Source organism: Paraburkholderia sp. DHOC27, from assembly GCF_003429005.1.
In the GTDB taxonomy this organism is placed as follows: domain Bacteria; phylum Pseudomonadota; class Gammaproteobacteria; order Burkholderiales; family Burkholderiaceae; genus Paraburkholderia.
Genome location: NZ_QVQV01000001.1, coordinates 230,687 through 457,167, shown reverse-complemented (window position 1 = coordinate 457,167; position 226,481 = coordinate 230,687). Strand labels below are relative to the sequence as shown.

Here is a 226,481-nt window from a genome sequence, read left to right as displayed (position 1 = left end):
AGCTGGCCGGTGGTGGATTGGACGTCTTGAAGCGAAGGAAACAAGAGACCGTTATGATCGAAGAATGTGCCGCCGGCGGGTTCGGAGACGCTGGTGAATTCCTTGGGCTGGCTCTTGAGCGCGGCGGTGAGTGTGTCGGCAGCGGCATCGGCGAATTCGGGCGCGCGTGCTTCAACAACCACGAGCACTGTTGAGCCGCGTTGCGGGAAGGCAGCGTCGATGGCGTCGCCGAGCGAGGACCAGCGTTTGTCGTTTTCGACGAGACGGCTGATGTCCGTGTTGATCTTGAAGTGGTGGACGACGTAGAAGCCGCTCAGAACCGCGAGGATGAGCGAGAGAAGGATGACCCGCGCCGGACGGCTGATGGACCAGGCGACGAGGCGGACGATAGATGACTTCAGCATGTAGGCGGATATAGCCCTGTCACGAATGACGTTATTGACTTGAGGGCATAAGTATACCGACGTAGGACGGCTTGGCTCAGGTTATGGGGCGCGGACAGACGACCAAAATCGGTATACTGGGTTTTTGCGCGGCCCGCAGGGTCGTCCGGTGTCATATTTTTTGTCCTGATGAGCTTATGAAACGTTATCTGTCTGCTTTTCTGGCAACAGCAGTGGTTTCCACTGCGGCCTTCGCGCAAGCCACGCCGGATGCGGTGGTAAAGAGCGCTGTCGAGGGGACGGTCGCCGCGATGAAGGCTGACCCACAGGCGCGCAGCGGCGACATGAGCAAAATCACCCAGGTGGTGGTAACACATTTCGTGCCTGCGACGGATTTCCAGCGGACGACGCGTATTGCCGTGGGCAAGGCGTGGACCACGGCGACGCCGGAGCAGCAGAAGCAGTTGTACGAGCAGTTTCAGACTTTGTTAGTGCGGACGTATGCGGCGTCGCTGTCGCAGTTGCGTGATCAGGAAGTCACGTTCAAGTTCGCGCCGGCGAATGTGGTGGCGGGCGGCAAGGATGCGGTGGTGCAGTCGCACGTGTTGAGTAATGGCGGGGATGATTCCGTTGGATACCGGATGGAGAAGACGGATTCTGGATGGAAGGTGTATGACATCGATATGATGGGGGCCTGGTTAATACAGGTGTATCAAACGCAGTTTGCCGATCAGCTTTCTAAAGGCGGGGTTGATGGGTTGATCAAGTATTTGACCGAGCATAATGCTCGGAGTGCAGGTTGATTTTTTGTTTGTCTGTATTTTTTGGCCTTTCCTTGCTTTCTTAGTGGTTTATTTGCGTTGCCCCTGTGCGGGGCGGCACCTACTTTTCTTTGCCTGCCGCAAAGAAAAGTAGGCAAAAGAAAGCGGCTCACACCGCCAGCCCGTAGGTGTCTCCCTCGCCGCGCTCGCGGCATGGGTCCGAGACGAGAAGATCTATCGCACCGCTCCCGTTCGTGACCAGGCAGTCATCCGCTCCAGCGTCGCGCTGCGCGCCCCGCCGAACGGCATAACCTCCCTTCGCTCGTTTCCCACCTCGTTTTTTAGCCTCGTATTCGCTTGTTCTCGTTCGCTTCCCACTTCATGGGCGAACGCGCATAGCGTTCCGCTTGCGATCGAGACTGACGTGGGTTTCCCGTGCAAACCGAACCGCGACGCACGAAGTGTGGAGTGGGGTGGATGAGTGCTTTGTCCCGAAGGGGGGAAATGCGAGGGCGGGTCTTGTTTTCGGACCACTAAGTTTCGAATACAGAGGTGGCTATCTAAGGGCTAGCGGTGTGAGCCCGCTTTCTTTTGGTTACTTTTCTTTGCGGCCGGCAAAGAAAAGTGACTGCCGCCCCGCACAGGGGCAACGCAAATAGACCACTAAGAAAGCAAGGAAAGGCCAACGCCAAAAGGCGACCAAACAGCAGAAAAGGCAAAAGAAGAAAAAGCAAGAATGAAAAAGAAAAAGGCGCATCGATTAAAAAACCGACACGCCTTCCAGTACAAACTAAAGAAGCACAACCAGAAAAACAAAAAACCTAGTGCGCTGCAGCCGTCTGCACTTTCTTCCCCTTACCGGCACGGCCAATCTCTTCCAGCTTGATTTCGACGTGCCGCGAGAACACATATTCAGCCGGGCGCTGCTTATCCAGCGGGATATCTTCCACAAAATCACCAACCGTCTTCGGCCCGCGCAGCGAAACCTTCAACGCCTTCAACGGATGCGAAACCGTATCCATCACAGCCGTGGCCTCGAACCCGCAATGCACCATGCAGTCTGCGCACTTCTCGTAGTTGCCCGTACCGTACTTGTCCCAGTCCGTGGTCTCCATCAATTCCTTGAAGGTCTTCACGTAGCCTTCGCCGACCAGGTAGCACGGCTTCTGCCAACCAAACACCGTACGCGCCGGATTGCCCCACGGCGTGCATTGGTACGTCTGGTTGCCGGCCAGGAAGTCGAGGAACATCGCCGACTGGCTGAACGACCAGTTCTTGCCGTTGTTGCCGCGCTTGAAGATCTCGCGGAACAGATGCTTGGTCTTGTCGCGGTTCAGGAAGTGCTGCTGATCCGGCGCGCGTTCATACGCGTAACCCGGCGAAACGGTGATGCCGTCCACGCCCATTTCCTTGACCGTGTCGAAGAACTTGGCAACCCGCTCCGGCACGGCGTCGTTGAACAGCGTGCAATTGATATTGACGCGGAAACCACGGCGCTTCGCTTCCTTGATCGCGGCCACGGCCTTCACGTACACACCCTCTTGCGACACCGAGTGATCGTGCGCCTGCTGGTCGCCGTCCAGGTGAACCGACCAGACGAAGTACGGATTCGGCTGGTAGTCGTCCATCTTCTTTTCCATCAGCAACGCATTCGTGCACAAATACACGAATTTCTTGCGTGCGATGATGCCCTTCACGATCTGCGGCATTTCCTTGTGCAAGAGCGGCTCGCCGCCTGCAATCGAAACGACCGGTGCTCCGCATTCGTCGACGGCGCCAAGGCACTCCTCGAGCGACAAACGCTGGTTCAGGATGGGATCCGGATAGTCGATCTTGCCGCAGCCATTGCAGGCAAGATTGCAGCGAAATAGCGGCTCGAGCATGAGCGCGAGCGGGTAGCGCTTATTGCGCGCAAGGTGCTGACGCATGATGTATGCGCCAACCCGGACTTTCTGGAGCAACGGAATAGACAAGGTGTCCTCCTTAAACTTCGCGTGCCGCGAGTGGTTGCGTCAGTTTCGACGGCAACTTGAATTCGACTTTTTCTTCACGGCCCGCCATTGTCGTGACTTCGACGGGCCCCAATGCGCGTAGCGCATCGATGACGTTTTCTACCATTTCTTCCGGCGCCGAAGCGCCTGCCGTGATGCCGACGGTCTGCGCATTCGCAAACCACTCCGGCTTCACTTCCGAACCGTCGGCGACCAGATAGCTCGGTACGCCGGTTTCGCTGCCAATCTCACGCAGCCGGTTCGAGTTGGAACTGTTCGTTGCACCCACCACCAGCAAGACGTTCACCTGGGTGCTCAACTCCCGCACCGCCGCCTGACGGTTTTGCGTGGCGTAGCAGATGTCGCGCGTGTCCGGACCGACGATGTTGGTAAAGCGGCGCAGCAACGCGTCGATGATGCCGCGCGTGTCGTCCACCGACAGCGTGGTCTGCGTGACGTACGCGAGCGGTGCATCGGCCGGCAGGTCCAGATGCGCAACTTCCGCTTCGCTTTGCACCAGCAGGACCTTGCCGGGAATCTGGCCGATCGTCCCTTCCACTTCCGGATGGCCCGCGTGGCCGATCAGAATGAGTGTGCGGCCAGCGGCGACGTACTGGCGCCCCTGCACGTGCACCTTGGTGACGAGCGGGCAAGTCGCGTCGAGCACGTCGAGGCCGCGCTGCTCAGCGTCGCGTTCGACGGTCTGGGCGACACCGTGCGCGCTGAAAATCGCCACGGCACCTTCCGGCACCTCGTCGAGCTCTTCGACAAAACGCGCCCCCTTCTGACGCAGATTGTCGACCACGTGCCGATTGTGGACGATTTCGTGACGCACATACACTGGTGCGCCGTGTTGCTGCAACGCGCGATCGACGATTTCGATCGCCCGGACCACCCCCGCACAAAAACCACGGGGTTGAGCAAGGATGACTCGCATAGGCTGCCGAACTCCGACTGACGCTGGTTTCGAGGAAGTCGGTAAAAACGACTTTATCGCCGCGACCATGATATTAATTGATGTCTTTAATCCGACATAAAGCCGGTATACCAAAACCAAACGCGCATTCTAACGCTATCGGGCCCGCTTTGCTCTGGCGCAGCCGTCAGACGTGGACTAGCGGGCAATGCGGCAATATTTGCGCGCTGCAGTAGTACGACGGAACCCTTAAACTGTATGGCCTTGCGGTTTTTGCTTACATCCGTATTACTGAATGCATTCGAGGCTCGCAGCATGGAAGCGCATCATTATTACGAAGACTTGCCTATTGCCAGCGTGTTCTTGCCAAAAGCATTGCGTGCGCCGATTCGCGTGGTCTATCAGGTGTCGCGCACTGCCGCCGAGATCGCCGAGGACAGCGAGCGCAGCGCCGCTGAGCGGCATGCGCGGCTCGCGGACTTCCGCGCCGGACTCGACGCCGTGGCAAACGGACAACTGGCCCCGGTAGATCCCCTGCTGTTCGGCAAGCTCGCGGGCGTGGCTGCACAGTATAAACTGCCGCTCGCACCGTTCTACGATCTCGTCGCGGCGCTAGACCAGGACGTCGACACCACGCGCTACGCCGACCGCAGCGCCTTGCTCGATTATTGCCGCCGGGCCGCACATCCGGTCGGGCAGCTCCTGTTGCATCTGTTCAAGGCAGCGACGCCTGCGAATGTCGTCGATTCTGATGCAATCTGCACCGCCTTGCATCTCACCAATTTCTGGCAGGACATCGCGGCTGACTGGAAGCGCGGCCGTGTCTATCTGCCGTTGACGAGTCTCGCCCGTTTTCACGTGACGGAAGCGCAGATCGGCAACGGTACGGTGGACAACGCCTGGCGCGCCATGATGGCCGACGAAGTCGCCCGTTGCCGCGCGTTGCTGCTGAACGGCGCGCCGCTTGCGCTGCGGGTGCCCGGACGTGCGGGGATCGTGCTGTGCGGCATCGTCCACGGTGGACTGCGGGTGCTCGAGCGTATCGAGCACGCCGGTTATGACGTATTTCGCAGCCGTCCGACGCTCGATGCGATGGACTGGTGTGTCGTCGGCGCGCGTGCGCTCGCCATGTGGCTGTCCCGGCGCGTAGGGTTACGCGCCACTTCGATTGAGGGCAATGCGTGATGCAGGTGGTTCTATTCGTTCTGTCGTGTCTTTCCCTGTTGATCTGGGGTGTCTTGCTGCTGTTTCGCGGGGGTTTCTGGCGGTCGCGTCCCGCAGCGCCGCTGGTCGACGCGCCGCGTGAAAGCTGGCCCGCCGTCGCCGCGGTGGTGCCCGCCCGTAACGAAGCGGACGTGATTGCGCAGGCGGTCGGTACGCTGCTAAGCCAGGCCTACCCCGGCCCGTTTCACGTGATCGTGGTGGACGATCACAGCACCGACGGCACCGCCGACGCCGCCCGCGCGGCCGCGCTGGAACTGAAATGCCCGGAGCGTCTCACGGTATTGAGCGCGAAGCCGCTGCCGCCGGGCTGGTCGGGCAAGGTCTGGGCGCAGTCGCAAGGCATCGAGGCGGTGCGCACGCTCGGTCTGCCGGCCGACTTCCTGTTGCTGACAGACGCCGACATCGGCCATCCCGCTGACGCCGTCACGCAACTCGTCATGCGCGCGGACGCCGAGCAACGCGACCTGGTCTCGCTGATGGTGCGTCTGCGTTGCGACTCGTTCTGGGAAAAAGCGCTGATTCCGGCTTTCGTGTTTTTCTTCGCCAAGCTTTATCCGTTTGCATGGGTCAACAACCCGCGCAACAAGACGGCCGCCGCGGCTGGCGGCTGCATGCTGGTGCGCCGTACCGCGCTGGAGGAAGCCGGCGGCATCGAATCGATTCGCGCAGAACTGATCGACGATTGCAGCCTGGCCGCGCGCATCAAGCACCGCGGCACGGGCCGGCATCCGATCCGGCTCGACGTTGCGGCACGCAGCGTGTCGCTGCGTCCGTACGATAGCTGGCGCGACATCTGGAACATGATTGCGCGCACCGCCTTCACGCAGTTGCACTACTCGACGTGGATGCTGGCGGGCACGCTGGCGGGCATGACCATCATCTATCTGATTCCGCCCGTTGCCGCGCTGCTGTTGGGGCCGTTGTGCTGGCCGGCGTGGCTCGCGTGGGCGCTGATGTGCTGCGCCTATGCGCCCATGTTGCGCTACTACGGCCGCTCGCCGTTGTGGGCGCCGTTCCTGCCGTTGGTGGCGCTGTTCTATGTCGGCGCGACGTTTGCGTCAGCGGTGCGCTACTGGCGCGGCAAGGGTGGTCAGTGGAAGGCGCGGGTGCAGGCGCCGGTGCAGGAGCGGTGAGCTGTCGCTAAACGCGAGGGACGGTCTGCGAGGGCCGTTTGCATACAGCCTGCCGGCAGGGTCGAAATGAGCCCTAAGCGGGCCCAAAGCGGGCCCAAAAGCGGATCTAAAAGTGAGCCCGAAAACGCAAAAGCGGCGCATCGAGCGCCGCTTTTGTTTTGATCTCCCGCCTACGTCTTTCAATCAGCGCTGCGTCAGCATCGCATACATCTGAATCACGATATCCGGCGTGAACGTGAATGGCACCCAGCCGTGGCCGGTGTGGCGCAGGACCAGCGTGCGATCGCCATTGGACTGCTTCTGCACGGCCATCACAGGATTCTTGGTCGACACGAAACGCCAGCCACGCGGCACGCCCATCGGCGGTTCCGGTGCCATCGAGGCGCGCGCATTGGAGAGCTCCTCGATCAACTGACCGATCTGCTCGGGATGCAGCGACACCGTCTTGCCGGCGATCGTCATGGTGATTTCGTTCTGGCTCGGGCGGCCAATCGACAAGGTAGGCTTTTCTTCAGGCGTGACGGCCTGAGCTTGCACCGTGTCCGGCACTTGAGGCGCTTCGGACTGCGCCTTGTCGTGCGCAGCCGCGGTCTCGCCCGCCGTGTCTTGCGCGCGCGCAGGCGCGGCGTGATTCAGCGCCGACGCTTGCGAAGGTGCCGCTTGTGCGGATGTCTCGGGGATGTTGCTGGCCTGCGGGGCCACGACAGCCTGAATGAGCTGATCGACGCCCACTTCGAGCGCGCCGAGCTGTTCGTGAAGGTTCATGCGAGGATTCTCTGGTAAGACCTGAGATTTTACCTGCTACGGGCGTCGCGTGACCCTTCACTCGCGTACGACGTTGTAACAAAGTGCGCGATAACACATCAAATCCGGCCGTTCACATCTCCGGCTCATTCAGCCAGTTCAACCCTTCAGATACCCCGCTTGCCGGAACCATTCCAGCGCATCGGCCAAGCCTTCGCGGTAGGGCCGCGCCTGATAGCCCAGCTCGCGCTCGGCCTTGGCCGACGTGAAGTACATCTTGTTCTTCGACATCTTCAAGGCGTCGACCGTGAGGAAGGGTTCGCGCTTCGTGATCTTGGCAACCGCTTCCGCGCCCATCGCCAGCGGATAGAGCGGCAAACGCGGCAGGCTGATGGTCGGCGCCTTGCGTCCGGTGAGAGCGGCGATATCGGCGAGCATCGTCTGCAAGGGCAGGTTCTCGCCGCCAAGAATGTAGCGCTCGCCAATCTTGCCGCGTTCGAGCGCGAGAAAATGTCCCGCTGCGACGTCGTCCACGTGTACGAGATTCAGCCCCGTATCCACGAACGCCGGAATCTTGCCGAGCGCCGCTTCCACGATGATGCGGCCAGTTGGCGTGGGCTTGACGTCACGCGGGCCAATCGGCGTTGAAGGATTGACGATGACAGCGGGCAGACCGTTCTCGGCGATCATGCGTTCCACCGCGCGCTCGGCAAGCACCTTGCTGCGCTTGTAGACGCCGATGGCCTGCTCGGCCTTCAGCGGCGAGGTCTCATCTGCCGATTGCCCCGAACTCGTCACCTTCAAGGTCGCCACGCTGCTGGTGTACACCACGCGCTCGACGCCTTCCTTCAGCGCGGCCCTCATGGTGGCCTCGGTGCCTTCCAGATTCGAGCGTTCGATTTCGCTCGGGTCCGGCGCCCACAGCCGGTAGTCCGCGGCGACGTGCAGCAGATAGCGCACGCCGCGCAGCGCGGCGCGCATGGAGGCTTCGTCGCGCATGTCGCCCACGACGATTTCCGCGTTGAGCGCCTCGACGTTTCGGCGTGGACTGGTGGCGCGCACCAGCACGCGCACGTTGAAACCTTTCTCTTGCGCGATGCGCGCCACAGCCGAGCCGACAAAGCCGGAAGCTCCGGTGACGAGTACGAGATCGCGGTTTGGATCAATCATTCTTTCCAGTTCCCTGGGTGACGGTCGTCGGATTGTACGTGGCACGCGCAGGGTATGCGACGCCGTGAACGTTCGACATCATCCAGGCAGGCTGGCCGCGAGGCGACTAGAATGCCGGCTTGAAAGATTGTGAGGAGAGGACAGCATGACAGGCCCGGATCTGGATTCGCGGATCGAAACCTACTACGTACGGGTGCGCGGCGTAGTGCAAGGCGTGGGTTTCCGCCATGCCACCGTGCGGCAGGCGCACGCGCTCGGCATCAGAGGATGGGTGGCCAATCTGGACGATGGTTCAGTGGAGGCGATGCTGCAGGGTACGGCCAACCAGGTTGACCGGATGCTTTCGTGGCTGCGTCACGGGCCGCCAGCGGCGCGCGTGAGCGAGGTGACGGGAGAAGAGCGCCCGTCCGACAAACGGTACGAGCGCTTCGAGCAACACTGAGCCCGGTAGAGAGAGTCGAAGATCGATAAGGTCCAGCGGCGAGTCCGGCGCGTCGCGCCGGACCACGCGCATCACTTTGCAACCAGCAGACTCTCGGCGAATCCCCAGTCTTGCTCGATCCATTGATAGCTGCAGGTAAAGCCCGCGTCGTCGGCAATGGCGGGCACTTCTTCGGCGCGGTACTTGTGGCTGCTTTCGGTCCAGATGGTTTCGCCCTCTTCGAGCGTCACCGTCAATTGCGCGGCCCGTACATGTGCCGTGACAGGACGCCGTGCGCGCAGATGCATTTCGATGCTGCGTGCGTCGGGGTTGAAACGCGCTACGTGCTGAAACGCGTCAAGAGGGAAGTCGCCGCCCAGTTCGCGGTTGATGCGCGCGAGCAGATTCAGGTTGAAAGCCGCAGTCACACCAACCGGATCGTCGTACGCGGCAACCAGCACCGGGATCGGTTTTTCCAGGTCGGTGCCGAGCAGGAGCGCATCGCCAGGCGTGAGCATGCTACGGATCGAACGTAGAAAGCGCGTCGCTGCAAGCCGCCCGAAGTTGCCAATCGTACTGCCAAGGAACAGCACCAGCAGACGCTCGCCGTCCGCGCGTTTTTTGCTGACTTCCGCCAGCCCGGCCAGATAATCGCGCTCATAGCCGACAATCGAAATCCGCTCGATATCGCCGAGTTCGCGCCGACATAATTGCAAAGCGCTGCGCGAAATTTCAATCGGACAGTACGACGTAGGCCGCTTTTTACACAGCGCTTCAAGAATTCGTCGCGTCTTGCGGCCACTGCCGCTGCCCAGTTCCGCCACGGTCACGTCATGGGGCAGTTGCGCGACGATGTCCGCCGCGTGCTTCGTCAGCAGACGTTCTTCGGCACGCGTCACGCCATACTCAGGCAATACGGTGATCACTTCGAAGAGCGCCGAACCCACTTCGTCATACAAGTACTTCGACGGCAATTCCTTTTGCGGCGTATGGGTGAGGCCGGCGCGCACGTCGGCGGCAAAGTCCGGTGAGACATCCTGCGATAGGGCTGGCTGAGTCATGCTTGCTCCAGTTTTCACGTTCCGTGACGGTGGGTTGTCCGGTGTGGATCGTTGTGTGCGCAACGCTAAAACGCATCGCGTGCAGCGGGGAGGGCGCAGACCAGGCGTCCATAGGGATCGCACTGGCATCGAGGTAGCCGGGTTGAGCAAGCAAGAAGCGCGCTTGCAAGGGAAACAGCACGAATATCCGATGCACGCGCTCAGGATGTGGCGTGCATGAATGAAGTTATGTTCTAGTGCATAGCGCCGCGACCCGCACGGAATAATTGATTTTCCACGCGGCGTCCCGGCGCAACGCGTCTAGAATGCGGGCTTTGTATGACAGAACCGCTTCAGAGAGCAGCGAGACACGCGACTCACTGCACGCTTAAGAGACAAATCTTCCAATGAAAACGAAAGCCGCCGCGTCGCCAGGTGCCGCGCGGTACGCGCGGGCGTGTGAACCCGGGTTCGCGCATCACGACGCATACGGAACGGCGTCACGATGCCTTTGCATGAGACGGCCGCTGCGATGAGTCAGACGAGGCGGGCGAGCCAGACCAGCCACTACGAGCCAAGGCAGGGGATTGCGCTGTCCGTTGGCGCTTCGGCGTTATTTGCGCTGCTATCCGCCTACGTCAAACTGCTGGCACCGTTGAGCGGCCTCGATATTTTTGCGTGGCGCGTGCTGTGGACCGTGCCCGGTGCGCTACTGCTGATCGCGCTGCGCGGGCGCTGGCCGTTGCTACGCCAACTGGTTGCGCGTGCCGTTCGTCAGCCGCAGGTGGCCGTAGCGCTGATCGCGAGTGCGGTCATGCTCGGCCTGCAACTGTGGGTGTTCCTGTGGGCGCCGCTGCATGGACGCATGCTCGAAGTCTCACTCGGCTATTTTCTGCTGCCACTGACGATGGTGCTGGTCGGGCGCTTCTACTATCGCGAGCACATCGACGGCCTGCAATGGCTCGCGGTGGCGTGCGCCGCGCTCGGTGTGGCGCACGAGGTATGGATGACGGGCGCGTTCTCCTGGCCGACCCTGCTGGTTGCGCTGGGCTACCCGCCGTACTTCGTGCTGCGCCGCAAAATCCAGGCGGATTCGCTGACGGCGTTCGCCGTGGAGATGACCTTGCTGTTGCCGGTTGCAGTCGTCACGGTGGTGCTGGGTGATTCGCTGCCTCTGCTGACAGGACGCCCAGGCATGGCGTTTCTCCTGCTGCCGGGCCTGGGCGTACTCAGCACGGTAGCACTGGCGTCGTATCTCAAGGCCAGTCGGTTGTTGCCGATGGCCCTATTCGGCATTCTCGGCTATGTCGAACCCGTACTGCTGGTGGTGGTGTCCGTGACATTTCTCGGCGAGTCACTGACGGCCCAACAACTCGCCACCTATGTGCCGATCTGGCTGGCAGTCGCACTCACCGCATTGCATGGCGCGCGGCTGGTGCGATTGGCGCCGCGCTGATCAACAGGGGAAGGTCGCGCTGTGCGTGCCGCGCCGCGCTCGCCGATTCTGCGGCAGCGTCAACGACCGTGCTGCGCGCCGCTTTGAGCGGCGTTGATACGAGTCGGCCCGACCTGCGCTTCGATGGCCTCGCGCAGAGCCGGGCGCCAGCCGAAACCAAAGAGCGCTTCAGCAAGCACGAACAACGGTCCAATCAACAGGCCGGCCAGATCGTCGACGAAGGCGGGCTTGCGATGCTCATACGCGATGTGACCGATGAACTGCAGCACCCAGCCAATGACGAACATGCCGATGCCCGCGGTCAGCCACGTCAACGTGCTTTGCTTGGCGAGCCATGCTCCGCATGCGAGCAACAACGCGGAGACGAGCGCCATCATCAGGCCAAGCGGCAGATCGAGCACGAGGTAATAGAGTGTGGCGGCGCCGAACAACAGCCACGCGGGCGAAAGCGCAAACGGCAAGCCGCTGACGGGCCAGACGGGGCGGCTCATCAGCACGGCCACCGCCAGCACGATGAGCGGAATGCCGACGAAATGCGTGGCGATGTTGCGCCGGTCGCGATGGTAGTCCGCGTACTGCGTGAGTTGCTGCGTCAGCGTTCTCATGGGTGCCGCTCCGGGATCAAAGTAAGCATAATCGCGGGCAGCGGAATTTAAAACCATCGGGTAGCCGACAATTCAGCGCTTCAGCACGATGCCATCATCCACGAACCTGGCTGTATCCACGTCCCAAACCCTTGCGATGCTCGAGCGCAGCGCCTGGTTTCGCGCCGCGCCGGCCGCCTTGCGCACGCAACTCGTCGAACGTGGCCGCGTGCAGCATGTGCAGGCGGGCCAACGGCTCTTCATGCGCGGCGATCCCGACGATGGGCTCTACTGCGTCATGGAAGGCGTGATCCGTATTGGCGCGGCGAGCATGGCCGGCAAGGAAGCGTTGCTGGCGGTGATCGAACCGGTCAACTGGTTTGGTGAGATCGCGCTGTTCGACGGCCGCCCGCGAACCCATGATGCGTATGCCGAGCGCGATTCCGTGCTGTTTCATTTGCCGCGTACCGAGCTGGTCACGCTGCTCGAACGCGCGCCCGAGCACTGGCACGCGTTCGGTTTGTTGCTGACGCACAAGCTCCGGCTGGCATTCGAAGCGATCGAAGAGACCGCGCTGTTGCCTGCCGCGCAGCGCATTGCGCGCCGCTTGCTGTTGATGGCCAACGGTTACGGCGAGCCGGGCGCGTTACGACGCGTGCTCAAGGTGCCGCAGGAAGATCTGGCGATGATGCTGGCCTTGTCGCGGCAGACCATCAATCAGACGCTCAAGCAGTTCGAAGTGCAGGGCGCGTTGCAGTTGCGCTATGCGGAAATCGAAATCGTCGATGCAAAGAAGCTGGCTGCATTGGCCGGTATAGCGGCGCCACCCGATACCGCAAAATAAAGTCCGCAGCCGCCGAGTCGCCAACCAAAAGAACGAACAGAACAAACAGAACGAAAAAAAGGCGAGCCGGTAGACTCGCCTCCCCCAACGGCATATCCCACTTCGATTCTTAAAGCGACCACGCAGGATGATGCCGAGAACCGATCACCTTAGTTGGTCTGGGTGGTGTCCGCTTTAGCGCCTTCGGTTTTTGCCTGCGTCGTGTTGCTATCCTTCGCCGGCACTTTGCCCGCGTCGGCCTTGGTCGTGCTCTTGTCGGCGTTCGCCGCGACGGTATGCTTCGTTTTACTAACTTTGTGCGCCTGAGTCTTCACGGCGTGAGCCGGCGCGGCCTTTTTCGCGTGCAGCTTTGCTGTGGACTTGTCCGGCGTCGCGCTGACCATCTTGCTCGATGCATTCGCCGACGTGTTCGCCGAAGCTTCCGGCTTCGTCGTATCGGCTTGCGCCGCGGCGCCGGCTTTCAGATTCGCCTCGCCAGCCGCCTGAGTGTGCTGGTTGCCCGACATCGCCGGCGCCGGCGTCTGCGCAAAGGCCGTCGAAACGAGCAGGGTGGAAGCTACGGCAGCGAAAATCATCTTCATGGTGTGACTCCTGGTGTCGCGGCTGAAAAGGTTCAGCGCTGCCGGTTTAACGTTGGCCGGATGACGGGAGTTGACGTCGCGCTCGTGACAAAACGTAACCTGCGAAACAATGGATTCCAAACCAAAATCGCGAGGCCCGCTGCGGCGCGTCAGGCCAGAACGCGTGATTTAAGTCTGGTTTAAGAAACTTGGGATGCCTTAACGTCCCAATGTAAAAAGAGCCGCAAGGTGCGGCTCGATATCGGAGAGGGGGTGAAGCGGGTTGCCCAAAGCTAGTTGAACGGGTTATCCACCACACCGGGCTTTGCGTCCGGTTCATCCTTGATCTGTTCGGGCAGATCGGCCTGGGCCTGCAACGTGGCCACCACGCTATCCAGTGCCTGCTTCAGCGCGAGCGCCGCCTTCAGGCCGCGTTTGTCCCGCGTGATGTCGAGCGTGCCGCTGAGGGTGACGCGTGTCGTGCCATTGGCAATGGTCAGCGCGTCGCCCTGAATGGTGAGTTCATCGTCGTCGTTCGAGTAAGCCTTAAACACCTTTGAGTCCTCCCGGCCGCTGGTCCTTGAGATTCTCCGGAATGCCCGGAAAGCGGATGCCGCTCATCGCTTCGAGTTCGTGCACCGTCCTGATGTCGTAGCGATTCGTCGAGACATTATCCGCGACGACCGCAAACGCCAGTTGCCGCGAAGGGACGTAGACGATCTTGAACAACTGGGTGGGCACGAACACGCGGCTCGGTCCAATGGTCTGCAATTGCTGGCCGATGAACATCGGACCCGTCACGACGTAAGTGTCGTCGTAACGCAGCGCGAGCCGGCGCACCGAGGTTTCGATCCGCGCCCATAGCCGCCCGTTGTTCTGGTGGTCTTGCGGCACCACGTTGGCCAGCGAGAACGACTGCGCCATTGCCTGCTGATTCCAGCGGTTGCCTGCGGGACTCATGTGTCCACGGTCGTAGCCGCTGTGCCTGTAATCGGCGAGGGTGGCGCCTTCGCCATCGGGCAGCCGCGCATCTTCGAAGAACTTGTTGGTGCGCACCATGTCCTGCGCCGCTTCGATGTGATCGCGCGTCAGGTGTTCAGCGGACCAGAGTGGGCCGTGCGTAACACCAGAATGCAGGACCGCAAAATCGCTGTAGCACAGCAGACGCGTTCTTGGCGCCAGCTTCGGATTGGTCAGCACCGGCCACTGCGCGTCGGGCGTGAATTCGGTGCAGGAGGGGGCGGCGCTCGCGTGAGCGGCAACCGCAAATAGCAGACAGGCCAGCCACTTCTTCATGGATCGTTACGTCGCGCATCGGAGTCTTTGGGGCCAAAAGTATAGCCGCCACGCGCACGTGAAACGAGAAGAAAAGGACAAGGTTTGTCAGCGGGTTCAGCGCGGTTTTTCCGGGGGCGCGCAGCCTCACGCTAACTGTCGAACACGCGACGCTCGGCGCGCACCGGTTGTCTGTCCACCGCCTGCAAACGCCAGTATCCATGCATGGGTGTTCGCGCGGGCACGCACGACCAGGCGGCCGTGCCTTGTGCCGAACTGACACGCTGCTTCCGGTCCACATGGAGACCGCGCAGCGTGCAAAGCGGCGCATCTGTACTCGGCGCGCATAACGTGGTGACGCCATCGTCGTCGCGCAACTCTCCCCACGGGGGCAGATCGATACCCTGATGCGCTTCCCGCGACCACCGGTGTTCGTCGGTGTCGAGCCAAAGCACCGCGTAGTCGTGATTGACCGTGGGATCGGAACCGTTGATGAGGATAGTCAGGCGCATGGCACGTCCATACTCAGGGTGCGAAGTTCGCTCTTCTAGAGTCTAGACGTGAGTGCGTTTTATGCAAGGCAAACGACTATCGGGTAGATTGAAAAACACAATTGGGAAGACCTTGCCAAAGCTCTAGATTTATTGTGACAGTGCAGCCGCGCGTCTGCCCGTTGCCGCTTAACCACCTCACGTCCGCCAACGCGCGCCCCACAATACAGGCTTGCATGGAGGCTCAGATGTCGCAACTCAAAGGTTCAAAGACCGAAGAGAATTTGAAGGCAGCGTTCGCTGGTGAATCACAGGCGAACCGGCGTTATCTGTATTTCGCAGCAAAGGCCGATGTAGAGGGGCAAAACGATGTTGCCGCGCTATTCCGCTCCACGGCGGAAGGCGAAACCGGCCATGCGCATGGCCACCTCGAATATCTGGAAACCGTGGGGGATCCGGCTACGGGGTTGCCGTTTGGCTCGTCGCGGCAAAATCTGCAGGCAGCGATTGCCGGCGAAACGCACGAATACACGGATATGTATCCGGGCATGGCCAAAGCGGCGCGCGATGAAGGCTTCGACGAAATCGCCAACTGGTTTGAAACTCTGGCCAAGGCCGAGCGCAGTCACGCGAATCGCTATTCCAAGGCGCTTGAATCGCTAGTGGATTAAGCAGCGACGTTCAAACCGGTAAAGCCCCTGCGTGAGGGGCATCGACGCGAGTCGCACCTGTAAAGCGAAGGCGGGCATGCTGTGGCGTCAGGCTGCAAGATGTCCGCGCTTACCATGCGTTGCATGCTGCGGTGCATCGCGGGCGCGCGCCCGGACGCGAGGCGCGCAGTCGCAAGATCAAGGCGAAAGAAGTATAAAAGGAGCCTGATGTCATGCCACATAAGGAAGGCAGTCTCGAGGCGCCCACGCGGCATCCGCTGAATTGGCGCTCGGACGCATTCTACGATCAGCATGCGCTCGATGAGGAACTCACCCGCGTGTTCGATATCTGCGCAGGGTGCCGCCGCTGCGTCTCGCTGTGCGGCGCGTTTCCCACGCTATTCGATTTGCTGGATGAGACCGACAGCGGCGAAGTCCACGACCTCGACAAGAGCCAGTTCGGCAAGGTGGTCGATCAATGCTATCTGTGCGACCTGTGCTACATGACGAAGTGCCCCTATGTGCCGCCGCATCCGTGGAATGTGGATTTTCCTCACCTGATGCTGCGTGCCAAAGCGGTGGATTACAAACGGGGTGACGTCAAGCTGCGTGACAAGTTTCTCTCGAATACGGATGCGCTCGGCCGCCTGGCGGGCATCCCCGTCATCACGCAGACGGTGAACGCGGTGAATCACACGGCCGCTGCGCGCGGCATGATGGAGAATGCGTTGGGCGTCGATAGAAACGCGTGGCTCCCCGATTTCGCGCCGCGCAAATTCCGCAGTGCCGCGAAGAAATCGGCGGTGACGCAAAGCCAGGACGGCGAGCGCACGCCAGGCAAAGTCGCCATTTATGCGACCTGTTACGTGAATTTCAACGAACCCGGCATTGGCCACGATCTGCTCGCCGTGCTCACGCACAACGCGATTCCGTACGAGCTGGTGAAGAGCGAAGCGTGCTGCGGCATGCCGTTGCTGGAGCAGGGCAATCTGCAAGGCGTCGCGGACAAGAAGGAAAAGAACCTGCCGGTGCTGGCCCGCTATGCGCGCGAGGGCTACGCGATCATCGGCGCGATTCCCAGTTGCGTGCTGATGTACAAACACGAGTTGCCGCTCATGTTCCCCGACGACGCCGATGTGCGCGCCGTCGCCGAAGCCTTCTGGGATCCGTTCGAGTATTTCGTGGCGCGCCATCGTGACGGACTCCTTAAAACCGACTTCAAGTCGGGATTGGGGAAAGTGTCGTATCACGTGCCCTGTCACGCGCGGGTGCAGAACATTGGTCGCAAGACTTCGGAAACCTTGGCGCTCGTGCCGGACACGCAGGTCACGGTGGTGGAACGCTGCTCGGGGCACGCGGGCACGTTCGGCGTGAAGAAGGAGTTCCACCGCACGGCGATGCAGATCGGCACGCCGGTTTTCAAGGCGATGGCGCAACCGCAGCCCGACTACATTTCGTCGGACTGCCAGTTGGCTGGCCACCATATCGAACAGGGGATCGACGAGAACGGTTTGTCGAAGGGACAACTTGCGCATCCGCTCACGCTGCTGCGCAAAGCCTATGGTCTCTGAGTACCAGTTTATACAGCGAGGACATCCCGATGAGCATCGCCCGCAATTCGTTGTTGTCGCTTGAGAACTATTCGAAGGCCCGCATCACGATGCGTGCGCAGGTGATCGAGCACAAGAAAGAGCGCACCGTGCCGCTCGGTAATCACGTGACCTTCCTGTTCGAAGACGAAACGACGATCCGCTATCAGATCCAGGAAATGCTCCACATCGAGAAGATTTTCGACGAGGACGGCATTCAGGGCGAGCTGAACGCCTATCTGCCGCTCGTGCCGGATGGCAGCAACCTGAAGGCGACCATGCAGATCGAGTATGAAAACGAAATCGAGCGGCATGCGGCGCTGGCGCGTCTGATCGGCATCGAGGTCCGCGTGTTTGTTCAGGTGGCGGGCGAGGCGCCGGTGTATGCCATCGCGGATGAAGATCTCGAACGTGAGAACGAGCAAAAGACGTCAGCCGTGCACTTTGTGCGCTTCGAATTGACGCCTGAGATGAAGAAGCGTCTGCGCGAGGGTGCGGCCTTGCAGATTGGCTGTGACCATCCGAATTATCCGGTGCCAGTGCAGACCATCGAGCCGCGCATCCGGGCTGCGCTGTTGAAGGATCTGACGTAGCCGTCTGCGTTGTGCTGGCCGAGATGGCGCACATTGACCGCAGCGGGCGGCGCGGCACGCAACGTGAGCGCCTACTTACGCCACGAGACCCGCGCCGCCTGCCTCTCTGCATGACCGCACCGGCCTCACGCCAGCGCCAGCGTCCCTGTCAGATCGCCGAGCGGTGCCAGCCCGTTCTGTGCAAACGCGCGGTCCCGCGCCGCCACGCCGTCCAGCGGTGCAAGACCATGTACCCGGCTGATAAAACGCAGGATCGAGTTGGTGTCGTAGACGGTGTGGTCCACGTAACCCTTCTTCGCCAGCGGCGAAATGACCAGCGCGGGGATGCGTGAGCCCGGCCCCCAACGATCGCCCTGCGGCGGCGACACCGGATCCCACCAGCCGCCATTCTCGTCAACGGTGACGATCACCACCGTATTGGCCCATTGCGGACCGCGCTGCAGATGGTCGATCACCGTGGCGATATGCCGGTCGCCCGATTCGACGTCCGCATAGCCGGCGTGCATGTTCAGGTTGCCTTGCGGCTTGTAGAAGGTCACGGCCGGCAGACGCCCGGCGTCGATGTCCGCAATGAACCGGTTCGTAGAGGCGTCGTCCCCCACACCGCCGTCGCGCAGATGCTGGCGGCGCGCATCGGTGCCGGGCGCGAAGCTCACGAAGTAGTTGAACGGTTGATGGTGATACTGGAAGTCGGGCACGTCGCCGGTGTCGTGGTGGTCGAGCGCGTATTGCCACGCGCCCGAATACCACGCCCAATCCACGTTCTTCGCGGAGAGGCGATCGCCGATCGTGGCGTAAGTCTGCGGCGGCAGCACCTTCGGATTCGACACGTCCGCGTACGCCGGATTGCCGCCCAACGCGGGTGGCACGAAACTCGGCTGATACGGCGGCGCCATCGTGTTCACCGCGTAACCGTCCGGCGTGAACAGGCCGTCGTTGACGAACTTCGGCGGCCCGCCGAGCGCGGACGGCGGCGAGTGCGGCGCCACCTTCAGCCGCGTCCCCATTGGATCGTCGCCTTCGAGCACGGAGACAAATTGCTTCGCCGCGCTGGTGTGCACGTCCGGCACGAGCGGCGCCTGCGCGGAGATCAGGAAGATGTGGTTGAGCCATGAGCCGCCAAACGCGGCCATGAAGAAGTTGTCGCACAGCGTGTATTGCTGCGCGAGGTTCCACAGCCGCAGGCTCTCGGCGGAGTTAGGGTAATGGCCCATTACCAGACCGCCGGAATCCGCCCATGCCGCAAACTGGTTATTGCGCCCGGCGTTGATCTGCATCTGGTTCTGATAAAAGCGATGCCACAGATCCCGCGTGATGACACCAGTCGGCAGCGGCTCGCCTTGCTTGTCCGGAATGCGGAACGGCCGGTTGTGCAGATCGACGATATCGTTTTCGCCGATCATGTAGCGCTTGCCGTCCACCTGCTGGGCCTGCGGCACGAGTCCGCCCCAGATTTTCGGCAACTGCGGCAAGGGCGTTTTGCCGTCGCGGTCGAGTTGCACGTAGCGCTCGGCGGGCACGGCGTCGAGCGGATGCTGGACGCCGGGGAAATTGCCGTACAGGTTGGCGAAGCTGCGATTTTCCGCGTAGATCACGACGATCCGCCGCACCTGATCGTGCAGCGCTGCATCGAGCCGCAGGTCGGCCGCGCTGCGCGGCGTGGCCGCTGCTGCGGACTGCTCGCCGGTCTGGCATCCGGAGATGGCCAGTCCCAGGCCAACCGCCGCGATGCCGGTCAGGACACGGCGCCGCTCGGGGTTATCGGGCTCGTCTTCCGGGCGATCGAATTCCGGGTTGAGCGGGGGAACGGGCAAGTCGTCGTCCTGATTCATCACGGTTTCCTGTAACGTTTCGATCTGCGTTGCCGGCCCGGTTTTCTACTGACACGCATGGCGCCGGCGAGCGAAGCCAATCTTAGCGTATTCATGTGTCATGTCCGAACGTGCAGGCGCCCTGCATCCCAACGCGGACGGGACGCACGGGAAACGCGGCGCGCGGGAGCGCAGCGCATGGCACCTCCAGGCAAACTCCAGACAGCCGAGAGACAACCCCGCGCCTACAGCGTCTTGCGATACACCACGAACCCCGAGCGATCCGCCACCTTGTCGTAGAGCTGCATGGCGGTGTGATTGGTTTCGTGCGTTTGCCAGTACACCCGCGCCGAACCCGCGGCCTTCGCCGCTGCATAGACGGCTTCGATCAGCGCCCGGCCGACTCCTTTGCCGCGCTCGCTCTCGAGCGTGTACAGGTCTTGCAGATAACAGATGGGACCGGCCAGCGTCGTATGACGGTGGTAGAGAAAATGCACGAGCCCGAGCAACTGGCCGTCGCGCTCGGCGACCAGCGCGTGCATGGGTTCGTAGCCATCGAAGAAGCGCGACCACGTGAGCTGCGTGATCTCGCGTGGCAACGCGGTCTCGCCGGAGCGGCCGTAAAACGCGTTGTAGGCATCCCATAGCGGCAGCCACGTGGCGAAATCCGCGGCAACGACGGGGCGAATGTGAGGGACGTGCGGCACAGATTGCGTTGCGGGTCGCGTCACGAGCGGGGCTCCCTGTGAGGAAAAGGACGGCCCCGCCAGCTTAAGGAAAATCACGTGGCGTTGTTAGCGCCACGATCGCCGCAAAATCTGGAACCAGAGGGGCGCGCCGCCGCTTCGGTCGCCCGTTTTGGCGCCTAATGCCTGCGCTTTGAATGCCGCAATTTATCCCGTACGCGTTTGGCGGTGAGGAGCGGCAAATAGTCGAACACACGGGCGCCGCTGCTGAAGTCAGCCATCGTGTCGGCGTAGATCTTCAAGACCGTTTCGGTCGGCGTGTCGGTTTCCGTGGCAATGGCCTGCACGACTTCGTCAACATTAGGCTGAGGCTGATCCATAAGTCTCTCCGGGTGCGACAGGTGGGAAATGCAAACACAGGGAGTTCCATTACAGGACGCCGTAAGTCCCGATGCCAATTGAATCGGCCTATCACCTGCCCTGCGCGCGCTCCGTTTTGCTTGCAGGTGTGAAAGGGCAGCATCGTGATGCCGCACTTTGCCTAATTAGTGGGAATGCCGGTGATGAATATCCGGGTAATGCGCATGAGTATGGGTGATCGGCATATGGCGATGCGCATGAGTATGCGGCTCGGTGCCATCCCACGCGAAATCATGTTCGTGCTGGTGATGCGCGTCGTGACGGTGCGGGTGGTTGTGGTCCAGCGCCTCGTGCGTATGCGGATGCTCGTGGCGTTCACGGATATGCAGCCACACGCCGAGTGCCATTAGCGCTGCCGCGACCCAGAACAGCACGGGCGGCCATTCGGGCCACAGGATCAGCGCGAGGGTCACGCCCACTAACGGCGCCACCGAGAAATAGGCGCCCGTGCGCGCGGTGCCGAGATTGCGCAGGGCGAGCACGAACAGCACGAGGCTGACGCCGTACCCAGCGAAGCCGGTCAGCATGGCAGCCGCGAGCGTGAGTGGTGCGGGCACGCGCGCACCCAGCAGCAGCGCGATGCCGAAATTCACGCTGCCCGCCACCAGCCCTTTCAGACAGGCAATTACCATTGCGTCGTTGATGGACACTTTGCGGGTGAGATTGTTGTCGATCGCCCAGCAGGCGCAGGCACCCGCCACGAGCAATGCGCCGAGCGGCAGGCGCGTCGCGCCAGGATGCCACGACAGGGCCACGCCGCCTGCGACGATGGCGAGCATGCCAAGCAACACCTGACGATCGACATTCTCGCGAAACACAATCCACGCGATCAATGCGGTGAACACGCCTTCGAGGTTGAGCAGCAGCGAGCTGGTGGCGGCGGGCGTCACGTCGAGGCCGAGCATCAGCAGGGCGGGTCCGGCCACGCCGCCGGTGGCGATTGCGCCGATCAGCCACGGAAGTTCATGCAGTTGAAGCCGGCCCGCGTGCGCTCGCTCTTGCGTGCTCTGTTTTGCGTGGCGTAATGCGATGGTGATGGCGAGTCCCACGCCGCTGCCCAGGTAGAACAGACCGGCCACCATGAACGGCGAGAGCGTGCCGAGCAGCGCTTTGGCGAGCGGCGTGGTGGCGCCGAATAGCGCGGCGGCCAGCAGGGCGGTGAAAGGAGCGGTGAGCGCCGCGGTTACACGGGTTGGCAAACGGGCTGGCATGGGTGCGTTGAGGTGAAAGTGAAAGTCACGCGTCGCGCTCTTGAGTCAAGCTCGTTGCGCCTGCGTCGACCATGCGTGGCGCGACTCGTGGCGTCAATACGCATCCGTCGGGCCGGATAGAACGTAAACCCTCTATCGTCACGTCATTCGAGGTTACCATGCGCCGTTTTGCCTGTGCCGTCGTCGCGCTCGCGCTGCTGGTCCTGAGCGGCTGCTCCGGCGAACCGCCCAATCCCAACCCGCGCGCCAGCGTGCCGCTCACCACCGTGCCGGTGGATTTGCCACGCTACATGGGACGCTGGTACATCATCGCCAACATTCCCTACTTCGCCGAGCGCGACTTCGTGGGCAGCTACGCGCAATGGGTGCTGCGGCCCGACGGCAAGATCGACGATTCGTATTACGCCCACAAAGGTGCGTTCGACGCGCCCCTCAAACACTACCAGTTTCTCGATACGCCAGTACCGGGATCGAACGGCGGAGAGTGGAGCGTGCAGGTGTTCTGGCCAGTGCGTTTCAAGCAACTCACGCTATATGTGGATCCGGACTACCGCTACACCATCCTCGGCTATCCCGGCAAAAATCTCGGCTGGATCTTCTCGCGCGACCCTGTGATGAGCGATGACACCTATCGCGAGATGCTGGCGAAACTGGACGCGATGGGCTACGACACATCGCGCTTCAAGCGGGTGCCGCAAACGCCGGAGCAGATCGGCATGCCGGGATTTGCGTCGCCGGGTGACAAGCAGTAGCGAATCAAGGACGGCGCCGCTGGCGGCACGCGGCATGCTGCGCTCGAAGCAAACGGAGCGGACGCATTTGGACGCCTGCTGATTCTTTCCAGCAGACCGGCGCTGGGCCGTGCTGCTGGCCCGGGAGAGCCTGTGCGCATCCGTTGAAGCCGCTTTTGCGTATATCCCTGCATTGCCATTGGACGAGATTGCCATGTCGCCTGTCGTCGTTGCCGTGATCGCGCTGGTTGGGCTCGTGGTGGTGTTTTCCGCCGTGTGGGCTTGGCAACTGAAATCGGAGAACGCCGGCATGATAGACCCGGTATGGGCCTATTCGCTCGGCGCGGTCGCCGTACTGTATGCGGTGCTCGGCACCGGCAGCCCATTAAGCCGTGCGCTAACCGCGCTGGGCGGTCTCGTATGGGGCGTGCGGCTCGGCACGCATTTGTGGCGTCGCAATTTCGGGCAGCCTGAGGACGCGCGTTATCACCGTCTGCGTGAAGAATGGGGCGCCGCCGCGCCACTGCGCATGTTCGGCTTCTTCCAGGTGCAGGTGGTGATTTCGATGCTGCTTTCGCTGGCATTTCTGGTGCCGTCGTATCGCACCGCTGAGCCGGCGGCGGTATGGCTCATCGTGGCGGTGCTGGTATGGATTGCGGCAGTGGTGGGTGAAGCGCTGGCAGACCGTCAACTGCGCCACTTCAAGAACGATCCGGCGAACCACGGCAAGGTTTGCCGCGATGGCCTGTGGCGTTACTCGCGGCACCCGAACTACTTTTTCGAATGCGTGCATTGGGTCGCGTATATCGCGCTGTCGATCGGTTCGCCCTGGGTCTGGTTGACGCTTTTGCCACCCGTGCTGATGGCGTGGCTGCTACTGAAGCTGTCCGGCATTCCACTGCTCGAAGCGAGTCTTGCCAAAACGCGCGCGGGGTACGCCGAGTACATGCGGACCACCAATGCGCTGATTCCCTGGCCGCCGCGCCGCTCGTCGGGAGACTAGCCGAGCACAGTTAACCGTGTACGCAGAACGAAACGCTACGAACAACATGCCAGCCACACTGGCGGCGCGACCACAAAGGAGCCCATCACCATGACACTGACCACCCTTGACCGGCCGCTGCCGCCGTCGACACCTGCGAGCCCCGACGACGGCTGGCTGATCCGCTGCTGCGAGCGCGGCTGGTTGCCGGACGCGGTGATCCGCATGGGCATGCGTCAACTGATGCGTCAGCGTCTGAAGGACGAGGGCAACGACGACGGTGAATTGCGTGCGCGCCGGCTCGAACATCTGCTGGACGGCTTGCGTACCAGCCCAATTGCAGTCGAAACGCAGGCGGCCAATAGCCAGCACTACGAAGTACCGGCGGCGTTCTTTCATGCCCATCTGGGACCGTATCTGAAGTACTCGTGCTGTTGGTATCCACAGGGCAACGAGACGCTCGAACGGGCCGAAGCCGCGATGCTCGAAGTCTATGCCGCGCGCGCGGAACTGGTTGATGGTCAGCGTATTCTCGATCTTGGATGCGGCTGGGGTTCGCTGTCGTTGTGGCTCGCGGCACGTTATCCGCACTCGCAGATCGTGGCGCTCTCGAATTCGCATGGGCAGCGCGCGTTTATCGAAGCCTGCGCGGAACAGCGCGGTTTGAGCAATCTCACGGTGGTGACCGGCAATATCGTCGATTTCGAGTTTTCCGACGCGCAGCTTGCGGGTGGTTTCGACCGCGTGGTGTCGATCGAGATGTTCGAGCATATGAAAAACTATGGCTTGTTGCTGGCCAAAATTTCACGCTGGATGCGTGCGGACGCAAAGCTGTTCGTGCATATCTTCGTGCACCGTACCCTCGCGTATCACTTCCAGGTGCAGGACGGCAGCGACTGGATGTCGAAGTACTTCTTCACCGGCGGCACGATGCCATCGGAAAACCTGCTGCTGCACTTCCAGGACGATCTGCGCGTGGAGCGTCAATGGTGGGTGAGTGGCACGCATTACGAGCGCACGGCCAATCAATGGCTGGCTTCGCTCGATGCCGCGAAAGACCGCGTCATGCCGATGCTGGTGGACACCTACGGCGAGCGCGACGCCGCGATCTGGCTACAGCGCTGGCGCATGTTCTACATGGCCGTGGCGGAACTGTTCGGCTTTGCGAACGGCAACGAGTGGGGCGTGGGGCACTATCGCTTCGAAAAGCGTTGAGCGATAAGCGGCGGGGCGTCTCGACAGCAGATCCGCAGCGGCGGCATACTTCAGGGATTGCGCGCTGATTGCAGTTCATGCAGCGCGCGCCTTTGACGGAACCGCCCATGACCACACCCATTCCCTTCGTTCCCAATCGCTTCAAGGACAATGCGGCGCACTATCTCGGCGGCCGCGCCGCCTATTCGCCGCGTTTGATCCGGCGGGTGGCGGAGACATGCAAGCTGGATGGCACACAACGTTTGCTCGATCTGGGATGCGGGCCGGGGCAAATCTCGCTGGCGTTTTCCACATGGATCGACAAGGGCGTCGCTATCGACCCCGCGCCGGAAATGCTGACCATCGCATCGGAACTCGGGCTCGGCGTTGCGCCGAATATCGAGTACCGGTTGGGCAGTTCCTACGATCTGTCGGCGGAACTCGGCCGCTTTCAGATCGCGGTGATAGGCCGTGCGTTTCACTGGATGGACCGGCCCGATACGCTCGCGCGCCTCGACCAACTGATCGACCCTTCAGGCGCGGTGGTGCTGTTTTCGACCTCGCATCCCGACGATCCACCGAGGCCCTGGTTCACGCAATATCACGCGTTGGTCGAGAGCTACGCGCAAACCGATCCTGCTCGCGAGCAACGCAAGGACGACGCGTGGGAGAGCCACGAGAGCGTGCTGATGAACTCGCCGTTTGCGTCGCTCGAGCGTGTGTCGATTGTCGAGGTGCGGCGAGTCGCGGTGGAATCGTTGCTGGCACGCGTGCTGTCGATGTCGAGCTTGTCGCGCGAACGTCTTGGCTCGCGGCTCGATGAATTGCTGGAGCGCGCGCGTGCCCTGCTCGAAGCGCATGCGCAGGACGGCTGGCTCGAAGAGCGCGTCGATTCGGTGGCGCTGATTGCGCGCCGCTGATGCGGTGACGCGTTTCACTGCGATCGTGCGCGTGGCCAACGTTTTTGCAACCGCAAGCGCCAGTGCGAGCAGAACGCAGGAGCGGCCGTGATGTGCACGGCGCGCTCCGCTTCGATCTTATCCGCCCGTTGGCGCCGTATGACCCAGCACGGCGGCTGCGATCAGCACTGCGATCATCGCGATGGCTTCGACGCTCAATAGCCGGTCGAAGCGACGCTGCGCGTCACGATATGCGTCGCCGCCTTCAATGGCGGTGGCGTGCAGGCGCGGCAAATGGATCATCCGGTTATAACCGCCCAACAGCACCGCAAGCGCGACGAACACGAGTTTCACCGTCAACACGCGCCCGTACCACGCATCGAGCAATGGTCCACTCAGATGCGCGGTGTCCTGCGCGGCGTTGTAGATACCGCTTCCAATCACCACGACCAATGCAAGCGTCGCCAGATGCGACAGGCGCGTACAAAACGCCTCGCACTGCATGGGCGGCATCGCAGCCGCGCGACGCCAGCGCCACAACAATGGCGCGGCGACGATCACGCTGCCGGCCCACAAGGCCGTCGCTGTCAGATGCACGACATGGACCGCCTCGCGCACCGTGAAATCGCCGGTATCTGCAGCATGACTCGCAGCCGCCTTGCCCGCTGCGTAGACGAGCATGCCGAGCGCTGCGAGCCACCACGCGGCGCGGCTATCACGTGTGCCGCCAAGGCATCCCAGCACGGCACCGGCGCAACCCACGGACCACGCCGCGCCGAAATGCGATTGCGTCAGGACCACGCTGATAGCAGGAGCCGCCGCGCTGAATGTCGAGCCGCTCATCACCGCCGCCTGAAGCCATAGATACAGACAGCAGGCGAGCATGAGTCCGATCAGCGCAATCGCACGCACGCGACCTGGCGAACCAGCCGACGCGTGCGCCCGCTCCACAACCGCCGCGTGACTCGACGCGCCGCCGGACGGCTCACCTCGCGCGCACAGCGCGCTGCATGCCAGCGTGCCTGCTGCGCAGGCAAACAACAGATCCTGCGCAGCGGCAACGACGATTTGCCCGGCGACGAGCGGATCCACCGTTACTTCGCCGTGAAGTTGTAGTGGCCTTGCGTGCGATGTCCGTCCGCCGCGACCGCGACCCATGCCACCGTGTACACGCCCGGCGTCAGTGTGTTTAGTGCCACCGTCATGTGCTTCGGGTTGGAAGGATCGACCACCGACTTCTCGCTCGTGACCGGTTTGCCTTGCGCATCCGTGACGGTGATCGCGCTGAAGGCGGGTTCGAGGCCGTCGTCGAAATCGATCGCGACGTCTTTCTGCGCGGTGGAAACGGTCGCGCCTGCGGACGGCGCCTGGTGAGTCGGATACGCGTGAGCATGCGCAAGCTGGGCCACGCCGAGTGTCAGTGCGGCAACGAGGCCGCGCGCGCGAGAGGAGTTCATAAGAGCAGTTTTCATCATGGGATCAGTTGAAGAGCGGTTTGCCGAGAGAGTGCGGGAAGATGTCGTCGAAGTACAGATGCGCGTCGAACAGTACGCCCACGTGTGTGCCGCTCGCGCGGTTCACGGGAATCTGCGCTTCGATACCGAACTGGCCATAGCGGTTGAGCCACAGCACGCCCGGATTGATGAAGCCGGTCGTCTGGCCCGCGCAGCCGCCCGACGTACAGGTGCTCATGGGCGCTTCGATGACCGGGATCAGATTGCTGAACGGCTGCGGCAGTCCCAGGTCCTTCACCTGCGATTGCAGATACGGAATGCTGTATTGCAACGTGAAGCCCCAGCCGAACGAGTTCGGACCATTATCCGACGATGCGGTGGTCAGATTCGGGCCCAGTTCGCCGGTAATTGCGAAGGGGCGCAGATAGCTGAGCGAGGCGGGTAGATCGCCGAAGCCCTTGCCGAAGTAGAAGTCGGGCGTGAAGGTCGAGAACGAATCGCCGATGGCTTTCGCACCCGTCCCGCCAATCTCCGCTTCGAGTCCAATGGACGCCATGAACTCGTGCCGCGCGTTCGCGTACAGCAGGTATTTGGCGCCCACCGTGACGTTGTCCCAGCCTTTGGCCGAGCCGCCGTTCGGCGCGTTTTGCGTGACGTAGTCGCTGGATACACTGAACGCGAGATTGCGCGTAATCAGCTTGTCCCATTCATACGATACGGTGTTGACGTTCATCTGATCGCCATTGTCATCCGGCGTCTTGATGTGGCCGAACTGGGTGTCGAACTCGTCGCCCACGCCGGGATCGTCGACGGTCAGGGTGGCGGGAAAAACGCGGTCGCCGACGACGGCGTGGGCCGAAGCCAAAGGCGATCCGGCAAGGCAGGTTGCGCCCGCCGCCGCGACGAGCGCGGCACGTGCGGGCACGACGTGCCGCTTGAAAAGCGTACGCATGATTGAATCCTTCTCCAATTGTCTTGATGCGAAACCGCACAGGCATGCGGCCGCGCTCCGCTGCGACTCGCGTCGCATGGATGAACTGTTCAGAAACAGAAAGACTTAGGAGAGGACTGGCGGCGCCCGTGGCTGGGCGGCCGTATAAACGAGGGGGACGTGAGGATCATTGCGCTGGGCAACGATGGGTGCGCGTGCAACCGAAACTGCAGCGGCAAATACGGTAGCCGTGCCCGGCAATACGGGCACGTGAGCAAGCATGCCGCAATAGGCGCAAGCTTGCCAATGGAACGCGGGGGAATGCGATGACTTGTCGTTGTGCGCGACCGTGCTGTTGTCCGACTCTGCGGAGCAGTACGTGGCAAGCGCGACGCCCAGGCGATCGTGTGCTGCAAGCGCCTGCGAAACTGTCGGCGCAAGCGTGCTCATCAGGATTGCTAGCAATCCCAACCAACTGCCGATTTTCTGAAGGCGTAGACGAAGCATGCGGTGCGACGGGCGCGAAAACGAGGAACCAACGAATGGCGCAGATTATGCCACGCACACGCTTCTGTAAAGCATTGAAAGTCGCATGACGGGCATCGCGTATCTGCACATCACGAACATCATGTGCGCGAAGTTGGAACCGGCAGATCGATCTGCGTGCGGGCCGGAATAAAACCTCGCGCCTGGGCGTTAGATGGTTGGGAGGTGCGGCAGCGCGTGCACGCTTTTATGCGTATCGTTAACATGACGCTGTGAAGGGGCTGCACGTTTGAGCCTGATGCACCATTTATTTCAATCAGCTTTCGTACGCGCGTTTCGATGCGCGTCACTCAGGACGAACCACCCATGAGCACTCGGGCCAACTCCCCGCTTTCGAATACCGCCGGCGTGTCGGTAACGTCGCGATACACGCGCACCGCGATGGCGCTGCACTGGATCATCGCCATTCTGATCATCTGCAATGTCGTGCTGGGGCTGAGCGCCGACTCGTTGCCCGATGACTGGGTGCGTCCCGTGATCGACACGCACAAGTCCATCGGCATCACCGTGCTCGGTCTCGTGCTGCTGCGTATTTTGTGGCGCGTGTCGCATCGACCGCCTGAGTTGCCGGCGGAGTTTCCGTCGTGGGAGCGCAGCGCGGCCCACGTTGCACATTTCCTGCTGTACCTGTTGATGATCGGTCTGCCGCTGTCCGGCTGGCTGCACGATTCGGCATGGAAGGACGCGGCCACCCATCCGATGCGTCTGTTCAATCTCGTCACGTGGCCGCGCATTGGTTACGTGATGAATCTCGATCCGACGCTCAAGGAAACGCTGCATAACCGCTTCGGCACGCTACATACGTGGCTGGGTTATGCGCTGTACGCGCTGCTGGCCATGCATGTGGGCGGCGCGTTGAAACACGAGTGGATTGATCGCAAGTCGGTGCTCAAACGCATGATTCCCTGAACGCGCGTTCGCCCACCAGCGCCTCGCGCGCAGCAATCATCGCGCGCACGCCTCACCTTGATAACGTAGTCCCCACGGATCTAGCAGCCATTTTGAACAGAACTCTGGAACAGGCCCTCTCACTCGCCTCACCTCGCATCGTGCCGCGCCGCACGACGCTCTTGAGCACCTTGATTCATCTGAGCGTCGTCGCGCTCTGGCTGCTGCTGTTCGCGCGGGCCTTCTTTCTGCAAGGCGTGGTGGCGTGGTCGACCGGCATCGCGTATGTCGTCTACGACACCTTGCTGCTCGCCTTCGTCACGCTCAAGACGCTGCCGCTGATGCGCCCGCTGCCGCCGCTCGATCCTGACTCCGAGCGGCGCAATTTGCCGAGCATGGGCGTGATCGTGGCCTCGCACAATGAGGCGACAGTGTTGCCCGTGACGCTGGCGGCGTTATTGCGCCAGGTCCACGGGCCGGCGCAGATCGTGATTGCCGACGATGGCTCCACGGACGGCACCGCTGCTTTGCTTGCCGAGCGTTTCGGACTCACGCCCGCACCCGAAGGCCAGTTGAGCGCGCCGAGTGCGCTGCATCCGAATCTCTACTGGCTGCGTGTACCGCACGGCGGCAAGGCGCGGGCACTGAACGCCGCCATCACGGAGATGACCACCGACACCGTGATGACCGTCGACGCCGACACCCTGCTCGACGACGACGCCACCTACGCGATGCGCGTCGCCTTCATGGAAACGCCGAAGCTCGTGGCAGCGGCCGGCATCCTCGTGCCGGTGTGCGGCAAGAATGTTTCGGGCCGCGTTTTTCAGTGGTTTCAGACTTACGAGTACATGCGCAATTTCATCGCGCGCTTTGCGTGGATGCGGGCCGACAGTCTGCTGCTGATTTCGGGCGCCTTTGCTTCGTTCCGCCGCGATGCGCTGGTGGCGGTCGGCGGCTTCGATCCACAGTGTCTCGTGGAAGACTACGAGCTGATCCACCGGCTGCGCCGCTACTCGGTGGATCACGGTCTCGGCTGGGACGTGCGGGTGGTGGGCGACGCGCAGGGCCGCACCGACGCCCCCGGCACCCTGGGCAGCTTCCTGCGCCAGCGGCGCCGCTGGTTCGCGGGCTTTCTGCAAACGCAGTACTGGAACCGCGACATGACCGGCAATCCGCGCTACGGCACGCTCGGCATGGTGATGCTGCCGGTCAAGGCAATCGACACGATGCAGCCCATCTACGGCCTGACGGCCTTTGCGCTGCTGCTGATGTTCCTGTTCGGCGGCCACGGCGGGATCGTGCTGTCCATCTTCGGCGTGATCGGCCTGAAAACCGCCATCGACCTCGTCTACTACCTCTGGTGCATCCACCTCTACCGCCGCTGGACCGGCCAGATGGCCGGCTCGAGCCTGTGGATGGCAATGGCCGCCGCCATTGCCGAGCCTTTCACGTTCCAGCTGGTTCGTCATACGGGTGCGCTGATGGGCTGGCTGCACTTCCTGCGCGGCGGCCGCGCCTGGGGCGTACAGCGCCGCTCAGGGCTGGTGGCGCACGACGAAGGCTGAAGTCGCCGTCATTTGCTCCGTTTTAGGGCCGCTTTCCGGCTAATCGGTCCGCCTCGTCCGCGAGACGGGTTTTAAGTGCGTTCCGGCGAAAAACATCAATTGCTTCTGTTCTAGTAGACTGGCTTCCTTAGCTATATTCCCGCCCACGTTGCGGGCACAACCAGGATTTGAAGTGCTAGGAGGCGCCGCCCATGCATGTAGTCCCACCACTGGATCGCAGCACCGTCGATACAGAGACAGATAAAACTACAACTTCCGACGCGGCCGCAGAAGTGCCGGTGCGGGATTTACGCCGCGTCCCTGCTCATCCCGATCACTGGTATCCGCTCGCGTGGTCGCGCGAAGTCAAGCGTGGCAAGGCGCATGGGGTGCAGTTCGCGGGCGATCCGATCGTGCTGGTACGTACCGAGTCGGGTGCGGTGTTCGCGCTCGAAGACCGTTGCGCGCATCGTCAGGTGCCGCTGCACGGTGGCGTGGTGGAAGGCGAATCGATCCGTTGCTGTTATCACGGCTGGACTTACGACTGCACCGGCCGCTGCGTCGACATTCCGTACCTGGGCCGTGAACGCTTGCCGAACGGCGTGCGTTCGTACCCGTGCCGCGAAGTGGAAGGGCTGATTTTCGTGTTTCCGGGGAACCCCGCGCTGGCCGACGAGCGTCCCTTGCCGACCTTGAGCTCGGCCTCGGACAAGGCCTATAAGACCCGCCGCTTCGGTCGCGAAGTGAAGTGCCATTACTCCTTCATGCACGAAAACCTGATGGACATGAACCATCAGTTCCTGCACCGCAAGCAAATGGGGCAGATGCGTGCGCGTTCGGTGGGGCGGCGACGCGGCGAAGGCTGGGTCGAGGTGGACTACACGTTTGCGCGGATGTCCGGCGATCAGCCGATTGGCGAAGCGCTGGTGTTCGGTCAGAGCCGCAAAGGTACGCAAGGCGCGGATAAGGATGTGATGACGATCCGCACCGAGTACCCGTATCAGACGCTGCAGATTCGTACGACCGATGCGAAACTGGTCATGGACCTGTGGATTGTTTATGTGCCGCTAGATCGCGAACAGCGAACTAATCGCACCTTTGGCCTGCTTTCGATCCGCCGGCCTGGTATTCCGTTCGTGCTCGACGTTGCGTGGCCGCTGCTCGTGTGGTTCACCGAGCGCATCTTCAAGGAAGACCGCTGGATCGTCGAACGTGAACAGGAAGCGCACGATCGCCAGGGCGCGGACTGGAATCATGAAGTCTTTCCGGTGATCAACGAATTGCGTTCACTGTTGCGCGAGTGTGGCGCGCCACCCACAGCCGGAGAATTTAAAGGCGTTCGCATTGCGCCTGCCGAAGGCACGACATAGCGCGTGCTCGCCGCCACTGCGCGGCGCTTTCTCTACGGTGATGGGCAAGGCGGCGTGGGCAATCGACACGCCGTTTTCTTTTGTCCTTTTTTCTTCACACATCAGGTCGAAAATACCGAAATAAGGCATCGGTCAGCAGTCGTGCGACTTGACCGTGCCAAATTGACCTGTTACTTGTCCGTTTCCGATGAAAAAATCGGTCGAACCGATTCGCTTAGAACCGCGCGTAGCAAGCCGCACTTTTCAAGAGTTTTGCGCGCGTGTCGTTTCCGGGGTTTGTCGCCGCTTGAAAACCCAATCTTGCACTAATTAAACGCAGGAGTAACGGAAATGAAACGTCTCGCTTCGGTCCTCGTCGTACCTATGGCAGGAATGTTTTGCAGTACTACGCAAGCGCAGAACAACCTGACCATTAATGGCACGACGTACACGTATTGTGCGGCCGAGAATCAACAATGCTCCTTTTCGGGCACAGCGACCGTGGTGTTCGGCACCGCCAACCCGACGCTGATGTACGACGTCAACGGACCCTTCACCAACGGTGTGCAATGCACGAATGGTGTGGTCTCCGCGAGCGATCCCGCTTATGGCTATTCGAAAAGCTGCTGGTACAGCGGCTCAGGCAGTTCAGGCAGTGCAGCGGCGACGCCCACTCCGACTCCCACCGGTGCATGGGCGAAATGCGCCAGCGAGAATGGCACGTGTTCGTTCACCGGCACGAAGACCGTGCTCTATGGTGGCAGCACCACAGCGAACAACATCACGAAGACGTTCACCAATGGCGTAGCGTGTAACAACGGGTCGTTTGGGACGGACCCGGATTTCGGTGCAACGAAGTCGTGCTGGATTCCGGCGAGTGGGGCGTCGTTGACGCCGACGCCAACGCCAACACCGACGCCAACACCGACGCCAACGCCAACGCCAACGCCAACGCCAACGCCAACGCCAACGCCGACACCAACGCCGACACCAACGCCGACACCAACGCCGACACCTACAGGTTCGATCGCCTGTACGAAGACAAGCACGAGCGCAGGCGGCACGTCCACCGGACTTATCGCTGCCGACACGCCTTCTTCGGATGGCACCCGCCTGTTCGCCGAGAACAGCGCCTTCCAGGTATCGTTCATCACAGCGGCGCCGTCCGCGGACACGGTGGTGTGGTCGATGCAGGATCAGCTCGGCAACGTGAAGGGCAGCGGCTCGTTCACGGTCCCGGGCGGCACGCAGACAAGCGCGTTGTCGTGCAATGCAGCCGTCTCCGGTTACTTCGCCATCACGGCGACCTTGTCGAACGCTGGCGGTACGTTACCGCAAGCCGGCACGCGCCCGGCCGGAATCGCAACCTTCGGTGTCCTGCCTAATCTGTCCGCGTCGATCCCGGCGGTGACGTATGCGCATCAGGAGCAGCATCGCTTCGGCATGCAGGGCTTCAACGACAACGGTGCCATGCTGGCCGACCTCGGCGTCTCGCAGACCATCGATAACCGGCAGTTGTCGACCATGGAACCGAATGGACCGAACACCTGGACACCGTCGCTCTCGGACCTCGATCCGTTCTACACGAACGGCAAGGTCATGCGGTTGATCCGTCTGGATGGCATTCCCGGCTGGGCGAGTCCCACCGGCGGCTTCGAGGACGACACCAACGCGCCCACCAACGAGAGCTACTACCAGAGCTACATGGCGCGCGTCGGCACGGATTCGGCGGCGATTCGCCGTGCCTATTTCCCGAGTCAGCAGAACGATTACTACCAGGTCACGTGGGAACCGCAATGGGTGGATTCGCCGGCGAATTTCGTCGCCATGTATGCGGCCGTCTACAACGGTCTGCATTCCACCGATCCGAACGCCGTGGTGATGGGCACGACCAACGTGTTCCCGTCCAATTGCGTGACGGCCTGTACACAAGGCTATCTGCAAACGTATGTGCCGCTGGGTCTCGGCAACTATCTGGACGGGATCACCACGCACGGTTATTACAACGCCGGCACCTACGCGGCCCATCCGCCTGAGCAGTACGACACGGACCCGAATCCGGCCAACGTGGCCAACGCGCTCGACCAGCAGATGCGTGAATTGCGCGCGGAAATGCAGACCTTCAAGCCGAACATGCGGCTTTGGTCGACCGAACTGGGCATCAGCTACGACCCAGGCGCCGCGTATAGCGCCACCTACCCCGGTGCGAATCAGTTGTACGGGCAGGCGGCGGTCGCGGTGCGCGCGCATCTGATCATCCTCGGCGAAGGCGCACAGGTCACGTATTTCTTCTATGGTTCGGACTATCCGGGCGACGTCGGCGAAGGGACCTTCTTCGACATCGTCGATCCACAGGGGGCGTATGGTGCATCAGCGGTGAGTCCGAAGCCCGAGGCGATGGCGATGGCGGCGCTGACGCATGTGATCGACGGCACGCAGACCCTGGGGCACCTCAATGGCTTGCCTTCGATGGTGTATGGCTACGCCTTCCAGCAGTTGAACGGCGGCGCGGTGATTACCGCGCTGTGGACCCACAACAATGCGGACTGGCCGACCTCCGCAGGCGCGTATAGCGCCACCTACAGCACCGCCTATGCGTTGACCGTCGACTCGCCGGGAACGAGCGGCCACGTAACGGTGATCGACATGATGGGCAATCCGTCGTCAGTGGCGTATAGCAACGGCGTGGTGAATCTGACGCTGACGGAATCGCCGATCTACGTGGTGTCGTCGAACGCAGCGGTGATGCAGAGCAACGTGACCGCGCCGGTGGGTTATACGGGGCAGTAGGGTCGCTGGGTGGACATGGCGAGCGAAAGTAGCGGGTACTTTCGCTCGTCGCCATTTGGTCAACGCACGCACAACGTGTTCCGTAACCAGAACCAAAGCGGTTGACCAAAAAAAGCCCTCACGCTAGCATGGCCTCATGAACACTGACGCGCTGCTCCACACCGGTTTCTTTGACGCATGTTGTCATGGCATGCCAGGGGGAGTTTGCGTCTAGCGAGTTGCATCGTGCACGTTCGAATTCCCGATTGGCCACCCGTTGTAAAACCGGTGGCCTTTTTGTTTTTGTACGACGTTTTTGTACCACCCATCACGCGAAAATACTCATGGCTCTCGTTCTGTACGATACCTGGTCGCGCACCGTGCGTCCGTTCACGCCTTTGCAACCCGAGCACGTGGGCCTGTACGGCTGCGGGCCCACGGTGTACGACCACGCGCATATCGGCAATCTGCGCACGTACGTGTTCGAGGATGTGCTGCGGCGCGTGCTCGCGCTCAACGGCTATAACGTGCGGCACGTCGTGAATATCACGGACGTGGGTCATCTCGTTTCGGACGCGGACGACGGCGAAGACAAAATGGAAAAGGGCAGCCGGCGCGCCGGGGAATCCGCGTGGCTGATCGCGGAGCGCTACACGCAAGCCTTCATGGCCGACTGGCGCGCGTTGAATCTGCTGGAACCCACGGTGTGGTGCCGCGCCACGGACCACCTTGCCGAGCAGATCGCGTTCATCGTCGATCTCGAACACAAGGGCTACACCTATCCGACGAGCGACGGCATCTATTTCGACACCAGCAAGCAGGACGATTACGGCTATCTGGCCTGTCTGGATCGCGCCGGGCTGCAAGCCGGCAAGCGCATCGCGCTGGGCGAGAAGCGGCACATCACGGACTTCGCGCTATGGAAGTTCAGCCCAGCGGACGTCACGCGGCAGATGGAGTGGGACAGCCCCTGGGGACGTGGCTTTCCGGGTTGGCATATCGAATGCTCGGCGATGGCGGAGCGCTACCTCGGCGCGTGGTTCGACATTCACTGCGGTGGTGAGGACCACATTGCCGTGCATCACAACAACGAGATTGCCCAGACCCAGGCGCGCCACGGCACCCGGCTCGCCAACTTCTGGATGCATGGTCACTTCCTGACGCTCGACGCCGGCAAGATGTCCAAATCGAGCGGCGATTTTCTCAGGCTGCAAAGTCTGGTTGATCGCGGCGTCGATCCGCTGGCGTACCGTTATCTTTGCCTGAGCGCGCATTACCGTAGCGAATTGCGTTTCAACGACGAAGCGCTGGCGGCGGCCCAATCCGCTCTGGACAGATTGCGCAGAACGTACGTGAGCTGGCCGGCTGGCGGTGCAGCAGACGAGAGCTACCTGGCTCGCTTCGCGGCGGAGGTGAATCAGGATCTGAATCTGCCGCGTGCACTGGCGGTGATGTGGGAGATGGTGCGCAGCGATCTGCCCGACGCGGCGCGACGTGCCACGCTCGATCGTTTCGATGCGGTGCTCGGCCTGGGGCTGGCGGATTGGCAGCCGCAAGCTGTCGATGTTCCGCCGGAAATCGTCGCGCTGGCAGAACAGCGTCAGCAGGCACGCGCAGCAAAAGACTGGGCTCGTGCTGACGAACTACGCGACGCACTCAGGTCAGCGGGCTGGCAGATCGAAGACAGCGTCACCGGAGTCAGCATCAAACCGGTCGACAAGGCGCAATAGCAGGCGCACAGTCGCCGCTGCACGCACCGTTGCAGCCTCGAACCGCTACCTGTATCGTGCAAAGACGCGTTTGCACCCATTGCACGATCTGCATCTTTACCTGGAACGAATCCCACATGTACCCCGCAATCGAACCCTACAAGCACGGCTTCCTCGACACCGGCGATGGCCACCAGGTCTACTGGGAACTGTGCGGCAATCCGGATGGCAAGCCCGCAGTGTTTCTGCACGGCGGCCCGGGTGCCGGATGTAGCGCGGATCATCGGCGGCTGTTCGATCCGGCGCGCTACAACGTGCTGCTGTTCGATCAGCGTGGCTGCGGCCGTTCCAAACCGCACGCCAGTCTGGAGCACAACACCACCTGGGATCTGGTCGCGGACATCGAACGGCTGCGCGAGATGATCGGCGCCGAACAGTGGGTGGTGTTCGGCGGGTCATGGGGCAGCTCGCTCGGCCTCGCGTATGCGGAGACGCATCCGCAACGTGTCAGCGCGTTGATCGTGCGCGGCATCTTCACGATGCGCCGCGCCGAATTGCTGTGGTACTACCAGGAAGGCGCATCGTGGCTCTTCCCGGATCTGTGGGAAAGCTTCCTGGCGCCGATTCCCGTGGAAGAGCGCGGCGATCTGATGGGCGCCTACCGGCGCCGGCTCACGGGCGATGACGAGGCCGTCAAACAGGCCTGCGCACGCGCCTGGAGCCTGTGGGAAGGACGCACCATCACGCTGCTGCCCGACCCGGAACTCGAGGCGCATTTCGGCGGCGACGATTATTCGCTCGCCTTCGCGCGCATCGAAAATCACTACTTCGTGCACGAGGGCTTTGTCGAAGAGGGGCAGCTGCTGCGCGATGCCACGCGTCTCGCGGACATCCCCGGCGTCATCGTGCAGGGGCGCTACGACGTGGCGACGCCGGCGCGCACTGCATGGGATCTGTCGAAAGCGTGGCCCAAGGCAAAGCTGCAGATCATTCCCGATGCCGGTCACGCCTACAACGAAACGGGCATTCTGAAGGCGCTGCTCGCCGCCACGGATCACTTCGCGAACTAGACCGGTCCGACCTCCACACGACTCCCACACGGCCGGGCCCCTACGATCAGCGATACCCCTACTGCCGAAAAGACCATTTGCACCGCGTCGGCGAGAGAATTAATGCAGTGGTAAGGTGACGCTTCAGTCGCAATACGGCACGACACAGCACCGTAGACGTTAGTTCGTCCAGCGTCTTCTCAAGAACTCAATCACGCGGATGGTCCATGCGGACCACTCCGCGTACTTCATGCAAGTCCAGAAGGACACACACGATCATGTTGGTGGAAAACAATCTGCCGGCGGGCACGCCTGCGCCGGAAAATAGTGACTCGTCGTCGTTGCGGCAATGGCTCTCGGTGCTGGCCGTGACCATTGGCGCGTTCGCGTTCGTGACGACAGAATTTTTGCCGGTGGGTTTGCTGCCGCACGTCGCGCACGAACTCGACGTTTTGCCGGGCACGGCCGGCTTGATGGTGACCGTACCGGGCGTGATTGCCGCGCTGTCGGCGCCGGGGATGATGCTGGGCGCCGGACGAATGGACCGGCGGCACGTCTTTGTGCTGCTCACGGCTATCCTGCTCGCGTCGAATCTGCTCTCCGCGTTTGCGCCGAACTTTCCGGTCTTGCTGATTGGGCGCGCACTGCTGGGCGCCGGGCTCGGCGGTTTCTGGACGCTGGCAACGGCAGCCGCGGGGCGTCTCGTGCAGCCCAAAGACGCCGCGCGCGCCACCGCGACGATTCTCACCGGCGTGACGTGCGCAACGGTGATCGGCGTACCGCTCGGCACCTTCATCGCCGGTTTTTCATCGTGGCGTGTTTCGTTTCTGGCAACCGGCGTGCTGGTGGCGGTGGCGCTCGTCGCGCAACTGATGCTGGTGCCGTCGTTGCCTTCGCACAAGGCGCTGCGTTTCGCGGACCTGGTCTCGCTGATGCGGCGCTCCTATCCGCGTAGAAGCATGTTGATGGTGGCGCTCGTGTTCGGCGCGCACTTTTGCTCGTACACGTACATCACGCCGTTTCTGCTGCATAACGCTGATTTCGACATGACCACGATTACGTGGCTTTTGCTGGGATTCGGCGCGATCGGCTTCCTCTCGAACTTCGTGTTTTCCAGCACGGTCAACCGGAGCCTGAAGGGATCCGTTGCGACGATGATCTCCCTGCTGATGTTTGCCCTTCTGCTGATGCCGCTGCTGCGTCACTCGCAGTGGGCCGTCACGGCGGATGTGCTGGCCTGGGGCATTTCGTTTGGTGCCATGCCGTTGTGTTTCAGCGTGTGGATTCAACGCGCGACACCCGATCTTCCGGAAGCGGGCTCGGCGCTCTTCGTGATGATCATCCAGGTGGCGATTGCGGTGGGGTCGCTGGTGGGCGGCTCGATTGTCGACCGTGTCGGCATTCCGGCGGATTTTCTGCTGGGCGGCGCGCTCGCGCTGCTCGGGCTGGCGGCGCTCGTGAGCTTTGGCAGGAACGCGGCTCAGACGCACGCGGAGCGGCTCGCCTGTCAGGCCGCGCCCGACTGAAGACAGTAGTCTCACGCGTTAGCGTCGTTGTCTAACACACGCGAGTGGGGGGTGGATGCGGCGAGCGGGGCGCGTTCACTATAATGGGCGCAGTCAACGCGCCTGGGCGAATGGTCGCCCGGGTGCACACAACGCCGCACGAGTCGGTTCACGCGAGTCGTCAGTCTTTTGACGCTCCACGGCACGGTGCGCGGCGAGTCTGTCTGCCAGGCCCACACCATGACGACCCAGAAGACCGCTAGCCCGTTTCCTTCCGTCGACCGCGTAGCGCGTCTCCCACGCGTTCTCGATCTGTGCGAGGAGCATGGACGCACGGCGGTCATCGAGGCCATTCGCGCCGTGCTCGAAAGCTACCGCGCCCGCATGTCCGAGCCGGACTATCAAATCCCCGATGAAGACGAAATTGCCGGACAGGTCGCCGCGCGTTTGCAGCAGCGCGGCAGCTTCGCCTTGCGCCGTGTGTTCAATCTGACGGGTACGGTGCTGCATACCAACCTGGGCCGTGCGTTGCTCTCGGAGCGTGCCGTGCAACACGTGGGCATGGCCATGCGCGAAGCCTGCAACCTCGAATTCGACCTGGACAGCGGCGGCCGTGGCGAACGCGATAGCCTGATCGAAGAAGTGCTTACCGAACTGACGGGCGCCGAAGCCGCGACGGTGGTGAACAACAATGCCGCCGCTGTGCTGCTAGTGCTCGCCGCATTGGCCTACGAAAAAGACGTGGTGCTGTCACGCGGCGAACTGGTTGAAATTGGCGGCGCGTTTCGCATTCCGGATGTCATGCGCAGTGCAGGCGCGCGGCTGGTCGAGATTGGCACCACGAATCGCACGCATCCTGCGGACTATCAGCGTGCCATTGGTCCGAACACCGCGGCGCTGATGAAGGTCCACACCAGCAACTACAAGATCGAGGGATTCGTCACGCAGGTGAGCGAGCCCGAGGTGGCCGATATTGCGCATGCGCACGATTTGCCGTTTCTCATCGATCTCGGCGCGGGCAGTCTGATCGACCTCACGGCGTACGGGTTGCCGAAGGAGCCGATCGTGCGCGAGGTGATCGCAAGCGGTGCCGACATCGTGACCTTCAGCGGCGACAAGCTGCTCGGCGGCCCGCAGGCGGGCTTGATCGTGGGCAAGAAGGCGCTGATCGAGCGCATCAAGCGGCATCCCATGAAGCGCGCGTTGCGGGTGTCCAAGCTGACGCTCGCCGCGTTGGAAGCAACGTTGCTGTCGTATCGCAATCCTGAACATCTGCTGCGCGACATTCCCACGCTGCGTCTGTTGACGCGTCCGCTGGCGGAGATCGAAGCGTTGGCGGCGCGCTTGCAGCCAGTGGTTGCAGCGGCGCTCGGCGCTGCGTGGCGGGTGGAAGTGCTGCCCGCGCGCAGCCAGGTGGGCAGCGGCTCGCTGCCCGTGGATGTGATCCCCAGCGCGGCGCTCGCGATCAGCCATCACGAAGCGAGATCAGGCGCCGCGCTCAATACACTGGCCACGCGGCTTCGAGAACTGCCTGTCCCGGTGATTGGGCGGATTGCGGATAACCGCCTGCTGCTCGACTTGCGATGCCTGGAAGACGAGGCGGCGTTCGCGGGCCAGTTCAAGCAACTCCAGCAACTCCAGCCCGTCGGCAACGCCGCTGCATCCAGCGAATAAACTCAGCTTTCCTCGCTGCGCGGCGTTGCTTCGAGGTCCTTGAGGAAAGTCGACGACCACCAGTGCACGTCTTTGTCGCGGATGCGCTTCAACAAGGTTGCGTGCCGCTGGACGCGTTCTTCGAGCGGCATGGTGAGCGCCTTCTGGATGGCGTGCGCGGTGCCCTGCGTGTCGTACGGATTGACCAGCAGCGCTTCCTTCAACTGCTCGGCCACACCCGCAAAGCGCGACAGCACCAGCATGCCGGGATCGGCCGGGTCCTGCGCGGCGATGAATTCCTTGGCTACCAGGTTCATGCCGTCGCGTAACGGCGTGACCAGCGCAACGCGGCTGGCGCGATACAGGCCAGGCAGACGTTTGCGCGCCACGTTGCGGTGAATGTAGCGAACCGGCATCCAGTCCAGTTCGCCATAGTCGCCGTTGATCTCGCCGCACAGGCTATCCATCTGCCGACGCAACACCTCATACGCATCGACGTTTTCGCGGCTCGGCGAGGCAATCTGGATCAGCGTCGCGCTGTTGCGGTTCTCCGGATAGTTGGCGAGCAGTTCACGGAACGCATGGACGCGCTGCGGCAGGCCTTTCGAGTAGTCGAGCCGGTCCACACCCAGCAGCAGACGCCGTCGCGAATACTCTTCACGCATTCTGGCGAACATGTCGCGCCCTTCCTTGCCATTGGCGAGCGCTTCGAATTCATCCACGTCGATCCCAATGGGATACGCACCCACCCGCAAGGTCCGGTTGAAGGCCCGCAGTTCGTTCGTGCCGATGGGCTGGGCGTTCGCTTCGGCCTCGACGTAGTGCGTGAAGTGGGTGACGTCGGCTTCGGTTTGCAGACCCACGAGGTCGTACGCAAACAGCGAGCGCATCAGCCATTCATGTTCAGGCAGCGCCGCCATGATGAGCGGCGGCGGCACGGGAATATGCAGAAAGAAGCCAATGCGATTGCTGCAGCCCATTGCGCGCAATTCGGCGGCAAGCGGAATCAGGTGATAGTCGTGCACCCAGATCACATCGTCGGGCTTCAGCAGGGCTTTCAGCTTGCGCGCAAACATCTGGTTCACGCGGCGGTAACCCGCTGCGAAGCGCGTGTCGAAATTCGCCAGATCGAGCCGGTAGTGAAACACGGGCCATAAAACGCCGTTCGCATAACCCAGGTAGTACGAATCGTAGTCCTGCTGACTCAGATCCACCGTGGCGAGCGTGACGTTGTGCGCGGTTTGAATCTGAACATCGTTATGTTCAGGCGAGGAATCCGGGGTATCGCGGATCTTTCCGCTCCAGCCAAACCAGAGGCCACCGGTGCGTTGCAGGCTTTCCTTGACGGCCACGGCCAGTCCACCGGCTGCAGCCTTACGCGGGTCGGCAATACGATTTGAAACGACAACAAGACGGCTCACATGATCTCCATATCCAGCGCCTCGCGGAGATAACCCGCGTCGCTTTCCATGCGTTAGCAACGAATGCCGCTATCCGCTGTAAAGCGACGCAAAGCGCGAAGCGCACGCGCCTCGACGGGCTGCGCCCGGTCGATCATAGTATTTTCAGGACAATGTGAGAAGTTTCCATATTGCCGATCGGAACGTTCCGAATGCGCGTGATGCGGTGCAATTTACCGATCGCATCGAGTATCGTCGCGCCTGACACGCGCGTGTCGCGGCGCATTTGCATGATGGGCTGCCCTGAATTTTGTCGGACGACTAACGTCTGTGACATGATTTGCGCACGCAGACGGTCTACGCATCGCAGCTTGCATGACGTCGCGTGGTATCACCCCGCAGTATCGGCGGGCGCTTCGAAGCATGAGCAGCACTGGGCGCCTGACCGTTTTCCGTGCATTTTTTAAGGCTCAAACATGAAATCGAAAATCATCGCTCCGTTGTTGATCGCTTCGTTACTCGGCGCTTCGGGTGCCGCATTCGCGCAACCTCACGACGATAATCATGGTGGCGGTCAGCCTCATCATCAAGGCGGCAACCCAGGGCATGGCGGTCCGCACGGTGGCCCGCACGGCGGTGGACCGGTGCATGAAGCATCGCACGGCGGCCCGGGCGGCCCGGTTCCGCACAACGACTGGCACAAGGGCGAGCGCCTGCCCACCGAGTATCGCGATCGCAACTACGTGGTCGACGACTGGCACGAGCATGGCCTGCAAGCGCCGCCGCGTGGCTATCAATGGGTGGGTGTGAACGGCGATTACGTGCTCGCGGCCATCGCGACCGGTGTCATTGCCAACGTTTTGTTGTCCGGACATTGAGCGCGATGTTCCTGCTGACCGGCTCGCGCATCAGCAGAGCCGTTCCCGCAGATGTTCGCTCTGCGTGATTGATTCGACCCGGTTGCGGCCATGCGCTTTCGCACGATAAAGCGCCTGGTCGGCCGCTTCGACAATCTCGTCGGCGTCGGCGTGCGACGAAGTGAAAACCGCGACGCCGATGCTGACCGTCACGAACGTGCCCGTTTGCGTCTCATTGCGGATGTTGAGCGAGCGGATCGCGTCCTGCATGCGCGTCGCAACGACGCGCGCGCCGCCGTCGTCCGTGCCCGGCAGAATCACCGCGAACTCTTCGCCGCCGTAACGCGCGAGCAGATCCCCGCCGCGCGGCAAGGTGGATTGCAGGGCCGCGGCAATCGAAACCAGGCATTTGTCGCCGGCGGGATGACCGTACCGGTCGTTGAGCTGCTTGAAGTAATCAATATCGACCAGCAGTAGCGCGAGCGGATTCTGATTGCGCACGGCGCGGTTCCATTCGACCACCAGCGTCTGATCGAAACAGCGGCGGTTGGCCGTGTTGGTCAAGCCGTCCGTCAACGCAATGGCTTCGAGACGATCATGTGCCTCGTGCAATTGCTGCTGGACGCGCAGATGCCGCCCTTGCAGCGTCGACATGCGGACCGCGTACACCACGAGTGCGGTGAATACGCCAATCGTGCCCGCATAGAAATGCTGGCGCATGACGGACATGCTGAGCGCCAGCAACGCAACCGTATAAAAGATCGGGCTGACGTTTTCGATGATCACGGCCAGGCGGTTTTTCTGCGCGAACTGCGCCGTTTCAGTCTGCGGCGAGATAGGCGCGATGATGGCCACGCTCAGGAACAGGAACGGCACGTCGACCATCAGGTCGATCAGATTGTGACCGTCCGTGGTGACCGCGAGGTCGTTGTAGATCCATGCCATCACGCCGAACATCCACAGGTACGCGCAGAGAATCGCGTAGAACCGGCGTTCCGGTCCGCGTGGCTGCGCGAGCAGGCGCAAGGTGGACGCCACCGCGAGAATCACGTTTTCGACCTTGTAGGTCAGCAGCAGGGTCGTGATGGAAACCGGTGCGAGCGCTGCGCCGGAAAACGGCGTAACGGAAAAAATCGTGATGTAGGTCAGGTAGCCGGTGAGCAGCGCCTGAAGTCCGTCCATCCAGACAAAGAACGGAATGGTCTGCTCCGCTGACACCGATGAGATGGCCAGCAGAATGGGCACGTCGAAGAGAAAGAAGCACACGTCGGAAAACCACGCGACGCTGATCGGCATATGCACGAACAGATCTTCCCAGGCGCTCAGGATCATGCCGCATAGCCAGATGAACATGCCGAGGCTGAGCAGAATCCATGCTGAGCGGGACTTGCGTTCCACCTGCCGCGCGCGCCAGAAGCTGGCCGCGATCACGAGGCTCGGACAGAGCAGCAGAAACGGATAGGTCACGAGCGTGGCCTGGGCGCGAAACACGACGAGCACCATCGCATGCAGGCATACGAAAGTACACGCGATCAGCACGAAAATTCTCAGCGGCGGGCGGCGCACGGTTGGACCCCCAGAATAAGAAAGGCGGGCGAAAGTTTTTAGAAAGGCAGGCCCTCACGGCTTGTTGCCTGGCAACGATCGCTGAATTCCACCTCAACTCAGTTACGGCATGGATAGAGAAAACTTGAACGCAATTAATCAGTTCATCTACATGATCTGGTGCGCGCGAGAGGCGGAGGACGAGGAAAACGTTTGCGCCTCTTTTGAGCAACCCGCTTCGATGTGATCGAAACGCGTGCCGGGCTTCCACTCATCGTTGGATGTGGTCAGTGATGATGTATTGAGGTCAGTGCGCGCACGTTTTTACTGTACGTTTTACGCCTGAACGGTGCTCGCGATTCTATCTGGAGAATGGTCTGGACAATAATATTTGCTTCACAAATCGCGATGCGCACACCTGGCCAATCAAGCGGTGCTTTTTTCCGTTTCAGGCCGATTCCATCTGCGCCCACTCGTCGGCGAATACCGTTTGTCTCGGGCCGCGTGCCTTGGCGGAGTACATGGCGTAGTCCGCGAGGCGAAAGGCGCGCGTCACGTCCAGCTTCTGGGTGCGCGCAGCCTCCGCGCGCAGATAGACGCCGATGCTGGCCGATACGTTGACTGGATTGCCCGCGGCGAACCGGATGGACTCCGTCGCGACGTGGATGCGTTCGGCTATCGCGGTCGCACCGGTGTGGCCTGCCACCTGACGGGCAAACACCACGAACTCGTCGCCGCCCAGACGCGCTACGGCATCGCCACGCCGGCTGAGTGCGAGCAGTGCCTGGGCGAATTGCTGCAACAGGTCGTCGCCGGCTGAATGGCCGAACGAATCGTTGACCTTCTTGAAGCCGTCCAGATCAATCACGAAGAGGGCGTCGGTACTGTTTGCCGGTTTGGCGAGCGGCTGCGTCTGTCCGACGGTGCGCTCCAGGCTGGCGCGATTCAGGAGACCGGTAAGCGGATCCGTGGCCGCGCGACGCTCGAGCTTGTTGACGAACACGAACAGGTAGAGCGACGAGGCCACGACTGCCAGCAACAGTGCCGCGCCCGCCGGGTAATTGTGTTGCCACCACGGCTGCCAGATCATCAGACCGGTAAGGCCTGCTACGGAGATTGCGCATGAGAGAATCAACGGGCGTTTGCCATATCGGCACCCCGCGCCGACCAGAAACCAGAACACGATGAACAGCAGCGGCAGCGCGGCGCGGCCACCCAGCGCGAGGGCGGTAAAGACGAGGCACTGGTCGAGAATGGTGGTGAGCATCAGCCGCGGCAACGACGTGCGGGGATGCACACGCACCGTGAGCCATGTTAGCGCGCCGTAAGCCACGTAGACGGCCATCACCAGCATCGTGTTGATGCGAGCCGCATTTAGATGAGGCACCGCGACGATGGCATAGGCGAGCAGCGCCAGGCTGCCGAGGATGGTCCGAAAAACCGCCTGTTCCTTCTCAGGCTGCGTTTCGTAGATTCCGATGACGGTCGGCCCATGCCACACGTCCTTATCGAACCACCCCATGTCACCATCCCCTCGCTTGTTATTCCGCGACAGCGATTTTACGAGGCATTGACGTCATTCAGTGCGGAAGCCTCGAAAAACAAAAGTATTACTGCTTGACTTGCAACTTCATTTCACTACATTGTGGAATGCCAATCTGACAGTTTATGCATGGAGGCGAATCATGAATGAGCCTTATCAACGTCCTTCATTAGGCTCTGCGGTCTTTTACAAAGACCCTTTCGCTGCATTGGACTGGCTCGAGAAAGCATTCGGTTTTGAAAGGCAATTCGTTGTGACGGACAACGAAGGACGTCTTGGTCATTCGGAAATGCGTTTTGGCGATGGCTATGTGATGGTCTGTAGCGCATGGTCGGACGATCAGGCGAGCCCCAGCGATGTTGGCGGCAAGAACACGCAAGCGATCCACGTGCAGTTGCGCGAAGGTCTCGACGAGCATTGCGCCCGGGCGCGCGCAGCGGGTGCCGTGATCACGCGCGAACCCGCCGATCAGTTCTACGGCGACCGCGTCTACGCTGCGCGCGACCCCGAAGGTCATGTGTGGAGCTTCGGGCAAACCGTGCGCGCAGTGTCACGCGAAGAGGCGGAACAGAGCAGCGGTCTGAAAATCGACGGGTGGGTGTAATCGCATGGTGTCGATCCGGACCTTGTCCGCGAGCGGCGTACCCATTTACCCACTCACAGGAAACAATCCATCTCCGTGACGTCGCTAATGCGGCGCGGGCAGGCGGCGATAATACGGGTCCATTTACCATGCGACTCGCGATGAACGCCGGTCGTCCGAATACGGTTACTCATGTATAAAAAGGGCGTTGCCTTAGAAATCCAGTTTGCGCCACAACGCCTGAACGATGGAGCCGGCGATCCCTACTGGATCGACCTCACGCTGGCCGAAGCACAGACGCTGCTCGAGACCTTGCGGTCGCACCTGGCCAGCAACAGTGCGCGCACGGCCGCGCCGCTGGTCGTTAGTCTCGATCACGCCGATTCCCTGCGCACCGCTGATGCAGCAAGCGGCGCAACGCAAGCCAATGCAACCTCAGCCGATGACTTCAAGCAATGGGTCTGCGTGATCTGCGGCTGGATCTACGACGAGGCCGCTGGCCTGCCCGAAGAAGGGATTGCGCCCGGCACGCGTTGGGCCGATGTGCCCGCGGACTGGCGCTGCCCGCTGTGCGATGTGGGCAAGGAAGACTTCGCGCCGGTCGAGTTTTAACGCGCAGCGCCGCCATGCACACATGACGACGCGTGCCCGCTAAGCCTCAAGACGTGCCGTCGAGAATGCCGCGCAAATAATCGACGTATTGCTCGAACGCGCGCCGTCCGGCTGCGGTCAGCGCCACGCGCGTGCGCGGCTTCTTGCCGACGAAGTCCTTGTTGATCTCGATGTAGCCGCACTTCTCCAGCGTGGCGAGATGCGCGCCGAGATTGCCCTCTGTCGCATCCACGATGGCCCGCAGCCGGACAAATTCAATCGCCTCGCGATTCGGCAACGCTTTCAGCGCGGCCATGATCTTCAGGCGAACCGGCTGATGAATGGTTTCGTCCAGTTGGTCCATTCAGGCCGTCCGCAACCAGAGTCCCGCCAGAATCAGCGCGCCGCCGCCGACCACCGCCATCCAGAGCGCGAAATACGCCGGCAGCATGTAGTAGCCGAACACCGTCAGCACGGCGAGCGCTAGGCCGATGATGGCGAGCCGCACGCCGATCCACAGGCCAGCGAGCACGTAGAACATCGCGACGAGCAAGCCGATGAACGCCGCCACCTGAGCGCCGCTGGTGGGCTGCAGGATGGTGAGCGCCAGCACGTAAAACGCGCCGATGGCCGCGATGGTCCCGAGCCAGCGCCACGACTGGCTGGCGGAGGCGTCGGCGTGGCCGCGCCGGCCGAGATAGATGCAACCGAGCACGCCGGCGATGTCGAGCACAATCCAGAGCCAGCCGGCGCGTGCCGGCGCCAGTTGGGTTGCGCCAAAACCGACGATCCAGATTACGCCCCACAGGATCAGCATGGGCGCGGTGCGTTGATAACGATAGAGCTTGCCGCTGCGCTGACTGACTGCTTCGAGATCACGCAGGGCCTGCGACGCTTGCTCAGAAGTGAGTGCCATGATGGCTCCGGACAGGTTGTATGTAGAGTACTCTATGCCACAGAGTAGAAAAGCGCAAGTAGATCGGCGGAGGGCATCACCCTCCGCCGGCAGCATTTGTTAGCGTCTCGCTTTAACGCGCCTGACGTTTCCTAAGTCGCGCGTCTGATCACGTCACACTCAACTCAATTGCCCGGTGTCGCCGCGTCGAGCGTCGGATAGTCGATATAGCCCTTGGCGCCCGGCGAATAGAACGTATCGCGATCCGGCGTATTGAGCGGGGCGCCGCTCGAAAGCCGTTGCAACAGATCCGGATTGGCGAGATACAGGCTGCCGAACACCGCAGCCTCGGCGCGGCTTTCCGCGATCAACGACTCGGCGCTTTGCCGGTCCAGGCCGCCGCCATGCAGCAACGGGCCATCGAACAGCGGCCGCAGCAACGCCCGGTAGTCCACCGCGCTTTTGGTTCGGGCAAGGTGCAGATACGCCGGCTTCAGCGCGGAGAGCTGCTGCACGAGGTACTGATAGGTTTCGCGTGGTGTTGCATCGCTCACGCTGTTGAAGCCCATTTCCGGCGCGATCTTGATGCCCACGCGCTCATTGCCCGCCTCGTCGATCATGGCCGCCAGCACGTCCAGAATGAAGCGCGCGCGGTTCTCCAGCGAACCGCCGTAGCGATCCGTGCGCTGGTTGGTCCCGGAGGAAAGAAACTGCTCCGGCAGATAGCCCGAGGCTGCGTGCAGTTCGACGCCATCGAAACCGGCCTCGAGCGCGTGACGCGTCGCGAGCCGGAATTCTTCGATCACGCCGTCGATCTCCGCCGTCTCGAGGGCGCGCGGCACCACGAAATCCTGCGGTCCGGACGCGGTGAACACCTTGCCTTCGGCCGCGATCGCTGATGGCGCAACGGGCGTTGCCTGATCCGGCAGCAAGCTCGGATGCGAGATGCGGCCGGTGTGCATCAGTTGCAGAAAGATCAAGCCGCCCTTCGCATGCACGGCTTCGGTGATGCGCTGCCACGCCGCGATCTGTTCGTTCGAGTGGATGCCCGGCGTGCGCACATAGCCCTTGCCCATCGGTGCGGGAAAGGTGCCTTCGGTGATGATGAGACCCGCGTCGGCGCGTTGTGCGTAGTACTGAACGGCGAGCGCGGACGGCACGCCGGACGCTTCGTCGGCGCGCGAGCGCGTCATCGGCGACATGACGAGACGGTTGCGCAACGTATGGCGACCAATGCGGAGAGTCTGGTGAAGGGGATTCATGGCAATTCCTGAGTAAGAAGGGGTGACGACAGATTGAACTGATCCAATGGCGAGATAAAGACCTACAATCGAATACAGTGATCCAACCATGGAGCAATGGCCGTGGAAGTGCTGAACTACATGCGCCTGTTCGTCGAAGTGGCGCGCACGCGCAGTTTTCGCCGCGCGGCGGAGGCGCTGGATATGCCGAACTCCACGCTGTCGCGCCATATCGCCGAACTGGAAAAGACCATTGGTCTGCGGCTGCTGCATCGGTCGACGCGCAAGGTCGAGTTGACGGAGGCCGGCGAGATTTATTTCCGGCGCTGTCAGGGCATCGTGGAGGAAGCGCGCATTGCGCATGAGTCGCTGCTCGACATGGCCGAGCGTCCCAGCGGCACGTTGCGGGTCTCGCTGCCAGTCGATCTCGCCACCGGCTCGATGGCACCGGTGCTCGCCGCGTTCGCGCGAGCCTATCCGCTGATCGCGTTTGAATTCGACCTGTCGCCGCGGCGTATCGACTTGCAGTCGGAGCCGTTCGATCTCGCCATTCGCATCGGCCCACCTCCCACCGCGCCGTCCATGCTGGTGGCGCGGCAGATCGCGCTGCTGCCGCGCTTTCTGTACGCGTCGCCGGATTATCTGAAGACCGCGGGACCGCTCAGGCACCCCACGGACCTGAGCCAGCACGTGCTGTGCATCGGCCAGGGCGAGGCGCGCCAAGGCGAGACCACGCGCACTTTCTATCGCGGCGACGAGGCAGTCGACGTGTCGATCACGACCCGCTTCGCGATGAACAGCGTGGGCTTGAGCCGTTCGCTGGCTCGCCAGGGCATCGGCATCGCCGTGCTGGACAGCGAACTCGCCCGCGAAGACCTCGCCTCGGGGCAACTGCGCCGCGTGCTGCCGGAATGGAACCTGTCGCCCGTGCAGGTGCATGCCATCACCGAAACCCGTCTGCTGCCTGCCCGCACGCGCCTCTTTATCGACTTCGTCAAAACGAATTGGGGCGTGCGCAAGACCGGTCTCGCCTGAGCCTGGCGCCAGCAATCTTTCGGTGTGCTTTCGTTTCGACGTGCTGCGCGATTTATTCCATCCACGCAGTGAATTCATTATCAACAGGGCGGTGCTAATCGGCGTGCGTGGGTATGACACACTCCATGTCTTCCAGCCTGGGCGGGCGTCGAGGCCAATCGGCAGGAGTGGATTCCGCTTCGGATGAAAAGAGCGATTGACGACGCTGGCACAACAATCTGTTATTGATGGATGCGCTATTCACCGCGCGCCGAGGCTTCTAGAATCCATTGCCTCACAACCCGTTCTTTCCCGATGTGGAAGGACGGCCCGTAGACATCAGCGTAGACGACCATGACAACCGTTCCTTCGCAGAAGCCGCGCTACAGCGCGATGGCCATGAGCCTGCACTGGCTCATCGCCTTGTTGATCGTGGTCGGGTTTTATATCGGCTGGATCATGACCGATATCCCTGGCTTCACACCCACCAAGCTCAAGTACTTCTCGTGGCACAAGTGGATTGGCGTGACGGTGTTCGCGCTCGCGGTGATCCGACTCGTCTGGCGCCTCACGCATCGCGCGCCGCCGCTGCCGCTCGGCATGGCGCCGTTGCAGAAGCTCGCCGCTGAAGTCGTGCATGTGGTGCTGTACGTGTTGATGTTCGCGATTCCCATCTCGGGTTATCTGTACAGTTCGGCGGCCGGCATCCAGGTGGTGTATCTGGGCATCCTGCCGTTGCCCACCCTGATCGGCCCCGATCCCGCGCTCAAGGTCGTGCTGAAGACCATCCATATCTCGCTGGACTACACATTGGCCGTGCTGGTCATCGCGCATGTGCTGGCGGCGCTCAAGCATCAGTTTCTCGATCGTGACGGCCTGCTGGCCCGCATGATCCCCTTTCTCAAGTAACCCAGGACATGAGGCATATATGAACAGCTCTTTCCGCCGCTTGATGGTGACCGCCAGTGCGATTGCCTCGTTGTTTGCGGGTAGCGCGTACGCACAGGTCGACCTGTCGAAGAGTACGGTGAGCGCCACCTCGAAACAGATGAACGTGCCCACCGAAGGCACCTTCAAGAAGTTCACGGCGCAACTCGACTTCGATCCCGCCAGGCCGTCCGCAGGCAGCGCGAAGCTTTCCATTGATACCGCCAGCTACGATCTGGGCGACGAGAGCTACAACCAGCAGGTACGCGGCAAGGAGTGGTTCGACACGGCGCAGTTTCCCAATGCGACCTTCGTCTCGAGCGCAATTGCGCCGGCAGGCGGCAACCAGTTCAAGGTGAGCGGCACGCTGACCATCAAGGGCAAATCCACCAACGTGACGGTGCCGGTGACGGTCACGCAGCAAGGCGCGACGCAGACCTTCGACGGCACGTTGCCGATCAAGCGTAGCCAGTTCGATATCGGCACGGGGGAATGGAAGGACACGTCGGTGGTCGCCGATGAAGTCCTGATCAAGTTCCACCTCGTGGACATGCATAAATAAGACGTAGGTTATTTAGTAACGCAAACGAGTAACTCAAATAAGCAGTAACCCTGACTGGAGAAAGAAAGATGAAGAAGCAACTCTTGGCTGTGACAATCGCCGCGCTGGCGGCAGGTGCATCGTTTGGCGCAATGGCGGCGGAAACGACCTATATGCTCGATCCGATGCACACGGCGCCGAGCTTCGAAGCTGACCACTTTGGCGGCATCTCGATCTGGCGTGGCAAGTTCACGAAGAGCAGCGGCACGGTGACGATCGACCGCGCAGCGAAGACCGGTACGCTGGAAGCCACCATCGACCTGAGCTCGGTGGATATCGGCAACGACAAGCTGAACGAAGAACTGAAGAGCCCGCAATTCTTCAACATCGCGCAGTTCCCGACGGCGGTGTACAAGGGCACCTCGATGAAGTTCGAAGGCGACGTGCCGGTTGAAGTGGAAGGCGAGTTGACGCTGCACGGCGTGACCAAGCCGGTCAACCTGAAGATCGAATCGTTCAAGTGCTTCCAGAATCCGATGCTCAAGCGCGAAGTGTGCGGCACGGAATCGACCGCGACGTTCAATCGCGCGGACTTCGGCATCGACTACGGCAAGGCCTACGGCTTCAAGATGGAAACGGTGCTGCACATCCAGGCTGAAGGCGTGAAGCAATAAGCTTCGGCACTCACGCAGAAAAAAAGACCCGCCGTGTTACGGCGGGTCTTTTGCATTTTATGACGCAGGCATTGCCGCCTTAAAGCGGATCAGGCTCGCCGTTGTGCGGGCCCATCGGCCGCGTGGGCCAGTCGGTCCAGCGGTCGGGCCGGGTCGCTTCATGCGCCTCGTTCATCGGATAGCGAATCCGGTTCTCGGCCTTCGGCGTTTCGCCGATCACCATCATCCGCACCTCCTGATCCGTATTGTTGATGAAGGTATGGCAGATGCCCGTGCCAGCCGGAAACGCCACGGAGTCGCCCGGCGCCAACCGATGCAAGTGGCCGTCAATCCAGACATCCGGCGTGCCTTCAATCACGAACACGAATTCCTCTTCCGCGCTTTCGGCGTGCGGATACGATGTACGTCGTCCGGGCGGCAGACGCATATGATGAATGCCGATGCGCTGCAGCCCGAGCTTGCTGGCGAGCGGCGCACCAATGCCCATCAATTCGGTGCTGCCCGTGTAGTGCGAGTCGTCTGCGCCTTCCAGTTCGGTCCAGTGACGGATGAAGTCGGGTCGTTGCATTGCGTGTCTCCTTGATGCGGTCTCGGTTGCGTCTCGTTTGCGCTTGCGTCGCGCATGGATGATTGCAGCGCCTCCTACCGGCGCGCTCCCTTGGCGGATATCATAGTCGACACTGCCCGGCAGCCCGCCGGGCTCATCATCGGGGACGGCCTGCCGCGCCGTCCGCAGCGAAGTCCACTATGAACAGCACCCCCGACACTCCATCGCGCCCCGCCATGCGTGCGCTGACGCCCATCGAAGCGCGCGTGCTCAGCGTGCTGGTCGAAAAGCAGCATACTGTGCCGGACACCTATCCACTGTCGCTCAATTCGCTGAGCGCCGGTTGCAATCAAAAGACGGCGCGCTCGCCAGTCATGAACGTGTCCGATGCCGAGGTGCTCACCGCGATCGACGGTCTCAAGCAACTCAGCCTGGTGTTCGAAGGCAGCAGCAGCCGCGTGCCGCGCTTCGAGCACAATCTGAACCGTGTGCTCGGCGTACCGAGCCAGTCCGCTGCGCTGCTCACCGTGCTGATGCTGCGCGGCCCGCAGACGGCCGCGGAATTGCGTCTGAATGCATCGCGCCTGCATGACTTCGCCGACATTTCGTCGGTCGAGGTTTTTCTCGACGAACTCGCGGCGCATGAACCCGCGCGCGTCATCAAGTTGCCGCGCACGCCGGGCGAGCGCGAAAGCCGCTGGATGCATTTGCTGTGCGGCGAAGTGAGCGTGAATTTAAGCGCCGGTGCGGCATTGAGTGAGGACGCTGAACGAAGCGTGTCCAGCGAATCGGTTTCGGCGGCCGAGCTTGAAACGCTCAAGGCGGAGCAAAAGCGCATGGGCGAGGAACTGCTCCGGCTTCAGGCGTTGGTGCAGCACATGGCCACGGAACTGGGCATCAATCTGGATGGCGTTGCGCCGCCGTCGCAGTCGTGAGCGGCAAGCGCCACTGCCAGGTCCGGTGGGGCAAACTCATTCACCCGGAAAATCCCCAAACGGATTGCCCGTGTCCTTGGTTTCGGTGCTGAGGTTGTATTCGGCGCGGACAACCTTGAGCACACCTTCGATATCGCGCTCAAAGCCCGCGGCATTGCCGAAATGTTTCATCTCCCAGTTGCAGCCGGTCTTGTCGGGCTCCTGCAATTGGGGACGCGGCACGCGAATCTTCACGCCGTCTTCGACGACTTCTTGCAGGCGATGGATTCGCCGGTTCACTTCCTGCTGCAACTGCGATGCGTTGAGCGTCTTGCGTATCATCACACTCTCCTGACGGGCGCTACCGGAAGTCTAACGCAGCGGCAATCAAGACTCGCAATAGCCAGCACGCGCAAGGAAGCGATACGTCATGGCAAGCGCGGCACCAGTTCGAGCCGGTGCACTGCCGTACCCGGCAGAAACGGCGTGGCGTCACCTCGCACCCACGCTTCGTGACCTGCCAGAAAATACGGCGACAACGGATGACCCGACTGGCCGCCCGGCATTTCGAAGATGCCGTCCTGCTCACGCCCGGGCGACACTACCATGCGCTCCGAAGCGCCGAAAGAAGGCGCCTGCACGCGCGGCATATTGATGTCGCCAGGCAGCGGATCGTGCGGCGCGCCCAACGCATTACGCAACCACGGCAACCACGTCGGTACCACGCGGGCGAGCGGATGTTCGATGATCGCGCGGTTGCGCAGACCCCAGCTGGCATCCGCGAGCGGCACGTCATGGGGCACGGAGCGGATCGCGTGATCGATGCGGTCGAGCATGAAGGCGTGCCAGTCGAGACCGTCCGGCACCCACGCCTGATGCGCGGCGAGCGCTTCCATCACGACGTCATAGCGGGAGTTGGCGAGGCGATAGTCGAGCGCGGGCATGGGCGGATGCGCTGGCGATGGCGCCTGTGCGCTGGCAGCGGCGGGCGCCGCGAGTGCTTCGTCGAGCTTGCCGAACCACGCGTCGTAGAGCGAGAAGTAGAACGCGCGCACCAGTCGATAGCCGACCGCATCGGCATCCGCGCGGCCGTTCCACGAAAGCAGCAGCGCGCGGAACTGGGCCCGCTTTGGATGATCGCGCACGGCGTCCGCATCCAGCGCGGTGAGCGCGAGGTCGCGCCAACGCTCGATCCACAGCGCGCGGTCGTCGGTCTGCACGGCCAGCATGTCGCGCTCGGTTGCGTGCGGCAGCGCCAGCAGATCGTCGCGAATCTGCGATGCGCGGGCGCCGAGATCCGCGCCCGCGTCGCCGGTGAGGGCCGCTTCGGCATCCTGCAAGGTGCGGTTGTTGGCGGTCCACACGCGCCCAAGCGGCGGATCGATCCGCTGGGGATACGCATCCGGCGAAAGATAGCCTTGCCAGCCCTGATACGTGTCGGAGGTGAACGGCAGGTCGTCGGGAGCATCAACATCAGACGAAGCCGAAGCCGTGCGTCGTGGCAGCGGTCCCGCCAGCGTCCAGCCTATCTTGCCGTGCGCATCCGCGACCATGAAGTTTTGCGTCGGCAGGCCGCTGATCTGCGCGACGTGCAGCGCATGCTCCACCGTCGTGCTCTCTTCGAGTTGCTGGAGATTCAGGTTGACGGCTGCGGCATCATGCGCGATCCAGTGCACGGCATACGCGTGCGAGCCGACAACGATCTGCGGCCCCCATTGCGTATCCACGACGGGCAGATCGACCGGCGCGCCGTCTTTCACGTCGATGCGCTCGTGATGCACGGTGGCGGTTTGCCACCCGCCGCCCGCCACCGCGTATTGCAGCGGATTGGCGGGATTGCGCCGCAGTTCGATCAGGTCGATATAGCGTCCATAGCTATTGGTGAAGCCCCATGCAATCTGGCCGTTGCTACCCGCGGTGACGAGCGGCGTGCCCGGCAGGCTGACACCCGTGACGCGATGCGTCTGGCCGCCTGGATCGCGCCAGCTCAGCGAGATCCGATACCACGTGTTGGGCAGCATCAGACCAAGGTGCATGTCGCTCGCGAGCAGGGCGCCGCCGTGCGCGCTATGCGCGGCATCCACGGCCCAGCCATTGCTGCCGATCATCGAATTGCCCGGCAGGCTGAGCGCGTCGAGCGTGTTGCTCTGGGTGGCAGGCGTAAGGCTCGCAGACTTCGAGCCACCCAGCCAGTCGGGCCGCGTGGCGGGCGGGGTGGGCAAAGCGATATCCGGCGATTTCGCGAGATCCAGCGGGGCGTCCCAATGACTCGTGGCGGGCAGCAGGAAGCGGAACAGATCGTCGGGCACCCGCTCGCGCAGCGCGGCGCGCGAGAGAATCCGCTGGGTCTGGAACGATTGCAGATCGAAGTACATGGCGTACACCACGAGCAGGGTGTCCTCGGGACGCCACGCGACGGGACGCGTGCGCAACAGCCAGTATTCGAAGGGGCGCGACTTGAGGGAAGCGAGGCCGTCGTTCACGCCGGCCGCATAGCGCTCCAGCCGTTCACGTTGAGCGGCGGACATGGCCTCGATCAACTGATGCGCGCGCTCGCGAAACCGCTCGGGCCGGTTGCGCAGATCGAGTGGCAACGCACCAGGGCCGATCAACGCGGCCATCTCTCCCGCCGCGACACGCCGCAGCAAATCCATCTGGAAGAAGCGGTCCTGCGCATGCACGTAGCCGGTGGCGTAGGCCACGTCGAGGCGGTTGCCGCCGCTCACGGTAGGCACGCCGAGCGCATCGCGTTCTATCGTCACCGGCGCCGAGAGCAGCGGCGCGGCGCGGGTGCCGTCGAGCGGCGGCAGGCTCGCGCGCAATGTCAGCCATGCGGCCAGCACGAACAGCGCGAGCAGGATGAGCAGCACGACCCCGCCGCCCAGCACGCGCCGGCGTTTGACGGAACGCGGTCTTCCTGGGGAGAGGCTCGGGCGCATCATGGCTCGTCGTCCGTGGAAGTGATGCGGCCGGGTCGGCCGTCATGGCGTGCCTGGGCCGCTACAGGCGTATGAACATAGCACAAGGCGTCGGCGCCACGCCCTGCGCGGCCTAGCTGTTCAACATGATGAGCGGATAGCCGACCACCACTGCGTTGTAGACGGCGTGCGTCACCATCGAGGCGAGCAGCATCTTTCTGCGTTCATAGACCCATGCGGTTCCAAGGCCGAGCACGAAGACCGGCAGCATCGAAAACGGGGGATGCACGATGGCAAACAAAACGGCACTGCCGAGCGCGGCCAGCGAGAAGCCGAGCGACCGGCGCAGGCCGCCAAAGATGAGTCCGCGAAACACGAATTCCTCGAACAGCGGCGCGGCGCAGACCGAGAGTGCCACGATGGCGAGCCGCGCGGCTGGCGTCAAGATTCGCGCATGCGTGAGCTTCGGCTCGAACCCGTAGTGCCGCGCCAGCCACAGATACAGCAATCCCGCCGCTGCGCAGAACAGCCCCACGCCGGCCCCCAGCGCGACACCCACCGCGATGTTCGAGCCAAGCATTTTCGGCACCTCACGCGTCTTCAGAGTCCAGAACGCGGCGCTCATCAGCAGATAGGTGATGGCCCCCGCGCAGATGTAAGCCAGCACGATGCGGGCGGTGATATCACCCGGCACCACACCCTTCAGCACAGACATGGCCATGAACTGCAGGACGAAGAAGAGCGTCGTTGCGATCAGCCCGTCAGCCAGCGACACGCGCGCCGCCGGCGCGGCCGAGGCGTCGAGCAGATACGGCATGCGGTCACTGGCCTTTTGCCAAAGCGCGAAGGCAAGCGCGCCACATAGAAAGGGGATGGCCAGATGTGGCCACCACGCGTGCGTCAGCAACGCGTACGCATAAAAGCCCGCCAGCAGCATGAACAGATACACGTAGCGCACGCCGGGCTGACGCTGCTGTGAGCCTGACGGCATGCCAGGCGACAGGCCGGAGGACAAACCGGACAAGACGCCGAGCGCCGTGGCGATGATGGCGTAGATGGGCAGGCCGAGCAGCGCGAGCGCGAACTCGATCACCTGATGCCACGACGCGGCGGGAGAGACGGCCAACCAGTACGCCAGCATCAACAGCGGATACGGCAGGGCGATATAGGTATAGAAGGTGGCCTTTTCTCGCAGCACACTACCAATTGAACGCGGGAACGTGTAGAGCAGCCAGAGCTTGTCGCCTTCGGTGGCGAGCATGGAGAGTGTGGACAGCGTCAACGTGTACGCGCCAATGCCGAACGCCGCCGTCGCGACCACCGACGAATCGCGAATAAAGTGTGCGGCCACCTGCTCGTTGATGAGGAACTGCCCCATCACCATGATGAGTGGCAGGCCAAAGCATTGCACCAGATAGCGGCGGTCACGCAGCAGCAACGTCAATTCGCGCTGCTTGATGGGCGACAGCCAGCTTCTGCGTGATCCCTCCGCCTGGACTTTCGAAGCATGCCGCTGACGCAATCCCCGGCCGCTTTCACGCGCACCATGCACCACGAGCCCCTTGCGAAGCTGGAAGCGCAAAAAGGCGATGCAGGCCAGCGTCACCACCGCCGCTTCTGCCCATAGCAGACCGTACAGGCCGAGCGCGTTCAGGCTGAACGGCGCGCGCAATACCTGCATGGCGACGCCCGGCGGCGTCCAGATGGCCCACCCAGGCATGCCTTGGGCGAGTATCAGGGCATAGTGGCTGCCGCTCGGTGTGTCGAGCGAGATCATCAGGTAGATCACCGGCGCGAGCGCGAGCCCGAGTACTGCCTGGAAATTGCGCAGCGTGGCAGGGGCGAGCGCGGTATGGAGACCGAGGTCGAGAACGGTCCACGCCGCGGCGGCCAGCAGCGTCAACGGCGCCGCGATCAACAGCGCGCAGGGCAACGACAGCCAGCCGGCGTTCGCATACCACGCGACCATCGACCCCAGCACCGCAAACGCAAACCAGGGCGTGGGATTGACGATGGTGCGTTCGACGATCCGTGCGCATAGCTGCATGGTTCGCGTCATCGGCAATGTGGCGATCCATTCGAAATCCCAGTCAGGACCGGCGCGCACGGCGAGCGCGAACGGATACAGCACGCTGAACAGCCACAACAGGCTGATGAGCATGGCCATGCCGCGCATCATCAGATCGTTGAAGGCGGCGGCGTGCAGCATGCCGGCAAACTTGCCGGCCAGTGATGGCGGGATAGCCGCGCAGGTTGCGTCATCCTGGCAATGCAGCATCAACAGGAATGCGCGCACGCTCTTGCTGAAGGACAACGCCATCAAGCCTGTCACCGATAGCATGACAAGCCAGCCGACGCCCGCGCGTCTCGGCGCGGCGGTGCGCTTCGCGTTGTTCTTCGCGTTGGCCTTCTTGGTACCCATCGGGCTGGTCAAAGTCCCCGCGTTATCTGCGACGCCGTGGTCGACTTTGCGCTTGTCGCGTCCCCATAGCCGGGTGGCGTAGACGATATTCGTGAGCCTGCGCAGACGCAGGCCGGCCAGCACGAGCGTGCCGCGCAGTGCGTAGTTCAGTAGCATGGTCAGGAGGCGTTGGCGAGCGTGGAGTCAGTCGTATCAGCGGCCGAGGCGTCGTTCGTGAGGCTGAGAAACACGTCCTCCAGCGAGCCGTTGGTGGCGGTGCTGGCGCGGATTTCATCCGGCGTGCCGGTGGCCACCAGTTTGCCGTGATGGATGATGCCGACCCGGCTGCACAACCGCTCGGCCATATCCAGCAGGTGGGTGGACACGAACACCGTCACGCCCTGCGCGACGCATTGCAGCAAACGCTCGTTGACTTCGCGCGCCGCACGCGGATCGAGACCGTTGATGGGCTCGTCGAGGATCAGCACACGCGGTTGATGGATCAGCGCGCACGCCAACGCTAGCTTCTTTTTCATCCCCATCGAGTAGTTCACCGCGAACTCGTCGCCGGCTTCGTCGAGGCCGAATTCGGCGAGCAGGCGCTCGCTGCGTGTTCTGGCCTGAGAGCGCGAGAAGCCGTGCATCTGCGCGACGAACTGCAGGATTTCGTGGCCGCGCAGGTAGTCGTAGAAGATCGGATTGTCGGGCAGATAGCCGATGCGGCGCTTCACTTCTACCCCGTCTGCGTGGCAATCGTAACCGTCGATGCGGACCGAACCGTGGGTGGGCACGAGCAGCCCCATCATCATGCGGATCGTGGTGGTCTTGCCGGCGCCGTTAGGACCGAGAAAGCCGAATAGCTCGCCCGGCGCGACGCGCAGGTTCAGGCGGTCGACGGCATGGAAGCCGCCGTATTGTTTGGATAGTCCGTTGAAGTCGATCATCGTTGTCCCGAGGTGTTTTTATTATCGATGCCGAGTAGCGCTGGCAAGCTTAAAACAAAAGGATCGGATGGTGGCGGATTTTTCGCCTGGGGTGTCGAGAGATGCTTTTTGGATTGGTCGACGCTTGCCGTGAGACCAGGCCCCTGGCCATTCGGATGACTATCCTACGGAGTGCCGCGTCCGGTACACTTTGGCTTCGATTTGCGGCGTGGAATCTTTGCCTTAAAATAGTTCGGTTAACTAAGCGTTAGCGCGATTTTTAAGGCGAATCTTCACGTGGGAATGCAGCTTGATGAAAGTAAGAAAGTTTCAGTTCAAGGAAGGGAAAGTGAACAGTCACGAAAGTTTTCATGTGGTGTACGACGGCCCAGCTTTGATCGAACATCGTATGGACGTGCGCGACCTCGCGCCGGCACTGGTCGCTGTTGCCGATCTACTCAGGGCAGCCAACAAGGAGATCAATGGCGATGCGTCGGAGGTGCGGGTGCACGTCAACGGCACCTTCAAGGCCGGATCGTTCGGCATTGACTTAATTGCCAGCCAGCAGTTGCTTTCGCACATCAAGGATATTTTCTCGGGCAACACGGCGACGGCGATCTCCAACGCGTCGGCCATCATGGGCCTGGTGGGATTGACCGGCGGTGGGTTGATCGGCCTGTTGCGCAAACTGAAGGGACACCCTCCAGTGAGGATCGAGCAGAAGGCCGATAGCGAGACAGTGTGGGTCAACGAGGTGGAGAGTATCGAGGTCAGTCCGCACGTCGTGCGTCTGTACTGGAACAAGGTAGTCCGGACCAGCCTGGAAAAGTTGATGTCACCGCTGGAGCGTGACGGCATTTGCAACTTTGGCGTGGTGACGAACGACAAGGTCGTGCTCGATGTGCATGACGACGAGGTGGGATCGTTTAGCGCGGTGGGGCTGAATGCGGATGCCGAGATGGTCTCGGACATTCTTTCCTCCCGAAAGCTGCTGCTGATCGAATCGCTCGCGTTCAAGGACGGCAACAAGTGGCGTGTGCACGATGGCAACTACGCCTTTCACGTGTCGATCGAAGACGAGGAATTTCTGGGCAAGATTGATTCTGGCAAGCGGTTTGGCAAGGGTGACATGCTGATCGTCGATTTGCGCCAGGTGCAAACCGTACTTGGCGCCAAGCTGCTCAACGAGTCGATCATCGTCAAGGTGTGGGAACACCGCCGACCGCTGCAAGCGAGCCTGTTGTAGGTGTCCCACGACTTCAATACATCAAGCCATCAAGGTTTCAGGAAGTCGCCAATGATGCCGGCGATTTCCGCGGCATGGGTTTCCAGTGCGAAGTGGCCCGTGTCGAGGAAACGCACCACCGCATTGGGCATGTCGCGCTTGAACGCTTCAGCACCGGGCGGCAGGAAGAACGGATCGTTCTTTCCCCACACGGCCAAAAACGGCGGCTGATGCGTGCGGAAATATTCCTGGAACGCCGGATACAACGCCACGTTGCTTCGATAGTCGCCGAACAGGTCGAGCTGTACTTCGTGCGCACCCGGTCGGCTCATGTAGAAGTCATCGAGCGAGTAGCCGTCAGGCGACACCAGCGAGGTGTCCGGCACGCCGTGCGTGTATTGCCAAACCGTGGTCTCGTGTGTGAGCAGCGCGCGAAGCGCATCGCGATTCGCTGCTGACGGATCGTGCCAGTAGGCGCGAATCGGATTCCAGCCGTCGCTCAAGCCCTCTTCGTACGCGTTGCCGTTCTGCGAAATGATGGCCGTGATGCGCTCGGGATGGCGCACTGCGAGCCGAAACCCGGTGGGCGCGCCGTAATCGAAAACGTACACCGCAAAGCGGTCGAAACCAATCACCTCCGTGAAGCGTTCAATCACCTCGGCGATGTGATCGAAGGTGTAGGCAAAGCTGGCGCGATCCGGCATGTCCGTCTGGCCAAACCCTGGCAAGTCTGGCGCGACGATGTGAAAGCGGTCGGCGAGCTGCGGAATCAGGTCGCGAAACATGTGTCCCGAGCTGGGAAATCCATGCAGGAGCAGCAGCTTCGGCGCGCCGGAGCGACCGGCCTCGCGATAGAACACGTTGACGCCGTCGACGTCGGCACGACGATAAGACACGGAGGACATGGCGGTTCCTTTACTGAGTTGAGGGCGACTGGCAAAGCACGCAACCTGCGGCTCGGACTGTGTAACCTTGTTGATTGCTATATTCAGGTTACAAACCGCGTATGTAACTTGTCAAGATGATTTTTAGTGGTTACGATGTCACTAACGCTTCCCCATTCGTCACACAGATGGACTACCGTCAGACTCCCGCGATTTTCATTGCCGACACCGCCGGCCTCGACTTCCTGAATTCCGTGGCAACACCCGTGGACGAGCAAGTCGAATGGATCAGCAATGGCGAAGGTCTGCTGGCCTGGCTCGATCAGGCGGGGCTGGTGCCGCGCGCCGCGCTCGAGGCGATTCGCACGCGGTCCACGCCCGCCGAACTGGACGACGTGGCGGCGCGGGCGCGCGAACTGCGCGAATGGTTCAGGGGCTTTGTGCGCGCGAAGAAAGGGCGTGCCCTGGTCGCCGCCGATCTGCGCGAACTCGAGCCGCTGAATCAATTGCTGGAACGGGACGAGCAGCACGCGCAGATCGTCGCGGACGTCGCCAGCGGCGTGACGGCCTTCGAGTTACGTGCGCAGCGCCGCTGGCAGACGGCGGAATCCTTGCTGATGCCGCTCGTCGAAGTGCTGGCGCGGCTGGTCTGCGACGAGGACTTCACGCAGATCAAGGCGTGCGAAGGGGCGAAATGCACGCTGCTGTTTGCCGATCACACGCGAGGTCACGCGCGCCGCTGGTGCAGCATGGCCATGTGCGGCAATCGCGCCAAGGTCGCGGCGCACAGGAAACGCGCAAAAGAGCAGGCAAACGGCTAGCGGGAGAGGACGGGCGCCGTCGCACTGGATGCCATGCCGTCCTGGCAATTGGCCATCAGCGAATGACGATGCAACCGCGCGCGCCATGCTTTACGATTGTCACCGCGAACGACACGTAGCGCGCATCGACATGCATCTCTCAACGCATTCCACGAAGGCTCAACCATGACAAACCCAGTTGCGATCGGTATTGCGGGGGTCGGAAAGATCGCCCGGGACCAGCATCTGCCGGCACTCGCCGCGAATCACAGCTTCCACCTCATTGCCGGCGCGAGCCGCAACGCCACCGTCGACGGCATCAATAACTACCCGAACGTCGAGGCGATGCTCGCAGCCGAGCCGTCGCTGCAAGCCGTTTCGCTGTGCGCGCCGCCGCAGGTCCGCTTTGCGCAGGCCAGCGCCGCGCTGAGCGCCGGCAAGCACGTGATGCTGGAAAAGCCGCCCGGCGCGAGCGTTGCCGAAATCGGCGCGCTCGCCGAGCTTGCGCTGCAAAACCAGGTCACGCTGTTCGCCTCGTGGCACTCGCGCTATGCACCCGGCGTCGAAGCCGCGCGCGCCTGGCTTGCCTCACGGGAGGTCAAGTCAGTGCACGTGCAGTGGAAAGAAGACGTGCGCCGCTGGCACCCGAATCAGGAATGGATCTGGCAACCCGGCGGTCTCGGCGTGTTCGATCCGGGTATCAACGCGTTGTCCATCATCACGCGCATTCTGCCGCGCACGTTCTTCCTGAAGGCGGCCGAATTGCTCGTGCCGGCGAACCGGCACAATCCGATTGCCGCGAATCTCGACTTTACGGATGCCGCCGGCACGCCGATCCGCGCGGAATTCGACTGGCGTCATGGTCCTGAAGAGCTGTGGCAGATCGACGTGACCACGCAGGACGGCGGCGCGCTGCGTCTGTCGCAAGGCGGCAAGCATCTGGAGATTGACGGCAAGACCGTGGATATCGGCCCGGAACGCGAATACCCGAATCTGTATGAGCGCTTCGCCGACCTGATCGCCAACGGCACCAGCGACGTGGATGTGCGTCCGCTTCAGCACGTGGCCGACGCCATGCTGCTGGGCGAACACAAAACGGTCGAGGCGTTCGTCGAGTAAGCTCGATTCGCCGCCAGGACCTTCAGTACCGCGCATCCCGCGCAAACCACTCCGCCAGAAAATCGACGAACGCGCTGACCTTGGCCGACAAGGTCAGCCGTTCGCCATACACCGCGTAGACATCCGCGCTCGGCAGCGACCACTCGGGCAGCACCAGCTTCAATGCGCCCGATTGCAGATACGCATGCACGTCCCACTCCGAGCGCATCAGGATGCCGTGGCCGTCCAGCGCCCAGCTCAGCGCGGTCTCGCCGTCGTTGGTGCTGAGCGCGCCACGCACCTTGATGGTCTCCTGCTTGCGTCCGCGATTCAGATGCCACGTGCCGAATGCGGCGTCGCTCTCGCGCAGCACGATGCACTGATAGCGCTGCAAATCGCGCGGCGTCGCCGGCATGCCGACCCGCTCCAGATAGGCGGGCGCCGCGCACAGAAACCGCCGGTTCGGCGCAATCTTGCGCGCCACCAGCCGCGAATCGGGCGGCTCCCCGAACGCGATCCCCACGTCGTAGGCTTCGTCGGTCAGCTTCATGGCGCGGTCCGTCAACGTGAGCTGTACCTCAACCTCTGAAAACTCTCGCGCGAACGCCGAAATCACAGGCGCGATGTGACGCCGGCCAAAACCAAACGTCGCGTTCACCCGCAGCAAACCGCGCGGCACCGCGCGCCGGCTCGACACCGAGCGCTCCAGTTCTTCCAGTTCGGCCAGCAGTTGCGCGCCGCTCGCCAGATACATCTCGCCTTCCTGCGTCACGCTTAGCCGCCGCGTGGTGCGGTTCAGCAGACGTACGCCCAGCCGCTGCTCCATACGCGCGAGCCGCGTGGTGACGGCCGGGGGTGTGACGCCGAGATCTCTCGCGAGTGCCGAGAGGCTCCCGTGGCGTACCAGCTGGACGAAAAAGGCGAGATCGGAGACGGTATCCATTATTAAATCCAGTTTAATAATAGAGTAAAGGAGATTGAATTATACGTCTCCAGCTTCTGGATACACTGTGTTCTCAAGAATGCGCTTACGTATAAAGCACATCGAGCGCATCGCAAGAGACATCAAGAACCGGAGGAGCGCATGCCCCGCACGCTGTACCAGAAGCTCGTCGAGTCGCACACGGTAGCCCGACTCGACGCCGAGCACATCCTGCTCTATGCGGACCTGCACATCATGAATGAGTACACCAGTCCGCAAGCGTTCAGCGGGCTGGAAGAGCGCGGGCTGCCAGTGCGTCGCCCCAGCCATCAGATGAGCGTCGTCGATCACGTCATTCCTACGCGGCCCGTGCCGGTGAGCGAGCGGACCATCGTGATTCAGGCGGCCGCGAATCAGGCCAGCAACTTCACCAAAAACTGCCGCCGTCACGGCATCAAGCTGTATGACGTGAATGACCCCATGCAGGGCATCGAGCACGTCGTCGCGCCGGAGTCCGGGCTGATTCGCCCCGGCATGGTCGTGCTGTGCGGCGATAGCCACACCACCACGTATGGCGCGTTCGGTGCGCTGGGCTTCGGCATCGGCACATCGGAAATCGAACATGTGCTGGCCACGCAGACGCTTGCATATCGCGTCGCGCGCACGCTGCGCATCGACATCAGCGACACCTTGCCTGCCGGCACCACGTCGAAGGATCTGGTGCTGTATATCATCTCGAAGATCAGTGCGCAGGGCGCGCGCGGTTATGCGGTGGAGTACACCGGTGAGGCGATTCGCGCGCTGAGCGCCGAAGCGCGCATGACCTTGTGCAACATGACGGTGGAAGCCGGCGCACGCGCCGTGCTGATCGCGCCGGACGAAACGACCTTCGATTACATCCGCGCGCATCCCGGCAATCTCTCGCCCGAGGCGCTGGAAACCGCTCTGGTCCAGTGGCGCGAACTGCGCTCGGACGACGGCGCGCAATACGATCTGGAGATGGCGTTCTCGGCCGCCGACGTGGCGCCGTTCGTCACCTGGGGCACCAGCCCCGATCAGGCCATTGCAGTGGACGGCGTGATTCCGAGCGCGGCCGAGGGCAGCGATCACACAGTGAGCGCGGCGACCTCGCGCGCGCTCGACTACATTGGCCTCGCCGCGGGCGCGCCGATTGCCGGCACGCCGATCGACCGCGTGTTCATCGGTTCGTGCACGAACGGGCGCATCGAAGATCTGCGCGCCGCTGCGTCGATGGTGCGCGACGGCATGCGCGTGGCGTCGAATGTGCGCGCGATGGTCGTGCCGGGTTCCGGCGCGGTGCGCGACATGGCCGAGCGTGAAGGACTCTCGGATGTATTCATTCGCGCGGGCTTCGAGTGGCGCCAGCCGGGCTGTTCGATGTGTCTCGCGATGAACGACGACGTGCTGCGCGCCGGCGAACGCTGCGCTTCCACCACCAATCGCAATTTCGAGGGCCGCCAGGGGCGCGACAGCCGCACGCACCTGATGAGCCCCGCTATGGCCGCCGCGGCTGCGATCGCGGGCCACATCGTCGATATTCGTCACTGGGAGTCAAGCCGTGCCTGATTTTTCGCGCATCGAAGGCGTTGCCGCGCCTTTGCCGATCGCCAACCTCGACACCGACCAGATCATGCCGAAGCAATTCCTGCTTGGCATCGACAAGTCCGGTCTCGCGGACGGCCTGCTGTACGACCTGCGTTTTGCGCCCGATGGCACGCCGCGCCAGGATTTCGTGCTGAACACGCCGGCCTGGGCGCAGACGCGCATGCTGGTGGGCGGGCCGAACTTTGGCTGCGGATCGAGCCGCGAGCACGCTGTTTGGGGCCTGCAGCAGTTCGGCATTGCCGCCGTACTGGCGCCGAGCTACGGCGAAATCTTCTTCTACAACGCCATCAACAATCGCCTGCTGCCCATCGTTCTGACGCCCGAGCAGATCGCGGCACTCAGCACCGAAGTGGCCGTGCCCGCCACCAACCGGCTGATGATCGACGTGGTGGAACAGGTGGTACGCACGGCGTCGAATCAGACGTACGCGTTTGCCATCGAAGCGCGCCACAAGCAGATGTATCTGGACGGTCTCGATGTGCTCGGCGCGTCGTTGCGCCTCTCGCCCGAGATCGACGCTTTCGAACAGCGCCACTGGGCGTCGAATCCGTGGGTGCGTGTGCTGCCGGATGGCCAAGGCGCGCAGCCCGCGTGACGTACGTCGAACCCCAACGCGTGATACACACGTACAGATTGCAATAGAGGTCCCCGAGAAAATGGAGAGCAACACAATGAAACCCCTGATTGGACTCATGCTGGGCGATGTCACCGGTATCGGCCCCGAGCTGGTCGTGAAGCTGCTGTCGACACCGGAAGCGCGCGAGAAGGCAAACGTGGTGATCATCGGCGACGCTCGCGTGTTCGAACTCGGCATGAAAGACGCCGGCATCCGTATCGACTACCGCCTCGTGAACGACGTCAGCGAAGGGCTGGAGCAAACGGACGCGGTGCCGCTGCTGGATCTGAAGAACATCGATCCGGCGCTCTACGAACGCGGCAAGCTCGACGCGGAATCCGGCCGTCTGACGGGCGAAACGCTCAAGTACATGACGGATCTTGCTCTGGCCGGACGACTCGACGGCATCTGCTTCGCGCCGCTCAACAAGGCGGCCTTGCACAAGGGCGGCTGGAACTATCACGACGAGCACCAGATGTTCGCTGCGTGGACCGACCACAGCGGCTACTTCGGCGAAGTGAACATCATTCCGCAGTTCTCGACGTTCCGCGTGACCTCGCACGTCGCGCTGCGCCAGGCCATGGACATGGTGAAGCCGGATCGCATCGAAGGTGCGCTGACCCTCGCGCACGACACCATGCGCGCGTTCGGCAAGACCTCGCCGCGCATCGGCGTGGCGGCGCTCAATCCGCACGGCGGCGAGAACGGTCTGTTCGGCGACGAGGAAATCACGATCATTCGTCCCACGCTCGAAGCGCTGCGCGCCAAAGGTCTGTCGAGCGAAGGTCCGTTTCCATCGGACACGGTCTTTATCAAGGCACGCCGTGGCGATTTCGATGCGGTCGTGATCATGTATCACGACCAGGGGCAGATTGCGACGAAGCTGCTCGGCTTCTCGTCCGGCGTGACGATGACCGGCGGCCTGAAAACCGTCTATGCCACCCCCGCGCATGGTGTGGCCTACGACATCGTGGGACAGGGCACGGCGGATGTGGGCGCGATGGCCGCTGCGTTCCGCGTCGCCACCGACAACGCCGTGGCCCGCATGACGAAGCAACCCGTGCTGGCGCACTGAATCACAAAGCGCAACGAACCATAGTCAGTGAGAGAGACGAACATGCTTGAGAACTTCACCAAAACAGTCATCAAGACGAGCGGTGCTGAAATCGTCACCGTAACCGGGGGCAAGGGGCCGCCGCTGCTGCTGATGCACGGAAATCCGTTCAATCACCTGTCGTGGCACAAGATTGCGCCGCAACTCGCGGAAGATTTCACGGTGGTGCTGACCGATCTGCGCGGCTACGGCGACAGTTCGAAGCCGCCCGGCGGCGCCGATCATTCGGCTTACTCGTTCCGTGCGATGGCGCTCGATCAGGTGGAAGTGATGGAAGCGCTTGGCTTCGAGAAGTTCAACGCAGCGGGTCATGACCGCGGCGCGCGCGTGCTGCATCGCATGTGCCTGGATCATCCGGGGCGGGTGCTGAAAGCGGGCTTCATGGACATGCTGCCGCAACATCATCTGCTGAACAATGTCACGCGGCAGTGGGGCAAGTTTTCGTGGCACTGGTTCTTCATGACGCAGGACTTCCCCACGCCTGAACGCATGATGGGCGCGGACCCGGAGTTCTTTATCCGCCGCAAGCTGTCGAAGACCGATCAGGGCACGAGCTTCTTCGGACCGGAAGCGCTCGCCGACTACATTCGCTGCATCAAGAATCCGGACGTCATCCACGCCATGTGCGAAGACTACCGCGCGACCTTCGGCATCGATCTGGAGATGGACACGGCGGATTTCGAAGCGGGCCGCAAGGTGGAAACACCGGCGCTGATTCTGTGGGGCGAGAAGGGTGGTGTGGGCCGCAATCACAACGCGGCAGAAGTGTGGTCGCGCTACGCCAGCAATATCGTCAGGACTGCGACGGTTCCGTCCGGTCACTATCTGCAGGAAGAATGCCCCAAGCAGACCTACGACGTGCTGCACGGATTTTTCCGCTAGAGGGGCCACCCGTCACGCTGCCATGCAAACGGCTCAACGGCTGTTTGCCGTGACCGCGTGCCGGGCATACTGGAGGATGACATGGCAGTTGTACAGCCTGAGCCGCAGCCCGAACTGCCGGCCAACAAAAGAAAAACGCCACTGACGCTGATTCTCCTGTGCCTGATGGCGTTCATCATGTACGTCGACCGGACCAACATGTCCGTGGCGGCGCCCGTGATCAGCAAGGAACTGGGTTTCAGCAACACCCACATCGGACTGATTTTCTCGGCCTTTGCCGTGGCGTACAGCGTGTTCATGGTGCCGGGCGGCTGGCACAGCGACCGCATTGGTGCGCGCAAGGGCATGCTGGTGTATGGCGTGATCTGGTCGGTGGCGACCATCGTCACGGGTCTCGTGGGCAGCTTCGTTGCACTGGTGGCCGCGCGATTCGTGGTGGGCATCGGCGAAGCGCCGATCTATCCGACGGCGGCACGCATGATAGGCCGCGCAGTGCCAGAGGAAGCGCGCGGCACGGCGCTTGGCACCATGCACGCGGTGGGGCGCCTCGCCAACGCGCTGGCGCCGTTGATCGTGACCTCGCTCATCCTGGCGTTTTCGTGGCGGCTGACGTTCATCATTCTTGGCGGCGTCACGCTGGTCTACATGTTCGTGATGTACTTCACGCTCGGGGATTCGCATAAGCGCGCCGCTGCGGAAGAGGCGGCGCTGGCCGCTGCCGCCCATGCCTCGAATCCTTCTCAACCACGACCTGGTGCAACGCCGGTCGATTGGCCCGACATGATCCGCCGGGTCTGGCCCGCTGCCGCGACCTGTTTCTGTCACGGCTGGGTGCTGTGGTTTTTCCTCAATTGGATGCCGTCCTTTTTCGCGCAACGCTACGGCATGAAACTCGGGCACACGGCGATCTTCTCGACGCTCGTGCTGCTGGGCGGCATGGCGGGCACGGCCGTGGGCGGCATGCTGTGCGACTGGCACTACCGGCGCACAGGCGATCGCCTGCGCTCGCGCCGTGACGTGATCATCTTCGGGTTTCTGGCCTCCATGCTCGGACTGATTCCGTTGCTTCTGACGCATAACCTCGTGGTCTGCGCAGGCAGCCTCGGCTTTGCTTTCTTCTGCTCGGAGATTGCGGATTCTCCGTTGTGGGTGATCGGCACTGAAGTGTCGCGCGAACACTCTGCGACTTCCGCAGCATGCACGTTTACCGGCATGGCGCTGGCGGGCGCGGCGTCGCCGGTCGTGGTGGGGTTCGTGCTCGATCTTTCGCACGGCAACTGGCTGGTCGCATTTGGTGCGTCGATGCTCGTGCTGCTGCTCGGACCGCTGTTTGCGCTGCGTATCCGGCTGGAACCCGAGGCGCCGAAGAAAGAGGCGGAGCTGGCGCTGCCGGCGGCACGCGCGTCGTCGTCCTGAGCTTGAGAAGCTGCGTGCGTGGCGAGGAGGGCCACGCACCTGGATAGTTAAGAATACTAAATTTAGCGTCTGATTTTCGACCCGCTTTTCTATTCGCTGTTCGCTGGACTTCCCAAGGCTTTTGCCAAGGGAAGGAGAGGACGTTTGCGTCTTCGCAAAAGGCCTTGAGCCGATGCATCACCCAAATCATTACGAAAACAATCAGGAGATAGCCATGAAAAAATTGATCCTCACGGCGGGCGTTGGAGTGCTCGCCACGGCAGCGCATGCGCAAAGCAGCGTCACGCTTTACGGCTTGATGGACGCGGGTGTGAGCTACGTCAGCAATGCCGCGAACAACAAGGGCGGCTCGTCGCATCTTTTCAAGTTCGACGATGGCGTGACGCAGGGGAATCGGTGGGGATTGCGTGGCACGGAGGACCTGGGTGGTGGACTGCGCGCCATCTTCATTCTGGAAAATGGTTTCAGCGTGGGCACGGGGACGGCGTCGCAGGGTGGCGATCTGTTCGGCCGTCAGGCGTTCGTAGGCCTGTCGCGGGACGGCGTGGGCGCGCTCACCTTTGGTCGTCAATATTCGTTTTCGACCGACTACATTTCGCGCTACGCGGCAGGTGGTGTGACGGTGGGTAACTACGCGTTCCGAATGAACGACGTGGACCAGTTGACCTCGAGCCGTATCAACAACGTCGTCAAGTTTTCTAGCGCGGATTTCTCCGGGCTGACGTTTGGCGCGATGTACGGCTTCTCCAACGAGGCCGGTGATTTCGCCGGCGCACCGACGACCACGGCCGCAGGCGTCACCACGCCGGGCTCGTCACGCACTTATAGCTTCGGCGCGAACTATGCGCACGGTTCGTTTGCAATGGGCGCCGCGTACACGGATATCCGCTATCCGACCGCGACGTCTCCCGCGTTTCCGATCACCATTGCCAACGTGAACACGTTCGGCAACAAGGACCTGGCCACGCTCGGCGTGGGTGCGAAGTACGATTTCGGCAAGGTGCTGATTTTCGGCAACTGGACCGACACGATCTTCGAAGGCACGCAAGGGCAGATGTCGCACTTCAACAACTTCGAAATCGACGGCCGCTATATGTTCACGCCGGCTTTGTCCGCGGCGCTGGCATACACGTACTCGGATTTGACGGGCTCGTCGACCGGGCGCTGGAACCAGGTCAGCTCGATCCTCGATTACCAGTTGAGCAAGAGTACCGACGTGTACATCATTGGCGTTTATCAGAAGGCGTCGGGCAGTAACGGCAATACGCCGGTGCAGGCGGAAATTGGTTCGAGCTCCAGCTTCTTCGGCAATTCGGGCGTGGGATCGGATAAGCAGATTGCGGCGCGCATTGGGGTTCGGCATAGGTTCTGAGGATGGGGCGTTCGGCTACCGACGATCTGTAGCCAGAACGTTCGTCAGCACCCATCGTTACGACGAAGGCGCGAATACTCGCGCCTTTTTTCTTTTCCACTGCTGCACCTCGTCGCCAGCATCAGACTGACAGTGCGTGTGTTAGGCGTCAGACCTTGCCTGACGCCTCAGGTAATTTGCCTGTCAAACAAACAAGCCTCGTCTGCTACCCCCCTTTTTTCAAAGTGATTACGCTTTTGTCAAAAGCGCTGGCGCAGCGTGCGTGACCCGTGGCTTTGTCGGCCCGTGGAGCAGATCGGCATCCAGCTTGATGCTTTTACACGACTCGGAGCAACGACGAATGAGTGACTTTGGCAATAACAAATATGGCTTCGCGGATGGTGGGAACGAGGAATGGATCAAAGTACATTCAACGGCGGTTACCAACACGAATCCGGGATCGATGGTTCATGTAAGAATCAATACGGAAAAGATATGCGAGAACATGACGAACAAAGAATTCAGGGGGATCATCAACGATATTCTCCAGCGCGCCATCCCGTTAGTCGACGCACGTATCTGCGCTTTGAAGACATGGTCGTCCAGCGAGCGAGCGCGCGTACAACGATGGTTTGGTCGTAACGACGAATCTGCCCATGCAATTCTCATCGATGGATTACCGAAAATCTCGGCCATCCTGCGAAGCCTTAGCCCCGCCAATTTTGTTCGAACAGGCAGCGAAGCGGACAGGGTTACAGGTTGTATGCCGAACCCTGCCGGTGTCGGCCAGGAGGCAGCTCATGTCTGCGCACCCGATACGGCTACGCACACCATCAGTATCGGCCCGTTGTTTTGCACTATGCGTCAGTGGTCCGCAAACGCGGACTCACGCGTGTCAACCGTAATTCATGAGGTTTCGCATTTCATGGACACGATGGCGACCAAGGACAATAAATACACAATCGCTTACACGCTGAGAGATTGGGCTCAAGAGAACCCGGACCTGGCTCTCAACAACGCAGACAGCGTAGCTGGCTATGTCGTTGCGGGAGACTAAATTGAGGTGGATCGTTTTAACGGTTGTGGTAGCGCTCACCATTTCACGTGCTTTCGCCTGCTCGGGGCCGGAGAGTCAACGAGGCCAAACAAGGGACATCAACTTTGACTTCAACTCCAGTACGATCAGCAATACAGAAGTCCTTGCTCTTGCAAACTGGATCGTAGATTCACGTATCAATCTTTCCGCGCTAGAAGGTACTTCTATTGTTGGCCTGGCTGATATGCGCGAGCACGATCCGCAACGTATCGCACAGAGGAGAGCAGAAACGGTTAAACAAGCGCTGGATATGCTACAGGTCCGATCCGCCACGACGGAAGTTGTAGCTCACGTCTACCAACCCATGATGCCCGACAGTAAGTATGAACCGACGGGCACGAGAGTAGAGGTAACGTTGATTCCTGCATGCTCAGACAAATGATTCGCATGCAACGAAGAGAGCAACGGGATGAAAGTTGAAAACGATGTAATCGATGTGCCCCAACCGCAGAAAAAAGTCCGCGAAGGTTGGGCGGAGGCTTCCAGGGCTATAGCGGAGGCTGGCGATGATTCGCTTGTGATGGGCGAATTCGCCAACGAGGACGACAAGGACTTAACGTATTAGAGGCCGTGTGAAGCTGGGATTGCCGCACCCTCGTGCAATCCCAACCCCCTTACCTCTAGCATCAACCTCCCCGTACCCAGCACCCCCCGCCACCGTGCAAATTCACTAACCAACCGTGCGATCTCGACAGTATCGGCCCTGAAGCAACGGCACTATTCACGACGTGCACTTCATGGCCTGAGATACCTTCCGGGAGATCGACATGCTCAAGGGATACGTCGTACCGCGCACGCCGCTGGGTCAGGCGTCGCTCAATCCGCCGCCGCCGTGGCATTACTCCGGCGATGTAATCGGCGTCGAGTTCTGGGCGTCGCCTGAAGCGACTGCCGCCACGCTGCCCGAGGGTCTCACGCCCGATCCGCAGGCGAATGGTCACGCGGTGGCGCTTTTCATCGACTGGCAGTTCAACGGCGAACACGACGAATACCTCGATCCGGCGCGCTATCAGTACCGCGAGTTCCTGTTGCTGGTCGACGCAAGACATGGGGAAACGCCAGTCGCCTGGTGTCCCTACATCTTTGTCGACAACGACGCCGCCCTCGCACGCGGCTGGATTCAGGGCTTTCCCAAGCGGCTCGGCAGCGTGTATCAAACCCGTACCTACGTGGCTCCCAGCGCGGCGGCTGCGCCAGTGACAGCGGGCGGCCGGTTCGGCGCGAGCATGTCGTCGAACGGACAGCGGCTCGTGGATGCCCGCGTAACACTGCGTGAGCCCGTCAAAGATCCGGCGACGCTGGTGTCGCGTCCCACCGTGAATCTGCGCTATTTCCCGCGACTCTCTGTCGGCCAGCACGATCAGCCCGCCGTCAACGAACTGGTGCTGTCCGTCACCGACGATCTGAAGCTGGTCGACGCCTGGGTGGGCGAAGGCGCGCTCAGCTTCCCCGAAGCGGTGGGCGAAGAGTTGTCGGCATTGCAGCCGGTGCGTATGGGCGCGGGCTTTCGTCTCGGCATGTCCTATTCCGTCACCGACCTGAAACTGCTCGACGACCTCACGCACAAGGCATCCGCCTGAGCCGGGCAGAACCGCTCCTCCACAACATCACATAACGGCCCTCGAGGTACTTTCATGACTACCGCAGCGGACTATCTGGTCTCGACGCTGACGCACGCCGGCGTCAAGCGAATTTATGGCGTGGTCGGCGATTCGCTCAATGGCATCACGGACTCGTTGCGCCGCTCCGGCGAAATCGACTGGATTCACGTCCGGCACGAAGAAGGCGCGGCCTTCGCGGCCGGCGCCGAAGCGCATCTGACCGGCGAGCTGGCCGTGTGCGCGGGCAGTTGCGGTCCGGGCAACCTGCACCTCATCAACGGCCTGTTTGATTGCCAGCGCAGCGGCGTGCCGGTGCTGGCCATCGCGGCGCATATCCCCAGCACGGAGATTGGCATTGACTACTTTCAGGCCACGCATCCAGAGAGCCTGTTCAAGGAATGTAGTCACTATGTCGAGCTGGTGTCGAACGCCGCTCAACTGCCGCAGATTCTGACGCGTGCCATTCGCGTCGCGATTGCGCGCCGCGGCGTGGCAGTCGTCGTGATTCCCGGCGACGTGGCTCTCACGCCGCTGGTAAAGGAAGTGGCGCCGTGGCTGGTGCCGCAGCCGCCGGTACTGCGCCCGAGCGACGAGGAGATTTCGTGTCTGGCCGGCCTGCTGAACGAGGCGACCCGCGTGACGCTGATGTGCGGCGCGGGATGCGCCGGCGCGCACGACGAAGTGGTGGAACTCGCGAAGCGTCTCAAGGCGCCGATCGTCCACTCGCTACGCGGCAAGGAAATCATCGAGCACGACAATCCCTACGATGTGGGGATGACCGGCATGGTCGGCTTTGCCTCCGGCTACGCGGCCATGAAGGCGTGCGACATGCTGCTGCTGCTCGGCACCGATTTCCCGTATCGACAGTTCTATCCGGACAACGCGAAGATCGCGCAGATCGATGTGCGCCCGGAAGCGCTCGGCAATCGCTGCTCGCTCGATCTTGGCCTGCTCGGCGATGTCAAACACACCCTCGCTGCCTTGCTGCCGTCGCTCGACGAAAAGACCGATTCCAGCCACCTCGACAGCGCGCTCAAGCATTACGCCACCGCGCGTAAAGATCTGGATGCGCTGGCGGAAAGCAATCCTTCGAGTACGACGATTCACCCACAGTATGTGACGCGCCTCGTCAGTCAACTGGCTGCGGACGACGCCATCTTCACCTGCGACGTCGGCACGCCGATCGCATGGACGGCACGCTATCTCAAGCTGAACGGCAAGCGCCGGCTGGTCGGCTCGTTCAATCATGGCTCGATGGCCAACGCCATGCTGCATGCAATCGGCGCGCAAGCTGCATTTCCGCAGCGCCAGGTGATCTCCATGTCGGGCGACGGCGGCTTCGCCATGATGATGGGCGAGTTTCTCACGCTGGTGCAAGCGGGTCTGCCGGTGAAGGTGGTCGTGCTGAACAACGGCACGCTTGGGTTCGTCGAAATCGAAATGCGTGCCTCGGGTTTCGTCGATACGGGCTGCGATCTGGTCAATCCGAACTTCGCCAACATGGCAGAGGCCATCGGCGTGAAGGGGTTTCGCGTCGAGCGGCCGCAGGATCTCGAAGGCGCGCTCACCGCCGCGTTCGCGCACGATGGTCCGGCGCTGGTCGATGTCGTCAGCGCGCGCCAGGAACTCATCATGCCGCCCAAGACCACGGTCGAAGAGGCGTGGCATTTCGGGCTCTTCCTGATGCAGGCGGTCATGGACGGCCGGGGCCGCGAACTGATCGACCTCGCGAAAGTGAATCTGACGCGGTGATGAGTGGCGTTCGACGCATACGGACGGGCACGATGCTCGCCAGCCTGCTGCTATGCACGGTCCTGACGGGCTGCGCCGCTGCGCCATCGGTCGGCGTTCTGGGCGCGTACTTTCCCGACTGGCTGTTCTGCGCAGTCGGCGGCACCGTCCTGACCGCCATCGTGCACGTGCTCTGCTCGCGCGGCGGATATGGCGGCTGGCTGTCGCCGCCCGCCATCGTGTATCCGGCGCTGACCGTGCTGTTTGCCGTGGTGCTGTGGGCCGTCGTATTTAACCTGTGACTGACGGTGCAAACCGGGTTGTGAACATGAATGCTCCGAATAGCGCCGGCGCCGCGCGTCGTACGCCGCGCACCTGGCCTGCACTGCTGCTGATCGTGCTGACCGCTGTCGCGGTCGTCGCGGTGATCTGGCGCGTCGATACTTCGCCGCGCACCGACGATGCGTATGCCTACGCCGACACCATCGGCGTGTCGCCCGAGGTCAGCGGCAAGATCGTTACGCTGGCCGTGCGCGATAACCAGGCGGTCAAACAAGGCGATCTGCTGTTCGCCATTGATCCGCGGCCGTATCAGTACGCGCTGTTGCGAGCCCGTGCCTCGCTCGCGCAACTCGACGCGCAGATTCCGCTGACCCAGCGCAGCGTCAATGCGCAGAACTACAGCGCGGTCGCCGCAAAGGCAGCGGTCGCGCGTGCGCAGGCGGCGGCCAATCAGGCGAGCGATACGCTGGCGAGAATGGCGCCGCTGATCGCGAAAGGCTATGTTTCGGCGGACGATCTGGATCGCGCCCGTACCTCGCAGCGCTCGGCCCAGGCTGAGCTGGCTACGGCGCAGGCCCAGGCGCGCGAGGCACAGGCGGCTGTCAGCGGCGTCGATGCGTTGATCGCGCAACGCGCGGTGCTGGAGGCGGAGATCGCCTCGGCGCAACTCAATCTGGAGTACGCCACGGTGCGCGCGCCGTTCGATGGACGCATCGCCGAATTGCGCACCTCGGTGGGACAGTACGTGTCAGCGCAAAAGCCGGTCTTCACGCTGATCGACACACGCCATTGGTACGTCATAGCGAATTTCCGCGAGAACGAACTCGGCCGCATTCACCCCGGCACGCCCGCCACGGTCTATCTGATGAGCGACGCGGGTACCCGTTTTAGCGGCACGGTCGATTCGATCGGCTTCGGCGTCGATCCCCAGGACGGCGGCGCTTCGGCCAACGGCCTGCCGAACATCCAGCGCAGCATCAACTGGGTGCACGTCGCGCAGCGCTTTCCCGTGAAGATTCTCGTGGATCGACCCGACGCGCGACTGTTCCGCATCGGCACTTCGGCGGTTGCCGTGTTGCGGCCGGATGAGCGCGTCAGGTCGGACGCGGCCGGAGCGAAATCGTGAGCACGGTCCCACGTGAGGCGCGCTACCTTGCGTTGCCAGCGCCATTTGCGCGTCTCGTTCAATTCCTGCAACGCGAACTGAGTGCGTTTCCAGGGCGTGGCAATGTCGTGATGCGTTGCGTGCTGGGCAGCGCGATCGTCATCCTGCCGTCCATGACCCTGCATGTGCCGGAGCTGGCCGTGTCGCTGATCGCGGTGTTCTTCGTCACGCAGTCCAACGTGGTTTTAACGCGCGTGATCGCATTGCTGCTGGTGGTGGGATCGACCTGCGCAATCGCCGCTGCCATCGGCCTGTATGGTCTGACGTTCGATTACCCGCTGCTGCGCATCGCGGTGGCCAGCGCGCTGTTCTTTTGCAGCACGTATCTGATGCGGGCAATGACGAAGTTCGGGCTGGTGTTCTTTCTAATGGCCCTGATCGTCATTTACGCGCAGAGCTTCGTGGATTTGACCGACAACGCCGAGCAACTCGTGCGTGGTCTGCTGTGGGTGTGGTCCGCGGTCAATTACCCGGTGGTGGTCGCGCTCATCATCAATTCGCTGTTGTTGCCCGCGGAGCCCGAGCGGCAGTTACGCGCGGCGATGCATCGCCAGCTCGGCGCGGTCGAGGCGCGGCTGACTGAATTGATCGAAGAGCCGGCCGAAGGCCCGACCGTCACGATTGATGAAAACGCCTTGCAACAGGGCGCGTTGGCGCTGCAAAAGCTGCTGCGTTTTTCGAGTATGCGCGAGCATTACAGCGAGCCGGCCGCCGCTGCGATGCTGGCGTGCGTGACGACGGTATCGCGTTTGTACGAAGCCGCCGCCGCGCTGCCTGTTGCCGCACGTGTCTCCGACGCAACCGCTGTCGCAGCGATCCGCAGCGTTCGCAGCAGCGTGACGATGCTCGATCGCGCCATCACCGACGCCACCCCGTTGCCACGCATCCCCTCCCTGCGAGCCGGTGGTGAGGCCGCTCCGCTACCCGCTGTCGAAGCCATGCGCCAGGCGCTCGAAGCTTTGATGGATGCGTCATCCGCAGCGGCTACATCCGCTGCGAAAGCAGGCGGTGCTGCACAGGGGGCCGCCACCCTCGCCGCCGATGCCTTCTCCAACCCGCGTTACGCCCGCTTTGCGCTGCGCACGCTGCTGTCCGTGCTGATCTGCTACGTGTTCTACAACGCAGTGAACTGGCCGGGCATTCATACCATCATGCTGACCTGCCTGATCGTCGCGCTGCCGAGTCTCGGCGCATCGAGCCGGCACAGCCTGTTGCGTGTCTGCGGAGCGCTGGTAGGCAGCGGGCTCGCGCTCTTCATGGTCGCCTTCGTCATTCCACATCTGGAAAGCGTGACCGGTCTGCTGCTGATGAGCCTGCCGGTAATTGCGCTGGGCGCGTGGGTCTCGGCAGGGTCCGAGCAGATCAGTTATGCGGGCGTGCAACTCATGTTCACGTTTGCACTCGCGCTGCTGGAGCAGTTCGCGCCGCCATCCGACCTCACCGAGATTCGCGACCGCATGGTGGGCATTCTGCTGGGCGTTGGCGTCGCCATTTTCGTGCAGTTGTGCGTATGGCCGGAAGGCGAGGCCGATGATCTGCGCACCCAGTTGGCGAAGGTGCTGCGCGCGATTGCGGCGCTCTCGCGTAGTCACGCGCAGACTGTGGCTACACCGGTGAACGCGCCACCGCAGCCGCCGCAAACGTCATCCCAGACGTGGGCCATGCTGGGCGATTGCGAAGCGACGCTCGCCCGCGTCGCGCTTGAACCCGATTGGCGCGAAGGCGAGGCCGCGCGCGTGTCGCTGCTGACGCAAACGGTGCTCGCGCAAAGCCGGGTCGCGCTGTTGGCGGTAGAGGCGTTGCATGACGAGGTCGCGTTTGCCGTTGCGCGCTCGCCGGATGCCGTTGCGCAGTTGCTCGGCGCAACACGTGCGTTTCAGTCATCCACCGCGGATACGCTTGAACAGTACGCCGAACAGCTTGCGGGTCATCCGCCTGCCGCCGAGCGCCCGGCCGCGCTCGAAGCAACCGCACTGGTCACGGCCGTCCGTGGAGGCGAACCCGTGGACAACGCAGCGGCATTGCTCGCCTGGGCGTCCCGCGTCAATACCGCGCTAACGGGTCTGCCCGACTGGTCCTCGGATGCGTTGATGGCGTCCTCCACGCGCGAGCGGGAGGCCGCGTGATGCGCCGCAACCACTGGCACCGCCTCGCCCTGCTGCCGTTGTTTGCGTGCGTCGCATCCTGCGCGCTGATCCATCACGACACGCCACCTGCCCTTGCCATCGAACCTGAGCAGATCCGGCTCGCCGACGACATTCATCTGGCCTCCGAAGGCTGGCCGTCCGCGCGCTGGTGGGAGCAGTATCACGACCCGCAACTCAACGCGTTGATCGACCGCGCACTCGGTCATGCACCCACGCTGGCCATTGCCCGCGAGCATGTCTCGCAGGCGCACGCGCAGGTCGAACTGATTCGCGCCGGTTCGGACCTGCAAATTTCCACCCGCGCCGACGCCGACCGCGAACGCGTCTCCGGTCACGGCTTCCTGAGCGCGTACGCGTCGCACGATCCGGCGATTGGCGCGTATGGTCCGTGGTACTGGACTGGGCTCGTGGGCGTGGATGCGCACTACGACATCGACATCTGGGGCAAGCAACGCGATCTGATCCGCGCAGCGCTCGGCGAGCAGAATGCGCAGCGCGCCGAGGCGGCGCAGGCGGAGCTACAGGTCGCCTCGGGCGTCGCGCAGCTTTACTATCAGATCCAGATTAGCTACGCGAGCCTCGACCTCTTGCAGCAGTTGCGTGCTGTCGAGGCGGTTGTGCTCGACTCACGCACCGCATTGCACGACCGTGGCCTGCAGGCATTGACGCAATCCGCCGAGGCGCGTTCGCAAGTGCTCGCGGTCGATCAGCAGATCGCCGAGGCAAACTCGCAGATCGTGCAGACGCGCGAGGCCTTGCGCGCATTGATCGGCGCCGGTCCGGACGATCTGCCGGCCATCACGCCCGTGCCGTTGCCCACGCCGTCCGCCGGTCTGCCGGACACGCTCTCGTTCGAATTGCTTGCGCGCCGGCCCGACCTCCAGGCGTTGCGCTGGCTAGTGCAGGCATCGTTTAGCCGCATCGATGCTGCGAAGGCCGCGTTCTATCCGAGCTTCGATATCACCGCGTTCTTTGGCTTCAACGCGCTGCGCATGCAGGATCTGTTCACGCACACGGCGCAGCAGATCAATCTGATTCCCGGGCTCTATCTGCCGATTTTCGACGGCGGTCGCCTGAATGCTGGCTTGCATGGCGCACGCACGGCCAGCAACACGCTGATCGAACAGTACAATCAGGCGGTGCTCGACGCGGTGCGCGACGTGGCGCAAACCGGCAATGCGATCGACGATCTCGATCATCGCGTCCAGTTGCAGCGCGAACGTATCGACGCCATCACGTTCGCCAGCGACAGCGCCACCGCGCAGTATCAGCGTGGACTCGCCGACCGGGCCACCGCGGAGCAGGCGCAGGCGCCGGTCATCGAAGGACGCCTTGCACTGCTGCAACTGAGCGGCAGCGAACTCGAAGCCGAGATCACGCTGACCCGCGCACTGGGCGGCGGCTACCGCAGCGATGACGAAACCAGCGTGCAAGCCACGCACGTGGGGCATTGAAATGCTCGACGCCACGCTCGTTCCGCTGACGTTGCCGGTACTCGCGGTGTTGCTCAACCTGCTGACGTTGTTGTGGTGCGCGCGCATGGAAGACGGCCTGCCGCGCACGCTGCTGCGTTGCGTCGCCTTCGGCCTGCTGACGGCGGCGATGTTCCATGCCCACATGACGCCGACGCAAACGCCCGACCTGAGCGCGTCGGCCGAGTATCGCTTTACGCGCGGCGCGGTGCAGATCGTGTGGTGGCTGCTGGCTGCATCCACGGCAATGACGGTAGTGCGGCTCTATTTCACCATCGACGATCGCACCCGCAAGGAGCGCTTCACGCTGGATGTGCTCGAAACACTGCTGTATCTGACGGCCGCGGTCGCCATCATCACAGACGTGTTCGATATTCCGCTCAAAGGGGTGCTGGCGACTTCAGGCGCAGTGGCCATCGTGCTTGGCCTCGCGTTGCAAAGCACACTCGCCGACCTGTTCTCCGGTTTCGTCATCAACGCGACTACGCCGTACCGCGTGGGCGACCATATCGTGCTCGACGATGGCTCCGAAGGCGCTGTGCGCGAAGTCACCTGGCGCGCGACGCACGTGCTCAAGAGCAATCACGATCTGATCGTGGTGCCGAACTCGGTGATTGCCAAGTCGAAGGTCATCAATACCAGCGTGCCGGATGGCGCGCATGCCACTGTCGTCAAGTTTCAGGCGCCGCCTACCTGCCGGCCCTCGTCGGTGGTCACGGCATTGCGGCTCGCGGTGGTGTCGTGTGTCGGCATCGAGCCTGCGCCGCCTGCTAGCATCGTCACGAAAGAGGTTGGCTGGCAGGCCATCGACTACGAAGTGACCTTCTTCATCTCAGGTCAGCACAGCAGCGACGAGACGCTCAACACGTTTTTCGATGCCGCACATCGGCACCTGGAAGCGCTGGCGTTCCTGTCGTCGCCGAGTACCGCGGGCGACGGGCACGAAGGGTCCGTCTCGCGACGCCTGATCGACAGCATCGGCATTTTCGGTCTGCTGTCGAACGAGGAACGCGACCAGCTCGCGGCCGCCTTAGAGGTGCGCGAACTGGCACCGGGCGAAGTGTTGCTGCGCGCGGGCGAAGTCCCGGCTGCGATTTCAGTGGTGGGCTATGGCGTCATCAACGCGTCCACCCAGCGCGACGGCCAGACGGTCGACGTCATGCGCTTCTCGCCGTGCGACTATTTCGGCGAAAGCGGACCGGTGGCGGGTGTCGCGACGGCGGCCAATATATCCGCCAAAACGCAGGCGATCGTTTTCGAGCTGCCGAAAGCGGCCATCGCCGCATTGCTCAAGCGTCACCCTGGTCTGACCCAGGCGCTCGCCGCCAAGCTCGCCGAGCGCGAGCAGCGTGGTGAAGCGTTGATGCAACCCCGCCACGACATGCCGGCGACGCCTCATGGTCTCGCCGCGTGGGTGGCCCGCTGTGTGGAGGCGCTGCATGGACTGCATCTCTAACCGGCTGCGCGAAGCCGTCCCCGTCCGGGGGATTGCTTTGCCTGCCGCCGTCGCCCATAGATTGCGAGGTGCCCCGTGACCGAGCGCCATCACCTGATCGAGCTGACCGCCGAGATCGTTGCGAGTTTCGTCTCGTGCAATCCGCTGCCCGCCGCCGACCTGCCCGGCTTCATCTCCAGCACGCACGCCGCGCTCGCCGCCCTGGAGCATGCCGAGGAATCCGCGGTGATGGCGAGGGCGGTCGTGCCTATCGAAGACTCGGTGCATGACGACTACCTCGTATGCCTCGAAGACGGCCGCAGGCTCAAGTCGCTCAAGCGTCATCTGTTGCGCCGCTACGGCATGACGCCGGAGCAGTATCGAAGCAAGTGGGGCCTGCCTGCGGACTATCCGATGGTCGCGCCGGCCTACTCGGCCTTGCGTTCGAAGATTGCGAAGGCGCATCCCGCAGGCGCCGTGGTGCGGCGGCGTTCCGGCAAGGCTTGAAAGGCATGAGGGGCTGGCGGCAGGGCTGACGTCAGGCGAGAGGCTCGGCTCATTCACCCATTGGGGGGATATCGAAGCAGCAAGGCTTTCGCGCATGATGGCCATCTACACTCAGTGGATGGCGCCTTGAAACAGACTGACATCAGGTCCAGGGAATCGCAGTGCGCGGTGCTTGCCGGCCGCGCGGGCGAAACGCTGCTCGTGCCGGTCGAGGACCGTTGGCGCAGCCTGCCGCAAGCGGCGCATGGCGCTGCCGTGGCGGAGCGCATTCTCGCTGCGAGCTGGAGTCAGGATGCCGGCGAGTCGCGCGAAGCGTCGTGCTCGCGCATCGACGGCTATTACACCGTCGGCATTGCGCTGACGCCCGCGACGGTGATGTTTCAGCATGAGCGCGAGATCGTCTGTGACGGGCCGGTGCTGCAGGGGTCGATCCAGATCACCGCACCGGGCGCGAGCGTCAAGGCATGCCACGCGTCGCCGTGCCGCGTGATGCATCTGTTCATCGCGCCGCAACTGCTGGCGCGACGTTATGACGAAGCCGAGGGGCAGCTCGACCCACCGGAGCGCCTCGCGCAGAGCCCGGCCATTTTCCGCGATGTGGCCATCGAGCGGCTCGCGCTCGCACTGGAAGCGGCCAATCCGCTTGCCGATGCATTTGGGCGCGTGTTCGCGGACAGCGTCTGCGATGCGATTCTCGCCCGCCTGCTCTGCACCCGCACGGAGCGCGTGTCGGCGCGTGCGAGCCCACGACGCGCGCAGTTGCCCAAATGGCGCTTGCGCCGTGCCATCGACTTCATCGAAGCCAACCTCGCCAGCCCGATAGGACTGGCCGATGTTGCCGCGAGCGCCGGTCTGACGCGCATGCATTTCGCCGCGCAGTTCCGCTCGACCACCGGCTACTCGCCACACGCGTATCTGCTGCAGCGTCGTCTCGAACACGCGCAGACGCTGTTGCGCGATCACGATTGCAGCGTACTGGACGTCGCGCTCAGTTGCGGCTTCAGCTCGCACGCGCATTTCACCTCGGTATTCAAGCGCATGACCGGGGAACCGCCCAACGTGTGGCGCGCGAGAATCCGCAACGGCGCGTCGCAAGACGCTATCGCTTCAGCGGCAACGGCAACCGCAACCGCAACCGCAACCGCAACCGCAACCGCAACGGCGCTCGACCAGATCGCCTCGCTCCATGCGTCTCCATCAGACGATTCACGCTCCGGCCCAGCCCGCGCTATTCGTCGGCGTTGACGCGATGTAAGCCGGTTGAAGGCCGGTCATTGCTGAATCACAACCCGACCATTACCGAAACATAACCGAATCATCACGCTTTTTCGTGGCACCCGGTTTAGTCTGGGCGGCATCGCTTCGTTGAGCGGTTGTGACGATCAGATGTCCGAGGGAGCCCGGAATGAACGATGCCGTTGCTGACGAAAGCCTTCCAGAACAAGCCAGCGATCTGGCGATGGACGCCGCCGTCGCGCTGGAGCAAATGCACTTCGGCGCGGCGCGCCTGCTGGCACAAGCCGCGCTCGAAGTCGAACGCCGCCTTGCTGGCGCACCGATAGCCGTCGACCTGTTGCCCACCTGCATCATCGCCCAGGTGCTCTACGAAGAAGGGCGCCTCGATGACGCCGAGGCGCTGCTGGTCGCGCGGCTGCCCGAGATTCGCGCGGACGGCACGCTCGCAGGCGCGCTGCGCGCGTATGGTCTGCTGGCGCGTGTGGCCGCGTCGCGCCGCCAATACGGACGCGCCCTCGTGATTCTCCACGAAGCCGACGCGCTAGCCGGACAGCGCGACTGGTCGCAGTTGCGGGCGGCCAGCCTCGCGCAGCGGATCGAACTGTGCGTAGCCAGCGGGCGTGTGGACGAAGCCGAGCGTTGCCTGTCACGACTTGCCGCGCTCGCGGATCAGCAAGACGCGCAACACGGCGACGCAGCGTGCGAGATCGAGCGCTGTCATACGGTGGCGCAGGCGCGGCTCGCGTTGACCCGTGCGCCGCTCGCCGTGGATGTGGCGTCGCTGCGGCAACTGCACGACGAGACGCTACGACGGCGTGAGCGCTACACGTCGGTGTGGGTTGCGTTGCTGCTGGTCGAAGCGCTCCTCGTGTCGGGACAGCGCGATGAAGCAGTCGAACGGCTCAGCGAATTGCTGAGGCTCGCGCCGGCGGTCGGCATGCATCAAACACTGGTGGATTGCACGCCCTGCGTGGCCGCGTTGATGCGCGCCATCGTGCAGCGGCGGGTGGCCCCGGCCGGCGATATCAGCGAGTTGCTATCGTATGCGAATGTGCTGCTGTCACGCCGGCAGGACGGCACGGTGGACGCGGACGACGTCTGCGCCGCCCGTCGCGCGCCGGCCGCTGCAGGTTTGAGCGAGCGCGAGCGGTTGATCATCGGACTCATGGGGCAAGGCTTGTCCAACAAGCAGATCGCCATCCAGCTCAGCATTGCACCCGAAACCGTGAAGTCGCACGCGAAGCGCGTCTATAGCAAGCTATCGGTCAGAAACCGTACCGAGGCGGTGACGCTGGCGAGCCGTCTTGGACTCTTCCCCGTGCCGAGGAGCATGTACGCTTGAACGCCGACTTCTTTGCGCCGACGGCGATTCACTTCGCAGGCTTCCGGCTTGATTTGTCCAATCAATGTTTGTGGCGGCTCGACGCGTCGCAGGCGCCCACGCGCATCGACCTGCCGCCCAAGACCTTTGCGGTGCTGCGCCAGCTCGTCGAGCATCCGCAGCGGCTCATGTCGATCGAGGCTTTGCTCGACGCCGTCTGGCCGGACGTGCATGTGCTGCCGGAAGTGCTGAAGGGGCACATCGTGACGCTGCGGCGCGTGCTTGGCGATGACGTCAGGCAACCGCGTTTCATCGAAACCCATCGGGGTCGAGGCTACCGTTTCATCGCGGCGGTCGATACACCCACGGCGGCGATGGCATCGGGCCATGCCGCGCGGCGCAGCGAATATTTTGTCGAGCGCGTCGCAGAACGGCACGCGTTGCAGAGCGCATGGCAACGCGCGCAGACGGGCCGAAGCCAGTGGGTTTTCGTATCCGGTGAGGCGGGCATCGGCAAGACCGCGCTCGTCGATGAGTTCATCGGCGCGGCGCTCGATCCAGCATCTGATTTCATGCACGGCTCCGCAGGTCTGGAGGACGTGTGCATCCTCAGCGGCGAGTGCATCGAAGGCTACGGCGGCACCGAGCCGTTCTATCCCTTGCTGCAAGGACTGGCTCGCTTGTGCAGAAGTGCCGGCGGCAAGCAGATCGTCGCGGCGCTCATCGACCTGGCGCCGACGTGGGCCGTGTTGCTGCCCGCTCACGTGCCCGCCTCGGCGCGGGAATCGCTGTTTGCGCACACGGTGGGCGCCGGACGCGAACGCATGTTGCGGGAGATCTGCGATCTGCTGGAAGCACTCGCGAAGCAACGTCTGTTGCTGCTGGTGCTCGAAGATCTGCACTGGTCCGATGTCTCGACCATCGACATGCTGGCGGTCCTCGCGGGTCGCCTGAATACCGCGCGGATCATGCTGGTTGCCACGTTCCGGCGCGAAGACGCGGAGTCGACGCAACATCCCGTCATCAAGCTGAGCGATGCGTTGTTGCTGCGCGGCGCGTGCATGGTGCTCGAACTCGCGCCGCTCTCACGCGTGGGGATTGGGACGTGGTTGACGCAAGGCGCCGCGCCCAATCCACTCGACGAAGAACTCGCGCATTTCGTCGCCGAGCGTTGTGGCGGCAATCCGCTCTTCATGCAGGCGCTGCTCGATCATCTGCACGAATGCGGGTGGGTCCGCAAAACCCCCGACGGCTGGCTGCAAACCGCGCCCACCTCGCAACTGCGTGACGCGTTGCCGCGCACCATCGCCCAGGTGTTCGAAGCCCGCATTCAACTGCTCGCTCCCGACGTGCAACGCGCGCTGGAAGCGGCGAGCGTCGCCGGTATGCGCTTTTCGGCGCAGACGGTGGCCGAGGCCGCGGGCATGCCGGTGGCGAATTTCGAAGACCTCTGCGATGGGCTCGCGCGTCATGGTCAGTTCGTGCGTCGCGTGGGCACCGACGAATTGCCCGACGCCACAGTGCAGGTGTTCAGCTTCAGCCATACCTTGGTGCGCGACGTGTTCTATGAGCGCCAGGGTCTGACTCGACGTTCGACCTCGCACCGGCTGATCGGCGAGCGTCTCGAGTGTCTGTATCCAGCGGGCGAGCGGGATGGCATCGCCGCTGCGCTTTGCCTGCACTTCGCCGGCGCGCGGCAATGGGACAAGGCGCTCGACTACGTGCGACGCGCACTGCAAACCGCGAAGGTGCGGCACGCTTACCGCGAAACCGTGGCGCTGCTCGATCAGGCCGACGCTTTGCTGGCGCGGCTGCCCGCCGATGTGCGCGCGCTGCGCCGCCTCGAATTTCTCGAAACCCGCGCGGCGCTGTACGCGGCCGCACACGATCAGCAGGCCGTGGCCGCGTATGTCGAGCTGAACGAACAGGCGGCGCAGCTCGGCCGAACCGATGTGCAGTTGCGGGTGCTGCCGGGCCTCTCGTACGTGTTGAGCTGGAGCGATCAGGCGCGCTCGCTGGAGTGTCTCGACGAAGCGCTGCGCTTGAGCGTGGCGTTTCCCGATCCACGAGTGGGTGCATCGACGCGAATGATTTGCAGCATCCGGCGCGTCTGGACGCGCGGCTGGTCCGCAGACGACGCGCGTGAATGCGCGGTCGCGCTCGAGGTACTGCGCGACACCGGCGATGGCCTCGCCATTGCCAAAGCGCAACTCGACTACTGCATGATGCTGATGGTATCCACGCAGTATCGCAAGACGCTCAACAACGCGCGCACCAGCTATCAGGTGTTGTACGCGCACGCGGTGAAGCATCCCGGCTTCGACATCTCACGCGGAATGTGGATGGTATGTCTGGGCGTGGCGTGGGCGTATCTGTCACTTGGCGAGATGGGCCGTTCGCTCGAGGAATTCGACCGCGGCATCCGGCTCTTTCACGACAACGGCAATTACTTCGCAGCGCGTACGTTGCAGGTTTATCGTGGCTGGCTGCTGGTGCATACGATGGACTTCGAGACGGTCCTCGACCTCGACCGGCAGTTCCGCGCTGCAATGGATCGTCCCACCTCAGGCATGCAGGCACGCGAGCGCACGGCGATGCTGCCGCCGCAGCAACGCGTCTGGACGATCCTCGCGGGGCTCGCCCATGCGGGGCTGAACCAGCGTGAGCAGGCCGCCGCGTGTTTTGCCGAAGCCGAACGTCAGATGGAGCACGAGCCGATCATGTTCGACTGGTACTGGCGGCTCGCGATCGAATGGGGCAGCGTCGATCTCGCGTTGGCCAACGGCGAGCCTGTCACGGCACGGCATCGTGCGCGGCGCTTTCTGGACCAGGCGCTTGCCACTGAGGAGCGCACCTGGCAGACGCTCGCCTGGGACTCGATGGCGCGCGTGTCGCTGCACGACGGCGATCTGGAAAGTGCCGGCGTGCACATCGACGCGGCCTTTGCAGCGGGCGAAGGCTTCGAGACGCCGCTGGTGGCGTGGCGTTTGCAACGCACGGCGGCGCAGTTGTATCAGGCGAGGGGCGACGATGCACAGGCGCTGCTCGCGCGACAACGCTGCGTCGAGGCACGCGCACGCCTCACCGATTCGCTCGGTACGGATTCGAGCTTCGGGCGCCGTCTTTCGGACGATGTGACGACCGTGCTTACCTAGACGCCGGTTTCGAGCGACTCGCGCAGACGATGCCCTGCCGGCAGACTCGCCGTGAGCGCCGCTTTCTTGGCGCTGCTGAGCCCGACGTGCTGCGCCGCCGTCTTCGTTTCGCCGCGTCGGTCGTAGACACGCGCGGCCGTGCGATGGATGCGCCAGTCCGCGAGCGGGGTCTGGAAATGCCGCGTGGCGTCGAGCGCCTGTTCGATGCAGGTCACGGCCTCTTCAGTTGCGCCCTGCGCGAGCGCAACGCGCGCCTGTAGCTCCCACGCCAGACCCTGCCACGTACGTTCTTCCGTATTCTGGGCGAGTTGCACGAGGCTGGCCGCATGCGTTGCCGCTTCGCTCAACTCGCCTTCCATCAGCGCGACGTTCGCGAGTCCCCATTCGAGCGGCAGACGCCAGTACCAGTCGAAGATCACCGGTTGCGTGTCCATGCGCTCCATGACGTTCTTCAGATGCAGACGGGCCGCATGGGTATCGCCGCGACCGGCGCGGGCGAGACCGACCAGCAAAATGGCGAGCCGCTCTTCGGCGGGCAGGATCGACTTGCGGCCGGACAGTTGCGTGCGACGCTCGTCGAGCACCTGTGCGCACGACTCCAGCACCGCGTCGAAGTCGAGCGCATGAAATTGCAGCCAGCAGCGATACAGCGTGAGCGTATCGGCGCCGTACTGATTGCCGTTGTCCGCATAGGTTGCGATGGCGCGGTCGAACTCCTGCTGCGCGCGCCCGAGCTCGCCGAGATAAAGCTGCGTCCACGGCAAGCCGAGCTGCACCATCCAGGTGGCGCGCGCCATGTTGAACTCGGGACGGTTCTCGTCATGCTCGACGAGGAAGCGGTAGCTCGCAAGAATGGTGTCCTGTGCTTCCTGATAGCGCGATGTCACGAGGCACACCATGCTGTACTCGCACAGCGACCATGCTGTCGTGAAGGGATCGTCACCGGCGCGCAGTGCATCGAGCGCGGCGTCGCAGCGGCGCATGTCGTCCGCTGACCAGCCGTGCACCCACATCCGCCAGACGGAGCAGCTTATGCGCGTGCGTGCCTGCTGCTGCTGGTTGGTTTGCCGCTCGCTGAGTTCCAGCGCTTCGTCGATGATCTGACCGCACCGCAACTGGTCCCGCCAGCTATACGCGTAAGCGAGGCTCAACAAGGCGCGGCTCTGGATGTCGATCAGGCCGTGCTGCGCGGCACGCTGCACGAGTTGCTCGCAGGTTTCGCGCGCACGCGGGTCGTGCGCCGCCGCGAAGATCGACGCGCGGCCTTCGAGGAATTCGGTCTCGGCGGCTGCGCGTGCCTCGTTCGGCAGATTGGCCGCCAGCATCATCGCGCGGTCGAAGATGGCGAGCGCGTCGTTGTAGGCGAGCCGCTTCTTGGCGGTCTGGATGGCCATGCGCAGATACGTGAGCGCGTGGGTCCATTGCTTGGCCGCCGCATAGTGCTGCGCCAGTTCGGCAGCGAGACTGCCGCGTGCCTCGGGCGTATGACGTGCTTCGAGCGCCTGCGCGATACGCAGATGCGATTGCGCGGTGCGCAGCATGCCCTGGCGTTCGTAGAAGGTCTGCCGGTACATGGTGTGGCGAAAGCCGTAGGTGCGCGCGAGTGCATCGGGACCGAGCGCCGTGGGCGGCTCGCGGCGAATGAAGCTTTCCTGTCGGCAGAGCGCCTCGCAGATCTCCTCGAAATCTTCCTGGCTCAGCGCGGCAGCCGGCGCGACGCTGCTTGCGTCGAACGTGAGGCCGGCGACGCTGGCGGCTTCGAGCGCGCGTTGCTGATCGTGGGACAGACGCTGGATGCGATGCTCGATCACCTGGCTCAGCGTCAACGGCACTTCGAGTCTCACCTCGGTGGGCGAGAGATGCAGCTTCCAGCCTTCCGGCGTCGATTGGGCAATGCCTTGCTCGACCAGATGATCGAGCGTCGCGACCATGAAGAGCGGATTGCCGCCGGAGCGCTCGCGGATCAGATGGGCGAAACCGCGCGCATGCGCATGCAGCGCTTCGGCTTTCAGATATTCGGCAATCGCGTCTTCGCTCAGCGGTTCGAGCACGATGTCGTGACAGAGCTTCTGCAAACCGAGATCGCGATTGAGACGGCACAACGGGTGCTGCACGACCTCCGCATCCTCGGGGCGGTAGGTGGCGACGATCATCAGCCGCGCGTGGCTGCGATGGCGGGCGAGGGCGGAGAGCATGTCGACGGTCGAGTAATCGGACCAGTGCAGATCTTCGAAGACCAGCACGACCGGCCGCTGCAACGACAGCGCTTCGAGGAATTCGCAGATCTCGCGCAGCATCCGGCCCGCAGCCGCGCCGATCACCTGACGCTGCAGCGCCGCGCGATGACGCTGCGGCACGGAACCGGACAACTGCACGGCCCATGTTGGTGCAATGGCGATCAGGCTGCGCGTGATCGCGTCGCCCGCGTCGCCGCGGGCAAGCTGGGCAAGCGCTTCGAGCACGGGGTAGTAGGGTTCCGTGCCGCCGTAGCCTTCCACGCAGCGCCCGAGCGAAGTCAGCACATCGCCATGACCTTCGACGAATTCGAGGAACTGGTTGACGAGCGTCGTCTTGCCGATGCCTGGCTCGCCCGCCACGAACACGACACGCGGTTCACCCTCGCAGGCTTCGGCGAACAAGGTCTTGAGCCGCGCGAGTTGGGCGGCGCGACCGACGAATTTGCCATGCGTGAGTTTCGCGGCGTTGAGCGTTTCGCCAGCATTAGCCTGGTGCGAAGCCTGTGGTGCACTTTGCAGCGGTGCGATGAAGCGGTAGCCCCGACCGCGCAGCGTCTCGATGAAGCGCGGCTGGGCGGGATCGTCGCCGAGTGCCGCGCGGATCGACAGCATGTGCGCCTTCAGCACCTCCGGTTGCACATGCACGTCGGGCCAGAGCGCGTCGAGAAATTCATCGTGTGTGACGAGGCGTCCGGCGTTCTCGACGAGATACTGCAGCATGTCGTAGGCGCGCGGCGTGAGCGTGAGCCGGCGCTGCTCCCCGTCCGGCGCGAGGTGCCAGATGCACTGGTTGGCCCGGTCGAGCCGGAAAGGCGGGAAGTCGATCACAGTGGTCTCCGACCGGGCAGCTTCTCGTTGAGACAACCTGAATCGCCGTGCGCGTTGCTTGCGGTTAGTGGCTCAGCGGTAGCGGGCGGTCGAGCAGTCATTCGAATGGGCCTTATGACACTTTGGGCGGATTCTATACCCGCCAGATATCAGCGAATACCGTGAGTGGCCGCAAGGGGCGTGCCTTTTGCCGCGGCTTGTGCCGAGCCACCGGTGGTGGCTTGAACCGTCAGACGATTCGCCGCCGCCTCTCATCCACCTAAGCGACCCTCGTCCGCCTCTACCGGAAAATGTCCGCCAGCAGATTCGCCACCGTGCGGATGCGCTCGCTGTCGCGCAGCGCGGGGTGCAGCACCATCCAGACATCCTGATCGAGCGTCTTGATGTGCCGTTCGAGGCAGACCAGTTCGCTCGTCGTGTCGCCGGCGAGTTGCGCGAGCACGCCGAGGCCCGAGCCGCCCATCACGCCGTCGAACACGCCCGTACCATAACTGCTGCGCAGCGTGGGCACGGGCGCCCCCGGCAACGTCTTGAGCCACTGTGTGGCCGGATGATCGGCGCGCCGGTCGTCATACCCGACGAATGACAGCTTGTCCCATTCTTTGCGCGTGATCGCCGTCTTGTGACGCAGGTAGTAGTCGCGCGAGCTGAACAGGCCAAAGCGGATCTTGCCGATCCGCCGCACGTACAGATCGCCCTCATCCGGGCACTCGGACCACAGCGCGATGTCGGCTTCGCGTCGTGCGAGACTATACGGCCGCTGTGATGTCAGCACTTCGATGGCGAGACCCGGCAAGCGCTCCTGGAACGATCCGAGCAGTTTCAGCAGAATGTACGACGGCCATTCCGCCGCGTTGATCCGCACCGTGCCGTGCGGTCCACCGCCGCCGTTGACGTCCGCCGCGCGCTCGATCTGGTGCGCCAGTTCTTCCATCTGCTCGGCCCACGCCAGCACGCGTGCACCGAAGGCGGTCACCGTGCATCCAGAGGGCACGCGGTCAATCAGGGGTTCACCTAGCCGCTGCTCCAGTTCGCTCAAACGGCGCGATAGAGTGGGTGCACTAAGATCGCATGCGGCCGCGGCGGAGCGCATGGTGCCGCCTCGCGCAATGGCTACCAGAATCCGCAAATCGTCCCAGTCTATGTGTTCCATTTTTGAAACGCTCGGTTTTAAAATTTGGCATAGCATATCGTGGATTGCGCGGATAGCATTGAAACCGCTTAAACTGCTCCCAGCATCTGAAGAGAAACATGCAGAGAAACAGTCTGACTGTTTCTTCCAAGAGGATGCAGGCGTGGCTTCCCAATCCATCACACGACTCGGCGGCTACCCGTACATACGGTACGTAGACCGAACGAGCGATACGGAGACAACAATGAATCGCCCTTTCCACCCGGCACGGCGTCGCGTTATCGTAGCCAGCGCAGTCCTGGCTGCAGCGTCCATTCTTCCCATGTCCACGGCATTCGCCCAGGCCGCTCACAAGCCGAAAGTCGCGCTCGTGATGAAGTCGCTGGCAAATGAGTTTTTCCTGACCATGGAAAATGGCGCGAAGGACTACCAGAAGCAGAACCCCGCCAAGTTCGACCTGATCACCAACGGCATCAAGAACGAAACGGATACGGCAGCGCAGATCCAGATCGTCGAACAGATGATCGTTTCGAAGGTCGACGCGCTGGTCATTGCACCGGCTGACTCGAAGGCGCTGGTACCGGTGCTGAAGAAGGCAGTCGACGCGGGCATCATCGTGGTGAACATCGACAACAAGCTCGATCCGGACGTGCTCAAGTCGAAAGACCTGAACATCCCGTTCGTCGGTCCGGACAACGCGAAGGGCGCGCAGAAGGTGGGCGACTACCTGGCCAAGCACCTGAAGTCGGGTGACGACGTCGCGATCATCGAAGGCGTCTCGACCACCACCAACGCGCAGCAACGCACGGCCGGCTTCAAGCAGGCCATGGCGACGGGCGGCATGAAGGTGGTTTCGCTGCAATCGGGCGAATGGGAAATCGACAAGGGCAATGCAGTTGCCGGCCAGATCCTGAATGCGAATCCGGACGTCAAGGCGCTGCTGTGCGGCAATGACAACATGGCGATCGGCGCGGTCTCCGCGGTGCGCGCGGCGGGCAAAGCCGGTAAAGTCCAGGTGGTGGGCTACGACGACATCAGCGCGATCAAGCCGATGCTGGCTGACGGCCGCGTGCTCGCCACCGCCGACCAGTACGCTGCCAAGCAGGCCGTATTCGGTATCGACGTGGCGCTGAAGGCTCTGTCGGAACACAAGAAGCAGTCTGAACTCTCTGGCGTGGTCGAAACGCCTGTCGATCTGGTCACCAAATAAGATCGGCCTGGTGCGTGGCCCGCTGCTGAGCGGGCCACGCTTCCCGATCCTGGTTTCACACTGGTGATGCGATGTCTACCCCAAATCCTTCCTCTGCTGATGCCCCGGTACTGCGTATCGAGGGTATCGGCAAGACCTACGCCGAGCCGGTGCTCGCCGACATCTCGCTCGAGCTGTTCGCCGGAGAAGTGCTGGCGCTGACCGGCGAGAACGGCGCGGGCAAAAGCACCATGTCGAAGATCGTCGGCGGGCTCGTCACGCCGACCACCGGTTCGATGACCCTCGGCGGTGCCGCCTACGCACCCGCCAGCCGGAAAGAAGCCGAAGCACTCGGTGTGCGCATGGTCATGCAGGAACTGAACCTGCTGCCTACGCTTTCGGTGGCCGAAAACCTGTTTCTGAACCGCTTGCCCAAGCTGGGTCCGTTCGGCTGGATCGATCGCACCAAACTGCGCGAGGACGCGCGGCATGCGATGGCGCAGGTCGGCCTCGACGCCATCGACCCGGACACGCTGGTCGGCACGCTCGGCATCGGCCATCAGCAGATGGTCGAGATTGCGCGCAATCTGATCGGCGATTGCCGTGTGCTGATTCTCGACGAGCCCACGGCGATGCTCACCGCCCGCGAAGTGGACCTGCTGTTCGAGCAGGTCACGCGGTTAAAGGCGCGCGGCGTCGCGCTGGTCTACATCTCGCACCGGCTCGAAGAACTGGCGCGCATCTCCGAACGCGTGGCGGTGCTGCGCGACGGCCGGCTCGTGCATGTCGACCAGATGGCCAACGTCAACCCGGACCGGCTCGTCACGCTGATGGTGGGACGCGATATCGGCGAGCGCATCGACCTGGGCGAACGGCGTATCGGCGAAGTCGTCTTCAAGGTGAAGGGCATGGCGCGCAAGCCGGTGGTGCGCGACGTGTCGTTCGAGGTCAAGGCCGGCGAGATTTTCGGCATCAGCGGACTGATCGGCGCGGGCCGCACGGAGTTGATGCGGCTCATCTACGGCGCGGATCACGCGGACGCGGGCGAGGTCTCCATAGCGCATCACGGTGCGATGCAGGTGGTCAAGATCAACTCGCCTTCCGATGCGGTGGAGCAGGGCATCGCGCTCATCACCGAAGACCGTAAGGGCGAAGGCCTGCTATTGACGCAGCCCATCGCGGCCAATATTTCTCTCGGCCATCTGCGCGCGGTGTCGAACAAGGGCGTGGTGGATGCCGGCCGCGAGACGGCGCTCGCACGCAAGCAGATCGATGCCATGCGCATCCGTACCTCGGGCCCGGGGCAACCGGTGTCCGAACTCTCGGGCGGCAATCAGCAGAAGGTGGTGATTGGCCGCTGGCTGGCGCGCGATTGCACGGTGCTGCTGTTCGACGAACCCACGCGCGGCATCGACGTCGGCGCCAAGTTCGACATTTATGCGTTGATGGGCGCGCTCGCCAGAGAAGGGCGCGCGCTGGTAGTGGTATCGAGCGATCTGCGTGAATTGATGTCCATTTGCGATCGCATTGGCGTGATGTCGGCGGGTCAGTTGACGGGCGTATTCGAGCGTGGCGGGTGGACTCAGGATGCGCTGCTCGCTGCCGCATTCGCGGGCTACGCGAAGCGCGAGGAGATCCTGCAGGAACCGATCGAACCCGACGCGAAGGCGCCTGCCTGAACATTAGTGGAGTACTGAAGCATGACCACACCATCCAGTTTTCCTGGCGTGCAGAACGAGCCGCCAAAAAGCGCCAAGCCCATCGGCACGCGCCTCGGCTTCTCGAACTATCTCGGACTGGTCGGCGCGCTCGTCGGCATGATCATTCTGTTTTCGTTCCTGAGTTCGCACTTCCTCACTTACGACACCTTCAGCACCATCGCGAACCAGATTCCCGATCTGGTGGTGATGTCGATCGGCATGACCTTCGTGCTGATCATCGCGGGGATCGACCTCTCGGTGGGCTCGGTGCTGGCGCTGGGCGCGGCGCTCACCAGCGTGGCCGCCCTGCAATGGCATTGGCCGGCGCTGCCGTCCGCCTTGCTTGGCATGGCGGGCGCGACCTTGACGGGCTGCGTGACCGGCGCCGTGACGGTGGCCTGGCGCATTCCGTCGTTCATCGTCTCGCTTGGCGTGCTCGAAGCGGCGCGCGGCATTGCGTATCAACTGACCAACTCGCGCACGGCTTATATCGGCGATGCGTTCGACTTCCTGTCCAATCCGATTGCGTTCGGCATTTCGCCGGCCTTCCTGATTGCGATCGTCGTCATGGTCATTGCGCAGCTCGTATTGACGCGCACGGTGTTTGGCCGCTACCTGGTCGGCATTGGCACGAACGAGGAAGCGGTGCGGCTCGCGGGCGTGAATCCGAAGCCGTACAAGATCGCGGTGTTCGCGCTGATGGGCCTGCTCTCGGGACTCGCCGCGTTGTTCCAGATTTCGCGTCTCGAAGCGGCTGATCCGAATGCCGGTTCCGGCATCGAACTGCAGGTGATCGCCGCGGTCGTGATTGGCGGCACGAGCCTGATGGGCGGACGCGGTTCCGTCACCAGCACTTTCTTTGGCGTGCTGATCATCTCGGTGCTGGCGGCGGGTCTCGCGCAGATCGGCGCGACCGAGCCGACCAAGCGCATCATCACGGGCGCGGTGATTGTCGTGGCCGTGGTGCTGGATACCTATCGAAGCCGGCGTCGTCCCGCGTGATGCGGTGCGCAGGGGAATGAGCATGTCGAAAGAAATCAAGCAGGGCCGCGTCCTCGTGGTGGGCAGCATCAACACGGATCTGGTGGCGCGTTCACCGCATCTGCCGCGACCTGGTGAGACGATCAGCGGTCAGGCGTTCTCGCAGGTGGCCGGCGGCAAGGGCGGTAATCAGGCCGTCGCCGCGGCGCGCATTGGTGCGCGCGTGGCGATGGTGGGCTGCGTCGGCAAGGACGCCAACGGCGCGCAGCGGGTCAAGGATCTGGAGACGGAAGGCATCGACTGCGCGGGGATCGAGGTCGATCCGTCGCAACCCACCGGCGTTGCCATCGTCACGGTGTCGGACGACGGCGAGAACACCATCGTGGTGGTCGCGGGCAGCAACGGTCAGTTGACGCCTGAAGCCGTGGCGCGTCACGAAGCCGCGATCAAGGCGTGCGACATCGTGGTTTGCCAACTGGAAATTCCGTGGGAGTCCGTGCACGCGACGCTCGCGCTGGCGCGCCGGCTCGGCAAGATCACGGTGCTGAATCCGGCGCCCGCCACCGGCCCGCTACCGGCTGAATGGCTGCCGTTGATCGACTACCTCGTGCCCAACGAAGTCGAAGCCGCGATTCTGGCGGGCCTGCCGGTGGAATCGGAAAGCGGCGCGCGCCGCGCCGCCACCGAATTGCAGCGCGGCGGCACCCGTAACGTGATCGTGACGTTGGGCTCGCAAGGGGCGTATCTGTTGCTGGAAGGCGGTGAGGGGACGCATTTCCCCGCGCCGCAGGTGCAAGCCGTGGATACCACAGCGGCCGGCGATACCTTCATTGGCGTATTCGCCGCGCAACTGGCCGCGCGTCAACCGCTGGAAGGCGCGATCCAGCTGGCGCAGCGCGCCGCCGCGATTTCCGTGACGCGGGCAGGTGCGCAGCCGTCCATTCCGACGCGGGCTGAGGTGGATGGCGCGGTGGGTGTTTGAACGTTCTGGCGTCAGGTGAATGGGCTGTGGTTCCCGTTTGACGAGAGCCACAGCCGTCAAAAACGTACTTGTGCCGTGCAGCCGGCGTGCTAGTTCCCCGCCGCCGCTGCCTCGATCGCCGCAATGTCGATCTTGTGCATGGTCATCATCGCGTTCATGGCCCGTTTGCCCGCTTCGCGGTCGGTTGCGTTGACGAGTTCGAGTAGCCGCCGTGGCGTGATTTGCCACGAAAATCCCCACCGATCCTTGCACCAGCCACACGCGGATTCTTTCCCGCCGTTGCCGACAATGGCGTTCCAGTAGCGATCCGTTTCTTCCTGACTGTCCGTCAGCACCATGAAGCTGACCGCCTCGTTCGGCGTGAAATTCGGGCCGCCATTCAGACCCACGAAGGGTCGTCCGAGGACGGTGAATTCGACCGTCAACTCCGCGCCCTGACCGATGCCTTCGATAGGTGACACGTGGCGCGCATCGACCTGGCTATCGGGGAACGTCGCGGCGTAAAACTCCGCCGCCTCACGCGCTCTACCTTCGTCGAACCATACGCATGTGACGAGTTTCGTCATCGCAATCTCCTTTAAAGATCCTCTGCGCGGGCCTCATCGAGGGAGACGCCGTGCATGGCGCGCGAACAAGCTCACGCGATCTGCTGCACCCATTGACTGCGCCAGGCGGGCGCTTCAAATGGGTCCGAGAAATACTGCGTTTCGTGCACGACCTTGCCGTCGCGGAACTCCATCACGCTCACGGTGTAGGCCACACGGCCGTTATACGTGATGGTGTATTCGGTCACCCACAGGTTGCCTTCGCCCTGAATGCGCCGGACGTCGAAACCGGACGGCTTGCCGGGATGATGCCCGCGCAGCGCCTGCAAGTTGGCGCGCCCGAGAATGCGCTCACCGGATTGCGGGTAGTCGCAGATGGCGTCGTCTGCGTAGATGTCATGCTCGGCGTCGAGATCGCCACTCGCCGACGCCTGCCAATGTGCATTCAGCGCTTTACGTATGACATCAGGCCTCGGTTCTTGCTGCATGGCGTGCCTCCTGACTGCGTGCACCCGCTATGGCGTAGAGCGCGGAATGAACCGGGTGCTGGCCGCAGTCCGTCGCTCGGTTCAGTGTAGCAAATGCGTTTCAGCGCGACAGTGAATCGATCCGGGACGCGGCCCCGGCATCCTGTTAGTGCTCTTAATATGATGATGTCACTACTTCAATGGAACGCGGAATGGCCGGATAGTGACGAAGCCAAATACAGGAGGCTTCGAAATGCGTATTTTTCTGACCGGTGCGACAGGCTTTATCGGTGCGGCCCTCGTTCCCGAACTCATCAAGGCGGGTCATCACGTGATCGGGATGACGCGTTCGGACGCCGGCGCGCAGGCGTTGAGCAAGGCCGGTGCGGAGGTGCATCACGGCTCGCTGGAAGAGCCGGACACATTGCGCAGTGGCGCGGCCAAAGCAGATGGCGTGATTCATACCGCCTTCGATCACGATTTCTCGCGCTTCATGGAGAACTGCGAAAAGGACAAGCGCGCGATCGCGGCGCTCGGGGCTGCGCTAAAGGGCTCGGACCGTCCGCTGGTGATTACCTCCGGCACCGGCATGGGCAGCGGCTCGCACGGCGAACTGGCGAGCGAGGATGTGTTCAATGCCAGTCATCCGAATCCGCGCATCGCATCGGAACTGGCCGGGCATGAATTGCTGGAGCAAGGGGTCAACGTGTCCGTGGTGCGGCTGCCGCAGGTTCACGATCCGCTCAAGCAGGGGCTCATCACGCCGCTCGTCGCGGTGGCGCGTGAGAAGGGCGTCTCTGCCTACGTGGGCGACGGGCTGAATCGCTGGCCGGCAGGGCATGTGTCCGACGCGGCGCGGCTCTATCGGCTCGCACTGGAAAAGGCCGCGCCGGGTGCGCGCTATCACGCGGTGGGCGAGGAAGGCATCAGTAGCCGTGCAATCGCCGAATCGTTGGGGCGCGGCTTGAAGTTGCCCGTGGTGTCCATTTCAGCAGAGGAAGCGGCGGCGCATTTCGGCTGGCTGGGCATGTTCGTCGGGCTGGATATGCCGGCGTCCAGCGCGCTGACGCAGACACGCCTGAACTGGCATCCCACGGGGCCCACGCTGATTGCCGACCTCGATCAGGCGCGTTTCGTGTGATTTCATGCGTGGCGGACTGAGTGCATGCGTTGAAGCATCGGCGTTAAAGCGTTGGTGTTGAACCGCGAGTCTTATACGTGATGCTTCAGCGCAGATCGGCCCGCAGATCGCGCACGCCTCGCCCCAGCCGTTGACGCAGCAGCGTGCGCAAGGTCGCGCCATCCACATACCCCACCTCCGCAGCAATCGCATCCAGACTCAGGCCGCTGCCATGCAGCAGCGATTGCGCGTGCTCGACACGCAGGTCCTGAAAGTAGGCCAGCGGCGATTTGCCGAGCACGTCCTGGCAACGCCGCTGCAACGTGCGCGGGCTGGTTGCCAGCGCGCTGGCCGCTTCCTGCAGCGAGAACCCCGCCTTCAGATGATCACGCGCCCAGTTTTCGAAACGCTGCATGAGCGGATCGGCTTGCGCCAGATGATTGGGAATGATGTAAGGCGCCTGCGACGAGCGAATGTCGGCCAGCAGATAGCGCGACACGACCGCGGCGAGTTCCGGGCTCGCTCTGCGAATCAGCCACAGCGCGAGATCGAGATGCCCCATCGCGGCGCCCGCTGTCACGCCGATGTCCGATGGCACCAGCATGCGTGATTCGTCGAGCCGGACATTGGGGTAACGCTGCCGGAACAGGGGGCCGAGCCACCACGTCGTGGTGGCTTCCTGATCATCGAGCAGCCCGGTTTCCGCCACCAGAAACGTGCCGATACAGGACGCGGCGATGCGCGCGCCGTCGTGATGCCACTGGAGCAATTGCGCTTTGGCCTGACACACATCGGGTCGCGAGAGCGCCGGGATCAACTGCTCGGGTGTGCCGGTGCTCAGTGCCGGCACCACGACCCAGTCCGGTTTCAGATCCGCCGTAATGGCCTGCACCGGAACGATCAGGCCGTGCGCGGAGCGGACCTTCTTGCGCATGCCGACAATGGAGACATCGAAATGCGGCGTGCCGCCCATCTGCCGGGCAGAAAAGGCATTGGCGAGCGCGAGCGCATCGAGCATAACGGTCAGGCCCGTGTCGAACAGTTTTTCAAGCGCGAGGATGGCGATACGCATGGCGCAAATGACCCTAAAGTTGTCATTTACGACGATACAGCTTTTCTTCTGCGGAAGCTACAGTGAATCCCGTTGCACATCGCAATGCTTATCCACCCAGGAGATCACTGATGAAAGTTTTTGCCATCGCCACCGCCCAGCCGACCCTCACTTCCGAGAAGCTCCAGCAGCATATGCCGCACGAGGTGCCGGACACGCTGCAGCTCTATCTGGACGGAAAGGTCGAGCAGTTCTGGTTCCGCGAAAAGGCGGGCCCGATCTTTTTGATGAACGTGGAGTCGGTCGAAGAGGCCAAGGCGACGCTGAATGCGCTGCCGCTGGTCGCTGACGGTTTGATGACGTACGAGTTCTTGCCGGTGGGTCCGCTGGCGCCGCTGCGTCTGCTGATCCAGAAGAAGTGAACGTAAGAGTAAGCGCGTAGCTTGCCCGTGCGCAGCGTGACGAATTCAAGCGCCACGCTGCGCGCAAGGCGGCTACTTTGTCTCGCGTAGCAGATCGCTGATGTCGATGCCGTTTTTGGCTTCGGTCAATTGCTCATCCGGCACCGGCCCATTGCGCGTGAGATCGACGATTCCCTGATTGAGATCGACGTAGGGCCGCATGCGCTGTTCATAGGCGGCGAAGGCCTGCGGAAGATCATTCCAGTGCTGCTCCAAAGCACGCGCGAGGACGAGCGCGCCGACCAATCCGAGGCTCGTGCCCTGGCCCGAGAATGGCGACGCGCAATAGGCCGCGTCACCGGCCAGCACCACGCGTCCTTTCGACCACGACGGCATGCGAATCTGCGCGAGTTCGTTGAAGTAGAACTGATCCGTCGTTTTCATGGCTTCGAGAAAGCGCGGGAAGTCACCCTTCAGATGCGCGCATTGCTCGGCTATCAGACGCTTTTGCGCTTCCGTATCGTTGCGCGATAGCGGCGTGTCGGGTGCCCCGAAGCCCACGCCGACCCGCAGTTCGCTTTTGTCGCGGCTCGGGTAGACCACGTAGCCGATACCATCCTCACGCAATCCGAGTTGCCAGTCGCCCAGGTTGATCAGATTGGGCGTCGAAAAGAGCGCGAGCACCACGCCCAACGGAAAGACCACCGAGGCTTCATTGTCGAACACCTGCTTGCGCACGTTCGAATAGACGCCGTCGGCGCCGACCAGCAGATCGAAATCCTTGCTTGCACCGCTGGCGAAGGTCACGAAGACGCGGTCGCCACGATCGTCGACGGAGCGAATGCTGTCGTCGTACAGGATCTCGACGCGCTCGCTCAAGGCGCTCATCAACAGTTCACACAGATCGTCGCGAAAGAGTTCGATGTCGTCGCTATCCAGCCGGCCCGCGCTGAAGGTACGCTCTTCGGTGCGCTCCTTTTCGTTGCCGTCCGCGTCGAGCGTCGACATGCCCTTCAGTTGCGTACGCAGGTCACGCGCGGCATCGAGCAAACCCATCGCCTCCGTGACGTCGAGCGCGACGCCGCGAATGTCGATGGCCTGGCCGCCGCGACGAAATTCCGGCGAGCGTTCAACCAGCGTCGTGGAGAATCCGGCGCGATCCAGCCAGTAAGCGAGTGCCAGGCCGGTGACGCCTGCGCCAGAGATCAGGATGGTTCCGTTCATGCATGAGCCTCGTCGTCGTTTGCGTTGGCGAGTCGCGGCGCGGGGGGTGCATGCGCCGGGTTGCTAGAGATGCATGATAGTGCAGGCGTGCGACGCGATCTTCATACGGAAGCCGCGCTCAGCGGATCGCTGCATACAGCAGCGACAGGCCCGACATCAGCATGAGCCCGTCCACGAGTGCCCTGAAGGTGTGAGCCGACATGCGGGCGACGATGCGCCGCGCGCCGAAGGTGCCGAGCATCAGCGAAGTCCCGATGATGAGGCCGTCCATGACCACGTGAGTGGGCAGGGCGCCGAACTGCTGGAACACGGAAACCTTGGCGCCGTACACGGCCAGCGACGCCGCGGCCTCAGTGGCGAGGAAGGCGCCCTTGGCGAGTCCATAGCCCATGAAGATGGGTACGGTGATCGGCCCGGTGGACACCACGATGCCGGTCAGGAATCCGACCACGCCGCCGATCAGCGCGAGATGCCAGCAGGTGAAGCGAAACGACTGGCGTGCCAGCCAGCGGCGTGCCGGGACCATCGCAAGGAAGAAAATCCCAAGCGCAATGTCGACCACGTGCGGCCGCAATGCGAGCAGGGTGCGCACGCCGAGCATGGCGCCGGGCACGGCCGTCACGCAGTAAGAGCCGCACGCGCGCCAGTCAATTTCCCGCCACCACGAAAGCACTTTCCCGAGATTGCCCATGATGGCGGCGATCGCCATGATGGGCACCGCCTGTTGCGGGCCATACAGAATGACCAGCACCGGCATCAGCATCATCGAGGAGCCTGTGCCGACGACGCCGCTCAGCACGCCGGCGAGTAATCCCACAGTGAGAACGAGCAGGTAATCCATTTCAGGTCGGCCAATTGATCGCAGGCGTAAGCGTATGATGAGAAACCAGCTCACACAACCGAATAAAATTAGCGGGATGTGGAAAGAAAACTGACATATGCGACAAAAACTTCCCCCGCTCAACGCATTGCGCGTGTTCGAGGTGGCGGCGCGGGCGGGTAGTTATTCGGCTGCGGCGCGCGAACTGAATCTCACACACGGCGCGGTGAGCCGGCACATCGCCATTCTGGAAGACTGGCTCGGGCAGCCGCTGTTCGTGCGCGAAGGGCAAAGCATGGTGGCGTCCTCGCATGCACGCGCGCTGGCGCGCGAGATCAGCGCCGCCTTCGATCACATCGCGGACGCCGCCGAGCGCTACGGCAAGAATCCGCACATGAAGGTCATCCGGGTGAGCGCGCCGACCACGGTGGCGATGCGCTGGCTAATCCCAAGGCTTGCTGACTTTGCTGCGATCCGGCCGGATGTCGACGTGCGCGTCTCGACGGCCACCTCAACGGAGCAGGAGATCAAGGGGAGTTTCGATGTCGCGATTCGCCGCTATCTGCCAGCGGGCGATGAGTATCAATGGTGGCAGTTGTTCCGCGAACACAACACGGTGATTGCGAGTCCGCAGTTGCTGGCGCGGACCGGCATCACGCAGGTGGAGCAACTCGCCGCGCAGACGTGGCTCACCAGCGAAACGCGTCCGGGTGATTGGGAGGCGTGGACCGAAGCGGTTGGCCACCCCACATTGCGGCCCACGCGCAGCATGCGCTTCGGTCACTTCTTCGTCACGCTGCAAGCGGTGGTGGATGGCCTCGGCTTCGCGATCGGTCCCTTCCCCACGTTGGATTACGACGTTGCGGCGGGCCGCGTGCAGCAGCCCTTCCCGGAACTGACCACCACCGGCGCGACCTGTTACGCGCTGGTGCCGCTACATGCCGACAAGCCCGTTCATGTGCGGGAGTTCCTCGAATGGCTGCGCGCCAATAGTGCTTGATGCATGCGCGCGCGTGTGCCGATGCGTGTGTGCATGAGTGCGTGTGGCCGCCAACGCAGCCCCTCTAACTGTGGCACTCAACCAACAACAGGCGTGCATCAAGTTCGTGAAACAACGCCCCACGCCCGCCCTGTCTCGCTTTGCGTTACTTCAGGTTTCTGAAAACCAGAATTTCAACCTCGAGTAATTTTTAACATTAAGACGTCCGATATATTTTGGCCGCCGCGATCACTTGCGTCGCCGTGCAGGAATCCCACTCCTGAAGGGTCCTCGGGACCTTCCAATTTACTCGGACAACATTTCATGAAAAAAACGCTCGTTGCCGCTGCCACTCTCGCAGCCATGACCTCGATCGCCCATGCGCAAAGCAGCGTGACGCTCTACGGCGCATTGGACACCAGCATTGCTTATTTCGGCAACCAGCAGGGCGCGAATCGTTCGGGCGGCACCTTCCAGATGGAAGCCGGCAATCTCTCACCGAACCTGTGGGGCTTGAAGGGCACGGAAGATCTGGGCGGCGGTCTGTCAGCCATCTTCAAACTGGAAAGCGGCTTTAACATCGACAATGGCCGCCTCGGCCAGGGTCAACGCATGTTCGGCCGCACCGCGATGGTCGGTCTCTCGGGCGACAACACGGGTTCCGTAACGGTGGGCCGTCAGTACGATCCGCTGATCGACCTGATCCAGCCGTTGACCAACGACGATTCGTTCGGCCCGACCTTCGCGACGCCTGGCGACATGGATAACTATGACAACAGTTATCGCACCAACAACTCGATCAAGTACACCACGCCGAATTTCGCGGGCCTGCAGGCGTCGGCCATGTACGCGTTCGGTGGCGTGCCCGGCAGCGTCGCGAGCGGCCAGACGTATGCAGCAGCGGTGGCGTATAACCACGACTCGTTCGGCTTCGGCGCGGGCTACTTCCACGCCAACAGCGATCACGGCAGCGCCGCCACGTTCGACGGTCTGAATCCGGATGCGAGCAGCTTCGCGGTGGATTCGGTGGCGACGACCGGCGCCTTTGTCTCGGCGAATTCGATGCAGATCATTCGCGCCGCAGCCGATTACTCGATTGGCAGCTTCACGGCTGGCGTAGCGTACAGCAACGTGCAGTACAACAACTACGCCACTTCGTTCGGAGACCAGAACAATACGAAGTTCAACACGGGGCAGGTGTTCCTGAACTACCAGGTGACCCCGACGATGCTGCTCGGCGCCGGCTATGACTACACCAAGGGTAGCGGCAACAACGTGACGGTGTCGTACAACCAGTTCAGCCTGGGTGCCGACTACTTCCTCTCGAAGCACACGGACATCTACGCGCTCGCGGGCTATCAGAAGGCTTCCGGCAACACGATCGATGCGACGACGGGCAATGTGGTCGCCGCAGTGGCGTCGATGGGTGACTTCGGTAACGACGCGTCCAACAACAAGCAGGCAATGGGCATGATCGGTATCCGTCACAAGTTCTAAGCGGTTGAGGGGGCGGAGATGGATTCGCCAATCCTGCGTTTGACGAGTACCCTATTGTCTAATGCACTCCGTCCCCTGAGCCCACCCATGCCCGTTCTCGCATTCGCTCACTACAATCTGCGCGCGGATCGCGCGACGCTCGACACGCTGCGCGACTTCTACGTGCAGGTGGTCGGTCTCAGACTCGGCGCAAGGCCGCCGTTCAATAACTTCGGCTACTGGCTGTATGCCGGTGAGCGCGACGTGCTGCATCTCAGCGAAGCGGGACCCGGCGAGCAGCGTCCCGCGAACGTCACCAATACCTTCGATCACGTGGCTTTCTCCTGCGCCGACATGCCGGCTTTCGAGAAGCATCTGGATGCGCACGGCGTGCGCTACCGGCACGACCTCGTGCCGCTGACAGGGCAGCAGCAGCTTTTCTTCACCGACCCGGCCGGTAATGGCGTCGAACTGAATTTCCTGGAAAGCAGTCGCTGAAGTCACGCGGCATCGAGGCAAGCATGGAAGACACTCTGCTGTTCCAGTTGCGGATCACCGTTTCGGATGAACTCGCGCCCGCGTTGCGTCACGATCCGCTGGCACTCGCTCATCCCGCGCTGCATGATGTGCTGCACAGGCATAACGCCTCCCTGAAGTGCCAGTTCGACGCGTTCGCCGATTATGTCCACGAGGCCGAACAGCAGGACCCGGATAACTATCCGCTCTACGACTGGACGCTGAAAACCATCGAGAACCCGGAAAAGAAGGCGAAATATCTGCGCTCGTTCACGCTCTACGCGAACGGCGAGGAAGTGTATGGCAAGGAAATTGCGGACGTGCTCGAGGCGGCGTTGTCTGCACTGGTGGGGCAGGGCGGCATTGAAAAGGTCTTCCGCTACGACACCAATCCGGCGCACAACCCGCAGCCGCCGGCGCGCTAGTCCACGTTGGTGCGGATCAATGAGCGGTTCGCACGGCTGTCTGCTTTTTGCCGCGACAACCGCTATGCTATGCGTTCCACTCAACCAGGGCCTCCCTCATGAATACGACACCAGGATCCATGATCACCTTTCGTCGCCCCGACGGCCAGGAAGTGCAAGGTTATCTCGCCAGCCCGGAAAAACTCGAAGGCGCACCCGCCATCGTAGTGATCCAGGAATGGTGGGGCTTGAACGAGCAGATTCGCGGCGTCGCGGATCGTCTCGCGCGCTGCGGCTATCTGGCGCTCGTGCCTGACCTGTATCGCGGCAAGTGCACGGTTGAAGAAGAGGAGGCGCATCACCTGATGGATGGCCTCGATTTCGGCGACGCCGCTTCGCAGGACATCCACGGCGCCGTGCAATATTTGCAGCAACAGGCGCCGCGCGTGGCCGTCACCGGCTACTGCATGGGCGGCGCGCTGACGCTGCTCGCGCTCGGCCAGGTGCCGGGCATTGCGGCAGGGCTCGTGTGGTATGGCTGCCCGCCGGTGGATTACATCAACGCGGCCAACATCAAGGTGCCGGTGCAGGCGCACTGGGCTACGCAAGACGAGTTCTTCCCGCCCGCCACGGTGGAAACGGTCGAGAAGAAGCTGCGCGATGCCGGCGTCGAACTGGAATCGCACCACTACCTCGCGCATCATGCGTTCGCTAACGAAACGGCGGCCGGTCCGGGCCGCATTTCGCGCACGCAATACGATCCGGTCTGGGCCCAACTCGCCTGGGACCGTGCGCTGACGTTCTTCGGCCGCACGCTGTGGCCGCAACACGACTAAGCTACGTCTTGTCGTCAGGGCGGGCAGCGCGACGAGCGCTGCCAATCGCCTGAAGGCGCGAGGTGCACCCGGCCGGTCTTCGCCACAGCGAGGCCTTCAATTAGCCGCCAGGCCGGCCAAAATTAGCCGCCAGGCCGGCCAAAGATTGAACGACCTCCGCCAACCTCCTGTCTCATCGAAGCGCTTGCTTGCAACCCGGCACATTGCAGCCCACACTGCGATGTGCAGCACCGCAATGGCATCGCATAACTGCTTGATCGGCGCGAGCCGTTCCGCTCGCGATATCGCACGTAAGGAGTGAAAGATGCAGCTAGGCATGATTGGATTGGGGCGCATGGGCGCCGACATGGTACGGCGCCTGACCGCGGGTGGTCAGACGTGCGTGGTGTACGACGTGCAGCAGGCTGCGGTCGACAAGCTCAAGCAGGACGGTGTGGATGGAACCACGTCGCTCGAAGAGCTGGTCAAGAAACTGGCCAAGCCGCGCGCGGTCTGGTTGATGGTGCCGGCTGCGGTGGTCGACAAGACGCTTGCGCAACTCACGCCGTTGCTCGAACCGGGCGATATCGTCATTGACGGCGGCAACTCGTTCTATCACGACGACATCCGCCGCGGTAACGAACTCGGCGCGCAGAAACTGCACTACGTGGACGTGGGCACGAGCGGCGGTGTCGCCGGCCGCGAACGCGGTTATTGCCTGATGATTGGCGGCGAGAAAGAGGTGGTGCAACACCTCGATCCCATCTTTTCGACGCTGGCGCCAGGCGCCGGCGCGGCACCTGCCACGCACGGCCGCAGCCCGGACGCGGGCACGGCAGACAAGGGCTACCTGCATTGCGGGCCGCAGGGCGCGGGCCACTTCGTCAAGATGGTTCACAACGGTATCGAGTACGGCATCATGGCGGCGTACGCCGAAGGCATGAACGTGCTCCACAACGCGAACGCCGGCAAGCTGACGCAGGAAATCGACGCCGAGACCTCGCCATTGCGCAACCCCGAGTTCTATCAATACGACCTGAATCTGCCCGAGATCGCGGAAGTGTGGCGGCGCGGCAGCGTGATCGGTTCGTGGCTGCTCGACCTGATTGCTTCCTCGCTGGCGGGTGATGCCAGCCTGAAGGAGTACACGGGTCGCGTCTCCGATTCGGGCGAAGGGCGCTGGACGGTCGAAGCGGCCATCGACGAAGGCGTGCCCGTGCCGGTGCTGAGCGCCGCGCTGTTCGAGCGCTTCAGTTCGCGCGGCAACGACGACTACGCCAACCGCGTGATGTCGGCCATGCGGCACGACTTCGGCGGCCACCTGGAAAAGGCCATCCCCAAGCCGGACAAGACGTAAGCGGCAAGCTGAGGGACGCGGCGCTGTCTGCCCGCCTGTTGCGTGCAGCCGCGCCGTGCCGCCGGATCGCGTTGTCCGGGCGGCGGCACGGCAGGGCGTCGCCGCGTGGTGCGGGTGAGCGTGCACGAGTGGGCGGCGTTCATGGCGGCGTGCGTGGCTGGCGTTTCCCATTGGTTGGCGTAATCTGCGTGGCACGCATGCCAGCCCTGGCGTCGCGGGCAAGTGAGATTCGACGGGCAGGATACAATTCGGCAGCGTCGAATTTGTCCCACACCGAACCCATCCATCCATGCCGAATCCGAACCGGGCCTTCCTGCTTGGCCCGCTGCTAAAAGGCGTCTCCCGTTCTTTCTACCTCACGCTGCGCATCCTGCCTGCCGGCATGCGCGATCCGGTTGGACTCGCGTATCTGCTGGCCCGCGCCGCGGATACGATCGCCGATACCTCGCTGATTCCCCCTGCTCAACGGCTGGATTTATTGCTGGCGCTGCGCGCCCAGGTGAATGGCGCGCCGGACGAAAGTGCCTTCCTGCAACGCATGGCCGGCGAAGTGGCGGCGCAACAGACGCATTCGGACGAGAAGGTGCTGCTGGAGTCGCTCGGACCCGCGCTCGCCGTCCTAGCGCAACTGGATGATGCCGATCGCAAGGCCGTACGCGAGATCGTCACCACGCTCACGCAAGGCATGGAATTCGATCTGCGCACGTTCCCTGACGAGCAATCCGGCCAGATCGTCGCACTTCGCGAACTCGCCGAACTGGATCGCTATACCTATCTCGTCGCCGGTTGCGTGGGGGAGTTCTGGACCAGCATGACCTTCGCGCATGTGCCGGGCGCGCTCAAAGACACGCCAGACGCGATGTTTGCGCGCGGTATCCGCTTCGGTAAAGCGCTGCAGATGACCAACGTATTGCGCGATTGCGGCAAGGATTTACGCATTGGCCGCTGCTATTTGCCGGATGTCATGCTGACGCACCACGGTTTGACGCCGCAGGACCTGCTGGCGCCGTCAAACTCGCTGCGTGCGCAACCGTTGCTGTTCGAACTTGTGCGCATGACGCTGGATCATTTCCGCGCTGCCGTCGATTACACGCTGGCAATTCCCGCGTTTTCCGTGCGCCTGCGGCTGGCTTGTTTGTGGCCGGTGCTGATCGGTCTCGAAACGCTGCTCCTGCTGGTGCAAAACGAGCATTGGCTCGATCCCGTGCAGGTCTCCAAGATTCAACGCAACAAGGTGTACCAGGTGATTGGCGGCTCGCTTCCGCTGGTGGCGTCGGACGCGCTGCTGCGGCGCTGGACAGGCGGCCTGATTGCACGAATTGAGGCACGCCTCGCCCTCTGATTACCGCAACGCCGCCAGGGCAAATATCGAAGAATATGCATGACGTCACGTGTTTTTACGAGTTTTCACATGTGACAACGTTTGTGCATGCCGGTCGATGGCATGATATCGGCCTTGACGACTCTTCCACCCGCCCGTCCCCAATATATGTCGAATCTGATCGTACATGGCGGCCTCCCGTTGCGCGGCGAGATCACGCCATCCGCCAATAAAAACGCAGTTCTGCCGATTCTCTGTGCCACCCTGTTGACCGATCAGCCGTTGCGACTGATCGGCGTGCCGGACATCACCGACGTCCGGAAAATTCTGGATATCTTCCGCATGCTCGGCAGTGAAGTGTCGATGAACTTCACCACCGGCATCCTCGATTTGCATCATCACGCCACGCGCTTCGACCCGGTCACGCACAAGCTGCCGGAAGAGATGCGCTCGTCGATCATGCTGGTGCCGCCGCTGCTGGCGCGTTTCGGCGTGGCGCGGCTCGAAAACGACGTGAAGGGCTGCACGCTGGGCGTGCGCGAAATCGATCCGCACGTCGAGGTGTTCGAGCGCTTCGGCGCACGCGTGTCGCGCACCGCCGAGTCGCTGATCGTGCGTGCGGAGAAGCAGATGGCGCGCAACGATCACTGGCTCGACTACGCGTCCGTCACCACCACGGAAAACTTCGTGCTGTGCGCGGCCACGGCCGAAGGCACGTCAACGCTCGTCAACGCGGCATCCGAGCCGCACGTGCAGGAGTTTTGTCGTTTCCTCGCCATGCTCGGCGTGGCGATCGAGGGCATCGGCACCTCGCGCATCTGCGTGACCGGCGGTCAAAAGCTGGGCGGCGGCGAGTTTCGCTTTAGCGAGGATTTCCACGAGATCACGACCTTCCTCGCGCTGGGTGCGATTACCGGCGGCGACATTGCTGTCAGGAACACGGCGCCGGAACAGTTTCCGCTGATCGACCGGACCTTCGCCAAATTCGGCGTCAACGTGGTTCATCGCGATGGCTGGTCGCATGCGGTCCGCGACGGCGCGCTGAAAGTGCGCCGGCCGTTCACGCAGAACATTCTGACCAAGGTCGAAGCCGCGCCGTGGCCGTATCTGCCGGTGGACCTGCTGCCCATCTTCATCGCGCTCGGCGTGAAGGCCGAAGGCAGCGCGATGTTCTGGAACAAGGTCTACGACGGCGCAATGGGCTGGACCGGCGAGCTCTCAAAGTTCGGCGCGCATGTGTTCCTGTCTGACCCGCATCGGCTGATCACGTTTGGTGGGTTGCAGCTGAGCCCGGCGCGCGTGGAAAGCCCGTACATCATCCGCGTGGCGATCGCGCTGCTGATGGTGGCGGCGAGCATCGAGGGACGCTCGGAAATCATGAATGCGCTGCCGATCCGCCGCGCGCACCCGCATTTCGTGGAGAACCTGCGCTCGGTCGGGGCAAACGTGGAATGGACCAGCAGCGAGTGATATCGCCGCGTGGGTGAGGCGGGGGAACGGGACGGACCCCTGGCCGGCCCAGGGTCTCGGGCGTATCGCGCAATGCAAACCGCCGCATCCCGCCTGCCTGATTTACTGCACCGCGTAGCCCTTGCCTTGCATGCAGACGCCGTAAGCACGCCAGTAGCGCGTCATGGGCGGCTCCGGTGGCGGGGGCGGCGGCAGTTTTACTTCGGCTTCGGTGGTGGGCTGCGCGTCGCTCGCGCCACTTGTCCCGCTGGCGCCGCTCACTTCGGGTACGCCGTTCTTGTCGGTTTTGGCCACGGCGTCGCTGCCCGGCATGGCGCCGGCCGGCATGCCCGGCATGCCTTTGGCGGTCATGGCGCCGCTTGCGCCGGAAGGTGCGGCGGCACCCGCGAGGGTACTGCTGGCGCCCACGCCGCTCGCGGGCAGCGGCGGTTGTCCACCCTGGACGCCGCCGCCACTGCCGGCGAGTGCCGGGGCGGGCTTCGGCGCCATCGGCGCCTGCGCTTCACGGGTGATATTGACGTTGGTCTGGCGGTTCGCCATGCCGTAGCACAACGCCGCGTCGACATTTTGCTGGGATGGGGTCTGGCCACGGACGGGGTACACCACGGGCTGCCAGGCAAACGCCATACCGCTCGTGAGCAATAGTGTCAGGGCAATCGGGATCGTAATTTTCATCGCGGCGCCTCCTGCGGCGGTGTCGCTGCTGTGCGTGTCCGACGCCACCGCGCAATCGAAACGGACGACGTGAATAGCCCCCACGTCGCCACACTTGGCGGCAGTCGATATGCATTGAGCGTACCACTGCGTGCTGGCGCTCAGCAGCGCGAAGTATCGGCGCTGTCGGCCATTGTGAAGTGCAATTAGGGCACGTAAGGACGGCTGTGGCCGTCGCCCCGTGGCGGCTAGCTGGTCGTACCGGCGGGTTCGAGCGCCACGGTCACGGCGAGGCGTCCGGTTTCGACGCCCATCGTGTTGCGCATGGGCGGCGTGCGGAACGCTGCGAGAGCGGCGCGTTGGGTCTCGGTGCCAAGCTGCAGCTGGCCCAGCAGTTCGGCCACGATGGCGTACAGCACGGTGGCATTGCCGTCCTCGACCTTGACGGCGATGCCCAAAGCGCCGTGCGCGCCGAGCCGTTGCGTCTGCGCATTGGCTCGCACGCCGATTCCGTAGCACGCGTCGGCGCCGACCTTGGCGACCAGATCCCCTTCGAACGCACGCATCAGCGCCGTGCAAAACCGCCCCTCACCGGCAACTAGTTCTGGATACGTGGTCATCGCGCGATAGATGTGTGCGAGCGCGGTCTCACGTGCGGACACGGTGCCGGTGGCCGCACGGCTGGCGGCGTCGGCGAGACTGGCGTAGAGGCGCGCCAGACGGTCGAGCGGAAACGCCGGCGTGGGCAAGTTGCAGCCGTCAATAGCCCACTGCACCGCGTCGTCCGGCAGACCGCAAGCCTGTGCGACCGTGTGTTTGACGCGCGCCTGCAACGGATGGCCGGGCAGGTGGTAGTCGGCCCTGCCCGCGCCAATGGCCTGCGCGGCGGCGAGCATGCCGGCGTGCTTGCCGGAGCAGTTGCTGCATACCGCGCCCGGCGTGAAATCGCGCTTGATCCACGCCCGGTAGACCGCCTCCGAAAGCGGCGGGTGGCCGCCGCAGCGCAGATCGGCTTCGCTTGCCTGCGACTTGGCGAGCATTTGCCGCGTGCGTTCGATATGCCGTTCCTCGCTGTTGTGCGACCCGCACATCAAGGCGAGATCGGCGTCGTCGAAACCGAACCGTTCGAGGGCGCCGGTCTCGACCACGGCGAGCGCCTGCGCGGGCTTGGCCGCCGAGCGCGCCAGCGTCATGCGCGCCGGATCGCCAAACGCGTAGAGCAGACGGCCCTCGGCATCGACCACGGCGACGTGCGCAACATGGCTATTTTCAACCGCGTCGCCGCGGAAGGTGGTTGCCGCAACCGGCCTTGCTGCTTGCCCGCTCATCGCTGTGCTCCTGAATGTCGAATCGGATAAAGCGATTTTACCGGCTCGCATGAAGCTGACCAAATGGTCAGGTTCGAGTCGAATTGACCTTTCTTATGGCTGAATCTACGGCCCAATAGCGCGCTGTATTAAACGCGGGTATGCCGAAACCGCCGGCCATTTAAGCCCGCTGCGAATAATTCAAGCGGCCACGGCATTTCTGCTGACGCCAGGTTGTAATACATCGAAACGAAAATATCGGATAGGAAACCGCCAGGAAAATCTTCGGGCGACCGATTTTCTAGTCACGAAGCGCGCCTAGAATCCGGTCAATTTCGTCGAATTGCGCCTGGGTTAATTGATGAGTCTGCGTCAGCGCGCTCAGGCGTTTGCGCCAATATGCGCGGGGCAGCCCCGAGCGGTCGAGTTCCGCGTTGGAGAGCCGTTCGGTGACGAGTTTGATGTGCAGCAGCTCGCTGTGCACGAGCTTCTCGGAATGGGTGCCCGACATTTTCGACGGCCCATCCCGACACAAACCCTGGTCGGAAATTATTCCCATATTGCAGCGCCGCTGAGCCTGGTGACAACGCGCGAAAAAACCCCGGCGGTGTCAGCCCTTAAAGCGGCCTCCTCTCGAATTTTTTTAAATGGAGGCGTAGAAAACTGGAACGCCCGCTCGAATATCGTTTCGTTCTGCTATACCGAACGGCGTTCGGCATTTGATTTATGGTAATTTCGGCTTTAGTGACTGTCAATATGAGATGTGGGATGCTTGTAGGGTAGTTCATCAAATCAGACGGATTGAAATACAAATGACAGATGCAGTTCAAACTGCCGAGGAGCGATATGCGCTGCGTAGTGTGAGTCGCGCACTCGACGTCCTGGAGGCTTTGGGGAGAGCGGCCAGCGAGGGCTTGACCGTCGCAGGGGTGGCCGAGCAGATCGGAGTATCCAAAAGTACCGCCTTCGCGCTGCTGCAAACGCTGTTGCAGCGTAACTTCGTGACCGACGTGCGGCTAGGCGGCTCGCGCCGCTACCGGCTCGGGCTTTCGCTCGTCTTTCTGGGCGATCGGGCTGCCGAAGAAGTCGGCGTCTCGCAACTGGCCATGCCGGTCTTGCGCGAACTCACGGCGTCCACGGGCCTCACATCGCGTCTTGCGATTCTCGATCACGGCTACGCGGTGGCGATCAGCCGCGTCGACGCGCCCGGCATTCTGCGCATTGCCTCGGCACTCGGGCAGCGCGAGTTGCCGCATTGCTCCGCGCTCGGCAAATCCCTGCTCGCGTTGTTGCCGCCCGCTCGCGTCGTCAAGCTGCTGACGCAGACCGGCATGCCGCGTCGCACGGAATACACGCTCACGACGCCCGTGGAGTTGATGCAGGACCTGCTGCTGGTCGCGGAGCGCGGCTACGCGTTCGACAACGAAGAGGACAACATCGGCGTGGTGTGCATTGGCGCGGCCATTACGAATCGCGAAGGCGAGGGCGTGGCGGCGATCAGCGTCACCACCCTCAAGAGCGGTTTGAGTGATGACGATCTGCACGAACTGGGACGCACGCTGCGCCGCTACGCGGATCGCGTCAGCCGGCAGCTCGGCGCGGAAGTCGACGCCGAAGCCTATGCACTGAATGACCCGCAAAGCTGAGGTGGGCGGTTCGTGTGGCGGGTTCTTGCGCGGGACAGGCGTGTGCGTGCATGACAGGCGCGGAGGAAGCTCATGCTGACGGCAATCTCCGACCTGTTCGATTTTCACGGCGTGGCCGATTATCTGCCCGCGCTGCTGAAGGGCGCCGCCACCAGTCTCGCGCTGACGTTCTGCATCATTCTGATCAGCCTGCCGCTCGGTTTGCTGATTGCTCTGGCGCGGATCGGGCCGTCGCGTGTATTGCGCACGCTGGCGTCGATCTACATTGAAGTGATTCGCGGCACGCCGGCGCTGCTGCAACTGTTCTACATCTACTTCGTGCTGCCGGCCTTCGGGATTCGCTTCGATCCGTTTCTTTCGGGCGTGATCGGACTGTCGATCAACTATTCGGCGTACCTCGCCGAGGTGTATCGGGCAGGCATCGCCGCGGTTCCGCAAGGCCAGATCGAAGCGGCCAAGGCGCTTGGCATGTCGCGTCGCAAGATGCTGCGCCTGATCGTCTTGCCGCAAGCCATCCGCGTCGTGATTCCGCCGCTCGGCAATTACGGCATTTCGTTGTTCAAGGACACGTCGCTGGTGTCGATCGTCACGGTCAAAGAACTGATTTTTACGGGGCAAATCATCTCGTCGACCAACTTCCAGTACCTGACGGTCTTTACGATTATCGGCGTAATCTATCTGGCGTTTTCCTGGCCCAGCGCATTGCTGGTACGCTGGCTCGAACGCCGGATGCAGGTGGGCGGCAAAGTGGCGGTGAGCAACACACCGCAAGGTTCGGCGGCCACGCCATGATCCGGCTTGAACGCGTCAACAAGTACTTCGGCAGTCTGCATGCGCTGAAGGACGTTTCGCTGAACGTCGCGAAAGGCGAAGTGGTGAGCGTGGTGGGACCATCCGGATCCGGCAAGTCGACGATGCTTCGTTGTATGAATCATCTGGAGACGATGGATAGCGGTACGATGTATTTTGATGAAACTCCCGTTGTTTCGCCGCGCAAAAGTGGGGCGCGCCGCGCGGACGACGAGAAAGCCATTGAAATGCTGCGCACGAAAGTCGGCATGGTGTTCCAGTCGTTCAACCTGTTTGCGCATTTGAGCGTGCTCGACAACATCACGGTCGCGCCGGTTCACGTGCGAGGTGTCTCCATCTCCGAGGCCACGCACGACGCCCACGCGTTGCTCGACAAGGTGGGGCTACAGGCCAAAGCGCACGCTTATCCGCATCAACTGAGCGGCGGCCAGCAACAACGCGTGGCCATTGCCAGGGCGCTCGCCATGCGGCCGCAGGTGATGTTGTTCGACGAGGTGACCTCGGCGCTCGACCCGGAACTGGTGGGCGAAGTGCTGCGTGTCATGCGCACGCTCGCGAACGAAGGTATGACGATGGTCGTGGTCACGCATGAGATGGGTTTCGCGCGTGAAGTGTCGGACCGGATCGTCTTGATGGCCGACGGTCGCATCGTCGAGGAGGGCAGTCCGGCGGCGTTTTTCGAGTCGCCCCAGCAGCCACGTACGCAGGATTTCCTGCGCTCGTTGAGGGAGCGGAACAGGCAACTGGGTGGGGCAGTGAGTCCGTAGCGCATTTCAAAGACCGACAACTCGGGAGCGTCTCATGAGAATAACAACGCTGTTGCTGGCTTCCATCGTGACCGGTCTGTTCTGCTTGTCCACGGCCAGCGCCGCGGATAACGCCGTGATCAGCGACGTGGGTTTCAACGGCGGCGACGGTTCATACAAACGTGCGGTGGACAGCGGCGTCACGTTCGTGATCTCCGCTGATCCGCCCAACACGTTTCGCGACAACAAGACCAATTCGTTCGACGGCGCGGACGTGCGCATCTTTCGCGAGATCGCAAAACGGCTGGGCCTGACCAAGGTGACGTGGGACATCGTGCCGTTCGACGCGATGATTCCCACGCTGCTGGCGGGCCGCGCCGATGTGATCGCGGACAACCTGCATGAAACGGCTGCGCGTCTGCGGGTGGTGGCATTTACGAGCCCGGCGTACTGGTATGGCTCGGGCATTGCCGTGCAGCGCGGCAATCCGGCGAAGATTCACGACTGGGCCGATTTCGCGGGCCGCGCGGTGGGCACGCTGCGCGGCAGCATCAACCATCAGTTGCTCGACCAGCGGCATGACCTGAAGGAACTCAAGCTCTACACGAGCAGCGAGAACGAATTTGCCGATCTGATTGCGGGGCGCATTGATGTGGCAATGGAGGACGACATCAAGATCGGGCAGTTTCTGAGGCAGCATCCCAACGCGCCGCTCGAGATGGTCAACGACTACAAGCCGTTGCCGCAGGAATACGGCTACGCCCGGTACGCGTTGCGCAAGGGCGACGTGGACCTGAACAACGCCATTTCCCGCGCGCTCGACGAGATTCGCGCGGACGGCACGATGGCCGTCATCATCGCGCAGTTCGGTTATTCGGACCGCAATCTCTGGTACTTCCCGGTCAAGCATTGAGACGTGCCTCGACGCACTCGTTGAGGTAATGCAAAGAGGGCCGTGGAGCGAGGGCGGTACAATCACGCCTTTCGCGAATCCGGCGGCGCACAGATCGGCTGGTGTTCATCCGAATCTGCTGTAGAGCCACTACGCCGCAGCGTCATTTCCCCTCAATCGAAATTTCAACGACCCGTGACTTCTTCCAGCACTACTTCTGTCTCGTCCTCGCGTAAATCTCTCACCATCATCCAGACACTGCTGATCGTCGGCGCCGGCGGCCTGATCAGTTCGCTGTTGCTCCACTGGCTGATGTGAGGCAACGGCGGTAGCCGCTGCGTCTATCAGGCGGCTACGGCTTCGACTGCGGCTGAGGCCGTCAGCAGCACCGGAATCGACTTGGAAGTCGGCGTGCCCGCGCCATCCGCCACGGAAGAAAGCGGCACCAGCGGATTGGTCTCCGGGTAGTACGCGCCGAGGCAGCCACGCGGAATGTCGTATTCGACCAGCAGAAAGCTGTCCGCGCGCCGCTGGATGCCGTCGTCCCACACACTCGTGATATCCACGCGCTGGCCGGCCTCAAAGCCAAGCATGGCGATATCGTCCTTGTGGGCGAACAGCACGCGCCGCTGGCCATAGACACCACGGTAGCGATCGTCGAGACCGTAGATCGTGGTGTTGTACTGGTCGTGGGAGCGCGTGGTCATCAGCGTCATCAGGCGCTCGCCATGCAGCTGACGGGCGCGGTGAATCGGCGTGTCCACCGCAATGGGGTTCACCAGGAACTGCGCCTTGCCGCTCGGCGTCTTCCAGATGCGGTCGCGCGAGGCCACACCCAGATGAAAACCGCCTGGGTGCTTGAGCCGCTCGTTGTAGTTCTCGAAGCCGTCCAGCACCTTTTCGATGCCATCGCGGATCAGCGCGTAATCGTTCATATGCGCGCGCCAGTCCACCTTGGCGCTTCCGAGCGTGGCTTCCGCCATACGCGCGACGATGGCGATTTCCGACAGCAGATTCTCCGATGCAGGGCGGTTCATGCCGTACGAGATGTGCACCATGCTCATCGAATCTTCCACGGTCACGCCTTGCGCCACGCCGTTCTGCAGGTCGATCTCGGTGCGCCCGAGCGTGGGCAGAATCAGCGCGTCGCGGCCATGCACGAGATGGCTGCGATTCAGTTTGGTGGTGATGTGCACCGTGAGGTCGCAGGCGCGCATGGCTTCCCACGTGCGCGGCGTGTCCGGCGTGGCGATGGAGAAGTTGCCGCCCAGGCCGATGAACACCTTGACCTTGCCGTCGAGCATGGCCTGAATCGTGTTCACGACGTCGAGGCCGTGTTCGCGCGGCGGCGCGAAATCGTAGGCCGCGCCGAGGCGGTCAAGAAACGCCGCGGTGGGCCGCTCCTCGATGCCGACCGTGCGGTCGCCCTGCACGTTCGAATGGCCGCGCACCGGGCACAGACCCGCGCCGCGCCGGCCGATATTGCCGCGCATCATCATCAGGTTCGAGAGCAACTGCACGGTCGGCACGGAGTTCTTGTGCTGGGTGAGGCCCATCCCCCACGTGCAGATCACGGCGCGTCCCTTGACGTAGATGTCGGCGAGTTTGAAGACCTCGTCGATCGACACGCCGGATTCGGCGACGACCGTTTCCCAGTTTTCGGCGCGCAGGTCGTCGGCGAAGGTATCAAAACCTACGGTGTGTTCCGCGATGAAGTCGAGGTCGAGCACGCGTTCGTCGCCATTCGCGAGCGCGGCGTCATCCAGCTCGATCACGCGCTTGGCGACGCCTTTGATGAGCGCGAAGTCGCCGCCCACCTTCGGGCGGATAAACACCGAACTGATTTTCGTGCTGCCCATGGTCAGCATTTCAACCGGGTGCTGCGGGCTCGCGAAGCGTTCCAGCCCGCGTTCCTTGAGCGGATTGATCGACACGATGGTCGCGCCGCGCTTCGCACACTCGCGCAGTTCGCCGAGCATGCGTGGGTGATTGGTGGCCGGATTCTGGCCGAACAGCAGCAGGGTGTCGGCGTGTTCGAAATCGTCCAGCGTGACCGTGCCCTTGCCGACGCCTACTGTGCCGGGCAGGCCACGGCTGGTTGCCTCGTGGCACATGTTCGAGCAGTCGGGAAAGTTGTTGGTGCCGTACATGCGCACGAACAGTTGATACAGAAACGCGGCCTCGTTGCTGGCGCGCCCCGAGGTGTAGAAAGCGGCGCGGTCGGGGTCGTCGAGTGCGTGCAGGTGGCGTGCGATCAGTTGGAAGGCGGTGTCCCAGTCGATCGGCACGTAGCGGTCCTGGGCGGCGTCGTACACCAGCGGGTCGGTCAGGCGGCCGTGCTGTTCGAGTTCGAAGTCGGATTGCGTCATCAACTCGGCAATGGTGTGCTGCGCGAAGAACGCCGGCGTGACGCGCTTGCTGGTGGCTTCAGCGGCCACCGCCTTCACGCCGTTCTCGCAGAACTCGAAGGTGGACGCGTGTTCCCGGTCCGGCCACGCGCAGCCGGGACAATCGAAGCCGTTGGGCTGGTTCTGCGCGAGCAGGGTCCGGTAGTTGCCGCCCGCTACTTTTTCCTTCAGCAGATTGAGCGCGACGTACTTGAGAGCGCCCCAGCCAGCAGCGGGATGCGTGTACGGTTCGATGCGGGCTTCGGGCTTCTTCATGTTCGTATGGGGCGAAAACGGCCGGATTGACTAATGGGATAAGCCTACTGTGTTCCAAAAGTTGTGCGGAACACAGAAAACCTGAAACCGGAGGGATACAGTTGGCCGCGAATGGCTTAGACTGCGTGCATCGCAGCCGCCACCGCCCGGGGTCCCAGTGAAGCTCTACGAGAAACTTGCTGATGAAATAGGCGAAGCCGTGCGCCGCGGCGTGTTCGCCGCCGGCGAGCGGATTCCGTCGGTGCGCCAGGCGAGCCAGCAGCACGGCGTCAGCATCAAGACGGTGCTGCATGCGTACGCGTTGCTGGAAGGGCGCGGCCTGATCGAGACACGGCCGCAATCGGGCTACTTCGTGCGCGAGCGCGCCGTTCCCAAGGCCGTCCACGGTGGCCGTACCGCGAAACCGGCGACGCCCGCTGCGGAAGTGGACGTGAGCCGGCTCGTGCTGTCCACCTTGCGCAGCATTCGCGCTCACGACGCGGTCCCGTTCGGCTCGCCTTATCCCGATCCCACGCTGTTTCCGTGGCGGCGCATCAACCAGTACGCCAACGCGATTGCGCGGCGTCATTCGAGCTGGAACCTGATCGACGACCTGCCGCCGGGCAATCCGGAGCTGATCCGGCAGATTGCGCGGCGTTACGCGGAAAACGGCGTGCCGGTGGATCCGTCGGAGATCATCGTCACGCTTGGTGCCACCGAGGCGATCAACCTGAGTCTGCAGGCCGTCGCGAAGCCGGGCGACACAGTGGTGGTCGAATCCCCGACCTACTACGCGATGCTGCACGCCATCGAGCGTCTCGGCATGCGTGCGATTGCGGTGGCCACGCATCCCGCCGAAGGCATCGACCTCGACGTGCTCGCTCAGATCATCGGCAAGCAGAAGATCGCGGCCTGCATGGTCATGCCGAACTTCCAGAATCCGCTCGGCTTTCAGATGCCCGACGAGCGCAAGCGGCGTCTGGTTGAACTGCTCAGCGAGCACGACATTCCGGTGATCGAAAACGACGTCTACCAGGAACTGTATTTCGGCGAGACGCGGCCCACGACGCTCAAGAACTTCGACATGAAAGGGCTGGTTCTGCACTGCGGCTCGTTTTCGAAGAGCCTGACCGCGTCGTACCGGATTGGTTGGGCCATGCCCGGCCGCTACCGCGCGCAAGTGGAAAAGCTCAAGTTTCTCAACACGCTGACCACCCCTTCCGTGCCGCAGGTCGCGGTGGCCGATTATTTGCGGCAGGACGGCTACGATCGGCATTTGCGTCACGTGCGCCGTTTTTATCGCCAACAGGCCCGCTTGATGAGCGCGATGGTGCAGCGGTTTTTCCCGCCGGATACACGCATTTCCACACCACAGGGCGGCTACGTGCTGTGGGTGGAGCTATCTCCGCGTGTCGATTCCATGCGACTGTATCGGGCCGCGCTCGCGCAGGGCATTACGGTGGGCCCCGGCTACATGTTTTCCATGCGCAACGATTTCCGGCATTTCATCCGGCTCAACTACAGCTACCCGTGGACGGCGCAGTCCGAAGCCGCGCTCAAAACCTTGGGTGGCCTCGTGGCCACGATGGCCTGAGGAGACATGCATGAACGATGAAATCGATCCGCAGATGGTGGCCGTGCTGATGCAACTGTGGCGAGCGCACGAGGAGACGCCGGGGCGCGCCTGGTCGCTCGCGAAACTGTCCAAACAATCCGGCCTGCCCATGAGCGCATTGCGCCGGCAACTGACGGTGCTGGTGGAGAGCGGTATCGTCGAAACGCATTTCAGCGAGGACGGCACGGGGACGGCGCATCTCAACGATGCGGGCCTTGGCCTGTGTGCCGAACTGTTCAGCGATCCCGGGCAATCAACGGAATGACATGACACGGCGCGGCGTGGCGTGGCATGTGTTGCCCCGACGCCTGTCTCGAATATAGTTGCATTGCTAACTATCGTGACGTATGATTCGCTCATGTTCGATCAATGCCTCTACTTCAACACCTCCGCGCTGGCTCGCCGTCTTGAACGCGAGTGGGCGGACGCGTTTGAACCTTTCGACGTCACGCCGCCGCAGGGTTTCATGCTGCGGGCTGTCATCGAGCGTCCCGGTATGTTGCAGCGCGAACTCTCGGACGAGCTGCTGATTGCCCGGCCCACCGCCACGCGGGCACTGGATGGGCTGGAAACGAAGGGCTACATCGAGCGCCGTCGCACGGAAGACGATGGTCGCGAAGTGTCCATTTTCCCCACGGCCAAGGCGCTGGGCATCAAGGCCGAGCTGAATGGCGCGAGCACTGCCGTAACGGCGAGATTGAAACGCGTGTTGGGCGGCGCCGATTTCGTGGAGGCAGTCTCGAAGATTCGCGGCGTCCGTTCGGCGCTCAGGTAAGCATTTTTTTTGGCCGTATAGTTGCATGGCTAATCATGCACGGGTCGTGTATCTCTCCCAGGTTTTTTAGCGGTGGCAGTTTAAGCAGACCAATTGGCGTGATTCACCCGGCCGGGTTCTGCATACCGTCACCATTGCGACACATCATCATGAAACGTATTGCTGCATTCGCTCTTGCCACCTGGTCGGCCGCGGCCATTCTGTATTTTGGCCAACACTCGGTCGCGATGATCGCGCTGAGTGGCGTCGTCGTGCTCGGCGGCCTCGATCTGTTGCGCCCATAACAGAGCGGGAAAGCTGAGCGGGGAAACTGAGCGGTAAAAACCGCTCCAATCCTCTCAAAACGCTCGGCCCATGCGGTCTCGCGCACACTATGTGAAGCCTCGCTCGAAGGCGTTTCCGCCGCCAGGATAACCCTCAGACGGTTTCGCTCGATTATGGCGTGAAAAAACTATCCAGTTGCGAATAGACTCGCCGTAGTCGAATCAAAAGCATGACGATGGATAGGTGTCTGAACGATGCGTTTGACCGCCTTGGGGAGGGCAGGCGCGCGAGGGGATTCGCAGGCCGGGATAAAACCACGCAAGAGCGTGGATACCTGCGACGCGCCCCGGCAATAACTACATGATCAGGTCCGGAAGAAGGTGAGTCGCTAATGACAACCGTGAGAGACCATACGTTGCCTCGTGAGTACCTGATGCGCGGCCCCACCGTCGTGCAAAGCAGGGCCGCACCCGTGCCGCTGTCGGTCCAGTCGCCCGTGCATTCCATTTTTCACGAACCGTGGTGGCTCGATATCGCCACCGGCGGCCACTGGAACCTCGCGAAGGTCGTGCGCGGCAAGGAAGTGCTGGGCGAAATGCCCTATTACACCGCACGCATGGGCATGTGGCGCGTGTCACATTTGCCGCCGCTGACACGCACGCTCGGGCCCGTCATCAAACCATTCGATGCAGACGGCAACGTCGCTCATGCTCAACATCATCGCTTGAGCATCGCCTCGCAACTCATCGAGCAGTTGCCGACTTTCGACAGCTTTTTCCAGTTGTTCGATCCGCGTGTCGAAGATGCGCTTGCGTTTGCACTGGAAGGTTTTACCGTGTCGGCGCGCTACACGTTCCAGATTGCGCCGGATTGCACGATCGAGCAGGCATGGGCCCGTTTGCATAGCAAGACCCGCAACGTGATTCGCAGCGCCGAGCGCAAGCTGACGGTTGCGCCCATTGCTACGCCCAGCGAATTTCTGCAGTTTTACGAAGCCAACCTGCACGAGCGATCACGCACGAACGCGTATGGAACGTCCGTGATGCGGCAGCTGGTGAATGCCTTTGTCGAGCGCAAGGCTGGCCATCTGCTGGGTGCCTACGGCGAGGGCGGCCGGCTGATCGCCGCGATCGGTCTGGTGTGGGACGAGCACGCCATGTATTACCTGCTCTCCTCGCGTACGCTCGGGGCGCATGCGGGCTCCATCAGCCTGCTGATCTGGACCGCGTTGCAGCACGCCATCGAACAAAAACTGACTTTCGATTTCGACGGCTTCTCGAGCCCGGCTACCTTCAACTTCCTGGATGGGTTTGGCGGGACCTTGAAGCAGCGCCTTGGGGTCGAGCGTCAGAGCACGCTGTACTCGGTGGCACGCACGCTCAAACGGCGCATGGTGCCGGGGGCGGCGTCGGGGTTTGCGCCCAATCTGTGATGTGACGCTGGCGCGTTGAGATCGGCAAGGAGGGGCGGGCACGCAGAAGCGGCCCCTCCTTTGCGTATACCGCGTCAACAACAGCGCTCATGCACAAACAACCTCGCGTGCTCAGGCCGCTTCCTGAATGCGGCTCGCCGGGTTGATCATCGACTCCGCCAGTTCGATCGTATTGGACGCAAACAGCAACGGCGTCCAGCGCTTCGCCGTGGAGAGCGCGTTGGCGGAGAAGCGCTCGCGCATCGCGGCGTTCGTACCCAGCAGCGTCATTCTTTCGGTGAGCGTGGCCTCGTCGTCAGGCTCGACGACGAAACCATTCACGCCATCCAGCACCATTTCGTTGGCCACGCCACAGGTCCGCGTGACGATGGCGGGTTTCGCCGCGGCAAACGCCTCGTTGATGCACAGCCCCCATTGATCGAACTTGCTGGCGAGCACGACGAAATCGGCGAGTGCGTAGAGGCCGGCCATGTGCTGGTTCGGCACTGAACTGAGAATAAGCACGTGCTTCGCCATGCCAAGCTGGTCGATCTGTTGAAGCAGCGCGTCCTTGCACGGGCCTTGCCCCACCAGCACGAGCGAGACGCCGCTTGCATGCAATCCCGAGCGGTTGAAGGCGGCAATCAGCAAATCAATATTCTTGCGTTCGACGAAGCGGCTCACGCACAGCACATAGCGTGGCGGCAGCGCGAAACGCGCGCGCACTTCGTCGGCGGAGGCAATCGCCTCGCGCGCGAGGCGGGAAAAATAGTCGACGTCGATCACATCGAAGCCGATCCGCGAACGTTCCTTCGGAATACCCAGCGATTCCGCGTAAGCGCGATGCTTTTCGCCGGCCACCAGTGCGGCATCGAAACGGCGCACCAGCATGCGCTTGATGCGCTCCTTGAAGGCATAGCGCATGCCGTCGTCGGCTTTGGAATCCGACATATAGATGAGCGCGAAGCGGCGCGTCAGCGCCTTCAACACGCACAGCACGACCGAATAGTTGGTGTTGTAGCCGAGCGTCACCACCACATCCGGCGGAAATGCGCGGCACACCTTCAGCAGTCCAGCCGCCACACGCGCAGTATGGCCGTCATCCTCGCCGGCCTCCTCGATGAGCGTGACGCAGTTCGCGGGTTGTGAAGCGAAAAAAGCAGTGCGGCGATCCTGCGGAAAACCATACACACCGGATTTGCCGAAGACCTCGACGAGAAATACCTCGTGGCCGCGACTATGGGCGAGGCGCAGCAACGCCTGATAGCGCGGTACGTGATAATCCCCGAGGTTGCCGACCACGAACAGAACTCGCATGAGCGGACTGAGTATTAGAGTTGGACTGACAGCCATCGTAACCCGTGAGCGGCGCTGACCCGTGGGCTGTCTGTGAATGACGAGGCTTTGGCGGGTAAGCCCGTAAGCCTCGGAAAGGTTGATGTGGCGGGAGTTTGCGTGGGCTTGCGTGAATTTTGCTTGCGGACAGTCTGGCCTTATCCGTTGCGTGCGCGAATCGTACGTGTGTATGAGGTAATCATGGTGGCCAGTTCCTGGGCGGCTGGCGTGACGGGAATCGCAGCGCGCTGCAACAGGCAGACGTCCTGCTCGACAGCGCGCTCGCGAACCGCGATGGATGTCAGCGTCGGCGCGAAGAGGCGATGCGTCGTCACGATGGACGGTTCGAGCGACAGGCAATCCGTTTCGCTTACCAGGTGCAGGCTTTCGAACAGGCCCTCCACGGTGGCGACGATGTTGGGCGGTGGCAACCCGTGTCTGGCAAACAGGTTGCTCAGGCGATTGACCTGCGGATCATCGGTGAGATTCGGTGAGCGCGTACCGATCCACGCGCAGTCGCCCAGTTCGGCAAGCGAGGTGGCGCCCGCCTTCGGATGACCGCGCCGGCATACCACCACCGGATTCGATGGATAGAGCCGCGTCACCGAAAGATCCGTCGTGTCCGTGTACTGCGAGACGAGCGCTGCGGCGAAATCGAGTGTGCCCTCGCGAATCCAGGCAATCATCATCCGCGAGGTGCCGGTGCGCAGATGCACCGAGACACGCGGGAAGCGGCTGCGAAATTCCATCAGCACGGGTGCCAGCGAGTCGATCAGCGGCTCGGTGGTCATGCCCAACGTGACTTCGCCCACATAGTCGCCGCGTAACTGCTGCACTTCCTGTTCCGCTCGCTCGCATTCGCCGAGAATCGCCGCCGCTCGTTGTAGCAGCCGTTGCCCGAGGGCGGTCAGCGCAATGCCGCGATTGGTGCGCGTGAACAGCGTGGCGCCGAGGATCGACTCCAGATTCTGCAATTGCTGCGTGATGCCGCTCTGGGCCGTGCCGAGCGCGCGTGACGCCGCGCGAATGCTGCCATGCTCGGCGACGGCGGTGAACACACGCAACTGCGAAATGGTCAGGGCCATGACGGATGAGAACCTGCGGGTCTCAGTGATCGGTAAAGATGATCATGATAGCCCGTATGAGACTTCTTCAGCGCACTGGCGAGCGGTAGCATGCGGCGAAGCGTGCGGTTTTACCTTGATTCGTCACGCCCGCTCTTACGCCCATCCATTCCTCCGGTTCGCCATGAAATTTCCCTTGATGACCCTGATCGCCGCGCTGACCTTCAGCAGCGGCGCGTTTGCCGCTGACGGCACGACGTTGCGGCTCGGTATTGATCCGAGCTACCCGCCGATGGACGCCAAAGCGCCGGACGGCAGCGTGCAGGGCTTCGATGTCGATCTCGGCAATGAACTCTGCCGGCGCATGCACGCCCATTGCCAGTGGGTGGAGCTGGAGTTCTCCGGCATGATTCCGGCGCTGCAGGCGCGCAAGATCGACGCGATCATGTCGTCTATGGCGATCACGGACAAACGCGAGCAGCAGATTCTGTTCACCTCGAAGCTGTTCCAGTTCAAATCGCGCCTCGTCGCCAAGCCGGGCTCGGGACTGAGCGACACGGCCGCGTCGCTGGCGGGCAAACAGATTGGCGTGCAGTCGGGCACGCAGTTCGAGACCTACGCGCAGGCGAACTGGGCGCCGCATGGCGTCAACGTGGTGGCATACAAGAGCCAGGATGAGGTCTTCACGGACCTCGTCAACGGTCGCCTGGACGGTGCGCTGCTTGGCGCGGTGGAAGCCGATCAGGGCTTCTTGCGCACACCCGTCGGCAAGGGTTTTGCCTTCGTGGGCGCGCCGCTTTCCATGGGCGACCGTGGCGTGGGAATCGGCTTGCGCAAGAACGAGACGGCGTTGCAGGCGTCGCTGAACGATGCCATTGCGTCGATGCGCAAAGATGGGACGTATGCGCGGATTGCCCACAAATATTTCGACTTCGATCCGTACGGTAACTGATTGCGCGACTGAGTGGGCAACTGAGCATAGCCCTTGCGTTTAAACGCAGCGTTTAACGAACACCCTTTGATTTGATCATGAGAAAACAATCGATCCCGCTTCTCTCGCCGGTTATCGGCACGCATCGCGAACTGGTGAGCTTCCATTTTGGCCCCGCGGATAGCGCGCAGAAAATCTTCATTTCGTCGAGCCTGCATGCCGACGAAACGCCGGCCATGTTGACCAACGTGCTGTTGAAGCGTCGTCTGCTCGAACTCGAACAGCAAGGCGCGCTCGCGGCGGAGATCGTGCTGGTGCCGGTGGCGAACCCTGTGAGTCTCGGGCAATCGGTGCTCGGTCAATTCGTTGGCCGCTTTGACCTCGCGAGCGGCAAGAATTTCAACCGCCACTTTTTGCAGTTCGATGGTTTGATCGAGCGCGCCAAACAGTCTTTTGGTGCGGACCCGGTTGCCAATCGTCAGATGGTGCGGCAGTTCATGCGTGAAGAACTGGACCGGCAAAAGCCGCTCACCGAGTTCGAATCGCTGCAACTGGCGCTGTTGCAACTTTCATTCGACGCGGACGTGGTGATCGACCTGCATTGCTCGCTGGAAGCGGTGATGCATGTGTACACGAGCGAAGCCGCGTGGGCTGACTTCGAGCCGCTCGCGCGTTATCTGGGCGCGCGTGCGTCGCTGCTCGCAACGGATTCGGGCGCGGGCGCGTTCGACGAGACACACAGTCTGTTGTGGTGGAAACTGCAGCAGAGCTTGCCGGCCGCGCAGCCCGTCGAAACCGGCACCATTGCCGTGACCGTGGAGTGCCGTGGGCAGCGTGACGTTTCGTACGCGGTGGCGCAGCAGGACGCGGACGCGCTCGTCGACTATCTGACGTGGCGCAACGCCATTCGCGGCGAAGCGAAGCCCTTGCCGGACCTGCTGACACCGGCGACGCCGCTCGCCGGCAGCGAGCAGTTCTATGCACCCGTGAGCGGCATTCTCGTTCACCACGCAAGCATCGGCGACACGATTCGCGCGGGCGATCCGCTGTTCGATATCGTCGATCCGCTGACGGACGAAACCGTCACGATCAGCAGCAAGACCGACGGCATTTTCTATATGCGCCGTGCGATCCGTTTCGTGACGGCAGGGGCGCCGCTCGGGCGCGTCACTGGAACGAAGCCGGTGCGCACGGGCGTGTTGCTGGGCGCTTGATACTGCGAAACAGGGCGACGGGCGATCACGCCCGTCACTTTCTCCCCACCAGATAGCGCACGCCATTCGGGCCGTACCGTTCCGAATGCGCGAGATGGGCGGCCAGATAAAACACGTCGCCCACCTGGTAGAACCGCTCTTCATCGCCGACGCGAATGTGCATCTCGCCGTCGACGATGAGCGCCTTCGCTTCGAAGGGATGCTCATGCGTGTCGAGCGCACCGCTCGGCTCACGGTCCACGGTGACGACTTCGGCGAATCCTTCCTGTTCAAGCTGAGCGACAAACGCTTCCCGATCCATTCGTGTCTCCAGGGTCTAAACCGCCGCACACCGATCATACCCAGCCATTTGCCTTCGTGCTGGCGCGAACCGGTGCGCGGCTCGACCTTCGAGACTTCAGCTCACCGTCAAGGTCGGCTCCACGGCGGCCGGATCGCTAATGCTCGGCCGGCCGTTTTCGACGTGACCGGCCAGCCGTCGCGCGAAGCTCGGATCTTCCTGGCTGCTGACGGTCAGGTCGTACCAGTGATGGCTCGACGCCAGCACCCACGCCTCCTCGACCTCGGCTCCCGCCGGCACCGGCACCTGACGCGGCCGCGCACCGTACGCGTTGTCGTTCACCGTCAGACGTGCAAGGCCGTGGCCCTTGTTGGTGAACTTCAGATACACGTTGCCGTTGGCGACGTCGTAGTGCGTCGTGACCTCGGGCAGCGACGGCTTGCTGTTTTTCCCCTGGGTTTGCGTTTGCGCGGTATTGCCCGTGAACTTGCGCACGAAGCCGTTGGGACCGAACACCTCGAACGTGTAGACGCCGCTCGTTGTCGTGAGATCGAAGGTGTCGTCCAATGATTTGCCCGCTTCAACCGTATAGCGCCACGGACCATCCGTGCGGTTAGTGGCGTACACGTAAAAGTGCGCGCCCTGCGTGCCGGTGTTCGCGAGCGTGAGGGAAAACGAATTGCGCGTGACATCCACGTGACCGTTCACGTGCAGTTCATACGGCAGTGCGCGTGCGAAACGAATGCCCGGCTCCTGCGGAGCGAACGGCTCGGGCGTGGTCGGGACGACCGGCGCCGGGTTCACGGCACATTGGTTGTTGGCCATGTTGATGTAGTTGCTGGTATCCGGCAGCGGCGGCATCTTGACGTCCGGCGTGCGGAAATCGAACGCGCTGGTCAGGTCGCCGCACACCGCGCGGCGCCATGCCGTGATGTTCGGTTCGTTCACGCCGAAACGCTGCTCGATGAAACGGATCACCGAGGTGTGATCGAACACCTGCGAGCAGACGAAGCCGCCTTTGGTCCACGGCGAGACGACCGTCATCGGTACGCGCGGTCCGAGGCCAAACGGCAGGCCGTCAGCGGTGTACGTGCCGCCACGCAGCGGATTCACCACGTTGTGAATCTCGCCCTCGACGCTCACCGTGGATTTGCCCTGCGCCGGCGTCGTGGCCGGTTGCGGCGGCACAATGTGATCGAAGAAGCCGTCGTTCTCGTCGTACATGATGAACAGCACGGTCTTGCTCCACACCTCCGGGTTCGAGGTCAACGCGTCGAGAATCTGCGACGTGTATTCCGCGCCATATGCCGGTGTGTAGCTCGGGTGTTCCGAGTAAGCGGCCGGCGGCAGCAGCCACGAAACCTGCGGCAGATTACCGGCGAGCACGTCGTTCTTCAGATCGACGAGCGTGCGCGCCGTCTGCGCGCGCTCATAGAGTGCGGAACCGGGTTGCGCGTCGATGAAGTTGACGAAATTCTGCAGGATGTTGGTGCCGTAATTGCCGTTCAGCGGATCGTCGCCGTTCACGCCCTGCTGATACACCTGCCACGAGATGCCCGCGGCCTGCAGACGCTCGGGGTACGTCTGCCACGACAGCAGCGCGTACTTGGGCGGGCCGTCGCCGTCCACGTAATCGTTGTTGTCCAGCAGCGGGCCGCCCATCGTGCCGCTCGGGTCCACCATGCCGGTCATCAGATAGGCGCGGTTCGGGTGGGTCGGGCCGGCCAGCGAGCAGAAATAGTTGTCGCAGACGGTGAAGGCATCGGCCAGCGCGTAGTGAAACGGAATGTCGCTACGCAGGTAGTAGCCCATCGTCATATCAGTCTTGTTCTGCGGCCACTGGTTGTACGCGCCGTTGTTGATCGCGTAGTGCGTGGGGTACCACGAGTGATCGAGATCGCCGACACACTGCGCGCTGGTCGTCTGCGTGTTCAGGTGGAACGGCAGCACGGGTTGCGCAGCGTTTTCCTTCGACGGCTGATACCACACCGGTTGCTGGCCACCGGGCAACGGAATCGGGAAGCGGTCGTTGTAACCACGTACGCCGCGCAGATGGCCGAAGTAGTGGTCGAACGAGCGGTTCTCCTGCATGAATACGACGATGTGTTCGATATCCTGAATCGTGCCGGTGCGCGAATTGGCCGGCACGGCCAGCGCATTGCGGATCGATTCGGGAAACGCGGCCAGTGCGGCGGCTGCACCGGCGGATGAGGCAACGGTCTGCAGGAAACGGCGACGGCTGTTTGAGGTCATGGGTTATCACCTTCTGCGGGGAGGAAGATCGGCGCATCTCGCGCCACGGCTAACGCACTGCTCGTAGGGCTCGTAATGCTCGTACTGCTAATTGCGGCTGCTGTTCTGATCGCTGTCGCCCGGCGCGAAATGCATCACCGGCGGGACTTGCTGGCTGTCCGCCACGAGGCTCGCTTCCACGCTTTGCACGGCGGTGTCCGGGGCGGCGTCAGCGGTCGCGCCCGGTGTGGCCGACGCGCCAAATGCAAGCGCAGGAACCGTGGGTGGTGTGCTTGACGGAGCGGCGGATTGAGCGGCTAATTGCGGAGCGGCTGGCGCGCTGAGGGATGTTCCGGTCGGTCTGCCGGACTGCGCGGCCGCGCTGGTGGTGTTGTTCTGATCGGCGCTGGCCGATGTGGCCGATGGTCCATCGTCGGGACCACAGGCGCTTAGCGCCATGCTCGAAAGGGCAACGAACGCGGCGGTGAGCGCATTGAAGTGTCGTCTCATGTCTGCATCCTTTTTCGGGTAGCGGGTGCAGTCTCGGGTCACTTCAAGAAAATATGATGAAAGAGTTTGAAACGTTTGCGGTGGCAAAAAATGCCATGCGCAATCGTTTGCCATTCGAAAGAAAATGGAAATAAAAGCGCAGCAAAAATGTCGCTTTCAGCGCAGCCTCGCGAGCAAAAACGCTAAGATCAAGGCCGTCGGAATAGCGGGTAAATCAAAGACACGTCAATGACACGCATCGAACACCCTTTCGATCCCGCCCGTCTCGAAGACGAGTGGCTCGAAGCCGATGGCTTCGGCGGCTTCGCCTCGGGCACGGCCGGCACTTCACGGACGCGCCGCTATCACGCGCTGCTGCTGTCGGCGACGCGCCCGCCAGGTGGCCGCGTGGTGCTGGTCAACGGCATCGAAGCCTGGGTGGAGGCGAACGGTCAACGCTATCCGTTGACGATGCAGCGCTATGTGCCCGATGTGGTGTACCCGGACATCAGCGCGAGCCTGCTCGAATTCGACACCACGCCCTGGCCCACCTGGCGTTTCCAGCTCGACGACAACACGGTGCTGACTGCCGAACTGTTCGTCGCCAAGGCCACCGGCGAGACCGTACTGCGCTGGCACGTGGCGCGGGGCAGCAGTGGCGATGTGGCGTCACGCGCCTATACGTTGAAAGTGCGTCCCTTGCTGTCGGGCCGCGATTATCATGCGCTGCATCACGAGAATCACGCGTTCAACTTTGACGCGACGTTCGATGCGGGTCACGCCAACGGCGACGAAAACGCGCAAGTGAGCTGGCAGCCGTATGGCGACGTGCCGCGCATTCACGCTGCCACGAACGGGCAGTACACGCATGCGCCCGACTGGTTTCGAAACTTCTGCTACGTGCGGGAACGCGAACGGGGGCTCGATTTCAGCGAGGACCTCGCGACGCCCGGCGTGTTCAGCTTCGATCTGGCAAAGCGCGAAGCGTTGATGATCCTGAGTGCGGGTCCGTCAACGCATACGACACCCGCCGTCGAGCGCGCCAGATTTCTTGCGGACACCGAATATACGCGCCGCACCACCTTTGCTTCCCGCCTGCATCGCTCCGCCGACGCTTACCTCGTCGCGCGTGATCAGGGCCGTACGCTGGTGGCCGGCTTTCCGTGGTTCACGGATTGGGGTCGCGATACGTTTATCGCCATGCGGGGTTTGCTGCTGGCCTCCGGACGGCACGAGGCCGCGGAAGCAATTCTGCTCGAATGGTCCACGACGATTTCCGAAGGCATGCTGCCCAACCGGTTCCCCGATTACGGCGACACGCCGGAGTACAACTCCGTCGATGCGTCGCTGTGGTTCGTCATTGCCGTGCACGACTATCTGGCCGCCGAGCACGCCAGCGATGCCACCCGTACGCGTTTGCAGCAGGCCGTCGAAGCCATTTTGAGCGGCTATTCGCAGGGTACGCGTTTCGGGATTCGCGCCGACGACGACGGTTTGCTGAGCGCCGGGGTGCCCGGCGTGCAACTCACGTGGATGGACGCGAAAGTCGGCGACTGGGTGGTCACGCCGCGCATTGGCAAGCCGGTGGAAATACAGGCGCTGTGGATCAACGCCTTGCGCATCGCCGCGGCGTGGAATCCGCAATGGCAAGAGGTGGGAGAGCGTGCGTCGAACGCGTTCGTTGCGCGTTTCGTCGATCCACAGAGCGGGGCGCTGTTCGACAACGTCGACGTGGATCATGTGCCCGGCACCGTGGATCGATCTATCCGTCCTAACCAGATTTTTGCGGTGGGCGGCTTGCCGTTTCCTCTGCTCAATGGTGCGGCTGCGCGCGCAGTGGTCGAACAGGTCGAAACGCATCTGCTCACGCCGCTTGGCTTGCGCACGCTCGCGCCTTCCGATCCCGCGTATCGCGGCCGCTATGGCGGCGGTCAAGTGGAGCGCGACGGCGCCTATCATCAGGGCACTGTGTGGCCGTGGCTGATCGGTCCGTTCGTTGAAGCGTGGTTGCGCGTGCATCAACCGGATGCCGGCGCGCGTGCCCAGGCTCGCACGCGCTTTCTTGCGCCGCTCGTGGAGCATCTGGATCACGCGGGTCTCGACCATGTTTCCGAAGTCGCGGACGGCGACGCGCCGCACACGCCGGGTGGCACGCCGTTTCAGGCGTGGTCGCTCGGTGAACTGCTGCGCGTGAAACGCATGCTGGCCAACGCGTGAGAGGCGGTCACGCGGCGAAGCTCATAGGTGAAGGTTAACAAACCAGGGCCAATACTTGCACGGCGAACGTTACCGCGCAGCGAACGACTGAAGAACTCAACCTTGCGCACGCCAGTGCCACCCCCCGGCAAAACGCGCTAGGATGTCAGTCCGATCGTCAAGCTTCGAAGGAAGGGCCCTCCATGCCGACGCTGCGTGCCGCGAAACTGCTCGCAACCGTAGAAGCGACCCGCCTGCACTCGTGCGAATGCGCGCGCTGGCAACGCTGGGGCCCTTATCTGAGCGAGCGCCAGTGGGGCACGGTGCGCGAGGACTACAGTCCCAACGGCACTGCCTGGGACTACTTCCCGCATGACCATGCCCGCAGCCGTGCGTATCGCTGGGGCGAAGACGGCATTGCTGGGTTTGGCGACGACAAGCTCAGCTGGTGCGTGTCGCTGGCGCTGTGGAATCGCAACGATCCCATTCTCAAGGAACGCCTGTTCGGCCTCACCAACTCGCAGGGCAATCACGGCGAGGACGTCAAGGAGCTGTACTTTTACGTCGACGGCACGCCCACGCATTCTTATATGCGGATGCTGTACAAGTATCCGCACGCTGCCTATCCGTATGACGATCTGGTCCAGGAGAACGCGCGGCGCAGCGCCGAGATGCCTGAGTACGAGGTGCTCGATACCGGCGTGTTCGACGACGACCGCTATTTCGATGTGCAGGTCGAATACGCGAAGCACACGCCCGAAGACATCGTGATGCGCGTCACCGTCGAAAATCGTGCGGACCGTGCGGCGTCCATTGACGTGTTGCCGCAGATCTGGGCGCGCAATACATGGTCGTGGAATGCCTGCAAGGACCGGCCGTCCCTCAAGCTGCGGATGGATCGCAGGCCGCATCTGGTGGGCACCCAGCACGGGCATGACCCGATCATCGTAACCGCGTGGTCCGACGACGCGCCGTCAGTGGAATGGCTGTTCTGCGAAAACGACACCAACGTCAAGCGCCTCTTCAATATGGACGGCGAAGGGCCGTTCAAGGACGGCTTCGACGATTACCTCGTGCGCGGTGACGCGGACGCCATTCGGCACGATTCTGGCAGTAAGGCAGGCGCACACGTGGCGCTGGAACTCGAAGCATATGGGCGCGCAGTGGTTTATCTGCGCTGGCATCCGGGCTCCGCACCGGACGAAGTGCCGCTGGATGCGGAGGCATTGTTCACGCGCCGCATCGCTGAAGCCGATGCATTCTATGCGGCGTTGCAACACGACATGCCCGACCCCGACGCGCGGCTCGTGCAGCGTCAGGCGCTCGCCGGCATGCTGTGGTCGAAGCAGTACTACCAGTTCGACGTGCATCGCTGGATGGACGGCGACCCCGCCCAGCCGACGCCGGCCGCGAGCCGCAAGCAGGGGCGCAACGCGGATTGGCGCCATCTGTGCAATGCGGACATCGTGTCGATGCCCGATAAGTGGGAATACCCGTGGTACGCGTCATGGGACCTGGCCTTCCACGCGGCCGCGTTCGCGCTGATCGATCCGGAGTTCGCCAAGCGTCAATTGCTGCTGCTGGTGAAGGACCGCTATCAGCATCCCAATGGTCAATTGCCCGCGTATGAGTGGGCGTTCAGCGACGCCAATCCGCCGGTGCATGCGTGGGCGGCGTGGCGCGTCTATGAAATCGATCGCGCGCTCACGGGCAAGGGCGACCGCGATTTCCTGGAACTGGTGTTCCACAAGCTGCTGCTGAATTTCTCGTGGTGGGTGAACCGCAAGGACGCCGACGGCCACAACATTTTCCAGGGCGGTTTCCTCGGGCTGGACAACATTGGCATCTTCGACCGCTCGTCGCCATTGCCCACCGGCGGCCATATCGACCAGGCCGACGGCACCGCGTGGATGGCGGCCTATGCGCTCGACCTCATGCGTATTGCGCTGGAACTCGCGTTCGACAATCACGTGTTCGTGGATATCGCCGTGAAGTTCTTCGAGCACTTCCTGTACATCGCGGAGGCCGTGAGTTGCGACGACGGTTGCGAAACCGGCCTGTGGGATACGCCCGACGAGTTCTTCTACGACAAGCTGCGCCTGCCGGATGGCTCGAACGTGCCGATGCGTTTGCGCTCCATTGTCGGGCTCATTCCGCTTTTTGCGGTGCATGTGCTCGAAGAGCGCCTGCATGATTCGCTGCCCGGATTGCGTCATCGGCTCACGTGGTTCCTCGAGCATCGCCCCGATCTCGCCAAGCTGGTGTCGCGCTGGAACGAACCGGGCAAGGGCAATAACCTGTTGCTCTCGCTGCTGCGTGGGCATCGCATGAAGGCATTGTTGCGGCGTGCCCTCGACGAGGCAGAATTTCTTTCCGATCATGGCATCCGCGCACTCTCACGCGTGCATCTGGATGAGCCGTTCGTGTTCCATCACAACGGCGACAGCTTTACGGTTAAGTACCTGCCGGCCGAGTCGGATTCGCGTGTGTTCGGCGGCAATTCGAACTGGCGCGGGCCGATCTGGATGCCGGTCAATTATCTATTGATCGAATCGCTCTATGAATTTCACCGCTATTACGGCGATGATTTCCGCGTGGAGTATCCCACTGGCTCCGGCGAACACTTTTCGCTCAGCGAAATTGCCGACCGCCTCGGGCAACGCGCGACCACGCTGTTCCTGAAGGACAGCAATGGCGAACGTCCAGTGATGGGCGCGTATCCGCAACTGCAGGCGGACCCGCGTTCGCGCGATCTCGTGCTGTTCCATGAGTATTTCCACGGCGATTCGGGCCGTGGCGTAGGGGCGTCTCATCAGACCGGCTGGACCGGACTCGTGGCGCTGTTGCTGCAGCCACGCGTGCTGGGTGAAACAGGCGTGGTGCCCGCGACGGACGAAACCGAAGCGGCGCTCGCGACGAAGTAGCGGCTGCTTGTGGCTGTTTGTGGCTGCGCATCGGCGCATTACAGAATCCCTGCATCCCGACGATTCGCGACTGTTTTTGAACTGTGCGGCGGCGGGCCTGGTCTTTTATGTAGTGCCACGTCGTTCCATTGGCGTCCGTTAGTTTTCTTTCGTTCTTCCAGCAAAGTGAACCCCATGCCGACCAACCCGAACGCACCCGATTCCTCCGCCAGCACCAAGCTGGATTCCCATCCCACGGCGCCCGCGTCGTCTGCGTCGTCCGCGCCGGCGGGCAAGCGGCCCGCGCCGCCGTGCACGCTGGTTATCTTCGGCGCAGGGGGCGACCTCACCAAGCGTCTGCTGATGCCGGCGCTCTACAACCTGACCGTGGACGGCCTGCTCGATCCGCAGATGAAGATCATCGGCGTGAATCATGGCGAGCAGGAAACCAGCGCGTGGCGCGACGATCTCTCCAAGGCATTGCAGCAATTCGCCGCCGACAAGGCCAGCACCTTCCACACCGCCAAGCTCGATGAGAAAGCGTGGGACTCGCTCGCGCAGCGCCTCGAATACATGGCGGGCGAGTTCGAGAGCGAGGACACGTTTTCGAAACTCAAGCAAAAACTGGAGAACACGCCGGACGGCAACGTGGTGTTCTATCTCGCAGTGACGTCGCGCTTCTTCAAGCCGATCTCCGAGCACCTCGGCAAGTCCGGTTTGCTGAAAGAGGGCGAGGACGGCAAGGGCTTTCGCCGGCTGGTGATCGAGAAGCCGTTCGGCACGGACCTGGCTTCGGCGCGCGATCTGAACGAACACATCCTCACGTATGCGAACGAAGAGCAGATCTATCGCATCGACCACTTCCTCGGCAAGGACACGGTGCAAAGCATCATGGCGGTGCGCTTCGCCAATGCGTTGTTCGAGCCGGTATGGCGGCGCGAGTACATCGAAAGCGTGCAGATCACGGCGGCGGAAACGCTCGGCGTGGAAGGGCGCGGCGGGTTCTACGAACAGACCGGCGCGTTTCGCGACATGCTGCCGAATCACCTGTTCCAGTTGCTGGGCATGGTGGCCATGGAGCCGCCCAATTCCTTCGATGCCAAAGCCGTGCGCGACAAGAAGGCCGATATCTTCGATGCCATCCAGCCGCTAAAGATGGATGACGTGGTGTTCGGTCAGTACGAGAAGGGGCCGGCGGGACAGGGCTATCGTCAGGAGCCGAACGTGGCGCCGGACAGCAAGACCGAGACGTACGCTGCTGCGCGCGTGTTTATCGAAAACTGGCGCTGGGCCGGCGTGCCGTTTTATCTGCGCACCGGCAAGCGCCTGGCCGCGCGCCGCACGGAAATTGCCGTGCAACTCAAGGCGGTGCCGTTCCGCATGTTCCGCGATACGCCCGTGGATGCCTTGACGCCCAACGTGCTGACCCTGCGTATCGATCCGACGCACGGCACCAGTTTCGATTTCAACGTGAAGACGCCCGGCCCCGTGATGCAGATCGGCGCGGTGCAGTCCGCCTTCAACTACAACGATTTTTTCGCAGAGAGCCCGAACGTGGGCTACGAAACGCTGCTTTACGATTGCATGCTCGGCGACGAGACGCTGTTCCAGCGTGCCGACAGCATCGAGACGAGCTGGGCCGCCGTGGACGACGTGCTGCATCCGAAGGGCGATCCGGTGCCGGTGCATGGCTATCCGGCGGGCAGCGAGGGCCCGGCTGAAGCGGATGCCCTGCTGGCGCGCGACGGCCACACCTGGCGGCCTTTGCAACGCGACGCGGACAAGAAGTAGAACCTGGGTCATCGGGACACCGAATCACTCCATCACCGGTATACCGGCACATGAAAAGGGGACCAACGTGGCGACACGCAAAAGCACTGTGAAGAGCGCAACAAAAGCGGGCCCGAAACGAAGCGCGGCGACGGTTGCGAAGTCGGGCGCAAAGGCGGCCGCTGATTCAGCGAAGGCGGCCAAGAAAGTGACCGGCAAGCTGGCCACGCAGTTGGCCAACAAGTCCGTCACCAAGCCCAGCGCCAAACGCGCGGGCCATTCCGGCGGCGCAGAGCGGATTCTTGCCGTCGACGTGGGCGGCACGGGCCTGAAGGCGGCTGTCATCGACGGCAACGGCAAGATGTTGACGGAGCGGTTGCGCGTGGCTACACCGCATCCGTGCACGCCGGATCAACTGGTGGACGAACTCGTGAAGCTGGTCGAGCCGCTCATGGCGGAGCATCCGGCCACGCGCATTTCCATCGGCTTTCCTGGCGTGGTCCGCAATAACCGTGTGCTGACGGCGCCGCACTTCGGCATCGAAGGCTGGCATGACGTACCGATTGCCGAGTCGCTGGCAACGCGCCTCGGCGGCTTGCCGGTGCGCATGATCAACGACGCGGAAGTGCAGGGTTTCGCGGCCATCGAAGGACACGGTATCGAATTCGTGCTGACGCTCGGCACGGGCGCGGGCACCGCGCTCTTTCGCGACGGCGAACTGATGCCGCACCTCGAACTCGCGCATCACCCGGTCAGCAAGAATCACGCATACGACGAGTACATTGGCGACGCCGCGCGCATGAAGGCGGGCAACAAACGCTGGAACAAGCGCGTCGAAAAGGTGATCGGCATTCTGGCCTCGCTCGTGAACTACGACAAGCTGTGGATCGGCGGCGGCAATGCCGCGCGTCTCACGTTCAAGCTGCCGGATAACGTCAAGACCGTATCGAACGATGCGGGGATCGAAGGCGGCGCGCGGCTGTGGCATCCGCGCTCGCTGCGCGAAACGCGGCAGTTGCCGGAGGCGACGCAGCGTACGGGTGCGTTCGAATGATGTGAGTCAATAAAGGAAGGGTTCGCGGTTGAGGCGAACCCTTCTTTTCTGAGGCGCGCGTTGATCGCTGTTAATCGAGCGTTATCGCAACGCATCCCCCCATCGATATTCGACGGTCGTATCGTCGAGTTGCGTCTTTAGCTCTTCGTCCAGTTTGAAATCAATCGTGCTGAGCGTGTCCGTCAGTTGATCCGGATGGCTCGCGCCGATGATCGCGGACGTAACCAGCGGGTTCGCCAGCACCCATGCGAGCGACAGTTTCGTCAGCGGCGTGCCGGATTGTTTGGCGATCGCATTCAGCTTGTCGATCGTTTCGAACTCACGCTCATGCCAGTAGCGATCCTGATACGTCTTGCCTGCCGAGCCCACGCTGGCCGTGAAGCGCCCGGAATCCGGCTTGATGTCGTGCCGATGCTTGCCGGTCAGCAGACCGCCCGCAAGCGGGTTGTACGGAATCACGGCGAGTTGTTCTTCGTCCACGAGCGGCAGGAGTTCGCGCTCGATCTGGCGGAATAGCAGGTTGTAGCGCGGCTGCACGGACACGAAGCGGGCCACGCGCAGCACATCCGCACGTCCCAATGCACGCGCAAGCCGATAGGCCAGAAAGTTCGACACGCCGATGTAACGCGCCTTGCCCGAGCGAACGATGACGTCGAGCGCTTCGAGGGTTTCGTCGAGCGGCGTGTCGCGATCGTCGGAGTGCAACTGGTACAGATCGACGTAATCGGTGTCGAGGCGCCGCAATGACGCGTCGATGGCATCGAGCAGGTGTTTGCGCGACGCACCCTGGTCCCACGACGACGGCCCGACTTTCCCCACCGCCTTGGTCGCTACGATGAAGCGGTCGCGCTTGCCTTTCATCCAGCGTCCGACGATTTCCTCGGTACGTCCCGCATGTTCTTCGCCGCCGCCGAGCGGATAAACGTCGGCGGTGTCGATGAAATTCACGCCGGCTTCGACGGCCTTATCGAGGATGCGATGTGAAACGCTTTCTTCGGTCTGCAAGCCAAATGTCATCGTGCCGAGACACAGGCGGGAAACAGTGAGGCCGGTGCGGCCGAACTTGCGGTATTGCATGATGGACTCCGCGTGAGATGAAGATGCCGGGCGTATCGAACGGAAAGCATAGCGCGGATCGACGCAGCACGTCGGCCTCCTCACGCGTGACAGGACGCATGATGTGCTCTAGTCGGACACCACGGCAGTAGCTGGATCGGCGCGTACCGGGGACGTTGCGGGCTCAACGGAATCTGCATCGCGACGCAGGCCATACCGCAGGGCGACCGCTGCCAGGCTAACTGCAGACAGCGTGCCCAGCACGACGAACACTGCGCTTGTCGAAAGCAGGCTGCTTAGCAAGGCGCCGAAGCAGGGCGCGACGAATTGCATGAACATGCCAGTGGATTGCATCGCCGCGCTGGCGCTGGCAACCTGATCCGCGAGCCGCTCGGCAATGAACAGGCGGCATGCAATGCGAAAACGTGCGCCGACAAGTCCCGTCATGAAGAAAGCCAGTGCCAGCAGGCATTCACCTGGCCACAGCGGCAAGCGGAAGATGCCGCCTATGGCGACGAATACACCGGACGTCACGAGCGCCGGGAAAAGCAACGCGCCCAGTTCTGTGCGACGCGCGCTGCGTCCCGTCGGCAACAGACTACCGAGCACGCCGCCAAGTGCGGAACACGACACGACCGTGCCGAGCACGGATTTGGCGAAGCCCTGGTTGCGCAGCATCAACGGAAACTGGTTGTTGACGGCGGCGCCCAGCGCGAAGGAAGTGCCCACGCAGAGCAATAGCGGGACGATCGCGCCGGTGAAGGTGGCGCGTGGGTTTGCAGGTTGGTTGGCCTCTGCGGACGCGGCTTGCGTTGTCGACGCGCCACGTGCCCATGCACCTCGTCCCCGCACATTGGACGCCGCGATCAGCACGATTGCCACGGCGATGAACACGAGCGACACCTGCACCGTTTGATTGTCACCGGCCCATGCGGCCACCAGTCCGCCGGCGGCGGGCGCGCAGATTTTGGCCATGCTCTGCGCCAGATTCAGCAGCCGGAAGGCCCGGCTTTGCTGCGCATCTTCGATGCACGAGGTGACGTAGGTTGTCTCCGCGGGATCCGTGAATCCGAGTGCCGCCGACTTGAGCGCGACCACCGCGAGAAAAGCGGGGAAGTTGCCGATCCACAGCAACGCGGCGGTCGTGAGCAGCGTCAGCGCCAGGGCCGAAACGAGCACACGTGTACTCGCGTGACGTTCGCATACCTTGCTGATCACGCGCGTCAGCAGGATGGGCGGCACGAGCAAGGCCGCGCTCAGCACGACGAGATCGAAGGGCCGCGCGTCGAAGCGGTACGTGGCAAGGTTCAGAATGGCGAGGAAGTTGATCCACCCGCCAATGCTCGCGCAAAAGCTCCCAGCGAGAAACGTATAGAAACGACGATGATCGTTCAGCATGCTCACACTCGGCGTAGAGGAGACAGCAGGTTCTATGGCGACCGGTTGCAGATCAGCAGGGCGCAAAACGCCCTTCGAGCCGGGTCGAATAAAAAATTAGTGATGCTAAGAAATCAGGGCGAAAATAAGGACGAAACAAGGCGAACCCACGACGGTTCGCGAGTTCGAGGCAACTTTGCTAACAGATTGGGACCGCTACTTCAGATGTTGCGGGTGATGCTAGTAATGCGGGTGCAGCGGACGGGACCAGGCGCTAGACCTCCGACGCCTAAAACAATGCAGGCTGCTGCGCGGACACCACGGAAACGACATTGAGTTCGTCGAGCCGCAGGCGTGCCTTGGCGAGATCGTGAAGCAACTGTCTTTGCAACCAGGTTTCAGCGCCACCGCCGAATGCCTTGTCGAGCCGCAAGGCCATTTCGGGCGAGATGCCGGCCTTGCCACTCAACAGGTTGGTCAGCGCCTGACGGCTGACGCCGAGCGCCTGCGCGCCCTCGGTAACGGTGAGGTTGAACCGCTCGAGGCAGTTCTGCCTGACGGTGATGCCTGGATGAATGAAGTCTGAATCTGCCATGAGCCGAACAATATCGGCGAATGGCAGGTTCGTCAACTGACAAGCGCTAGTTGTCACCAAGCGCGCAAAGGGTGCGCTTCATGGTGCGCAGTGCATTTGTCGTTACAGGTAGCTGCACACGTAGTCGAGCGTTTCGATCACGTCGATATCGAAGCGGCTCTTGCCTGGCACCGAAAACGAATCGCCCGCGCTGTAGGTTTTCCATTCGTCGCTGCCGTCGAGACGGATGCGGCATTGGCCGGCCTGCACTTCCATCAATTCCGGCGCGTCGGTGCCGAAATTGAGCGTGCCGGGCAGAATCACGCCGAGCGTTTTGCGCGTGCCGTCGGCAAACAGCACGGTGTGCGAAACACACTTGCCGTCGAAGTAGACGTTGGCGCGTTTGACAACGGAAACCTGATCGAATTGAGTGGCGGCGGTCATGGCGGTCTTCCTCCTGATAGTCGTGATTGATTGCGAGGCCGCCATGATACAGGCTGCGCCAGATCAGCCGTTCTCCGCCAGCAGCGCCTTGATCTTCGCTTCGGTCTCGTCGTAGTCGCCTTCGCCGAAGTGCGTATAAACCACCTGACCTTTCTTGTTGATCAGGTAAAACGCGGGCCAATACTGGTTGTCGTAGGCGTTCCAGGTGGCATTGCTGTTGTCCTGTGCGACAGGGTATGTGATGCCGAAGTGCTTGATGGCAGCCTTGACGTTATCCGTGTTGCGTTCGAACGGATACTCGGGTGTGTGCACGCCCACCACCACCAGCCCCTGATCCTTGTACTTCTGGTTCCAGGATGTCACGTAAGGCAGCACGTGAATGCAGTTGATGCACGTGTAGGTCCAGAAATCCACCAGCACCACCTTGCCGCGCAATTGCTGCATGGTGAGCGGCTCGCTATTGAGCCATTTGTCGATGCCGGTGAATTCCGGCGCGAGGCTGTGATCGCCGGGCTGGATGGCATCGGGTGTGACGGCGGAACTTACCGCCGGGTTGGTGGCGAGCGCAGCAAGCGCGGCGAAGCCGGCCAGCGCGGCCACGGTGGTGGCGAGTTTGAGTCGGGAGAACATTTCAGCGTCCTGTGGAAGGAAAAACAAGAAACGGAGCGCCACCTGCACGCAAGGCGTGCCGCTAGCGGGCATGGCTGTATTGAAACGTCCGTTCGTATCTGGCTTGTGTCGGCGTGGCGGGGCGGGTGCAATGTTTTGTGTCAGGGGAAGCGATAGATACATTGCGATACAAAGCCTCGCGCATAGTGATCTATAAAGCAGCCATTGCTATTGCGGAGTGCACCGTGAGTACTGAAACGACCCAGCTGGAAAATGCGGCTTTGCTGCGCGGTTCCTGCCACTGTGGCAGCGTGACATTCGAAGTCCACACCGCGCTGGTTCCCGCAACGCGCTGCAACTGCAGCTTGTGCCGCCGCAAGGGCGCGCTCATGACGCCGGCCTTCGCGGCCGCCGAGCTGAAGATTCTGAGCGGCGAGGAATCGCTCACGCTGTATCAGTTCAATACGCGCACGGCGAAGCACTACTTCTGCAAGCACTGCGGTATTTATCCGTTCCATCAGACGCGCACGGATCCGCGCATGTGGCGCGCCAACATTGGTTGCCTGGAAGGTATCGACCCGTATACGCTGGAGGCCGGCGTGGCCAATGGCGCCAGTTCATCCGTCGTGGAGGATGCATGAGACGGTTGATGGCGATTCTCGCCTTCGTGGCGGGTGGACTTGCAGCGGAGCTGGCGCACCCCGTGCAGTGTTCGCTGGTCAATGTCAGCAGGGTGCGTTTCAATCGCAGGAGGGATGGGCCGCTTGATGGAAAACACCGACCACGTGCTGATCGTCGATGACGATCGCGGCATTCGTGAACTCATTGCCACTTACCTCGAGAAGAACGGCATGCGCGTTTCGCTGGCCGCCAACGGCCGGCAGATGCGCAGCGTCCTCGAACAGGGTGCGCCCGATCTGATCGTGCTCGATCTGATGCTGCCAGGCGAAGACGGCCTCGTGTTGTGCCGCGAATTGCGGGCGGGCAAGTTTCGCGCGGTGCCGGTGCTGATGCTGACCGCACGCAGCGAGGAAACCGATCGCATCGTCGGGCTGGAGATGGGCGCTGACGACTACCTCGCCAAGCCGTTTGCCGTGCGCGAACTGCTGGCGCGCATCCGCTCGGTGTTGCGTCGCGCGCGTATGCTGCCGCCCGGCATGCAGGTGACGGAAACCGCGTCGATGATCGCCTTTGGCGACTGGCGGCTCGATACCACGGCGCGTCACCTGCTCGACGCGGAGGGCACGATGGTGGCGCTCAGCGGCGCGGAATATCGTCTGCTGCGCGTGTTTCTCGATCATCCACAGCGTGTGCTCACGCGCGATCAACTGCTCAACCTGACCCAGGGCCGCCAGGCCGATCCGTTCGACCGCTCGATCGACCTGCTTGTCAGCCGTCTGCGGCAACGCTTGCAGGACACCGCGCGCGAGCCGCGCTACATCAAGACGCTGCGCAGCGAAGGCTATGTGTTTTCAGCGGCCGTGACGATGAGCGAAGGCGATTCATGAAACTGAAGGCGCTGTTGCGCGGGCCGCGCACGTTGTTCGCACGGCTCGCGCTAATCCTGTTCGTCAGCCTCGCGCTGACGCAATCGCTCTCGGTCTGGCTCACCCGCACGGAGCGCGATCAGACCATGACCAACGTGATGATGGGTTACATCGAACGTGAGGTCACGAGTTCGGTCGCGCTGCTCGATCATCTGCCACCGGATGAGCGCGCCGCGTGGTTGCCGCGGCTGGCGCGACGCACCTACACCTTCGTGCTGGGACCGGGCGCCGCCGGTGGCCCCGTGGATGCGGAGCTCTCGGCGCGTGTCGCGCAATCCATCGCGGAGGGCATCGGCAAACGCTACAAGCTCACGGCCAACAGCGTGACGGGCGACCCTGATCGCCTACAGGTGCATCTGCAACTGAGCGACGGCACGCCGCTCACGATCGACTATCACCCCATGCCCAGCGCGCCGCTGTCGCCGTGGCTGTCGTGGGTGCTGGTGTTGCAACTGGCGGTGCTCGCCGCGTGTTGCTGGCTGGCAGTGCGGCTCGCGACGCGCCCGTTGAGTCAACTGGCGCGCGCCGCCGATACGCTTGGCCCGGACCTGAAGGCGGAGCGGCTGCCTGAAGACGGCCCCGACGAAGTGGCGCGCGCGGCGCGCGCCTTCAATGCCATGCAGGACCGCATCCGGATGTACATGACCGAACGCCTGCAGATTCTCGCGGCCATTTCGCACGATCTGCAAACGCCGATTACGCGCATGCGTTTGCGCGTGGACGTGATGGACGACAGCGCACAGGGCGCAAAACTGCAGCAGGATTTGCAGGAAATGGAAACGATGGTGAAGGAGGGCGTGACCTACGCGCGGACCATGCACGGCGCGACCGAGGCGCCGCTGCGCATCGATCCCGATGCGTTGCTCGAGAGCCTCGTGTTCGATTACGTGGATGCGGGAAAAGACGTGGTGCTGCACGGTCGCATCGAGGCGCCGCTCGTCACGCGTCCGCAGGCGTTGCGGCGCATCGTGGGCAATCTGGTGGACAACGCGCTGAAGTTCGGCGGCGCGGCCGAGATCAGCGTAACGGCTCTCGAGGACAAACAGGTGATGGTTGCCGTGCTCGACCGGGGGCCGGGCATACCAGCTGAATCGCTGGAAGCAGTGTTCGAGCCGTTCGTGCGGCTGGAGGGTTCGCGCAATCGCGGCACCGGTGGTACCGGGCTCGGCCTTGCCATCGCCCGGCAACTGGCTCTGGCGATGGACGCGACGCTCTCACTGCACAATCGGCCCGGCGGCGGCCTCGAAGCGAGGCTCGTGTTGAGGCGCGTCGGTTAGGCGGCTTTGCTACGTCGGCTTTGCTATATCTGCTTTGCTACATCGTTTGCCTTCTCGCACGCGTCGCGTCCGCGACGCCCATCTCGGCAGTCCCCACACTCTGCCTTGGCGCGTTGCGTCGGAAGAAAAAGTAAGTTGACTGCGCGTCGCCGTTTTGTATCCCACTGTATCTACAGCGCCAATCAATACATACGCTTGCACTGGCGCGTTTTGCAGACACAAGCCAGATACGTGCAGCGGTTCTAATACTTTCAAGCCAGATTTCCTGGCTTCGCAAGCGACACACCTGGCTGGACGTTTGCGAAATCAACCCTGTTGAGGTGGAAATCATGAAAGTCATCCAATCGCTGCTCGTCGCTGCTGCTGTTGCGCTCCCCGCGTTGTCGTTCGCTCAATCGAATCAACCGCTCACGCGTGCCGAGGTTCGCGCGCAACTGGTCGAACTAGAAAAAGCGGGCTACAAACCGACCGCCGACGAAACGCACTATCCAGAAGACATCCAGAGCGCCGAGGCGCGCGTTGGCGCGCAGCAGGGCCTCGCTAATACGTCGTACGGGTCGGCCTCCACGGGAACGTTCGCGGCAGGGTCGCGTATCGCCTATGCCGATGTGAGCGGTTTCGGTTCCCTTTACAGCAAGCATTGACCGCCGCCCCGCAAGCCGTCACCCCGGCCGTTTTCGTCACGCGCACTGGCGACGCCGACACCGCACTCGTATCGCTTGTTTTGAGGAGAATCAGCAATGCAGGAACAGATCAATACTCGACGCCGTTTGCTGCTGGGGACGACCGTCGCCGGAATCAGTTTGCTTGAACTGGGCTTGAGCGGACTCGCCAAGGCGCAATCGAATAGCGCCGCAGCCGGCACGCAATCGGCAGGACGGCTGGCTTCGTTCGACGGCATCCGCCAGATCAACGCCGGTACGCTCAACGTGGGTTACGTGGATGCCGGTCCGCAAAACGGGCCAGTGGTGATCCTGCTGCACGGCTGGCCGTACGACATCTACAGCTTCGCGGAAGTCACGCCCATGCTGGCGGCGGCCGGCTACCGGGTGATCGTGCCGTATCTGCGCGGCTATGGATCGACGCGCTTCCTTTCTGCGGACACGCCGCGCAACGGCCAGCAGTCCGTGGTGGCGGTCGACGTCATTGCGCTGATGGATGCCTTGAAGATCGATCAGGCAATTCTGGGCGGCTTCGATTGGGGCGCGCGGACCGTCAACATCGTCGCCGCGCTGTGGCCGCAACGGGTCAAGGCGATGGTGTCGGTGAGCGGCTATCTGATCGGCAATCAGGCGGCCGGCGCCAAGCCGCTGCCGCCGAAGGCCGAGCTGTCGTGGTGGTATCAGTTCTATTTCGCCACGGACCGTGGCGCCGCGGGTTACGACGCAAACCGGCACGACTTCAACGAGTTGATCTGGCGTCTCGCCTCGCCCAAGTGGAATTTCGACGCAGCGACGTTCGAACGTTCAGCCGCGTCGTTCAACAATCCGGACCATGTGGCGGTGGTGATTCACAACTATCGCTGGCGGCTGGGTCTTGCCAAGGGCGAGTCGCAATACGACGGACTCGAAGCGAAGCTGGCCACGGCGCCCACCATTTCGGTGCCGACCATCACGATGGAAGGCGACGCCAACGGTGCGCCGCATCCGGACCCGGCGTCGTACGCGAAGAAGTTTACGGGCAAGTACCAGCACCGCAATATCGACGGCGGCATTGGGCACAATCTGCCTCAGGAAGCGCCGAAGGCGTTTGCCGATGCTGTGCTGGATGTGGCCAGACTTTAGGACCTGGTTTTGGCCGCGGGCTTCGTGGCTGGTTCCGATGGCGCGGCTGGCGCAGCGTGCTAGTCCTGCGCTTCGTGCGTGCCTGGTGAACCTGCCGCGAGCCCCCCATCGCGTTCACGGCTCCACAGTTCGAGCAACGTGCGAGTCTGTTCGCGGACGATCGACTTGAGCAGCTTGGCCTTTTCCGCGTCGATGCTCTTCCAGCCGAGCACCGTCAAGGTCGAGCGATGTGCGACGTGAAAGATCACCAGTTGGCCGTGCAGACTGAAGCTGCGGATCAGGGTGATGGGGTCGTCGGCGGGGCGGCCGGAAATCCGCGCCACCAGGGCCGCGCTGACTTCGTTGATCGGCTCGCGGACGCGGCTGGCCAGAATCTGCGTGGCGCTCTCCGGTTCGTGGCCAGCCTGCTCGCGCGCCATGAAGAGCCGCCGGCCAGGTTTGCTCGCCTTGGCGAAGGCTGCGTCGGCCAGGGTTTCCTGTAAACGGATGAACGCGTCGATCAAGGTCGGCGTGTCGACGTTTTCTCCCAACACTTTTCGCGCGTGTTCGATGGCCGGCTCGAACGTGCGCCATGCGTCGTCGGCCAGTGCTTCGACACACGCCCGATACACCCCTTCCTTATTCTCGAAGTAGTACTGCAGCGCTGGCGCGTTGACGCCGGCTCGCGCGGCAATGTCGCGCGTGGACGCGGCTTCGAAGCCGTGTTCGCCGAACAGTTCGACCGCCGCTTCGATGATCCGGTGGCGCGTTTCGTCGCCACGTGCATAGCCACCTTCTGACGGTCGCCGCAGCTTTTTCGCGGTGCTCATGCCTTCCTCTCCATTACTTCCGCAGAAATATATCACTTGACACAATTTTAGCGACTGGAATAATTGTGCCAACTGGAAATAATTGGATCATCACGATGTCAACCACTGCAGGCTCTCCTTCACGTCCCCTGCCCGGCGGCGACGTACCCGCAACGGGTGCGAAACGCTCGAACCGGCGCACGGTGCTGATCGCATTCGGCATTGTCGCGCTGATCGTCGGCGCAGTCTGGCTGGCGCGCTGGTGGACGGTCGGGCGCTTTATCGAAAGCACCGACGACGCCTATCTGCAAGCCGACAGCGTGACGGTCGCGCCCAAGATCGCCGGTTATGTCACGGACGTTTACGTCGCGGACAACCAGGTGGTCAAGCCGGGCGACCCGCTCGTGCGCCTCGACACCCGCCAATATCAGGTGGCGCTGAATCAGGCGCTGGCCACCATCGACGCGCGCAAGGCCGACATCGAACGTGCTCAGGCGGATATCAAGCAGCAGCAGTCCAACATTGCGCAGGCCGAAGCGCAGCAGCAGGTGGCGAGTGTGAGCGCGCGGCACGCCAGCGACGAGGTACGGCGTTACGCACCGCTCGTCGCGACGGGCGCCGAGAGCAGCGAACACCTGGCCGAGCTGACCAGCACGCGTGACCAGGCCAACGCCACGCTCGCTGCCAATGCGGCGTCGGTCGCGGCGGCACGCTCGCAGATCGGTTCGGCCACTGCGCAACTGACCCAGGCCAAGGCGCAGCTCGAAGCCGCCCAGGCCAGCGCGCAGCAATCGCAACTGGATCTCGACAATACCGTGGTGCGCAGTGTGCTCGGCGGCAAGGTCGGCGACCGTACGGTGCGCGTCGGTCAATACGTGCAGCCCGGCACGCGCATGCTCACCGTGGTGCCGGTGCAAAGCACCTATCTGCTGGCCAATTTCAAGGAAACGCAGGTGGGCCGCATGCGCGTGGGGCAGTCGGTGGAAATGCATGTCGACGCCCTGCCGGGTCATACGCTGCATGGCGTGATCGACAGTTTCTCGCCGGGCACGGGCTCGCAGTTCGCGCTGCTGCCGCCCGAAAACGCCACCGGCAACTTCACGAAGATCGTGCAACGCGTGCCGGTGCGTATCCGCATCGACACGGGCGCGGAAACCCGCAGCGTGCTGTTGCCGGGACTCTCGGTGACGGTGGATGTGGACACGCGCTCGGCGCGTGACCGCGACGCGCGTATCGACGCCGAGAACCAGCGTGGCTGAGCCCAGCGCAACGGCGCCGGCCGTACCGGTAGCACCGACGCCACACGCTGAGGAACGCGCGAGCGTCGGCGACTGGATCGCCGTCGCCGCGGGCGCGCTCGGCGCGTTGATGGCGACGCTCGACATTTCCATCACGAACTCCGCGCTGCCGCAGATCCAGGGTGAAATTGGTGCCACCGGCACCGAGGGCACGTGGATTTCCACCGGCTATCTGATGTCGGAAATCGTCATGATCCCGCTCGCCGCGTGGCTCACGCGCGTGTTCGGCCTGCGCAATTTCCTGCTCACCAACTCGGCGCTGTTCATTGCGTTCTCGATGATGTGCGGCTGGTCGCACACGTTGCCCATGATGATCGCGGGCCGTATCGGTCAGGGCTTCACCGGCGGCGCGCTGATCCCAACCGCGCAGACCATCATCCGCACGCGCCTGCCGCTCTCGCAACTGCCGGTCGGCATGACCATGTTCGGGCTGATCGTGCTGCTCGGGCCGCTGCTAGGACCCGTGGTGGGCGGCTGGCTTGCGGAGAACGTCAGCTGGAGCTGGTGCTTCTTCATGAATCTGCCGGTGTGCCTCGCGCTGATGACGCTGCTGATTCTCGGCTTGCCGTCCGACCGGCCGCACTGGGAAGCGTTTTTCAAGGCGGACTGGCTCGGCATCGTCGGGCTGGCTATCGGTCTGAGTTCGCTCACGGTGGTGCTGGAAGAAGGCCAACGCGAGCGCTGGTTCGAATCGTCGATGATCGTGTCGCTCACAATGGTCTCGGTGTTCGGCATGATCCTGATCGCCGTCTCGCAGATGACCGCGAAGAAGCCCATCGTGCGCCTGAGTTTGATGCGCAATCCGAACTATGCGAGCGTGATCGTGATCGTCTCCGCAGTGGGGGCGGCGCTCTATGGCGTGTCGTATCTGCTGCCGCAGTTTCTCGGCGTGGTGGCGGGCTACAACGCCGAGCAGTCGGGCGCGATCATGCTGCTGTCCGGCCTGCCTGCTTTCATGATCATGCCGGTGCTGCCGCGCCTGCTCGGCAAGGTCGACTTTCGCGTGCTGGTCATCACCGGGCTTTCGATGTACGCCATCAGTTGCATGATCGACATCGACCTGACCGCGCAGAGCGTCGGGCACGACTTCATCTGGTCGCAACTGATACGCGGCACCGCGCAGATGCTGGCGATGATGCCGCTCAATCAGGCGTCGATGGCAGCCGTCTCGCGCGAAGATTCGGGCGATGCCGCGGGCCTCTACAACATGGCACGTAACCTGGGCGGCTCGATGGGTCTGGCGATCATCGGCACCGTGATCGACCGGCGTACCACGTTCCATACCGCGATGATCCGCGAGTCGGTCAGCGCGAATTCGCTGGTCGGGCAGGACAACCTCGCTGCGAACGCAGCGAACTGGTTTGCCCATACCGGCGACATGGCCTACTCGCAGATGCGCGCACTCGCGCAACTCGGCGCGCAGATCCAGCAGCAGGCCATCGTGATGACCTATTCGGAAACCTTCTATCTGCTCGGCATTGCGCTGCTCGCCTGCATCCCGCTCGCGCTGTTTCTGAAAACGCCGCGCAGGGGCGCGCCGCCACCGCCGTCAGCGGGACACTAATGTCTTTCGATCACACCATGATGTTCAACCGTCCCTCGCGTTCCGCGCTGGCCGCCGCGGCGCTGTTTGCCGCGTTGTCAGCCTCGACGTTTCTGTCAGGCTGCACCGTTGGCCCCGATTATCACGGCGCGCCGTCCGTTGCTCAGGATGCGCGCAGCAGCGCGACGTTCGTGCGCACGCCCGCTTCCGGCACGGCGGCTTCGCCCGCGCCCAATCAGTGGTGGCTCGCCTTCAACGATCCGCAACTCAACGACCTCGTCGCCGCCGCGTTTGCCAACAGTCCGGATGTGCACATTGCGCAGGCGCGCTTGCGCGAATCGCGCTCGCAATTGCAGCAGCAACGCGCCAACGAATTGCCGAAAATCTCCGGGGACGCCGCCGCGTTGCGCATGCGCGAGCCCGATTTCGGCGCGCTGGGCAACTCGTCAGGATCGTCCTCGGGCGGCGGCGGACCGTTGCAGCTCTATACCGCGGGCTTCGACGCCTCGTGGGAAATCGACCTGTTCGGCGGCACGCGGCGCGCCATCGAAGCCGCTTCGGCGGATGCTGAAGCGGTGGACGCCGATCTCGCCGACACGCAGGTGTCGCTCGCGGCAGAGGTGGCGCAGACGTATATCGAACTGCGCGACCAGCAGACGCGTTTGCAGATCGCGCAGCACCAGGCCGACACCGAACAGAAGATGCTGACGCTCACGCAGCAGCGCCGCGAGCGCGGCACGGTTGCGGATATCGACGTTGAACGACTCAATACCCAGGTCGAAAACACGCGCGCTACGCTGATGCCGCTCGATGCGCAGGTGGCCGACTCGCTCGACCGCCTCGCCGTGTTGACGGGGCGCACGCCCGGCTCGCTGGATGCACAACTCGCGCAGTCGCAGCCGCTGCCGGTTATGCCGGAGACGGTGGCGGTTGGCGATCCCTCAACGATGTTGCAGCAACGTCCGGACATTCGCGCAGCGGAACGGCGGCTGGCGTCGAGCAATGCGCAGATCGGCGAGCACGTGGCGGACTTCTTTCCGAAGGTGACGTTGCTCGGCGATATCGGTTTCAGCGCAAGCGATCCCGGCCACCTGATCCGCAAGAACAACTTTAGCTGGATCACCGCACCGTATCTGCAATGGAATGTGTTTGATTTCGGCCGCACGCTGGGCAGCGTTCACGCGGCTGAAGCGTCGCGTGATGAGGCCGAGGCGCGTTATACGAAGGCCGTACTCGGCGCGTTGCAGGACGCGAATTCGTCACTCTCGCGTTATGGGCATCAGCGGGACCATGTGGTGACGCTGGAGAAAGTGCAGGCGTCCGCGGTTCACTCGGCCACGCTGATGCGTCAGCGGTACACGGCCGGCGTGGCCACGTTGATCGATCTGCTCGATACGCAGCGCACGGAATTCACCGCGCAACAGGATGTGGTGGCCGGTCAGGCGGAACTGCTGAAGGATTTCGTGTCGTTGCAGAAGAGCCTGGGTCTGGGGTGGCAGACCCAGCAACAGAGTCAACAGGCGCAGCAACAGAGCCCGCAACAAACGCAAACCCCGCAGGGCGCTCAGCCCCAACAAGCAAAGCAGCAGGGCTAGCGAGTGAGGGCGGGCATCTCCCGCCGCCCTTATCTCGCCAGAAAGCCGCTCAACCGCTCCATATCCACATTCCCGCCGCTCACGATCACGCCAACCCGCTTGCCCTGCAACTGCGCTTTCATCTCGCGGGCGGCGGCAAAGCTGAGACAGCCCGTGGGTTCGACGACCATCTTCATGCGCTCGGCGAAGAACCGCATGCAGGCCACCAGTTGATCGTCCGTGACGGTGAGGATGTCGTCCACGTCCCGCTTGATGATGGGGAACGTGTATTGCCCCAGGTGCTGGGTCTGCGCGCCATCGGCGATGGTCTTCGGCGTGTCGATGTGCACGATCGAGCCTGAACGGAACGACTGCTGCCCATCGTTGCCGGCCTCCGGTTCCACGCCGTAGATCTTGCAGTCCGGCGCCAGTTCGCGAGCGGCGAGCGCCGAGCCCGACAGCAAGCCACCACCGCCGAGGCAGACGAACAACGCGTCGAGCGGCCCTACTTCATCGAACAGTTCCATCGCCGCCGTACCCTGACCTGCAAGCACGTCCGGATGATCGTACGGCGGAATCAAGGTCATGCCATGCTTCTCGGCCAGGTTGCGGCCAATCTCTTCGCGGTCTTCGGTGTAGCGGTCGTACGTCAATACGTTGCCGCCGTAGCCTTTGGTCGCCGCGACTTTGGCGGCGGGCGCGTCGAGCGGCATCACGATGGTGGCGGGAATGCCCAGCAGCTTCGCCGATAGCGCGATGGCCTGCGCATGATTGCCGGACGAGAACGTCACCACGCCCGCGGCCCGCTGACGCTCGTCGAATTTCGACAGCGCGTTCATCGCGCCGCGAAACTTGAACGCGCCCATGCGCTGGTAGTTTTCGCACTTGAAGAATAGCTCCGCGCCCATCTGTTCGTTGGCGGTGCGCGAGGTCAGAACCGGCGTGCGGTTCGCGTGGCCTTCGATGCGTTGTGCTGCGGCGGCGACGTCCTGAAAAGTCGGAAGATTCAGCATGATGGGTCCGTCAAAGGTGGGATGTTTTGGGTGATGCGTGAATGGACTCAAGGGGCGGCAAAGCAACACGCCCAGGTTTAGCGGTTCACGCGGGGACCAGATCAAAGGCGCGGCGCGCATCATTTCGCGTCGTTGTACACCGTGGCGCGCGAAACGCCCAGGTGCAGCGCGACTATTTCCATGGCGCGTCGTACCTCCATACTGCCTGACTCGCGCAGTTCGCTCATGAGCGCGCGCCGTTCGGCGGTTTTCAGCGCGCGCGGCGTGGTGGCGAGGCGGGCGGCGAACTGGTCGATGCGTTGGCGGATGCCGTCCGCGCCCGGCGGATCGAGCGACTCCGTCACGCCGGTGGCCTGACCCGCGCCAACAAACTGCCCCAGCATGTTCTGCAGCGTGCCGAACAGCGTGAGATCCACGTTGATGCAGAGCGCCGCCACATAACGACCGCCCGAGTCCTTGATGCCGATGGACGTGCTTTTCACCTGCCGCCCGTCAGCGAACTGGTTGAGGTAGTTGGCGATGACTTGCGGGTATGTCTCATCTGCCATACGCGCGAGGCCGAGTTCGGTGGCCGGGTCGCCTGCTGCGCGCCCCGACAGGTTGTTGTGGATCGCGACAATGGCCTGGTCGCTTTGCAACAGATCGTGCACGACCACCTCGCAGAACGGCGCGAAGGTTTCGCCCAGGCCTTGCGCGACCTGCTTCAGCTGTTCGACCAGCAATTGCTGCTCTTTAGATGGTTTCGACATTTAGACAGAATATCTAAATGTGTAAATTGTGTCAATTTACGACCACGAAGACTGACTAATACTTTGTACGACCTAAAGGCGGCAGAAAAATATATTGGACGTCTTACTGGCGTTCTCGCACTATTCGTACATTTCCCCAACGCCGGCGCGGTCTCCCGCCCACTCTCGGGTGTGCGCCGTGACAACGCGACGCCTGGCATTGGGGACGCTAACAATTCGATCACTACAATACTCAGAGGACCAGATGCCTGAATACCGCTCACGCACCTCGACGCACGGCCGCAACATGGCCGGCGCCCGCGCCCTGTGGCGCGCCACCGGCATGAAGGACGGCGACTTCGGCAAGCCCATCATTGCGGTGGTGAACTCGTTCACGCAGTTCGTGCCGGGCCACGTGCATCTGCGCGATCTGGGCGCACTGGTGGCGAAGGAAATCGAGGCGGCAGGCGGCGTGGCGAAGGAATTCAACACCATCGCCGTGGACGACGGTATCGCGATGGGCCATGGCGGCATGCTGTATTCGCTGCCCTCGCGCGAACTGATCGCTGACTCGGTGGAGTACATGGTCAACGCGCACTGCGCCGACGCGATGGTCTGCATCTCCAATTGCGACAAGATCACCCCGGGCATGTTGATGGCCGCCATGCGCCTGAACATTCCGGTCGTGTTCGTGTCGGGCGGTCCGATGGAAGCGGGCAAGGTCAAGTCGCCCACAGACGGCCAGGTGATCGCCAAGATCGACCTGATCGACGCGATGATCAAGGCCGGCGACTCGCGCGTGAGCGACGCGGAAGTGGCGGAAATCGAACGCAACGCCTGCCCGACGTGCGGCTCCTGCTCGGGCATGTTCACGGCGAACTCGATGAACTGCCTGACCGAGGCCATCGGCCTCGCGTTGCCGGGCAACGGCACGATCGTCGCCACGCACGCATGGCGCAAGGGTCTGTTCGAGCAGGCCGGGCGCCTCGTGGTGGACCTGTGCCGTCGCTACTATCAGGAAGACGACGCGTCGGTCCTGCCGCGCAATATCGCCAGCAAGCGGGCCTTCGAGAACGCAATGGCGCTCGACGTCGCGATGGGCGGCTCCACCAACACCGTGCTGCACCTGCTGGCGGCCGCGCAGGAAGGCGGCGTCGACTTCACGATGTCCGACATCGACCGCATCTCGCGCAAAGTGCCGTGCCTGTGCAAGGTGGCACCCGCAACCGACAAATTCCATATCGAAGACGTGCATCGCGCCGGTGGCATCCCCGGCATTCTCGGCGAACTGGCCCGTGCCGAACTGCTCGACCTCTCGTGCGGCAACGTGCATAGCGGCACGCTCGGCGAGGCGATCGCCAGGTGGGACATCGCCGGCGGCGCCGGTGAAGACGCGCAGAAGTTTTTCCGCGCAGCGCCGGGCGGCGTGCCGACTCAGGTCGCGTTCAGCCAGGAGGCGACGTTTGCTTCGCTGGATACCGATCGCAAGGGCGGCTGTATCCGCAGCAAGCAAAGCGCGTATTCGAAGGACGGCGGCCTCGCCGTGCTGTACGGCAACCTCGCGGAAAAGGGCTGCATCGTCAAGACCGCGGGGGTGGATGAATCGCAGTGGATCTTCTCCGGACGCGCACGCGTGTTCGAGAGCCAGGACGATGCCGTCGAGGCGATTCTGGGTGACCAGGTGGTGGCAGGCGATGTAGTGGTGATTCGCTACGAAGGCCCGAAGGGCGGCCCTGGCATGCAAGAGATGCTGTACCCGACCTCGTATCTGAAGTCGAAAGGCCTCGGCAAGTCTTGCGCACTCTTCACCGATGGCCGTTTCTCGGGCGGCTCGTCGGGCCTCGTGATCGGACACGCCTCGCCGGAAGCGGCCGAAGGCGGCACGATCGGCCTGGTGGAAGAGGGCGACGTGATCGAGATCGACATCCCGAATCGCAAGATGCATCTGGTGGTGTCGGACGCGGAACTGGCGCGCCGTCGCGAAGTCATGGAAGCGCTTGGCGACAAGGCATGGCAACCCAAGGCCCGCGAACGTGTGGTGTCGCAGGCGTTGCAGGCGTATGCGGCGCTTGCCACTTCGGCTGATCGTGGCGCTGTGCGCGATCTGTCGCAATTGAAGCGCAAGTAAGACGGCCAGGTTGGGGCGGCCGAGCGTTCATTCTCACCCCCAACATCTGCCCAACGAAACGGTCAGTTCATCGTGAACTGACCGTTTTGCATTGCAAAATAAAAGACAGTAGTCCATATCAAAACAGTTTCTGCCACTGTTCCTGCTTCTGCATATCCTCACGGGTGTTGACTTCAATGAGCACGCCATTGGGCGCGCGGCAAAAGAAGCGTGAACCGCGCGTGTTGTTGAACACCTTCGTTTCCATCTGCACGCCGCCTTCAAGGAATTCCTGGTAGAGCGTGTTGACGTCGTCGAGACTGTCCAGTTCGAGCCCGAAGTGAAAGTTCTGCGGCCACGCCGGTACGTCGCCCGTGACATGGTCCAGCACGATGTCGAAGCCGTTGCGTTTAAGCAGACAGCTTTCGCCAACGGCGACGATTTCGCAGCCGAGGTACTTTTCGAAAAACGCGGCCGTCTCGGCGACGTTACGGGTGGGAAAACTCAGATGGTTGAGCGTGGCTTCTTTATGGAGGTTCATGATCGATCTCGCGGAAAACGTGTTGATGGCTGTGGAGCGTATGCACCGTTCGGCCTCCGTGCACCTTGTGCGTTGAGGCTGGGCGAGTCACTTTCCACGCCGTCAATTTTGCGAGTATTTGCTCGATGCCGAAACTCGCGTCCGGTCGCCTGCGTTGCGATTGCGTTGCGCCCAGCGCTGGCGGGCGATTGCGCGAGCAGGAGCTACGATGGTGCACCCGGATACTCGCGTTTGTCAGCCTCTCACGGCACGCCGGATATCCGGCCAGCGAAGCTCGATCAACTTGTGTAAGCTCGTTTTCGCATCCGTCGTCTAACTTTTGCCCATGCCATCCACCGTCCGCAATTCACTGCTCTGGATCTTCGACGTCTTCGAGCGTGAGCCGACCTATCTCTGCAAACGGATGTTTGGCTGCGACGCCGCGTATGTGGATGGCCTGCTTTGCCTCGTCGCCGCAGATCGCGACAAGCCGTGGAATGGCCTGCTGGTCTGCACTTCGCAGGATCGTCACGCGGCGCTCGTCGAGACGCTGCCCGCATTGCGGCAGCATCCGGTATTGGGAAAATGGTTGTATGTTCCACAAGCAGACCCCGCGTTCGAAGAAACGGCCGAGCAACTCACGGCACTCGTGATGGCGCGTGATCCGCGGATTGGCGTCGAGCCGAAACCTCGCAAGCGACGGAGTGCGAAATCCGTGCTACCGAAGGCATGAACGAGTCACTGTTTTGTGAAGCGGGGTGTGGTACGTCGCTTGCATCACGCTCAAGCGTCCTGTGAATTTGAGGAGGATCTCCATGACGAGTAGAAAAATGCGCGTATCTGGTGCCATGCGAAGCGCGGCGATCGTGACGCTGAGTCTGTGCGCGATGGCATCGGCCAACGCCGCGGGTTCAACGTCGGATGACGCAGCTTTTATGAAGGAGAACGACGCTGCCATGACGAAGATGATGAGCGACATGGACATCAAGCCCACCGGCAACGTCGACAGGGATTTCGTTGCGATGATGCAGCCGCATCATCAGGCGGCCATCGAAATGGCCGAGGCTGAACTGCGCTATGGACACAACGAGCAACTGCGTCAGATCGCCACCCAGATCATCAGCCAGCAACGCAGCGAAATCGTCGCGATGGGGCAGGCCGTGGGTGCGTCCGCGCCGGGATCAAACGCGGCATCGAACCCGTCGGCGGATCAGTCTGAACAGTCGCGTCCTGAAGTGTCACACAAGAATCCGAAAATGGACGGACCGCCGGGAAGTTGACCGGAGCGAGGCACGCGCGACCGGGCCGAATTCGTGGCGCGTGGTTTGCGCGAGGGAGCTGAGCGGCACGCTCTTGCGCCCGCCGCGCAAGGGCTCCGCGGGTCCGCGTCCGGCGGTTCCTGGTCGAACTGCTACAATCCACGCATTTTCCTCGTCGTAGACTGCATCATGGGCTTTGAACAACTCGCTGCACTGAAAGAGCAACTGGCGAAACAGGCGGCAGAGAAACGCGCAGCCAAACAGGCAAAGCAGGCGAAGCACGCCAGGCCGGCGAAGCAAGGCACGGCATCGGCGCATGCTTCCGCTCACGCGTCTGGCCAGTCCAGCGCTCAGTCAAATGCTAAAGCATCGACTCAGGCGCCGGCTGCGAAGCAGTCCGCCCAAACGGCCGACGCGAAGCCTGCAAGGTCCGCGCGGCCTGGTCGGCCCGCGCCCGGCGCGGCTCGCCATGCACCCGCGCAAAAGTCGAAGCCGGTGGATCCGGTGGTGCTGTCTATCGGCAAGCTGCAAAAGCGATTCCCGAAAGCGTTCCCCAAAAATCCCGCGCCGAAAGTGCCGCTCAAGGTGGGCATTTTCAAAGACCTGTTGGTGCACGCCGAGGAACTCGGCCTGAACGAAGCAGCCCTGCGCGATGCGATCAAGGTATGGTGCTGGGGCAGCCGCTACTGGGCGTGCGTGACGGATAACGCGATGCGCGTCGATCTGAATGGCGAGCCAGCGGGCGAGGTGCTGCCGGCGGAAGCGGCGCGCGCGCGTGGCTTGCAGGCGAAACGGCAAAAGTCGAAGAATGCCGCGCAAGCGAATGCGGCGCAGCAGGACGGCAATGCGGCTCAGCAGGGTGCAGCGGCGGGGCAAGAGGGGCATGAGAATGGCGCTACGGCTACGGGCACGGCCACGGCCGCGCTTGCGGGGAGCGAAGCGGACTCGGCGCAACAGCCAAACGCCATCGCGCAAGGCAGCAACGCTGAGCAAGGTAGCGAGGCGAACAGCGCAGCCTCGACTGTCAGCAGCGAGCACAGCAGCGAAAGCGGCAGCGCAGCTTCGCAGCCAGCCGGTGAAACCGCTGCGTCACAGCACAGCGGAGCGGAGGTGGACGGCGCGCAGCAACACAATGCCACCACGCACGACAGCAACGCCGAACAGGGCAACTGAGCACAGTAAGCCCGCAGCATTGAACACTGTGCAGCGAGCACGGTGTAGCGAGCGCCGCCGTGCATCACGGCGGCCTCTCATCCCCTCGGCGGCATCTGACAAACCGGCATTCCGCCCGACCTTCTCCGCTTCCCTCTCCGCCGCTATCACCGCGTAAGGCCCCGCCCAATCGGGCCATAGCGGTATGCGCTCATCAGCGCCGTATCGGCCTCCACGCACCGCCGCTGAAGGCCGGCTGAACGCGACGCCCCCACCACAGCCACATCACCAGAACCATCACGGCCAGCATCGGGAAGATCAACAGGCTGCCTTCCGGTCCGGTACTGCCGCCGCTAATCAGCGCGTTGCCCAGCGGATGCGCCGTCATGAAGCGCTCGTTGACCAGCGTGCCGCTATCGAAGGTGCCGTAAAAGTACGATTCGCCCCAGTCCCACGCAGCGTGAAAGCCGATCGCCCAGAACAACGAGCCGGTGTACCAGAGGCTCAGGCAGAACACGAGGCCAATCGCCGCTGCGGAAAACAGGCCGACCGGCGTCTCTCCCGGATTGGCGCCGTGAAAGCCGCTGAACAGCGCGGACAGCAGGAGCGCTCCCCACCAGAAGCCGATACCCCGGCTCAGCGTGTATTGCAGGTATCCGCGCAGCAATAACTCCTCGCACAGCCCCACCAGCAGAAAGACGCCACCCCACGCGATCGCGTGAAGCCACGCTTGAGGATCGGCTGCGGGTGACGTGTCGAGCGTCAGCACATGCAGGCTCACCAGTGCGAACACCACGACGCTGACTGCGGCGAAGCCACTCACGAGACCTGCCACGAAGCGCGCGAGCCGCGCGGAGCCTTGCAAGCCAAAAGAAAGCAGCGAGCGTCGCTCGATCCTCGCCATCACGGCGACCGCTGCCAGTACACCGAGCAATTGCGCGCCCTCAAAGGCGGCGATGAACTTCAAACCTAGCGAGGTCGTATGCTGCGGCGCCGGTCCGAGCAAATAATGCAACACTCTGCCGATACCAAACGCGACTACGCCGAACGTCGCGATAAAAATCGCGATGCTCCAGCCGGCGCGAATGCCGTCCGCGCCAATGAAAACCCAACGAAAGCCCCGTTTAGGCCGCGCCCTGGGCGGCTGATGGTTGTTCTGCTGTGTTGAGCGCGTAACTGAATCGTCCAAGACTGCCTCCGTACAAAGTCGACGACAGGTGATCTGAGCCGTGGTATTCGGAGGCTCGGCGGGATGTGAGGCGGACTGCGCGGCCCACGCCTTGCCGCAGAGATTGCGTGCGCCTGCATGCCTCGATTCGGCGCGTTACTTTAGCGTACGTTTCGTACGGTATGCCAACGTCTGTCAATATAAGGCATTCCCCATGCGAAAGGCCGCGCTGCAAAAACGCGGCCTCGTTCAGGCACTTCATGTCGATAAAACTCGCGATCTTCGATTTCGACGGCACCCTGGCCGACACCTATCCGTTGTTTATCGAGTCGATCAACGACCTGGCCTTGCACCACGACTTCAGGCAAGTGGCGCCGCATGAGGTGGACCGGTTACGGGCAATGGGCGCGCGCGACATTCTGCGTGATCTGCAATTGCCGATGCATCGCGTGCCGAAAGTGGTTCTCGATTTCAGGTCCATCATGCAGCGGCGTTTGAACGAAATCAGGCCGTTCGTTGGTATCGAAGCAGGTCTCAGAGGTCTCGCGGAGCTAGGCATCATGCTTGCCCTCGTCACTTCCAACTCGCGCGCGAACGTGGAGGCGGTGCTCGGTCACGAACTGCTGACGCAATTTTCGGCGATCGAATGCGGCACCGCGCTATTCGGCAAGGCGCATCGTCTGCGCAAGATCCTGCAGGCAACGCGGGTCGAGAGAACGGCGGCAATCTACATTGGCGACGAGATTCGCGACGCGCATGCTGCGCGCAAGATCGGCATCGGTTTTGGTGCGGTGGCGTGGGGTTACACGGAGTTCGAGGCGCTGCTGCGCCTGCGGCCGGAAGCGTCGTTTGCCGTACCCGCGGATTTGACCGCGCTCGCGGGCAGATAAAAAAAAGGGGACGCCGTGACAGCGTCCCCGTATCAGAGAGGCGAACTCAAACAGCTAACGCGCGTTACTGCCCGATGCGACGCAGCGGTTCACCTGCCATCAGCTTACGTTCGATCTGTTCGAGCGAAACCCCCTTGGTTTCCGGCACGAGCCAAATCGTCAGCAAGATGAAGGCTGCATTCATGACGGCATAAAGCCAGAAGGTCTGTGCGTGGCCCAGCGTGTTGAGCAAGGTCAGGAAGGTTGCGCCCGCAATCGTATTGGCCACCCAGTTGACGAAGGTCGAGGCGGCAATGCCGAAGTCACGTCCCTTGATAGGCTGGATTTCCGCGCACAGAATCCAGATCATCGGGCCGGCGGACATTGCAAAACCCGCGATGAAAATCAGCAGCATCGCGACGGCGATGATCTGACTCGTGCCGCCAGTGATGCCCACGTGCAGCATGGCGCCGAGCGTGGCGAGCGCGAGCGCCATCACCGAGAAACCGGTGTAGAGGATGGGCTTGCGGCCCCAGCGGTCCACGAGACCAATCGCAATGAAGGTGGACGCCACGTTCACCACGCCGACGATCACCGTTCCCCACAACTGGTCGTGCGCGCTGCCATAACCCGCGAGTCCAAAAATGCGCGGGGCGTAGTACATCACCACGTTGATACCGGTGAGTTGCTGCATGACCTGCAGCATGACGCCGAGCCATACCGAGCGGCGGAAGTTCGAGTTGCTGCGGAACAGGCCCCAGCCCTGAAATTCCACCTTCAGTTGATCGGCGATTTCGCGCATTTCGGTTTCGACGCTCTTGCGATCGCCGCGCAGACGGTCCAGCACTTTCTCGGCTTCTTCGTTGCGGCCTTTGCTCATCAACCAGCGGGGGCTGCGCGGCAGAAACAGCAAACCGATCAGCAGAGCAACCGCCGGGAAAGCAATCACGCCGAGCATCCAGCGCCAGTCACCCGAACCGCTGAAGGCCGTGTTGGACAGAAACGCAGCGAGAATACCAACCGTCACCATCAGTTGATGGAGCGAGATCAGCGCGCCACGCATGGTGCGCGGTGCGATTTCCGACAGATAGAGCGGCGCAGTAAACGACGCGATACCCACGGCGATACCAAGCAACACGCGGCCGCCGATCAACACCTCGGGGCTCCACGCGAACGAGCACAACGCTGACGCACCCGCGAACAGCGCGGCGCCGATCATCAACGACGGTTTGCGGCCGATTGCCTTGGCCATCCAGCCCGAGCCGAGCGCGCCGAATGCCGCGCCAACCATCATCGAACTGACGATCCACTCCTGCATCTGATCGCCGACGTGAAACTGTTTTGCGATGAACGGCAAGGCACCGGAGATTACGCCGATGTCGAGGCCGAATAGCAGCCCCGCGAGCGCCGCAATGACGCTGGTGAGGACCACATGAAAACGTGTGTGAGGGTGTGCAGCGTGGTTTGCTGCCAGCCCATGAGGTGTGGCGGACATGGCTTTTCCTTGTATGAGGCCAGCGGCGCCATAGCGTGGGTGACGGTGTCACCCGCGGGTTATGGCAAGCGCGTGGCGCGGCTTGTATTGGTCTGCAAATAGCACGCGCCGTGCCCGGTAACGTGACGCAGCGATGCGCGAGGCCCGAACGTCGCGCCGTTACAGGTGGCTTACACGAACAGGGAGATCAGACCGCCTACGGTGATACCGGCCGCAAGCCAGCGGCCCGCCGTGTAGAACGCGTTGGTTTCCTGTTGCGTCTGGTCGGGTCGCTCGAGCCCTAGCGAGCCGTAGGCAAATGATTTGAGCGGGGACACGTCGGCGGCGGCGCTGGCATCGTCGCCGTCGCTGTTGTCATCGCTGGTGCTATCGGATTGCGGCGCGCTGCTGGTTTCGTCGGCGCCGGTGGATGCTGTGGAGTCCGTGGCTTCGTCTGCTTCGTTTGCTTGCTCAGTCGTGTCGGTTGCGTCGGCTGACTCTGCAGCTTCGGTCTCGTCGGAATGGCCAGCGTGCTGAGCTTGCGACGAAGCCGTTGATTCACCGCTCCGTTCTTTCGCCAAGGTGGCAGCGCCGTCAGACGAAATGCTGACCGCCGCATCCTGGCTCGTTCCATTGCGTGTCGTGCTTTCGTTCGCCGTATTGCCGTCAGACGGCGTCGTTGCCGCGTCGGTCTTCGTCGCGTTGATAGTCGAAGCGCGTTGCGTCGATGCGGGCGACGACGCTGCGGGGCTGATCTGCATGGCAATCCTTCCTCATCCGAGTGTCAGGATTGCCCGAGTGTGTCCGACGTGCAGGCGATCCCCTATCCGAAGACGCGGCACATAGCCGCTTGCCTGCTTTGTCGTCTGCTGGAAGAAGGATCTTTAGTATCGGTAAGGCTGCGTAAGCGACGCTGCCGCTCAATCACTGAAGATGGAGAGCTTGAGTGTGTGCGAGTGGCCTATCCACACAGCAGCATCACGATGATCCCGCAGATCGTCGCCCGTATTGGGGTGCATGAAAACGTCCAGCGCGCCATGATTGAGCGTGAGCCATGCTACGATTTCGTTGAAGTGGGGCGCAGCGAATTCCAGTTGATACGACCACATGGGGTGCGGCCCAACCGGACGCTCGTGGAACCGGCCCATTTGCAGCTTGCCGGCGAAGCGCGTCTCGATCTCGCCGCGTAACGCCCGCGCGGCATCGCGGCTTGCTGAATCGAAATACACGTGGGCGTGCCAGTTATGGATGGTCGATACGTCGAGGTAGGTCATAGTGATAGCGGGTGCGCGGAGGGTGACAGCATAAGCGAGATCGCGCGGTTTTGCTTAACGCCGCCCGTATACACGAATGCCTCGTCGTTACGAAAAGTCTAAAGCGCGGTCTGGCGGATACATGTCATCCACCCGGCCGCGCATGCAGATCGTCGATGCAAACCACTCTCGTAAATCGCGCACATGAATACGCCATGACAATGCTGAAAAGTATTTCAGACTACTTACCAAGTTCGTAACCCACCACGCCGCCTGCCACCGCGCCGCCTACTGTACCCGCCGTGCTGTGATTGGTCGCCTCGTTGCCGATTACTCCCCCGGCCGCAGCGCCGCCAACCGTGCACCCCGTCGCGAGCGATGCCAGTACGACTAGCGTGGCGACGCCCATCCACCTGATTCGACTGTTCATTTCAACCTCCACATTTTGTTTTTTGATAGCAGGACTAAAGCAATCCGTGTGCCGTGGGACTCCGTCACGGGATGCCGCGCCGCAGCAACCACCCGGCGATCTTGTGTCACGCTTATCCAGTACCACGCTACCCACGTTGCATCGTCCATATGCGCGCGGCCGGATTGCTTTGGACACACGGTGCTTGCTAGACTGCCTTTCCCCAACCTTGCATCGCCTCTGCCTTCGCGTTTGACTTTGCGTTTGCCTTAGCAGTGCCTCTTCGCTGCGTGCACGCTGTGTGCACAAAAAAGACGGCACAGTCAGGCACGGTTCGATTACCCGTCACGTGGCACGGCGATTTGATGGAGTTTCGTATGGCTTACCTGTTGCTGGTGGTGGAACCCATTCATCAACGCGCCGGGCGCAGCGACGACGAAGGGCGCGCACGCTACGAAGAGATGGCGAACTACGCTGCGACGCTCAAGGAGCGTGGCGTGCTGGTCGCGTGTGAGTCGCTCAAGTCGACCCGCGAGGGCGTGCGGGTGGAGGTGCGCAATGGCGAGCGTCGACTGATCGACGGCCCGTTCGCGGAAGCGAAAGAAATGGTGGGCGGTTTTCTGCTGCTGAACTGCGATACGCGCGAAGAAGCGGTGGCGATCGGCGCGGCGTGTCCCGCAGCCACTTGGTGCTCGATAGAAGTGCGCGAGATCGGCCCGTGCTACCAATGATCGGCGCGTGAGCGCCGCTTGTCGCGATCTCGCGCCAGGGTTTTCCCTCGGCGCGCGCAACGCCATGTCGATTCGTGCGTTGGCGGCTCGTCGTAGAGGTGAAGCGTCTGCAGGCGATGCGGGATAGACCAGAGCGCACCGCCCAATACACACGCGCCGAGATGACTCTACGAACCACGACACCACTACGCCACGGCAACCAGGAGAAACGACCATGCGATTCATGATCATCGTCAAGGCGACCGCGTTCAGCGAATCCGGCGCCATGCCGGAGGAATCCCTGATGGCCGTGATGGGCGCCTATCACGAGGAACTGGCGAAGGCCGGCGTCCTGCTCGACGCCACCGGTTTACAACCGAGTTCGAAGGGCTGGCGCATTCGCTATGCACAGGGCCAGCGCACGGTGATCGATGGACCGTTTGCTGAGACCAAGGAGCTGGTGGCAGGCTACACGCTGATCCAGGTCCGCTCGCGCGAAGAAGCCGTCGAATGGGCGCGACGCTTCCCGGCGCCGTTTGGCGAACACGCCGATGGCGAAATCGAGGTGCGTCAACTGTTCGAGCTGGACGATTTCAAGCCGGGCCCGGCACTGGAGCGCTTCCGTCAACTGGATGCGGTGAGACGCTGAATGCCCGTGACGTCAGCCGCCACGCACCGCGCCATCGAAGCCGTCTGGCGAATCGAGTCAGCGAAGGTCGTGGCGTGCGTGGCACGCATGGTGCGCGACGTGGGTGTGGCGGAGGACCTTGCGCAGGACGCGCTGGTCGCGGCGCTCGAACACTGGCCCGCCACCGGTGTGCCGGACAATCCGGGCGCCTGGTTGATGACCACGGCCAAACACCGCGCGCTCGACCGCTTGCGCCAGGAAGGGTTGCATGCGCGCAAGCGTGAAGAGCTTGGCCGCGATCTCGATGCGCAGGAGGCCCACCTCGTGCCGGACTTTGTCGATGCACTCGATGCGGCGCGCGCAGACGATATCGGCGACGATCTTCTGCGACTGGTCTTTACCGCGTGCCATCCGGTGCTCTCCACCGACGCGCGCGTCGCGCTCACGCTGCGTCTGCTGGGCGGCCTGACCACCGACGAAATCGCCCGCGCGTTTCTGGTGGCCGAGCCCACCATCGCGCAACGGATCGTGCGCGCCAAACGCACGCTGAGTGCTGCCAAAGTGCCGTTCGAGGTGCCGCAGGCAGATGCGCGTGCAAGCCGTCTGGCCTCGGTGTTGCAGGTGATCTATCTGATCTTCAACGAAGGTTATTCGGCCACCGCGGGCGATGACTGGATGCGCCCGGCGCTCTGCGAAGAGGCGCTGCGTCTGGGCCGCGTACTCGCGGGCCTCGTGCCCGACGAAAGCGAGGTACACGGCCTCGTCGCGCTGATGGAGATTCAGGCCTCTCGGACCCACGCGCGCACCGATGCACAAGGGCGCCCGGTGCTGCTGCTCGATCAGGACCGCAGCCGTTGGGACAACTTGCTGATCCGTCGCGGCTTTGCGGCGCTCGAACGTGCGCAAAGACTCGGTGGGGCGAGCGGTCCATATGCGTTGCAAGCGGCGCTGGCTGCGTGTCACGCGCGCGCTCGCACGGCCGCGCAAACCGACTGGGCGCAGATCGTCGCGCTGTACGATGCGCTCGCGCAGGTGAGTCCGTCGCCCGTGGTGGAGTTGAACCGCGCGGTGGCGGTGGGTATGGCGTCGGGTCCGGCAGCCGCGCTCGAACTGGTCGACTCGCTCGCCGCCGATCGCACCCTCGCGCATTACCACTGGTTGCCCAGCGTGCGCGGCGATCTGCTGGCAAAACTGGGGCGTATGGAAGAAGCGCGCGCGGAATTCGAACGCGCCGCGGGCATGACGCACAACGCACGCGAACGTGAACTGCTGCTGGAGCGTGCGCGCGGGATGTCCGTTTGAAGTCACGCAATAGGATTTGTGGAATCAAACGGACTGCGAACTAAATGGCGTCGCAACCGGAGGCGCGCGTCACAGAGAAAGAAACGCCAGTCCACCAAACACGATGCCCAGTGCCGCTACGCCGAGCGAGAGATTGCGCAGCCACTTCTTGCGCGTCAGCAGCGTGATGGCCGTGAGTGCGATGGAAATCTGGATCAGCGTAGTGGCCTGCGCCCAGCGATGGTGGCCATGCAAAAGATGTTCACTTTGCGCGTCGTTATTGGCCACGTCTTTTTCAATGGCTTCCGCGTTGGCGCGGATCGGCTCTTTCTGCTGCTTGTATTTTTCGACGTCCGCGGCGAATTTGGCGTGCGCGTCACTGCCGGGGCTCGACAAGGCCGCACCCAGCTCAGCGAGATTTTCTTTTTCGCCTTTGGCCTGGTAATACGACCATTGATTCGCCGCTTCGGTCTTCTTGATGGCCGCTTCGTTCTTGTAATAGAGCGCCAGATTTTCGCTGGTGCCGCTCTGGTAGGCGTAGATCGCGCCAATGGTCGCGAGGATCGCAGTCATGACAGCCATGCGGCTCGCAAACGGATCCTCATCGTGATGGGCGCCGTGCCCGGCACCCACGTGCTCTACCGCGTGGTCGTGCGGTCCGTGCACTTCGAATTCATCTGACATGCAACACTCCGGGGCAAACTGACTAGTCGTTTTCTTTTGGCGGACCACGATATGAACGGCGAGCGGCAAAGCGCCCGCGTGTCGAACATCGAATCCGCAGTCCCGAAGCGTATCAGACCCTGTGCAGCTGTGTTGTACGGTGCCGGACGAACCATTTCGCCCGGCCAGTCAGTTGACGCTCAACCCCAGCAGCGAGCGCACCAGCAGAATCAGATGTTCGCCGCCCAGCATGCCGAGCAGCCCGACCAGCGCGATGGTGGGCGGCGCCGGCGACTTCACGCTGAGCACGTTGTAGAACACGCCGACCACCAGACCCACCATCAACGACACAAAATACGCTTTCATGACTGATATGCCCCTAGAGCTCGGCGAAAGACGCATCCGGTGCGTCCCACCGCGAATCGGTTTCCTCACATGGTGATGACGACGCGGCCGCGCGTACCGGCAGCGACGGCTTCATAGGCGGCCTGCGCCTTTTCGAGCGGAAAGCTTTGCGCGATGAGCGGCGCTTGCAGGGCGCCGCTCTCGAAGCCTTCGACGAGCGCGGTCATCAACGGGGCGGATTCGGCGACGCCGAGCTTCGCGCTATCCGTGCCGAACAGTTGTGTCTCGTTGTGATAGAAGTCGATCAGATCGAAGTCGACGCGGCGCTTGCCGGTGGCGCTGATTTCGACCACCCGGCCGCGGGTTTTCACGAGCGACAGCGCGATTTCGAATGCGACGCCGCCCACGGCGTCGTACACCACGTCCACCCCGCCGCCGGTCAGCGCCTTGACGCGCTCGCCAGCGTGCTCGTCGAAGGTCACGAATTCGTCGGCAAGACGACCGGCGGGCGTTGCTGGCTGTAGCGGCTGACGGTCCACCGCAATCACGCGACAGCCGCGCGCCTTGGCGATCTGCACCACCGCGCCGCCGACGCCGCCGCCGGCGCCGATCACGGCGATGGTCTCGCCCGGCTGCAATTGCGCGTAGCTGACGGTGCCGAGCCAGGCCACCACGAAATTGACGCCGATGGCCGACGCCTGTTCATGGCTCAGCGTAGAGGGCTTGCGCGAGAGCGCGGCCACGGGAATCTTGATGAATTGCGCGTGAGTGCCGTCGCGGGTGAAACCGATATCGCCGCCCGTGCCCCACACTTCAGCACCGAGCCAGTCTTGCGGGCCCTCGACGACCACGCCGCTGAAATCGCGCCCGGGCGTGCGGGGCAGCACCGTGTGTCCGAAATGGCCGGAGACGTTCTTGACGTCGCTCGGGTTCACCGAGGCGCTCTTGAGCTGCACGATGGCGCTATCGGCGTCGGCGGAAGGGGTGGGTACGTCGACGTATTCGAGTACGTCGGGGCTGCCGAAGGTCTTGAACTGGATTGCTTTCATGACGACGCTCCTGATCGGTAAATGGCTGCTGCGTGGTGCAGCGATGAAAGCCATTCTAGGTGTCCGGCGTGGGGGCGTTGAGACAAGGAGTTTCGAATTTCGGACAGGGAGGGGGAAACCTCGCGTTTTTCAGGCCACGGCCGCGATAGGCAGAATTAACAGGAAAAAAATATCTGCAGCAATCAGCTTGGATGACTGGTCGGAGCGCCCCGTCAAATGGACATCTCGCCTGCATGGGTGGATATTTTTTTCTTGCTATGTCGCGTCAAACGTTAAATAACAAGAAAAAAATATCGCGAGCATCCGACCCTGCGCCAGCCCCATGAACACGGTCAAACCGCCCCCAGCGTCTCCCGCGGATCGAACGCCGTGGGCGATGCACCCAGTTCGCGGCGGAACATATCGCTGAAGCTGCTGGGCAGGTAGCCGAGCGAACGCGCGATGCTGCCAACCGGGCGCCCTTCCGCCAGACCCGACACCGCGACCGCCAATTGCACCTGACGGCGCCATTCGGCGAAGCCAATGCCGAGTTCGCGCGTGAAGAGGCGCGCGAGCGTGCGCACGCTCGCGCCTACCGCCGCCGCGTGCTGTTCGAAGCTGATGTCGATGGAGGGGTTGTCGATCACCGCGCGGCAGAGCGCGTCGAGCCGGCGATCCGATGCTTCCGACGTATCCGGCAGCGGAATGCGCAGCGGCCAGCGCGGCGCGTGCGCGAGTTCCAGCATCGCCAGCTTGTAGGCGGTCTCGAGATAGACGTCGTCGCGCGCGTGGTTATGTTCGTACTCGGCAATGGTCGTGATGAGTTCGCGCAGCAGGCCATTCATTTCGAACACATCGCTGTGCTGGCTCAGGTGATGGACGTTGCGTTGATGCAGGTAGAGATTGCGCATCTCCACCTCGCTCATCATATGAATGGAATGCACCGCGCCCGCCGGCAACCACACGGCGCGTTGCGGCGGCACCACCAGCGCCTCACGCCCGACCTCGACCCACATGACCCCCGCCACCGCATAGAGCACCTGAGCCCAGGTGTGCGAGTGCGGATCAATACGCATTCCACGGGGATAGTGGCGCGCCAGCGAGCGCGCGTCATCGTCTTCAGGCAGTTCGGGCGGGCGGGCTTCCGGCATGGGTCGTTCGGGTGGGTTCGTGTTCGAGTGTGAGTGGCAGAGAAGGGCAAACGCCAAGGGGCGAACGGCAAGACGCAAACCGCGAGGTACGGCCAGAAGAACCGCACCATAGGATAGCGCGAGCCACGCCGCGTGAAGCAATCCAGCAGTTCCAACCCGCGCCATCATGCGCGTGAACTGATAGAAAAGCCGCACAAAAAAGCCGCGCAAAAAAGGCCGCAAAAAAATTTTCACAAATTGGCGACGGATTTTCCCCGGCCGCTGCGTTCAAGGATAAACGGAGCCAATCCGTGTTTCTTGAACCCTTGGGAGAGTGACATGAAAAATTCGACCCTCGCACGCCTTTTCGTTACCGCCACGGTATCGCTTGCTGCGTCCGCCTCGTTCGCGCAGGCCGTGATCATCGCGCCGGCAGCGCCGCCGCCGCCGCGCGTGGAAGTCATGCCGGCCCCGCGCCCCGGCTATGTCTGGGACAACGGCCACTGGCGCTGGGAGCGCGGCCAATACGTGTGGGCGCCTGGCCACTGGCAGATGGTGCGCGCCGGCTATCACTGGGTACCCGGACACTGGGCACAGCGCGGCCCGCGCTGGCGCTGGATCGAAGGCCACTGGGCCTGAGCTCGCGGCCGTCCGCCGGCCGAGCGTTGACCGTTGACGGTTGACGCTGGCCGGCTGATCCATCCAACCGGGAGCACCTCTGCACTCGCCTGCGCTTCACGCAGGCGAGCGGCTCAGGTCGTCTCACTCATCGTCCCACTCAATCAGGCAACCTGTGATGAAAACCCTTTTACTTCTCGCGCTGGTAGCGGCGACCTTGTCCGGCTGCGTGGTGGTGCCGGAGCGCCCGGCGTATTACCATCCGGCGGTCGTCGTTTATTGATTCTCGAAGCAGGCTGGTGCCAACCATCCTCGACCCTTTGAACACGGCTGCACAAAGTATTCAAACAGGCTTCAGAAAGGCTTCAAAAAGCCTGCGGCCTTCGATGAGTAGAACTTCTAACGAGCCCACAGTAGTAAGGCGCATCTCAGGGAGCAGGGCAAGTGATACACGTGGGTGTCGTGAGACCGTTGATGAAGGCGCTGCGGGCCGTGCTGCGTACGCCGCGCCCACTGCCGGGCGGCGCCCGTTGAACGAGCGCGACCCCGACGCCGAACTCGTCGCACGGGTCGGTGCGCAGGACCCGGCCGCTGTGCGCACGCTGGTGTCGCGCAAGCTGCCGCGTCTGCTCGCGCTCGCCACGCGCATGCTGGGAGACCGTATGGAAGCGGAAGACGTCGCACAGGAAGCGTTCGTGCGGATCTGGAAACAGGCCCCGCACTGGAAAGAGGGCGAGGCCCGCTTCGACACGTGGATTCATCGCGTGGCGCTGAACCTCTGTTATGACCGTTTGCGCGGACGTCGCGAAGATCCCGTCGCGGAGGTGCCCGACGAGGCAGACCCGCAGCCGTTGCCCGATCTGCAGATCGACACGCGCGTGCGCGACGAGCGCGTGCGGGCGGCGCTCGCCGCGTTGCCGGCGCGCCAGCGTGAGGCGCTGGTGCTCAATTACTATCAGGAACTATCGAACATCGAGGCGGCAGCCCTGATGGGCATCACTGTGGATGCCCTCGAAAGCCTGCTGGCGCGAGCGCGCCGGAATTTGCGCGCGCAACTGGCGGGCAGCGGTTTTAGCAAGGACACACCATGACACCCGAGAGATTCCAGACCATCGTCGCTGCCTATGGTGCCGATCCGCGTCGCTGGCCGAGGGACGAGCGCGCTGCGGCCGAGGCCTGGGCCCGCTTGCACCCCGCCGAGGCAAGCGCGGCGCTGGCCGAGTCGGCCGACCTCGACCTCTGGCTCACGGCTCACACCGTCGCGCCGCCGGATCGGGCGCTGGCTGAGCGCGTCGTCGCCACGGCGCCGGTGCGACGTCCAGTACGGCAGCGCGCGCGGCTCTGGTGGCAAGGCGCGGCGTTCGCGGGAATCGGGCTCGCCGGAGGACTGGCGGGCGCGTTCGCGGTGTCGTTCTTCGTGTTGACGGGCACGCCCCCCGCTGCGCACGACGCCTCTTACGTGACATCGAGCTTCGACGGTTCGACCGCCGACTGGAGCGGCGAATGAACGGCCGCTCATGGAAGATCCTGGTGATCGCCTCGCTGGTGCTCAACGTGTTTCTGCTGGGCGGCATTGCGGGCGGCGCGTATCAATGGTTCGCCGGGCATAGCGGCACGGCCAAAGGGCCGGCGCAGCGTACGGCGCTGCGCTTTGCCGCGGAGGATTTGTCAGCGGACCGGCAGCGGCAATTCGTCGAGGCGCTGAAAGCCGCGCGCAGGGTGGGACGCGATTATGCGCAGGCGGGTCGTGAGGGGCGTCGCGAGGTGCTGGACGTGCTGTCCGCGCCGCAACTCGATCGCGCCGCGCTCGATGCCGCATTGCAACGCACACGCGCTGCCGATAGCGATTTGCGCGCCCAGGTCGAAAGCGGCGTCGCGGATTTTGCGGCGACGCTGACGCCCGACGAGCGCATCAAATTCGTCGACGGCCTGAAACGCGCCGGACAGTGGCGCGAGGCGCCGCTGACGCCAGCGCAGAAGCGCAAGGCGGCGAGCCAGTGACGGAGCGCGGGCTTGATGCGATGGGGACGCGTCAAGCGTGTCTTCGCACGCCTCACGCTGCCTGAAAAAACCTTCGCTGACCGCGACGGATTTTGCCGCGGCGGACGTTTAAAGAAGGTGAGCAACATTTGAAGGAACGCGCATGGTCACGTCACCCAACGACAACGCCGCGGCGATTGCGCTGAACCGGTTTGGCCTCGGCGCCCGCCCCGAAGACACGCCACCGGCCGATCCGAAGGCGTGGCTGTTTGCGCAGTTCGAGCAGTATCAAACGCAGCCCCCGGCGTGGGCTGGAGAGCCGGGCAGTGTCGCGCTGGCCACTGAGCTGGGCGAGCAGCGCATGCAGAACGCGGGCGCTAATCAAAACGCCAACGCCAACGTCAACGTCAACGCGGGTGCCGGTGCGAACATAAGTCCGAACGCGAACGGCAACGCAGAGCCGAACGCCAGCGCAAACCTCAACGCCAACAACCCCGCCACCGCCAGACAGGCCGCCAACAAGGCGATTCGTGGCGAAATCCGCGACATCTATCGCACAGCGGTCAATGCCAGCGTGTCGAGCGCAGTGACGAGCCCGACGCCGTTCGTCGACCGGCTGGTGCGTTTCTGGGCCAATCACTTCGCAGTGTCCACGGAAAAGCCGCAGGTGGCGGCGCTGGCCGGCGCGTTCGAAATGGAGGCGATCCGCCCGCACGTCCTCGGCCGTTTCGACGACATGCTGGTCGCGGTGGAGCAGCATCCCGCAATGCAACTGTTTCTGGACCAGACTCGCTCAGTGGGCCCCGACAGCATGGCCGCGCTGCGCGCCGAGCAGCGCAATCCGGACCAGAAGCGCGGGCTGAATGAAAACCTCGCGCGCGAGATCATGGAGTTGCACACGCTGGGTGTACGCAGCGGCTACACGCAAGCGGACGTCACCGAATTTGCGCGCGCACTGACCGGCTGGAGCGTGGCGGGCATCAAGGGGCCGCAGCCGAACAACGCCGCGCCCGGCGCATTCGTGTTTCGCCCCGCGCTGCACGAGCCGGGGCCGCGAACCATCATGGGACGCCGCTACGATCAGCCCGGCGAAGCGCAGGCGCTGGCCATCCTGCACGATTTCGCGGCATCGCCCGCGACGGCGCAGCATGTTGCCACCAAACTGGCGCGCCACTTCGTTGCCGACAATCCGCCGCCCGCCGTGATCGAGCGGCTCGCCAACGCATTCGAGCGCAGCAACGGCGATCTGCCTACGGTGTATCGCGCGTTGATCGAATCGCCGGAAGCGTGGTCGCCGCTTGCCGTCAAATTCAAAACGCCGTGGGAGTGGACCGTTTCGTCGATGCGTGGACTCGGCTGGCAAGACCTCGGCAACCTGCAGGCCGCGCCGCTGTTGACGCAACTCGGTCAACCGCTGTGGCGCCCTGGCTCGCCCGCTGGCTACGACGACATTGCAGCCAGCTGGGCCGCGCCCGATGCACTCGTGCGACGCGTCGAAGTGGCGCAACGCTTTGCTGCGCGCGTCGGCGACCGGCTCGATCCGCGCACGCTCGGTCAGACCCTGCTGGTCGGCTCGATCAGCGCGCCGACCGCGACTGCGGTGTCGCGTGCCGAAAGCGCGTCGACAGCGATTGCGCTGCTGCTCGTATCACCCGATTTTCAACGGAGATAACGCCATGACGTCCCGTCGACAGTTCCTCAATTTCGCCGCAGCCGGCGCGGGCGCCATGCTCGTGTCGCCGCGCATGGTGTTTGCGAATGTCGCGACCGAGCGGCGCTTCGTCTTCGTGATTCAGCGCGGCGCTGCCGATGGCCTGAACATCGTCGTGCCGTACGCCGAGCCGTCGTATGCGAGCTTGCGCGGCGCGCTCGCGGTTGATCCAGCGACGGCGATCAAACTCGACGGTACGTTTGCGTTGCATCCGTCACTGGTCGAAACCTCGAAGATGTACGCGGGCGGTCAGGCGTTGTTCGTGCATGCCGTCGCGTCGCCGTATCGCGATCGCTCGCATTTCGATGGCCAGAACGTGCTCGAAACCGGCGGCACGTCGCCGTATCAGGTGAAGGACGGCTGGTTGAACCGGCTCGTCGCGATGATGCCGGCCACGCGCGAAAACGCGATCGCTTTCGCGCCCACCGTGCCGATGGCCTTGCGCGGTAAAGCGGATGTCACGTCCTACGCGCCTTCGGGCCTGCCGCAGGCGCCCGACGATCTGCTCACGCGCGTCTCGCAGCTTTACGATCAGGATGCGCAATTGCGGCCGCTGTGGGAGTCGGCGATGGCGGCGCGTGGTCTCGCGGGCGATGCGGGCGCGCGTCAAGACCCGGCGAGCCTCGGCAAACTGGCGGCGGGGTTTCTCTCGCGTGACGACGGCCCGCGTCTCGCGATGATCGAAACCGGCGGCTGGGACACGCATAGCGCGCAGAACCCACGGCTTGCGAATCAGTTGAAGGCGCTCGATACGATGCTGGCAGCGTTGCGCGATGGCATGGGGCCGCTCTGGAACAACACCACCGTGCTGGTCGCGACGGAGTTCGGCCGCACGGCGGCGGCCAACGGCACCGGCGGCACCGATCACGGCACGGGTTCCGCTGCGATGCTGATAGGCGGCGCGGTGTCGGGAGGACGCGTGATCGCCGACTGGCCCGGCCTCAAACCCGGCGATCTGTATCAGGCGCGTGATCTCAGACCTACTACAGCACTCGACGCCGTGATTGCGGGCGCCGCCAGCGAGAGTCTTGGACTCGACCCGCATCGCACGGCCAGCACGTTGTTTGCACAAACCGGTACGACGCGGCCGTTGACAGGGTTGATTCGAACCTAGCGTCTAGCGTGCAGAGCGTCCGTTGAAGTACTACGGCATGCGAATCATCATTCAGGCACCGTGCCGCGTATAAAGCAGCAATAGCGAAAGCGTGACGAGCGATCCTACTGTTGAAAGCAAAATGGTTCGCGACGTGATGTGAGCCTCGCGCCGATAGTACTCGGCCAGCATGAACGGGCCGGTGCCGGTGGGCAACGCGGCCAGCACCACGGCCATGTCGACGAGCGCGACGGGCAGCGCGAACACGCGCGCGGCAAGCCACCACGTCAGCGCGGGCTGCAAGATCAGCTTGATGCCAGTGAGCAGCAACGAAATACCGGCACCGCTACTGGCGGCGGGGCGTTTCTCGGCGAGGAACAGGCCGAGGCTGACGAGCGCGCACGGACTTGCCGCACCGCTCAGCAACTTCAGGAATGTCTCCGCGCTTTGCGGCATCGTGACGTGCGAGGCCGCCACCAACACGCCGAGGATAGGCGACACGATCAGCGGATTACGCGCCAGGGCGCGCAGCACCTTGAAGGCGAGATGATGCGGTCGGCGCTCGCTTTGCAGACCCACTTCGATCAGAACGATGGCAATGGCGAACAGCACGCATGCGACCAGAATGGTCGCGATGGTGGTTGGCGTCAGGCTGGCCGGTCCGAAGGCAATCAGGCACAACGGAAAGCCGATGTAGCCCGTGTTCGGATACGAACCCGCAATGGCGTCGATGCTCGCATCGGCGAGCGGCCGTCCACTCATGAGACGCGCGACGAGAATCACCACGAAGATGCCGGCGCACGACAGCGAGAACGTCGCGACGAACGCGGGTTGATCGAGCTGATGCCAGGTGGCATGCGCCATCACGTCGAACAGCAGCGCGGGCAGCGCGAGCCAGACGACGAAGCGGTTCAGCTCCGACGCCGCGGTTGGGCCCAGCACGTTGCGGCGACGGCACGCGAAGCCCGCAAAAATCAGGCCGAAAACAGGGAGCAGAATCTCCAGGGTGGATAGCATCGGTGCTTCTACTTGTAAAGACAAACGGGAAAGATGCGCCAGAGTAGTGGTTCACATTGATACAATCAAATACCGTTTCTGGCGCCCAACAATACCTTTTTTGCATCGTGATCGACATCAAGCCGTTGCGCTACTTCGTGACTTTGGCCGAAACTCGCCATTTTGGCAGGGCGGCGGCGCGGCTGCATCTGTCGCAACCGCCGTTGAGCCGCCAGTTGGCGGCGCTGGAAGCGAGCCTTGGGGTCACGCTGATCGAGCGCAGTCCGCGCAGCGTCACGTTGACGGCGGCCGGCGAGCGTTTCTATGCCGACGCCAAGGCCATCCTCGGTGCGCTCGAACAGGCAGCGCACAATGCGCGGGCCGCGGCGCATGGCGACAGCGGCACGCTTTCGATCGGCTTCACCATGTGCGCCGCCTACAGCGTCGTGCCGGGCTATGCGCGCACGTTCGGCTCGGCGTATCCCGAGGTGGCGCTGAATCTGCGCGAGGTGGTCTCGAACGATCTCGCTGCCCAGGTGCTGGCCGGGCAGATCGATGCGGCCATCATGTTTCCCGGCGCGCCGAACAAGGCACTCGCCACGCGCACCATCGTCAGCGAGCCGCTGTGCGTGGCGTTGTCACGCACGCATCCACGAGCCCGTGCGCGGCAGTTGAAGATAGCGCAGCTTGCGGGTGAACCGTTCGTGCTGGCGTCCGAGGACGTCGCGCCCACGTTGCGCGCGAGCATTCTCGAACATTGTCATTCCGGTGGCTTCGAGCCGGATATCCGCTTCGAAGTGCAGTTGCAGCAGACCGTGCTGAGCCTGGTGGATGAAGGCGTGGGTATCGCACTGGTGCCGGCCTCGATGCGCAAGGCACAACTGGCGGGCGTGGTGTTTCGGCCGCTCGCCAATGCGCCGCTGATCGAGCAGGTGCTGGTGTGGTCGCCGGCCAATCGTAACCCGTGTCTCGTGCGCTTTCTCGAACTGGCCTGAGACATTGGCCTCCCGGCATATCGTGCGGCCGCCGGGCATCAAGCATCCGGCGTGGATGAGTGCAATTGCGCGTTGGCGCGTGCATCGGCCATGCGTTGCGCGTCCTGCCTGATACCCCGGCGACGCCAGAACGTCCACAGCATCAGACTGCCGTAGACGCCGTAGAAGACCAGCGTCGACGCCAGTACCGCATGGGGCGTGTCCGCGCCGCGCCAGACTATCAGCGAACGAATCGTGTTTTCGGTGATGAGGCCCACGCCCCACACGAGCGTCATGCGACGGATCTCCGCGGCGATACGCGGGCTTTCACTCCAGTTTTGCTCGAAGATGCTGATGCCTGCGGTGTTTTCCCGGGCCGTCGTCGAGCGGGCCAGATAGAACACGATGGGGCGATGAAACGCGAGCGAAATGAGGAAGACAATGCCCATCACGCCGGAGACGATCGGCTCTTCGAGCGCGCGGTTTTGCGGGCCACCCAGCGGCACGGCGACGAGCGAGAGGGCGATACTCGCCACGATCAGCATACTCAGGGCGTCGAAGTGACGAAAGCGCACGAAATCGCAGATCATCCACGCAAGCGGCGGCAGCGCCGATGTCACGAGGCCGCCCGCCAGTCCCCAATGAGGGTAAGCGAGCCGATACGCGAGCACGGGCAGCAGCACGTTGATGCAGAGTGCGGAGAGGTATCGGAGGCGCAGCTTCATGCGGTGGGGTCCGTGGTGCGGGCGTGCTTGCGTGGCGCGGCGGTCGCGGGATTCATCGTAGCCCGCCACGCCGTGATGGATCAAGCTGGCGCTTCAACTGAGACTGAGATGTTAGTTACGCAACGCGCATTTCGCCCGCGCGGCCAGCGCGGCACACACGAGGCGACTACGCGACTACGCACCAGCAAAAATCTGCCATCATCACACCCACCTCCCCACCCGCGTCGCCCCTCACCATGCCCTCCCCAAGCACGCTGCTCGAAACAGATCGCCTCACCATGCACCCCCACGTCCGTGGAGATTTCGACGACAGCTATACGATGTGGTCCGATCCCGAAGTGATCCGCTTCATCGGCGGACAGCCGTTCAGTCGCGAAGAGGTGTGGGCGCGGCTATTGCGTTATGCCGGTCACTGGGCATTGATGGGCTTCGGCTATTGGGTGGTGCGCGACCGGCACAGCGGTCGCTTTCTCGGCGAGGTGGGGTTCGCGGACTTTCGCCGCCAGATCGAGCCGTCGCTGGAGGGCACGCCCGAGATCGGCTGGGCGCTGATCCCCGCCGCGCACGGACGCGGTTATGCCACGGAGGCGGTGCGGGCGGCGCTGCGCTGGGCCGATGCGCAATGGCCGGCGGCCGACACGGCCTGCATCATCGCGCCGGACAACACCGCCTCGCTGCGGGTCGCGCAAAAGTGCGGCTACGTGGAATGGGTGCGCACGTCGTATAAGGGCAAGCCGACCCTCCAGTTTCGCCGGATGGCCGGTCCCGCTTGAAGAGAAATAGAAGAAAAATACCCGAACTGCCGGCGCTTATCGTTGCGGTCCGATCAATTCGGCAAGCCGCGTGCGCTGATTCCCTTCGGCGTCGAAATTGCGTTCGTCGAGCCACTGCGCAAAGGCCTTGCGGAGTGCCGGGTATTCGCTGTTTATGATGGAGTACCACGCAGTGTCCCGATTGCGTCCGCGATACACAATGGCCTGCCGGAAGATGCCCTCGAACGTGAAGCCATAACGCTGCGCGGCACTGCGTGACGGTCCGTTGAGCGAATCGCATTTCCATTCGAAACGCCGGTAGCCGAGATCGTCGAACACGTACTTCAGCAGCAACGCCATCGCTTCGGTGGCGACGCGGGTGCGCTTCAGATGCGGCGAATAGGTGACGTGACCCACTTCGATCACGCCATTGCCGGCGTCGATGCGCATCAATGCGAGCGTGCCCACCGCCTTGCCGGTGGCAAGATCAATCACCGCGTGGTGCATCGGATCAGCCGACGCCGCGGCTTTCGTCAAGTGCTCGCGGTACGCATCCAGGCTCTGGAACGGGCCCACGGCCAGATAGGTCCAGTCACGGCCGTCGGTTGCGGCGCTATAGGCCTCGTAAAGATCTTCGGCGTGCCGCGCCACGTCCACCCGTTCGATCCGGCAGTAGCGGCCCACCAGCGGCTCGCTGCCGGGCAGGCGCGCCGCCTGCCAATCCGGGACCGGTGCGCCGATGGGTTGCGCGTATTCGTTGAGTCTTGGTTCCACTGTTTTCTCCTTGCTCGATGCAAGCACGATACGCCGAACGTGGTATGTTAAAAAGATCCACCACATCCTCTTTTGATGGGTCCACCGAGCATGATCGAAATCATCGGCCCGCTGACGCCCGGCGCCGTCACTGCAGCCGGCAAGCCCGTCTCGTTGCAGAAGCAGTTGATCGAACGTCTGCAACAGGCCATTCTTGCCGGACGCCTGCCGGCCGGCGCCTTGCTACCATCCTCGCGGCTGCTGGCGGCCGAGTTGGGCGTGTCGCGCAACACGGTCGTGCTCGCCTATGACCATCTGATGGCGGAAGGTTACGTGCTGGCCGATCGCAAGGGCACGCGTGTCACGTCGCTGTCGCGCCCTGCTGTGGATGCCGGCTGGCAGCAGATTGCCGCGCCCGCCGAGGTGACGTTCGCGGCGCGTCTCGCGCCGTTCACAGCCGTCCTTCCGCAGGTCGAAGGCGTCACGCGGCTGACGCCCGGCACGCCCGCGCTGGATCGCTTCCCGGTTAGCGCGTGGCGGCGTTCGCTCGAACGGGCAATGGATCGCAGTTTGCCGCGCGCCCTCGGCTACGGTGCGCCCGCTGGCGAACCGGCCCTGCGCGATGCGATTGCCGCGCATCTGCGCATCGCGCGGGGTGTGCGCTGCGACGGTTCGCAGGTGGTGATCACGGAAGGCGCGCAGGAAGCGCTCAATCTTTGCGTGTCGCTGCTCACCAACCCCGGCGATATCGCGTGGGTCGAGGATCCCGGCTATCGGGGCGCCAAGGCGGCCTTCAACGTGGGCGATCTGCGTGTCGTGCCCATGCGCGTCGATCAGGAAGGCCTCGCCGTGCCGGACGATGCCTGGCACACAACCCCGCCCAAACTGATCTACACCTCGCCCGCGCATCAATATCCGACCGGTGCCGTGCTTTCCGTGGCGCGACGGCTCGAACTCATCACGCAAGCGCGTCGTGCCGGCGCCTGGTTGATCGAGGATGACTACGACGGCGAATTTCGCCACACCGGCGAGCCGATCGCCAGCATGCAGGGCCTCGTGGCGGAGGCGCCGGTGCTGTACATCGGCTCGTTCAGCAAGACCATGTTTCCGGCGCTGCGGATTGGCTTTGTGGTGTTGCCGCGCGGCATGGTCGACGCGAGCCGCGTGGCCTTGCAGGAGATGCTGCGCGGCGGCCACCGGCTGGAACAACTGGCGCTGGCCGACTTCATCGAGGCGGGCGAGTTCGCGCGCCATCTGGGACGCATGCGACGTCTCTATCGGGAGCGCCAGCAGGCGTTGCGCGAGGCGCTCGCCGCGCATTTCGAGGACGCGCAGATACTGGGCGGCGATTGCGGCATGCATCTGACCTTGCGTCTGCCGGCGCATGTGCCGGATCGCGCGGTGGTCGAGCGTGCTGCCGCGCAGCGTGTCGCGCCGCGCGCTTTGTCCAGTTTCGCGCTCGCACCGTGTGAGGACGACAACGGCCTCGTGATCGGTTATGGCAATACCCCAGCCGAGGAGATCGGACCGGCTGTCCGGTTGCTGGCCGGGATTACCGCTGAGCTGGGCAAGGGGGCGCCAAAAGCGAATCGTCCGCGCCGCCGGTCAGGTGCGGATGTAAGCGTGCGCGCGAAGTAACCAGCGGAACGTCCAGGCCCCACGTCCCAGATATGAACCCATGTCCGCCTACGCCCGCGCATGTAAGTTTTACGCGCGCCGTCATGCCGCGCAGCGAGACCTTACGCGGTCCTCTGAAGCTTCGAACTGAGCCAGAGATGCACATAAAAAGCGTCGCATGAAGCGTCTTTGTAGCGCCCACGCGGGTCGGCGCTGGTCAGTTCATTTGCCTGAAGGCGGCGGGCATGAAGAATGCCTCTTTTTGCTTGTGACATTCCCTACACGAGAGAGGACACAATGGAAATTCGACCGACCGCGTGGTTTCCGCTGGATGGCTACACGCCCGTTCGTGAAGGCTGGTATGAAGTTCAACTGGTGAGCGGCGAAACGGCGTTCGCCAAGTTCGGCGCCGACGAGTGGACCGAGAAGCCGTTGCTCGTCTTCACCCACTGGAGAGGACTCGCTTCCAACCCGGCTCGCGCGGATGAAAGCGATCAGGAACACTACAGCGCCGAGGCCACCGCGGCTGAAGGCGTGCGTGCCGCGTGGAACGCGTTCTTCCCGGGGCTCAACGGTGAAGCGCACAAACCTTCGGACCCGGCACATGGGGAGAAGGGTTGACGCATCAGTTCATCCCAAGACTTCGCGCGACGCGTTGAGTGCGTGTGAGTGCGTCGCGCGAGTCGATCACAGCTTCACGTGGATTTCGCCGTGGATAGCGCTGCAAGCGCCCATTGCGCGACGTCGATGTCTACCTCGGGCTGCTCGCCCGCTTCGATGATCCACGCGGCCGATAATCCCGACCACGCGAGAACCCACTGCAGCAACCGTGTTCTCTCCATTCCCGTTTCTTCCAGCACGCAAGTCAAGCGTTGTTCGAAGCGCCCGGCTACGATGGCGCTAGCACGATCAGGATTGCAGAATATATTGGCGTAATCGAAACCACGTTCTCCGTAAAGACCTTTCGGGTCGATCGCAAGCCACCCGCGTGCACCGAAGTCCAGCACATTGCCATGATGAATGTCGCCGTGCAGCACGACGCTGTCACGCGGCGAGTCGAGCAATTCGCGCGCGGCGTGTGCGCACTGGGCGAGCAGGCCGCCGTGCTGTTGAGACGCGCTCCAGAGGCTGCGAAACCAGCGTGCCAACGGCACCAGCTCCGGTCGAGTCTGCGCACGCGGCGCATGAAGTTTTTCCGCAGCGGCGCAGAGAATCCGCGTGGCGTCGTCATCGTGGCCGTCGTGGACCATCTGTATCAGCGAGTGGCTGCTTTCCGCGCGTTCCAGCAACAGCGCATCGCCATCGTGCGCGAGTACGCGCGCGGCGCCTTCGCCATTCCACCAGACCATCAATGATGCACCCTGGCGTTCCTCGTCCTCCTGCGCGATCTTCAGCATGGCGGGAACGTCGCGTTGCCGCACGGGCAACAGGCGGCTACTGTGCGTGCGCAGCGGTGCGCCATCGGGTATCAGATCCCAGCGGACGATGTATTCGGTGAACATGAGCAAAAGTCTGAGCGATACGCATCACGCGTGCTGCGCGAGTTCCAGTTCTCCTAGCCGGCCTTCGATGCCTAAATGCTCCTTCAGCCAGACCCATCCTGCGGGTGTGACCTGCACGGCGCGCGTCGTCTTGGCGCGCCGCAACGAACCATTTGCGCACAGCAGGTTCATCCATTGGATGCCGAGCGGGCCGGCCAGATGATGCTGCCGCTCGGTCCAGTCGAGGCACTGACGCGCCACGCCGCGCCGAGCCTGCAACGCTGCGATATCCACGCCAAGCTGCGCGAACCACGCTACGCCCTTTGGCGTGACGTCGAAGCGCTTGTCCGCGGCGGCGACGATCAGCCCGCGTTGCTCCAGCGCCTGCGTCATCGCCACGCCGAGTCGACCCGCCAGATGATCGTAGCAGCACCGCGCAAAACGCAGCGTTTGCGCCTCGCCGCCGAGCGGTCTGCTGCGTGGCGGCGCCACGGGCGTGATCAGCGCGAGATTCTCGAGCACCAGTGCGACGTTCGATCCGCTCAGCCGGTAGTAGCGATGCCGTCCTTGTGCTTCGACAGCAACCAGTCCGCCGCTCAGCAGTTTCGCCAGATGGGTGCTGGCCGTTTGCGCCGTGACGCCGGCCGCGTAGGCCAGTTCGCCAGCGGGCAGCGCGCGACCGTCCACCAGCGCCATAAGCATGCAGGCGCGGGCAGGATCGGCGATCAGAAACGCGGTGGAAGCAATATTGGGTTGTGCGCACATGGTCGTGTCTCCACTCCAGCGCAGCGTGAGCGCCGCGATGTTGCCATCATAGGCGTTGGCACGCCCCCCATGTTTCGATGCGCGTCGAAACGTGGGGCGCGGAGGAGATGCGCGCAGTGCAGCGCGGGTGCAGCACAGTGCAGCGTTCGCGAACGAGGTTGACGGATCGTCGTCAATTCGATTACTGTCGCTTCATGGACCTCTATTCGCTTCCCTTCGCGGCTGTCACCACCACGACGACCACCCTCACGGGCGGGTCGTCCGAGGGGTGCGCGCGCTAAGTTAAAGCAAAACCGCTGCTGCACATCCCCCAAGGGCCCCGCCGGAGACGGACGGGGCCCTTGGCGTTTACGGCCCTGCGTTGATGGATTCCGGCGTGACTCGGCTTTTGACTCACCTCGTGGCTTACATCGAAACGGAGCGCATTGTGAACGACATCGATCACCGGGTATTAGGCAACAAACTGGACCTGTTCCATCAACAGGAGGAAGGTCCGGGCATGGTCTTCTGGCATCCGCGCGGCTGGGAACTGTACCGCGTGCTGGAGGATTTCGTGCGGCAGCGCATGCGGCGCGCAGGCTTTCGCGAGATCCGCACGCCGCAACTGCTGGTGCGCTCGTTGTGGGAGCGTAGCGGCCATTGGGAAAAGTTCGGTGAGCAGATGTATTCGCTCCCGGAAAGGCATGCCGCGCACGAACCCGACGCCGGACCAGACGACGGTGCAGACTCGCGCGCGCTCTGCCTCAAGCCCATGAGTTGTCCCTGTCATGCGCAGGTGTTCAACCAGCGCGTGCGCTCGTACCGCGAATTGCCGGTGCGTTATAGCGAGTTCGGCGCCTGTCATCGTGACGAACCTTCGGGCTCACTGGAAGGCCTCAAACGCACGCGCGCTTTCGTGCAGGACGACGCCCACGTGTTCTGCATGGAAGCGCAAATCGGCCAGGAAGTAGGCCGCTTTTGCGACTTGCTGCGCGGCGTGTATGCGGACCTCGGTTTTCCGGCGTTTTCCGTGGCGCTAGCGACGCGCCCGGCATTGCGTGCGGGCGATGACGTCATATGGGACCGCGCGGAAGCAGCGCTGGCCAACGCCGCGCGCGCGGCGGGGCTCGAGTTCGAGGTGCTGGAAGGCGAGGGCGCGTTCTACGGCCCCAAACTCGAATTCCATCTGCTGGATAGCCGAGCGCGCAGTTGGCAGTGCGGCACGATTCAACTCGACTTCGTGTTGCCCGAGCGTCTGGACGCGCACTATGTCAACGAACGCAACGAACGGGAGCGCCCGGTGATGATCCATCACGCCGTGCTCGGCAGCATGGAGCGTTTCATTGCGATCCTGCTCGAACATCACGAGGGCTGGTTGCCTTTGTGGCTCGCGCCCGATCAGGTGATGGTGGGGTCGATCAACGATGCGAGCGCGGGTTACGCACAAGCGGTCGTGCAGGCGTTAGAGGACGCGGGAATCCGCTGCGTGCTCGATGATCGGCCGGAGCGGCTCGAAAAAAAGATCGTCGATGCGCGGGAAAAGCAGGTGCCGCTATTCGTTGCGGTGGGTCCACGCGACGAACGTGACCGGACGATCAGCATTCGCGCGCGCGATGGTCAGCAAGCCGTGTTACCGCTGGCTGACGGTGTGGAGCGTTTGCGAGTCGAAGGGCGTGGGCCGGTTGCCATGCGGTGAAGCGCATTTACCGCATGGCGCCCCGCAACACCGCAAAATGCCGGCCAAGCCGCTCAACTCCCCAGCTCGTACTTGCCGCCGCGTTCCAGCGCACGCTGATAGGCCGGGCGGGCGTGAATGCGTTCGAGGAAACCGTTGATGGCCGGAATCTGATCATTACGGCCCCCGCGTGCCGTGGCGGCTTCGAGCGGGAAGCTCATCTGGATGTCGGCGGCGCTGAACTGGTCGCCGACAAACCAGCCGGTCGGCTTGAGCGCGTCATTTATATAGCCGAGGTGCAGCTTGAGTTGCGGATCGACGAAGCTGTCCTGCAGGGTCGAGGCAATCTTGCGCGCAATCGGCTTGGCGAAAAACGGCATCGGCGCACTGCCGATGCGCAGCGCCACCAGTTTCAGCAGCAATGGCGGCATCGCCGAGCCTTCCGCATAGTGCAGCCAGTAGGTGTAGCGCAGCCGTTCCGGTGTGCCAGGGGCGGGTGCGAAACGTCCCTCTCCATAACGATCCACCAGATATTCGATGATCGCGCCCGACTCCGCGATGGTCAAACCGTCATCCGTGATGACCGGCGACTTGCCGAGCGGATGCACCGCGCGCAACTCAGGCGGTGCCAGCATCGTCTTCGGGTCACGCTCGTACCGCTTGAGTTCGTACGGCACGCCGAGTTCTTCGAGCAGCCACAGCACGCGCTGCGAACGGGAGTTGTTCAGATGATGGACAGTCAGCATGAGAGAGGAAGAGGTGGCTGTGAAGTGTCACATCATAGAGGCCGCGCGTGGAGGCCGGCCTCTAGGCTGGATTCGAGCGCGCCGCCTTCGCGCCCATCAACTGATTCGACGGCAAACTCTCGTCGAGCAGCTTGCGCGCGCTTTCGATGCCCGCCACCGGCAAGCCCTTCGGGTCGATCAGTCCCACTTGTGCCAACACCGAGGCCTGGTCCCAGTAGATGTGCTCGTTGTACAGCTTGTCGCCGCGAAAGCACACCACGGCCAGCATCGGCACTTCGAAGTACTTGCCGGTTGGCGCGACGCCCGGCAGCAGCCAGTCGATTTCACACGTATGCGTGCAGCTGAAAACGAACTCGTCCACCACGCGGTCCGCGCCGATGGTGCGTGAAATCGGAATCAGCTTGGTGTCCTCGGGATTCGAGTGAACGAAATGATGCGTGTAAAAGCGCTTCAGATGGTCATGGCCGACGCCGCCCGTCATGGTGGGAACGTGATTGACATACGGTTCGGCGACCATCGTGGGCATGACGGCATCCACGTCGCGAGTCACGAACTCGTAATAGCAGTGCTGCTCCCACAGCGCGTTCAGGTCGTACACCGGACCTAACACCTTGCGCAACATTGCGAGCGAGCGCGAATAGGCCATCATGGTGGCCGGTTTGTCGTAGTGTGCACGCCCCGGCGTGGCGAATGCATGATCGCATCCGGGGTACACGTATTGCTCGATCTGCGGCCGCGTTTTCAACGCCGCGCTGATACGTTCACGCGTTTCGGGTGGACAGTAGCTGTCCTGCTCGGGAAAGTGAAACACCATCGGGCAACGGATGGCCGGTACTTCATCGAGCAGCGCTTCGAGCCCGACACCGTAGTAGCTCACGGCGCAATCCACGTCGGTGCGTGCGGCGCTCAGCATGGCCAGCTTGCCGCCAAGACAGTAGCCAATCGCGCCGATTTTGCCGGCCTGCTCCGGCAGCGCGCGTAACGCGGCCATCGTAGCGGCAATATCGTCCACAGCGCGATCAATGTCGAAGCGTTCGAGATAGCCGAGCGCCTGTTTCATATCGGCTTCGCCGTAGCCCAGCTGAATGCCTGGTTTCATGCGCCAGAACAGATCGGGCACTACGACCACGTAGCCTTCCTCGGCGTAGCGATCGGCCATGCCCTTCAGGTAATCGTTGATGCCGAAGATTTCCTGCAACAGCACGAGCCCCGGTCCCGATCCTTGTGCGGGGCGTGCAATGTATGCGTTGAAACGGCCGCCATCCTGGGCGACGACTTCGATGAACGACTCGGACATGCCTGGCTCCTGGCAGAAGTTACAGGTCACGCAGCGCAAAACGCTTGAGCTTGCCGGTTTCGGTGCGTGGCAGTGTGTCGATGAAGCTGATGACGCGCGGATACTTGTACGGTGCCACGTTATTCTTCACGAAATCCTGCAACTGCGCGACTAGTTTGTCATCCGTCGCAACTCCTGGGTTCAGCACCACGAAGGCCTTCACGATCTGGCCGCGCGTTTCGTCGGCGACGCCGATCACGGCGCATTCGGCTACTGCGGCATGCTGCATCAGCACGCTTTCCACTTCCGGCCCGGAGATGTTGTAGCCGGCGGAGACGATCATATCGTCCGCGCGAGCCTGGTAGAACACGTAGCCGTCTTCGTCCAGATAGACCGCATCACCCGGCAGATTCCAGCCGTCAAGCACGAACTTCATTTGCCGGGAGTCGGCCAGATAACGGCAACCGGTTGGCCCGCGCACCGCAAGTTTGCCGATCGTGCCTGGTGGCACCGGCTGCATGTCGTCGTCCACGGCTTGCACCTGATAGCCGGGCACGGCGCGGCCGATGGCGTGCGGACGAATCTCCGCGCCTGCTGCCGAAACAAAAATATGAATCATCTCGGTGCCGCCGATACCGTCGATCATCTCGATGTCCGTCGCCTCACGCCAAAGCGCGCGCGTGGAGTCGGGCAAGGCCTCGCCCGCTGAGACGGTCTTCTTCAGACTGCGAATGTCGAAGCGCGGCACGAGCGGCGCCATCTGCCGGTAGAACGTGGGCGCCGTAAACATGACGGTCGCGTGAAAACGTTCGACGGTGCGCAGCAGCGTTTCGGGCGTGAGCTTTTCGATCAGCACCGTCGAGGCTCCCACGCGTAGCGGAAAACACAGCACGCCGCCAAGGCCGAAGGTGAATGCCAGCGGCGGTGTTCCGCAGAAAACGTCGTTGGCCGTGGGCTTGAGCACATGACGCGGGAACAGATCGCACATCATCAGCACGTCGCGATGGAAATGCATGCAGCCTTTCGGCGCACCCGTCGTGCCGCTCGTGAAGGCGATGAGGCAGACGTCGTCGCTGGCGGTGTCGCAGGCGTCGAATACAGAAGGCTTGTTGACGGCGAGCGTATCGAGCGAAGTGGCCGCGTCGTCGTGAAACTGCAAGGTCTGTTCGAGCGTCGCGCAGAAAAACTCGTCATGGGGATCACGGCAGCGCGCCAGTTCGTCGGTGAGGCGCGCATCGCACAATGCTGCGCTGATATGCGCCTTGTCGATGATCTGCTTGAGTTCCTTCGCGCGCAGCAGCGGCATGGTGGGCACCAGCACCAGTCCGGCCTTCAGCGAAGCGAGCGCGGCGACGGCCATCTGCAAGGTGTTCGGCCCGCGCAGCAAGACGCGATTGCCGGGCCGCAAGCCCATTTCATCCACCAGCACATGCGCGCTGCGATTTACCAGTGCGAGCAACTCGTTATACGTCGTGGCGCGTGCTGCGCCGTCCACTTCGGACCAGATGGCCGGGCGATCGCCGTGACCGGCGGCGATGGTGCGGTCCAGTAACTCGGTCGCGCAATTGATCCGGGCCGGGTAGGCGACATCGGGATTGTCCAGCAGAAAAACCGGCCATTGGTCCTGTGGCGGAAGATTGTCGCGGGCGAAAGTATCGACGTGAGCTGACGGTTCCATGACGGTCTCTCGAACGTTTGGCGAGCTTAGTGGGGAATCACAGCGGTGGCTTCGATCTCGACTTTCGCTTCGTCCTCGATGAGCGCCACGACCTGAATCGCGCTCATGGCGATGTCGTAGTCGCCAATCAGCTCACGAAACGCGCGGCCGATATCCTTGAGCGCCGCGAGATATTCGCGCTTGTCGGTGACGTACCAGGTCATCCTCACCAGATGCTCGGGCTGGCCGCCCGCTTCACGCAGTACGTCGAGTACGTTGCGCAAGGCCTGAATGGCTTGCGCGGCGAAATCTGAGCTGTGAAAGCGCGCCTCGGCATCCCAGCCAATCTGACCGGCGATGAACACTTGCGTACCGACAGCGGCAACACCGTTGGCATAGCCGCGGGGCTTGATCCAGCCAGCAGGGAGAAGGGCTTTTTTCATGGACGTGGCTCGTCGGAGTGAAATGCAGCGAGTGCAGTGGCGATATCGTCGGGAATGTCGATGGACTGACCGGTTTCGAGCGAGGTCGTCACGAGCACCTGATGGGCCTTGAATCGAACCTCGCCGTCGCAATGACCGACGATGTCGATGCGAATAGAACGTTTGCCGATCGACGCGACGCCAAGCGATAGCGTGATGCGCTCGCCCATCAAACTCGGCTTCGAGAATTCGCAGTCGAGCTTGACGATCGGCAAACCGATGCGGCGGTTTCCGATCATCTGCGCGTAGTCGACGTGCAGCCGCTCGGTGAACCAGTCCTCGACGAGCGCGTTGGTCAGCACGAGGTATTGCGGAAAGAACACCATGCCGGCGGGATCGCAATGCGCGAAACGGATGCGCACCGGCATGTCGAACGTAGTGCTCATGACTGATCGCCCGCTGCCAGATGGGCAGCATGCGCGGCGTGTGACTTCAACAGATCGCGCCCGACAATCAACTGCTGCACTTCTGTTGCGCCTTCGTAGATGCGCAGCGCGCGAATTTCGCGGTACAGCATTTCGACGGCGGTGCCGCTCTGCACGCCCATGCCGCCCCACAGTTGCACGGCGGCGTCGATCACCTGTTGCGCGCCTTCGCTGGCGTGCCATTTCGCCATCGCCGCTTCACGGGTCACGTGTTCGCCCTGATCGCGCAACCATGCGGCGCGATAGACGAGCAGTGCGCTGCTGTCGATGGTGAGCGCCATCTGTGCGAGCTTCGCCTGCGTCAACTGAAAATCGCCGAGCGTCTGACCGAACATCTTGCGTGAAGCGGCACGTGTGAGGCCTTCCGCCATTGCATGACGCGCAAAGCCCAACGACGCCGCTGCCACCGACGTGCGGAAAATGTCGAGCGTGCGCATGGCCAGTTTGAAGCCTTCGCCTGCTTCACCGAGCATCTGGCTGCGCGGTACACGTGCATTAGCAAAATGCAGACGGGCAAGTGGATGCGGCGCCATCACGTCGATGCGTTCGGCGATCTCCAGGCCCGGCGTGTCCGCGTCGACGATAAACGCGGTGATGCCACGTGCGCCTGGCGCCTCGCCGGTGCGCGCGAACACCACGTAGAAATCGGCGATGCCACCGTTGGAAATCCATGTCTTGTCGCCGTCGAGCACGTAGCTATCGCCATCGGCGCGCGCCGTGAGCGCCATCGCGGCGACATCCGAACCGGCTTCGGGTTCCGACAGCGCGAACGCGGCAATTGCCGTGCCGTTGGCAACGCGCGGCAAGTAGCGTTGTTTCTGTGCATGCGTGCCGCCCAGCGAGATCGCGCCCGAGCCGAGCCCCTGCATGGCAAGCGCAAAGTCGGCGAGGCCGGAATGACGGGCGAGCGTTTCGCGCAGCAGGCAGACGGCGCGCGTGTCGATGGTGTCGCCGTGTCCACCGTAGGCCGTGCCGCCCACGCCATACTTCAGCCAGCCCGCTTGTCCCAGTTCGTGCACCAGATGACGGCAGGTGGCGTCGACCTCGTTACGGCTGTTTCCATGCGCCGCATTGCTCAAATGTACACGCGCCCATGCTTCGACGCCGGCCGCGAGTTCGCGATGACGGTCCTCGAAAAACGGCCACGCCAGCGCGCCATGCAGGTCTACTTTTGCAGAAGCGCTCACGTCAGTCTCCTTCGAACACGGGACGCGTTTTCGCCGCGAAGGCGCGGTACGCGCGCTCGAAATCGCGCGTGCTCATGCAGATGGCTTGCGCCTGGGCTTCCGACTCGATGGCTTCATCGACGCTCATGCTCCATTCCTGATGCAGCATTTTCTTCGTGACGCCATGCGCAAACGTGGGCCCCGCAACCAGCTCCGCAGCGAGGCGCGCGGCATCGTCGAGCAGGGCGTCGGGCTCGCATAGACGGTTATAGAAGCCCCATGCATGGCCTTCGTCGCCGCTCGCGGAACGGCCGGTCAGTAGCAATTCAGTGGCGCGACCTTGCCCGATGATGCGCGGCAAGATCGAACACGCGCCCATATCGCAGCCCGCGAGACCCACGCGTGAGAACAGAAACGCGAGTTTGCTGCGTGACGTGCCGAGGCGCAGATCGGCGGCCATCGCGAGGATGGCGCCCGCGCCCGCGCATACACCGTCGACGGCAGCGACGATGGGTTGCGGACAGTGACGCATCGCCTTGACGAGATCGCCGGTCATGCGGGTGAACAGCAGCAACTCCGGCATGGGCAGATCGATCAGCGGCGCGATGATGTCGTGCACGTCGCCGCCCGAGCAGAAATTGCCGCCGGCGCCGTGAATCACCACGGCCTTGACGTCCGTTGCGTAGACAAGTCGACGAAACAGGTCGCGCAACTCCGCATAGGATTCGAACGTCAGCGGGTTTTTGCGCTCGGGCCGGTTGAGTGTGATGGTCGCCACGTTCGCCGCCACAGACCAGCCGAAGTGCTGGGCCTGATATTGCGCGAGCGTAATGCGATTGCCGGCGAGCAGTGCGTCGGCGTTGGATCGTGTCATGGGAATGTCCCTCTGTTTCTGTGCGCGTCAATCTTTGAGGTTGTCGAGCAGATGCTTTTTCAGTTTGCCCAGCCGCTGGTGCGTGCGCGATTTCTCGTCGAGACTCAGGCCGCCGAACATCTCGACCACCCATTGCTCGTGCGCCACGGCCATGCGGTCGAACTGCGCGCGGCCCGCAGGCGTGAGACGCACGCTGATCGCGCGGCGATCGTTGGGATCAGCGTCGCGAACCACGAAGCCTTCGTTTTCCAGTTGATCTGTAATGCCGGTGACATTGCCACCCGTCACCATCAGACGGCGCGACAACTCAGTCATCTTGAGTCCCTCGGGGTGACGTTCGAGTTGCGCCATCAAGTCGAAACGCGGCAGCGTGGTGTCGAATTCCGTGCGCAGACGTTTGCGCAATTCGGCCTGCACGAGGTTGGTCGTGGTCAGCATGCGCAGCCATAAACGCAGACCCATGTGACTGTCGACACCCGTGCTCATTTCCATATCCACGACATTCTCTGCGGGCTTGGCCACACCTTTGCGCGGTGGCTTCGTGTCTGCGGCGGGAGTCTTTTTCGCGTTGGCTGATCGTGTCACGTGACTTCTCCACCGGAGACGGAAATGGATTGACCGGTTATCGCGGCCGAGCCTGGCATGCAGAGCCATAGGGCGGCGTTGGCGACTTCTTCGGGAACCACGAAACGCTGCTGCGGGTTGTGACGCAACAGGATGCTGCGCGCTTCCTGTTCGCTGCGCGAGGTCTTGCTCGTAATCTGTTCGAGCGACGCGCGCAACAGTTCGGTTTCCGTGTAGCCGGGACAGATCGCATTGACCGTGATGCCCTTCGTGGCCACTTCGAGCGCAAGGGCACGCGTTAATCCGATCACGCCGTGCTTCGCCGCGCAATACGCCGCGACGTACGCATAACCGATCTGCCCCGCCGTGCTCGCAACGTTGACGATGCGACCCGCGCCACGTTCGAGCATGCCGGGCAGCACCGCGCGGGTACACAGAAATACGCCGGTGAGGTTGACGTCGAGCATGCGCTGCCACAACGCCATGTCCGTATGCGCGAACGGCGCGGTCTGCGCCTGGCCGGCGTTGTTGATCAGCAGATCGACTGGGCCAGCCCGTTCGAACGCGGCAGCGACGGCGGCTTCGTTGCCAACGTCCACGCTCACGTACGCCACTTCGCCGAGCGCGCTCAACACGTTACGTTGCGCGTCGAGACGGGCGCGGTCGCGGCCCATCAACGTGACGCGTGCGCCGTGGCGCAACAGGGCTTCGGCAATTGCAGCGCCAATGCCACTGCCACCGCCCGTGACCACGGCATGCTGTCCCTTCAAAGCTTGAACGCTCGCTACGGTATTCATAGTCACACGGTTCCTTCTGCGCGCTGCGCGCGCTCTTGCGGCGACAAACCGGCATTCGCCGCAGCTTGCGCACGCTCGCGTTCGAGATTGCGTTCGAGTTGCGATTTGGCCGCGGTGTATTGCTTCGGCCACATCACGTCGAAATAGCCGATTTTGGCGGCTTCGTTGAGTGTCCACGCGGGATTGGCCAGATGCGGCCGCGCGACCGCGCATAGATCGGCACGGCCTGCCGCGATGATGCTGTTCACGTGATCCGCTTCGGAAATCGCACCCACGGCGATGGTAGCGATGCCCGCTTCGTTGCGGATGCGGTCCGCAAACGGCGTCTGGAACATCCGGCCATACACGGGCTTTTCGTCCTTGCTGACCTGGCCGGACGAGACGTCGATCATGTCCGCGCCCGCGGCCTTGAAGGCTCGCGCAATTTCGACCGCATCGTCCGGCGTCGTGCCGCCGTCTACCCAGTCGTGCGCGGAGATGCGCACCGAGATGGGCTTGTCTTGCGGCCACACCTTGCGAATCGCGGCAAACACCTGCAAGGGGTAACGCAGACGGTTCTGCAATGACCCGCCATATTCATCACGACGCTGATTGGTGAGCGGCGAGAGGAAGCTGGAGAGGAAATAACCGTGGGCGCAGTGCAGTTCGAGCCAGTCGAAGCCTGCTTCAGCGGCCATTTCCGTTGCGCGCACAAATTGCGCTTCGATCTCACGCAGATCTTCGTGACTCGCTTCGCGCGACCATTGACTCACGCCGCGCAGATATTGCTGCGGAGAGGCGGAAACGAGCGGCCAATTGTTGTCGGGTAGCGGCTGATCGATGCCATCCCAACTCACACGCGTAGATGCCTTCGCGCCAGCATGACCGAGTTGCATGCCGATCTTCGCATCCGACTGCTTATGCACGAACTCCACGATGCGCCGCCATGCGCTGAGATGCGCGGACGTGTACATGCCGGGACATCCGGACGTAATGCGGGCTTCGGGCGACACGCAGGTCATCTCCGTCATCACGAGAGCCGCGCCGCCCAGCGCGCGTGCGCCGAGATGCATCAGGTGATAGTCACCGGCCACGCCGTCCACGGCGGAATATTGCGCCATAGGCGACACCACCACGCGGTTCTTGAGCGTGACACCACGCAGCCTGAAGGGCGTGAACATGGGCGGAATGGAGTGCTTTTCTGGCGCGCGTTGTACGCCGTTGGCGTTTGCGAGCCAGTCCTCGAAAGCGGAAACGTAGCGCGCATCGCGTTCACGCAGATTCTCGTGCGAGATGCGTTGTGAGCGCGTGAGCAGCGAATAGGCGAATTGCTCCGGCGCAAAGGACGTATAACGGTCGACGTGTTCGAACCATTCCGTCGAATTACGCGCAGCGTTTTGAATGCGCAGCACGTCGATGCTGCGCACCTGCGTGTAATGCGTGAGCGCGGCCGCGAGATTGCCGGGGTGGGCGCCGATGCTGTTGGCCAGTTCGATCGAATCTTCCAGCGCGAGCTTGGTGCCCGAGCCGATCGAAAAGTGCGCGGTGTGCGCGGCGTCGCCCATCAATACGACAGGCGTGCGGGTGCCGTCCGCGTTATCACGCCAGTGCACCCACTCCTGATTGACCACGCGCGGAAAGCGGATCCATTGCGACGATCCACGCAAATGCGCGGCATTCGACAGCAACGGATGGCCGTCCAGATACTTCGCAAAGAGCTTTTCGCAAAAGGCGATGCTGTCTTCCTTGCTCATCTCGTCGAGACCGGCCGCGCGCCACACGCGCTCCGGCGTCTCGACAATGAAGGTAGAGGTCTGATCGTCGAAGCGGTAGGCATGGGCCTGAAACCAGCCCCACTCAGTTTCTTCGAAGGCGAACGTGAACGCCTCGAATAGTTTTTTCGTGCCGAGCCAGACGAAGCGACAGTCGCGCATGTCGATGTCGGGCCGGTACGTGGCGGCGTACTTTTGACGGATCGCGCTATTCGCACCGTCGCAGGCGATGATCAGATCGGCTTCGTAGGCGCTGTCGTCCGTGACCTGGGTTTCGAACACCAGTTTGACACCGAGCGCTTCGCAACGCGCCTGCAGGATGTTCAGCAGACGCTTGCGGCCAATGCCACAGAATCCATGCCCAGAGGAACGCACCTGCTGGCCGCGAAAGTTGATCTCGATGTCGTCCCAGTGATTGAAGGCGCTGAGGATGGCGTCGGCGCTTGGAGCATCCGCCGCGCGCAGGTTGCCGAGCGTCTGGTCCGAGAAGACGACGCCCCAGCCGAAGGTGTCATAAGGCCGGTTTCGCTCGATGACGGTCACTTCGTGCGACGGATCGCGGCTCTTCATCAACAGCCCGAAGTAGAGACCGGCGGGGCCCCCTCCGATACAGACGATACGCATACCAGCACCTCGCAAGGATTCTGCGAGGTAATTTAGGTTTAGATAGTTTAGATGTCAAGTAAATGGTGTGGTGCGCTGCGGGGGAAAGGTTTGGCTGAACCCGCCTTTATCCGTTTGCCGCAAACAATGTTTTCAGAATTGCGCATCGACAGCGGCTTTTCGCAACGGGATACTTTGGCCATCCGAATCACCTGATGGCAGGGCGCGCCGCAAGGCGGCTTGAGACGGCCACAAGGCCGGAATTTCGAGGGATACCGAAATGGATGAGCAAAAACGCCAAAGCATGATCGCCTACCTGCGTCGCAAGATGGCGAAGGTGGGAATCAAATTGGGTGACGTCGCAGCAGCAATCGCCGAGGAGCGGACGCGCCAGAAGGCTGCGCGATACCGCAGTGCTTTCGGCGACACGTGGGACGGCAAGGGCGATATGCCTCAGTGGTTGCGCCAGGCCACGAGCGCCGGCCAGTCGCTGTCGCACTTCGCTATCGAGAAAGCGTCGACGCCAGTTAGCCGTGCACGTGCTGCGACCGACTGGAGCCGCGACCCGTTTGCCGGCACGAGACTGGCCACCGTGCGGGCGTCGTAAGTCGTCCGGGCGCTGACCTATTGAAGAACGCGTGAAGAACGCCTGAAGAGCGTGGCTTTTCCACGCTAGACCAGACATTGAAACGCCGCCTTCGTGCCGAAGGCGGCGAGTGTCGCTATCCAACCAACAGCGCATGCCGGAGCGTTGGGTTCAACCCACCGCCCTAGCGCAGCTGCCTGTTCGCAATTCCACACGAATCCGCCCATCGCCTTTAAAACGCCAATATTTTCAACTGATTGCGCGATCGCAAACCGCCGCGCCACCGTTTGGCATGCACCTTGCCTTAATACCCTCCGAGGAGTGGCGACACCCTCAAAACAGAACGGACATCCCCTGATCGCCCAATTTGCCCTTGGAGAATCGAAATGAACACACTGGAAATCAAAGACCTTCCCGAAGCTACCATCGAGATGGATCGCACTGCCATGAGCGCCATCAGCGGCGGAACGTTGCCGCAGCAGATCGTGAACATCATCCAGGCCGTCAACGACTACGCCAATGACTCGCCTGTCCAGCACAGCTTCACCGGCAGCGGGACTTCTGTGACGTACTGACAGAAACACGGTGATTCAGGTCGGGGCTCCTCCAGCGAGGGGCCCCTTCGACGCGTTTCGCTACACTGCGCATTTTCGCTGACACTTGTCAGGAGGATGCATGGACCGCATGGTGGCGATGGAGACTTTCGTAACAGTGGTCGACGCGGGTTCATTTTCTGCCGCCGCACGCCGCCTGAAGCTGGGTCAACCAGCGGTCTCGAAGGCAGTCGCACAGTTGGAAGAACGCCTGGGCGCCCGTTTGCTCTTGAGGTCGACGCGTGGCCTCGCGCCCACGGATGCCGGACAGCGTTTCTATGAGCACGCGCTCAGGGCCATCGACGAGGCCGAGCAAGCCGAGCAGGCCGTGCGCGAGTCGTCGGATGGCTTGTCAGGACGGTTGCGCATCGGTGCAGCCGTCACCTTCGCCCGGTTGCACGTGTTGCCGGCACTGAAGTCTTTCCTCGACCAACATCCCAATCTGAGCATCGAGATCGTGCTCGATGACCGCTCCGTCGATCTGCTCGAAGAAGGCGTCGATGTCGCATTGCGGATGGGCACGCTAGACGACTCGACCATGACCGCACGTCGCATCGCGACCGGGCGGCGGGTCGTCGTCGGCACGCCGTCGTATTTCGCTGAAGCCGGAATTCCGGACACCCCTGCCGAGCTGAGCCGGCATCAGGCGGTCGTGTACTCCCTGCGCGGCGGCGGTGAATCATGGCTGTTCAGCCACGCTGACGGCACCGATTCAACCGTGAGCCTGTCCGGCCGAATCAGCGTGAACGCAGCCGAAGGCATGCGCACGGCAGTACTGGGTCACATGGGTCTCGCCGTTGCTTCCGAATGGATGTTCGCCCCCGAACTCGCGAGCGGCGCGGTTCAGGCCGTCCTGACCGACTGGACGCTGCCGCATATCGACCTGTGGGCCGTGTTCCCGTCGGGCCGCATGGCAACCACGAAAGCGCGTGCCTTCGTCGCGTTCGTCGAGCACCTTCTCAACGAGCGCCAATCCGGCGAGGACCTCATCGCCTAGCCGCTTCGCACGTGCGCGCCAGCTGTCCGCACGGCCCGTCGTAGCGGGAATATGAGCTATTCCTGGCGCGCGACTACCGCGCAATGTCACGCGAGCGGACGATACGCCTCAACCAATGCACGAAACATTGGTTCCGATGCAGCAGTCGCTCCGGCTGTTCAAGCCGGTGGACTGCTCCGAAACCTGTTTGTTGAGGAAAACCATGACTCAAGCTCTGAAAGGCAAACTCGCCCTCGTTACCGGTGCTTCACGCGGAATCGGTGCTGCTATTGCGGCACGTCTTGCGCGCGATGGCGCCGCGGTCGTCGTTCACTATGCGTCGAATGCGGCGCGGGCCGAAGCAGTCGTGAAGGAAATCCGCGCTGCTGGCGGCGAGGCCGAAGCGGTGGGCGCTAACCTGGCGCAGCCGGAAGGCGTCAAGAAGCTGATTGACTCGTTGAACGGCGCATTTGGCGGCCGCTTCGAGGGGCGGCTCGACATCCTGGTGAACAACGCGGGCACGGTCGAGTATGGGCCGTTCCTCGATTCTGCTGAGTCGTCGTACGACACGCACTTCAACCTGAATGTTCGTGCACCGATCGAACTGGCAAAAGACGCGGCAACGCGCATGGTCGCGGCGGGCTGGGGCCGCATTATCAACGTGGGCTCCGCGTTTGGCGAAGCGGCGCCGCTGCCCGGCGTGACGCTCTATATCGCATCGAAGTTTGCCCTCAGAGGCTTCACGCGCGGGTTATCACGCGAGCTCGGCAAATTCGGCGTGACGGTCAACGCGGTTCAGCCTGGCCCGATCGACACCGAACTGGCTCCGCAACCCGGCACGGAAGACCATGCAACGATGACGAAGCTTGCGAGCGTGGGCCGTTTCGGCAAACCGGAAGAAATCGCGGCGGCCGTGGCCTACCTTGCCAGCCCCGAAGCAGGCTACACGACCGGCGAGAGCCTGACGGTCGACGGTGGATGGATTGCCTGACGCCAGCCGCCCGGCGGAGTGCTATCCGAATGCACGTGCGTTCGGATAGCCTCGACCGACGATGGCCGCGTCGATACCGACGCGGCCACAGCGATTCCACTTCAGCAATTCAGCGCTGACCTGTTCCGGGGCCATTGATGTTGAGGATGTGACGCTCGTATATCTGCGGAATCAGCGGAAGGACCACGTCCTTGCCGAGCATGTCCGCTCTGCGGATGACGGCCGTGAGAAGTTCGGGCGTCACCTGGCGCAACGCCGGGGTGGATGCCGCCTCAAAGCTTAGATGCCACGGTTCCGGATACATCCCGCCGTTGTACGACGCATAGGGCCGAAAAAAGCCGAATTCCGCGATGTTTTCATCCAGCCAGTGATGGAGCGCCTCGAAAACGCCGCCCGCGGACACCTCTTCGGGCAGCAGTTTTGGAACGTAGCCAGGTGAAACGCTCGCACCGTCTATCACGTCGATTTCCGTGCCCCATTGATGTCGACTGCCTCCAGGCAATGCCGACCAGTTGAGGATGCAGTCGATGATGTCGAGTTCAGAAAGCGAAGCGAAATCCCGCACTCGCCCGTCCATGTCATAGAGCGGCTTTTTCCCGCTGAACTTGCCGTTCCAGATGCGCAACTGGGTTCGGAAATCCCTGAAGCTGCTATACGGGATCAGATCGATTCCGGCGCGGCGCGCCTTTTCGCGCATCGCAAGAAACGCCTTCGCCACTTCGGGCTGCGCAGCAAATGTTGGCTCCTCATACTGCTTCACATGGGTACGTACACGTCCCGTGAGTTCGTGATTGTTCAGCATGCGATGAGTGGCCGGAACGTTGATGAATCCGCGGAGCGGTCGAACTGGAAAGATACCCGCATTTCTTCCGATGAAAGCAATGTGCTGACACGCGGCAATCTTCGCATGGCTGGGCACGTCCCGCAATTTGACGGCAATGGCAACGGAACGCGTTGTGAGCCGCAGAACATGCGCGCTCCCAAAGGGATAAAGTTCGTCAGATGCAACGAAAGCCGCACATGGTGCCGCGCACCATAACGGCTTTACCCAACCCATGATGGCATTCGGCCCAAGGAGTTCGACGGTGCAACGACCTATTCCCTCTGTACTTGCCACGCTTCTGATTAGCGGCACGCTCGCATGCGCAGCCATACCCAGCGCCAACGCCAGCGCGTCACATCCATCGTCACAGGAAGCGCGCGCGGCGGCTGCGAAGCTCGGGCAACTTTACGACAGCAACTACGCAGCCAAAAACGCCGACGCGATGGCACAGTTGTACGCCGAAGATGGCACGCTGGTATCGCCGGCCGGAAAGCTCATCAAAGGACGGCCCGCTCTCAGGCAATACTACGAGGCGCGTTTCAGTTCGGGCGCGAAGGAACATCACATTCACGTCATCGACGCCAACGCGCAGGGCAACGGTGGCTTCAGCATTGCCGAATTCTCTGTACAGGTTCCGCAAGGTGATGGCACGTTCAGGCAGGAGTCCGGGCATATCATGGCCGTCTATGTGAAGGACAGCGACGGCTGGCATTTCCGGGCAGTCGAACCGAGCGTGGCACCCAAGGAATAGCGATTGCTTAAACTCGCCTGCTTCGAGCAGCGTTCAATCTTCAGACATGGAGGCCAAGGATGGCGACCATCCCCTACAAGACCGCATTGATCATCGGCGCCGGGCCCGGCATCAGTGCTTCGCTCACCCGGCTGTTGACGCGCTCGGGTCTGCGCGTGGCGCTGGCGGCGCGTGATGTCGGCAAGCTGGAAACGCTCGCCAGTGAGACCGGCGCGCACACCTTCGCGGCGGACGCAGCCGATCCCCAAGCCGTGGCCAGTCTCTTCGAGCAGGTGGATCAGAAGATCGGCGAGCCCGATCTCGTGATCTACAACGCCAGCGCGCGGGCGCATGGCTCGATCACGGAGATCGACCCCGAAGCGTTTCGGCACTCGTTGTCCATTTCGGCGTTCGGCGGCTTTCTCGCTGCACAGCAGGCTGCGTTGCGCATGATTCCGCAAGGCCGTGGCGCGATTCTGTTCACCGGCGCGACAGCGAGCGTGAAGGGCTTTGCGTTGTCAGCGGCGTTCGCGACCGGCAAGTTCGGTTTACGCGGATTGGCCCAGAGCGTTGCGCGAGAGTTGGGGCCGAAGGGCATCCACGTGGCGCACTTCATCATCGACGGCGCAGTGCAGAGCGAACGGCGCCGCAATCAACCGGACGAGCCCGACAGTCTGTTGTCTCCCGACGCCATTGCGCAGACGTACTTCGATGTTCTGTCGCAGCACCGCAGCGCGTGGACACATGAGATCGACCTGCGGCCGTGGGTGGAGAAATTCTGATCCGGCGCGTCAGGGTTGATCCGGGTGTCCGGTTGGCTCTTCAGCGGAGAAGGGCAACTCTTGCTGAATGACCATGCGTTCCTGCGGCTCGCTACCCGGAACGCTTAGCGCGCTGACGCGCACGCCGATCAGACGCAGCCTGCGATCCAGCACGATGCGCTTGAGGCATTCGGTGGCCGCGCGGCGGATCGACGCCGCGTCCGCAGTGGAGGCGGGCAGGGTGACGTCGCGCGTGACGGTCTTGAAGTCCGCGAACTTGATCTTGATGCCAACCGTGCGGCCAACATAACCCTTGCGGACCAGGTCGTCCGCGACGCGCGTACACAAGGCCGTGAATGCCGTTGAAAGCGTGGGGCGGTCCTGGCGCGGGTGCATGTCGCGTTCGAAGGTGGTCTCGCGGCTCATCGACTTCGGCTCGGAACTCACCACCACCGGCCGCTCGTCGTAGCCTTGTGCAACTTCGGCAAGCCACGACGAATAGCTGCGGCCAAAATGCTCCTGCAACAAGCCAAGATCCGCGCTCGCCAGTTCGCCCACCGTGTTGATGCCGAGCGCCGCCAGCCGTTCCGTTGCCTTCGGCCCGATGCCGTTGACCTTCTTCACCGACAACGGCCAGATGCGCAGCGGTATGTCCTGCGGCGTGAGCATGGTCAGGCCGTCGGGCTTGTCGAGTTCGGAGCCGATCTTGGCGAGGAGTTTATTGGGCGCGACGCAGATCGAGCAGGTCAGCCCCGTTGCGTCATTCACCGCGCGTTTGATGCGCGCGGCGATTTCACGGGGCTCGCCGGGGAGGTCGGTCAGGTCGATATAAATTTCGTCGATGCCACGATCTTCGATCTGCTCCGTGAACGTGGCCACGGCCGCCTTGAAGAGCCGCGAATAATGCCGGTAGGAATCGAAGTCGGTGGGCAACAGGATCGCTTCAGGCGCGAGTTGCGCCGCCTTCATCATGCCCATAGCCGAGAACACGCCGAGTGCCCGCGCCTCGTAAGTGGACGTGGTGACCACGCCCCGGCCGGCGTAATCGCGCAGTTTGGCGTATTGGCGGCTGCCGTCCGGCAACAGCTGCGGCGCTGCGTTTCTGCCCCCGCCGATCACCACGGGGCGCCCGCGCAACTCCGGATAACGCAACAGTTCGACCGATGCATAAAACGCGTCCATGTCTAGATGCGCTATGCGGCGGGTTTCAGAAATCATGGATTGCTGACAGAAAACGGGTGCGGATAAGGGCTTCGCGTCTGGTGACGAACATCGAGGCCAGCGCGCGTGAGCAGGGACAACGGTTTCAGCGATTATACCTGTTTATTTATACAGTATCGGCGATCCGCATGCGCCGGCACGGATTGCCAGTGAAGTTGGTAAAGCCGGTGCGAAAGCGTGACGTAAGCGTGCTCGAAAAGTACAGGCAAGGGCACAGAGATAATCAGTTATCCCTGGTAAATTTCACGTTGCCGCCGTACGGCGCCTTGGTCCGCGAATCACGACCCTCCGCAAAAACCCCCACTTCGCCCCTCTACAAAAGTGCCATTGAATCTGATTTTTGTGTAGGGACTGCCGGGCGGCTCTCCCCTATTCTTCATCCATCGAGACTACCCGTGCGGCCCTGACGCCTAACGCCAGAGGGTCCGCGACGACTGACCCACAGGAGACGATGTTGACCAAGAAAGTCCCGCTCAAGATCGCGATTGCCGAGCATCCGCACACGTCGGCGATCCGCAATGGATCCATTCCCATCGAGGGCGTGGATGCCGAGTTCATCACCGTTCAGCCGCAGATTGGCGCGTTTCGCCGCATGGTGCGCGACGTCGAATTCGACGTCTGCGAACTGGCGCCGACCACGTACATCATTGCTCGCGCTTATGGCGCGCCGTTCGTCGGTTTGCCGATCTTCGTGGTGCGGCGTTTCCATCACGGCGGCCTGCTGGTGCGCCCGGATGCAGGCATCACGCATCCGAAAGACCTGGAAGGCAAGAAGGTCGGCGTGCGTGCCTATTCGGTGACGACGGGTGTGTGGACGCGCCAGGTGCTGATCGACGAATTCGGCCTCGACTCTTCCAAGGTCACCTGGGTGGTGGATGACGAGGAGCACGTTACGCAGCTCAAGTTGCCGTCGAACGTGATTCACGCACCGGCAGGCAGTTCGCTCGCCGAGATGATGGCCTCGGGCGAATTGTCCGCGGGGTTTGCCGCAGCAGCGGGCATTGGTCGCACGGGCGCACCGACAGGCGGATGGAAAGAGGTCGAGGCCGACTATCCCGATCTGCTGCCCAATGCGGCCGAACTCGAAACCGAGTACTACGCGCGCACCGGGGTGTATCCGATGCACGGCACGATCGTGGTCAAGGACTCGGTGTTCGCCGAACACCCGTGGATTGCCAGGTCGATTTACGACGCGTTCGCGCAAGCGAAGAAAGAATGGCTCGCGCGCCTGGATACCGGTGATGCAACGAGCGCAAGCGACAAGAAGTATCTCGAACTGCGCAAGATCGTCGGACACGATCCGCTGCCGTATGGCCTGCAGGAAAACCTCAAGACCATCGAGACGCTGGAAGCCACCGCATTCAAGCAAGGGCTGACGCCGCGGCGCATGTCTATCAACGAACTGTTCGTTGACCCGCTGGCACGCTGAACCCCCGAACCGAGAACACCATGATCATCGACTGTCACGGCCACTTTACGACCGTCCCCGCCTCGTTCCGCGCCTGGCGTGCCAAACAGGTTGAGTTCGCCAACGACCCGGCCAACTCGCCGTCACGCGATGGCGCTTTTGTGAGCGACGACGAGATTCGCGAAGCCATCGGCAATGGCCAACTGAAGCTGCAACGCGAACGCGGCAGCGACCTGACCATGTTCTCGCCGATCGCCGGCCTGATGAGTCACCACCTGGGCAACGAACGCACCAGCCTGGAATGGGCCGAGGTCTCGAACGATCTCGTCTTCCGCGTGACCGAACTCTATCCGGACAATTTCGCGCCGGTGTGCCAGTTGCCGCAATCGCCCGGCGCGGCGCCCGCCAATTCGATTCCAGAGTTGCGCCGCTGCGTCGAGCAGCTGGGATTCGTGGGCTGCAATCTGAATCCGGATCCGAGCGGCGGTTACTGGACCGGCAAGCCCGTCACGGACCGCGAGTGGTATCCGCTTTATGAGGCACTGGTCGATCTGGATGTGCCCGCCATGATTCACGTTGCGGCCTCGTGCAACCCGTGCTTTCACGGCACCGGCGCGCACTACCTGAACGCGGACACCTCGGTGTTCATGCAGATTCTGCAATCGGATCTGTTCAAGGACTTCCCGACGCTGCGTCTCGTGATTCCGCACGGCGGTGGCGCGGTGCCGTATCACTGGGGACGTTACCGTGGCATGTCGCTCGAGATGCGCGAACGCCCACTGGAAGGATTGCTAAACAATATTTTCTTCGACTCGTGCGTGTATCACAAGCCGGGCGTCGAATTGCTGACCAAGGTGATTCCGGCTGACAACGTGCTGTTCGGTTCGGAAATGATCGGCGCGGTGCGCGGCAAAGACCCAGCCACGGGCCAGTATTTCGACGACACCAAACGCTATCTCGACGCTTGCGACGCACTGACGGACGAGGACCGCTACAAGATCTTCGAGGGCAACGCGCGACGTGTCTACCCGCGTCTCGATGCACGCCTGAAAGCACGCGGCAAGTAATACGCGGCAAGTAATACGCGGCAAGTCATTCCAGCGCGAGCGGCGTATAGCAAAGCGCAATGAAACGCACCACGCAATTTTCATAGAAGCAGCACAGAGGCACTATGACCAGCATCGTTGATATTCACCCGCACATCATCTCGGACGACGAAACGCGCTATCCACCGGCACCGTTGTTCGGCAAGCGCTCGGATTGGTCGAAAGAGCGTCCGACCACCGTTGAGACGCTGATCGCGGCAATGGATGAAGCCGGCGTGGCGAAAGCCGCCGTGGTGCATTCATCGACCACCTACGGCTTCGATAACAGCTACGTGGTGGACGGTTGCGCGAAATACGCAGACCGTCTGGTCGCCGTGGGCTCCGTGGACGTGCTGCAAGCCGACGCACCGCAACGCATTCGTGAGTGGGTGGGACGCGGTCTCGCAGGACTGCGCCTCTTCACGGGCGGCAGCACCAAGGAATTCGATCCGAGCGAACTGGACGACGCGCGTTCGTTTCCCGCGTGGGAACTGTGCGGCGAACTCGGCCTGCCCATGTGCATCCAGACGGGACCGATCGGCTTGCCGCAGGTCACAGCGCTCGCGAAGCGCTTCCCGAATGTCGCGATCATTCTCGATCACCTGGGTCGTCCCGAGGTGTCGGACGGCGCGCCGTATGCGGCAGCGCAAGGCCTGTTCGATCTGGCACCGCTCACGAACATCTACCTGAAGCTGACGCCGCGCATTTTTGCCGACGTGAAGAAAGAGAAGGCGAGCGCGCAGACGTTTTTCCCGCGCGTGGTGGAAGCGTTCGGCGCGCAGCGCATGGCATGGGGCTCGAATTACCCGACCTCCACGGGCACGTTGCCGGAAATCCTTGCAACCGCGCAGGCAGGTTTGGCATGCTTGAGTGAGGCGGATCGCGCGTGGATTTTCGGCAAGACCGCGCAGAAACTGTATCCGGCGCTGGCATGAGGTTGTGTCGTAACCCGGCTGGCTACTGACGCAGTTTCCCGTAGCCGGCCTGCAGAACCAACATCTAAAGAGACACAGGCAGATGGAGACAACCCAACCTGCACGACGTGGGACCGCGAGCCGCTGGGCGATTCTCGCGCTCCTTGCGATCGGTGTGCTGATTTCATTTGTCGATCGCACCAGCATCTCTTCGACGCTGGCGGACGCGGGTTTCGTTCGACATTTTGCGCTCACCGACGTGGATCGCGGCTGGATCAACGCGGCGTTCTTCTGGTCGTACGGGTTGTTTCAGGTGCCGATGGGCTGGGTCGCCGACCGTTACGGCGTGAAGTGGCCCTACGCCATCAGCTTTGCGCTGTGGTGCCTCGCCACCGCGATGATGGGTGCCGTGACGGCGCTGGCCAGTCTCGTCGTCATGCGCCTGATCATCGGCATGGCGGAAGCCATTGTGATTCCGGCGAGCTACCGCTGGATTCGCAACAACTTCGGCGAAAGCCAGAATGGTCTCGCGGTGGGCATTCTCGCGATGGGCAACAAGTTTGGTCCGGCGCTCGGCGCACCGGTGGGTGCATGGTTTCTCGTGAATTACTCGTGGCAGGTGATGTTCATCGCAACTGGCCTCGTCGGCATGATCTGGCTCGCGCCGTGGCTGCTGCTGGTGCGCAACGATCTGCCGTCCAAAGCGCAACTCACGCTGGCCAATCGCAGCGCACGCACGGTGGGCCTCGGCAGCATCCTGGCGAGCCCGGTGGTATGGGGCGGCATGATCACCAACTTCTGCTACGGCTATTTCACGTTTTTCTGCATGACGTGGATGCCGGCTTACCTGGTCGAGCAACGCAACCTTTCGATTTCGCGCTCGGGTCTTTTCACCTTCTTCAGCTTCGCCGGTATCGCGATTGTCGCGGCGCTGGCAGGCTGGGCGGCGGATCGCATCATCGCCCGCGGCGGCAACGCCATTTTCGTGCGCAAGGCGTTCACGATCGCGGGGTTTGTAGGCGGCTGCACGGTTCTGCTCGGCGCCTACGCACATTCGCTCAACGTCGCGCTGTTCTGGAACGTGCTCTCGCTGTCGCTGCTCGGTCTCGCCACCGCCAACAACCTGGTGCTGTCGCGCCTGACGCTCATCCCCAAACAGGCCATCGGTCTGGTGACTGGCGTGCAACAGGTGGCCACCAGTCTTGCGGGGGGAGTGGCCGCGAGTCTGTCCGGTTGGTTGCTGCATGTGAGCGGCAATTATGAATTGCCCATGCTGGTGATCCTGGTGTTTCTGCTGGTCGGCGCGTTGGCCACGGCGACCCTGTTCCGTCCCGAGTGGGCGCCCAAGGTGACTGAAGCACACGGTTCTCTCAAGCGAGCCTAGTCGTCGCAGCATTGACGCAAACGTAGCATCGGACAGTAACAATCCGTAAGCAGTCCTGTCGTAAACACATCAATTTACTGAGAAATCCTAAATGGCGAAGATTGTATTCGGGATGGCGGTGCCGCATAGCGGCATGCTGGGTCAGGCACCCGAGGACTGGCTCAAGAACGGCGAACGCGACCGCAACAATCCGGAACTTTGGTACCGCAACCGGACGTGGACGTACCCCGAACTGGAAGCGCACCGTGGCGCAGCATTCGAGCCGTTTCTCACACTCGAAGAGCGCACGGCACGTGCCGCGCGCTGCCGCACCGCGCTCGACAGCATGGCCGCCGCCTACCGTGATGCAGAGATTGATGTCGCCATCATTCTTGGCAAAGACCAAAAAGAGATCTTCACCGATTTCTCGCCGGCCATTGCCATTTATAGCGGTGAGGAAGTGCATAACGGTCCGCCGCAACGTGCCGTGTATGCACCCGATCATCACGTCACGCACGCATGCCATCCGAAGCTGGCGCGGTATCTGATCGATCATTTTCAGGGCGTGGGTTTCGATTTGACCGACCTGTTCGCATGGCCCGATAACGTCTGGATGAAGCCGCTGCCCGAGTACCCCGTGGTGCCGCACGCGTACAGCTTCGTGTATCACCAGATCATGGGCGACAACCCGCCGCCGCATGTGCCGATCATCATGAACTGCTTTTACCCGCCCACGCAGCCGTCGATGTCCCGTTGCATCGAATTTGGCCGCGTGTTGCGCGACGCCATCACCGCGTGGCCCGAAAACGTGCGGGTGGGCATCTTCGCCTCGGGCGGTCTCTCGCACTTCGTCAACGACGAGGAGTTCGACCACCGCATCATGAAGATGCTGGCCGACTACGACTACGAGGGCCTTGCCGCCGTGGATGACCGCTCGTATCAGTCGGGCACCTCTGAAATCAAGCTCTACGTGAGCGTGATGAAGGCGGTGCAGGAAACCGGCGCCGCCATGACGCTGGTGGATTACGTGCCCTGCTGGCGAACGCCGGCGGGCACCGGCGAAGGCATGGGATTCATGTACTGGAAAGCGGCTGATTGATGTGGACTGTCGCAACCCTGTGCACGCACTGAGCTTCTTTTTTCACGAGAGACAACGATCATGAGCACCCGTCTGAACAGCATCATTCGCGCTTTCGAATCCGGCAAGCCCGCGTTCGCCGCGTTTTCCAAACTGGACAAGCAGAACGCCATCGAGATGAGCGATGCGCCCTACGACGGCCTCATCTTCGAAATGGAACATAACCCGTACGACGTTGCGGCGCTCGGCGATGCGCTGCAGTACATGCTGAGCCGCAAGCAGATTGCCGAAGCCGGCTCGGTGGCGCCGCGTGTTACGCCGATTGCGCGGATTCCCGCCAACGGTGCCGAGATGAACCAGTCGTTTGCGAAGCAGGTGCTCGATCGCGGCGCGTATGGCGTGGTGTGGCCGCACGTGTCGACCGTGGAGCAGGCTTATAACGCGGTGGCGTCGTGCCGTTACGCGCGGCCCAAGGGCGCACCGCTGTACGAGCCTAAAGGAATTCGCGGTGACGGCCCGGCCAACGCCGCGCGTTACTGGGGCTTGAGCATGGCCGATTACTACAAGAAGGCTGACGTGTGGCCGCTCGCGCCCGAAGGCGAAATTCTGGTGGGGCTGATGTGCGAAAGCACCGAGGCGATCGAAAACCTCGATGACATTCTGGCGAACGTGCCGGGCATCGGCTTCATCCTGATCGGCGAAGGCGACCTGAGTCAGCAACTGGGGCATCCGCGCGATTACGAGCACCCGGTCGTGGCGGATGCCATGCGCCAGATCGTCGAGACGTGCCACAAACACAACGTCGTGGTGGGCAATCCCCATGTCAACGCCAAGAATCACAAGCGTCTGCTCGAAGAGGGTTATCGCTTCCTGATCTCCGCGCCGCTGAAGAGCTACGGCGTAGTGGGTATGGCACGTGAGATGGCGGGGTATTAAATGAACGGCGCCGAAAGCCTGGTTCAGACGCTGACCGATCAAGGCGTCGACATCTGCTTCGCGAACCCGGGCACTTCCGAGATGCATTTTCTGAAGGCGCTCGAAAACCCGCGCATGCGTAGCGTGCTGTGTCTGTTCGAGGGCGTGTGCACCGGTGCTGCGGACGGCTACTACCGGATGAAGCAGAGCCCGGCCTCGACGCTGCTGCATCTCGGGCCGGGGCTTGCGAATGGTCTCGCCAATATCCACAACGCCAAACGGGCCTCGTCGGGCATGGTGAATATCGTGGGCGAGCATTCGGCGGCGCACCTGAAATACGATCCGCCGTTGACGTCGGATATCGAAGGCCTCGCGCGTCCGCTGAGTCATTGGGTGCGCCGCGTGGAGTCGCCGCGTGCGGTGGCATGGGACGTCGCCGCTGCGGTGAGCAAGGCAAGTGAAAAGCCGGGGCAGATCGCCACGCTTATTTTGCCCGGCGATACATCGTGGCAAGACGCAGGCGAGTCCATCGCGCCGCCGCGTATGGTCATGGAAGCGAAGTTGCCGGATGCCGCCAGTGTCGAGCATATTGCACGCGTATTGCGTTCGGGCGAGCCTGCGCTGATCGTGCTGGCTGGCAGCGCCACACGCGGCCGCGCGCTCGAACTGGCGGGCAAGCTCAAGGCGGCGACCGGCTGCCGGATTGCGACGCAATTCTTCAGCGCGCGCATAGAGCGGGGCGCGGGACGCGTGACGCTGGAACGGATTCCCTATGCGGTGGGATTGGCCGTCGAATACCTGAGAGCGTTCAAGCACATCATTACGGTCGAGACGACCGAACCTATCGCATTCTTCAGCTATCCTGACAAACCGAGTTTACTCAAGGCGCCAGGGACGAGTGTTCATGCGCTGGTCGAATCCGGCGAGGACAGCGCGGCGGCCCTTGAAATGCTGGTTGAAGCATTGGGCGCAGGCAACACGCACGCCGCACTTCAGCCGCGTTCGGACGCGCCGCCGCCCACTGGCGCGCTGACGCCGGCCACGATTGCGCAGGCTCTCGCCGCCGCGCTGCCTGAAAACGCGATTCTCGTCGACGAGTCGCTGACGACGGGGCGCGAAACGATGGGCTTGACCGTGGGTGCCGCGCCGCACGATCTGATCAACAACATGGGTGGCTCGATTGGCTACGGCACGCCGGTTGCCACCGGTGCCGCGCTGGCCTGTCCGGAGCGGCGCGTCTTCTGCATGGTGGGCGACGGCAGCGCCATGTACACGATCCAGTCGTTGTGGACGCAGGCTCGCGAGAGCCTGAACATCACGACCATCATCTTTGCCAACAACAGCTACGCGATTCTCAAGGCCGAGTACGCCAACATGGGCGCGGGTGCGCCTGGGGCGCGCGCGCTCGCGATGATCGACATCGACCGTCCGCGTATCGACTGGCTGGCGATGGCAAAAAGCATGGGTGTACCCGCCGTTGCCGTGGAAAGCGCCGAGGCGTTCCATCGCGCGATGGCCGATTCGGTCAACGAGGCGGGTCCATGTCTCATCGAAGTCAGACTGTGATTCGATCCAAGCATAAGGAGTGACTTACATGACAAGCACGCTAAGCAGCACGTCAACTGAGGTATCAAATGAGGCTTCAACCCAGGCGCAAACCGCGGTTCCCACGCTGCGCACCAATCTTGCTGACTACCCCGTCACGAAGGCGATGAAAGATGGCCGCGTGCGCTCGGACCTCGTCAATCTGGACTATTGTGGACCGACGCCGGCGCACAATGGCTTCAAGGCAATGGTGCGCGAGAACAAGTTCGATGCGGGCGAACTGGCAATCGTCACCTTCCTGCAGGCCAAGGCGTATGGCAAGCCCTACGTGCTGCTGCCCACGCCGATCTCGGGACGCTTCCAGCATCACTGCGCAGGCTACAACGTCGACTTTGGGCCGCTCAATCCGAAAGATATTGAAGGCAAGAAGGTCGGCGTGCGCACCTACACGCAGACAACCGCGCTCTGGATTCGCGGTATTCTGCGCCACGAATACGGCGTCGATCTCGACAAGGTGACGTGGATGACGCTTGGTGACGGCCATCTCTCCGAGTATCACGATCCGGACAACTGTGTGCGTCTGCCCGCAGGTTCGTCCATTCCGCAAATGATGCTCGAAGGTCAATTGAGTGCGGCCTTGCTGGGCGAGGACATGCCCAAAGACCCGCGCGTGCGCACGCTGGTGCCCGATGCGCAGGCCGCTGCGAAAGACTGGTTTGCACGCGAAGGCGTGGTGCCGATCAATCACATGTTCGTGGTGCACGCGGACATTTCAAAGAGACATCCCGAGGTGGTGCGCGAACTGTACCGGATGATCGTGGAGAGCCGCGCGCTCACCGAAGGCGGCGTGCCCGCGATATTCCCGCCCATCGGACTCGAACAGAACCGCAAGGGCATTCAGCTGGCAATCGACTGGGCGCTCGATCAGAAGATCATTCCGCGCCGCTTGTCGGTGGATGAACTGTTCGATGACGTAACGGGTAGTCTGGGTTGAGAGGACGCACGCGGTAAGGAACGGAAACACCATGCGTCGACGAAAAGCGTGACGCATAAGCGGTTGAGCGGTTAAGTGATGAGGTGCGTGGAAACCGCTCACCTACGCATAATTAATGGAGGCACCTAGCTGTGTATTTGACTACGTCTTTGCAAAAGCTCCTGGCTTGCGTGGCCATCGGAGCGGTCTGGACACTCGTTCCAGCCGGCGCCGGCGCGGCGACCAAAGGCACCATGCTGCTCGATCGCGTGGGACCCGTGACATCCGAGCTGTACGTCTCCAATGCGGACGGCAGTGATGAGCACCGTCTGCTGCCCACCGATGGATTCGACTATCACGCCTCGTTTTCGAAAGACGGGCAGTGGATCGTATTCACGTCGGAACGCGACGGGCTCGGTCAGTCGAATCTCTATCGCGTGAAAGTGGATGGCACCGACCTGCAGCGTTTGACCGATCATGTGGGCGTATCGGATGCCGCGGTTTTCTCACCCACCGATTCGAACGTGATTGCGTTCGTGTCGTCGCGCAAAGGCGAAAAGAGCTGGGACACGGTCAACGTGTGGACGCTGAACATCAAAACGGGCGCGCTGAAAAACGTGACCGGTGCGATCCCGTTCGATCCGAGCAAACCGCATAGCTATTTCAGGCCGTCGTGGTCGCCGGATGGCAAGTGGCTCGTGCTTTCCTCCGACACGGGTTCCGACTGGCGCGGTCACAATCTGCCGGTGGGTTGGGAGCGCACGCAGGAAAGCAGCATCTACATCATTCGCCCGAATGGCTCGGGCTGGAAGAAGATTGCCAGCAACCCTGGCTTTGACGAGGGCTCGCCTGCGTGGTCGCCTGATGGCAAGCACGTGGTGTTTTACGAAACGCCCGTGGAGTCGACGTGGGGCGCGCACCGCCCCGAAGGTATCAATCAGGTGAGTTCGCAAATCGTTTCCGTGGATGTGTCCACGCTCGAGCGTTCGAGCCTCACGTCCACGCCGGGTTTCAAGGTGTTTCCGCAATACCTGAGTGCGACGAATGTCGCGTATCACGTGAAGGGCGGCGACACGGAAGGCTTGTACACCACGGCAGGCACGTTCCGCTCGACGGCCAACTCGGGCATTCGTTCGCCGCGCTATTCGGCGGACGGCACGAAAATGGTCTACGAAAAGATCACGATGCGCCCGGCGCACGCCAACGGCACACCGCTCTACAGTTTCGAGCCGGACTGGAATTACCGCTACATCGACGTGTTCCCGCAACTGTCGCTGGATCGCAAGCAACTCGTTTACACGGAGAAGGCGATCAACTCGTCCATCGCGATCATGAATCCGGATTTCACGGGCTATACGCGCATCTACGATCCGGAGAACAGCGGCCTCGCGCCGGACATGATCAAGAAGGGCCTGGCGGGTGCATTCCAGCCGACGTGGTCGCCGGATCGTCAGTGGGTGGCGTTCGGTGTGGGTGACTGGTTCTTCACGCGCGGTGCGGGCCCCGGCCGCATTGAGCGGATCAAGACCGATGGCAGCATGAATGGTCATCCGGAAGTGCTGACCGATGGTTCGATCAACGCTGGCTTCCCGAGTTATTCGCCGGACGGCAAGAAGATCGTCTACCGCGTGTGGAGTCCGAAGGTCCAGGGTCTGCGTATACTCGATCTCGACACACGCACGACGACCGAGTTGACCACCGATCCGGACAACCTGCCGGGCTGGTCGCCGGATGGCAGCAAGATCGTCTTCACGCGCAAGGAGATCAACCCGACCGACCCGAACAAATTCCACTACGACGTGTACACGATTCATCCGGATGGCACGGGCCTGACGCGTCTGACGACGCCGGGCGCCAACCAGGGACATGCCGTGTGGACCTACGACGGCCGCATTGCATATAGCTCGGGTGTGTATGGCTTCCGCGACGAACTCGCGCTCTACGACAACAGTTTCCAGCCTGACGGCCAGAACTGGGTGATGAACGCGGACGGCAGCGACCAACATCCGATCACCGATACGCTGTGGGAAGAGGCCATGCCGCTCTACATTCCAAACCCATCGTGATGCGTTAGGGCATGCAGTTTGAAGAAGGCGCGGCGCGTGAGCACCGCGCCATTTTTTTTGGCGTGCAGCGTGCAGCCTACACCGGGCAGGAATGAGCAATATCGCAGGGCAGCGTTTATCATGATTGATCTAGCCGCCTAAAGGACCGCATCGATGGCTGACAGCTCGCGCGTGTCTCCCGAACAGCGCAACGATGGGACGTCGTTTCTGCGCGACTACGGTTTATGGGCGCTGACTTTCAGCTATGTATTGAGCCAGTTCTTTCGCAGCTACGTGGCAGTCATCGCAACGCAGCTCATTGCGGATTTCCGTTTTTCAGCGGAGATGTTCGGCTGGTTCGCGGGCGCGTTTTTTCTCGTGTTCGCGCTGGCGCAGATTCCCGTCGGCGTATTGTTCGATCGCTATGGCGTACGTGTGCCAACTGCGGCGCTCATGGCGCTGGGGACGTTGAGCGCCGCGTTGCTCATGGTCACCACCAATCCGTGGAGCGCGATTGCCGCGCAGGCCGGCATAGGACTGGGCTGCGCGCCCATCTTCATGGGTCTGCTCAATTACGTGCTGAGTAGCGGCGCTGGACCGCGCCAGACGAGTGCGATCACCACGGCCAGCGCGATTGGCATGGCAGGCGCGTTGCTCGCGGCGTGGCCGCTCAGTCGCGCTACTGCTGAATCCGGATGGCGTGCGCCCATGCTGGCTGCAACGGTGGCAATGCTGGCCGCTACGCTTGTCGTCATCGTATTCGTCAAGCGCCGGCCACCCGTGTTGCACGCAACGGATTCAACGCAGACGACCCAGCGTCACCGTGCAATGCAACCAGAGACGGGCCGCTTCTGGGCCCTTGCCCCCGCCTGCCTCGCGATGTCAGTCGGGGCCACGTTTCGCACTTCGTGGGGCGGACCGTACCTCGCGGACGTGTTCGGCTTCGACTTGTTGGCGCGCGGCAACGCCATGACGATCACGAGCATCGTCGCAACCGTCGCGTCGTTTTGTGTTCCCTTGATGGTCCGCCGCTGGGCGCCGAAATGGATTTCGCTGACCTGGCTTATCGTCGGTGCAATCGCGGCCGTGATGCTCGCGCTATTTCCCGGCGTCAGTGGCGTGCTCGGCGTGGCGCTCATCTGCGTGCTGTTTTCGGTGGGCGCGATTCACCCGCTGGTGATGTCGCAAGCGCGTGCGATCGTCGTCCCCGAGCGGTTGGGCCTCGCGCTGGGTTTTCTCAATAGCCTCGTTTTTCTAGGCGTTGCGCTGGCAAGCGGTTGCTTTGGATGGATTGCCGGACACGCCAGACTGGCACACGCCACGCCTGCGCGGATCTACGCGTCGTTGTTCGCCGTGACGGCATTGCCGCTGGCGTTTGGCGCGGCAGTGTATGTGCTGAGTCCGCGTACAGGTGCGCCGCGTGCGCGTCATCGGGCATGATGCGAGCCGCCGCTATTGCGTAGTCTGCGGGTCCACGCGCGTCGATTCGTGCCCTACGTCGTTGACCATTGGCGCCCACTTGCGTTGCAGCAGTACGAGGGTGCTGGTTGCGCCCATCAGCAGGAACACGAAAATGGCCAGCATCGGCAGCGTGTAACTGCCACCCACATGCAGCAACCAGCCCGAGAGACTCGCTGACACGCCGCCCGCGAGACTGGTAGCGACTTGCTGCAAACCCGTGTTCAAGCCGACTGCCTGTTTGGGGATCAAGGTGAGTTTGACCAGCGCGAGGTTGTTTGCCGTGACGAGACCCAGCAGCGAAAGCGATAGCACGTTCCAGAACAATGCCGCATCGAGCGAGGGCGCATAGGCACCGAGCAGAACCGTCGTGCCGCCCACAAAGCCCGCGACGATGAAGGCTTTCCGCACCGCAACGGCGTCGTGCCCCCGCGCGATGATCCTGTCTGCGGCCCAGCCTGCGATGGCGGCCACGAACGCAATGCCCGCGAAACTGAAGAACGTATAGAGGCCCGAGCGTGCTAGCGAAAGCCCGCGCTGTTCGACCAGATAGGCAGGCATCCACGTCATGCAATAGAAGGCGAAATAGCTGTAGCAGAAGTTGTTGACCAGACCGCCCCACACCACCGGACTCACCAGCAGATTTTTCAGCGGCACTGATGAGGCGCGCTGTCGCGCCGCAGCGAGCTGTTGCCGCGACGGGTAATCGTTGCGGACCATGACGAGCCACGGTACGAGCCACAGCAGCCCGACAAGCCCGGTCGCCACGAACATCGCTGGCCATGAATACATGACGATCATCCACGCGGCGATGGGCGCGCCGAGCGCCGGGCCCATCTTGCCGCCAATCGAAAAGATGCCTAGCGCCGTGCCTTTCTGCGTTTCTTCGAAGTGATCGGCGAGGTAGCGGTACGTTGCGGGAACCACGACGGCTTCGGCCACGCCAATAAGCAGCCGCATGACGATCAGCGCCGTCAGTGTCGTCGCGAGGCCGGTGGCGGCCGCGGCGAGGCACCACAGCGCGAAGCAGAAGGTATACGGCCATTTCACGCCGTAGCGGTCCACGAGCCAACCCATTGGCATCTGCATGAAACCATATGACCAGAACACGGCCGAATTCAGCCAGCCGCGTTCGACGTTGCTCAGCATGAACTCACGCACGAAGCTTTTGTCGGCGAGGGCGGCAGACAGGCTGGTTCGATCCACGAACGAAATCAGCAGCCCGAGCGCGAGCAGCACGAGAACGCGCCAGGGTTTTTCGGCGGCTGATCGTTGCAGTTGATTCGTCTCCATGACGTGCTCTTCGAATGCGACAGCAAAAGCGAAATTGGCGACCTGTTTGCAGGTCGCCAATGGGAGCGTTAAAAGACGCGCTGGTTAGAAGTGCACTTCGGCCACGAACATCGGTACTGAGGTAATCGTGCCCACGGTTTCGCTTGTTGGCGATCCATACATGTGATGCCAGTACTCATAGCCGATACCCGCATACACCGTGCGTGGATGGCCCGCAAACGAGCCCAGATCCGCCAGCAACGAGCCGCGTGCGAGAAATTCGGTGGTGGTCTCCACGCCGAAGCCATCCCTGCCTTTGGGCCCCGTCATGCTGGCAAAGCCTTTGAAGACGAGCGGCAACGGTCCCACGTTGAAGGGCACGAGCCACGAGCTTTCGACGTGCCATGCGGTATTGAAGTGCACGTCCACGCCGGTGATGCCGTTGTGGTTGCTCTCGGTACGCGCGCCGGCCGTGATGTTCCAGAAGCCGCGCGGCACCGCGAATTCGATGGTCGGACCGAACACCAGCATGCGGGCGCGTTCGCCGTATGCGTCGTTCTTGACGCCGAATTCATAGCCGCCGGTAAAGCCAAAGTCGCGGATAAAACCGTAGCCCAGGTAGCGGCCAAAAATCTTGCCCGCACTCAGTTCGACGCGGCCAACGCTATAGACTTCCTGGGCGCCGCCATTGGACGGTCCACCGGCCTCGGGATTCGCGGAGTTCGACACGAGGTAGTCCACGTTGAACGCGTAGCTACCAAACTTGAAGCCGCCAATTGTCGTGAGAAAACCGATGTTCTGCGCGACCTTGTCGGCGACGCCCGGATAATGGAAATCGCTGCCATAGCGGTAGCCGATGTACGTGTCGTTCCACGATACGGGCGGCACGCCGAACTGTTCCGCGGATTTCAGATCCGGCGCGCTGAGTGGTGCAGCACCGTTCTTTTGATTTTGCTGATTTTGCGGACTCGCCGGAGTGGGCGCGTTCTGCTGACTTTTCTGGGTTTGCGGCGTGGAGGATTCACTGGGCGCGTTGAGAATCTCTTCCGCGTGAGTAAATTCGCTCAGACAACAAAAGAGGGCTGCGGCGAGAAGCGGTTTGCGCAAAGCTACCGAATATTTTTGCATGTCTCCTTCCATATGGTTTTTTATCAGCTTCGCTGCGCTCCAGCCGCGTTGATGACGGCTGAAAAGGCAGTGGCTGGGGTGATGCTGTCAAAAGACTTTGCTGCTTCGCCGACTACACCAGCACGGAACATTTCATTGGCGGTTGAGTGGATACTATGGGAAGGCTGGCCGCATGCCTTTACACAAAAACTAGATTCGCTTGCATTTTTTTGTTGCGATGGCGCAGGCGTGCTGGGGAGTGGGGAGAGGGCTTTAACGCAGCATCAAAGCTTAGGCATACGTATCAGATTGCTCGGCGCTCGCACCCGTCATCGGGGTAAGTCGCAAGTGACGTGACGCGGAAATGTATGGAAAAATATCTGCTGTTTTCGCGGCTCGGGCAGCGCGTTATGATCCCAGGCAGGAGCGAGCAAAGTCGAAAACACGCGCGTCGTTCAGGCCCGCTCGAAGTGCGGGATTTAGCGCGATATCGGGTCTATTGGTAGATACCCTCGCTATGTCCTCGTGGCCGCTCTGGCTTGCATAGCGGGCCCAGAAAAGACCCTGACCGCTGTTAAGATTCGCGCAGAAGCCTGTACAAGGTTGTCAACTCCGACGATTCAAACCATGAGAGATCGGGGCGTTGTAGAGGCGGCCACAGCCAGGGCCGTCAAGGAGACTTTATGACTTATCGTGCCGTGGCAAATCACTCGTCCAGATCGGCCCAGAAGGCGAAGAAGGCAAGCGTTCCCAAGGTCCGGCTGTACGTCGAGCAGCCTGAAACGAAAAGCTGGTTTGTGCACGTTGGGCACGTGACCGACCGGGGCCGCTGGCGCACCGAACCGCACGCGCATCCGGAATATGGCCAGGTCATTTTCGTGCGCAGTGGCCGCGGTGTCATGAACCTCGAAGGCAGCGACGTGCCGTTCGAAGGGCCGTGTGCATTGCTGCTGCCCACGGAATGCGTGCACGGTCTGGATTACGAGCTGGACGTAGACCGATGGGTCGTGACCATCGAAGTGGCCTATCTCACGCAGGTCAACGCCAAGCTTCAGGAATTCATCGCACTGTGGGCGCTGCCGCGCGTGATTCCACTGTCCGATTCCGCCGAGGCGGGTGTCGAGTTTGGCAGCCTGATCAAGGGGCTCAAGCGCGAAGTGGAGTCGGATGCGGTGGGTCACGTGGTGGGCATCGAGGCGCTGCTGACGAGTCTGCTGCTCATGCTCGTTCGCGAAGCGCGGCTGGATCAAACGGCTAACGAAGGCGCATCGCGCAACGACGTGCGTCTGGTGGACCGGTTCCGCAAACTGATCGACGAGCACTACCGCGAGAATCTGCAGTTGCAGGACTATGCGTCGATGATGGCCGTGTCCCTCGTGCAATTGCGCGCAGCCTGCGCCTCCGCGGCCGAGCAAAGTCCAACCAAGATGATTCACGCACGCATCATCACGGAAGCCAAGCGCAACCTCATTTTCGGTGACATGTCGGTGGAACAGATTGCGTTCGGCCTCGGCTTCGCGGATGCCGCGTACTTCACACGCTTTTTCCGCCGGGAAGTGGGGCAGGCGCCCAGTCAGTTTCGCATCACGGCGCGCCAACAGCCTGATCGCAAGTCTGTCACGCAGTAAGCGCTGCAACGACTGCCGCCGCGCATCAGAAAAGTGCCAGCGAACCGCAGTTTTGTGCAGGGACGCGCGGCGGCGATTCGACTACGCTTAGGCTCCAGGTCGTTCATCTATTGGACTATGACGCAGCCCTCCCAACGAAACAGATCGAAGCGGTACGGAGGTGTGGCGGCGGTCGTTCTATCCATGCTGCTGGGCGCAACGTATAGCACGCAAGATCGTGCCGCGACCTTGCCGGAAGGCGCAGCAACGGAACTCGTCTACGTTGGCACGCAGAAGAACCAGATCGACGCGTTGCGCCTCAATGTCTCCAGCGGCAAGCTCACCGCAATCGGCGCGGCTGCCGAGGGGCTCAAATCCACCTGGGTGTCCGTGCATCCTCATTTGCCCATTCTCTACGGTGTCGACGACGACAACGCCAAAGAGGGGAGCATCACCGCGTATTCGGTGGATCGCGCAACAGGTGCGCTGACCAGAATGAATGCGGTGCCTACCGGCGGCAACGGCAGCACGTATCTGGGCTGGGACATTCCTTCGATGACCTTGTTTGCGGCCAATTACGCCAGCGGTTCGGTATCGAGCGTGCCGGTCAACAGCGACGGCAGCCTGAGAGCGCTCGTATCGACGGTCAAGGAAAGCGGCTCGGGTCCCAACCGGCGCCAGGCCAGCGCCCATGCACATAGCGTGGCCGTTGATCCTTCAGGCAGATACGCGCTCGTGCCCGATCTCGGCGCAGACCGGGTGTTCGTGTATGCCTTTGATCGCGCGACACATACGCTGTCCACCAGCGCCGAAACGCCTTCCTTTGTGACGCCGTTTGGCAGCGGTCCTCGCCATCTGGTGTTCGGTGCGAACGGACGCTACGTTTATCTGCTCACGGAATTGAGCGCGCAATTGATGGTGCTGAGATGGGACGCATCGCAAGGGCATCTGACTTTAGTGCAATCGCTGCAAACGACCAGCGAGGATTTTCAGGGCGTGAAGAGCGGTGCCGAACTCGCGCTTGGTCATGATGGGCGTTTCGTGTATGTCGAAAACCGCGCGGAAAACGCGCTGCTCGTCTATCGCGTCGATCCCGATTCCGGCGAGCTTGCGCTCCTGCAACGTGTACACGCGGGCGGCACGAAGCCTTGGGGATTCGGCATTGATCCGTCGGGCAAATGGCTATTGGTGGCGAATCAACAGAGCGGGACGGTTAACGTGTTTGGCATCGACACGGTATCCGGTCTGTTGACCGATACTGGCCACTCTGTGCAGGAGGCCGCCCCTGTCAGCGTGGCTTTCGTGCTGTGAAAACGAAGTGAGAAGAGCCGCGTATCAATGTGCCGACGAAGCGCGACTGAAGCAATCATGAAGCAATCAGTACGGCGGGTCGGTGACATCCAGCAGCGCATCGTCCACGGTGAATTCCGTTGCGCAATCATCACTGGTGGACGGGGCGCTTTGCTGTGCCGAGACCTGCTCGCGAACCTTGTCGCAGAGCCGCTCGCGGATCACGAGGCGTTTGGCCGTATCGGTCTGCGCGTAGCGTTGGATCTGCGCGGGTGTAAAGCGGATCGTCACGACGCAGCGCGAATCCAGCGTCGTGTCGCGATGCGACTCCACTACCCACGAGACCTGAATGTAGAAGGCGCTTTCTTCGTCGTAACTGCTGACGGCAGGATTCTTCGGAGAATCGAACAGATTTGACAACGCGTGTTCGATCTCTTCCACACGCTGGCCCAGGTCGATATCGCTCACGATGACGCCTCCTTTCTCATGCACTACACCTGTCATGCAGCGGTGGGCACCTTTTCTAGCTGTGCAAGCTGATTCTTCAAAGTGGCGAGGCGGGTTTTCTGCGAAGCCAATGCGCTGGTGGGTTGCAGGCTGTTGATACGCTGACGCCAGTAAGAAAGCGGGAAAGGGCCCTGCGTAATGTACGGCAGGATGCCTTCCAGGTGATTCAGTTCAACGTCGAGGTGGCAATGGTCGTTCATGGTATCTCGGTGCAATTCGGCTTAGAGAACAGGATGTAGCAAGCCGCGTGCCGCGCCGTGATGTCCTCGTATGACGTAATGCGGGTCCCCGTCGCAAGGCGCCTGGCAGCGATTGCCTTTCATCTGCCCTACGCGAATCACACCTTGAGCTTCTCGGGTGTGGTAATCGGTTCGGCAGGATCTACATGCGCAAAGTCGATCCCACCGGGTTCGCAGCCATACGGCACTGACCCTTACGGCGCCTTGTCGGCCTCCTTGCCGTCCTTGTTTCGAAACGCCGCCTCTCCCGCGTCCGATACCTCGACCCACCGCTTGTCGGGCGCCGCGTTCGCTTCGTAGCTGTCGTGCCAGTTCCACCACTTGTAGGTCGGCGTCTGCGGATAGCCGGCGGGCGAATCCTCCCACACCTCCTGTCGTCCCAAGGGCGTGATGTCCAGGTAATTCCAGGTGCCGCCCATCTGCTCGTCGCCGCGATTGTTGAGGAAGTAAGTGCGGAACACGCGGTCGCCATTGCGGAAGAACACGTTGGTGCCGTGCCATTCGTTGACGCCAAAATCCGTGTCGAAGCTATCCGTGAGGGTGAACCACGGGATGGTCCAACCCATCCGCTCCTTCAAGCGTGCGATGTCGGCCTGCGATGCACGCGAGAGGAACACCAGCGTGGTGTCGCGCGCATTCAGATGCGCGAGATGCGCAACCTGGTCGGCGACCATCGAGCAGCCACGGCAGGCATGCTCCGGCCAGCCAAATACGCCGGGCTCGAAAAAGGCACGATAGACGATCAGTTGACGCCGCCCGTCGAACAGGTCGAGCAGGCTGAGCTTGCCCTCGGGTCCTTCGAACGTGTAGCTCTTTTCCACCGCCATCCACGGCATGCGCCGCCGCTCGGCCGCGAGCGCATCGCGGGCGCGCGTGTTGGCCTTCTCCTGCACGAGCAACTGCGCGTGCGCCGTTTCCCACGCCTCTTTCGATACCACCGCGGGCGTCCGCATCGCGGTCTGTGCGTCCTTCTGTCCGTTTTCTGATGATGTACTCATGGCCTTCATCCTCCTGATCCAGTCAGCGTGAATTCCCAGACTTCGCAGCCGGCGCGCGGCATCGGCTGCGCCGGCTCGTTGCTATCTACGAGAATAGTCTGGCACTGACAGTGGGGCGCAGGGGAGTAACAACTGTGGCGGTATTGCGGGGGCGGTGGGGGGTATTTGTCTGCTGTAATGCGCCTGCTAGAAGTATCACGGCAGAGCAAAAACCAATTCGCCGGACAGGCTGTGGACTACTGCCTAGATCGCGATTTAGAGGGTATCCACCATAACCTAGTATGTGGGAATGTACTGTCTGGTTAATTGGGGTCACGAAATGGATATTCCTCTCTCAGATGAAGCGTGGGAACGCGTCAGCCACCTGGTCTCCCGCGACGTGCGCCAGCGCTTCGGCCGTCCGGCGCGGGATCCAAGGGATATTCTCAATGCGATCCTGTGGGTGACCATGAGCAACGAGAAATGGCATCACCTGCCGGCCAACTTCCCGCCGTCCCAGACCTGTTACATCAGATGGCTGCAATGGCGCCGCGCCGGCTTGATGGCGATCATTCTCGATGCGCTGGAAATCGAGCACGTGGAAGCCGGACAGTAGCCTGCCGCGTGCCCTGCAAATTTTGCCGATTCGGGCTACCCTGTTTGTTTTCGCCGGTGTGAATGCGTGTTGCCATTCCGCCGGCGCAAACCAGACCCATCAGGATAGCCATGAGCAAACCCCTCACCATTGATTTCGTTTCCGACATTGCATGCCCGTGGTGTGCGATCGGCCTGTCCTCGCTTCAGCGCGCGCTCGAACGTCTCGGCGACAAGGTCGATGCGCAGATCGTCGTGCATCCGTTCGAGCTGAATCCAGAGATGGGTCCGGCGGGCGAGTCTCTCGTCGACTACATCGGCAAGAAATATGGACGCAGCCCGGCGCAGGTTGCCGAGGCGCAGGCCATGATTCGTGAGCGCGGCGCGAGTGTCGGTTTCACGTTTGGCCCGCGTAACAAGATCTACAACACGTTCGACGCGCATCGCCTGATGCATTGGGCGGGACTGAACGGCAAGCAGTTGCAGCTCAAAGAGGCGTTGCTGCGCGCCTATCATTCCGAAGGCAACGACCCGAGCAATCACGAGGTGCTGGTCGAAGCAGCACGTTCAGTCGGGCTCGACGCCGCCGAGGCGAGCGAAGTGCTGAAGAGCGGGGCCTATGCGCAGGAAGTACGTAACGAAGAACAGGAGTACCTGGCATTGGGCATCTCGTCGGTGCCTTCGATCATCTTCAACCAGCGGTACCTGGTGACGGGCGGACAGCCCGTGGAAGCCTTCGAAGAGATGATCGAGCAGGTGCTCGCCGAAGCGTAGTTCGGCGGATTGCGAGCGCTTATTGAAGAAGGCTGGCAGGACACCAGCCTTCCTTCACGGCTCAATGGCGCTCGGGAAAACGCAGTCTCGAATGATTGCGGCCGTACGAGAAATAGATAATCAGGCCAATGATCAGCCACACGAAGAGCCGCACCCACGTTACAAGCGGCAGCCCCGCCATCAGCAGCAGACAGAACAGAATGCCGAGAATCGGCACGATCGGCACACCTGGTGCGCGGAACGGACGCGATGCGCCCGAATCGCTGCGGCGCAGATAGATCACCGCGCCACACACGAGGATGAACGCGAACAGCGTGCCGATGCTGACCATTTCGCCGAGTACGCTAATGGGCGTCAGTGCCGCCACGATTGCAACGATCGTGCCGATCATGATCTGGCTGAGATAAGGCGTCTGCAACCGCGGGTGTACGCGCTCGAAGAGCGGTGGCAGCAAGCCGTCCTGCGACATCGTGAAGAAAATGCGGCTCTGTCCGTATAGCAGCACGAGAATCACCGTGGTCAGTCCGGTGAGTGCGCCAATCTTGATCAGCACGGAGAACCAGGTCATCCCGATCGCATCCACG

The 226,481-nt window shown here is 62.5% G+C and carries 220 protein-coding genes (2 of these 220 running past the window's edge); 131 read left to right on the top strand and 89 right to left on the bottom strand.

Annotated features, from left to right (window positions below; genetic code table 11):
- Nucleotides 1-404: the 5' end (the start) of an MMPL family transporter gene (locus D0B32_RS02005; RefSeq protein WP_117332003.1), read on the bottom strand. 2,224 nt of this gene lie to the left of the window's left edge; only the first 404 of its 2,628 coding nucleotides appear in the window; the start codon lies at nt 402-404; the stop codon falls past the left edge of the window.
- A gap of 176 nt (nt 405-580) precedes the next feature.
- On the opposite strand from D0B32_RS02005, the gene D0B32_RS02000 reads away from it, so the two are divergent.
- Nucleotides 581-1,186: a phospholipid-binding protein MlaC gene (locus tag D0B32_RS02000; protein ID WP_117332002.1), complete on the top strand. Its 606-nt coding sequence runs from the start codon at nt 581-583 to the stop codon at nt 1,184-1,186.
- A 582-nt stretch (nt 1,187-1,768) separates the two neighbouring features.
- Entirely contained in the window at nt 1,769-1,969 is a 201-nt protein-coding gene (locus D0B32_RS32175) for a hypothetical protein (protein ID WP_147329465.1), read from the top strand.
- Here the strand turns inward: D0B32_RS32175 and hpnH are convergent.
- Nucleotides 1,966-3,117 (bottom strand): adenosyl-hopene transferase HpnH, encoded by a 1,152-nt coding sequence (gene hpnH / locus D0B32_RS01995; protein ID WP_117332001.1) that lies wholly within the window; start codon nt 3,115-3,117, stop codon nt 1,966-1,968. The two genes, D0B32_RS32175 and hpnH, sit on opposite strands and share 4 nt — an antisense overlap.
- A 10-nt stretch (nt 3,118-3,127) precedes the next feature.
- On the bottom strand, nt 3,128-4,072 hold the full coding sequence (gene ispH / locus D0B32_RS01990) for a 4-hydroxy-3-methylbut-2-enyl diphosphate reductase (RefSeq protein WP_117332000.1): 945 nt from the start codon (nt 4,070-4,072) through the stop codon (nt 3,128-3,130).
- A gap of 294 nt (nt 4,073-4,366) precedes the next feature.
- Between ispH and hpnC the strand changes: the two genes are divergently transcribed.
- Both hpnC and D0B32_RS01980 read left to right on the top strand, forming a co-directional pair.
- Complete coding sequence (gene hpnC / locus D0B32_RS01985) at nt 4,367-5,236, top strand: squalene synthase HpnC (protein WP_117331999.1); 870 nt, start codon at nt 4,367-4,369, stop codon at nt 5,234-5,236.
- The gene (locus D0B32_RS01980) at nt 5,236-6,408 is read left to right on the top strand and encodes a glycosyltransferase (protein ID WP_117331998.1); all 1,173 of its coding nucleotides are present in this window, start codon (nt 5,236-5,238) and stop codon (nt 6,406-6,408) included. The genes hpnC and D0B32_RS01980 overlap by 1 nt, the downstream gene beginning before the upstream one ends.
- Nucleotides 6,409-6,591: 183 nt before the next feature.
- Here the strand turns inward: D0B32_RS01980 and D0B32_RS01975 are convergent, their stop codons facing one another.
- Together D0B32_RS01975 and hpnA are read right to left on the bottom strand one after the other, a co-directional pair.
- A complete protein-coding gene (locus D0B32_RS01975) occupies nt 6,592-7,173 on the bottom strand; it encodes a hypothetical protein (RefSeq protein WP_117331997.1) in 582 nt (193 codons plus the stop codon).
- Nucleotides 7,174-7,311: 138 nt separating this feature from the next.
- A complete protein-coding gene (gene hpnA, locus D0B32_RS01970; RefSeq protein WP_117331996.1) occupies nt 7,312-8,322 on the bottom strand; it encodes a hopanoid-associated sugar epimerase in 1,011 nt (336 codons plus the stop codon).
- Between the two features lie 145 nt (nt 8,323-8,467).
- Between hpnA and D0B32_RS01965 the strand changes: the two genes are divergently transcribed.
- Complete coding sequence (locus tag D0B32_RS01965; protein WP_117331995.1) at nt 8,468-8,764, top strand: acylphosphatase; 297 nt, start codon at nt 8,468-8,470, stop codon at nt 8,762-8,764.
- Nucleotides 8,765-8,835: 71 nt separating this feature from the next.
- Here the strand turns inward: D0B32_RS01965 and egtD are convergent, their stop codons facing one another.
- The gene (gene egtD, locus D0B32_RS01960; RefSeq protein WP_117331994.1) at nt 8,836-9,804 is read right to left on the bottom strand and encodes an L-histidine N(alpha)-methyltransferase; all 969 of its coding nucleotides are present in this window, start codon (nt 9,802-9,804) and stop codon (nt 8,836-8,838) included.
- Nucleotides 9,805-10,315: 511 nt separating this feature from the next.
- Between egtD and rarD the strand changes: the two genes are divergently transcribed.
- Nucleotides 10,316-11,239, top strand: coding sequence for an EamA family transporter RarD (gene rarD / locus D0B32_RS01955; protein WP_117333417.1), 924 nt, complete (start codon nt 10,316-10,318; stop codon nt 11,237-11,239).
- 59 nt (nt 11,240-11,298) lie between these two features.
- Here the strand turns inward: rarD and D0B32_RS01950 are convergent, their stop codons facing one another.
- Complete coding sequence (locus tag D0B32_RS01950) at nt 11,299-11,844, bottom strand: DUF962 domain-containing protein (protein ID WP_117331993.1); 546 nt, start codon at nt 11,842-11,844, stop codon at nt 11,299-11,301.
- An 88-nt stretch (nt 11,845-11,932) separates the two neighbouring features.
- Here D0B32_RS01950 and D0B32_RS01945 point away from each other — a divergent pair, with 88 nt between their 5' ends.
- Complete coding sequence (locus D0B32_RS01945; RefSeq protein WP_117331992.1) at nt 11,933-12,667, top strand: Crp/Fnr family transcriptional regulator; 735 nt, start codon at nt 11,933-11,935, stop codon at nt 12,665-12,667.
- 149 nt (nt 12,668-12,816) lie between these two features.
- On the opposite strand, the gene D0B32_RS01940 is transcribed toward D0B32_RS01945, so the two are convergent.
- The 4 genes from D0B32_RS01940 to D0B32_RS01925 form a co-directional block, all read right to left on the bottom strand.
- The gene (locus D0B32_RS01940) at nt 12,817-13,248 is read right to left on the bottom strand and encodes a hypothetical protein (RefSeq protein WP_117331991.1); all 432 of its coding nucleotides are present in this window, start codon (nt 13,246-13,248) and stop codon (nt 12,817-12,819) included.
- 272 nt (nt 13,249-13,520) lie between these two features.
- Complete coding sequence (locus D0B32_RS01935; RefSeq protein WP_117331990.1) at nt 13,521-13,781, bottom strand: hypothetical protein; 261 nt, start codon at nt 13,779-13,781, stop codon at nt 13,521-13,523.
- Complete coding sequence (locus D0B32_RS01930; RefSeq protein WP_117331989.1) at nt 13,774-14,523, bottom strand: DNA/RNA non-specific endonuclease; 750 nt, start codon at nt 14,521-14,523, stop codon at nt 13,774-13,776. Before D0B32_RS01930 ends, D0B32_RS01935 begins: the two co-directional genes overlap by 8 nt.
- A gap of 131 nt (nt 14,524-14,654) precedes the next feature.
- Nucleotides 14,655-15,014: a DUF3564 domain-containing protein gene (locus tag D0B32_RS01925; RefSeq protein ID WP_117331988.1), complete on the bottom strand. Its 360-nt coding sequence runs from the start codon at nt 15,012-15,014 to the stop codon at nt 14,655-14,657.
- A 227-nt stretch (nt 15,015-15,241) separates the two neighbouring features.
- Between D0B32_RS01925 and D0B32_RS01920 the strand changes: the two genes are divergently transcribed.
- The 3 genes from D0B32_RS01920 (at nt 15,242) to D0B32_RS01910 (ending at nt 17,825) form a co-directional block, all read left to right on the top strand.
- Nucleotides 15,242-15,664 carry a rubrerythrin family protein gene (locus D0B32_RS01920; protein ID WP_117331987.1) on the top strand — a complete coding sequence of 141 codons (423 nt, stop codon included), beginning with the start codon at nt 15,242-15,244 and terminating at the stop codon, nt 15,662-15,664.
- 212 nt (nt 15,665-15,876) lie between these two features.
- Complete coding sequence (locus tag D0B32_RS01915; RefSeq protein WP_117331986.1) at nt 15,877-17,214, top strand: heterodisulfide reductase-related iron-sulfur binding cluster; 1,338 nt, start codon at nt 15,877-15,879, stop codon at nt 17,212-17,214.
- A gap of 29 nt (nt 17,215-17,243) precedes the next feature.
- Nucleotides 17,244-17,825, top strand: a complete 582-nt coding sequence (locus D0B32_RS01910; RefSeq protein ID WP_117331985.1) for a DUF3501 family protein — start codon at nt 17,244-17,246, stop codon at nt 17,823-17,825.
- 125 nt (nt 17,826-17,950) lie between these two features.
- On the opposite strand, the gene D0B32_RS01905 is transcribed toward D0B32_RS01910, so the two are convergent.
- From D0B32_RS01905 to D0B32_RS01890, 4 genes are all read right to left on the bottom strand, one after another.
- Nucleotides 17,951-19,657 (bottom strand): acid phosphatase, encoded by a 1,707-nt coding sequence (locus D0B32_RS01905; protein ID WP_117331984.1) that lies wholly within the window; start codon nt 19,655-19,657, stop codon nt 17,951-17,953.
- Between the two features lie 224 nt (nt 19,658-19,881).
- Entirely contained in the window at nt 19,882-20,367 is a 486-nt protein-coding gene (locus D0B32_RS01900; protein WP_404935511.1) for a GNAT family N-acetyltransferase, read from the bottom strand.
- A 134-nt stretch (nt 20,368-20,501) separates the two neighbouring features.
- Nucleotides 20,502-20,702, bottom strand: coding sequence for a DUF3562 domain-containing protein (locus tag D0B32_RS01895; RefSeq protein ID WP_117331982.1), 201 nt, complete (start codon nt 20,700-20,702; stop codon nt 20,502-20,504).
- 165 nt (nt 20,703-20,867) lie between these two features.
- Entirely contained in the window at nt 20,868-21,953 is a 1,086-nt protein-coding gene (locus D0B32_RS01890; RefSeq protein WP_117331981.1) for a DMT family transporter, read from the bottom strand.
- A 158-nt stretch (nt 21,954-22,111) separates the two neighbouring features.
- Between D0B32_RS01890 and D0B32_RS01885 the strand changes: the two genes are divergently transcribed.
- From D0B32_RS01885 to D0B32_RS01870, 4 genes are all read left to right on the top strand, one after another.
- A complete protein-coding gene (locus tag D0B32_RS01885) occupies nt 22,112-22,705 on the top strand; it encodes a lipocalin family protein (RefSeq protein ID WP_117331980.1) in 594 nt (197 codons plus the stop codon).
- A gap of 193 nt (nt 22,706-22,898) precedes the next feature.
- Nucleotides 22,899-23,687, top strand: coding sequence for a DUF1295 domain-containing protein (locus tag D0B32_RS01880; RefSeq protein WP_117331979.1), 789 nt, complete (start codon nt 22,899-22,901; stop codon nt 23,685-23,687).
- Between the two features lie 90 nt (nt 23,688-23,777).
- Nucleotides 23,778-24,881 carry a cyclopropane-fatty-acyl-phospholipid synthase family protein gene (locus D0B32_RS01875; protein ID WP_117331978.1) on the top strand — a complete coding sequence of 368 codons (1,104 nt, stop codon included), beginning with the start codon at nt 23,778-23,780 and terminating at the stop codon, nt 24,879-24,881.
- A 107-nt stretch (nt 24,882-24,988) separates the two neighbouring features.
- Entirely contained in the window at nt 24,989-25,780 is a 792-nt protein-coding gene (locus D0B32_RS01870; protein WP_117333416.1) for a bifunctional 2-polyprenyl-6-hydroxyphenol methylase/3-demethylubiquinol 3-O-methyltransferase UbiG, read from the top strand.
- A gap of 117 nt (nt 25,781-25,897) precedes the next feature.
- Here D0B32_RS01870 and D0B32_RS01865 read toward each other — a convergent pair whose 3' ends face one another.
- From D0B32_RS01865 to D0B32_RS33160, 4 genes are all read right to left on the bottom strand, one after another.
- On the bottom strand, nt 25,898-26,851 hold the full coding sequence (locus tag D0B32_RS01865; protein ID WP_181969691.1) for a copper resistance D family protein: 954 nt from the start codon (nt 26,849-26,851) through the stop codon (nt 25,898-25,900).
- A 2-nt stretch (nt 26,852-26,853) separates the two neighbouring features.
- Nucleotides 26,854-27,216, bottom strand: coding sequence for a copper resistance protein CopC (locus tag D0B32_RS01860; protein WP_181969690.1), 363 nt, complete (start codon nt 27,214-27,216; stop codon nt 26,854-26,856).
- Between the two features lie 22 nt (nt 27,217-27,238).
- A complete protein-coding gene (locus D0B32_RS01855; RefSeq protein ID WP_117331975.1) occupies nt 27,239-28,165 on the bottom strand; it encodes a hypothetical protein in 927 nt (308 codons plus the stop codon).
- 105 nt (nt 28,166-28,270) lie between these two features.
- Complete coding sequence (locus D0B32_RS33160; RefSeq protein ID WP_181969689.1) at nt 28,271-28,594, bottom strand: DUF2946 domain-containing protein; 324 nt, start codon at nt 28,592-28,594, stop codon at nt 28,271-28,273.
- 402 nt (nt 28,595-28,996) lie between these two features.
- On the opposite strand from D0B32_RS33160, the gene D0B32_RS01845 reads away from it, so the two are divergent.
- The 8 genes from D0B32_RS01845 (at nt 28,997) to selA (ending at nt 41,177) form a co-directional block, all read left to right on the top strand.
- Nucleotides 28,997-29,599, top strand: a complete 603-nt coding sequence (locus D0B32_RS01845; protein ID WP_117331973.1) for a cytochrome b — start codon at nt 28,997-28,999, stop codon at nt 29,597-29,599.
- A gap of 92 nt (nt 29,600-29,691) precedes the next feature.
- Nucleotides 29,692-31,143 (top strand): glycosyltransferase, encoded by a 1,452-nt coding sequence (locus tag D0B32_RS01840; RefSeq protein WP_117331972.1) that lies wholly within the window; start codon nt 29,692-29,694, stop codon nt 31,141-31,143.
- Nucleotides 31,144-31,334: 191 nt separating this feature from the next.
- Nucleotides 31,335-32,492 carry an aromatic ring-hydroxylating dioxygenase subunit alpha gene (locus D0B32_RS01835; RefSeq protein ID WP_117331971.1) on the top strand — a complete coding sequence of 386 codons (1,158 nt, stop codon included), beginning with the start codon at nt 31,335-31,337 and terminating at the stop codon, nt 32,490-32,492.
- 330 nt (nt 32,493-32,822) lie between these two features.
- A complete protein-coding gene (locus D0B32_RS01825) occupies nt 32,823-35,261 on the top strand; it encodes a hypothetical protein (protein WP_259294855.1) in 2,439 nt (812 codons plus the stop codon).
- 323 nt (nt 35,262-35,584) lie between these two features.
- Nucleotides 35,585-36,970, top strand: a complete 1,386-nt coding sequence (cysS, locus tag D0B32_RS01820; protein WP_117331969.1) for a cysteine--tRNA ligase — start codon at nt 35,585-35,587, stop codon at nt 36,968-36,970.
- Nucleotides 36,971-37,086: 116 nt separating this feature from the next.
- Nucleotides 37,087-38,019, top strand: a complete 933-nt coding sequence (gene pip / locus D0B32_RS01815) for a prolyl aminopeptidase (protein WP_117331968.1) — start codon at nt 37,087-37,089, stop codon at nt 38,017-38,019.
- Nucleotides 38,020-38,276: 257 nt separating this feature from the next.
- A complete protein-coding gene (locus D0B32_RS01810) occupies nt 38,277-39,524 on the top strand; it encodes an MFS transporter (protein ID WP_117331967.1) in 1,248 nt (415 codons plus the stop codon).
- 219 nt (nt 39,525-39,743) lie between these two features.
- On the top strand, nt 39,744-41,177 hold the full coding sequence (gene selA / locus D0B32_RS01805; protein WP_117331966.1) for an L-seryl-tRNA(Sec) selenium transferase: 1,434 nt from the start codon (nt 39,744-39,746) through the stop codon (nt 41,175-41,177).
- Nucleotides 41,178-41,179: 2 nt separating this feature from the next.
- Here the strand turns inward: selA and otsA are convergent, their stop codons facing one another.
- On the bottom strand, nt 41,180-42,577 hold the full coding sequence (gene otsA / locus D0B32_RS01800; protein ID WP_117331965.1) for an alpha,alpha-trehalose-phosphate synthase (UDP-forming): 1,398 nt from the start codon (nt 42,575-42,577) through the stop codon (nt 41,180-41,182).
- A 455-nt stretch (nt 42,578-43,032) separates the two neighbouring features.
- Between otsA and D0B32_RS01795 the strand changes: the two genes are divergently transcribed.
- Nucleotides 43,033-43,434 carry an RcnB family protein gene (locus D0B32_RS01795; protein ID WP_117331964.1) on the top strand — a complete coding sequence of 134 codons (402 nt, stop codon included), beginning with the start codon at nt 43,033-43,035 and terminating at the stop codon, nt 43,432-43,434.
- A gap of 30 nt (nt 43,435-43,464) precedes the next feature.
- Here D0B32_RS01795 and D0B32_RS01790 read toward each other — a convergent pair whose 3' ends face one another.
- Together D0B32_RS01790 and D0B32_RS01785 are read right to left on the bottom strand one after the other, a co-directional pair.
- Nucleotides 43,465-44,952: a diguanylate cyclase gene (locus D0B32_RS01790; protein WP_181969688.1), complete on the bottom strand. Its 1,488-nt coding sequence runs from the start codon at nt 44,950-44,952 to the stop codon at nt 43,465-43,467.
- Nucleotides 44,953-45,406: 454 nt separating this feature from the next.
- Nucleotides 45,407-46,480: a diguanylate cyclase gene (locus tag D0B32_RS01785; RefSeq protein WP_117331962.1), complete on the bottom strand. Its 1,074-nt coding sequence runs from the start codon at nt 46,478-46,480 to the stop codon at nt 45,407-45,409.
- A 163-nt stretch (nt 46,481-46,643) separates the two neighbouring features.
- On the opposite strand from D0B32_RS01785, the gene D0B32_RS01780 reads away from it, so the two are divergent.
- Together D0B32_RS01780 and D0B32_RS33075 are read left to right on the top strand one after the other, a co-directional pair.
- Nucleotides 46,644-47,105 carry a VOC family protein gene (locus tag D0B32_RS01780; protein WP_117331961.1) on the top strand — a complete coding sequence of 154 codons (462 nt, stop codon included), beginning with the start codon at nt 46,644-46,646 and terminating at the stop codon, nt 47,103-47,105.
- A 171-nt stretch (nt 47,106-47,276) separates the two neighbouring features.
- On the top strand, nt 47,277-47,696 hold the full coding sequence (locus D0B32_RS33075) for a rubredoxin (RefSeq protein WP_117331960.1): 420 nt from the start codon (nt 47,277-47,279) through the stop codon (nt 47,694-47,696).
- 46 nt (nt 47,697-47,742) lie between these two features.
- Here the strand turns inward: D0B32_RS33075 and D0B32_RS01770 are convergent, their stop codons facing one another.
- The 3 genes from D0B32_RS01770 to D0B32_RS01760 form a co-directional block, all read right to left on the bottom strand.
- Nucleotides 47,743-48,039, bottom strand: a complete 297-nt coding sequence (locus tag D0B32_RS01770; protein WP_117331959.1) for a transcriptional regulator — start codon at nt 48,037-48,039, stop codon at nt 47,743-47,745.
- Entirely contained in the window at nt 48,040-48,591 is a 552-nt protein-coding gene (locus D0B32_RS01765; RefSeq protein ID WP_117331958.1) for a hypothetical protein, read from the bottom strand. It abuts the gene before it with no gap.
- A gap of 164 nt (nt 48,592-48,755) precedes the next feature.
- Complete coding sequence (locus D0B32_RS01760) at nt 48,756-49,832, bottom strand: alkene reductase (protein ID WP_117331957.1); 1,077 nt, start codon at nt 49,830-49,832, stop codon at nt 48,756-48,758.
- A gap of 102 nt (nt 49,833-49,934) precedes the next feature.
- Here D0B32_RS01760 and D0B32_RS01755 point away from each other — a divergent pair, with 102 nt between their 5' ends.
- The 4 genes from D0B32_RS01755 to D0B32_RS01740 all read left to right on the top strand — a co-directional run bounded on the left by D0B32_RS01755 (nt 49,935) and on the right by D0B32_RS01740 (nt 52,967).
- Entirely contained in the window at nt 49,935-50,846 is a 912-nt protein-coding gene (locus D0B32_RS01755) for a LysR family transcriptional regulator (RefSeq protein ID WP_117333414.1), read from the top strand.
- A 333-nt stretch (nt 50,847-51,179) separates the two neighbouring features.
- On the top strand, nt 51,180-51,734 hold the full coding sequence (locus tag D0B32_RS01750) for a cytochrome b (protein WP_117331956.1): 555 nt from the start codon (nt 51,180-51,182) through the stop codon (nt 51,732-51,734).
- Between the two features lie 19 nt (nt 51,735-51,753).
- Nucleotides 51,754-52,314, top strand: a complete 561-nt coding sequence (locus D0B32_RS01745; RefSeq protein ID WP_117331955.1) for a YceI family protein — start codon at nt 51,754-51,756, stop codon at nt 52,312-52,314.
- Between the two features lie 68 nt (nt 52,315-52,382).
- Nucleotides 52,383-52,967, top strand: coding sequence for a YceI family protein (locus D0B32_RS01740; RefSeq protein WP_117331954.1), 585 nt, complete (start codon nt 52,383-52,385; stop codon nt 52,965-52,967).
- Between the two features lie 79 nt (nt 52,968-53,046).
- Here the strand turns inward: D0B32_RS01740 and D0B32_RS01735 are convergent, their stop codons facing one another.
- Nucleotides 53,047-53,535, bottom strand: coding sequence for a cupin domain-containing protein (locus tag D0B32_RS01735; RefSeq protein WP_117331953.1), 489 nt, complete (start codon nt 53,533-53,535; stop codon nt 53,047-53,049).
- A 179-nt stretch (nt 53,536-53,714) separates the two neighbouring features.
- Here D0B32_RS01735 and D0B32_RS01730 point away from each other — a divergent pair, with 179 nt between their 5' ends.
- Entirely contained in the window at nt 53,715-54,449 is a 735-nt protein-coding gene (locus D0B32_RS01730) for a YceH family protein (RefSeq protein ID WP_117331952.1), read from the top strand.
- Between the two features lie 36 nt (nt 54,450-54,485).
- On the opposite strand, the gene D0B32_RS01725 is transcribed toward D0B32_RS01730, so the two are convergent.
- From D0B32_RS01725 to D0B32_RS01710, 4 genes are all read right to left on the bottom strand, one after another.
- Nucleotides 54,486-54,770, bottom strand: a complete 285-nt coding sequence (locus D0B32_RS01725) for a hypothetical protein (protein ID WP_117331951.1) — start codon at nt 54,768-54,770, stop codon at nt 54,486-54,488.
- An 86-nt stretch (nt 54,771-54,856) separates the two neighbouring features.
- On the bottom strand, nt 54,857-57,370 hold the full coding sequence (locus tag D0B32_RS01720; RefSeq protein ID WP_117331950.1) for a penicillin acylase family protein: 2,514 nt from the start codon (nt 57,368-57,370) through the stop codon (nt 54,857-54,859).
- 109 nt (nt 57,371-57,479) lie between these two features.
- Nucleotides 57,480-59,924, bottom strand: a complete 2,445-nt coding sequence (locus tag D0B32_RS01715) for a CPBP family intramembrane glutamic endopeptidase (protein WP_117331949.1) — start codon at nt 59,922-59,924, stop codon at nt 57,480-57,482.
- Nucleotides 59,925-59,926: 2 nt separating this feature from the next.
- The gene (locus tag D0B32_RS01710; RefSeq protein ID WP_117331948.1) at nt 59,927-60,691 is read right to left on the bottom strand and encodes an ABC transporter ATP-binding protein; all 765 of its coding nucleotides are present in this window, start codon (nt 60,689-60,691) and stop codon (nt 59,927-59,929) included.
- 328 nt (nt 60,692-61,019) lie between these two features.
- Between D0B32_RS01710 and D0B32_RS01705 the strand changes: the two genes are divergently transcribed.
- A complete protein-coding gene (locus D0B32_RS01705; RefSeq protein ID WP_259294854.1) occupies nt 61,020-61,916 on the top strand; it encodes a hypothetical protein in 897 nt (298 codons plus the stop codon).
- A gap of 29 nt (nt 61,917-61,945) precedes the next feature.
- Here D0B32_RS01705 and D0B32_RS01700 read toward each other — a convergent pair whose 3' ends face one another.
- Nucleotides 61,946-62,800, bottom strand: coding sequence for an alpha/beta fold hydrolase (locus D0B32_RS01700; protein WP_117331947.1), 855 nt, complete (start codon nt 62,798-62,800; stop codon nt 61,946-61,948).
- A gap of 167 nt (nt 62,801-62,967) precedes the next feature.
- On the opposite strand from D0B32_RS01700, the gene D0B32_RS01695 reads away from it, so the two are divergent.
- Both D0B32_RS01695 and D0B32_RS01690 read left to right on the top strand, forming a co-directional pair.
- Entirely contained in the window at nt 62,968-63,600 is a 633-nt protein-coding gene (locus D0B32_RS01695) for a CGNR zinc finger domain-containing protein (protein WP_117331946.1), read from the top strand.
- Between the two features lie 165 nt (nt 63,601-63,765).
- Complete coding sequence (locus D0B32_RS01690) at nt 63,766-64,698, top strand: Gfo/Idh/MocA family protein (RefSeq protein WP_117331945.1); 933 nt, start codon at nt 63,766-63,768, stop codon at nt 64,696-64,698.
- A gap of 22 nt (nt 64,699-64,720) precedes the next feature.
- On the opposite strand, the gene D0B32_RS01685 is transcribed toward D0B32_RS01690, so the two are convergent.
- Nucleotides 64,721-65,620: a LysR family transcriptional regulator gene (locus D0B32_RS01685; RefSeq protein ID WP_117331944.1), complete on the bottom strand. Its 900-nt coding sequence runs from the start codon at nt 65,618-65,620 to the stop codon at nt 64,721-64,723.
- A gap of 141 nt (nt 65,621-65,761) precedes the next feature.
- Between D0B32_RS01685 and leuC the strand changes: the two genes are divergently transcribed.
- The 20 genes from leuC to D0B32_RS01595 all read left to right on the top strand — a co-directional run bounded on the left by leuC (nt 65,762) and on the right by D0B32_RS01595 (nt 89,752).
- Nucleotides 65,762-67,186, top strand: a complete 1,425-nt coding sequence (gene leuC / locus D0B32_RS01680) for a 3-isopropylmalate dehydratase large subunit (RefSeq protein ID WP_117331943.1) — start codon at nt 65,762-65,764, stop codon at nt 67,184-67,186.
- Nucleotides 67,179-67,820: a 3-isopropylmalate dehydratase small subunit gene (leuD, locus tag D0B32_RS01675; RefSeq protein ID WP_117331942.1), complete on the top strand. Its 642-nt coding sequence runs from the start codon at nt 67,179-67,181 to the stop codon at nt 67,818-67,820. Before leuC ends, leuD begins: the two co-directional genes overlap by 8 nt.
- A gap of 76 nt (nt 67,821-67,896) precedes the next feature.
- Nucleotides 67,897-68,916 (top strand): PdxA family protein, encoded by a 1,020-nt coding sequence (locus D0B32_RS01670; RefSeq protein WP_117331941.1) that lies wholly within the window; start codon nt 67,897-67,899, stop codon nt 68,914-68,916.
- A 42-nt stretch (nt 68,917-68,958) separates the two neighbouring features.
- Entirely contained in the window at nt 68,959-69,837 is an 879-nt protein-coding gene (locus tag D0B32_RS01665) for an alpha/beta fold hydrolase (protein WP_117331940.1), read from the top strand.
- An 81-nt stretch (nt 69,838-69,918) separates the two neighbouring features.
- Complete coding sequence (locus D0B32_RS01660) at nt 69,919-71,253, top strand: MFS transporter (protein ID WP_117331939.1); 1,335 nt, start codon at nt 69,919-69,921, stop codon at nt 71,251-71,253.
- 214 nt (nt 71,254-71,467) lie between these two features.
- Nucleotides 71,468-72,625 carry a porin gene (locus tag D0B32_RS01655; RefSeq protein WP_117331938.1) on the top strand — a complete coding sequence of 386 codons (1,158 nt, stop codon included), beginning with the start codon at nt 71,468-71,470 and terminating at the stop codon, nt 72,623-72,625.
- A 340-nt stretch (nt 72,626-72,965) separates the two neighbouring features.
- The gene (locus D0B32_RS01650; protein ID WP_117331937.1) at nt 72,966-73,661 is read left to right on the top strand and encodes a M35 family metallo-endopeptidase; all 696 of its coding nucleotides are present in this window, start codon (nt 72,966-72,968) and stop codon (nt 73,659-73,661) included.
- 1 nt (nt 73,662) lies between these two features.
- Nucleotides 73,663-74,082 carry a hypothetical protein gene (locus D0B32_RS32165; protein ID WP_147329463.1) on the top strand — a complete coding sequence of 140 codons (420 nt, stop codon included), beginning with the start codon at nt 73,663-73,665 and terminating at the stop codon, nt 74,080-74,082.
- A 27-nt stretch (nt 74,083-74,109) separates the two neighbouring features.
- Nucleotides 74,110-74,265, top strand: a complete 156-nt coding sequence (locus tag D0B32_RS32430; protein ID WP_181969687.1) for a hypothetical protein — start codon at nt 74,110-74,112, stop codon at nt 74,263-74,265.
- Between the two features lie 202 nt (nt 74,266-74,467).
- Nucleotides 74,468-75,280: an acetoacetate decarboxylase family protein gene (locus tag D0B32_RS01645; protein WP_117331936.1), complete on the top strand. Its 813-nt coding sequence runs from the start codon at nt 74,468-74,470 to the stop codon at nt 75,278-75,280.
- Nucleotides 75,281-75,334: 54 nt separating this feature from the next.
- The gene (gene poxB / locus D0B32_RS01640; protein WP_117331935.1) at nt 75,335-77,053 is read left to right on the top strand and encodes a ubiquinone-dependent pyruvate dehydrogenase; all 1,719 of its coding nucleotides are present in this window, start codon (nt 75,335-75,337) and stop codon (nt 77,051-77,053) included.
- Between the two features lie 32 nt (nt 77,054-77,085).
- A complete protein-coding gene (locus tag D0B32_RS01635; RefSeq protein WP_117331934.1) occupies nt 77,086-77,334 on the top strand; it encodes a YtcA family lipoprotein in 249 nt (82 codons plus the stop codon).
- Between the two features lie 26 nt (nt 77,335-77,360).
- Nucleotides 77,361-78,440: a multidrug transporter subunit MdtN gene (gene mdtN, locus D0B32_RS01630; RefSeq protein WP_117331933.1), complete on the top strand. Its 1,080-nt coding sequence runs from the start codon at nt 77,361-77,363 to the stop codon at nt 78,438-78,440.
- A complete protein-coding gene (locus D0B32_RS01625; RefSeq protein WP_259294853.1) occupies nt 78,437-80,605 on the top strand; it encodes an FUSC family protein in 2,169 nt (722 codons plus the stop codon). Before mdtN ends, D0B32_RS01625 begins: the two co-directional genes overlap by 4 nt.
- The gene (locus tag D0B32_RS01620; RefSeq protein ID WP_117331932.1) at nt 80,605-82,080 is read left to right on the top strand and encodes an MdtP family multidrug efflux transporter outer membrane subunit; all 1,476 of its coding nucleotides are present in this window, start codon (nt 80,605-80,607) and stop codon (nt 82,078-82,080) included. The genes D0B32_RS01625 and D0B32_RS01620 overlap by 1 nt, the downstream gene beginning before the upstream one ends.
- Nucleotides 82,040-83,554, top strand: coding sequence for a mechanosensitive ion channel family protein (locus tag D0B32_RS01615; RefSeq protein ID WP_117331931.1), 1,515 nt, complete (start codon nt 82,040-82,042; stop codon nt 83,552-83,554). The genes D0B32_RS01620 and D0B32_RS01615 overlap by 41 nt, the downstream gene beginning before the upstream one ends.
- A gap of 75 nt (nt 83,555-83,629) precedes the next feature.
- Nucleotides 83,630-84,040, top strand: a complete 411-nt coding sequence (locus D0B32_RS01610; RefSeq protein ID WP_117331930.1) for a MucR family transcriptional regulator — start codon at nt 83,630-83,632, stop codon at nt 84,038-84,040.
- Between the two features lie 126 nt (nt 84,041-84,166).
- Entirely contained in the window at nt 84,167-85,285 is a 1,119-nt protein-coding gene (locus D0B32_RS01605; protein ID WP_147329462.1) for an AraC family transcriptional regulator, read from the top strand.
- A gap of 160 nt (nt 85,286-85,445) precedes the next feature.
- Nucleotides 85,446-86,618 (top strand): LuxR family transcriptional regulator, encoded by a 1,173-nt coding sequence (locus D0B32_RS01600; protein WP_117331928.1) that lies wholly within the window; start codon nt 85,446-85,448, stop codon nt 86,616-86,618.
- Nucleotides 86,615-89,752: an AAA family ATPase gene (locus D0B32_RS01595; RefSeq protein ID WP_117331927.1), complete on the top strand. Its 3,138-nt coding sequence runs from the start codon at nt 86,615-86,617 to the stop codon at nt 89,750-89,752. The genes D0B32_RS01600 and D0B32_RS01595 overlap by 4 nt, the downstream gene beginning before the upstream one ends.
- Here the strand turns inward: D0B32_RS01595 and D0B32_RS01590 are convergent.
- Together D0B32_RS01590 and D0B32_RS01585 are read right to left on the bottom strand one after the other, a co-directional pair.
- Nucleotides 89,749-92,817, bottom strand: a complete 3,069-nt coding sequence (locus D0B32_RS01590; protein WP_117331926.1) for an AAA family ATPase — start codon at nt 92,815-92,817, stop codon at nt 89,749-89,751. The genes D0B32_RS01595 and D0B32_RS01590 overlap by 4 nt on opposite strands.
- A 280-nt stretch (nt 92,818-93,097) precedes the next feature.
- Entirely contained in the window at nt 93,098-93,970 is an 873-nt protein-coding gene (locus D0B32_RS01585) for a LysR family transcriptional regulator (protein ID WP_117331925.1), read from the bottom strand.
- A 223-nt stretch (nt 93,971-94,193) separates the two neighbouring features.
- On the opposite strand from D0B32_RS01585, the gene D0B32_RS01580 reads away from it, so the two are divergent.
- The 4 genes from D0B32_RS01580 to rbsK all read left to right on the top strand — a co-directional run bounded on the left by D0B32_RS01580 (nt 94,194) and on the right by rbsK (nt 98,801).
- Entirely contained in the window at nt 94,194-95,159 is a 966-nt protein-coding gene (locus D0B32_RS01580; protein WP_117331924.1) for a sugar ABC transporter substrate-binding protein, read from the top strand.
- Nucleotides 95,160-95,230: 71 nt separating this feature from the next.
- Nucleotides 95,231-96,817: a sugar ABC transporter ATP-binding protein gene (locus D0B32_RS01575; RefSeq protein WP_117331923.1), complete on the top strand. Its 1,587-nt coding sequence runs from the start codon at nt 95,231-95,233 to the stop codon at nt 96,815-96,817.
- A gap of 21 nt (nt 96,818-96,838) precedes the next feature.
- Nucleotides 96,839-97,840 carry an ABC transporter permease gene (locus D0B32_RS01570; protein WP_117331922.1) on the top strand — a complete coding sequence of 334 codons (1,002 nt, stop codon included), beginning with the start codon at nt 96,839-96,841 and terminating at the stop codon, nt 97,838-97,840.
- A 22-nt stretch (nt 97,841-97,862) separates the two neighbouring features.
- Nucleotides 97,863-98,801, top strand: coding sequence for a ribokinase (gene rbsK, locus D0B32_RS01565; protein WP_117331921.1), 939 nt, complete (start codon nt 97,863-97,865; stop codon nt 98,799-98,801).
- 89 nt (nt 98,802-98,890) lie between these two features.
- Here rbsK and D0B32_RS01560 read toward each other — a convergent pair whose 3' ends face one another.
- Nucleotides 98,891-99,367, bottom strand: coding sequence for a VOC family protein (locus D0B32_RS01560; protein ID WP_117331920.1), 477 nt, complete (start codon nt 99,365-99,367; stop codon nt 98,891-98,893).
- A 71-nt stretch (nt 99,368-99,438) separates the two neighbouring features.
- On the bottom strand, nt 99,439-99,834 hold the full coding sequence (locus D0B32_RS01555) for a nuclear transport factor 2 family protein (RefSeq protein ID WP_117331919.1): 396 nt from the start codon (nt 99,832-99,834) through the stop codon (nt 99,439-99,441).
- Between the two features lie 232 nt (nt 99,835-100,066).
- On the opposite strand from D0B32_RS01555, the gene D0B32_RS01550 reads away from it, so the two are divergent.
- Entirely contained in the window at nt 100,067-100,954 is an 888-nt protein-coding gene (locus D0B32_RS01550; RefSeq protein WP_117331918.1) for an SDR family oxidoreductase, read from the top strand.
- 85 nt (nt 100,955-101,039) lie between these two features.
- Here D0B32_RS01550 and D0B32_RS01545 read toward each other — a convergent pair whose 3' ends face one another.
- Nucleotides 101,040-102,005 (bottom strand): GlxA family transcriptional regulator, encoded by a 966-nt coding sequence (locus tag D0B32_RS01545; RefSeq protein ID WP_117331917.1) that lies wholly within the window; start codon nt 102,003-102,005, stop codon nt 101,040-101,042.
- Nucleotides 102,006-102,115: 110 nt separating this feature from the next.
- Between D0B32_RS01545 and D0B32_RS01540 the strand changes: the two genes are divergently transcribed.
- Nucleotides 102,116-102,406 carry a hypothetical protein gene (locus D0B32_RS01540; protein ID WP_117331916.1) on the top strand — a complete coding sequence of 97 codons (291 nt, stop codon included), beginning with the start codon at nt 102,116-102,118 and terminating at the stop codon, nt 102,404-102,406.
- Between the two features lie 72 nt (nt 102,407-102,478).
- On the opposite strand, the gene D0B32_RS01535 is transcribed toward D0B32_RS01540, so the two are convergent.
- Both D0B32_RS01535 and D0B32_RS01530 read right to left on the bottom strand, forming a co-directional pair.
- The gene (locus D0B32_RS01535) at nt 102,479-103,609 is read right to left on the bottom strand and encodes an FAD-dependent monooxygenase (protein WP_117331915.1); all 1,131 of its coding nucleotides are present in this window, start codon (nt 103,607-103,609) and stop codon (nt 102,479-102,481) included.
- A gap of 118 nt (nt 103,610-103,727) precedes the next feature.
- On the bottom strand, nt 103,728-104,450 hold the full coding sequence (locus D0B32_RS01530; RefSeq protein ID WP_117331914.1) for a sulfite exporter TauE/SafE family protein: 723 nt from the start codon (nt 104,448-104,450) through the stop codon (nt 103,728-103,730).
- Between the two features lie 97 nt (nt 104,451-104,547).
- Between D0B32_RS01530 and D0B32_RS01525 the strand changes: the two genes are divergently transcribed.
- From D0B32_RS01525 to D0B32_RS01490, 8 genes are all read left to right on the top strand, one after another.
- Complete coding sequence (locus D0B32_RS01525; protein WP_117331913.1) at nt 104,548-105,429, top strand: LysR substrate-binding domain-containing protein; 882 nt, start codon at nt 104,548-104,550, stop codon at nt 105,427-105,429.
- A gap of 303 nt (nt 105,430-105,732) precedes the next feature.
- Nucleotides 105,733-106,905, top strand: coding sequence for a porin (locus D0B32_RS01520; RefSeq protein ID WP_117331912.1), 1,173 nt, complete (start codon nt 105,733-105,735; stop codon nt 106,903-106,905).
- 87 nt (nt 106,906-106,992) lie between these two features.
- Entirely contained in the window at nt 106,993-107,382 is a 390-nt protein-coding gene (locus D0B32_RS01515; protein WP_117331911.1) for a VOC family protein, read from the top strand.
- Between the two features lie 23 nt (nt 107,383-107,405).
- The gene (locus tag D0B32_RS01510; protein ID WP_117331910.1) at nt 107,406-107,825 is read left to right on the top strand and encodes a hypothetical protein; all 420 of its coding nucleotides are present in this window, start codon (nt 107,406-107,408) and stop codon (nt 107,823-107,825) included.
- Between the two features lie 98 nt (nt 107,826-107,923).
- On the top strand, nt 107,924-108,640 hold the full coding sequence (locus D0B32_RS01505) for a dienelactone hydrolase family protein (RefSeq protein WP_117331909.1): 717 nt from the start codon (nt 107,924-107,926) through the stop codon (nt 108,638-108,640).
- A gap of 304 nt (nt 108,641-108,944) precedes the next feature.
- A complete protein-coding gene (gnd, locus tag D0B32_RS01500) occupies nt 108,945-109,976 on the top strand; it encodes a phosphogluconate dehydrogenase (NAD(+)-dependent, decarboxylating) (protein ID WP_117331908.1) in 1,032 nt (343 codons plus the stop codon).
- Between the two features lie 289 nt (nt 109,977-110,265).
- Entirely contained in the window at nt 110,266-111,318 is a 1,053-nt protein-coding gene (locus D0B32_RS01495; protein ID WP_117331907.1) for a phytoene/squalene synthase family protein, read from the top strand.
- 147 nt (nt 111,319-111,465) lie between these two features.
- Nucleotides 111,466-112,767: a UDP-N-acetylglucosamine 1-carboxyvinyltransferase gene (locus D0B32_RS01490; RefSeq protein ID WP_117331906.1), complete on the top strand. Its 1,302-nt coding sequence runs from the start codon at nt 111,466-111,468 to the stop codon at nt 112,765-112,767.
- A 102-nt stretch (nt 112,768-112,869) separates the two neighbouring features.
- Here the strand turns inward: D0B32_RS01490 and D0B32_RS01485 are convergent, their stop codons facing one another.
- The 3 genes from D0B32_RS01485 to D0B32_RS01475 form a co-directional block, all read right to left on the bottom strand.
- On the bottom strand, nt 112,870-113,442 hold the full coding sequence (locus D0B32_RS01485) for a hypothetical protein (protein ID WP_117331905.1): 573 nt from the start codon (nt 113,440-113,442) through the stop codon (nt 112,870-112,872).
- 227 nt (nt 113,443-113,669) lie between these two features.
- Entirely contained in the window at nt 113,670-114,749 is a 1,080-nt protein-coding gene (locus D0B32_RS01480; protein WP_117331904.1) for an asparaginase, read from the bottom strand.
- A 280-nt stretch (nt 114,750-115,029) separates the two neighbouring features.
- Nucleotides 115,030-115,239 carry a hypothetical protein gene (locus D0B32_RS01475; RefSeq protein WP_117331903.1) on the bottom strand — a complete coding sequence of 70 codons (210 nt, stop codon included), beginning with the start codon at nt 115,237-115,239 and terminating at the stop codon, nt 115,030-115,032.
- A gap of 301 nt (nt 115,240-115,540) precedes the next feature.
- On the opposite strand from D0B32_RS01475, the gene D0B32_RS01470 reads away from it, so the two are divergent.
- From D0B32_RS01470 to D0B32_RS32830, 5 genes are all read left to right on the top strand, one after another.
- Entirely contained in the window at nt 115,541-116,374 is an 834-nt protein-coding gene (locus tag D0B32_RS01470; protein WP_181969686.1) for an IclR family transcriptional regulator, read from the top strand.
- 72 nt (nt 116,375-116,446) lie between these two features.
- Entirely contained in the window at nt 116,447-117,166 is a 720-nt protein-coding gene (locus D0B32_RS01465) for an amino acid ABC transporter permease (RefSeq protein ID WP_117331901.1), read from the top strand.
- On the top strand, nt 117,163-117,951 hold the full coding sequence (locus tag D0B32_RS01460; protein WP_117331900.1) for an amino acid ABC transporter ATP-binding protein: 789 nt from the start codon (nt 117,163-117,165) through the stop codon (nt 117,949-117,951). Before D0B32_RS01465 ends, D0B32_RS01460 begins: the two co-directional genes overlap by 4 nt.
- Before the next feature lie 34 nt (nt 117,952-117,985).
- Nucleotides 117,986-118,843 carry an ABC transporter substrate-binding protein gene (locus tag D0B32_RS01455; protein WP_117331899.1) on the top strand — a complete coding sequence of 286 codons (858 nt, stop codon included), beginning with the start codon at nt 117,986-117,988 and terminating at the stop codon, nt 118,841-118,843.
- Between the two features lie 174 nt (nt 118,844-119,017).
- Nucleotides 119,018-119,140 (top strand): hypothetical protein, encoded by a 123-nt coding sequence (locus D0B32_RS32830; RefSeq protein ID WP_259294852.1) that lies wholly within the window; start codon nt 119,018-119,020, stop codon nt 119,138-119,140.
- A gap of 26 nt (nt 119,141-119,166) precedes the next feature.
- On the opposite strand, the gene D0B32_RS01450 is transcribed toward D0B32_RS32830, so the two are convergent.
- A complete protein-coding gene (locus tag D0B32_RS01450; protein WP_117331898.1) occupies nt 119,167-121,485 on the bottom strand; it encodes an FdhF/YdeP family oxidoreductase in 2,319 nt (772 codons plus the stop codon).
- 157 nt (nt 121,486-121,642) lie between these two features.
- On the opposite strand from D0B32_RS01450, the gene D0B32_RS01445 reads away from it, so the two are divergent.
- From D0B32_RS01445 to D0B32_RS01430, 5 genes are all read left to right on the top strand, one after another.
- Complete coding sequence (locus D0B32_RS01445) at nt 121,643-123,058, top strand: PLP-dependent aminotransferase family protein (RefSeq protein WP_117331897.1); 1,416 nt, start codon at nt 121,643-121,645, stop codon at nt 123,056-123,058.
- Nucleotides 123,059-123,068: 10 nt separating this feature from the next.
- On the top strand, nt 123,069-123,344 hold the full coding sequence (locus tag D0B32_RS01440) for a helix-turn-helix domain-containing protein (RefSeq protein WP_117331896.1): 276 nt from the start codon (nt 123,069-123,071) through the stop codon (nt 123,342-123,344).
- Between the two features lie 93 nt (nt 123,345-123,437).
- On the top strand, nt 123,438-123,854 hold the full coding sequence (locus tag D0B32_RS01435) for a MarR family winged helix-turn-helix transcriptional regulator (RefSeq protein WP_117333411.1): 417 nt from the start codon (nt 123,438-123,440) through the stop codon (nt 123,852-123,854).
- Between the two features lie 149 nt (nt 123,855-124,003).
- On the top strand, nt 124,004-124,138 hold the full coding sequence (locus D0B32_RS32825; protein WP_259294851.1) for a hypothetical protein: 135 nt from the start codon (nt 124,004-124,006) through the stop codon (nt 124,136-124,138).
- A 371-nt stretch (nt 124,139-124,509) separates the two neighbouring features.
- Nucleotides 124,510-125,550, top strand: coding sequence for a GNAT family N-acetyltransferase (locus D0B32_RS01430; protein WP_259294850.1), 1,041 nt, complete (start codon nt 124,510-124,512; stop codon nt 125,548-125,550).
- A gap of 111 nt (nt 125,551-125,661) precedes the next feature.
- On the opposite strand, the gene D0B32_RS01425 is transcribed toward D0B32_RS01430, so the two are convergent.
- Nucleotides 125,662-126,846: a glycosyltransferase family 4 protein gene (locus D0B32_RS01425; protein WP_117331894.1), complete on the bottom strand. Its 1,185-nt coding sequence runs from the start codon at nt 126,844-126,846 to the stop codon at nt 125,662-125,664.
- A gap of 176 nt (nt 126,847-127,022) precedes the next feature.
- Nucleotides 127,023-127,949: a LysR substrate-binding domain-containing protein gene (locus D0B32_RS01420; protein WP_117331893.1), complete on the bottom strand. Its 927-nt coding sequence runs from the start codon at nt 127,947-127,949 to the stop codon at nt 127,023-127,025.
- Nucleotides 127,950-128,112: 163 nt separating this feature from the next.
- Between D0B32_RS01420 and D0B32_RS01415 the strand changes: the two genes are divergently transcribed.
- Together D0B32_RS01415 and D0B32_RS01410 are read left to right on the top strand one after the other, a co-directional pair.
- Entirely contained in the window at nt 128,113-128,880 is a 768-nt protein-coding gene (locus D0B32_RS01415; RefSeq protein ID WP_117331892.1) for a transporter substrate-binding domain-containing protein, read from the top strand.
- 77 nt (nt 128,881-128,957) lie between these two features.
- Nucleotides 128,958-130,073, top strand: a complete 1,116-nt coding sequence (locus D0B32_RS01410; RefSeq protein WP_117331891.1) for a succinylglutamate desuccinylase/aspartoacylase family protein — start codon at nt 128,958-128,960, stop codon at nt 130,071-130,073.
- Nucleotides 130,074-130,107: 34 nt separating this feature from the next.
- Here the strand turns inward: D0B32_RS01410 and D0B32_RS01405 are convergent, their stop codons facing one another.
- From D0B32_RS01405 to D0B32_RS01395, 3 genes are all read right to left on the bottom strand, one after another.
- Entirely contained in the window at nt 130,108-130,374 is a 267-nt protein-coding gene (locus D0B32_RS01405) for a cupin domain-containing protein (protein WP_117331890.1), read from the bottom strand.
- 96 nt (nt 130,375-130,470) lie between these two features.
- On the bottom strand, nt 130,471-132,606 hold the full coding sequence (locus D0B32_RS01400; protein ID WP_117331889.1) for a phosphocholine-specific phospholipase C: 2,136 nt from the start codon (nt 132,604-132,606) through the stop codon (nt 130,471-130,473).
- A gap of 87 nt (nt 132,607-132,693) precedes the next feature.
- Nucleotides 132,694-133,095 carry a hypothetical protein gene (locus tag D0B32_RS01395; protein ID WP_117331888.1) on the bottom strand — a complete coding sequence of 134 codons (402 nt, stop codon included), beginning with the start codon at nt 133,093-133,095 and terminating at the stop codon, nt 132,694-132,696.
- A 228-nt stretch (nt 133,096-133,323) separates the two neighbouring features.
- Here D0B32_RS01395 and D0B32_RS01390 point away from each other — a divergent pair, with 228 nt between their 5' ends.
- The 4 genes from D0B32_RS01390 (at nt 133,324) to D0B32_RS01375 (ending at nt 140,997) form a co-directional block, all read left to right on the top strand.
- Nucleotides 133,324-135,291: an amylo-alpha-1,6-glucosidase gene (locus D0B32_RS01390; RefSeq protein ID WP_117331887.1), complete on the top strand. Its 1,968-nt coding sequence runs from the start codon at nt 133,324-133,326 to the stop codon at nt 135,289-135,291.
- A gap of 182 nt (nt 135,292-135,473) precedes the next feature.
- Nucleotides 135,474-138,194 carry an MGH1-like glycoside hydrolase domain-containing protein gene (locus D0B32_RS01385; RefSeq protein ID WP_259294849.1) on the top strand — a complete coding sequence of 907 codons (2,721 nt, stop codon included), beginning with the start codon at nt 135,474-135,476 and terminating at the stop codon, nt 138,192-138,194.
- 174 nt (nt 138,195-138,368) lie between these two features.
- On the top strand, nt 138,369-139,964 hold the full coding sequence (zwf, locus tag D0B32_RS01380) for a glucose-6-phosphate dehydrogenase (RefSeq protein WP_117331886.1): 1,596 nt from the start codon (nt 138,369-138,371) through the stop codon (nt 139,962-139,964).
- Between the two features lie 211 nt (nt 139,965-140,175).
- Nucleotides 140,176-140,997 carry an ROK family protein gene (locus D0B32_RS01375; protein WP_259294919.1) on the top strand — a complete coding sequence of 274 codons (822 nt, stop codon included), beginning with the start codon at nt 140,176-140,178 and terminating at the stop codon, nt 140,995-140,997.
- Between the two features lie 81 nt (nt 140,998-141,078).
- Here D0B32_RS01375 and D0B32_RS01370 read toward each other — a convergent pair whose 3' ends face one another.
- From D0B32_RS01370 to D0B32_RS01350, 5 genes are all read right to left on the bottom strand, one after another.
- Nucleotides 141,079-142,074: an aldo/keto reductase gene (locus tag D0B32_RS01370; RefSeq protein ID WP_117331885.1), complete on the bottom strand. Its 996-nt coding sequence runs from the start codon at nt 142,072-142,074 to the stop codon at nt 141,079-141,081.
- A gap of 108 nt (nt 142,075-142,182) precedes the next feature.
- Complete coding sequence (locus tag D0B32_RS01365) at nt 142,183-143,451, bottom strand: MFS transporter (RefSeq protein ID WP_117331884.1); 1,269 nt, start codon at nt 143,449-143,451, stop codon at nt 142,183-142,185.
- A 268-nt stretch (nt 143,452-143,719) separates the two neighbouring features.
- Nucleotides 143,720-144,025 (bottom strand): HigA family addiction module antitoxin, encoded by a 306-nt coding sequence (locus tag D0B32_RS01360; RefSeq protein ID WP_117331883.1) that lies wholly within the window; start codon nt 144,023-144,025, stop codon nt 143,720-143,722.
- Nucleotides 144,026-144,127: 102 nt separating this feature from the next.
- A complete protein-coding gene (locus D0B32_RS01355; protein ID WP_117331882.1) occupies nt 144,128-144,448 on the bottom strand; it encodes a pyrimidine/purine nucleoside phosphorylase in 321 nt (106 codons plus the stop codon).
- A 63-nt stretch (nt 144,449-144,511) separates the two neighbouring features.
- Complete coding sequence (locus D0B32_RS01350) at nt 144,512-145,078, bottom strand: thioredoxin family protein (RefSeq protein ID WP_117333409.1); 567 nt, start codon at nt 145,076-145,078, stop codon at nt 144,512-144,514.
- Between the two features lie 224 nt (nt 145,079-145,302).
- Here D0B32_RS01350 and D0B32_RS01345 point away from each other — a divergent pair, with 224 nt between their 5' ends.
- The 5 genes from D0B32_RS01345 (at nt 145,303) to D0B32_RS01325 (ending at nt 149,665) form a co-directional block, all read left to right on the top strand.
- On the top strand, nt 145,303-145,698 hold the full coding sequence (locus D0B32_RS01345) for a GFA family protein (RefSeq protein WP_259294848.1): 396 nt from the start codon (nt 145,303-145,305) through the stop codon (nt 145,696-145,698).
- 126 nt (nt 145,699-145,824) lie between these two features.
- A complete protein-coding gene (locus tag D0B32_RS01340; RefSeq protein ID WP_117331881.1) occupies nt 145,825-146,565 on the top strand; it encodes a response regulator in 741 nt (246 codons plus the stop codon).
- On the top strand, nt 146,562-147,881 hold the full coding sequence (locus tag D0B32_RS01335; RefSeq protein WP_117331880.1) for an ATP-binding protein: 1,320 nt from the start codon (nt 146,562-146,564) through the stop codon (nt 147,879-147,881). Before D0B32_RS01340 ends, D0B32_RS01335 begins: the two co-directional genes overlap by 4 nt.
- Nucleotides 147,882-148,210: 329 nt before the next feature.
- Complete coding sequence (locus D0B32_RS01330) at nt 148,211-148,525, top strand: DUF4148 domain-containing protein (protein WP_117331879.1); 315 nt, start codon at nt 148,211-148,213, stop codon at nt 148,523-148,525.
- A gap of 96 nt (nt 148,526-148,621) precedes the next feature.
- Nucleotides 148,622-149,665, top strand: coding sequence for an alpha/beta fold hydrolase (locus D0B32_RS01325; protein ID WP_117331878.1), 1,044 nt, complete (start codon nt 148,622-148,624; stop codon nt 149,663-149,665).
- 59 nt (nt 149,666-149,724) lie between these two features.
- On the opposite strand, the gene D0B32_RS01320 is transcribed toward D0B32_RS01325, so the two are convergent.
- Entirely contained in the window at nt 149,725-150,474 is a 750-nt protein-coding gene (locus D0B32_RS01320) for a CerR family C-terminal domain-containing protein (RefSeq protein WP_117331877.1), read from the bottom strand.
- Nucleotides 150,475-150,569: 95 nt separating this feature from the next.
- Between D0B32_RS01320 and D0B32_RS01315 the strand changes: the two genes are divergently transcribed.
- From D0B32_RS01315 to D0B32_RS01305, 3 genes are read left to right on the top strand one after another with little or no spacing between them, the layout of a single operon-like run.
- Nucleotides 150,570-151,712: an HlyD family secretion protein gene (locus tag D0B32_RS01315; RefSeq protein WP_259294847.1), complete on the top strand. Its 1,143-nt coding sequence runs from the start codon at nt 150,570-150,572 to the stop codon at nt 151,710-151,712.
- Nucleotides 151,705-153,315 (top strand): MDR family MFS transporter, encoded by a 1,611-nt coding sequence (locus tag D0B32_RS01310; protein WP_117333407.1) that lies wholly within the window; start codon nt 151,705-151,707, stop codon nt 153,313-153,315. The genes D0B32_RS01315 and D0B32_RS01310 overlap by 8 nt, the downstream gene beginning before the upstream one ends.
- Nucleotides 153,315-154,889, top strand: a complete 1,575-nt coding sequence (locus tag D0B32_RS01305; RefSeq protein ID WP_404935510.1) for an efflux transporter outer membrane subunit — start codon at nt 153,315-153,317, stop codon at nt 154,887-154,889. Before D0B32_RS01310 ends, D0B32_RS01305 begins: the two co-directional genes overlap by 1 nt.
- 29 nt (nt 154,890-154,918) lie before the next feature.
- Here the strand turns inward: D0B32_RS01305 and D0B32_RS01300 are convergent, their stop codons facing one another.
- The gene (locus D0B32_RS01300; RefSeq protein WP_117331876.1) at nt 154,919-155,881 is read right to left on the bottom strand and encodes a threo-3-hydroxy-L-aspartate ammonia-lyase; all 963 of its coding nucleotides are present in this window, start codon (nt 155,879-155,881) and stop codon (nt 154,919-154,921) included.
- A 119-nt stretch (nt 155,882-156,000) separates the two neighbouring features.
- Entirely contained in the window at nt 156,001-156,630 is a 630-nt protein-coding gene (locus D0B32_RS01295) for a transcriptional regulator (RefSeq protein ID WP_117331875.1), read from the bottom strand.
- Between the two features lie 244 nt (nt 156,631-156,874).
- On the opposite strand from D0B32_RS01295, the gene ilvD reads away from it, so the two are divergent.
- Nucleotides 156,875-158,737: a dihydroxy-acid dehydratase gene (ilvD, locus tag D0B32_RS01290; RefSeq protein WP_117331874.1), complete on the top strand. Its 1,863-nt coding sequence runs from the start codon at nt 156,875-156,877 to the stop codon at nt 158,735-158,737.
- Between the two features lie 118 nt (nt 158,738-158,855).
- Here the strand turns inward: ilvD and D0B32_RS01285 are convergent, their stop codons facing one another.
- Nucleotides 158,856-159,257, bottom strand: a complete 402-nt coding sequence (locus tag D0B32_RS01285) for a VOC family protein (RefSeq protein WP_117331873.1) — start codon at nt 159,255-159,257, stop codon at nt 158,856-158,858.
- Nucleotides 159,258-159,582: 325 nt separating this feature from the next.
- On the opposite strand from D0B32_RS01285, the gene D0B32_RS01280 reads away from it, so the two are divergent.
- The 3 genes from D0B32_RS01280 to D0B32_RS01270 all read left to right on the top strand — a co-directional run bounded on the left by D0B32_RS01280 (nt 159,583) and on the right by D0B32_RS01270 (nt 161,668).
- Complete coding sequence (locus tag D0B32_RS01280; RefSeq protein ID WP_117331872.1) at nt 159,583-159,969, top strand: hypothetical protein; 387 nt, start codon at nt 159,583-159,585, stop codon at nt 159,967-159,969.
- A gap of 82 nt (nt 159,970-160,051) precedes the next feature.
- Nucleotides 160,052-160,516: a DUF305 domain-containing protein gene (locus D0B32_RS01275; protein ID WP_117331871.1), complete on the top strand. Its 465-nt coding sequence runs from the start codon at nt 160,052-160,054 to the stop codon at nt 160,514-160,516.
- Between the two features lie 168 nt (nt 160,517-160,684).
- The gene (locus D0B32_RS01270; protein WP_117331870.1) at nt 160,685-161,668 is read left to right on the top strand and encodes a ProQ/FinO family protein; all 984 of its coding nucleotides are present in this window, start codon (nt 160,685-160,687) and stop codon (nt 161,666-161,668) included.
- A gap of 193 nt (nt 161,669-161,861) precedes the next feature.
- Here D0B32_RS01270 and D0B32_RS01265 read toward each other — a convergent pair whose 3' ends face one another.
- Nucleotides 161,862-162,836: a CPBP family intramembrane glutamic endopeptidase gene (locus tag D0B32_RS01265; RefSeq protein ID WP_117331869.1), complete on the bottom strand. Its 975-nt coding sequence runs from the start codon at nt 162,834-162,836 to the stop codon at nt 161,862-161,864.
- 239 nt (nt 162,837-163,075) lie between these two features.
- Between D0B32_RS01265 and D0B32_RS01260 the strand changes: the two genes are divergently transcribed.
- Nucleotides 163,076-163,705, top strand: coding sequence for an HAD hydrolase-like protein (locus D0B32_RS01260; RefSeq protein WP_117331868.1), 630 nt, complete (start codon nt 163,076-163,078; stop codon nt 163,703-163,705).
- A gap of 64 nt (nt 163,706-163,769) precedes the next feature.
- Here D0B32_RS01260 and D0B32_RS01255 read toward each other — a convergent pair whose 3' ends face one another.
- From D0B32_RS01255 to D0B32_RS01240, 4 genes are all read right to left on the bottom strand, one after another.
- Complete coding sequence (locus D0B32_RS01255) at nt 163,770-165,179, bottom strand: sugar porter family MFS transporter (RefSeq protein ID WP_117331867.1); 1,410 nt, start codon at nt 165,177-165,179, stop codon at nt 163,770-163,772.
- A 170-nt stretch (nt 165,180-165,349) separates the two neighbouring features.
- On the bottom strand, nt 165,350-165,919 hold the full coding sequence (locus D0B32_RS32425) for a hypothetical protein (protein ID WP_181969685.1): 570 nt from the start codon (nt 165,917-165,919) through the stop codon (nt 165,350-165,352).
- Between the two features lie 159 nt (nt 165,920-166,078).
- The gene (locus D0B32_RS01245; protein ID WP_117331866.1) at nt 166,079-166,432 is read right to left on the bottom strand and encodes a DOPA 4,5-dioxygenase family protein; all 354 of its coding nucleotides are present in this window, start codon (nt 166,430-166,432) and stop codon (nt 166,079-166,081) included.
- Between the two features lie 220 nt (nt 166,433-166,652).
- On the bottom strand, nt 166,653-166,820 hold the full coding sequence (locus D0B32_RS01240; protein WP_181969747.1) for a glycine zipper 2TM domain-containing protein: 168 nt from the start codon (nt 166,818-166,820) through the stop codon (nt 166,653-166,655).
- Between the two features lie 377 nt (nt 166,821-167,197).
- Here D0B32_RS01240 and D0B32_RS01235 point away from each other — a divergent pair, with 377 nt between their 5' ends.
- The 3 genes from D0B32_RS01235 (at nt 167,198) to D0B32_RS01225 (ending at nt 169,460) form a co-directional block, all read left to right on the top strand.
- On the top strand, nt 167,198-167,551 hold the full coding sequence (locus tag D0B32_RS01235) for a YciI family protein (RefSeq protein ID WP_117331864.1): 354 nt from the start codon (nt 167,198-167,200) through the stop codon (nt 167,549-167,551).
- Nucleotides 167,552-167,765: 214 nt separating this feature from the next.
- A complete protein-coding gene (locus tag D0B32_RS01230; RefSeq protein WP_117331863.1) occupies nt 167,766-168,179 on the top strand; it encodes a YciI family protein in 414 nt (137 codons plus the stop codon).
- A 6-nt stretch (nt 168,180-168,185) separates the two neighbouring features.
- Nucleotides 168,186-169,460, top strand: a complete 1,275-nt coding sequence (locus D0B32_RS01225; RefSeq protein WP_117333404.1) for an RNA polymerase sigma factor — start codon at nt 168,186-168,188, stop codon at nt 169,458-169,460.
- 69 nt (nt 169,461-169,529) lie between these two features.
- Here the strand turns inward: D0B32_RS01225 and D0B32_RS01220 are convergent, their stop codons facing one another.
- From D0B32_RS01220 to D0B32_RS01205, 4 genes are all read right to left on the bottom strand, one after another.
- Entirely contained in the window at nt 169,530-170,123 is a 594-nt protein-coding gene (locus D0B32_RS01220) for a DUF4337 domain-containing protein (protein WP_117331862.1), read from the bottom strand.
- A 168-nt stretch (nt 170,124-170,291) separates the two neighbouring features.
- Entirely contained in the window at nt 170,292-170,468 is a 177-nt protein-coding gene (locus tag D0B32_RS01215; RefSeq protein WP_117331861.1) for a DUF1427 family protein, read from the bottom strand.
- Nucleotides 170,469-170,533: 65 nt separating this feature from the next.
- Nucleotides 170,534-171,496 carry a zinc-binding alcohol dehydrogenase family protein gene (locus D0B32_RS01210; RefSeq protein WP_117331860.1) on the bottom strand — a complete coding sequence of 321 codons (963 nt, stop codon included), beginning with the start codon at nt 171,494-171,496 and terminating at the stop codon, nt 170,534-170,536.
- 332 nt (nt 171,497-171,828) lie between these two features.
- Nucleotides 171,829-172,626 carry a helix-turn-helix domain-containing protein gene (locus D0B32_RS01205; RefSeq protein WP_117331859.1) on the bottom strand — a complete coding sequence of 266 codons (798 nt, stop codon included), beginning with the start codon at nt 172,624-172,626 and terminating at the stop codon, nt 171,829-171,831.
- 318 nt (nt 172,627-172,944) lie between these two features.
- Here D0B32_RS01205 and D0B32_RS01200 point away from each other — a divergent pair, with 318 nt between their 5' ends.
- The 6 genes from D0B32_RS01200 (at nt 172,945) to D0B32_RS01175 (ending at nt 178,028) form a co-directional block, all read left to right on the top strand.
- On the top strand, nt 172,945-173,244 hold the full coding sequence (locus tag D0B32_RS01200; protein WP_117331858.1) for a YXWGXW repeat-containing protein: 300 nt from the start codon (nt 172,945-172,947) through the stop codon (nt 173,242-173,244).
- Nucleotides 173,245-173,648: 404 nt separating this feature from the next.
- Nucleotides 173,649-174,314 carry an RNA polymerase sigma factor gene (locus D0B32_RS01195; protein WP_404935529.1) on the top strand — a complete coding sequence of 222 codons (666 nt, stop codon included), beginning with the start codon at nt 173,649-173,651 and terminating at the stop codon, nt 174,312-174,314.
- Nucleotides 174,311-174,730 (top strand): hypothetical protein, encoded by a 420-nt coding sequence (locus tag D0B32_RS01190; RefSeq protein WP_117331856.1) that lies wholly within the window; start codon nt 174,311-174,313, stop codon nt 174,728-174,730. The genes D0B32_RS01195 and D0B32_RS01190 overlap by 4 nt, the downstream gene beginning before the upstream one ends.
- Nucleotides 174,727-175,224: a periplasmic heavy metal sensor gene (locus D0B32_RS01185; protein ID WP_117331855.1), complete on the top strand. Its 498-nt coding sequence runs from the start codon at nt 174,727-174,729 to the stop codon at nt 175,222-175,224. Before D0B32_RS01190 ends, D0B32_RS01185 begins: the two co-directional genes overlap by 4 nt.
- Before the next feature lie 142 nt (nt 175,225-175,366).
- Nucleotides 175,367-176,875 (top strand): DUF1800 family protein, encoded by a 1,509-nt coding sequence (locus D0B32_RS01180; RefSeq protein ID WP_117331854.1) that lies wholly within the window; start codon nt 175,367-175,369, stop codon nt 176,873-176,875.
- A 4-nt stretch (nt 176,876-176,879) separates the two neighbouring features.
- Entirely contained in the window at nt 176,880-178,028 is a 1,149-nt protein-coding gene (locus tag D0B32_RS01175) for a DUF1501 domain-containing protein (protein WP_117331853.1), read from the top strand.
- Nucleotides 178,029-178,079: 51 nt separating this feature from the next.
- Here D0B32_RS01175 and D0B32_RS01170 read toward each other — a convergent pair whose 3' ends face one another.
- A complete protein-coding gene (locus D0B32_RS01170) occupies nt 178,080-179,024 on the bottom strand; it encodes an AEC family transporter (RefSeq protein WP_117331852.1) in 945 nt (314 codons plus the stop codon).
- A 107-nt stretch (nt 179,025-179,131) separates the two neighbouring features.
- On the opposite strand from D0B32_RS01170, the gene D0B32_RS01165 reads away from it, so the two are divergent.
- Nucleotides 179,132-179,998, top strand: a complete 867-nt coding sequence (locus D0B32_RS01165) for a LysR family transcriptional regulator (protein WP_117331851.1) — start codon at nt 179,132-179,134, stop codon at nt 179,996-179,998.
- Between the two features lie 38 nt (nt 179,999-180,036).
- On the opposite strand, the gene D0B32_RS01160 is transcribed toward D0B32_RS01165, so the two are convergent.
- Nucleotides 180,037-180,702, bottom strand: coding sequence for a VC0807 family protein (locus tag D0B32_RS01160; protein ID WP_117333403.1), 666 nt, complete (start codon nt 180,700-180,702; stop codon nt 180,037-180,039).
- A gap of 236 nt (nt 180,703-180,938) precedes the next feature.
- On the opposite strand from D0B32_RS01160, the gene D0B32_RS01155 reads away from it, so the two are divergent.
- The gene (locus tag D0B32_RS01155; protein ID WP_117331850.1) at nt 180,939-181,475 is read left to right on the top strand and encodes a GNAT family N-acetyltransferase; all 537 of its coding nucleotides are present in this window, start codon (nt 180,939-180,941) and stop codon (nt 181,473-181,475) included.
- Nucleotides 181,476-181,511: 36 nt separating this feature from the next.
- Here D0B32_RS01155 and D0B32_RS01150 read toward each other — a convergent pair whose 3' ends face one another.
- Nucleotides 181,512-182,228, bottom strand: a complete 717-nt coding sequence (locus D0B32_RS01150) for a GNAT family N-acetyltransferase (protein WP_117331849.1) — start codon at nt 182,226-182,228, stop codon at nt 181,512-181,514.
- A 90-nt stretch (nt 182,229-182,318) separates the two neighbouring features.
- On the opposite strand from D0B32_RS01150, the gene D0B32_RS01145 reads away from it, so the two are divergent.
- Both D0B32_RS01145 and D0B32_RS01140 read left to right on the top strand, forming a co-directional pair.
- On the top strand, nt 182,319-183,845 hold the full coding sequence (locus D0B32_RS01145) for a PLP-dependent aminotransferase family protein (protein ID WP_117331848.1): 1,527 nt from the start codon (nt 182,319-182,321) through the stop codon (nt 183,843-183,845).
- A gap of 276 nt (nt 183,846-184,121) precedes the next feature.
- Entirely contained in the window at nt 184,122-184,445 is a 324-nt protein-coding gene (locus D0B32_RS01140) for a hypothetical protein (protein ID WP_117331847.1), read from the top strand.
- A gap of 74 nt (nt 184,446-184,519) precedes the next feature.
- Here D0B32_RS01140 and D0B32_RS01135 read toward each other — a convergent pair whose 3' ends face one another.
- Nucleotides 184,520-185,326 carry an aminoglycoside phosphotransferase family protein gene (locus D0B32_RS01135; RefSeq protein ID WP_117331846.1) on the bottom strand — a complete coding sequence of 269 codons (807 nt, stop codon included), beginning with the start codon at nt 185,324-185,326 and terminating at the stop codon, nt 184,520-184,522.
- A gap of 24 nt (nt 185,327-185,350) precedes the next feature.
- On the bottom strand, nt 185,351-186,070 hold the full coding sequence (locus D0B32_RS01130) for a helix-turn-helix transcriptional regulator (protein ID WP_117331845.1): 720 nt from the start codon (nt 186,068-186,070) through the stop codon (nt 185,351-185,353).
- 376 nt (nt 186,071-186,446) lie between these two features.
- Here D0B32_RS01130 and thrS point away from each other — a divergent pair, with 376 nt between their 5' ends.
- Entirely contained in the window at nt 186,447-187,745 is a 1,299-nt protein-coding gene (gene thrS / locus D0B32_RS01120) for a threonine--tRNA ligase (RefSeq protein ID WP_259294846.1), read from the top strand.
- Nucleotides 187,746-187,798: 53 nt separating this feature from the next.
- On the opposite strand, the gene D0B32_RS01115 is transcribed toward thrS, so the two are convergent.
- From D0B32_RS01115 to D0B32_RS01070, 10 genes are all read right to left on the bottom strand, one after another.
- A complete protein-coding gene (locus D0B32_RS01115) occupies nt 187,799-188,470 on the bottom strand; it encodes a glutathione S-transferase (RefSeq protein ID WP_117331842.1) in 672 nt (223 codons plus the stop codon).
- A gap of 61 nt (nt 188,471-188,531) precedes the next feature.
- Nucleotides 188,532-189,767 (bottom strand): dienelactone hydrolase family protein, encoded by a 1,236-nt coding sequence (locus tag D0B32_RS01110; protein WP_117331841.1) that lies wholly within the window; start codon nt 189,765-189,767, stop codon nt 188,532-188,534.
- Between the two features lie 19 nt (nt 189,768-189,786).
- Nucleotides 189,787-191,424 carry an AMP-binding protein gene (locus tag D0B32_RS01105; RefSeq protein WP_117331840.1) on the bottom strand — a complete coding sequence of 546 codons (1,638 nt, stop codon included), beginning with the start codon at nt 191,422-191,424 and terminating at the stop codon, nt 189,787-189,789.
- Nucleotides 191,425-191,450: 26 nt separating this feature from the next.
- A complete protein-coding gene (locus D0B32_RS01100; protein WP_117331839.1) occupies nt 191,451-191,846 on the bottom strand; it encodes a RidA family protein in 396 nt (131 codons plus the stop codon).
- Nucleotides 191,843-192,271 carry a thioesterase family protein gene (locus D0B32_RS01095; protein ID WP_117331838.1) on the bottom strand — a complete coding sequence of 143 codons (429 nt, stop codon included), beginning with the start codon at nt 192,269-192,271 and terminating at the stop codon, nt 191,843-191,845. Before D0B32_RS01095 ends, D0B32_RS01100 begins: the two co-directional genes overlap by 4 nt.
- Nucleotides 192,268-193,497 carry an acyl-CoA dehydrogenase family protein gene (locus D0B32_RS01090; protein ID WP_117331837.1) on the bottom strand — a complete coding sequence of 410 codons (1,230 nt, stop codon included), beginning with the start codon at nt 193,495-193,497 and terminating at the stop codon, nt 192,268-192,270. Before D0B32_RS01090 ends, D0B32_RS01095 begins: the two co-directional genes overlap by 4 nt.
- 1 nt (nt 193,498) lies before the next feature.
- Nucleotides 193,499-194,350: an enoyl-CoA hydratase family protein gene (locus D0B32_RS01085; RefSeq protein WP_117331836.1), complete on the bottom strand. Its 852-nt coding sequence runs from the start codon at nt 194,348-194,350 to the stop codon at nt 193,499-193,501.
- A 27-nt stretch (nt 194,351-194,377) separates the two neighbouring features.
- Nucleotides 194,378-194,935 (bottom strand): MarR family winged helix-turn-helix transcriptional regulator, encoded by a 558-nt coding sequence (locus D0B32_RS01080; RefSeq protein WP_117331835.1) that lies wholly within the window; start codon nt 194,933-194,935, stop codon nt 194,378-194,380.
- Nucleotides 194,932-195,711: an SDR family NAD(P)-dependent oxidoreductase gene (locus D0B32_RS01075; RefSeq protein ID WP_117331834.1), complete on the bottom strand. Its 780-nt coding sequence runs from the start codon at nt 195,709-195,711 to the stop codon at nt 194,932-194,934. Before D0B32_RS01075 ends, D0B32_RS01080 begins: the two co-directional genes overlap by 4 nt.
- 2 nt (nt 195,712-195,713) lie before the next feature.
- A complete protein-coding gene (locus tag D0B32_RS01070) occupies nt 195,714-198,086 on the bottom strand; it encodes a bifunctional salicylyl-CoA 5-hydroxylase/oxidoreductase (protein ID WP_117331833.1) in 2,373 nt (790 codons plus the stop codon).
- Between the two features lie 259 nt (nt 198,087-198,345).
- On the opposite strand from D0B32_RS01070, the gene D0B32_RS01065 reads away from it, so the two are divergent.
- From D0B32_RS01065 to D0B32_RS01050, 4 genes are all read left to right on the top strand, one after another.
- Nucleotides 198,346-198,672, top strand: coding sequence for an H-NS family nucleoid-associated regulatory protein (locus D0B32_RS01065; RefSeq protein WP_117331832.1), 327 nt, complete (start codon nt 198,346-198,348; stop codon nt 198,670-198,672).
- Between the two features lie 365 nt (nt 198,673-199,037).
- Entirely contained in the window at nt 199,038-199,226 is a 189-nt protein-coding gene (locus D0B32_RS01060) for a hypothetical protein (RefSeq protein WP_117331831.1), read from the top strand.
- A 100-nt stretch (nt 199,227-199,326) separates the two neighbouring features.
- Complete coding sequence (locus D0B32_RS01055) at nt 199,327-200,241, top strand: LysR family transcriptional regulator (protein ID WP_117331830.1); 915 nt, start codon at nt 199,327-199,329, stop codon at nt 200,239-200,241.
- A 202-nt stretch (nt 200,242-200,443) separates the two neighbouring features.
- Nucleotides 200,444-201,211: an SDR family NAD(P)-dependent oxidoreductase gene (locus D0B32_RS01050; RefSeq protein ID WP_117333402.1), complete on the top strand. Its 768-nt coding sequence runs from the start codon at nt 200,444-200,446 to the stop codon at nt 201,209-201,211.
- Between the two features lie 109 nt (nt 201,212-201,320).
- On the opposite strand, the gene D0B32_RS01045 is transcribed toward D0B32_RS01050, so the two are convergent.
- The gene (locus tag D0B32_RS01045; RefSeq protein WP_259294844.1) at nt 201,321-202,268 is read right to left on the bottom strand and encodes a M15 family metallopeptidase; all 948 of its coding nucleotides are present in this window, start codon (nt 202,266-202,268) and stop codon (nt 201,321-201,323) included.
- A gap of 28 nt (nt 202,269-202,296) precedes the next feature.
- Between D0B32_RS01045 and D0B32_RS01040 the strand changes: the two genes are divergently transcribed.
- Complete coding sequence (locus D0B32_RS01040) at nt 202,297-202,785, top strand: SgcJ/EcaC family oxidoreductase (RefSeq protein ID WP_220444893.1); 489 nt, start codon at nt 202,297-202,299, stop codon at nt 202,783-202,785.
- Between the two features lie 59 nt (nt 202,786-202,844).
- Nucleotides 202,845-203,546 (top strand): SDR family NAD(P)-dependent oxidoreductase, encoded by a 702-nt coding sequence (locus D0B32_RS01035; protein ID WP_117331828.1) that lies wholly within the window; start codon nt 202,845-202,847, stop codon nt 203,544-203,546.
- A 9-nt stretch (nt 203,547-203,555) separates the two neighbouring features.
- Here the strand turns inward: D0B32_RS01035 and dinB are convergent, their stop codons facing one another.
- Complete coding sequence (gene dinB, locus D0B32_RS01030) at nt 203,556-204,743, bottom strand: DNA polymerase IV (RefSeq protein ID WP_117331827.1); 1,188 nt, start codon at nt 204,741-204,743, stop codon at nt 203,556-203,558.
- Nucleotides 204,744-205,197: 454 nt separating this feature from the next.
- Between dinB and D0B32_RS01025 the strand changes: the two genes are divergently transcribed.
- From D0B32_RS01025 to D0B32_RS00980, 10 genes are all read left to right on the top strand, one after another.
- Entirely contained in the window at nt 205,198-206,175 is a 978-nt protein-coding gene (locus tag D0B32_RS01025) for a PhnD/SsuA/transferrin family substrate-binding protein (protein WP_117331826.1), read from the top strand.
- A 20-nt stretch (nt 206,176-206,195) separates the two neighbouring features.
- Entirely contained in the window at nt 206,196-207,221 is a 1,026-nt protein-coding gene (locus D0B32_RS01020; protein WP_117331825.1) for an amidohydrolase family protein, read from the top strand.
- Nucleotides 207,222-207,325: 104 nt separating this feature from the next.
- Nucleotides 207,326-208,174 (top strand): amidohydrolase, encoded by an 849-nt coding sequence (locus D0B32_RS01015; RefSeq protein WP_117331824.1) that lies wholly within the window; start codon nt 207,326-207,328, stop codon nt 208,172-208,174.
- Between the two features lie 82 nt (nt 208,175-208,256).
- Nucleotides 208,257-209,537 (top strand): MFS transporter, encoded by a 1,281-nt coding sequence (locus D0B32_RS01010; RefSeq protein ID WP_117331823.1) that lies wholly within the window; start codon nt 208,257-208,259, stop codon nt 209,535-209,537.
- 91 nt (nt 209,538-209,628) lie between these two features.
- Nucleotides 209,629-210,615 (top strand): protocatechuate 3,4-dioxygenase, encoded by a 987-nt coding sequence (locus D0B32_RS01005; RefSeq protein ID WP_117331822.1) that lies wholly within the window; start codon nt 209,629-209,631, stop codon nt 210,613-210,615.
- Between the two features lie 57 nt (nt 210,616-210,672).
- Nucleotides 210,673-211,530 carry an HpcH/HpaI aldolase/citrate lyase family protein gene (locus D0B32_RS01000; RefSeq protein ID WP_117331821.1) on the top strand — a complete coding sequence of 286 codons (858 nt, stop codon included), beginning with the start codon at nt 210,673-210,675 and terminating at the stop codon, nt 211,528-211,530.
- The gene (locus D0B32_RS00995) at nt 211,531-213,075 is read left to right on the top strand and encodes an acetolactate synthase large subunit (RefSeq protein WP_117331820.1); all 1,545 of its coding nucleotides are present in this window, start codon (nt 211,531-211,533) and stop codon (nt 213,073-213,075) included.
- A 28-nt stretch (nt 213,076-213,103) separates the two neighbouring features.
- The gene (locus D0B32_RS00990; protein ID WP_259294843.1) at nt 213,104-214,048 is read left to right on the top strand and encodes a phosphate ABC transporter substrate-binding protein; all 945 of its coding nucleotides are present in this window, start codon (nt 213,104-213,106) and stop codon (nt 214,046-214,048) included.
- 149 nt (nt 214,049-214,197) lie between these two features.
- Nucleotides 214,198-216,093, top strand: coding sequence for a hypothetical protein (locus D0B32_RS00985; protein WP_259294842.1), 1,896 nt, complete (start codon nt 214,198-214,200; stop codon nt 216,091-216,093).
- A 153-nt stretch (nt 216,094-216,246) separates the two neighbouring features.
- Nucleotides 216,247-217,512, top strand: a complete 1,266-nt coding sequence (locus D0B32_RS00980) for a nitrate/nitrite transporter (RefSeq protein WP_117331819.1) — start codon at nt 216,247-216,249, stop codon at nt 217,510-217,512.
- A gap of 12 nt (nt 217,513-217,524) precedes the next feature.
- Here D0B32_RS00980 and D0B32_RS00975 read toward each other — a convergent pair whose 3' ends face one another.
- Nucleotides 217,525-218,823, bottom strand: a complete 1,299-nt coding sequence (locus D0B32_RS00975; RefSeq protein ID WP_117333398.1) for an MFS transporter — start codon at nt 218,821-218,823, stop codon at nt 217,525-217,527.
- A gap of 84 nt (nt 218,824-218,907) precedes the next feature.
- Complete coding sequence (locus tag D0B32_RS00970; protein WP_181969684.1) at nt 218,908-219,690, bottom strand: hypothetical protein; 783 nt, start codon at nt 219,688-219,690, stop codon at nt 218,908-218,910.
- 162 nt (nt 219,691-219,852) lie between these two features.
- On the opposite strand from D0B32_RS00970, the gene D0B32_RS32420 reads away from it, so the two are divergent.
- From D0B32_RS32420 to D0B32_RS00960, 3 genes are all read left to right on the top strand, one after another.
- A complete protein-coding gene (locus D0B32_RS32420) occupies nt 219,853-220,266 on the top strand; it encodes a hypothetical protein (RefSeq protein WP_181969683.1) in 414 nt (137 codons plus the stop codon).
- A 326-nt stretch (nt 220,267-220,592) separates the two neighbouring features.
- Nucleotides 220,593-221,537, top strand: a complete 945-nt coding sequence (locus tag D0B32_RS00965; protein WP_117331817.1) for a helix-turn-helix domain-containing protein — start codon at nt 220,593-220,595, stop codon at nt 221,535-221,537.
- Nucleotides 221,538-221,699: 162 nt separating this feature from the next.
- Entirely contained in the window at nt 221,700-222,827 is a 1,128-nt protein-coding gene (locus D0B32_RS00960) for a lactonase family protein (RefSeq protein ID WP_259294841.1), read from the top strand.
- 66 nt (nt 222,828-222,893) lie between these two features.
- Here D0B32_RS00960 and D0B32_RS00955 read toward each other — a convergent pair whose 3' ends face one another.
- The 3 genes from D0B32_RS00955 to D0B32_RS00945 all read right to left on the bottom strand — a co-directional run bounded on the left by D0B32_RS00955 (nt 222,894) and on the right by D0B32_RS00945 (nt 224,550).
- Entirely contained in the window at nt 222,894-223,274 is a 381-nt protein-coding gene (locus tag D0B32_RS00955) for a DUF3022 domain-containing protein (RefSeq protein ID WP_117331815.1), read from the bottom strand.
- A gap of 32 nt (nt 223,275-223,306) precedes the next feature.
- A complete protein-coding gene (locus D0B32_RS00950) occupies nt 223,307-223,513 on the bottom strand; it encodes a hypothetical protein (RefSeq protein ID WP_117331814.1) in 207 nt (68 codons plus the stop codon).
- A gap of 233 nt (nt 223,514-223,746) precedes the next feature.
- Nucleotides 223,747-224,550 carry a DUF899 domain-containing protein gene (locus D0B32_RS00945; RefSeq protein WP_181969682.1) on the bottom strand — a complete coding sequence of 268 codons (804 nt, stop codon included), beginning with the start codon at nt 224,548-224,550 and terminating at the stop codon, nt 223,747-223,749.
- Between the two features lie 319 nt (nt 224,551-224,869).
- On the opposite strand from D0B32_RS00945, the gene D0B32_RS00940 reads away from it, so the two are divergent.
- A complete protein-coding gene (locus D0B32_RS00940; RefSeq protein ID WP_117331813.1) occupies nt 224,870-225,145 on the top strand; it encodes a transposase in 276 nt (91 codons plus the stop codon).
- 110 nt (nt 225,146-225,255) lie between these two features.
- Nucleotides 225,256-225,897: a DsbA family oxidoreductase gene (locus tag D0B32_RS00935; protein WP_117331812.1), complete on the top strand. Its 642-nt coding sequence runs from the start codon at nt 225,256-225,258 to the stop codon at nt 225,895-225,897.
- 61 nt (nt 225,898-225,958) lie between these two features.
- Here D0B32_RS00935 and D0B32_RS00930 read toward each other — a convergent pair whose 3' ends face one another.
- Nucleotides 225,959-226,481 carry the 3' end of an amino acid permease gene (locus D0B32_RS00930; protein ID WP_117331811.1) on the bottom strand. It continues 938 nt past the right edge of the window, so 523 of the gene's 1,461 nt are visible here — the last part of the coding sequence; the start codon falls outside the window, past its right edge — the gene reads right to left on this strand; the stop codon is at nt 225,959-225,961.

Excerpts from the sequence above, each read along its gene's own strand:
- D0B32_RS01700 (WP_117331947.1), bottom strand. The coding sequence starts at position 62,800 with ATGTCCTCCGTGTCTTATCGTCGTGCCGACGTCGACGGCGTCAACGTG.
- D0B32_RS01330 (WP_117331879.1), top strand. The coding sequence starts at position 148,211 with ATGAAAGTCATCCAATCGCTGCTCGTCGCTGCTGCTGTTGCGCTCCCC.
- D0B32_RS01010 (WP_117331823.1), top strand. The coding sequence starts at position 208,257 with ATGGAGACAACCCAACCTGCACGACGTGGGACCGCGAGCCGCTGGGCG.
- hpnC (WP_117331999.1), top strand. The coding sequence starts at position 4,367 with ATGGAAGCGCATCATTATTACGAAGACTTGCCTATTGCCAGCGTGTTC.
- D0B32_RS01405 (WP_117331890.1), bottom strand. The coding sequence starts at position 130,374 with ATGGATCGGGAAGCGTTTGTCGCTCAGCTTGAACAGGAAGGATTCGCC.
- D0B32_RS01510 (WP_117331910.1), top strand. The coding sequence starts at position 107,406 with ATGGAAGACACTCTGCTGTTCCAGTTGCGGATCACCGTTTCGGATGAA.
- D0B32_RS01760 (WP_117331957.1), bottom strand. The coding sequence starts at position 49,832 with ATGAATCCCCTTCACCAGACTCTCCGCATTGGTCGCCATACGTTGCGC.
- D0B32_RS01560 (WP_117331920.1), bottom strand. The coding sequence starts at position 99,367 with ATGACGAAACTCGTCACATGCGTATGGTTCGACGAAGGTAGAGCGCGT.
- D0B32_RS01240 (WP_181969747.1), bottom strand. The coding sequence starts at position 166,820 with ATGGGCGTCGCCACGCTAGTCGTACTGGCATCGCTCGCGACGGGGTGC.
- D0B32_RS01455 (WP_117331899.1), top strand. The coding sequence starts at position 117,986 with ATGAGAATAACAACGCTGTTGCTGGCTTCCATCGTGACCGGTCTGTTC.
- pip (WP_117331968.1), top strand. The coding sequence starts at position 37,087 with ATGTACCCCGCAATCGAACCCTACAAGCACGGCTTCCTCGACACCGGC.
- D0B32_RS01235 (WP_117331864.1), top strand. The coding sequence starts at position 167,198 with ATGGCTTACCTGTTGCTGGTGGTGGAACCCATTCATCAACGCGCCGGG.
- D0B32_RS01185 (WP_117331855.1), top strand. The coding sequence starts at position 174,727 with ATGAACGGCCGCTCATGGAAGATCCTGGTGATCGCCTCGCTGGTGCTC.
- D0B32_RS01880 (WP_117331979.1), top strand. The coding sequence starts at position 22,899 with ATGTCGCCTGTCGTCGTTGCCGTGATCGCGCTGGTTGGGCTCGTGGTG.
- D0B32_RS01020 (WP_117331825.1), top strand. The coding sequence starts at position 206,196 with ATGATCATCGACTGTCACGGCCACTTTACGACCGTCCCCGCCTCGTTC.
- D0B32_RS01385 (WP_259294849.1), top strand. The coding sequence starts at position 135,474 with ATGCCGACGCTGCGTGCCGCGAAACTGCTCGCAACCGTAGAAGCGACC.
- D0B32_RS01280 (WP_117331872.1), top strand. The coding sequence starts at position 159,583 with ATGCCATCCACCGTCCGCAATTCACTGCTCTGGATCTTCGACGTCTTC.
- zwf (WP_117331886.1), top strand. The coding sequence starts at position 138,369 with ATGCCGACCAACCCGAACGCACCCGATTCCTCCGCCAGCACCAAGCTG.
- rbsK (WP_117331921.1), top strand. The coding sequence starts at position 97,863 with ATGTCGAAAGAAATCAAGCAGGGCCGCGTCCTCGTGGTGGGCAGCATC.
- D0B32_RS01220 (WP_117331862.1), bottom strand. The coding sequence starts at position 170,123 with ATGTCAGATGAATTCGAAGTGCACGGACCGCACGACCACGCGGTAGAG.
- D0B32_RS01620 (WP_117331932.1), top strand. The coding sequence starts at position 80,605 with ATGCGCCGCAACCACTGGCACCGCCTCGCCCTGCTGCCGTTGTTTGCG.
- D0B32_RS01180 (WP_117331854.1), top strand. The coding sequence starts at position 175,367 with ATGGTCACGTCACCCAACGACAACGCCGCGGCGATTGCGCTGAACCGG.
- D0B32_RS01460 (WP_117331900.1), top strand. The coding sequence starts at position 117,163 with ATGATCCGGCTTGAACGCGTCAACAAGTACTTCGGCAGTCTGCATGCG.
- D0B32_RS01725 (WP_117331951.1), bottom strand. The coding sequence starts at position 54,770 with ATGATACGCAAGACGCTCAACGCATCGCAGTTGCAGCAGGAAGTGAAC.
- D0B32_RS01475 (WP_117331903.1), bottom strand. The coding sequence starts at position 115,239 with ATGTCGGGCACCCATTCCGAGAAGCTCGTGCACAGCGAGCTGCTGCAC.
- D0B32_RS33075 (WP_117331960.1), top strand. The coding sequence starts at position 47,277 with ATGTATAAAAAGGGCGTTGCCTTAGAAATCCAGTTTGCGCCACAACGC.
- D0B32_RS01390 (WP_117331887.1), top strand. The coding sequence starts at position 133,324 with ATGACACGCATCGAACACCCTTTCGATCCCGCCCGTCTCGAAGACGAG.
- leuC (WP_117331943.1), top strand. The coding sequence starts at position 65,762 with ATGCCCCGCACGCTGTACCAGAAGCTCGTCGAGTCGCACACGGTAGCC.
- D0B32_RS01395 (WP_117331888.1), bottom strand. The coding sequence starts at position 133,095 with ATGAGACGACACTTCAATGCGCTCACCGCCGCGTTCGTTGCCCTTTCG.
- D0B32_RS01130 (WP_117331845.1), bottom strand. The coding sequence starts at position 186,070 with ATGTGCGCACAACCCAATATTGCTTCCACCGCGTTTCTGATCGCCGAT.
- D0B32_RS01325 (WP_117331878.1), top strand. The coding sequence starts at position 148,622 with ATGCAGGAACAGATCAATACTCGACGCCGTTTGCTGCTGGGGACGACC.
- D0B32_RS01060 (WP_117331831.1), top strand. The coding sequence starts at position 199,038 with ATGAACACACTGGAAATCAAAGACCTTCCCGAAGCTACCATCGAGATG.
- D0B32_RS01750 (WP_117331956.1), top strand. The coding sequence starts at position 51,180 with ATGACAACCGTTCCTTCGCAGAAGCCGCGCTACAGCGCGATGGCCATG.
- D0B32_RS01635 (WP_117331934.1), top strand. The coding sequence starts at position 77,086 with ATGCTCGCCAGCCTGCTGCTATGCACGGTCCTGACGGGCTGCGCCGCT.
- D0B32_RS01975 (WP_117331997.1), bottom strand. The coding sequence starts at position 7,173 with ATGAACCTTCACGAACAGCTCGGCGCGCTCGAAGTGGGCGTCGATCAG.
- D0B32_RS01875 (WP_117331978.1), top strand. The coding sequence starts at position 23,778 with ATGACACTGACCACCCTTGACCGGCCGCTGCCGCCGTCGACACCTGCG.
- D0B32_RS01430 (WP_259294850.1), top strand. The coding sequence starts at position 124,510 with ATGACAACCGTGAGAGACCATACGTTGCCTCGTGAGTACCTGATGCGC.
- D0B32_RS01095 (WP_117331838.1), bottom strand. The coding sequence starts at position 192,271 with ATGAGCACTACGTTCGACATGCCGGTGCGCATCCGTTTCGCGCATTGC.
- poxB (WP_117331935.1), top strand. The coding sequence starts at position 75,335 with ATGACTACCGCAGCGGACTATCTGGTCTCGACGCTGACGCACGCCGGC.
- D0B32_RS01645 (WP_117331936.1), top strand. The coding sequence starts at position 74,468 with ATGCTCAAGGGATACGTCGTACCGCGCACGCCGCTGGGTCAGGCGTCG.
- D0B32_RS00940 (WP_117331813.1), top strand. The coding sequence starts at position 224,870 with ATGGATATTCCTCTCTCAGATGAAGCGTGGGAACGCGTCAGCCACCTG.
- D0B32_RS01490 (WP_117331906.1), top strand. The coding sequence starts at position 111,466 with ATGTCGAATCTGATCGTACATGGCGGCCTCCCGTTGCGCGGCGAGATC.
- D0B32_RS01420 (WP_117331893.1), bottom strand. The coding sequence starts at position 127,949 with ATGGCCCTGACCATTTCGCAGTTGCGTGTGTTCACCGCCGTCGCCGAG.
- rarD (WP_117333417.1), top strand. The coding sequence starts at position 10,316 with ATGAGTCAGACGAGGCGGGCGAGCCAGACCAGCCACTACGAGCCAAGG.
- D0B32_RS01925 (WP_117331988.1), bottom strand. The coding sequence starts at position 15,014 with ATGCGCCTGACTATCCTCATCAACGGTTCCGATCCCACGGTCAATCAC.
- D0B32_RS01735 (WP_117331953.1), bottom strand. The coding sequence starts at position 53,535 with ATGCAACGACCCGACTTCATCCGTCACTGGACCGAACTGGAAGGCGCA.
- D0B32_RS00950 (WP_117331814.1), bottom strand. The coding sequence starts at position 223,513 with ATGAACGACCATTGCCACCTCGACGTTGAACTGAATCACCTGGAAGGC.
- D0B32_RS01175 (WP_117331853.1), top strand. The coding sequence starts at position 176,880 with ATGACGTCCCGTCGACAGTTCCTCAATTTCGCCGCAGCCGGCGCGGGC.
- D0B32_RS01495 (WP_117331907.1), top strand. The coding sequence starts at position 110,266 with ATGCCGAATCCGAACCGGGCCTTCCTGCTTGGCCCGCTGCTAAAAGGC.
- D0B32_RS01275 (WP_117331871.1), top strand. The coding sequence starts at position 160,052 with ATGACGAGTAGAAAAATGCGCGTATCTGGTGCCATGCGAAGCGCGGCG.
- cysS (WP_117331969.1), top strand. The coding sequence starts at position 35,585 with ATGGCTCTCGTTCTGTACGATACCTGGTCGCGCACCGTGCGTCCGTTC.
- D0B32_RS01730 (WP_117331952.1), top strand. The coding sequence starts at position 53,715 with ATGAACAGCACCCCCGACACTCCATCGCGCCCCGCCATGCGTGCGCTG.
- D0B32_RS01570 (WP_117331922.1), top strand. The coding sequence starts at position 96,839 with ATGACCACACCATCCAGTTTTCCTGGCGTGCAGAACGAGCCGCCAAAA.
- D0B32_RS01670 (WP_117331941.1), top strand. The coding sequence starts at position 67,897 with ATGAAACCCCTGATTGGACTCATGCTGGGCGATGTCACCGGTATCGGC.
- D0B32_RS01470 (WP_181969686.1), top strand. The coding sequence starts at position 115,541 with ATGACAGATGCAGTTCAAACTGCCGAGGAGCGATATGCGCTGCGTAGT.
- D0B32_RS01450 (WP_117331898.1), bottom strand. The coding sequence starts at position 121,485 with ATGAAGAAGCCCGAAGCCCGCATCGAACCGTACACGCATCCCGCTGCT.
- D0B32_RS01350 (WP_117333409.1), bottom strand. The coding sequence starts at position 145,078 with ATGTTCTCCCGACTCAAACTCGCCACCACCGTGGCCGCGCTGGCCGGC.
- D0B32_RS01110 (WP_117331841.1), bottom strand. The coding sequence starts at position 189,767 with ATGTCCGAGTCGTTCATCGAAGTCGTCGCCCAGGATGGCGGCCGTTTC.
- D0B32_RS01555 (WP_117331919.1), bottom strand. The coding sequence starts at position 99,834 with ATGCAGCAAGAACCGAGGCCTGATGTCATACGTAAAGCGCTGAATGCA.
- D0B32_RS01915 (WP_117331986.1), top strand. The coding sequence starts at position 15,877 with ATGCCACATAAGGAAGGCAGTCTCGAGGCGCCCACGCGGCATCCGCTG.
- D0B32_RS01045 (WP_259294844.1), bottom strand. The coding sequence starts at position 202,268 with ATGGGTTGGGTAAAGCCGTTATGGTGCGCGGCACCATGTGCGGCTTTC.
- D0B32_RS01710 (WP_117331948.1), bottom strand. The coding sequence starts at position 60,691 with ATGATCGACTTCAACGGACTATCCAAACAATACGGCGGCTTCCATGCC.
- D0B32_RS01780 (WP_117331961.1), top strand. The coding sequence starts at position 46,644 with ATGAATGAGCCTTATCAACGTCCTTCATTAGGCTCTGCGGTCTTTTAC.
- D0B32_RS01115 (WP_117331842.1), bottom strand. The coding sequence starts at position 188,470 with ATGCTGACTGTCCATCATCTGAACAACTCCCGTTCGCAGCGCGTGCTG.
- D0B32_RS01160 (WP_117333403.1), bottom strand. The coding sequence starts at position 180,702 with ATGAAGCTGCGCCTCCGATACCTCTCCGCACTCTGCATCAACGTGCTG.
- D0B32_RS01355 (WP_117331882.1), bottom strand. The coding sequence starts at position 144,448 with ATGACCGCCGCCACTCAATTCGATCAGGTTTCCGTTGTCAAACGCGCC.
- D0B32_RS01980 (WP_117331998.1), top strand. The coding sequence starts at position 5,236 with ATGCAGGTGGTTCTATTCGTTCTGTCGTGTCTTTCCCTGTTGATCTGG.
- D0B32_RS00980 (WP_117331819.1), top strand. The coding sequence starts at position 216,247 with ATGGCTGACAGCTCGCGCGTGTCTCCCGAACAGCGCAACGATGGGACG.
- D0B32_RS01335 (WP_117331880.1), top strand. The coding sequence starts at position 146,562 with ATGAAACTGAAGGCGCTGTTGCGCGGGCCGCGCACGTTGTTCGCACGG.
- D0B32_RS01145 (WP_117331848.1), top strand. The coding sequence starts at position 182,319 with ATGATCGAAATCATCGGCCCGCTGACGCCCGGCGCCGTCACTGCAGCC.
- D0B32_RS01940 (WP_117331991.1), bottom strand. The coding sequence starts at position 13,248 with ATGAAGATGATTTTCGCTGCCGTAGCTTCCACCCTGCTCGTTTCGACG.
- D0B32_RS01740 (WP_117331954.1), top strand. The coding sequence starts at position 52,383 with ATGAAGAAGCAACTCTTGGCTGTGACAATCGCCGCGCTGGCGGCAGGT.
- D0B32_RS01435 (WP_117333411.1), top strand. The coding sequence starts at position 123,438 with ATGTTCGATCAATGCCTCTACTTCAACACCTCCGCGCTGGCTCGCCGT.
- D0B32_RS01055 (WP_117331830.1), top strand. The coding sequence starts at position 199,327 with ATGGACCGCATGGTGGCGATGGAGACTTTCGTAACAGTGGTCGACGCG.
- D0B32_RS01745 (WP_117331955.1), top strand. The coding sequence starts at position 51,754 with ATGAACAGCTCTTTCCGCCGCTTGATGGTGACCGCCAGTGCGATTGCC.
- D0B32_RS01015 (WP_117331824.1), top strand. The coding sequence starts at position 207,326 with ATGACCAGCATCGTTGATATTCACCCGCACATCATCTCGGACGACGAA.
- D0B32_RS01050 (WP_117333402.1), top strand. The coding sequence starts at position 200,444 with ATGACTCAAGCTCTGAAAGGCAAACTCGCCCTCGTTACCGGTGCTTCA.
- D0B32_RS01245 (WP_117331866.1), bottom strand. The coding sequence starts at position 166,432 with ATGACCTACCTCGACGTATCGACCATCCATAACTGGCACGCCCACGTG.
- D0B32_RS01075 (WP_117331834.1), bottom strand. The coding sequence starts at position 195,711 with ATGAATACCGTAGCGAGCGTTCAAGCTTTGAAGGGACAGCATGCCGTG.
- D0B32_RS01845 (WP_117331973.1), top strand. The coding sequence starts at position 28,997 with ATGAGCACTCGGGCCAACTCCCCGCTTTCGAATACCGCCGGCGTGTCG.
- D0B32_RS01575 (WP_117331923.1), top strand. The coding sequence starts at position 95,231 with ATGTCTACCCCAAATCCTTCCTCTGCTGATGCCCCGGTACTGCGTATC.
- egtD (WP_117331994.1), bottom strand. The coding sequence starts at position 9,804 with ATGACTCAGCCAGCCCTATCGCAGGATGTCTCACCGGACTTTGCCGCC.
- D0B32_RS01905 (WP_117331984.1), bottom strand. The coding sequence starts at position 19,657 with ATGAATCAGGACGACGACTTGCCCGTTCCCCCGCTCAACCCGGAATTC.
- D0B32_RS01320 (WP_117331877.1), bottom strand. The coding sequence starts at position 150,474 with ATGAGCACCGCGAAAAAGCTGCGGCGACCGTCAGAAGGTGGCTATGCA.
- D0B32_RS01300 (WP_117331876.1), bottom strand. The coding sequence starts at position 155,881 with ATGCTGAATCTTCCGACTTTTCAGGACGTCGCCGCCGCAGCACAACGC.
- D0B32_RS01765 (WP_117331958.1), bottom strand. The coding sequence starts at position 48,591 with ATGGCACTCACTTCTGAGCAAGCGTCGCAGGCCCTGCGTGATCTCGAA.
- D0B32_RS32425 (WP_181969685.1), bottom strand. The coding sequence starts at position 165,919 with ATGCAGATCAGCCCCGCAGCGTCGTCGCCCGCATCGACGCAACGCGCT.
- ispH (WP_117332000.1), bottom strand. The coding sequence starts at position 4,072 with ATGCGAGTCATCCTTGCTCAACCCCGTGGTTTTTGTGCGGGGGTGGTC.
- D0B32_RS01035 (WP_117331828.1), top strand. The coding sequence starts at position 202,845 with ATGGCGACCATCCCCTACAAGACCGCATTGATCATCGGCGCCGGGCCC.
- D0B32_RS01215 (WP_117331861.1), bottom strand. The coding sequence starts at position 170,468 with ATGAAAGCGTATTTTGTGTCGTTGATGGTGGGTCTGGTGGTCGGCGTG.
- D0B32_RS01005 (WP_117331822.1), top strand. The coding sequence starts at position 209,629 with ATGGCGAAGATTGTATTCGGGATGGCGGTGCCGCATAGCGGCATGCTG.
- D0B32_RS01600 (WP_117331928.1), top strand. The coding sequence starts at position 85,446 with ATGAACGATGCCGTTGCTGACGAAAGCCTTCCAGAACAAGCCAGCGAT.
- ilvD (WP_117331874.1), top strand. The coding sequence starts at position 156,875 with ATGCCTGAATACCGCTCACGCACCTCGACGCACGGCCGCAACATGGCC.
- D0B32_RS01945 (WP_117331992.1), top strand. The coding sequence starts at position 11,933 with ATGCCATCATCCACGAACCTGGCTGTATCCACGTCCCAAACCCTTGCG.
- D0B32_RS01140 (WP_117331847.1), top strand. The coding sequence starts at position 184,122 with ATGGAAATTCGACCGACCGCGTGGTTTCCGCTGGATGGCTACACGCCC.
- mdtN (WP_117331933.1), top strand. The coding sequence starts at position 77,361 with ATGAATGCTCCGAATAGCGCCGGCGCCGCGCGTCGTACGCCGCGCACC.
- D0B32_RS01505 (WP_117331909.1), top strand. The coding sequence starts at position 107,924 with ATGAATACGACACCAGGATCCATGATCACCTTTCGTCGCCCCGACGGC.
- D0B32_RS01025 (WP_117331826.1), top strand. The coding sequence starts at position 205,198 with ATGTTGACCAAGAAAGTCCCGCTCAAGATCGCGATTGCCGAGCATCCG.
- D0B32_RS01305 (WP_404935510.1), top strand. The coding sequence starts at position 153,315 with ATGTCTTTCGATCACACCATGATGTTCAACCGTCCCTCGCGTTCCGCG.
- D0B32_RS32825 (WP_259294851.1), top strand. The coding sequence starts at position 124,004 with ATGAAACGTATTGCTGCATTCGCTCTTGCCACCTGGTCGGCCGCGGCC.
- D0B32_RS01295 (WP_117331875.1), bottom strand. The coding sequence starts at position 156,630 with ATGTCGAAACCATCTAAAGAGCAGCAATTGCTGGTCGAACAGCTGAAG.
- D0B32_RS01910 (WP_117331985.1), top strand. The coding sequence starts at position 17,244 with ATGAGCATCGCCCGCAATTCGTTGTTGTCGCTTGAGAACTATTCGAAG.
- D0B32_RS01485 (WP_117331905.1), bottom strand. The coding sequence starts at position 113,442 with ATGAAAATTACGATCCCGATTGCCCTGACACTATTGCTCACGAGCGGT.
- D0B32_RS01315 (WP_259294847.1), top strand. The coding sequence starts at position 150,570 with ATGTCAACCACTGCAGGCTCTCCTTCACGTCCCCTGCCCGGCGGCGAC.
- D0B32_RS01170 (WP_117331852.1), bottom strand. The coding sequence starts at position 179,024 with ATGCTATCCACCCTGGAGATTCTGCTCCCTGTTTTCGGCCTGATTTTT.
- D0B32_RS01205 (WP_117331859.1), bottom strand. The coding sequence starts at position 172,626 with ATGCCGGAAGCCCGCCCGCCCGAACTGCCTGAAGACGATGACGCGCGC.
- D0B32_RS01580 (WP_117331924.1), top strand. The coding sequence starts at position 94,194 with ATGAATCGCCCTTTCCACCCGGCACGGCGTCGCGTTATCGTAGCCAGC.
- D0B32_RS33160 (WP_181969689.1), bottom strand. The coding sequence starts at position 28,594 with ATGAGCACGCTTGCGCCGACAGTTTCGCAGGCGCTTGCAGCACACGAT.
- D0B32_RS01795 (WP_117331964.1), top strand. The coding sequence starts at position 43,033 with ATGAAATCGAAAATCATCGCTCCGTTGTTGATCGCTTCGTTACTCGGC.
- D0B32_RS01835 (WP_117331971.1), top strand. The coding sequence starts at position 31,335 with ATGCATGTAGTCCCACCACTGGATCGCAGCACCGTCGATACAGAGACA.
- D0B32_RS01870 (WP_117333416.1), top strand. The coding sequence starts at position 24,989 with ATGACCACACCCATTCCCTTCGTTCCCAATCGCTTCAAGGACAATGCG.
- D0B32_RS01415 (WP_117331892.1), top strand. The coding sequence starts at position 128,113 with ATGAAATTTCCCTTGATGACCCTGATCGCCGCGCTGACCTTCAGCAGC.
- D0B32_RS01785 (WP_117331962.1), bottom strand. The coding sequence starts at position 46,480 with ATGGGGTGGTTCGATAAGGACGTGTGGCATGGGCCGACCGTCATCGGA.
- D0B32_RS01085 (WP_117331836.1), bottom strand. The coding sequence starts at position 194,350 with ATGACACGATCCAACGCCGACGCACTGCTCGCCGGCAATCGCATTACG.
- D0B32_RS02000 (WP_117332002.1), top strand. The coding sequence starts at position 581 with ATGAAACGTTATCTGTCTGCTTTTCTGGCAACAGCAGTGGTTTCCACT.
- D0B32_RS01695 (WP_117331946.1), top strand. The coding sequence starts at position 62,968 with ATGGACTACCGTCAGACTCCCGCGATTTTCATTGCCGACACCGCCGGC.
- D0B32_RS00965 (WP_117331817.1), top strand. The coding sequence starts at position 220,593 with ATGACTTATCGTGCCGTGGCAAATCACTCGTCCAGATCGGCCCAGAAG.
- D0B32_RS01425 (WP_117331894.1), bottom strand. The coding sequence starts at position 126,846 with ATGCGAGTTCTGTTCGTGGTCGGCAACCTCGGGGATTATCACGTACCG.
- D0B32_RS01065 (WP_117331832.1), top strand. The coding sequence starts at position 198,346 with ATGGATGAGCAAAAACGCCAAAGCATGATCGCCTACCTGCGTCGCAAG.
- D0B32_RS01665 (WP_117331940.1), top strand. The coding sequence starts at position 68,959 with ATGCTTGAGAACTTCACCAAAACAGTCATCAAGACGAGCGGTGCTGAA.
- D0B32_RS01100 (WP_117331839.1), bottom strand. The coding sequence starts at position 191,846 with ATGAAAAAAGCCCTTCTCCCTGCTGGCTGGATCAAGCCCCGCGGCTAT.
- D0B32_RS00935 (WP_117331812.1), top strand. The coding sequence starts at position 225,256 with ATGAGCAAACCCCTCACCATTGATTTCGTTTCCGACATTGCATGCCCG.
- D0B32_RS01135 (WP_117331846.1), bottom strand. The coding sequence starts at position 185,326 with ATGTTCACCGAATACATCGTCCGCTGGGATCTGATACCCGATGGCGCA.
- D0B32_RS01950 (WP_117331993.1), bottom strand. The coding sequence starts at position 11,844 with ATGAGAACGCTGACGCAGCAACTCACGCAGTACGCGGACTACCATCGC.
- D0B32_RS01515 (WP_117331911.1), top strand. The coding sequence starts at position 106,993 with ATGCCCGTTCTCGCATTCGCTCACTACAATCTGCGCGCGGATCGCGCG.
- D0B32_RS01715 (WP_117331949.1), bottom strand. The coding sequence starts at position 59,924 with ATGCTACTGAACTACGCACTGCGCGGCACGCTCGTGCTGGCCGGCCTG.
- D0B32_RS01920 (WP_117331987.1), top strand. The coding sequence starts at position 15,242 with ATGTCGCAACTCAAAGGTTCAAAGACCGAAGAGAATTTGAAGGCAGCG.
- D0B32_RS01200 (WP_117331858.1), top strand. The coding sequence starts at position 172,945 with ATGAAAAATTCGACCCTCGCACGCCTTTTCGTTACCGCCACGGTATCG.
- D0B32_RS01520 (WP_117331912.1), top strand. The coding sequence starts at position 105,733 with ATGAAAAAAACGCTCGTTGCCGCTGCCACTCTCGCAGCCATGACCTCG.
- hpnA (WP_117331996.1), bottom strand. The coding sequence starts at position 8,322 with ATGATTGATCCAAACCGCGATCTCGTACTCGTCACCGGAGCTTCCGGC.
- D0B32_RS00945 (WP_181969682.1), bottom strand. The coding sequence starts at position 224,550 with ATGAGTACATCATCAGAAAACGGACAGAAGGACGCACAGACCGCGATG.
- D0B32_RS01480 (WP_117331904.1), bottom strand. The coding sequence starts at position 114,749 with ATGAGCGGGCAAGCAGCAAGGCCGGTTGCGGCAACCACCTTCCGCGGC.
- D0B32_RS01070 (WP_117331833.1), bottom strand. The coding sequence starts at position 198,086 with ATGCGTATCGTCTGTATCGGAGGGGGCCCCGCCGGTCTCTACTTCGGG.
- D0B32_RS01190 (WP_117331856.1), top strand. The coding sequence starts at position 174,311 with ATGACACCCGAGAGATTCCAGACCATCGTCGCTGCCTATGGTGCCGAT.
- D0B32_RS01860 (WP_181969690.1), bottom strand. The coding sequence starts at position 27,216 with ATGAACTCCTCTCGCGCGCGCGGCCTCGTTGCCGCACTGACACTCGGC.
- D0B32_RS01585 (WP_117331925.1), bottom strand. The coding sequence starts at position 93,970 with ATGGAACACATAGACTGGGACGATTTGCGGATTCTGGTAGCCATTGCG.
- D0B32_RS01965 (WP_117331995.1), top strand. The coding sequence starts at position 8,468 with ATGACAGGCCCGGATCTGGATTCGCGGATCGAAACCTACTACGTACGG.
- D0B32_RS01410 (WP_117331891.1), top strand. The coding sequence starts at position 128,958 with ATGAGAAAACAATCGATCCCGCTTCTCTCGCCGGTTATCGGCACGCAT.
- D0B32_RS01465 (WP_117331901.1), top strand. The coding sequence starts at position 116,447 with ATGCTGACGGCAATCTCCGACCTGTTCGATTTTCACGGCGTGGCCGAT.
- D0B32_RS01615 (WP_117331931.1), top strand. The coding sequence starts at position 82,040 with ATGACGAAACCAGCGTGCAAGCCACGCACGTGGGGCATTGAAATGCTC.
- D0B32_RS01400 (WP_117331889.1), bottom strand. The coding sequence starts at position 132,606 with ATGACCTCAAACAGCCGTCGCCGTTTCCTGCAGACCGTTGCCTCATCC.
- D0B32_RS01525 (WP_117331913.1), top strand. The coding sequence starts at position 104,548 with ATGCGACAAAAACTTCCCCCGCTCAACGCATTGCGCGTGTTCGAGGTG.
- selA (WP_117331966.1), top strand. The coding sequence starts at position 39,744 with ATGACGACCCAGAAGACCGCTAGCCCGTTTCCTTCCGTCGACCGCGTA.
- D0B32_RS01155 (WP_117331850.1), top strand. The coding sequence starts at position 180,939 with ATGCCCTCCCCAAGCACGCTGCTCGAAACAGATCGCCTCACCATGCAC.
- D0B32_RS01550 (WP_117331918.1), top strand. The coding sequence starts at position 100,067 with ATGCGTATTTTTCTGACCGGTGCGACAGGCTTTATCGGTGCGGCCCTC.
- D0B32_RS01885 (WP_117331980.1), top strand. The coding sequence starts at position 22,112 with ATGCGCCGTTTTGCCTGTGCCGTCGTCGCGCTCGCGCTGCTGGTCCTG.
- D0B32_RS01825 (WP_259294855.1), top strand. The coding sequence starts at position 32,823 with ATGAAACGTCTCGCTTCGGTCCTCGTCGTACCTATGGCAGGAATGTTT.
- D0B32_RS01440 (WP_117331896.1), top strand. The coding sequence starts at position 123,069 with ATGAACGATGAAATCGATCCGCAGATGGTGGCCGTGCTGATGCAACTG.
- D0B32_RS01370 (WP_117331885.1), bottom strand. The coding sequence starts at position 142,074 with ATGCAATACCGCAAGTTCGGCCGCACCGGCCTCACTGTTTCCCGCCTG.
- D0B32_RS01365 (WP_117331884.1), bottom strand. The coding sequence starts at position 143,451 with ATGCTGAACGATCATCGTCGTTTCTATACGTTTCTCGCTGGGAGCTTT.
- D0B32_RS01770 (WP_117331959.1), bottom strand. The coding sequence starts at position 48,039 with ATGGACCAACTGGACGAAACCATTCATCAGCCGGTTCGCCTGAAGATC.
- D0B32_RS01895 (WP_117331982.1), bottom strand. The coding sequence starts at position 20,702 with ATGGATCAGCCTCAGCCTAATGTTGACGAAGTCGTGCAGGCCATTGCC.
- D0B32_RS01685 (WP_117331944.1), bottom strand. The coding sequence starts at position 65,620 with ATGGATACCGTCTCCGATCTCGCCTTTTTCGTCCAGCTGGTACGCCAC.
- D0B32_RS01810 (WP_117331967.1), top strand. The coding sequence starts at position 38,277 with ATGTTGGTGGAAAACAATCTGCCGGCGGGCACGCCTGCGCCGGAAAAT.
- D0B32_RS01285 (WP_117331873.1), bottom strand. The coding sequence starts at position 159,257 with ATGAACCTCCATAAAGAAGCCACGCTCAACCATCTGAGTTTTCCCACC.
- D0B32_RS01230 (WP_117331863.1), top strand. The coding sequence starts at position 167,766 with ATGCGATTCATGATCATCGTCAAGGCGACCGCGTTCAGCGAATCCGGC.
- D0B32_RS32430 (WP_181969687.1), top strand. The coding sequence starts at position 74,110 with ATGAAAGTTGAAAACGATGTAATCGATGTGCCCCAACCGCAGAAAAAA.
- D0B32_RS00990 (WP_259294843.1), top strand. The coding sequence starts at position 213,104 with ATGACAAGCACGCTAAGCAGCACGTCAACTGAGGTATCAAATGAGGCT.
- D0B32_RS01545 (WP_117331917.1), bottom strand. The coding sequence starts at position 102,005 with ATGCGTATCGCCATCCTCGCGCTTGAAAAACTGTTCGACACGGGCCTG.
- D0B32_RS01655 (WP_117331938.1), top strand. The coding sequence starts at position 71,468 with ATGAAAAAATTGATCCTCACGGCGGGCGTTGGAGTGCTCGCCACGGCA.
- D0B32_RS01260 (WP_117331868.1), top strand. The coding sequence starts at position 163,076 with ATGTCGATAAAACTCGCGATCTTCGATTTCGACGGCACCCTGGCCGAC.
- D0B32_RS00995 (WP_117331820.1), top strand. The coding sequence starts at position 211,531 with ATGAACGGCGCCGAAAGCCTGGTTCAGACGCTGACCGATCAAGGCGTC.
- D0B32_RS01210 (WP_117331860.1), bottom strand. The coding sequence starts at position 171,496 with ATGAAAGCAATCCAGTTCAAGACCTTCGGCAGCCCCGACGTACTCGAA.
- D0B32_RS01270 (WP_117331870.1), top strand. The coding sequence starts at position 160,685 with ATGGGCTTTGAACAACTCGCTGCACTGAAAGAGCAACTGGCGAAACAG.
- D0B32_RS01340 (WP_117331881.1), top strand. The coding sequence starts at position 145,825 with ATGGAAAACACCGACCACGTGCTGATCGTCGATGACGATCGCGGCATT.
- D0B32_RS01540 (WP_117331916.1), top strand. The coding sequence starts at position 102,116 with ATGAAAGTTTTTGCCATCGCCACCGCCCAGCCGACCCTCACTTCCGAG.
- D0B32_RS01535 (WP_117331915.1), bottom strand. The coding sequence starts at position 103,609 with ATGAACGGAACCATCCTGATCTCTGGCGCAGGCGTCACCGGCCTGGCA.
- D0B32_RS01360 (WP_117331883.1), bottom strand. The coding sequence starts at position 144,025 with ATGGCAGATTCAGACTTCATTCATCCAGGCATCACCGTCAGGCAGAAC.
- D0B32_RS01530 (WP_117331914.1), bottom strand. The coding sequence starts at position 104,450 with ATGGATTACCTGCTCGTTCTCACTGTGGGATTACTCGCCGGCGTGCTG.
- D0B32_RS01890 (WP_117331981.1), bottom strand. The coding sequence starts at position 21,953 with ATGCCAGCCCGTTTGCCAACCCGTGTAACCGCGGCGCTCACCGCTCCT.
- D0B32_RS01855 (WP_117331975.1), bottom strand. The coding sequence starts at position 28,165 with ATGCGTACGCTTTTCAAGCGGCACGTCGTGCCCGCACGTGCCGCGCTC.
- D0B32_RS01105 (WP_117331840.1), bottom strand. The coding sequence starts at position 191,424 with ATGGAACCGTCAGCTCACGTCGATACTTTCGCCCGCGACAATCTTCCG.
- D0B32_RS01660 (WP_117331939.1), top strand. The coding sequence starts at position 69,919 with ATGGCAGTTGTACAGCCTGAGCCGCAGCCCGAACTGCCGGCCAACAAA.
- dinB (WP_117331827.1), bottom strand. The coding sequence starts at position 204,743 with ATGATTTCTGAAACCCGCCGCATAGCGCATCTAGACATGGACGCGTTT.
- gnd (WP_117331908.1), top strand. The coding sequence starts at position 108,945 with ATGCAGCTAGGCATGATTGGATTGGGGCGCATGGGCGCCGACATGGTA.
- D0B32_RS01930 (WP_117331989.1), bottom strand. The coding sequence starts at position 14,523 with ATGAAGAAGTGGCTGGCCTGTCTGCTATTTGCGGTTGCCGCTCACGCG.
- D0B32_RS01650 (WP_117331937.1), top strand. The coding sequence starts at position 72,966 with ATGAGTGACTTTGGCAATAACAAATATGGCTTCGCGGATGGTGGGAAC.
- D0B32_RS01690 (WP_117331945.1), top strand. The coding sequence starts at position 63,766 with ATGACAAACCCAGTTGCGATCGGTATTGCGGGGGTCGGAAAGATCGCC.
- D0B32_RS01720 (WP_117331950.1), bottom strand. The coding sequence starts at position 57,370 with ATGATGCGCCCGAGCCTCTCCCCAGGAAGACCGCGTTCCGTCAAACGC.
- D0B32_RS00975 (WP_117333398.1), bottom strand. The coding sequence starts at position 218,823 with ATGGAGACGAATCAACTGCAACGATCAGCCGCCGAAAAACCCTGGCGC.
- D0B32_RS01255 (WP_117331867.1), bottom strand. The coding sequence starts at position 165,179 with ATGTCCGCCACACCTCATGGGCTGGCAGCAAACCACGCTGCACACCCT.